Raw genomic sequence first — 222528 nt, forward strand, 5'->3', positions numbered from 1 at the left:
CGAGCTGTACGTCAGCGGCTACACCGACGAGGGCCTCGACATGTGGGCCGGCAAGATCCGCGGCTGGTCCGCCGATCACGACGTCTACTGCTACTTCGACAACGATGCCAAGGTCATGGCCCCGCGCGACGCCCTGGCCCTGCGCGCCCGCCTGGCCTAGCCGGGGCCCGAGTACACGGGCCCCGGCTGATCAGCAGCAGAGAGCGGTCAGTGGCCGAGCGTGCCGACGCTCAGGAAGCCGAGCAGGTCGTGCCGGGTGATGACGCCGACCGGCTTGCCCTCCTCGACCACCATCAGCGCGTCGGTGTCCGACAGCGCCTTGGTCGCGGCGGAAATCGGCTCGCCCGCGCCGATCAGCGGGAACGACGGGCTCATGTGCTTGCCGACCGAATCGGTCAGGTGCGCACGGCCTTCGAACACCGCCGAGAGCAGATCGCGCTCCGAGACGCTGCCCGCGACCTCGCCCGCCATCACCGGCGGCTCCGCGCCGACGACGGGCATCTGCGATACGCCGTACTCGCGCAGGATCTCGATCGCGTCGCGCAGGGTCTCCGACGGATGGGTGTGCACCAGGTCGGGCAGCTCGCCGGACTTGCCCCGCAGCACGTCGCCGACCAGCGGTTCGACCATGCTGCCGTCGAGCCGCTCGCGCAGGAAGCCGTAGGAGCTCATCCACTGGTCGTTGAAGATCTTGGACAGGTAGCCACGGCCACCGTCGGGCAGCAGCACCACGACCACGGCGTCCGGGTCACGCTTGGCGACCTCGATCGCCGCGACCACGGCCATGCCGCACGAGCCGCCGACCAGCAGGCCCTCCTCGCGGGCCAGGCGGCGGGTCATGTCGAAGGAGTCCGCGTCGGAGACGGCGATGATCTCGTCCGGGATGGCCGGGTCGTAGGCGGACGGCCAGAAGTCCTCGCCGACGCCCTCGACCAGGTACGGCCGACCGGTGCCGCCGGAGTACACCGAACCCTCGGGGTCGGCGCCGATGATCTTCACCTTGCCGCCGGACACCTCCTTGAGGTAGCGCCCGACGCCGGTGATGGTGCCGCCGGTGCCGACGCCGGCGATGAAGTGGGTGACCTTGCCCTCGGTGTCGCGCCAGATCTCCGGGCCGGTGGTCTCGTAGTGACTGTCCGGGCCGCCCGGGTTGGAGTACTGGTCCGGCTTCCACGCGCCGTCGATCTCGCCGACCAGACGGTTGGACACGCTGTAGTAGCTGGCCGGGTCCTCCGGCGCGACGGCGGTCGGGCACACGACGACCTCGGCGCCGTACGCGCGCAGCACGTTGCGCTTGTCCTCGCTGACCTTGTCCGGGCAGACGAAGACGCAGTGGTAGCCACGCTGCTGGGCGACCAGGGCGAGACCGACGCCGGTGTTGCCGGAGGTGGGTTCGACGATGGTGCCGCCGGGGCGTAGCTGCCCGGACTTCTCCGCGGCGTCGATCATCTTCACCGCGATCCGGTCCTTGGAGCTACCACCCGGGTTCAGGTATTCGATCTTGGCCGCCACCAGTCCGGCGTTCGGGCCCACAACAGAGTTCAACCGGACCAGCGGCGTATTGCCGATGAGGTCCACGACATGGTCGGCGATGCGCATGCGCCCCATAGTTCCAGATGGACCCGGTGTGAGTTGGCGCACGCCACGCGCAACCCCGTCCGGTGCGACAAACCGGGATTCCAGCAAACCCCATTTAGGATCCGAACCATGAAGCAGCCGAACATCGCCAGGGCCGGCGTTGTTCTGGCCGGAGCGGCACTGGCCGCGCTGGCCGGACCGGGCGCGCAGGCGAACGCAGTCACCATCGAATTCCCGCAGGTGCCGACGCTCGCCTATGGCGGCCTGTGCGGCACGACCATTCGTACCTGGGCCGATGTCAGCCCAGCGTGGCCGGGCCGGGCGATCATCAACATGCGCGCGCTCCCCGTCGTCGGCATCGGTGACGGCGACTACCCACTGGCTCCGCTGTGCGAGGTGCGCACGATGGTGGACTGGCGCAACACCACCACCGGCGCGGTCGGCCGGTACGAAGACACGATCGTCACCGGCCTCTACGGCAGCATCCAGTACGCGCTGTTCCAGGACACCGGTCCCGGCCACATCGAGGTCACGGTCAGCACCGACGCCGCCAGCATTCCGGCGCACGGCTGGTTCGACGTTCCCGCTCCGGCTGCCCCGCCTGCGTAGAGTCGGTACATTTTCCTTTGTGAGCGAGCGTCGGCGAGGTGGAGTCGTGAGCGCACCGCGCATCGGCTGGCGCACGGCCGCGGTGACCGGTGCCGCAACAGTCCTGGCCGGTTCCGGAACCGGCGCCGCATGGTGGGTGACCTCGCGACTCCTGATGGCCCAGGCCGGCGCGGCGCGCGGCGTCATCGGCCGCGACACCTCGAAACCTCCTGAGGCAGACGGCATCTACACCGCGGGCTGCGTAGCCCCGGAACGCTGGCGCTCGGGCAAGCAGGCCGATCTGCACCTGATGATCTTCGGTGATTCCACCGCGGCCGGCGTCGGCTGCCTGGTCGCCGACGAGGTGCCCGGCGTGCGCCTGGCCCGCGGCCTGGCCCTGGCTACCGGTCAGCGAATCCGGTTGAGTACCAAGGCGATCTCCGGCGCCACCTCCAAGGGACTGTCCGGTCAGGTGGACGCCATGTTCGTGGCCGGGCCGCCGCCGGACGCCGCGGTCATCCTGATCGGCGCCAACGACATCACCAAGAAGCACTCGGTCCGCGCCTCCGCGCGCAGGCTGGCCGCCGCGGTCGCCCGGCTGCGCACCGCCGACAGTGTGGTCGTGGTCGGCACCTGCCCGAATCTCGGCACGGTGACCGCGATTCCGCAGCCGCTGCGCACGGTGGTGCACAACTGGAGCGTGCGGCTGGCCAAGGCCCAGACGGTGGCCACCGCGGTGGCCGGCGGCCGTCCGGTGCCGATGGGCTATCTGCTCGCGCCGGAGTTCCGCGCGCAACCCGAACTCCTGTTCTCCGCCGACGGTTTCCACCCGTCGGCCGCCGGCTACGAACTGGCCGCCGCGCAACTACTTCCGGTCCTGCTCGAGGCCCTGGACGAGGTGACCCCGCCTTCCCGTTCTCCGGGACGGGACGTAGATTCGGTAAGAACCCGCGAGTAACAACAGCGGTTCGCACGTTCCTTCCGACAAAGGAGTCCTCATGCCTGAGGCTGTCATCGTCTCGACCGCCCGCTCCCCTATCGGCCGGGCGGCCAAGGGATCGCTGGTCGACATGCGGCCCGACGATTTGACCACCCAGATCGTCCGCGCGGCGCTCGACAAGGTGCCCGCCCTGGACCCCGCCCAGATCGATGACCTGATCCTCGGCTGCGGTTCCCCCGGGGGCGAGTCCGGCTTCAACATGGCCCGGATCGTCGCGGTCCAGCTCGGCTACGACTTCGTGCCCGGCACCACCGTGCACCGCTACTGCGCGTCGTCCTTGCAGTCCACCCGGATGGCCTTCCACGCGATCAAGGCCGGCGAGGGTCACGCGTTCATCTCCGCGGGCGTCGAGACCGTGTCCCGGTACAAGAACGGCTCCGCCGACAGCTGGCCGAACACGCAGAACGAACTCTTCGCCGAGGCGCAGGCGCGCACCGCGAAGACCGCCGAGGGCGGCGCGGGCGTCTGGCACGACCCGCGCGAGGACGGCCTGATCCCGGACGCCTACATCGCGATGGGCCAGACCGCGGAGAACGTGGCCGGCTTCACCGGCATCACCCGCGAGGAGCAGGACCGCTGGGGCGTCCGGTCGCAGAACCGGGCCGAGGAAGCGATCAAGAACGGCTTCTTCGAGCGCGAGATCACCCCGGTCACGCTGCCCGACGGCTCCGTGGTGTCCAAGGACGACGGCCCGCGCGCCGGCGTCACCTACGAGGCGGTCAGCAAGCTGAAGCCGGTCTTCCGCCCGGACGGCACGGTCACCGCGGGCAACTGCTGTCCGCTCAACGACGGCGCCGCCGCGCTGGTCATCATGAGCGACACCAAGGCCAAGGAACTCGGCCTGACCCCGCTGGCCCGCATCGTGTCCACCGGCGTCTCCGGGCTGTCCCCGGAGATCATGGGCCTCGGCCCGATCGAGGCGTGCAAGCGCGCGCTCGCGCTGGCCGGCAAGTCGATCGACGACATCGACCTGGTCGAGATCAACGAGGCGTTCGCGGTGCAGGTGCTCGGCTCGGCGCGCGAGCTGAAGATCGACGAGGACAAGCTGAACGTCTCCGGCGGCGCCATCGCGCTCGGCCACCCGTTCGGCATGACCGGCGCCCGCATCACCACCACGCTGATCAACAACCTGCAGACCCACGACAAGCAGTTCGGTCTGGAGACCATGTGCGTCGGCGGCGGCCAGGGCATGGCGATGGTTATCGAGCGGCTCAGCTGAGCTGGGTAATACGCAGAACGGGTGGTCACCGGAATCCGGTGACCACCCGTTGTCAGCTCAGCGGGTCGGAACCCGCTGCGGTTAATCGTTGTTGAAGTAGCTCAGCAGTCGCAGGATCTCGACGTAGAGCCACACCAGGGTGACGGTGAGGCCGAGCGCCACGCCCCAGGCCGCCTTCTCCGGCGCCTGCGCGCGGATCAGCTGATCGGCGGCGTCGAAGTCGAGCAGGAAGCTGAACGCGGCGATCGCGATGACCACCAGGCTGAAGATGATCGCCAGCGGGCCACCGTCGCGCAGGCCGAGGCCGCCGGAGATGAAGAAGCTGGCGACCAGGTTGCCCAGCGCGAGCACCAGGACGCCGATCATGGCGCCGACGACCATCCGGGTGAAGCGCGGCGTCACGCGGATCGCACCGGTCTTGTAGACGACCAGCATGCCCGCGAACACACCGAACGTGCCGAGCACGGCCTGCGCGATCATCGCGCTGCCGCCGACCCCGCCGAAGGAGATGTTGGTGAACATGAACGACAGCGCGCCGACGAACAGGCCCTCGAACACCGCGTAGGACAACACGATGACCGGGTTGTCCATCTTCCTGGCGAACGTGGCGACGAGCACCAGCACCAGGCCGACCAGGCCGCCGCCGATGACGAACAGCGGGGCCAGCGCGTTGTTCGCGTTGGTCAGGCCGTAGGAGATGATCGCCGACAGCGCCAGCACGCCGAGCGTGATGGCCGTCTTGGTCACCACGTCGTCGATGGTCATCGCGCGGGTCGCGGTGGGCTGCTGGTACGGCTGCGGCTGCTGGTACTGCTGGCCGTACTGATTACCGAATTGCTGGCCCATCTGGCCGGCCCCGGTCACGCCCGAACCGAAGTTGGCGTAGCCACTACCCTCTTGCCTCGGCAAATTTCTGAATACCGGATTGCTGGTGCTACGCACTCGCTTCCCTTTCTGGTCGTTGCCGCTGTTCGTCGAGCTCTCGCTCGAGAACCAACTGCTGAGTCCAACGTTTGCTGCGCGGCGCAAGTTCCCGGAGGAGTCGCCGACGCGGACAAATCGGACTCTACCGCTGCTGCGCGTCGTGCAGGCCACGCACGGACCGAGTGACCGTGAACTTGCGGTTGCGCCCGACCACGTCGGTGCGGCCGACCATGCGCTCGATCACCCCGCGATAGTTCAGGTGCGAGTTGAAAACCGTCCACAGCTCGCCGCCCGGCCGCAGCACGCGACCGGTCTCGGCGAACATCTTGATCGCCGATCCGGTGTGCACGGCGGCGCCGACGTGGAACGGCGGATTGCACAGCACGAGGTCGGCGCTGTTGTCGGCGGCCGAGGACATGGCGTCGTCGCGCACCACGGTGACCCGCTCCGCGACCCCGTTGACGGCCACGGTCGCCCTCGCCGAGGCCACCGCGGCCGCGGATTGATCCGTGCCGAGCACCCGGAGCGCGGGCCGGGCCCTGGCCAGTGCGACGGCCAGTATTCCGGTGCCGCAGCCGAGGTCGATGGCCTCGCGGGCGTCGGGTTTCATCCACTTCAGGTGGTCGAGCAGGAACCGGGTGCCGATGTCCAGGCGAGCGCCGGAGAAGGCGGCGCCGTGCGCGACCACGTCGATGCCGAGGTCGTCGAGCCGGTCACGGACCGGGAACGGCGGATCACCGACCGGCTTCGGCCCGCTGACCAGCAGCGTGCGCGACTTCTGCCGGCCGCGGCTGGCCCGCACCTCGGAAAACGATTGGGCCAGAATGTCGTTCATCGACTTGGTCAGGTACTTGTCCCGGCCGCCCGCGAACACCACCACCTCGGGGTCGGCGTAGCGCGCGATGGCGTCGGCGACCTCGGACAGTCCGGCGAGCGCGCGCGGCAGCCGCAGCAGCACCATGCGGACGCCGGTCAGCAGCTCGGGGCCGAGCGGGTACGCGGTGTAGCGATCGGCATAGCCGAGGGCTCTGGCATTGCCGGCGAGCGCGAGCTCTCCGGTCAGCAGATCCTGGTACACCCGGACGCCGCGCAGGTCGTGCGCGGCGACCGCGCCGATGGTCAGCGCGCCGTACGCGTCACCGAGAATAGCTATCTTTCCGCTATCGGTACCGGCGAGGGCTTCGTCGGCGACATCGAGGATCAGCCGATCGGCGGCATCCACGGCATAGAGGTTTAACGCCTCCACATCTGGATACCGCCGCAGCCGGCTCAGCACGTCCTCGATATCTGCCACGCCTCAAGTGTGCTAGATCGTTGCCCCAAGGTCACATCGGCCCCGGCAAACCGGCGTCAGCAAACCGCACAGTCTCATGTTCATTTGCCATAACACATAGTGCCACAACAGATTTCGTTCAGTTGACCCCCGCTTTACCGCCCACGGGGGTCACCGCGTGCCACACCCCGCCGACCCCTTGACCGAGCAGATCGCCCGCCTTCTGATCCTTGGCGAAGAAGTAGACCGGCCAGCCCGCGATGGTGATTTGGCATGCGCCATCAGCACGTTCGACGAAGCCGACGAGCTGCGGATCGACACCGGCCGCGTACACGGCCTGACCACGCTGGGCGATCAGCGGCGGCCACGTGGTGGCGCAGGCGCCCGCGCAGTTCGACTTCGACGGCTTGGCGGTGTCGTTGTCGAATCGGTACAGCGCACGGTCGGTGGCCGTAACGTACTGTCCGACAGCGTTATTGTCCGCGATCGCGAGCTGGACGGCATTCGTGCCGGTCGGCCCCGTTCCACTGTAGATCTTCAGCCAGTCCTGGGTCTTGGCCGGCGCCTGGCTCTGCGGCGCACCGGCCGGCACCGCCGCCGCCACCGGGGCGGCTGCGGGTGCGGGTGCGGGCTTAGTCGAGTCGGCGCTTCCGCACGCACCCAGCAAACCGGCGAGAATCACCGAGGCAGCGGCGAATGGCCCCGCGACTCGCTGGAAGTGCTTGATCGACAGCATTTTTCGGATCCTCCGGATCGATCGATGACGCGCGATTCGCGTCCGGTCATCGACAACTACGAGACAGGCCCGTGCCCGGTTCACCCGAAAGTACTTCCGACGGCAAACATCGAGAAACCCGCAAATCCCGCGCGGCGCCCGGCTCGCGGTTTACCATCAGCCCCATGCGTAACAGGATGGTGTTGACCATCGCCGCAGCGACGGCACTGCTCGCGGGCTGCGGCAACGACGGATCCACCGCCGGCACCCCTGCGACGACCACCCCGTCCGCCCCGTCCACCGCGACGGTGGCCGAAGCACCGAAGGTCCCGCACGACGCCACCCCTAAACGCGGCCCGGCCTCCGGCGACGCGGGCCTGACCGTCACCGGCATCCGGATCGGTCACCAGCCCGGCTTCGACCGCGTCGTCTACGACCTCGGCGGCCAGGGCACCCCCGGCTGGATCGTGCAGTACGCCGACCGAGCCGTGCAGGACGGCAGCGGCAAGCCGGTCGACGTGGCCGGGAAATCCATCCTCGAGGTGCAGATTCTCGGCTCGGCGTACCCGTTCGACAGCGCCGTGGCCCCGTACGCGGGTCCCGACCCCGCAACCGACCCGAACGCCCCGGGCATCGCGGGCGTGTACCGCAACACCGTGTTCGAGGGCACCACGCAGTCGTTCATCGGCGTGAACGCGGACCGGCCCGGGTTCGTCGTCAGCTCGCTGAGCAATCCGACCCGGCTGGTCATCGACGTCGCCACCCCGTAGTACCGCCAGGGGGTATCGAAAGCGGGGCGGATCGTCGTCACTACACTGGCCGCGTGGTCGAACAGCACCTGCCGCTCCGCGCAACCGGGCTCGCCCGGGCGCTCGGCGTGCTGGTGCTCCTCGCCGGAATCGTGGCGATGCACGCGGCGGTGTTCGCGATGCACGGCCACGCGGAGGCGACCGTCGCCGATCATCACGCGGTCGCGGGTAGCAGCATCGGGACGATGCTGGACATCGCTGAAACACACCGCGAGGACGCTCTCATGAGCGGGACGTTCTCGCGCACTGTATCGGCGGACACCACGCCGAAGGCGATGCCGGTCGAGCACGGTATCGCCGGAAAAGATGGCCGAAGCCTCCCGGCGATGTCGATGGCGGTCACCGGATCGGCCGTGCTGCCCGACGCCGATCATGGTGCGCCGAAACCGGATTGCTCGGGTGACGGATGCAGCGGCGCGCACGGCGCAATGCACGGCTGTGTGTTCATCCTGGCCGCCGCCACCCTGCTGCTGGCGCTGGTCCTGCTGTACCGGCTGGGCCGCACTCGCCCCGGCAATGACGTTGCGCGACTGCGTCACCGGCGGCCGGGCCGGGAGCGCTCGCCGCCGTGGACCGTGCCCTCCCTAGCCGAATTGTCGATTCTGCGGATCTGACAGGTATCCGGCGACCCCTTCGACCGGTCGCCGTGTTTGTCCTGCCCGAAATCCCATCATGCGCAATTCTCAAGGAGCACAACTATGTTCATTCGCCGTACCCGAATCACCACGGCCGTCGTCGCGGGCGCCTCAGCCACCGCCCTCGTCTTGAGCGGCTGTAGCGACAACAACTCCATGCCCGGCATGGATCACGGCACGTCCAGCAGCACCACCAGCGCGCCGGCCGCGCGCAGCGATTTCAACGACGCCGACGTCAGCTTCCTCCAGATGATGTACCCGCATCACGCCCAGGCGGTCGACATGGCCAAGCTGGTGCCGAGCCACAGCCAGAATCAGCAGCTGCGCACCCTCGCCGCCGATGTCGAGCAGGCCCAAGCCCCGGAGATGCAGCAGATCACCACCCTGCTGCAAAGCTTCGGCAAGCCCGCCCCGGCCGCGAGTGGCCACGACGGCCACGCCATGCCCGGCATGATGAGTGCCGACCAGATGACCGCTTTGCAAGCCGCCTCCGGCCCGGACTTCGACCGGCAGTGGCTGACCATGATGATCGAGCACCACACCGGCGCGGTCGCCATGGCCGAAACCGAGCTCGCCGACGGCACGAACGCCGAGTCGAAGGCCTTGGCCCGCACCATCATCGACAGCCAGCGGGCGGAGATCGACACCATGCGCGGCATGCTCGGCCAGAGCTGATCCGACGGCGGGTCGCACCGGGATACCCCTCTGGCCTCGGTGCGGCCTGCCTCGCGCCAGACCGACCGCGCCCGTCACAGCACCCGCTGAGGCTCCCCGCTCTGCTCGAAGAACTGCTCCAGCAGCGCGTTGAACGGCGCACCGGTGTCCGGCACCAGGTGCCCCATCCCCGCGCATACCGCGCGTTCGGCACCGGTCTGTTCGGCGATGGCATCGCAGATGATCTCGTTCGACTCCATGTGCCCGCCGGAGACCACCAGGATCGGAAAGCCCGCCGCCCGGAGCAGTTCCATGGGCGGCGCGGCCTCGTCCGGTGGTCGCGCGCCTTGCAACCGCCGCATGCCGTCGATCAGCACCTGCGGTATCGGCTCGCCGAGCGTGACGGGCGCCCCGACGATGCCGAAGAAGCGCGGCAACGCCACTTCCGGCGGCAACCCGACGTCCTCGATCAGCGCGCGCGTCGCGGCGGAGACCGGATCGACCACGGGATTCCCGCGAGCGATACCGAACAGCGGCGGCTCGACGACGGTGAGTGAGCGGATGTGCTCCGGGCGCTCAGCGGCGGCGTACATGGACACGATCGCGCCATAGGAGAGTCCGACGAGATGCACCGGACGGTCGAGCACCTGCTCGGCGATCAGTCGCGCGTCCGATTCGAAATCCTGGCGGGCCGTGGCGGGAGTTCCGCCGTGCCCAGGGCGGTCCGGCGCGAGCACGGTCCATCGGCTGGTCAACGGCCGTTGGGCGCGCCAGGCTTCGCGGCCGCCGAGAATCCCGCCGTGCACCAGCACGACCGGCGGTCCCGCGCCCCACCGGTGCACATGCAACCGGACATCGGAATTCGCTGGATCCATCATGGTCTCCTCCGGTCTTACCGAGGTGTGCTGGGCGGCCCGCACTTCTCCATATTGACCTGGGTCATATGCAGGGTGGCCTGGGCGATCTCCGGGCCGACGGAGGCGATCGTGGCCTGTCCCTTCGAGATCGCCCGGTAGCCCGCGCTGATCTTGTCGATATCGCCGGCCACCTCGGCCGGCGCGTCGCCCTTGATCTGATCGAACAGGTCGGCGGTCTGCCCGTAGTCGAGGTTGTTGATGTCCGACTTCGAGCCCAGTTCCCGTGTCCGGAGCGACAACTGGATCATCTGCTGGCAGTAGTCCCCCGGGGTGCCCGGGGCCGCGGAGCTGCTGGTGGCCGGGGCGGCACTGCTGCTCTTGTCGTCGGAGCAGGCCGCGCCCGCGCCGGCGACCAAGACGGTGAGCGCGATCGTGCAGAGTGTTCGGCGATTCATGGACGTTCCTCCGAGCGTTGCTGGCTTGTGCTGCGCTCGATACTCCGAGGCGGACGTCTCACCGGCCTTTCACCCGCGTCTCAGGGAACTACCGCCGGTAGTTCACCGCTCGCGCACCGCGACTCGGCCGACTCACGTTCCGGGCGGGACGATGACCTGCCAGGCCGGGGCGTCCTGGGGCGCGACGCCGCTGCGCCTGCGTCCGCGCAGGAGATCCCATGTCACCAGGGCCGCACCCGCGAGCAGGGTCGCGACGGCGAAAATCGTGATGGCGAGGGCCGCGCCACCGAACCCCCACATCGCGACCACAGCGGCGACAACGGCGATGATCACGCCGATGAACAGCAGGCCGAAGCCGGCCCAGTTCCGCGTATTGGCCAATGTTTCGCCTGGCTGCGGTTCCGTGGTGCGGGTGATATCCGCGGCGTCATCGAGCGGGGGAATCTCGTACGGACCGTCGACTGTCATGCTGGTTTACCTCACGCCGCGATACCGGCTGGTCGGCCGGTACCTGATGCGACAATTATGCCCCGATCGCGTCCGCCGAAACCCTGGCGGCGAGCCGGATCAGTTGTAGGACTTGCCGACTCCGTCGAGCAGCCGCTCCAGTGTGTCGAACGTGGGCGTGGTGATCACGTCGATGAGGTCGGCGGCGACCGGGATCTTGTGCTCGGCGGTCACCGCCGCGAACTGAGCGGCATCGCCGGTGCGGAAGCCGTGCACCGCGGCGAGGCGTTGCAATTCGGGATCGGTGGACAGCAGGCGGCCGACCCGATCGCCCGCGTCGTCGAACGGCACCAGGGTGTGCCGGGACATGATGGTGGGCGACGGGTACAGCAGCGTCATACCGGGCTTGATCTGGCCGCGCACGGTGGCGTCCACGAACTGCGACTCGTAGATCCAGACCAGCGGCGTCGGGCCCATGCCGGACGCGAGGTAGGCGTCGAAGGGACCTTCGCTGCTGCTCTGCGTGTAGCCCTGACCGACGAAAAGGCGTGACACCGTGGGGATTACGTCTTGCTCGGCGGACATACCCTGCACGATCGTGTTGTTGTTCGCGACATACCCCGCGATCGCCAGGTACATCGCCGCGGAGTTCGAGCTGCGCGGATCGGTTGTGGAGATCAGCACGTTCTTGCGCGCCGAGTACGCGGTGTTGTCGCCGAGCTGGTCCCACCGCGTGTTGTTGCCGACCATGCGCAGGTACGGCGCCATATCGAAGGTCGGCACCGGACCCTGATGCACCACACCGGCTTTGGCGAGCAGATCCGCGATCGGCGTGAACGTCGCGATCGCCATCGGCGAGGAGAACGGAATGTATTTCGCACTCACGTTGCGCTGCCGTTGAATCCGCTCCGCCGCCTGCTCACTGGACGGAAACGCGAACGCGTACTTCCCGAGATCCACCGAAGTCGCGATCTCCCGCGACCCCGCCGAGTCCACCTCGACCCGAACCCCGTTGCGCGCCAAGACTTCCGCTACTTTCGGATCCTGGAAGAACGACATCTTCTCGGACCCGGCCACTCCGCGCACCAGTGTCAGCGACGACGTCCCGGGCGCCGCTGCCGGCGGCGCCGAACTCGGCTGCCGCACCGCCAACGCCACCGTGACCACGGTCACCACTACCAACGCCGCGACTACCGCGGCTACCGCCGCGGGCGCGAAACGCTTGTTTTCCGACCATGTTTCACGAAACGCGGCAGGCAATCGGCGATCGCCCGATTCCGCTTTGTGCTTGGCCCCGCGTGTCCGCGCGGTATCGGGACCGGCGGCTTCGGCCACCTCTCCCGCACCCTCCAGCTGCCGACGCACGTACCGTTCGACCAGAATCGGAATGAACGTCCGCACCGGATGCCCGGCGAACCGGGTTCGAGCCGCCCCCACCATCCCCTCGATGTACTCCGCAGAGTAAGTGCCGCCGAAGTTTTCGACCAACCGCTCCGTCAACTGACGGATCGCCTGTTCCTCCCGAACAGTGTCGGCAAGCACCACATTCTCCTCGACGTCCCAGCGGCCTGTGCATCCCCGCGACGGCTCCCCGACCCCATCGCGCCGGCCAACCCTAGCCCCATCCCAACCCTCGCCACCGGCCCCGATCGCCACCGTTCACAAAATTCAATCCCCCACCCCCAACCCGCAACCCGCCGTTGCTTCCCCGTTTCCCCCACCGAACCACCCGCCGTGGAAGCGAGGGGCTATCGTCGGCTGGAGTCGCCGCTCAAGGAGAACGCTTATGCCTCGTACTGCTGTTGTCACCGGTGCTTCGTCCGGGATCGGGAAGGCGACCGCCGCGGCGTTGGTGGCGCGGGGGTATCGGGTGATCGGGACGAGCCGAAAGCCGGAGGGAGTCTCCGACGAGGCTCGGGTGGCGGGGGTGGAATACCGGGCGCTCGATTTGACCGACGCAGGGTCGATCGCGGCGTTCGTGGCCGGGCTCGGGGACGTCGACGTGCTGGTCAACAATGCCGGCGAGAGTCAGGCGGGGCCGCTGGCGGAGCTGCCGGCCGAAGCGGTGGAGCGGCTGTTCCGGCTCAATGTGCTCGGCCCGGTCGCGCTGACGCAGGCCGTGCTGCCGGGCATGCGGGAGCGCGGGTACGGACGGGTGGTGATGGTGGGATCGATGATCGCCAGCTTCCCGATGCCGTATCGGTCGTCCTATGGCGCGACCAAGGCGGCGCTGAAGGGTTTCGCGGTGGCGGCGCGGTTCGAGGAGTCCCCCTTCGGGGTGTGGATCTCGACTGTCGAACCGGGACAGATCAATACGGGGCTGCGCGAGCGCCGGACGAAGTATCTGAACGAAGGTTCGCCGCACACCGCCGATTTCACCAGGTTCATCGCGAAATTGGATGAGGCACAGGGGAAAGGCATCACCGCCGAACGGGTGGCGGACACGATCGTGCAGGCGGTCGAGGCCGACCGGCCGCGCCCGCTCTACGCCGTCGGCAGCAATGCGCCGGTGATGTTCGCGGTGCGCAGGCTGCTACCGCGCACGGTGATGGAACGGCTCATCGCGCGCGTGCACGGCCTGTCGCGCTAGCCGCTCAGTCGGCCGCGACCTGCGCCTGCCACATCCAGTGCAGCTGCTCGAGCCGCGCAGCGATGCCGATGAGCAGGTCCTGCGTGACCGGATCGGCCTTCTCGGTCGCGTCGATCCGCTCCCGGAGGCCCTTGATCACGGCGGTCAGGTTGCCGACGATCCCGTCGATCACGGCGGTGTCCTGCTGCCAGCCATCGGGGAACCCGGGCGCACCGGTCTCCTTGGCCACGGTCGCCGCCCGGCCGTCCGGGCTCACCCCGATCGCGGTCGCTCGCTCGGCCGCGGCATCGGTGAAGTCCCTTGCCGCCGTAACCAATTCGTCCAGGGCGAGGTGCACCGACCGGAAGTTCCGGCCGATCACGTTCCAGTGCGCCTGCTTGGCGATCAGCGACAGGTCGATCAGATCGATCACGGTGGCGCGCAGCGCCTCCCCCGCGATCTTCTGCTGCTCCGCGTCGAGGGTGCTGGTGATGGGTTGGCTCATCGTTCACGCCTTTCTGGTCGGATCGGGTTCACTCACCGTCTACCCACAGCGCCCGGCCTAAACGTCGGCGTGACGAGCGCCATGTCCTGTCGGCCCGTCCTGATAGCGTCCGCCGCGTGAGTGAGCTCCCCACCGCGGCCGACGAGACCCGGTTCTGGACCATTATCGAATCGGCCTGGCAGTCGGTCGGCGCCGAATCCGCCACCCTCCGCGCGGCCCTGATCCACCGGGAAAACGACGATGCCGCGTACGCCATCGACCAGCACCTGCCCGCATTCCTCGACCACCTGCGAGCGCTCAGCGAGTCGCTGTCGACCGCGGACCTGACCGCACTGGACCGCGTGCTCGAGCGAAAGCTCTATGACCTGGACCGCGCCGACATCCACGAGGTCACCGACGGCTCCGACGACGGTTTCCTGTATTGCCGCGGCTTCATCGTCGCCATGGGCCGAGACTTCTACACCGCGGTGACCGCCGATCCCACCGTCGCCGTGATCGACGCGGAGTGCGAGCGAATGTGCTATTTCTTCGCCCACGTGCACAACAACCGCGTCGGCGACTTCCCCCGAACCGGCTCCGGTATCTCCCGCGAGTCATTCTCCAACCCGGCGGGCTGGAACTGAACGTCCGATAACGCCGGTCAGCTCGGTGGAACCTGCTGCTGGAACCAGGCGAGGATCTGCGGCAGGGCCACTCGAGCCGAGTTCGGGTGGTCGAGCTCGCCCAGATTTATCAGGGAGGCGTTGTCGCTGCGCAGGGCCGGTAAGCAGTGCTCGGCGTTGGCGAAGGGCACGTTCCGGTCGGCCTTCGCGGCGTAGAGGCGGACCGGCACGCGCGGGGTCCAATCACAGGTGCCGTCGCTATCGGTCACGGCCTCCGCCGCCGCGCCGGTCGGGTTGGCCGCCCATGCCTGGAATCGCGGCGTCAGCAGCAGATCCGGGGTGATGGGCAGCATGGTGGCGATGGTGAGTTCGTTGCGGGTGCCGTCGAAGAGTCCTTCGACCTTCCCGGCGTACGGCTCCTGAAAGGCCTCGGCCGGATCGTCGTACAGGTGGTAGATCCGGTTCATCGCGGTGAGCCAGTAGGCGAAGAAGAACACCGCGGGACCCGGCGCGATCCGTCCGTCGAGGCCCGCGGGGGCTTGGACATCCCGGAGCGCGTACGGTCCGCTGACCGGCGCCAGCGCGGCGAGACCGAACCCCGGCACCTGGTCTGCCTGGAGGGCCTTGCCGAATGCCATTGCGGCATGGCCTCCCTGGGAGAAGCCGGTCACCAGCACGTCGCGATCGAGTTCTTGCCGGCGTTGCCCGGCAATGCTTTTGGCCGCGAAGAGCAGGTCGGCCGAGGCACTGACCTCGGTCGGTGCGTGCGTGTACGGGTGACTCCCGGGCCCGTCGCCCAGCCCGAGGTAGTCCGGAGCGATCGCCGCGTAGCCCGCCGCCGCGAACATGATGGTGCGCGCCTGATCGGGACGACTCCGGTTATTCACCGACGGCGCATCGCTTTTCGCCGACAGGGTGCCGTGCGCGTAGCTGATCGTGCGCAGCCGAGGCGACTGCGTGCGCGGCAGCACGACCAGTCCGCTCGCGGTGGTCGGTTCGCCCTTCGCTCCGACGGTGCGGTAGTCCACCCGATACGCGTCCACCCCGTTTCGCACCGGAGTATCGAAGTTCCGCTCGGCCAGATAAGCCGCGGTGTCCTCGTTCGACAACTGCGCGACCGGAGTCGAGGACACCACGGTGCCCCGTTCACCCTGCCCTGGAACGGTCGCCTCGCTCGTGTCGGCCGCGCACGCGCCGGCCCCGCAGAGCAGGACGAACGCACTGACCAGAGCGAGGCGGCGCATGTCGCGACCCTATCCCGCCAGGCGGTCCGCCTCGTCGAGGTGGTCGCGCAGGCCGAGCAGCTCCCACCGCTGCAACGCCAATGGCACATTTCCTTCGCGCCACAGCCGGTCGTGGAACCGCTTCAACTCGAATTCGTCGCCGAGTTCGCGGACGGCCGTGCTGAGCAGATCCTGGATCTGGAGTTTGCCGATCTGGTAGCTCAATGCCTGACCGGGGTTGCCGGCGAAGAACACCGCTTCGTCCCAGGCGGTCTCGCGATCCATCGGAACGGCGATCGCGAGGCGGTCGGTCGCCTCCTCGATGGAGATCTCACCGAGGGCGAGCGCGAGATCGACTTCGACGCGTAGCGCCCGCAGCCGCATGGCACTTGCCACGAAGATCGCGCTGGCCGGTGCGTCGTCGAACAGACCGGCGTGCAGCATCAGCTCTTCGTAGTTGAACGCGATGCCCTCGTTGGGTGTCGAGTCGTAGAACCACCGCCGGGCCGGATTCTCGTGGTGCCAGCCGATCGCGACCTGCTGGGCGTGGACGCCCTCGTGCACGATCGCGGTGCGCGCGTCGAACGCGGCGGCCCGATCGAAGTAGGGCAGGTCCGGGCGCGGGTCCGGGATGTATCGGGTGGCCGCCTCGTCCATCCGGCCGGGTCCGGTCAGATCATCGGTGACGCCGAGCCAGGTCAGCGGCGCGAGGTAGGGCGGTAGCGGCGCGAACCGGTAGTGCCGCAAGCTTTCCGGTTGACTGAGCAGGCCGCGCTCGTCCGCGAACCGGCGCACGGCAAGCTCATCGACGGCCTGGCGCCGCGCATGCTCCTGCGCATCGGCGGGCAACGCGGGTGCGGGGGCGTCCCGATGCCGGGTGCGCAGCTGGGTTTCCAGGGCGACGGCCCGATGCCACTCCTGGGTGCCCATCCGGCGCAGCTGCTGGGCCGAATAGGGCAGCAGCGCAACGCGATGCAGGAAATAGGCCAGCGACTCCGGTCCGACCGGTTCGACTTCGCCGAGCGAGGGCAGTTGCTCGGCCAGCCAATCCCGGTACGCCGCAACGGCGTCTACGGCGACCCTGGTCGCGGCGGGCAGTTCGGGCGCGTACTCCTCCGGCAGGAACGGGGTCAGCGCGATCATCGCCGCCTCGAGCGAACCCGCGTTCTCGTCCAGCAGGCTCAGCGCACTGCGCGCGAACGACACCCCGGCCACGCCCGCGAGATTCGCCCTCGCCTGCTCGAGCACGAGCGGCACGTGCCGCAGCAGCGCGCTGATCTGCCCCGCTCGCGCACTGTCGAACGGCGTCGAGGCAAGCAACTCCACATAGATCGGGCCGAGGCTTTGCTGAATGTAGAAGCAAGGATTGCGCTCCCAGGCCCGGATCAGCTCGAGTTCCCAATGCACCCTGGCCAGCGCCGAACCGAGCAGCCTGCCGTCGACCCGCACCGCGACCGGCTCGTCGGACAGGTCGAGTTCGCGGTGCCTGCGGGTGAACTCGGCGAGCACGTCCCGGCGATCCGCGATCGCCTTCGGCGACCAATCGGGCAGCCACCCGTCCGGCCGCTCGACGCGCGGCAGGTCGTCACTCGAGTCGGGCACCGTCGCCAGCCGCCAGTTCCAGAACTCTTCCGCAAGCTTCGCTAGACCCATATCCGCACAATACGTCCGGCACCCGCAACCGGCCAGCGTCGGCCGATCGACCAGGCCGATCTCGTGCCGCGCCTGAACGACTCGCGCGGCAAGTGGCGGCCGGGGTTCCGATAGAAGCCGTCGAAGCGGGTAATCCAGTGGTATCGACGGACTTTCCGCACGCGGGAACTGCTGTCGAGCGGCGCCGCTCTCCTTGTCGATCGCGAATCACCGACCGCCATCGCGTCCGCGCCGCGCCAGGTGTTCACCGAGTCACGGCCCGGATGAGTGCCGAAGCGAAACGCATTGCGCCAGAGCCATTCTGGCCCGCAGTGAGCAGGAACTACCATGCGCTTGCCGCAGCGACGCGACAGGCCGAAGCGAAGTTGGCGACAGCATGAGCGAGACCATCTCTATCTCCTACGCACACCTGTTACGGCTCAGCGATGACGTGGGGATCTTCGAACACGCCAAATTGACCGCTCCCCGGCTCGAAAACGGTTACTGCGTCGACGATGTCGCGCGCGCCCTGGTCGTCGTCCTCCAGGAGCCGGAACCGACCGCGGAGCTGGCCGCACTGGTGCCGGTGTACGCGAGCTTCGTCTTCGACGCACTCACCGAGAACGGCCGCAGCCACAATCGCCGCGGCACGGACCGCAGCTGGCAGGACGAGCCGAGCCTGGAGGATCACTGGGGGCGCGCCGTCTGGGCGCTCGGCGCGTTAGCCGCGCACCGGCCGGAGTACGCCGAAAAAGCGTTGGCGCACTTCAGCATCGCGGCCGCGCGGCGGTCGCCGTTCCCGCGCGCGATGGCCTTCGCCGCGCTCGGTGCGGCCGAGGTGCTGCGCGTCGATCCCGGAAATCTCATCGCACCGGCACTGCTGACCGATGCGGCCGAGCTGATCGGCCCGCCGACCCGCCGCCTGGACTGGCGCTGGCCGGAACCGCGACTGCACTACGCCAATGCCGTACTGGCCGAGGCGCTTCTAGTGGCCGGCCGGACACCGGGGCAGGAGCGTAAGCATGCCGACGGTCTGGCGATGCTGCGCTGGCTGCTGGAGATCGAGACCGCGGGTGACCATCTGTCGGTGACCCCGGTCGACGGCTGGGCGACCGGCGAGAAGCGTCCCGGCTTCGATCAGCAGCCGATCGAGGTCGCGACGCTGGCCGACGCGTGCGCCCGCGCCTACGACGACACCGGGGACCAGCACTGGAAAGACGCGGTCATGTTGTGCGAGGCGTGGTTCCGCGGTTCGAACGACGTCGCCACGCCCCTTCTAGATCCGGTCAGCGGCGGCTGCTGTGACGGACTGGAACCCACCGGGCGGAACGAGAATCAGGGCGCCGAGTCCACGCTCGCGCTGATTTCCACGATGCAGCAGGCCCGACGCCTGCAACAGGTGACCTAGCGAGCGGTGCCGGTGTAGCGGTGCCAGGCGTTTTCGAGCTGCGCCGCCATGTCGATCGTCGGGTCGATCAACCATCGGGCCTGGAGGCCGTCGGCGAGCGCGAAGAACATGGTGGCCGCGGCGTCGGCGTCGATCCGATCGGACAGCGTGCCCGCCCGCTGCATCTCGCGCAGGGCTTGCGCGAACCCCTCGGTGCCGAGCCGGTAGCGCTCCAGCATGTAGTCGTGCGCCGGGTGGCGCGGATCGGCCGCGGCCGCCTGCATGTGGGTGAACAGTTCGATCAGCCCGGGCACCTTCGCGTTGCGCCGCACCACCGCCACGAACGCCTCGGGCGCCGTGCCGTGCATGGCGGCCAGGTCGGACTCGTCGCGCTTGCGCAGCACCGCGACGAACAATTCCTCTTTCGAGCCGAAGTAGTGCAGCAGCCCGCCTTGGCTCAGGCCGACCGCCTCGGCCAGCTCGGCGACCGAGGTGGCCAGGTAGCCGCGCTCGGCGATGGTGCGCAGCGCGGCCTCGAGGATCTGCTCCCGTCGTTCGATGCCTTTGCCGTAGGGACCCCGTTTCGCCACCGGGTCAGTGTAGGCACGTCGGGGGCCGTCCTTGCCATCGAAAACCGAGCGTTGTACGGTTTTCAGCAAGGCTCGCCCCGGCGCCCGCCGAGGTCCCGGCTTGTCCCCCCAACGAACGGGAGCACCACCCGATGCGATTGCGTCTGCGCGGACTCGGCCTGGCCGCCCTGGCCGCCGCCACCGCCCTGACCTGCCTGCCCGGCTCCGCCGCCGCGCGCCCCGAGGCGCCGGCCCAGGTCGCGCCGCTCGGCCCGGATTTCCTGTGGGGCGTCGCCGCCTCCGGCTATCAGTCCGAAGGGCACGCACCGGACAGCAATTGGCGCCGCTACGTCGCCGCGGGCAAAACCGATGACCCGTACCGGGATTCGGTCGACTTCTACAGCCGCTACGCCTCCGACATCGATCTGGCGGCCGGGCTGGGCGTCAAGGTCTATCGGATCAGCATCGAGTGGGCCAGAGTGCAGCCGGAGCCCGGCGTGTGGTCGCCGGAGGGGTTCCGCTTCTACGACAACGTGATCGCGAAGATCACCGCCGCGGGCATGCGTCCGATGATCACCCTGGACCACTGGGTGTTCCCGGGCCGGGAGGTCGATCGCGGCGGCTGGCACAACCCGGGGATGGTCGAGGACTGGCTGGCCAACGCCCGCACCGTGGTCGACCGCTACGCGCACGTCGACCCGCTCTGGGTGACGTTCAACGAACCGACCTTCTACGGCCTCAACGAATTACGGCACGGCGGTCTGCCCGCCGCCGACGTGCCCGGCATGCAGGATCGGCTCGCCCAGGCGCACAACGCCATCTACGACCACATCCACCAGGTTCAGCCCGGCGCCATGGTGACCAGCAATATCGCCTACATCCCGGCCGGCGAGGACGCGATCAACAAGCCGTTCGTCGACAAGATCGCCGCGCGACTCGACTACGTCGGCATCGATTACTACTACGGCATGTCCCCGGACACCATCACCTCGATGGGCCAGAACCTGACCCAGCTCTGGAAGAATCCATTGCAGCCGGAGGGCATCTACTATGCCCTGCAACACTATTCGCGCCAGTTCCCGGACAAGCCGCTCTACATCGTCGAGAACGGCATGCCCACCGAGAACGGCAAGCCGCGCGCCGACGGCTACACCCGCGGCGACGACCTGCGCGACACGATCTATTGGATCCAGCGGGCGAAAGCCGACGGCATGAACGTGCTGGGCTACAACTACTGGAGCCTCACCGACAACTACGAATGGGGCAGCTACACACCGCGCTTCGGCCTGTTCACGGTCGACGTGCTGACCGATCCGAGCCTCACCCGGCGGCCCACCGACGCCGTCGCCGCCTACACCGGCATCACCCAGGCCGGCGGCGTGCCCGCCGATTACCGGCCGACCCGCGCGCCGCAGCCTTGCTCGCTGGTCGACGCCGCCGCCAGCTGCCTCGACCCGGTGACCGTGCCCCGGTGAACCGTCAGCTCACTCGTAACAACTTATCGTAGAACGGATTTCGATGAATCTGAGATGGCGTCGCCTAACGGCGGCAGGCGCGGCAGCAGGCATTCTCACCGGAATCTGCGCCCCGGCGGTCCACGCCGAACCCGGCGGATCGATCGCGAGCGAGATCGCCGGCGTGGGCAAGGATCCGGACGGCAGCATCCCGCCCGCGGGATCCGACGACTGGACCTGCGTGCCCACCGCCGCGCATCCACGACCCGTCGTCCTCGTGCACGGCACCTGGGGCAATCAGAACGACTGGAACGTGCTCGCGCCGCAGCTGAAAGCCGAGGGCTACTGCGTCTTTTCGCTGAACTACGGCCGCGACACCGCGAGCGTGCTCGGCGCGCTCCCTGGCATCTACGGCGTCGGCGACATCCACGCCTCGGCCAAGGAACTCGGCGCCTTCGTCGACCGGGTGCGCGACGCGACGCATGCGCCGAAGGTCGATCTGGTCGGTCATTCCCAGGGCGCGTTGATGTCTCGGCAATACCTGCGCTTCGCCGGCGGCGACGCCGCGGTCGACCACCTGGTCTCCCTCGCGGGCACCAACCACGGCTCCACCATGCGTGGCGTCGCGGGCCAACTCTCTTCCGGCAGTGCGCATACGGCCTTCTCCACCGGCCTGACCGCGGTCGCCGGAGTCGCGGCCGCCCAGCAGCTCGTCGGCAGCGACTTCCTCCGGGCCGTCAACGCCGCAGGCGACACCGACCCCGGCATCACCTACACCGTGATCGCCAGCACCCGCGACGACGCCTCCACCCCACCGGAAGCCACCTTCCTCCAGGCCGGTCCCGGCGCCACGGTCGACAACGTCTGGGTCCAAGACTTCTGCCCCACAGACACTTTCGACCACGGCACCCTTCCCCAGTCCCCCACCGTCGCCTATCTCGTCAAGCGGGCGCTCGACCCGGCCTACACCGGCCCCGCCTGCCCCTGATCATTCGTGGAATTCGCCTTTGGGCAGCCGCGGGCGGGCGGTGGCGGGCCAGCGATCGTCGCTGAGCTCCAGCGTCCAGCCGGCCGGCGGTTCGGTGAAGTCCATCCACTTGCCGTCGCCGAGCCACAGCGACCAGAGGTCCTCCTCGGGGAAGTTGCCCATCCGGACGTGCAACGTCTGGGTCGGCGTCCGGCCGATCATCCAGGTGTTGTCGGCGTGGTCCTCGACGAAGACGACGCGCGCGGCGAGCGCCTCCTCCAGATCGGATACCCCGTCCGAGCGTCTGACCATGAGTTCTTGCCCCTTCAGTCGTCGAAGTTGACGCTGCGCACAACCTTGTCGAGCAGGCTACCGAACACCGATGCCTGCTCGGCCGTTGTCGTCCCCGTCGCTTGCAGCAGATAGCCGACATTCCCGCGCTGGTAGACCGCGTATTGCGTGACGGCATACAGTGATCGGCCATCGGCGGAGTAGGTGCCGGTCTGGATCGACCAGCCGCTGTGGCGACCGGCCGGCGGCCATACCTCGGCCTGCTCCTCGGTCCAGCCGGGCAGCCGCCGCGAGTCGGTGAACGAATGCTCGATCAGGCCCGACAGGTCGATCCCCTGGCCGATGATCACGCGGGTGAACACCACTACGACATTGGTCCGGAACCGGGACGACTGCTCGTGCCGAACAGCGAATACGTTGAGATAGCCCGCATTACGGCCATCGATCTCGGCCCAGGTATCGGGATCGAGGTCGATGGTGACGCGCCCCGGGATGGTGCCGGGGTCGGTGACCCGGTGGGTACTGAGCGCCAGGGATTCCAGCGCTGCGTAGACGGAGGTCTCGTTGTCTGCCATCTAGAACAACCCACCTACCCATTTGCCGACCGAGCTGCCCGCGATGCCGCCGACCACACCACCTACCACGCCGCCGACCGCAGCGCCGACCGGCCCGCCGAACGCACCGATCATCGCGCCACCCTCCGCACCGGCCACCATACCGCCCAGGGCGCCGGCGCCACTGCCGACCGCCTCCGGCACCGTCTCTGTACCCGCCTTCACCTGGCTGTATCCGTCGTAGACCTCGTACGCCGCGGCCAGCGGCAGCGCCGCCTTGCCGGCCACCCGCAGTGCCTTCGAGCCCGCGCTCTCGCCCGCACCCGCCAGCGTGTCGTCGATTCGGGGCGTGCCCGGCCCACTGTTGGGTCCGCGTACTCGCGCCTGTACTTCTTTGGGGTCCGGCAGTGTCGGATTCTTCGGATCGACGCCGAGCGCCTCGTTGACTGAACCGCGGCTCTTCGACGAAGAGTCGATGACATCTTGCAATGCCTGCTCGCGGGTCATCCCTTTCTTGGCCATCTTGTCTTCGATCAACTGATCGAAGGGCCGGTTTCCCTCATTCTTCATGAGTTCCTCGGCCGCGGCCCGGTTCGACATCAGATCCCGCGCCTTGGTGCGGAACTCATTGCGTATCTCGCTGGCGATCCGGGCGCGCTCTTCCAGCGGCATATCCGTTTTCGCGAGCTGTTCATTGAGCGCGGCCAAGCGCCGCTCGGCTTCGAGGTAGTAGTTGCGCACCTCCACATCGGTCAGCGAACCGTCGGGATACTCGGGCAACCCCAACGAGCCGAGACCGAATGCGGCGGCGTAGACCGGCGGATGATTCTGCTTGTCCAGATCGCTTTCGCTGAGTTGTCCGTCGGCGCCTTTGATCGCCGCGGCGAGATCGGCGTCCACCAGCTGGGCATTGATCATCAATTGATTGACCTCGAGTTGCAGCGCAACCCGATTCGCCTCGATCTTGGCCAGCTGATCAGCGGTGTAGGGTCCCTGCACAGACCGGGTGACCTTACCGTCGTCGCCGATCGCGAACCCGCCGGCTTTGGCGTCGGCGCGCAGGCCGGTCAATTTCGATTTGACCGTGGCGACCTCTTCGGCGGCGGTCTTCGCGGCGGCGGCGATGGCGGCGACGTGTTTGCCGTGGGCGTCGAAGTCGACGCGCGTCTTGCCGACCGACTGCTTGGCCGCCTCCGCCGCCGTCCCGTCCCAGGTCTGGAACATCTGCAGGTTACCGAGATTCGACGCGCGTTCGTCGCAGTGCTGCGCGTGCGAAGTGCAGACTTGAAATACCGACTCGATATCCGCGACGTTCCACCGATCGATGTCGGAGATCGTGATCATAGATCCAGCAATTTCCGACCGGTGGGCCGGTCGACCTGGTCGAGTTCGGTGGTGGATTTGTGCTCGGCCAGGCCGTATTCGCGCACCGCGTCGGTGACCAGGGACGAATGGCCGTCGAGTCGTCCGGTCAATGCCGTACCCGAGCCACGCAACTTCTCCAGCGCCCCCTCGAGCGCCGCGCGAGAACTACCCACCCAGCCGGAGGACGCCGAGGAAATCTCGGAATGCCCGGAGTCGAAGAGTGCGGTGCTGTCCCCGCACCAATCGGCCAGGCACCCCGCCGAGTGGTGCAGATCGGTAAAGTTCACCGAAAGTTCGCCAGTCATCGAATACCCCCGTATTCAGGTGCAGTGTTGAATGAACTGCACCTGAATACGTTAACGGGCTGCGGATACGCTATTCATGCCCCAATTATTCGGGGCCAGAGGCATTTTCGGTCTTTCCGGTCTTTTCGCCCTTATTTAACCGCGAGGTCGGTTTTCTCTTCGGGCTTATCCGATGCCGTTTCCTCCAGCACCGCTTCACCGCGAGCGACCATGCCCGCCTCATCCGACAACTTCAGTTGCGGGATGAACAGGGCAAGCACGAAAACGACTACCGCGCCGGGGATCAGGTACCAGAAGCCGGGGACCAGGGCGTTCACGTACGCGCCGACGATCGCGTCGTGCAGGCCCTCGGGCAGGTGCTTGACCACCGACGGCACCAGCGCGCTCGGGTCGAGCTTCGCCGCCATGACCTCGGGTCCGTGCGACATGAACGCGTCGGTGAGCCCCTCGGTCAGCCGGCTGGTGAAGATCGACCCGAAGATCGCGACGCCGATCGCGCCACCCATTTCCCGGAAGTAGTTGTTGGCGCTGGTCGCGGTACCGATCTGGTTGGGCGACACGGCATTCTGCACGACCAGCACGATGATCTGCATGATCAGGCCGAGGCCGGCGCCGACCACGAACAGCATGGCCGAGACGACCCACATCGGGGTGTTCGCGGCGAGCGTGGTCAGCCACAGCATCGCGGCGAGCATGATCAGCGCGCCGATCGGCGGGTAGATCCGGTAGCGACCGGTCTTGGTGATCGCGGTCATCGACCCGATCAGGGTGATCATCATGCCGACCATCATCGGGATCAGCAGCAGGCCGGAGATCGAGGCGGACGCGCCGGTGGCCATTTGCAGGTAGGTCGGGATGAAACCGATCGCGGCGAACATCACCAGGCCGACCAGCAGGCCGATCGCCGAGGTCAGCACGAACGTACGGTTGCGGAACAACCACAGCGGCAGCATCGGCTCTTCGGCCCTGGCCTCCACCATGACGAACGCGGCGACCACGACCACCAGCGCGGCGATCATCGCGATGATCGTCGTCGAACCCCACGCGTACTGCTTGCCGCCCCAGTCGGTGATCAGGATCAACAGCGTTGTCGCCGAGGACATCAGCAGCACACCGAGGTAGTCCGGCCTGGTCTTGGGCCGGTGGCTGGGCACGCTCAGGTAGCGGAAGGCGATGAACAGCGCCGCGATGCCGATCGGCACGTTGATCCAGAAGCACCAGCGCCACCCGAGCGTGTCGGCGAAGAAGCCGCCGAGCAGCGGTCCGGCGACCGAGGTGATGCCGAAGACCGCGCCCATCGGCGCCATGTACTTACCCCGGTCCTTGGCGGGCACCACGTCGGCGATGATCGCCTGCGCGAGAATCATCAGGCCACCGCCGCCGACGCCTTGCAGGCCGCGGAAGACAATGAACTCCCAGAAGCTGGTCGAGGCGGCGGCGCCGACCGACGCGGCGGTGAACGCGGTCACCGCGAACAGGAAAAGCCATCGCCTGCCGAACATGTCGCCGAACTTGCCGTAGATCGGCATCACGATGGTGGTGGCCAGCAGGTACGAGGTCGCGGTCCAGGCCATGTGCGAGACGCCGCCGAGCTCGCCGACGATGGTCGGCATCGCGGTGCCGACGATCATCTGATCCAGGCTGGCCAGGAACATACCCGCGATGAGCGCGGAGAAGATGAGCCATATTCGCTTCTGGGTCAAGACAATTGGGGTAGGCGGCGAGTCAGCCGTCGTGGTCATCGCTTCTCCTGGTTTCGCTCGGCGGGCTGGTCGAACATCCGGGCGGCCATCGCGCAATGGTCCTGCACAGCCGCGGTGAGTGATCTGCTGGTGTCGGCGGTCGCGGACATCGCGGCCCTGGTGGTGATGCTGGTCATGACCCCCGCTGCGAGAGCGGCGAATTCGCGGGCGACCGGTTCGCCGGCCCGCGCGGACAGCAGCTCGCCGACGATGGTCTCCTGCTGCGCGCCCGCGGCCATGAACCCGGCGAATACCCGCGGCTCCTCCTTGATGATCTGCATCACCAGCGAAATCGCCTCGCGCACTTCGTCTTCCGGCTCCAGCGCGGAGGCGAACAACCAGGTGAGGTCGGACATGAGCATCCCGGTCGGCCCACCGGCGACGAATTCCTCGCGCGCAGCGGGAGTTCCGATCTCCTCGATCGGCCCGACGATCGCGTCGAGTTTCGTGTCGTAGTAGTTGAAGAACGTGCGCGGCGAGACGCCGACGACCTTCGCGATGTCCTCGACGGTCGTCGCGTCGAGCCCGTGCGCGACCACCAGCCGACGAGCCGCCATGCACAGCTCGAGCCGGGTCTTGCGCTTCTTCTGTTCACGCAGGCCGATCGGGGGCTCCGCGTGAGTGGGAGATGACATGGCAAAAATTTAACACAAACTGCAAAATTTCAGGCAGTGCAACTTTCTGTGATCGCGCTCACCCGCACCGCCGGAGTCGCCGGGCAGGGTTATCGAATCTACTGTTCGAATGCGTACTCGATCACACTTCAATGAACCTCAGCTGGATAATTGCTGGTCATAAGCAACCTCTCAGAATCTTCATCTACTGTTCACCTCAGTAGATAAGCAGAGAGGCAACGACGCCATGAAGCGATCACCCCTACGACCGACCGGGCACCTCCGCCGATATCCCCACGCCACCGCACTCGCGCTGATCGCCGGATTCCTCGGCGCCGCAACCCTGCTCAGCACCGCCGTCGCGGTGGCCGACCCGGGCACCGGCTCGAATCGGACACCGGGCCGCGCCGGTTCGGCCCATCCCGGCGACACGACCGGCGCACACCACATCGATCCGTTCGGTTACAACCACACCGACGCCAACCCGCTGCGACAGAACGAGCACCGGAACGCATTGCGCGAGTATCGAAGTCAGCAGAATCCGGCCGAGCCGGCCCAGAACCGCAGCGGCGGCGCCAGCACCTGGACCGCGGTGCCGCGCGCCGACGGCGACGGCTGGGTCGTCTGCCGGCCCACCGCCAGCTGGTGCTAGCCGAACAGTTTCGAAACCCCTTGCAGTACTTCGCATTACCGATCGGCGGCGAATCACGCCGCCAGGTCGAGGACGGAAGAGAGAACTCGATGAACCCGGCAACGACCCCGAAGGCCTCCACCCTGCGCCGCACCTCGATCGCGCTGCTCGCGGTCGCCACCGTGGCCGGCGGCCTCACCTTCGGCGCGGGCACCGCCGCGGCCCAGGCTCGGACCAGCGCGGCCGGTGCCGCAGTGCACTGCCTGTGGGCGGGCACCGGCTACCCGCAGGGCGCGACCGTCGCCGCCGGCGGCCAGACCTTCCGCTGCGGCATCGACCGCGGCGCGGCGTCCTGGTCGCGCGGCCCCGCCGACGGAAAGTCGACCGCCGTCCCCAATCCCGGCGCTTACGCCGATCCCACCGGCCGGTTCAGCGCGGGCGCGCGGCAACCCGGCACCGAGTACAACGACTACTGCGTGGGCAGCCAGCTCATCGAGGGCAACGAGGACATCTACCAGGTGGTCGCGACCCGCGACGGCAAGCTGCACTGGAAGGCGGCCGCGCCGATCTCCCAGTGGGCCTTCGCCGCCGGCGACACCCGTCCCGGACCGTCCACGCGGTCGGTGAGCCTCTGCATCGACGGCAACCTGACCTGACCCGAGTCTCGGTCCGGGTCACATCCGCGCGGCGGCGTCACCGATCGCCTCGTCGAGAATGGCCAGGCCGAGGGACAATTCGTCCTCGGTCGCGGTCAACGGCGGGGCGATCCGGAACACGCCGCCCATGCCGGGCAGCTGCACGATGTTCATGTGCAGGCCCAGCTCCAGGCAGCGGCGGGTGACCTCCGCGCCGAGCTCGTCGGATCCCTGCTTGGTCTCGCGGTCGACGACCAGCTCCAACCCGGCGAGCAGTCCGCGACCACGGATGTCCCCGACGACGTTGTGCCGCTCGGCGATTCGTTCCAGTCCGGCCCGCAGGAACGCGCCGAGCTCGGCGGCGCGGGCATCGAGGCGATCGCGCACGAGCACGTCGAGCACGGTGTTGCCGACCGCGGCGACCAGCGGGTCGGCGACATGCGTGGTGAAGAACAGGAACCCGCGATCGTGCGCCTCCTGCTCGATCTCCGCGCTGGTGAGCACGGCCGCGAGCGGCAGCCCGGCGCCGAGCGTCTTGGACAGGGTGAGAATGTCCGGCACGATGCCGTCGCGCTCGAACGCGTACCAGGATCCGGTGCGGCACAGGCCGGTCTGGGCCTCGTCGAGGATCAGCAGCATGCCGCGTTCACGGCACTTCTCCCGCAGCGCGGCGAAGTAGCCGACCGGCGGTTCGACGACGCCGCCGGAGCTGAGGATCGGCTCGACGAGGCAGGCGGCCAGGCTGCCCACCGATTGCGCGTCGATCAGGTCGAAGGAGAAGTCCAGCTGCTTGCGCCAGTCGAGTTCGCCTGCGGCCGTGGTGAAGTCGGGACGGTAGGTGTGCGGCGCCGGGATCGCGAAGTTACCGGGCGCGGCCGGACCGTACCCCTTACGGCCCGCGCTGTACGTCGCGCTCGCCGCGGCCTGGGTCATGCCGTGCCAGGAGCGGGCGAACGAGACGATCTCGTGCTTGCCGGTGACCAGCTTGGCCATCCGGATCGCCGCCTCGTTCGACTCGGCGCCGGTGGTCAGCAGCAGCGCCTTTTCCAGCGGCGCGGGCAGGGTGCCCGCCAGCCTGCGGGCGAGGTCGACGACCGGACGGCTGAGCATGCCGCTGAACAGGTGGTCGAGTTCGCCGACCTGACGCCGGACCGTCGCGACGATCTCGGGGTGCGAGTGCCCGAGGATCGCGCTCATCTGACCGGAGGTGAAATCCAGGATCTCCCTGCCGCTTTCGGTGTACAGGAAGCTGCCCGCGGCGCGCGCGATGATCTCGGGCGTGAAGCTGCCCGCGCCCGCGTAGCGCACGAGGTGCCGGTCGGTGTCGGCCCAGAAGTCGTCGGTGGACTGCGGCGTGAAGGTGGGAGAAGCCATATCTCGACCGTAAGGCGGGTGCGAGCGACACGTCCATCTCACAATTCCGGCTGTGCTGTTCGGCTCAACCGTACAAGAATCGAGACATGCTGAATCCCTGGCGGCTGCGGCTGCTCAGCCAACTCGACTCCCTCGGCACCGTCCGCGCGGTCGCGCAGGCGGCCGACCTCAGCGCGTCCAGCGTGTCCCAGCAACTGGCCGTGCTGGAGGCGGAAACCCGCACACAGCTGCTGGAACGCACCGGCCGCCGGGTCCGGCTCACCCCCGCCGGGCTGATCCTGGCCCGCCGGGCCAGGGCGATCCTCGACCACATGGCCACCGTCGAGGCGGAGCTGCGCAGCCTGGGCGGCGAACCGGCCGGCCTGGTCCGGCTCGGCGCGTTCCAAAGCGCCATCCACTCGCTGTGCGTGCCCGCGGTGACCCGGCTCGCGCAGAGTCATCCGCACCTCGACATCACGCTGCACGAGCTGGAACCGCACGAGAGCATGCGGGCGCTGCGCACCGGCGACGCCGACATCATCATCACCACAACGGATTTCGTCGCCCAGCCGCTCGGCCCGGACATCGACATCGTGCCGCTGGCCACCGATCCGATCGTGCTGGTGCTGCCGCCCGGACCGGCCGCGCGCGGACCGGCCGACCTGGCCGCGTATGCCGACGAGCCGTGGGCCTTCGACACACCGAAGTCGTATATGGCGAGCCTGGCCACCCGGCTCTGCCGGGAATCGGGGTTCGAGCCGCGGATCGTCTGCCGGTTCAGCAACTATCTGATGGCGCTGCAGCATGTCGAGGCCGGGCTGTCGATCACGCTGCTGCCCGGCCTCGCCATCGACCCGCGCTATCAGGTCGCGACCAGAGAACTCGCCCGCCCGGTGACCCGGACTATCACCGCGGTGATCCGGCGCGGAACACCACCGCGCCCGGCCGTGAATGTGGTGCTCGACGCGTTACGCAGACACGGCGAGCTACCCGGCGCAACCGGTCCGTTGGGCGGTTGAAAACACCCGATCGAAAACCGGATAGCTCGCCGACGAACAGTAATTAGCTCACCGTACGGCTCACCGACACGGAAATTGACCATGGATCAACTCTTGCGTTACCCCAGGTAGACAGCACTTTTCAATATCCAATAAGCATTAGTTACCATTTCGTTATTGCTTTACCGTGTGTCGGAAATTTGTTCGAACCCGCAGGTGTCGAAAGATGGGAAATCGGATCCGCTTGGACTGACAGATCACCGTGATGTTCTCGAATCTTATTCGGAGACTTTGGTGAAGTCCGGTGCGCCTACAGGTATGGCGCCGCATGGCCGAGCCAAGGCCTTCGAAATGACCATCGGAGGACTTGATCATGGCATCGAAGAGCGACGACGACGTCCGAAGTACCCACTCGCTGCGCCGGGTGTTCTGGTGGACACTGGCCGCAGGCGCAGCACTATCCGGCGCACTCCTGTTCTCCGCCGCGGAAGCCTCGGCGCAGACGGTGACCATCCCAGGCGTCGGAGCTGTCGAAGTTCCGAACGAAATCTCTTTCCCCCCTGGCACTCCCGGCCTCCAGGCCGCGGGTCCCGCGCAGGAGAGCGCGCCGCCCGCCGCTCCCTCGAAGACCGAGTTCTCCGCCTTGGGAATCCAATTCACCCTTCCCGACATCCCGGGTATCGAATACTCCGGCCTCGCCGGACTTCCCGGCATCACCGCGCCGAATTCCGTTCAGCCCCAGGTCGCGCCGATGAAGACGACCGGCGAGGTCGCCGTCGAAGCGGCCCGCGCCAAGATCGGCTCGGACTACAGCGCCAACTCCGCGGGCCCCGACGCGTTCGACTGCTCGGGCCTGGTCCAGTGGTCCTACCAGCAGGCCGGAGTCTCGCTGCCGCGCACCAGCTACGACCAGCTCGCCACCGGAACCCCGGTGGCGCGGGACGATCTGCGCCCCGGCGATGTGGTGTCGTTCTACGGCGGCGGGCACTCCGCGCTCTACGCCGGCAACGGCAAGGTCATCCACGCCTCGACCTACGGCACCGGAGTCGTGGAGTCCCCGATGTCGTCGATGCCGTACGCGGGGGCCTGCCGGTTCCAGCGCTGACAAGGCCAGGTGGATACCGGGATCAGGCGCCGCTACGGTGATTCTGACACTGACGTCAGAGGTAGTGGTCAGTGGCCCGGATCACCAGGAGAACCCATGCGAATCGGCGAGTTGGCGGCCAAGACCGGAGTCAGCGTGCGCGCGCTGCGCTACTACGAGGAGCATCACCTGCTCGGCTCCACCCGCAGCGCCAGCGGTCAACGCCACTACCCCGACCACGCGATCGTCCGCGTCGGGATGATCCAGCGCATGTATTCGGCCGGGCTGTCCAGCAAGACGATCCTCGACATCCTGCCGTGCATGTCCACCGGCTCGGTGACCCCGGAACTCGCGGAAAGGTTTGCCGCCGAACGTGATCGCATCGACCAGCGGATCCGCGACCTGATCCGCACCCGCGACGAACTGGACGCGATGATCAGCTGCACGAACGATATGGTCGACGCCGGCCATCAATGCCGGCCGCAGTAACCCGACTGGGCGGGTGGCTTACTTCTGCGTCGGTTCGTCCGCAGGCGCGGGCGCGGCGATCCGGACCACCCCGGCATCCAGGTCGAGCGCGAGCCGGGGACTGTGTTCCTGCCCGTCGCTGTCCTCGCTGCCCTCGTCGGCCAGCTTCTTACCCGGAAACAGTTCGCCCATGACGCCCATACACCCCACGATAGCCCCGGCACCTGAGAGTGCCGGGAATGTCCCGGAATCACCGCGGGCTGACCCTAGTCGGTGCCGCCGTGGTACCTGGCGACGAATCGGCGCAGGATCTCCTTGGGCGTGGTGATCGATTCCCGGTGACCGAGTGCGGTGAGGTAGTCAGCCTCATCCGGGTCGAAATACCCTGCGTGCCGGTAGATTTCGATGCGCAGCGCGAGACCGTCGCCGTCCAGTTCCGGGTGGAACTGGGTGGCGTAGATGTGGCTGCCGACGCGAATCATCTGCACCGGGCAGTCGGCGGAGGTGCCGAGCAGCACCGCGTTCGGCGGAACCTCCTGGCACGCCTCCTTGTGCCCGACGAAGGCCCGGAAGGTCCGCGGAAGGCCCCGGCACAGCGGATCGTCGCCCGCGTGCTCGGTCAATTCGACGGTCTGCGCGCTCGGTGATTCACCGAATCGCTCGTCGCTGACTGTCCCGCCGAGCACATCCGCGAGAATGCTCAATCCGTAGCAGGCACCCAGATACGGAAAGTCCCGGCCGACGATCTCGACCAGCAGCTTCTTCAACCCGGGCTCGAATCGCTGCTGATAGTCGTATTTTTCGGCGTCCGGATTGCCGACATTGCTCGGCCCGCCGCCGACGATCACCGCCGAGAAGTCATCGAGCACCAGATCGGGCAGTCCCTGGTCCATCTGCACCCGCACCACGTCACCGGCCGCGAGCTCGCCCGCGCGCAGGACGGCCTGATACTCGTCGTCCGCGGCGGGGCGCTCGGGTCGCAGCTGGAGCAGCAGGCACGGCTTGGGCATGCCTCCGATTGTGCAAGATCGGCACCGTGGAGCGGGGCCAGTGCGGACAACTCGCGTGTTCGTATCCGGGGGTCGATGAAATCTAGCCTGCCCGCCGGGAATCGGCGAAAGAACTGTCGGTCGTTCGAATGACAGTCATCTGGCCGATACCCGATAGCGATCGCGACTGTCAGGCTCGTCGGCATACGACGAGCAGTCGGACCCGACTGAGGCCGAGCACAGAGGGGTTGATCGGCCATCAGTTCGGCTCATCGACCAGGTCATGCCGCTCGCCGGGTCTCGGGGTTGGGTCCACCCAAAGGATGACACGGGACAAGACCGCGGGCCGATGCCCGCCGAGGGGGCACCCGCGCAGAATCGCTAGGGCGGTTGGCGATGACAAGCATTCTGTAGGGAAACTGCTAGCCGCGCAGGATGTGATGCACGGGTGCAGTTGGCGGGGCTCCTGCGCAACCGAAGTGAGATCTCGATCTACCTGGTGAAATGGAGAAGACAGTGCCCGCGACGTTCCAGAGTTCCAGCACCTCTACCGCAGCTGACGCAGTGGAGGACTACCGCAGCCGCGGCTGGACCGTCGCCGAAACGGACAACGGAGCGTGCCTGATCACCGACGAGCAAGTGGCCGCCGTCGAACTCACCGGCCCGCTCGCCGCCGAAGTCCGCCGCTTCCTGCGCGCCAACAAGCTTTCCGGCCCGGTCATCGAGGTCCCCGGCGCCGAGCGCCGCGAGATCCACCTGGTGGTCGGCGTCGCCAAGGCCGCGCTGGCCATCGCGGCTCTGCGCGACGCGGGCGTGACCGTGCACACCGACGGCTCGAGCATCGCGCTCCCGCCGACCCGGCTGACCCGCGGCTGCGCCGAGTGGGCCATCTCCCCCGCCGAGGCCCGCTGGATTCCGCCGCTGGTCGCCATCGCGGCGGCGGTGCATGCCGCCACCCCGGCCCGCCGCCTCGCCGAAATCGCCTGCTGATCAGGCTTTCTCGTTCAGGCGACCACGTGCCGCGGCTCCGGGAAGTGACAGGCGGCCAGGTGGCCCGCCGCGGACTCGCCAAGTTGGATCAGGGGCGGTTCTTGCTCGGCGCAGATGCCTTGGGCCTTCCAGCAGCGGGTGCGGAAGCGGCAGCCGGACGGGGGGTCGATGGGTGACGGGACGTCGCCGGTGAGCCGAATCCGCTCGCGCTGGGTGGCGCTGTCCGGATCGGCCTCGGGCACCGAGGACAACAGCGCCTGGGTGTACGGATGGTGCGGACGGCCGTAAAGGTCGGCGCGATCGGCGATTTCGACGATCTTGCCCAGGTACATGACCGCGATTCGCGCACTGAAGTGCCGCACCACGGCCAGGTCGTGCGCGATGAACACGAAGGCGATGCCCAGCTCGCGCTGGAGACGTTGTAGCAGGTTGATCACCTGCGCCTGGATGGACACGTCCAGGGCGGATACCGGTTCGTCGGCCACGATCAGCTTGGGGTCCAGGGCCAGTGCGCGGGCGATGCCGATGCGCTGGCGCTGCCCGCCGGAGAACTCGTGCGGAAAACGATTGAAGTGCTCAGGATTCAGGCCGACCGTCGCCAGCAGTTCGCGCACCCGGTTGCGCCGGCCGCCGGGCGGGTCGATGCCGTTGATCTCCATCGGCGCGGCGATGATCCGGCCGACGGTCTGCCGCGGATTCAGCGAGGAGTACGGATCCTGGAAGATCATCTGGAGCTCCGGGCGGATGGGCGCCAGCTCCCGACGGCTCCGGTGGGTGATGTCCTGACCGTTGTAGGTGATGGTGCCCGCCGTCGGCTCCAGCAGCCGGGCCAGCATCCGCCCGGTGGTCGACTTGCCGCAACCGGATTCGCCGACCAGACCGAAGGTTTCGCCCGCGGACACGGTCAGGTCGATGCCGTCCACCGCGCGGACGACCTCGGTTTTCCGTTTGATCAGGAACCCGGAGCGGACGGGGAAGTGCATCTGTAATCCGGTCGCGGTCAGCAACGGTCCGCGCGCGGCGGGAGACGACTTCGGCAGGTGCAGAGTCTGTTCGGTCATGATGCCTTCCCGGTGCCGAGCGTCGGCAGGACCGCGTCGGCGAAGAGGCGATCGGCCGCTTCGGTGCTCAGATGGCAGGCCGCCCCACGTCCCGCGGCCGAACCGAGTTCCGGTCGCTCGGTGGTGCAGCGCGCGTCCGGTACCCGGTCCACGTGGTCGCATCGCGGATGGAACGGGCAGCCGGACGGCACGTCGATCAGGCTCGGCGGCGCACCGCGCACCGGGGTCAGCGGCGTGTCCACGTCACCGCCCAGGTGCGGGATCGAGGACAGCAGGCCCCAGCTGTACGGATGGCGTGGACGTTTGAGCACCTCGCGCACCGTGCCGCGCTCCACACACCGGCCCGCGTACATCACCAGCACGTCGTCGGCCATCTGCGCGACCACGCCCATGTCGTGGGTGATCAGGATGATCGCGGTGTCGAACTCGGACTGCAACTCGCGCAACAGGTCCAGGATCTGCGCCTGCACGGTGACGTCGAGCGCGGTCGTCGGCTCGTCCGCGATCAGCAGGTCCGGATCGCAGCAGAGCGCGATCGCGATCATCACCCGCTGCCGCATACCGCCGGAGAACTGGTGCGGATACTCGTCCACCCGCCGCTGCGGCTGCGGGATGCCGACCTTGGTCAGCATCTCGACGGCTCGCGCCCGCGCCTGCTTGCGGTTCGCGCCCGTGTGCTTGCGATAGGTCTCCATGATCTGGTCGCCGACCGTGTAGTACGGCGACAGCGCGGTCAGCGGATCCTGGAAGATCATCGAGATCCGCTTGCCCCGGAACTGCCGCATGGTGCGTTCGTCCGCGCCGGCCAAATCCGTTCCCTCGAACCGGATCTGGCCGCCGATCCGCGCCTGCCCGCGGTTGTGCAGGCCGAGGATGGCCATGCTCGACACGCTCTTGCCCGAGCCGGATTCGCCGACGATGCCGAGCGTCTTGCCCCGGGCCAGATCGAACGACAGGCCGTCGACCGCCTTGACCGTTCCGTCCTCGGTGCGGAAGTGCACCAGCAGATCTCGCACCGAGAGGATGGGGTCTTGGCTGGACATGTCAGGCTCCAGGTTCGCATCGGGCGGGGTCATGTGAGCCGCACCCTCGGGTCGATGAACGCGTACACGACGTCCACCACGATGTTGGCCACCACCACGGCGGTCGCGGCCAGCAGCACCACCGCCATCATCACCGGCAGGTCGGAGTCCTGAACCGAATTGACCGCCAACTGGCCGATACCCGGCAGGTTGAACACGGTCTCGGTGACCAGCGCCCCGCCGAGCAGCACGGCGATGTCCAGGCCGAGCAGCGTGGCGATCGGGCTCATGGTGCCGCGGAACGCGTGCTTCAGATAGATGTTCGCGTTGCCCATGCCTTTGGCGCGCACGGTGCGGATGTAGTCCTCGTTGAGCACCTCCACCATCGAGGAGCGGGTGAATCGCGCGTAGGCCGCGGCGGTGATGATGGCCAGGCAGACCCACGGCAGCAGCAAACCGGTCCCCCACTTCACCGGATTGCTGAAGAACGAGGTGTAGCTGGGCACCTTCATCAAGTGCGTCGAATACACGAACAGGAACAACAGGAACGGGCCGAGCACGAAGATCTGCTGCGCGCCGCCGAGCACCGCGAAACCCATGGCCGCCTTGTCCGCGACCTTTCCCTTGCGCAACGCGGCCAGCAGGCCGAGACCGATGCCGACCAGCAGGAACAACACCACGGCGCCGATGGTCAGCGAGAACGTGACCGGTATCCGGTCCAGGATGGTGTCGAGCACCGGCCGGTGGTTGTGGAACGAGTAGCCCAGACACGGTGCGGAACAATAGGTGTCGGCGATGGTGCGGCCGGTGAAGATCCCGCCGAGGTAGTCGAGGAACTGCTTCCAGACCGGCTGGTCGACGCCCAGCTGGTGAGCGACAGCGGCGATCAGCTCCGGTGAACAGCTCTTTCCGCAAGCCAGTCGGGCGACATTGTTGCCGGGGGCCACGTAGAACAGCATGAAGGTGATCGCGCTGATGATCAGCAGGATCAGCAGGCCGCCGAGGATCCGGCGGGTGAGGAAGGCCAGCATGCGGAGATCGCTCTCTGAAGGAGGTGGCGGCCGAACCGGGTGACGGGCTGTCGTCGCCCGGCTCGACCGGCCTGCGCTACTTCTCGATGTAGGTGTTGAACAGGTCGATGGTGGCGCTGAGCATGTCCATCCGCGCCCCGCCTACCTTCGAGCCGTACATGACCTGTTTGCGCGTGTACACCAACGGAATCGCGGCGGCGTACTCCTTTTGGATCAGCTGATCCAGCGGCATGTACCCGGCGCCCTGGGCGGCGATGTCCTGGATTGCCTGGATGCGGTTGATCTCGTCGTCCACGCGCTTCTCCTTGAGCTGGGCGTAGTTGTTGCCCTCGTCGCGGACCGCGCCGCCGTAGTACACCGCGCTGTAGACGGTCCGGTTGGTCGGCCAGTCCGGGCTCCACTGGTTCCAGATCAGGTCGAACGGGTTGTCCAGGCGCCCGACAGCGTCATAGAAACCCTTGGTCGGCACCGGATTCAGATTGACCTTGAAGCCGGCCGCCTCGAACGCGCGCTTGATCGGGACGCCCCACCGGTCGGCGGTCGGGGTGGAGTCCCAGGCCACGTTGACCTCATAGCCGAGTTTGCCTGCGTCGGTGAGGATCTGCTTCGCCTTCTGCGGGTCGCCGTTGTCGCCGACGCCGTACGGGTTGGGCTGCTCCGAGAAGCCCACCGAGGAGCGCGGGCTCAGCGTGTCGGCGATGTTGCCGAAGAACGGGCCGCCCTGCGTGGTGACGACGTCCTGCTTCGGGAAGGCGGTCGCGATGGCCTTACGCACCTGCACGTCGGTGACCCGGGCGGTGTTGATCGCGAAGACCTGCACACCGTTGGTCTCGTTGTCCAGGACGCGCTTCTTCAGGTTCGGATCCTGCATGATGGCCTGGACCTGGTCGCTGTCCACCCCGCTGTAGTACGAGGCGGCATTCGGATCGGTGTCGGCCTTGAGCTGGTCGGTCTGCTGCTTGGCCATCACGCCGAACTGGAAGTGGATCTGGTCCAGGTACTGGTGGCGGACCGGGTCGGTCTTCGGATCCCAGGTCGGGTTCTTCACCAGGGTCAGCGACTTGTCCACATCGTGTGCGCCGATCTTGTACGGCCCCGTGGCCATCTCGCCTAATCCGTTGACGTCCAGGTCATCCGGCTTCGCGTCGCGGTCCTTGCGCACCGGCACGGTCTGGCCCATCGAGGCCGCCATCGGGAAGTCCGACTCCGGCTCGGCCAGATGGAAGATGATGGTCTTGTCGTCCGGCGTCTCGATCTTGTCCGGTCCGAGTTCCTTGCCGCCGGTGAACGGACCGGGATAGACGGAGTTGAAATCGTCCTTGCCCGCCAGCCAGAGCTGGACCCACTTGGGCCCGGTGGCGAACTTCGTGTCGAAACTGCGCTCGACGCCGTACTTGATGTCCTGCGACCGGATCGGCGTACCGTCGGCGTACTTCACCCCGTCTTTCAGGGTGTACTTCCACGTCTTTCCGCCGTCGGAGGCCTCGCCGGTATTGGTGGCCAGGTCACCGACCAGCGCCATCGTGCCGTCGTCGTGCTGATCGAACACGGTGAGCCTGCGGTTGATCAGCCGGAACGCCTCGTCGTCCGGGGCGGTGTAGACCTTGGCCGGGTCGTAGTGCGGGAAGTCGGTGCGCCACAGCAGGTTCAGCGAGCCGCCCGGCTGGGCGCCGGGGATCTCGGCGGCCGGGCCGCTGGAATGTTTGCCCTCCGCGTCGAGGGTTAGCTTGCTCTGGCTGGCCTTCGGCTGGTCTCCACCGCCGGCATTGGTGCCGCCGGCCGAACAGCCCGCCGTCACCAGGGCCAGCGCCGCGGCCACCGCCGCGGCCTGCGCGAGTTGCGATCTTCTCATTCCAGTTCCTGCCTCCTCTTACCGCCGAAAAGCCCGGCGACCCAACGGTTATCGGCTTCCCTTCGGGTCAAGGGCGTCGCGCACCGAGTCCCCGAGCAAGTTGAACGCGAGCACGAAAAGGACCATCCCGATGCCGGGAAAGACCAGATAGGTGATGTCGGAGGAGATCAGGCCCGAGCCGTTCTGCACCATCACGCCCCAGTCGGGCGTCGGCTCCTTGATGCCGACGCCGAGGAAGGACAGCGCCGCCTCCGCCGTGACGTACGCGGGCAGGTCCAGCGTCGCCAGCACCAGGATCGGAGTCCACAGATTCGGCAGCAGTTCCCGGAAGATGATCCGCCGGGGACTCGCCCCGGTCACCTTGGCCGCCTCGACGAACTCGAGCTCGCGCAGCGAGAACACCTGCCCGCGCAGCAGCCGGGCGTTGCGGGTCCAGCCGAAGAAGGTCAGCAGTCCGATCAGGCTGGCCGCCCGCACCCAGGGCGGAACCTCCTGTCCCGTCGCCTGATAGCCGGCCCAGGCGACCGGCATGAAGGCGAGGATGAACAGGGTGGACGGAACCGACAGCAGGGTGTCGGTGATTCGGCTGATGAGATAATCGGTCCGGCCGCCGACGTATCCGGCGGTGACGCCGAGGACCGTGCCGATGATCGTGGTCAGCAGCACCACGGCCACTGCGATCAGCAGCGAGGTGCGAATTCCGTAGGCCAGCACGATGAGTACGTCACGGCCGGTGTGCGGCTCGATGCCGAACCAGAATTGGCTGTCGATGCCGCCGTTGGGTTTGATCGGGAAGCCGGTGTCGGTGAGTAATCCGTTGGCGGTGGTGGCGTACGGAGTGTAAGGATCTTTGCCGTAGAGCCAGGAGATCAGCGGTGCGCCGAGGCCGACGGCGAAGAAGAGCACAACGACAATGGCGGCCGTTACGCCGGTTTTGTCCCTTTTGAACCGGAGCCAGGCGAGTTGACCGGGAGAACGGCCGAGGGGCCCGGAGCCGGCCACCTCGACGGTGGCCACGGCATCCGGTGGAAGCTCGTCCGCGCGCAGGGCCACTAGTCCCCCTAGATCACTTGGTAAGAATGGGCGAAAGGTACGGCGCGCGAGCATTCAGCGTCAACCCCCACTCACGTTTACTGAGCAAGATGTACACATAAATCGGACAGTGCCTCGCGAATAGTGCACTGTTGCACCAGTTTTTGTTGCCGAGACCGGGGGCGAGCAAATGCTCAGCAGTCCCTCGGCGCCGAAAACACCTGAACCTCAACGGATGTCGGCTGCGAGCGAGTTTCGCTGCCTGGCCGATCAACTGGGGAATTCCCCAGTTCGGCGGGTTGCGCGGCGGGGGTGGATGTGCTCTCACCCCGAGGGGTCGCGCGCGTGTCCGCGGGGGCGGCGATCGGCATGGACCTGACGGAATAGGCATCTCCTATGGCGGCTACTGATTTTTCGTCTTTGCTTCCGGTTCTTTTCCGGACGTAGCGTGAAAACAGTTCGACGAAGTCAATTCTTTTCCGTCGAATCGATGAATACGCAATCGAAAGGACCGTGGTATGACCACGTTTGGCAGCGGTGCGGGAACACAAGAACTCAAAGGAAAGCGGGCGCTGGTCACCGGCGGTTCGCGCGGAATCGGTGCGGCCATTGTGCGGCAGTTCTTGAATGCGGGCGCCGAGGTTTTGACGACCGCGCGATCGGCGACGAGCACGGTGCCGGAGGGCGCCACCTTCGTGGCCGCCGATGTGCGCACGAAAGGTGGAGCGGAAGCGCTGGCCGCGGCCGCGCAGGAGGTGCTCGGCGGCGTGGACATCCTGGTGCACAACGTCGGCGGGGGGCGACCACACGACGGCGCGCTGGCGATTCCGGACGACGAGTGGCAGGACGCGCTGGACCTGAATTTCCTTGCCTCCGTTCGGCTGGACTCGCTGCTGGCGCCGGGGATGCGGGAACAGGGTTCGGGAACGATCGTGCACATCTCCTCGGCAGCGGTGCCGACCGTGGCGCCGCCGTTCCTGCACTACGTGGCGGCGAAGGCGGCGCTGGAGGCCTACAGCCGAGGGCTGGCGCTGGAGCTGGCGCCGTCCGGAATCCGAGTGAACACAGTGTCTCCGGGCAAGACCGCCACCCCCGGCGGCGAAGAAACGCGGGAGCTGTGGGCACGCCTGAGCGAGGCGCCGGGCCCGGCCACCGACAGCACCGCACCACTGGGACGCGACGGCAGGCCCGACGACATCGCCGACGCGGTGCTGTTCCTCGTCTCCGACCGGGCGAGCTGGCTGACCGGGAGCAATCTGTTCGTCGACGGTGGCGAATTCCCCAGGGGCTGAGAGTTTTCCAGCGATTTCAGGTTTGCGAGAAAGGGAATTCCCGGCATGGGTGCGTACAGCGGCAAGAATGTAGTGATCACGGGCGGCAGCAGCGGCATCGGATTCGGGATAGCGCAACTGCTGGCGGACGGCGGAGCGCGGGTAATGATCACCGGCCGTTCGCAATCCACGCTCGACGCAGCGTGTGAGCAGCTCGGCGAGAACACGGTCGCCGTGCGAAGCGATGTCGCCGCGCTGCCGGATCTGGATGCGCTGGCCGACCGGGTCGAGGACGAATTCGGCACGCTCGACGGGCTTTTCGTCAACGCGGGGATCACCCGCACCATGCCCTTCGCCGCGACGGTCGAGACCGAATACGACGAGCTGTTCGCGATCAACGTCAAGGGCGCGTTCTTCACCGTGCAGAAACTCGCGCCGCTGCTGAACGCGGGCGCCGGCGTCGTCCTGACCACCTCGGTCGCGAACGTCATGGGCATGGCCGAGGCCGGCGTCTATTCGGCGGGCAAGGCGGCGCTGCGCTCGATGACCCGCAGCCTCGCCCGCGAGCTGCTCGCGCAGGGAGTCCGGGTCAACGCGGTCAGCCCCGGCCCGGTCGACACGGGGACGCTGGAGAACACCATGACCGCGGCGGAAGCCGCGCAGTTCAAGGCCGAACGGGTCGCCGAGAATCCCATGCGGCGCTTCGGCACTCCAGCCGAGATCGCCACGGCGGCAGCATTTCTCGCCTTCGACGCCACCTACACCACCGGTGCCGAGCTGGTGGTGGACGGCGGCGCGACCCAGCTCTGAGCGTCAGGACACCTGGGCCAGGGCGGAGGGCTCTGGCCAGGTCTCCTGGCGCAGGAGTTCGAGCAGGGCCCGCTCCGCCGGGCCGGCGTTGTCCCGGAGGACGGCGATCACAGGCTGGGATACGACCGGGAACACCGGGCGCGCGAGGTGTTCATGACCGGGCGGCACCGCGGAGGCCGGAATGAGCGTGACCCCGAGCCCGTGCGCGGCCCAGCGGGCGGCCGTCGAGGTTTGGGACACCCGGGCGACCGTGGCCGGGGTCAGCTCGTTCCGCCGCAGCACGTCCACCAGCACGGCGTCGAGCGCGCTGTCCCGGTCGAACCGCACCCACGGTTCCCCGTCCAGTTCGCGCAGCTCGACCCGGTCCGCGGCGAGCAGGCGATGCCCGGCGCTCAGCATCACCACGAACTCCTCCTCGCCGAGCCGGTGCGCGCTGGCCGGGGTGCGGTCGCACGCCGCCATGAACGCGAGGTCCAACAGGCCCTGCCGGCACAACCGGTCCAGTTCGGCCGAACTCGCCTCCTCGAAAACGGTGACCTCCAAACGCGGATAGCGACGGCGCAGCGCCCCAAGCGCCCCCGGCAGTTGCCGCGTGCCCAACCCCATCTGCACCGCGATCACCACCTCCCCCACCAGCTCATCCGCCCCGGCCCGCGCCGTCGCCCGCGCCCGCCGCGACGCACTCACCGCGACCTCCGCCTCACGCAGAAACGCCCGCCCGACCACCGTCGGCACCAGGCCACTCGGCGTGCGCGCGAACAACTGCACCCCGAGTTCCCGCTCCAGACTGCGAATCTGTTGCGACAACGACGGCTGCGCCACATGCAACCGCTCCGCCGCCGCCGTCACCGACCCCTCCTCGGCCACCGCCAAGGCGTACTCGTACTGACGCAGGCTCATCGGATCCCGTCCCGCGATGGACCACCATCCACCCCGTTGTCATCGAAGTATCAACAAGCACTACAACGCAGTGGGCGAGACGTTTACTCCAGGTGCCGCGCCCGGAGGTCGCTCACCGGCGCGCGGTGCGGATACCACCGGCAGCGCACAAGCGTGGAACTGTCTGTGGCGCAGAGTGTTCGACAGGTGGTGCGGTTGCAGATAGGCGGTGTTCATTCGCCGGGATGATCATCGGGGGCGGGGGATTCCATGGGGGAATCCGGTTCAGGAGAAAGAAATGGGCATCAAGCTCGTCAATCGCGCTGTCCTGTGCACGGCGGTGGCCGCTACGTCCACCCTGCTCTTCACCGGTGTTGCCAGCGCGGCGACATCGACCACCATCAACGGTGCCACGGCTGTCGGCGGCGGTAGCGCGACCGTTTCGGTCACCTACAGTTGCGATCCGTCGAGCGATGCCCGGCGGTTGACGGCGGTGATCGAGGACAAGACCTCGGGTGGGCTCGGAGCCGGGTTCGTCGAGCCGACCTGCGACTCGCAGAGTCACCGGGCCGACGTGCCGGTGCGCCCGAGCGCCGGAGCCTTCAACCACGGGGACACCGCGAAGATCGCCACGGATCTGGTGGACGGCCTCGGCGACAGCGTGCCCGGCGCGGGGCGGTTCGGCACCGCGACCCTGGGCTAGAGACCCTGGGCTAGAACGGCCGGAGTGCGCGCCTGCGCACGGTGCGCAGGCCGCACGCCTGTCCGACGCTCGCACCCTCCAGCAAGAACTGGAACACGATCACCACATAGCCGAACAACCAACGGCCCACCGTCTGCCACACCCGCGGGCGGCGACCGTCCTTCCAGCGCAGCACCCGCATGCCGAACAGCAGCTTGGCCACACTGCCCCGGAAGATCAACGTGCCGAACACATGATTGACGAACGACACTCCGAACAGGCAGGGCAGGAACACCGGCGCGAACTCGGCGATCCCGGCCTCAGCGTGGAAAACCCGCACCGCCAACGCGAACGCGACGAAGAACACCAGCAGACCATCGACCATCGCAGCCAAGGCGAGCCGATTCTCCCCCGCCTCCTCCGGCACCCATACATCCGCCGGACGCGATCGCCGGGTGCGACCCGAAGTAGCCGTTGCGGGGTCGACGTAAGGTGCGCTCACGGACCACATTGTGCACACCGTCACCCCACTTGCCCAGCACCGAAAATTAGGGGGTATTCGTCGCTTCGGAACCGCTGTACCAGATCTCCTCGTGTGAGGTCGTGCGGATGGACACCGTATGCGGCAGCTCGATATTCGCTCGCCACGGAGTTGGGCTCGTACTTCTGCTTGCGGTGCCGGTATTGCTGTGTGCGCTGCCCGCGCTGCGCGTCACTCACGGCCTGTCGTGGGTGGTCGCAGGCGTTCTGATGATCGGTGCGCTCACGGCGTCGGCTGCGGCCGACACTGTGTTCGCCGCCTTCGCGTATTACCTGCCGATCGGCGTAGTCGCGATGCTCGTCGGCGGATTTCAGGCCTGGCACGACGGGCGAAACAGGGTTGCCGCCGCAAGGATCGCTACCGCACCCGATGCTTATCTTCGCCAGGCCTGTCGCGCTGGGGGAAATGAGGGGTCGCCGAACAGTCGGTCACCTGTATAGTTCGGAGCGACTCCAAACGGGGGAATCCATTGCTAGAGAGAGTAATTCAACGTGCGTAAATCCAACAGGGCGGCGGCCACCACCGTGGCGGCACTCAGTGCGCTGGCCGCGGCAGTCGCGTTCGCCGCGCCGCAGGCGGGGGCAACCGTCACGAGCGTCCACGTCGACAAGGGACAGAGCTTCGGCAGCTCGGCCGATGCCCGCGGCACCGGCTGCTCCTACCCGATCGTCGTGAACACGGACCCGGGCAAGAAGGTGGTCGTGCTCGACCAGATCGGCGACGACCCGAATACCGCGGACTACAAGCAATTCCAGCCGTACGAACTGGTGGCGGATGCGTCCGGGGCGGCCCGCTCCACCTGGACCCCCGACCGCAAGGGCCCGCACAAGATCGTGGTTCTCGAGCTCCGGGCCGACGAAGACTACGACGTCTACAGCCCCCGCACCGCGATGAACATCGGAACCGGCATCAACCTCGGCCCGGCCTGCGTCGTCCTGCCCTGAGTGATCCCGCGGACCGGCGTGCTGCCCGCAGCTCCATGCTTCGGCGACACCCGGTTTGCGGTGCCGGCGTCGCACGCCGTTCGACTGGCCTCGGCAGTTCGAGGGTTTCAGCCACGGCACCAATCCCATGGCATCCCTTGGTATCCGGGCTCGACGAGGCAGACCCGGGCGCGGGCGGTAGGGATGAGGGTGCAGGTGTCGCCGGAGCCGGTGCAGCCGGTCCAGGACAGCGCCCCTTGGTAGGTAACGAATTCTCCTCGTTGCGCGGTGAGGGTTACTCGGGTGCCCGGTCGGTAGTTCAGGGTGCAGTTCGTTGCGGAGACCGGACTGCATGTGACTCCGGGTGGGTTCGCGCGGACGGTGTAGCCGCCGGGTACGAAGATCGACAAGGTCACCGTGCTGTGCGAAGAGGACCAGTTCAGCTTGTCGAAGACGTCCGGGAACAGCTTGGGGCCGATCGTGGCGACGAGGATCAGCACGAAGATTCCCTTGAGTCCGTCGAGTATCCAGTCGACAACTTTGCTCGGCTTCGGCGGTGGGTCATCGGTGCTCTTCACCGCGGCGCCGGCCAGGACGACGCCGGCAGCAACTCCACCGTCGCGTTTCCCGGTTCGATCGCGCTCCTCTTCTTCATCGAGGACTCGGCGAATAGTCTCCGGTAGCAACTCGTTCAGCTCCGGGGCGATGAGGATCGGGATGAGTGCCGGGCTGTAATGCACGACGAGCCGAGCCCGCTGCTTATCGCAGGTGCCGCAGTTGTCGCATTTCCGGCAGGTGCCGAGATGCCGAAGGATGCGCTGCCGCAGAATACGGGTGAACTGCTCGTCGCTTTTGCCGTCCCAGCCGGAGCGGTCGAGAATTCCGGCGAGTTGAATGCATTGCGGCCGACCGTGTTTGGCGAGGATCAGCGCGCCGAATCCCTCGTCCACCCGAATCTTGTTCTCGTAAGCGAACTTATAGGCATTCTTCGTACTGACGGACAGCGCGGTGGCCAACGCCTTTCCGTGTAGTTCGCGGCGGATGTTGAACTGGTAGATCCGGCGCTGATGGTGCGTGAAGGTCGTGGCGACGATGTCGAGCATGCGGTTGACCTCGGCTGTGCGGCGCAGCCGGTCCGCCTCGTCGTCGTCGGCGACCAGCGGTTTCAACGGCAGCGCGCCGGTGTTCGCTCGCCGTCGACGGTCCTCGCGGCAGCGATTTCGCACGATCCCGCACAGCCACGCCCGCAGCTTCTCGGGTTCCCGCGGGTTCTCCCCCTCGACCCCCAAGCCTTCACGACCACGAGCCCGAGGAGGCCGACCATGAACGACAACGACTTTCGAGCGCCGAGGCAGTGATCACCATGGCGAACTCGAGAATCTCCGCCTGCGCGTCCGTCGCCGCGCTGACCGCCGTCAGCCCCCACCTGCCCGCGCTGTTCATCGGTTCCAGCGCGCTCATCTTCAGCATCCTGATCCCCGTTGTCCCCCAGATCCTCAACGAAGTCTTCTGGCTCAGGGCACTGGACCGGCCGGAGCGGAATATGCGACGACTTCTCGATCACGCCTCGACTACTGAAGCGGAGCGCCCTATGCGGATGCTGCGCCGTGCGCGAGGCGATGTACTGCGCGCGCGAGAGCGGAATGTCCCTCGTACCACCGAGAAGAACTGACCGAGCCGAGGGACCGAGACCGGCGGCGCCAGATGCTGGCCACTTGGCCGTGCAGCCGCCGGTGCGCGTAGCGGGCGGATGATCCCGGACCCCGTCTCGAGCGCGGGATTTCGCCCGACTACCCGGCTCAGGTCAGAGAGCTACTTCTTGGGTCCGCCATATCCATCTTTTTCATCGTACTCGGTGATCTTTACGTATGCTTGCAGCTTCGTGTCGAAGAACTTTTTCAATCCTTCCTCTGTTGCACAATTGAAGTGCTCGCCCAACTTGCCATCCGCATCGACGGAGCGACTGACGTCGATATGACACTCTATCGAGATGTTGCCTTTCATTTCGATGACTTCATCTTTTACCTTTTCTGCATATCCCTTCAGATCACCGCATATCGCTTTCCGGGTATCCGCGTTGAACTCGCTGACGTCATAGAGCGCCTTTCGTGCCGCGGCCCCGGGATTGCCTCCGCCCTTCAATTCGTAGGGCGCGCTGGCTTCGATCCTCGACCAGTCGGAGTACCAGCCGCCGGAGTGCTTCTTGTCGAGGTCGCACAGGACGTTGGCGACCCGCATCGCCAACTCTTGCTCCTTCTTCTCCGCCTCGGGATCGAATGGCTGGGACGGTTCCGTAACTCCCGAGATGGCTACGGGCTCCGGCCCTCTGAATGCCGCTTTGACCGCTTCGGCCGCCTCGTCCTCCGCGACCGCTGCTGCGTTCAGGCTTTTGAAGTCCGGCGGCATCTTGGCGGCCGCGGCGGATGCTGCGACAGCACTTTTGGCAGCTTCAGCCGCTTTGGCGATCGACTCGGCCTTTTCCTTCTGTTCATAGTAGGCATTGAGTTTGGAATCGTCCTTTTCGGCCTCCGCTTTGACTTCTTCGGCGTACTTTTCGGCGGCAGCACCGACTTTGGCGGTCGTTGCTTCGGCGGCTTCAGTAGCGGCGGACGCTGCGGCAGCCGCGTCGGCTACATTTGCAGCGTGGTCAGCCTTCGCAGCATCGCCAGTGTCGATGACGTAGTCGGTGTAGCTATCGGGTATGTCGTACTTTGTGCCGTAAGGGTCGTCGTTGAATTCCTCAAGGTATTTGGCGGCGATCGCTTGCCGCGCGGTGGCGCTGTAGGCGCGCTGGCAGTGTTGAATGATGATTTCTAATTCTTCTTTTTTGACACTTTCGCGCGCGCGGTCGCCGGCGCAATGCCTTTCCCAAGCGGCTGCCGATTCGGCAGTGGCAACGGGCGCCCCGAATTCGGTCACAACAGCTGCAATTATCAGGGCGATCGCCATTTTCCCTATTTTTCGCATGTATTGTTTGCGCATTCCGCCGGTTCTCCTTGCCGAATGATTCAGACGTCGGGGTTGTCGTTGATTCGTGGATGTATTCGGTACGGATTCCGGCATGGATGGGTCACTGCGCTGTGAGCGCCGCGCTCTGCGCTTCGAGGGTCCCCGAGGGACCTCGCGCGGTCCGAGCTAATCCGCGCCAGATCCCCGCTCACGCCTCCATCACCGAAGCAGAACGCCCGATGCGGATACTGCGACGCGCGCGAGGCGATGTACCGCGCGCGGGAGAGCGGAGCGCCTCAGTCTCCGCTGAACCACAGGTATCCGCGCCGCCGGATCGCGGATTCGGCGGCCTCGCGCAACACCGTGAACAGTTCACGCTCGCTGTCGTCGCCGGGCACGAAGGAGGAAATCTCCTCGATAAAGAAATTGAGCTGAGTGGTATTGAACATGGTGTCCGCGTGCCTGTTTATACCCCGAGTAAGTGAACCCGCCGGCGCCTGCAAGATAACGTCGCCCAGCGTATCCGACGCGTATCCACCAACTTCCGCAACCTTTTCACGTATTTGGTTTTGAATAAATACCGAAACGCCCACTGCTTCTCCTTAAGGGATCGGATACATAGTGATGACACCGCCGAATCGATCGGTCACCACCTTGTAGCGTCCGGTCGCGGCACCACCGAGTTCTTTCGAGACGTTCCCGATTATGTCCGGAGCAGTTATTTCACGTTTAAAATTCCCATCCACGGTGAATTCCGAACTCATGGCAGATTCGAACTCGACGTAGCCAGGCCGGTGGCGTTGAACTCGTCGCGCATAAACGGGGCGCCGCCGTCACAGACCGCGGTCCAACTCTCTAAAATTTCGTTGCCGCATCGCCGGTCCAGGTGCCATCAGTCAGCGACGCGACCTCCTCGGCGGCAGAGTCCACCACATTGCGCAGTGCTTCGGACAGCTCGTAGACAAACGCGCCGACCTCGCGCACATTCGCGGGCACCACCGAGAGGTTCTGGCCAGCCGTAAACGTCCCCCCGTACTCACTCATGGCATGGATCGTACCGACGGCGGCGCGGATACTCGAGCTGACGAAGTTCGAACGGCGCTGGAGGTCCTACTGAGTCCAGCCGTCGGGACCACCCCGTCCAAGCTTCTGGCCTAGGGCGAATCAACACTCCCTATTGCTGCTGGGCGCACAGGCCTGAGAGCTACAGTGCCGGACCAACGATCGTTCTCGACAGGCGGCGAATGTTGGGAACATCCCGCCGGGCGCTGGATCGAATCCTGGCCGGGACCCAATCCCGATGCCAGTGTCTAACCAGCCGGTTTCCGTGGGCTTCAAACTGCACGATTGTGGGGACGAACGCTGCGCGTCTTCTTGACCTTGACCTTTGGGGAAGCCTGATGCTGGTCGTACCGGTCGTTGTAATCGGTATCAGAAGGAGGTCGATATGGGGCTGCTGACCATTGGGGCGTTCGCCCGCGCCGCTCGGCTGACGCCGAAGGCGTTGCGCCTGTACGACGGCCTCGGGCTGCTGCGCCCGGCTGCGGTCGATCCCGAGTCCGGGTATCGGTTCTACGAGTCGGACCAGCTGGAACAAGCGCGGTTGATTGCCCAGCTACGCGGAATCGGCATGCCACTCGCTGAGGTCGGCACCGTGTGTCGTCTCAGCCCAGCGGCGGCGGCTGAAGTAGTCGGTGCGTACTGGCGACAGGTCACTGCCGCCACGGCGACTCGTGAACGAATGGCCACCGCCCTCGTCAATAACCTGTCCGGAAGGGCCACCACTATGTCGAAGACGAATCCAACCCTCGTTGTTCACTACGCTGCCCGGTGCGATATCGGAGCTGTACGCGACAGCAACCAGGACGCCGTGCACGCCAGCGACCGGTTACTGGCCGTCGCCGACGGCGCGGGCGGCCCCGCCGGTGCTGCTGCCAGCGTCGCCGCCATCGATGCTCTCAAACAGTTGGAACTGGCAGACATGCCAGCTGCCGAGCTGCTCACGATGCTGGCCAGCGCCGTCACCGAGGCTGACCGCACCGTACGCAAGGCAGCGACCGGCGACCAACAACCGCTCACCACCCTCACCGCCATCCTGTGCTCCGGCTCTCAACTGGCTCTGGTGCACATCGGCGACAGCCGGGCATACCTACTGCGCGGCGGCGAGTTGTTCCAGTTCACCCAAGACCACACTTATGTGCAATCCCTGATTGACCAGGGAAAGCTCGCCCCGCACGAGCTCGCATCCCATCCTCAACGTGCCCTGCTGGTGCGAGCCCTTGGCGCGGGTAACCATCAGGTCGAGGCAGATCTGGCGCTGCGGACCGCCTTGGCCGGTGACCGCTATCTGCTGTGCTCCGACGGACTGTCCTCCGTCGTCGACCGCAATGCTCTGCGCGCGGTCCTCGGCGCGGCACCCGATCCCGAACAGGCCGCGCAGCAGTTGGTCGAGCACGCGTACGCCCAGGGAGCGCCGGACAATATTGCCTGTGTCGTCGCCGACATGGTGGCGGTGTAGATCCTGAGACACCCAGGAACGAACGTACGGTGATGCCGCGTTCCGCGCGTGCGTGGGTAACGGAAGGTCAACGTGCGGACATCGTCTCGGGCTCGGCAACCCGCGCACATGCTGCGATGTGGGCGTTCGGCCCGGCTGCCACCGGCTCGGATGCTGGTCGATTGATCACGAGGAACTGGTGTAGGCATCTGCCGAGAAGCCACCTACATCAGTTCCTCGTGATCAGTTGTCCAGCAGCGCATTTCGGGGCCCGCTCTGCTGAACAGCCTTCTGCGCACGGTGAGCTGAGGGTGGCTGTGACTGCTGCTGCGAATGTGTCGGTGAGGGGAGTTAGCGTCTGACGCGTGTCAGTGAATATTGATGTCGCGTTTTCCATTCGGGGGTTACGGGACGAGCGTGAACGGGCGGGGGTGGCTGCGGTGCTCACCGATGTGCTCGAGCGCGAGCGGTTGAGCTTGGACGTCTTCATGACGTTCGGTGGGGACGGAGAGAGTTTGTCGGTGACAGTGGATTCCGACCGTCCGGTGATCTTCAGCGGGTTCTACCGCTGGCAGGACCCGTTCGAGGCGATGCTGACCAGCCGGGTGACCGCGCTGGTACCGCATGCCGAGCTCGTTTTCGATTGGAACTACGCCGATGAGGACTGAAGGCGAGGCCGTTGGCCCATGGAGTGATGTGCTGCCCGCCGAAGCTCCGGTCGCGCACCGGAACCTGGACGTGAACGTAGGTGGTCGAGAATTCACGACCCTCACCCATGACCACCTGCGCTACTGGCTCACCAAGCTGCCGTACGTGAGCGGGGGGTCGTTCATGACCGTGGCGCGCGCCGGTCAGGACGGCTTTATCCAGACCTATCGCAACCACGCGACCGAATACCTGCTCGAGGTGAGCACGGGAGCGGAAGACGGGACATACCTGGAAACCACGGTGGACAACCTCGACCGGGTTGCCCAGTTGATCTGGGACTGGCTGGAGAACGACCGGGTTCGCCTCGACGCGATCGACTGGAAGCATCGCTCGTTCTAGCGACCGCGATAGAACTGTCCCTCCAGGCTGGTGGGTTCAGGATCTCGAACAGCACGGTCGCTAACATCCGCGGGTGCCGATGTGCGAGCCGTCGGGCTCAACGGCCCATTCCCGCAGGAGGATTGACCAGATGCCGAACTGGCCGGCGCTCGACCCGATCGAACAGCACGACAAGCTCACCGAGATCACGAGCGAGGTGCTCCCCACCCTGCCGATCGGTTGGACTCGGCTTGTGGTGCGCGCCAGGATGATCGGGACGCATGCCGAATCCGATACCGGAGTGCGAATGCCCGACGGCACGATACGTGCCTGGTCCTTCCCGCCTGATGTCTGGCGGAAGTTTCAGCAACTGCGGAAAGGGATGTACGTTCAGGGACTCGGATCATGGATCGAGTTCGAATACATTCTGAATCCGCCCGACCGCTTCACCATCCGATACAACCGAGATAAGGCACCGGCCTTTTCGACCAGGCCGACAGCTGAGCACTTCGGTACCGAGAACAAGTGGTTTCCGCGATCGGACCAGGAGATGCCGGAGTGGTTCCGCCAGGGGCTGCGCCCAGCCCAGCCCGAGCGGCTCGCCGAGCCGGACATCGCGCTGCCGGACGCCGACAACAGACCGACCCGATCATCGACCTGACATGCCCGTTGTAGACGCTGTCTGTGCCCCCAGTCGGACTCGAACCGACACTCGATGGATTTTAAGTCCACTGCCTCTGCCAATTGGGCTATGGGGGCGTCCGGGACAGCGTACCGAGTCGTACGGGTGTACCGGAATTCCGACTGTTCAAGCTGTGCAACGTGTCGGCGTCCTCCTGGGAAATGTCGGGCAGTTGACCAAAGCGGGGGGCCGGGGCGGGGGTGGTGTGGGGCGGGGTCGGTCGTGTCTGGTTCGGTGCGGGTTATCGCCTGGGTGGCAGCGGGATTCGGGCGAGGTCGGTGGCGATGTGGATGGTGCCGGTGAAGTGTTCGCGGGCCTCGGCGAGGTGTGCGGAGAGGTCGCGGTAACGCTGGGAGAAGTGGGTGAGGACGAGGGTGCGGGTGCCCGCGTCGGCGGCGACCCGCGCGGCTTGCCCCGCCGTGAGGTGGCCGTATTCGTCGGCTAGGTGGGCATCGGCGTCGAGGAAGGTCGCCTCGATGACGAGCATGTCGGTGTCGGCGGCGAGTTCGTGCACGCCGTCGCAGAGACGGGTGTCCATCACGAAGGCGAAGCTCTGGCCGGGGCGCGGTTCGCTGACTTCGTCGAGAGTCACTGTGCGTCCGGAGATCTCGATCTGCCCCGCTTGTTGTAGTCGGGTGATGACCGGTCCGCTCAGTCCGAAGGAGCGCAGGCGATCGGGCAGGATGCGCCGGCCGGGCGGTTCGGTGAGCCGGTAGCCGAAGGTGTCGACGGGGTGGGAAAGCGGAACGGCCGACACCTCGAACGGTGCGCCGGGAAACGCCACCGGGCCTGGCGGGCCGATGGGGCGGGGCCGGATTTCCGCGCGCCGGTAATAAGACGTGGCATTGACGAGCCGCTCGTAATACTCGACCCCCGAGCCCGGGAAGCACACGTCGACCGCGTGCGGCACCTGATCGAGATTGATCCGCTGCACGACACCGGCGAGCCCGAGGCTGTGATCGCCGTGGAAATGGGTGATCGCGATCCGGGTGATGTCGGTGGCCGACACCCCGGCGTAGGTCATCTGCCGCTGCGTCCCCTCCCCTGGATCGAACAGCACTCCCTCCGCGTCCCAGCGCAGCAGGTACCCATTGTGATTGCGCTGCTTGGTGGGTACCTGACTGGCGGTCCCGAGGACAACGAGCTCCCGCTGCGACACTAGCGCCACGCTACTCTCGCGCCGCTTCCCGGCCCGACGCCCGAGACGCGCGCCCGACGTGGTGCCGAGCGGGCGTCCGGGCGATCAGGCAATGCGTGAGTGACACACCACGAGGACTTCGCGCAGACCATGTGCCGCTCGCTCCACTACTCCGCGGGCGAGTTGCGCAGCACCGAGTGGCGCCGGCTGTAGGCGAAGTAGATGACGAAGCCGAGCGCCATCCAGACGATGAACCGCAGCCAGGTCTCGACCGAAAGGTTCAGCATCAGCCAGACACAGGCGAGCACACCGAGAATCGGCACCACCGGCACCAGCGGCACGCGGAAACCCCGAGGCAGTTCTGGCCGGGTGCGACGCAGGATCAGCACGCCGACCGAGACCAGCACGAACGCGAACAGCGTGCCGATGTTGACCATTTCCTCGAGCGTGCCGAAGTCGACGAAGCCGGCCAGCACCGCGCAGACGATGCCGACGATCACGGTGATCCGCACCGGGGTGCCGAACTTGCCGGTGTGTGCCAGCTGCCGCGGCATCAGCCCGTCGCGGGACATGGCGAACAGCACCCGGGTCTGGCCGAGGAACATCACCATGACCACGGTGGTGAGCCCGGCGAGCGCGCCGATCGAGATGATGTTCTTCACCCAGGTATCGCCGTGAATCGCGAAAGCCGTTGCGAGCGTGGCATTCTCGCCGGACAGCTCGGTGTAGGGCACCATGCCGGTGAGCACCAGCGACACCGCGACGTAGAGGATGGTGACGATCAGCAGCGAGCCGAGAATGCCGCGCGGCACCGCCTTCTGCGGGTTCTTGGTCTCCTCGGCGGTGGTGGCGACCACGTCGAAGCCGATGAACGCGAAGAACACCAGACTGGCCGCGGCGAGCAGGCCGTACCAGCCGAAGCTGCTGTGCCCGGCGCCGGTCAGGAAGGAGAACAGCGACTGGCGCAGGCCGTCGCCCGATTCACCGGGCTGCGACGGCGGAATGTAGGGAGTCAGGTTCTCCGACTTGAAGTAGGTGATGCCGACGATCAGCACCAGCGCGATCACGGCCAGCTTGATCGCGACCGCGACCGCCGACACCCGCGAGGACACCTTGGTCCCGGTGGCCAGCAGCACGGCCAGGACCGCGATGAGCAGCACCGCGCCCCAGTCGAAGGACACCGAGCCGATGTGCACGATCGGCGTCGTGCCCATCACCTCGCCGAGGTACTGCGACCAGCCCTTGGCCACCACCGAGGTGGCGAGCGCGAATTCCAGGATCAGGTCCCAGCCGATGATCCACGCGACGAGTTCACCGAAGGTGGCGTAGGAGAACGTGTACGCGCTGCCGGCCACCGGCACCGTGGACGCGAATTCGGCGTAACAGAGCGCGGTGAGCCCGCAGGCGATGGCGGCGAAGACGAAGGCGAGCGAGACCGACGGCCCGGCGACATTGCCCGCGGTGCGCGCGGTGAGGGTGAAGATGCCCGCACCGATCACCACCGCGACGCCGAAGACGGTGAGGTCCCACGCAGTCAGGTCCTTGCGGAGTTTGGAGTCCGGCTCGTCGGTGTCCTTGATCGACTGCTCGACGGATTTGGTGCGGAACAACCCGCCCCATCGAGCCGGGTCCTGCCCCGTCGCGTCGTCCGGCCTGCGGATCGCCACACCTTCTCCTCTACCTCTGGTCGTGCTGTCGAGCTGTCTATGGCCCGGGGGCAGGCTAATGCACGCCCGCCATGTAGCTGCTGATCCGCGGCGCGATGGCGGCCACGATCAGGCCGGCGCAGACCGCGACGGCGCCGGTGATGCCGAAGTAGGCGACTTCGTGGTCCTGGTCATAGAACCGAGCCAAAGTACCCGACATCGAAGTGCCGATGCCAACCGAGAAAAAGTACAGCGCCATCATCTGTGCCCGGAAAGCTTCCGGCGCGAGCTGGGTGGTGACCGCAAGACCGATGGGTGAGAGCAGCAGCTCCGACACCGCGAATCCGGCCATGACGGCGACGATGAGCAGGATCGGCACATGCCGGCCGGTGATGAACGACAGCGGTACGAACAGCACGAAGGCGAGTCCCATGCCGATCACGCCCAGCGCGAATTTGCGCGGGGTGCTCGGCGCGCGCGAGCCGAGCTTGGTCCACATGAGCGCGAACAGCGGCGACAGCGTGATGATCCAGACCGGCTCGACCGAGCTGATCCAGTTCGACGGCGCGGTCCAGCCGAACAGGCGCCAGTCGATCCGATTGTCCGAATAGCCGGAGAGCACCGTGAAGATCTGCTGGAATAGCGACCAGAACACCGCGTTGGCGATGAACAGCGGGATGAACGCGCGCACCCGGCTGCGCTCGAGCGGCGTCACCTTGGCGCTGGTCAGCATGACGGCGAAGTAGATCGCCGCCGCGACGGCGATGACGCCGGTGGTCACGTCGGGCAGGTTGTCCAGGGTCACGAGGCCGGTCAGGAAGGCCACGGCGACCACAACGGCCGCGGCGGCGAGCAGGCCGAGCAGCGGGCCGATCGCGGTGCGCGGCAACGGGTTCGGCACGTCACGGCCGTGCGTGCCGAGGTTGCGCCGGAACACGACGTACTGGATCAGGCCCAGCGCCATGCCGATCGCGGCGGCGCCGAACGCGTAGTGGAAGCCGAGGTGATCGTGCAGCAGGCCGGTGAGCAGCGGGCCGCTGAACGCGCCGAGGTTGATGCCAAGATAGAAGAGGGTGAATCCGCCGTCGGCGCGCGCGTCGCCCTTCGGGTACAGCGTGCCGAGCAGCGAGGAGGCGTTCGCCTTGAGCGCGCCGCTGCCGAGTGCGACCAGCACCAAGCCGACGCCGACTCCGGTCAGGCCGGGCAGCACGGCCAGCGCGACATGCCCGGCCACCACCACCACGCCGCCGTAGAACACGGTCCGTTCCATGCCGAGCAGCCGGTCGGCGATCCACCCGCCGAGCACCGTGGACAGATAGACCAGCCCGCCGTAGGCGCCGACGATGCCGAACGCGGTGCTCTCATCCAGCCCGAGGCCGCCATCGGTGGCCGAGTAGTACAGGTAGTACCCGAGGATGCTGACCATGCCGTAGTACGAGAACCGTTCCCACAGCTCGACTCCGAATAGGTTTGTCAACCCGATCGGGTGGCCGAAGATGGTCCGTTCGGCGATCGGTGAATCAGCCGTTTTCGCTTCCGACATCCTCAGACCTTCCCATGTTTGCGACGATTCTTCGGCATCAACGCCGAAATTCCGAAGATCATCGCAGCATCGCGCCCGGTTGCGGATCGTGCCAGACTGCATATCGGAGCGTTTCCTCAGGCCCATGTTGGGCATCCGGGGAGCAGTGCGGTCCCGGCCGCGACGCCCCCCGGCAGACGACGAAAGTGACGCGCGGATGGATCCGATCGAAATCACGGTGCCCGCCTCGGTCGAGGACACGTTCGCGGTGCTGGCCGACGGGTGGTTGTATCCGCTCTGGGTGGTCGGCGCCTCGCACATCCGCGACGTCGACGCGGGCTGGCCCGCGGTCGGCACCCGCATTCATCACAGCGTCGGCCCGTGGCCGCTGAACCTGTCCGACACCACCAAGGTCCGCGAGGTGGACCCGCCGCGGATGATCGAGCTGGAGGCGCGGCTGTGGCCGGTCGGCTCGGCCTGGATCCGGTTGGAGCTGACCGAGATCACCGCCGCGACCACCCGGATCAGCATGTTCGAACGCGCGATCAGCGGACCCGCGGCGCTGGTGCCCGACCTGATTCAGACGCAGGTGCTGGCCCCGCGCAACAAGGAATCACTGTCCAGGCTGGCCGATCTGGTCACCGGCCGGGCCCGCGAAGGCAAGTCCGACTAGTCGCGGCGCCGGTCAGGCGATGGAGAGCGCGATGCCGTCCAGGATGTCGTGTTCGGACACGACGAGCTCGGAAATGCCTGCGCGGCGGGCGAGTTCGTCGGCCAGGACCTCGGCGATGACTCCCCCGCCGCCGATCACGTCGACCCGGCCGGGGTGCATGGGGCCGAGCGCGGCCCGCTCGTCGTGACTCATGCCGATCAGCCGATCACACACGGCGCGCAGCTGATCCAGGCTCAGCCGGGTGAGATGGACCTGCTCCGAGTCGTATTCGGGCAGGTCGAGGGCGACGGCGGCCAGGGTGGTCATGGTGCCTGCGACGCCGACCCAGGTGTGCGCGCCCTCGACGGGCACCCGGGCGAACGCTTCGGCCAGCCGCTCGGCGGCGAATTCCCGTGCCGCGCCGACCTGTTCGGCGGTCGGCGGGTTTCCGGGCAGGCAACGTTCGGTGATCCGCACACAGCCGATGTCGGCGGAGAACGCGGCCTGCACACCCGCGCTGTCGCCGAAGACGAGTTCGGTGGAGCCGCCGCCGAGATCGACCACGACGAACGGCCCTGCCTCGCTGGACAGTTCGCCGATCGCACCGGCGAACGACAGCCGCGCCTCTTCGTCGCCGCTGATCACCTCGGCCTCGGCGCCGGGCACCACGGTGCCGAGCTCGGCGCGGGCCATGGCGAAGAAGTCCTCGCGGTTGGACGCGTCGCGGGTCGCGGAGGTGGCGGTCATGCGCACCCGGCCGACACCCGAATCCCGCATCAGCGCAACGTAATCGGCCAGCGCGACCCGGGTGCGTTCGATGGCGTCGGGGGCCAGCGAGCCGGTGGCGTCGACGCCCTTGCCGAGCCGCACGATCCGCATCTCGCGGTGCACGTCGGCCAGGGTGCCGTCGTCGAGCACGTCGGCGATCAATAGTCGGATGGAGTTGGTCCCGCAATCGACGGCGGCTACCCGGTTGTTCATGCCTGTGCTCCGTTTTCCGGCGCGCCGGCCCGCTCGGACTTCGGCCAGTCGGCCGGAATCGCGGTGCCGCGCAACCCGTTGTCGGCGGCCAGCGCCACCGCCTCGTCGCCGAACGGATTCACGCCCGGCCCCTTGGCCAGCGCATGTGCGATCAGCACATGCAGGCACTTCACCCGCTCCGGCATCCCGCCGCCGGTGAAATCGGTGCCGAGCGACTCGATCTCGTTGCGCTCGGCCAGGTAGCTCTGGTGCGCGGCGAGGTAGGCGGCGGCCAATTCCGGGTCGCTGCCGAGCCGTTCGGTCATCTCGCGCATCACCCCGGCGGATTCCTGCCTGCTCGCCTCGGCGGTGAGCCGCGGGTCGGTCAGGTAGTACAGGGTGGGAAACGGGGTGCCGTCGGGCAGGCGGGGCGCGGTCTTCACGACGGCCGGGATCCCGTCCGGGGTGCGATACGCGACGGCGAGCACACCGCGCGGTTCGCGGCCGAGCTGCTTGGCGATGATCGCGAGATCCTGGTCGTTCGGCTGGGTCACCTGGGTCCTTCCGGTCCGGGCGGCGGCGCGACCGGCGGGGCGGGAGGTGGTGCCTGGCCGGCCGCGGGGGCGGGTTGTGGTTCGGAAATGCTGTGCCACAGTTCGGTGTACCAGGGGTCCGGCTCCCTGGACTTGGTCACCGCGGTGGGCGGGGCGGAGGCCTCCATGCCGGGCACCTGCACGATGTACGGGGTCTCACCGGGCAGCACCAGCCGCAGCCGGTCACGCGCCTCGGAACGGATGTAGGCCGGATCCTGTTGCTGCGCACGGCGATCGCGCAGCCGGGCCAGGTCCGCTTCCAGATCCCGGCGCTGCTGCGCCAGTTGCGCGGCCTCGGCCCGCTGGGTGAAGTACGTGCGCATCGGGACGGCGAGGGTGAGCGCCAGCGCGCACACCACGATCGCCAGGATCACCGCCTTGCCGGTGGACAGGCCGAGGATCGTACGGTCGTGCTTGTCCGCGCCGTGGCCGCCGGTGCGCAGGCCGACCTTCTGTGGCCCGGCCTTCTTGTCGTCGGATCGCCTGCGCGCGGTGCGTTTTACCGCCGCGGGCCGGGCGGCCGTCTCCGTGTCGGTTCCGGCCCTGGGCCGCGATCTGGCCGAACGCGACGTGCGGCGGTCCCCACGCCCGGCTGGACTGGTCCCACGCGCACGTCGCTCCGTCATAGCGTCCCTTGTTTACTAACCCTCGAAGGCGAAGCGCGGGAACGCGACATCTCCCGCGTACCGCGCGGAATCACCGAGCGCGTCCTCGATGCGCAGCAGCTGGTTGTACTTCGCCACCCGCTCGCTGCGCGCCGGCGCACCGGTCTTGATCTGGCCGCTGCCCACCGCGACCGCGAGGTCGGCGATGGTGGTGTCCTCGGTCTCGCCGGACCGGTGGCTCATCATCGTCTTGTAGCCGTTGCGGTGCGCGAGCTCCACGGCGTCCAGCGTCTCGGTGAGCGTGCCGATCTGGTTGACCTTCACCAGCAGCGCGTTCGCGGCGCCCTTGGCGATGCCCTCTTCCAGGCGCTCCGGGTTGGTGACGAACAGGTCGTCGCCGACGATCTGGATCTTCTCGCCGATCTCGTCGGTGAGCGAGACCCAGCCGTCCCAGTCGTCCTCCGACAGCGGGTCCTCGATGGAGACCAGCGGGTAGGCGGCGAGCAGCTCGGCGTAGAACTGGGTCATCTCGGCGGCGCTGCGCACGCTGCCCTCGAACTTGTAGCCGCTACCGGTGGTGTAGAACTCGGTGGCCGCGACGTCGAGCGCCAGCGCGACATCGCTGCCGAGCTTCAGGCCGGTCTTGCCGATGGCCCCGCTGATCAGGTCGAGCGCCTCGCGGGTGCCGGCCACGTCGGGGGCGAAGCCGCCCTCGTCGCCGAGACCGGTGGACAGGCCCTTGGACTTCAGCTCCGCCTTCAGCGCGTGGTAGACCTCGGCGCCCCAGCGCAGCGCCTCCTTGAAGGTGGGCGCGCCGATCGGGGCGACCATGAACTCCTGCACGTCCACGCTGGTGTCGGCGTGCGCGCCACCGTTGAGGATGTTCATCATCGGCACCGGGAGCACGTGTGCGTTCGGGCCACCGAGGTAGCGGAACAGCTCCAGGCCGGAAGACTCGGCGGCGGCGCGGGCCACCGCGAGCGAGACGCCGAGCAGCGCGTTCGCGCCGAGGCGGGACTTGTCCGGGGTGCCGTCCAGGTCGAGCAGCACCTGGTCGACGGTGCGCTGCTCGACCGCGTCCAGACCGATGACGGCCGGCGCGATCTCGTCGAGCACACCCTCGACCGCCTTCTGTACGCCCTTGCCGCCGTAGCGCTCGCCGCCGTCACGCAGCTCGACGGCCTCGTGCTCGCCGGTGCTGGCGCCGGAGGGCACGGCGGCCCGGGTCAGGGTGCCGTCGTCGAGGGCGATCTCGACCTCGACAGTGGGGTTTCCGCGAGAATCCAGGATCTCGCGAGCTCCGACCTGTTCGATGATGGCCACGAAAACGACACTCCTTAGGCTGCAGGCACGGTGGGTATTACGGGAATTGCCGTGCGCTGCGAGCCTAGCGTCCGCCGAGCTCGGCGGGTAACCGGCACTCCGGTGGGGCAGGTCATACCCGGCGGCCGACGCTGTAGGCGGCGGCGCGGTCGCGCACGGTCAGCAGGTAACTGGTGGACTGGTTGTAGGTGAGCAGCGCCTGCTGCCAGCCGTGCTCGGAGGTCAGATCGCCGCCGCTGGCACACAGGTAGCGGGCCGCGGTGAGGGCCGCGTCGTCGATGTTCTGCGGATCGGCCACGCCGTCGCCGTTGGCGTCGACGCCCCAGCGCTTCCAGGTTTCCGGGATGAATTGCAGCGGGCCGATGGCGCGGTCGAACTCCGGGTCACCGTCCAGCGCACCGCCGTCGGTGTCCTTGACCAGCGCGACACCCGGGGAGCCGTCGAGCGGGATGCCGATGATCGGCGGGCGCACGGTGCCGTCCGCGTCGATCCGCGAGCCGCCGTGCGAGCCGTGTTTGCTCTCCACGCTCGCGATGCCGGCGATGGTGGTCCAGGCGATGCCGCAGTCCGGCTTCGCGCGGGCGAGCACGGCGGCCGCGTAGCCATAGGCTTCCAGCGCGACCGAGGGGATACCCATGCGGTCGGCCTGTTCGTCGGCCCAGCCGCGCAATTGGATCGCCGTGCGGCCGGGACCGTCCAGGTCGATCAGCGGCAACGGGGTGCCGGGGCCGGGCGGGATGCCCTCGGGGATCGGCGGGAGATCGCGGTCGATCCCGCAACCGGCGAGCGCGAGGGTCACCACGACGGCGGCCAAGGCGCCGGTCTTTCGGAGGAGCACTCCATCCATCATCCAGGTCCGGCGGAGTACCCGGCGAAATCAGCCGAGCAGCTCGCGCGTCGCGGCGTGGGCGGGGGAGGCGAGTATGGCGCGCGTCTCACCGGATTCGACGACGCGGCCGTGGTCCAGGACGACCATGCGGGGGCAGTGGGCGGCGACCAAGGGCATGTCGTGGCTGATCACCAGCAGGGCCATGGCGCGGTCGTGCTGCAGGCGATCCAGCAGAGTCATGATCGATGCGGCGGTGGCGTGATCCAGCGCGGAGGTGATCTCGTCGCAGATGAGGACCGCGGGTTCGGCGGCGAGGGCGCGGGCCAGGGCGACGCGCTGGCGTTGGCCGCCGGACAGTTCGTGCGGGTAGCGGGCGGCCAGCTCGGGGGCGAGTTCGACCGACGCGAGCAGGTCGCTGATCCGCTGGGGCAATCGACGTCTCGGCACTCCCCCGATGCGGCGCAGCGGGCGGCCGAGGGTTTGCGCGACGGTCCGGCGTGGGTTGAGCGCGGAGCGGGGGTTCTGGGTCACCAGCTGAATGCCGTTGCCGCCATTGGTTCGCCGGCGGCCGGTGACCGGGATCGGCGTGCCGTGCAGTTCGAGGGTTCCGGTTGCCGGGCGGTGCAGGCCCGCGATGACCCTGGCGAGCGTCGTCTTGCCCGCGCCGGATACGCCGACGATCGCGAGCGCGGCCGACGGTGCGAGCTCGAGGTCTATGCCGGTGAGGACGGCATGGCCGTCGATCGACGCGCCGATACCGTTGGCGCGCAGCAGAAGCGGGCCGGTGGTCGCAGCCGGGTGCGAATCGGCCGATCCCACGGCGCGTGAGTTGCCGACCGAGGCCACGTCTGCGCCGGTCACCCTCTGCCGGGCCGGGACACCCGCTGGCGCTTCATGTTCCGTCGCATCGCCGATCAGGAACGCGGACTTCTCGCTGACCGAGTGCCCACCGCCGATCTCCGTCGGCGGAGCCGGGATACCCACCGGCGAACCGGATCCCGGCGGGCGATCGGTCGCGGGCTGTGCGGACGCAGCCGCATGCTCGAGGCTGTCGGTCACCAGTCCGCCGGCGAGTTCGATCACGTTGTCGGCGATGGCGTGCACGGTGTCGGTGTCGTGGCCGGACAGCAGGATCGCGGCCGAACGCTCGGCGGCGACCTCGGTGAGGAGGCGGGCGATGTCGGTGCGTAGGGCGCCGTGCAGGCCAGCCAGGGGTTCGTCGAGAATCAGCACACCGGTGCGGCGGATCAGGGCGCGGGCCAGGGCGACTCGGCGTTGCTGGCCACCGGAGAGTTCGCCGGAGCGGCGGCGCAGGTGTTCAGCGGAGAGGCCAACCAGTTCGAGGGTCTCGATCAAGGTGTCACGGGAGGCGTGCCGGGCGACCTCGTGCAGCAGTCCGCGCACCCGGATCAGCGGATTGAGCGCCGATCCTGGATCTTGGCCGACGAAGGCGACATGCATGCGGCGGAACCTTTGCCGGGCTGCGGGATCCAGTGCGAACACATCGTGACCCGCGACCGACGCGGAGCCGCCGCACCGGGAGGCACCCGTGGGCAGCTGTCCGAGCAACGCCCGCATCAGTGTCGTCTTCCCGGATCCGGAAGGTCCGGTGAGCGCGGTGATCTCACCCGCCGCGATCTGGAAGCCGATGGGCCCGAACAACTCCTGCCCTGTCGAACTGCGCACCGACAACCCGTCGACCACAACGGGTATACCGTCCCCCGCCCCCGCTCGAGACCGTGGCACAAGGTCACCGGCGTCGTTCACCGCATCACCGCGCGGGCTCCTCGACGCGCGCGGGGCATCGTCGACGACGCGTGCCTCGGCTTCCGCAACAGGTTCACTCACCATTGCTCCCCACCTCCGCCGACCACTGCCGGACATCCGCGGAGTCCGGATGCCGTTGCGTGCCTTGCCCGCCTAGCCGATGCCCGCCACCGCCGAAGCCGACGCGCGAGGTTCTGTCGCTCATCGGCGCTCCCCTCGCTCGAATGCCATCTGAGTGCCCGCCCTACTACTCGCCCGCGTTCGGCACCGTTGCCTGAAAGGGCCACGGCGGCAAGCTGATTCTGCTCGCTCATCCGTCCACCGCCCGACCCGAGCGCCCCACTGGACGCCCCGGCCACTGCGCCGATGTCCGCCACCACCGAGAACGAGGCGGGAGGCTCGGGCGCTCATGGGCGCTCCCCTCGGCCGAATGTGGTGACTGCCAGGTTCACGCTGACCGCGACGACCGCGATGGCCAGGCTCGGCGCGAGCACGGCCCACGGGTTGAGCAGCATGCCGGAGGCGTTCTCGCGCACCATAACTGCCCAGTTGCTTGCGCCCAGGGTGGTCGGCAGCTGCAGGAACGAAGCGGTGCTGACCAGGTAGACGGCGGCGACGAAGCGAAGGCCGAGTTGCGCGGTGACGACCTCGCGCAGGTTCGGGATCATCTCGCGGAAGACCAAGTGCGGCAGTGTTTCACCGCTGGCCTGGGCGGCTTCGACATAACCGGAGGCGGCGACGCCCGCGGCCGCTGCGGCGAAAACCCTGGCGCAGTATGGGGTACCGAACAGCAGCGCGACGACGAGCAGACCGGGGGCGCCCGCGTCCGGCCACGAGGTCAGGACGAGCAGGATGCCGAGCACGGCGGGCAGCAGCATGGCGAAGTCGGTAGCGAGCTCGATGAACCGGCCCACCCGCGGTCGCAGCGCGGCGACCGTGCCGAGCACACACGACAATGCCGTCACCGTCATCGCGATCACCGCCGCCAGTAGGAGCAGACCCCAACCGCCGTACAGCAATTGGCTCAGGACATCCCGGCCCAGCCGGTCGGTGCCGAACCAGGCGTCGGTGCCGGCCGGGCCGAACGGAATGCCGACGGGCGTCTCGGCCGGGTGCGGGGCCAGTGCGGGACCGAGCACGGCGAGCAGGCCCACCAGCACGGCGGGCAACCCCGTCAGCAGCCGAAGCCGATGCACCCGAACGTGATTCCACCGACCGTCGGTGCGCTGTTCGCGCGGTTCCAGCAGTCGCTTCATCCGCGCCCCCGCAACGACCAGGCCCGAATACCATCCGCAACGGCGAGCACGCACATGATGACCGCGCCGGACAGCGCGACCACCGAGGCGATCAACGACACGTCGCGGTCCGCCACCGAGCCGGCGAGCAGCGCCCCGAGTCCCGGATAGTTGAAGATGGTCTCCACCACCAGCGAGCCGCCGAGCACCATGCCGACGGTGGTCGCGAAACTCGCCACGATCGTGGGCAGGGCGAACGGCAAGGTGTGCCGCAGCTGCACCGCACGGGTGGAGAGCCCGTCCAGCACAGCGCTTTCCACGTGCGGCGCACGAGCGGCATCGACCATCGCGGCGCGCACCACCCTGGTGTTCCAGCCGATCTGCGGAATCGCCAGCGCGAGCACCGGCAGCACCAGCATGTCCGGGCTCGCCGGGAAGCCGGAGCGATCGGTGATGGTGACGGCGGGCAACCATCCGGCGGCCAGCGCGAACACCAGGATCAACAGCGTCGCGACCACGAATTCCGGCACCGCGGCGGCGACAGTCGTCGCGGGCTGCAGCAGCCGCACCGTGCCGTGCCCGAGCGCGCTCGGCCGACGCCGGACCGCGGCGCTCCCCGGCCTAGCGCGCTCACCCTGTCGCGCCGCCCACCACATGCCGAGCAGCAGCGACACGACCACGGTCAGCGTCAGCGCGATCCCCCCGAGCAGCAGGGTCGGCGGGAACTTCTCGGCCAGCAGGTCATTGATCGAACGTCCGCGCGCCGTGCGGCCGAAATCACCGGTCAGCACCCCGGAGATCCACTCCCAGAAGCGTTGCGGCAGCGGATGATCGAGCCCGAGTTCGCGTTCCTTGGCCGCGACCTGCTCCGGCGCGGCGTCGCGGCCGAGCACCGCCCGGGCCGTACTGCCAGGCAGCAGGTCGACCACCACGAAGACCGTTGCCAGCAGGGCGATCAGCAGGACGATGCGCCGGACCAGCAGGCGCGCGAACGAGATCACCCGGCCAACCAGGCTCGTTCCAGCTGCACCCTGGCGAAGCCGCCGAGCGTGGGCAGGTCGCGCACCTTGGCGGAGGCGATGTCGATGCCGTCGGCCATGCCCCACACCAGGTAGCCGCCGCGATCGTGCTGGATCTGCTGCACTTCCCGGCAGGCCTGGGTGTAGTCCGAGTCATTCTGTGCGGCCAGGGCTTTCGCGGTGGCCGCGTCGAATGCCGCGTCCTTGAAGCCGGTTTCGTTGCGGTTGGAGCCGCTGGACATCAGATTCTTCGCGTAGAACAGTGCGGAATCGTTGGTGCCCCAGGAGACCGTGTAGAGCGGGGCCTTCAACCAGGTCTGGTCGTAGAAGGCGTTCGACTCCTGGGTGACCACGTCGAGCCGGACCCCGATGTCGGCCAGCTGGGTCGCGATGACCTTGGCCGACTCGACCTCGCCGGGCGCCTCCGCCTTGGTCACCAGCGGATAGCTGCGCCCGGTGTCGAAATTGGCTTCGCGCAGTAGCGTTTTCGCCCGGTCGATGTCCCGGGTGCGCTGCGCGATCGCTCTGTCGTACTGCGGATCGCCGGTGCCCAGGATGTCGTTGGCGATCGTGCCGTAGCCCGAATGCACCTGCGTCACCAGGGCGTTTCGATCGACGCCGAGCCGCACCGCGGCGCGCACCCTGGGGTCGGCGAACGGACCATCCGAGGCGCGCATCGCGACGCCGAGCATGGTGTCGTCGGCCCGGCGCACCACCCGCAGGTCAGTGCGCCCCTCGGCCGTCCGCCCGGCGATCGCGCCGACATTGGACGCGAGGTCGATCTGCCCGCCGAGCACCGCGTTACCCAGCGCGGTCACGCTCTCGAACATGGTGACCTCGATGGCGTCGAGCAGCGGCGCCGGGCCGTGCCAGCGCTCGTTGCGCACCAGCCTGGCATTGCCGCCCTGGTACGACTCGAGCCGGAACGGGCCGGTGCCAATGGCTTTGGTGAAGTCGGTGGTGTCCTTCTTGACCGTGAAGGTCATCAGCCGCACCAGCAGCGGCAGCTGAGTGTTCGGTTCGGGCACGGTGAGCACCACCCGATTCGGTCCGTCGGCGGCGATATCGTCCACGGCCACCGGCATTTTCGACGCCCCGCCGACCGTGCGCAGCCTGCGCAGCGACCACACCACGTCGTCGGAGGTGACCGGGCTGCCGTCGTGGAAGGTCGCGCCGTCGGCGAGGGTGAAGGTCCAGCGGCGGCGTTCGGCGTCCGGCTCCCACCGGGTGGCCAAGCGCGGCGCGACATTCGGATCACCGCCGGGCACGGCGAGCGCGTCGTACACCAGCGAGGTGATCAGGAAGTCGCTGTCGTTGCTGAGGTTGGCGTGCGGGTCGCGTTCGCTGCGGGCCGCGGTGCCTAGGGCGCCGACGCGTAGCGTGCCGCCGCGCTGCGCGGGCCCGGACGAGTCCGTTCCCTTCGAGCACGCGGCGACGACGAGCATCGCGCCGATCCCGAGACTCGACTGCAAGAGCTGCCGGCGATTCAAACCCATTGCGCTGCCTTCTTCCTGGACGATCAGGACAGGCTAGCCTAACGGGTTGAGCGCAATACCGACGCGGTTGAGCCGATCTTCGCCGCATTTATGCGTTTCTGCTATTTTTTATAGACTCGCTTAGGTAAGCCTTGCTTAACGCAGCAAGACCAGATAGCTTCGCAGATCGACGTCACTCCTGCTCTTTCGAACGATGCGAAGAAGGGACTCCCTCGGTGAAAGGCGTTCTCTCCGAACGTAAGACGCTTCACCCGCAGGATATCGAACGTCGTGAGCTCCCCGCCGCCGCCGGGCGTGCGGTGCGTGAGCTCGCGCGGGAGATATCTACCACACTGATTTCCGCGTCCCACGACGAAGCCGCGCTGGCCGCCACGCTGACCGATCCGGCGCTGATCGCGCAGGTCGACGCCCGCGTCACCGAGTTGCCCACCGACGTCCGCCGTACTCTGCGCCCGCCCGCCACCAGCGCGGGCGCGACCATCGTCAGCCGGCTGCCGCTCACCGACGCCGAATTCGGGCCCACGCCACCGAGCTGGCGGGACGCCGCGCAGTGGAGCGGCAGCGCCGCCCGGCGGGCGAGCTCGTTCGAATTCGATCTGGTCATGCTGCTGCTCGCGCGTTGCGCCGGTGAGCCTTTCGGCTGGCAGGGCCAGCAGGGCGGACGGCTGGTCAACAACATCCTGCCGTCTCCCGGCCACGAGCACGAGCAGTCCGGCGCGAGCAGCAAGACCCTGCTCAGCCCGCATTCCGAGGACGCCTTCCACCCCGGCCGGGCCAACCTGCTGATGCTCGGCTGCCTGCGTAATCCGGACCTGGTCGGCACCACCGTGTCCTCGGTCCGGCGGGTCGAGCTGACCGCCGCACAGCGCAGGCTGCTGAGCACGCCGACCTTGCCGATCCTGCCCGACGTTTCGTATGGCACTGGGCACGAACGGTATTCGGCCGCGCCGCTGCCGACGCTGTGGAGCCCGGCGGGCCCGGACGAGACGACGCTGCGCTACGACCCGGCCTACACCCCGCTCGACGACGCCGACCCCGGCTTCCGCACCGCCTATGCCACGCTCAGCGCGGAACTCGAACGCGTCTGCATCACCGCCGCGCTCGTGCCCGGCGAGGTGCTACTGGTGGACAACGACGTCGCGGTGCACGGTCGGGTACCGTTCACCGCGCGTTACGACGGCACCGACCGCTGGCTCAAGCGGGTGAACGTCCGCCTGCCTGATCGGCCGCGGCGGCCGGAAGAGACCGACGAGAATGGATACGGGCAACGGATCGTCGCCCCGTTCCGCGCAGCAGTGAATTCCGCGTTCGCGTCCGGCGGCGACGAGCCGAGCCATACGGACGAACACCGGGCGACCCCTCCGGTGGCGATAGAGCGGGAAGCAGCACATGATCGAGGATCCTTTGAACATCCGTGACCGCAGCACCCCCTTACGGGTGCTCAGCCGCAGCGACCTGGCCGGCGTGCCGATCACGCCCGGCGATGTCGTGCGGGCCGTGGAGGACGCGTATCTCGCGTTCGCCGCGGGTGATTCGGACAACCCACGCAAACTCAGCGTGGCCAATCCCGACGGCTGGTCGGTGTCCTACGCGATGCTCGGCCGCGACGGCCGCCGCCGGGTGGTCGCGATGAAGACGTCGTACAAGTTCGATCCCGGTCACGATCGCAGCACCAAGCGCTACTACACGACCATCACGCTGTACGACGACAGCACCGGCGCGCCGATCGCGATGATGGACTGCTCCAGAGTCGGCGCGCTGCGCACCCCGGCGGTGTCGGCGCTGCTGGTGCGCGAGACCGTCCGCCGCGGCGCGGAGAGCGTGCTGCTGATCGGCACCGGCACCCAGGGCCGCAACGCGTTGCCGCACTTGCTCGCCGCGAACCCGCAACTGCGCAAGCTGATGCTGTACGGCACTCATCCCGAAGGCCTGGACGCGGTGCACCGGCAGCTCGCCGAGCACTACCCGCACGCGCTGCTCGAGACGGTGGAAGACCCGAAGGTCGCCGCGGCGAGCGCCGACGTGGTGCTGGCCACCGCCGGTCCGGGCACCGAGGTCGCGCTCGAATCCAGCGATCTCGCACCGGGTTCGACGGCGGTGCTGGTCGGCTACGGACTGGCTCCCTCGGCCTTGATCGACGCCGACCGGGTGATCGCCACCAGCGCCGAGCAGATGGCGTTGACCGGCACCGACATGGCCGGGCCGGACGGGACGCTGCGCGCGGTGGACGCCGAGCTGCCGCAGATCCTGAGTCGTCGTGCGGTCGGGCGACGCTCGGACGACGAACGCATCTTCGTCTACAACAGCGGACTCGTGCTGACCGACATCGCGGTCGCGCACGCGCTCGCCGAACGCGCCATCGCGGAAGGGCGCGGCACGGAGGTGCCGCTGTGGGATTAGACGCCGGCGCGGCCGGGGTGACGCGCGATTCGATCAGCGCCGCCCCGGTCCCGGCGCTCCTGGAGGAGTGGGAGCGCCGCGCGCTCGATGACCCGAATCTGCTGGGTGACATCGGTTTTGCCGTGGGCGGGCCGTTTCATGTCTTGTATCCTCCGTGGGTCGGCCGCAACATCCACGGGTTTCGCGCGGTGTTCGAGCAGTCCGGGATCGATGGCGTCATCTACTACGGCAAGAAGGCCAACAAATCGCCCGCCGTCGCCCGCGCCTGCGCGGAAAACGGTGCGGGCGTAGATGTTTCCAGCACCGGCGAATTGACCGCCGCACTGGCGCAGGGGATTCGCGGCGACGAGCTGATGGTGACCGGGCCCGCGAAGTCCGACGAGCTGCTCTGGCTCGCCGCCCGGCACGGCGCGCTGATCGCCGTCGACGACCTCGGTGAGCTGGAACGCCTTGCCGCCCTCGGCAACTCGGCCACGCCGGTGCGGATCCTGCTCCGGGTGCTGCCCGCCGCGTCGGCCAGCCGGTTCGGCATGACCGAGCACGAGCTCGAGCAGGCGTTGGCCGCACTCGACGGCCGGGGATCGATCCGCCTGGAGGGCTTCAGCTTTCACCTGTCCGGCTACGCCGCCGTGGCGCGCGCCGAGCTGGCGTCCGCGCTGATCGCCCGCTGCCTGCACGCGCGGACGCTGGGCCATCCCGCCACGACACTGTCGATCGGCGGCGGCTTCGGCGTCGACTACGTGCCCGCCGCCGAGTGGGCGGAGTTCACCGAGCGCGTCGACCGGCGGTGGTTCCATTCGGGCAAGTCGTTCGAGTCGTACTACCCCTACCATTTCCCGGCTCCCGGCCCGGCCATGCTCGCCGCGATCCTCGACCACGACGGTCTCGCTCAGCGGCTGCGCGACAACGCCATCCGGCTGGCCGTCGAGCCGGGCCGCGCGCTGCTCGCGCACGCGGGTTTCACCGTCTTCCGAGTGCAGGGCAGCAAGCTCCGGCACGCCGACGGCGTGCCGTATCGCCTGCTCACCGTCGACGGAACCAGTTTGAGCCTGTCCGAGCAGTGGTTCGAGAGCGAATACCTGCCCGACCCGCTGTTGTGGCCGGTCCGGCCGGGCACGCCGACCCCGACCAGCGTCGGTGCCGCCACCTGCCTCGACTCCGACATGCTCAGCTGGCGCCGGATCCCGCTGCCACGCGCCGCCGAGGTAGGCGACCTGCTGATTTACCCGAACACCGCCGGGTACCAAATGGATTCGAACGAATCCGCCTTCCATGACCTGCCGATTCCGCCCAAAGTGGTGCTGCACGACGCGCCCGAGCTCACCCACCCCGCCGACGGCCGGCCCACGCGCGATCGGTTCCGCTGGACGCTCGACGGCTGACCCACCACCCACCTGACCGAGGAGAAATTCCATGCCGCTCGTCACGCGTGTGACGGATCTGATCGGCCGCACGCCGCTGTTCGAACTGGCGGCGACCGCGACCGGCACCCGGTTACTGCTCAAGCTCGAGCAGTTCAATCCGACCGGCGCGGCCAAGATCAGGATGGCTCGCGAGATGGTGCTCGATGCGGAGCGTCGCGGTTTGCTGAGAAGTGGCGGGCATATCATCGAGTCCACCTCCGGGAACACCGGACTCGGTCTCGCGGTAGTAGCTGCCGAACGTGGGTATCGCTTCACCGCCGTGGTCGATCATCACGCGTGTAAGGACAAGTTGCGGGCGATGCGGGCAATGGGTGCGGAATTGGTGTTCGTCGCCGACGACGGCGACGACAACCTGGCGACCTCGGCGCGGGAGGACCTGGCCGAGGCGATGGCGGCCGCGCGGCCGGACGCGTACTTCACCGAGCAGCACAACAACGACGCCAACGCGGTCGGTTACTACTCCGTCGCCGAAGAGTTGCTGGAAGACGTTGAGCGGGTGGATATCCTGCTGTCCTCGGTCGGCACCGGGGGTTCGCTGTTCGGCACCGCGACCCGGCTGCGCGAACTCGGCTGCCCGGCCAGGGTGATCGGCGTCGAGCCGGTCGGCTCGATCGCCTTCGGTGGCGAGGGCGGCCCGTACTGGCAGTCCGGCACCGGCACGCCGCCCGGCGCGACCATCGGCACCGCGGTGGACTACTCGCTGCTGGACGAGGGGGTGAAGGTGACCGACGTGGACGCCTTCGCCACCGCCCGCGCGGTGGCCGCCGAACTCGGCCTGATGATCGGCGGTTCGGCCGGCGGCTCGGTGCACGCCGCGCTCCGCCGCCTCGACGAGTTCCCGCCCGGCTCGACCATCGTCACCCTCGTCTGCGACGGCGGGGAGAAGTACCTGGACACGGTCTTCGACGATGCGTGGATGGCCGAACGCGACCTGCTCGACCCCACCGCCGAAGCTGAGGTCAGGACCATGCTGCACCACTACACCCCCGCCGCCCGCCGTCCCGTCGCCCTCGCCGAGGCGCGATGAAGCGCCTACCCGCGGTCTGGCGCCGCGCATCGATCACCCCGCCGTGCACGGCCCGCGAAACCGGGCGCTGCGTCGCGTTCGAGCGCGGGGAGGTGGCCCGGTGATGCTGTCGGGCTACCGGGCGGACAGCCGCAGGCTCACCGCGCTCGCCACGCCGATCGCGCTGACCCAGTTGGCGCAGATCGCGGTGTCCACCACGAATGTGGTGCTGATGGGCACGCTCGGGGTGCAGCAGGTGGCCGCGGGCGGACTGGCGATCGCGCTGTTCAATCAGATCCGCACCATGTGCGTGGGGCTGATCACCGCGAGCGGCAATCAGATCGCCACCGCGGTGAGTTCGGCGGGCAAGCGCGGGGTCTCCCCCGATGACGAGATCAAGGACGTGCTGCGATCGAGCTTCCTGATCGCCACGCTGGCCGGTCTGCTCGGCGGCGCGCTGCTCATCGGGCTCGGCTGGGCGCTGCAATGGCTCGGGCAGGACGCCGGGGTGCTGGCGGACGCGCGTCCGCTGATGGTGGCGCTGGCGCCGGGCCTGCTGCCGTGCCTGTGGTTCCAGGCGTTGCGCCAGTACACCGTCGGCATGCAACGCCCGCAGGCCCTGCTGCTGGTCACGCTCGGCTCGGTGCTGCTGAATCTGGTGCTGGCGCTCGGCTTCATCCACGGCCGGGCCGGACTGCCCGAGTTGGGCCTCACCGGAATCGGCGTGGCCACCTCGCTGGTCTTCCTGATCACCTTCGGGGTGTTCTGGGTGATGGTGCGCCGCGATGCCCGGCTCGGCCCGACGCTGCCGCTGCGGCCGTGGCCGGTGCGGCGCTCGACCGTCCTGGCCGAGCTGAAGCTGGGTACGCCGATCGCGCTCACCTACGGCTCCGAGGCGGGCATGTTCTCGGTGCTCGCGCTCGTGATGGGCAGCATCGGCCCGGCGGCGCTGGCCGCGCACAACATCGTCTACCAGATCATCTACATCGTGTTCCAGGTCGCCATCGGGCTGTCGCACGGCGCGTCGATCCTGGTCAGTCATGCCGTCACGCGCGACGAATACCAGCACGCCAGGGCGTTGGCCTGGATCGCGCTGCGGCATGTGGCGGTCGTCGCCGCGATCACCGGCGCGGTCTACGTGATCGCACCCGACCTGGTGTTGCGGCCGTTCTTGAATTCCAGCGATACCAGCACGATTCAGATCGCGCACACCCTGTTGCTGATCGGCATCGTGCTGCAATTCTTCGATGCCGCGCAGAACATCGGCACCGGCTTGCTGCGCGGATTGAAGGAGACCAATGCCGGCTTCCGGCTGTCGATCATCGGCTACTGGTGTGTCGGGCTTCCGGTCGCGCTGCTGCTGGCCTTCCCGATCGGCCTCGGCGCGGCGGGCGTCTGGTGGGGACTCACCGCGGGCCTGGCCACCACGGCCGTGCTCATGCTCCGCCGGTACTTCGCACTGCTGGACAGCCGGGAACGCGACCGTCCGCAGTTGATCACCGAGGCGCCGGAAAGCCTCAGCAGCCCGAGCTGATTCGGGGCGGGTCTTCCGGAGGTCTTGCCGCCCGGCAAGATCCGGAAGGCCCGCGCCGCGGACGAACGATCAGATGTGCACGCCGTAGTCGCGGGCGATGCCTGCCAGTCCGGAGGCGTAGCCCTGCCCGATGGCGCGGAACTTCCACTCGTTGTTGTGCCGGTAGAGCTCGCCGAACACCATCGCGGTCTCGGTCGAGGCATCCTCGGTGAGGTCGTAGCGGGCCAGCTCGACACCGGTCGCCGCGTCGGTGACCCGGATGAACGCGTTGCGGATCTGCCCGAACGACTGGCTGCGCGCGTCGGCGTCGTGGATGGACACCGGGAAGAAGATGTTGGTGATGCTCGGCGGGGTCGCGCTCAGGTCGACGTTGATCACCTCGTCGTCGCCCTCGCCCTCACCGGTCAGGTTGTCGCCGGTGTGCTCGATCGAGCCTTCGGGCGACCGCAGGTTGTTGTAGAAGACGAAATGCTGGTCCGACAGCACCTTCAGGTCCGGCCCGGTGGCCAGCGCGCTGGCGTCGAGATCGTAGTCGGCGCCCGTGGTGGTGCGCACGTCCCAGCCGAGGCCCACCGAGACCTTGCTGAGGTTGGCTGCCTGCTTAGACAGCGAAACATTTCCGCCTTTGGCCAATGTGACGCTCATGAATCCCTTCCATGCGGCCCGTTCGCGCCGCCTTCGTTCCCGATTATCACCGTGCGTTCCGGAAGTGTTGCGCAGGTTCAGTTTTGGTCTTTTGACCAGGTACGCAGGGTGCGCACCCGGCCCTCCAGCGCGTGCAGTTCGGCCGGGTCGAGCACGGTGCGCTGGATGCCGTCGGCCACCTGGAACGCCGACTGCCGATGGTCATCGATCGCCTCGACGTCGATCCGCACGGCCACGTAGTCGGCGGCGTCCGGCATCTCTTCCGCGATGACGTGCGCCGTCCCCCGCGCGCACAGCGCGACGTTGCCGCCGCCGAGAATCAGCAGTGCCACCTGCGGGCGCTCGCGCAGCCTGGCCAGCGACCCACGATCGAACTTGAGACTGAGCAGGATGCGCCGATCGCCGGCCCGCACCGGCCAGGACACCGGGATGGCATGCGGCCCGGGGTCGGTGGTGACCAGCACCGCGATCGTTTCCTGCGGCCATTCCGGGAGCACGTCCAGCTCGGGGTGATCGTCGTGATCTGTCGAGTGGTCTTGACGTTGCACGTGGCTCGCTCCGGCTACCATCTTCGTCACCTCATGGATCGTCGAGCGCGACGGGCTGTGCCGCGCTTGCCTAGCAGTCTAAAGTGCTGGGCCACTTGTCCGCTGGCGCTGCACCCTATGTCCGGACTGCTCTCAGCCGACTATCAGGCCGGGGCGAATGCGCGGAGGGGCAGCGTCACCGCCCAGTCGCGAGCCATCTCCTTTGCCCGGATTTCGGTCGACGCGTCGTGCCGGCCGTGCTCGCCGACCTGGATCGCGCCGCACTCGACGAGCCGCTCGGCCGCGATCTCGCCGCCGCGATTGAAGGTGTCGCCGTAGACGCTGTCGCCCATGCCGAACACGGCGAACCGCAACCCGGTCAGATCGGGGGCGGCCGCGGCGAGTTCGTCGAAGAACGGCTCCGCGTTGGTCGGCAGCTCGCCGTCACCGTAGGTCGAGCACACGATGACGTGGAAGTCGCGCACGTCGAGGTCGTCGACGGCGTAGTCGCCCAGGTCGTAGACCGACACGTCGTGCGCCGAGAGGGCGTCGGCGACGCTGTCCGCGACGGTCTCGGCCGTGCCCATCTCGGATCCGAACAGAATGACGACGCGCACGGCGGTGCACTCCCTTCGCTAAAGGTTGGTGAGGCTAGCCTAATTAATTGGCTCGTTCGTTGCCACCCCTCGCCCGCCCGGACATGATGCCGGTCACCGCGACAGACCGGCTGAGCTGCGCGGCGGCCGCCCACATCGACCCGCTCGAGGCCGTAACCAGGCAGGGCGGGATTTCGGGGCGCGCGAGCGGGCGCAGAGGCAGTGAAACGGCAGCGGGTGAGACGGAGTGTCCCGATTGACGAAATGTCACCGTCGATGCATCATTCGTACAGTCCCCATTGTTGTCTGGGACATCTTCTCTTCGCCGGCCGATGATTGTCCGGCCCAGCGTGCTGTCTCCCGTGCGCACGCTCGGTCGTCTCGCCCGCGCGCACGGATGCAGCACACCCATCATTTGACGCTTGTGCGTTCTGCCGTGAGTGAGGTGAAAACGAATGGTTTACCTGTCGTCTACATACCGCGTGATCAATTCGTTCCTGCGCTACGGCATCGTGCCCCACTTCTGAATCCGACCGCGCCGGGCGCGGCAGTGCACGGCCGACCTCAGGTCGGCGGTGCGGCCGCTCGGCTCCGGCGCGGTGCCTCGGCAGTTGGCCCCAACGGAGCACGAACGAATGTGGAGAACAAGCTGATGATGGACATGGGGGCAGTGAACCCGGTAGAGATGGTGACCCGCCCGATGGCGGGCAACCTGGTCGTATCGACCTCGATGATCGAGGATTTGGGGTATCTGCGCTCCGAGCTCGCGGCGGCCGAGGTGCCGTTCCTGCTGGTGCGCGACCGCGGGCACCGGCTGGTGCTCGCCGCGGACGCGGCGCACCACCTGATGGTGGGCCGGGTCATGGCCGGCGCCACGGCCGCCGGCTTCGCGTGTGCGGAGGTGCAGCACAACGTCTTCCGGATCGGGCGCGACAGCGACCCGGCCCACCGGGTGGACCTGGAACTGTGGCAGTACCACGGCGACACGGTCGAGTGCCCGCGCCCGAACGCGTTGACCCGCACCGTGTTCGACCTCGCCGATGTCGAACACACACAGGTCCTGCTGTTCGACCGGGCCTGGCCGACCCTGGTGGACATGTTCGCGCCGCAACCGACCGATGTGAACTTCGACATCGACCTGGTGTTCTCCTGGGTGGACGGCTCGGACCCGGAGTTCCGGGCCCGGCGCGCGGGCATGCTCGCCCAGGTCGTGGTCGGCGAGGGTGACGACGCGGACGCGCGCATCCGGCAGATCGACGAGCTGAAATACGCACTGCGGTCGGTGGACAAGAACGCGCCGTGGATCCGGCGGATCTTCATCGCCACCGACTCGGCCGTACCCGCCTGGCTCGCCGATCATCCTCGGGTGACCATTGTCCGTGCGCTGGACCACTTTTCGGATACCAGCGGGCTGCCGACCTTCAATTCCCACGCGGTGGAATGCCAGTTGCAGCACATCGAGGGGCTCAGCGAGCACTTCCTGTACTCCAACGACGACATGTTTTTCGCGCGGCCGGTGCGCCCGTCGATGTTCTTCACCTCGGCCGGAATCAGCCGATTCATCGAGGCGGACACCAGGATCGGGCCGGGCCGCAACAACGAGCGGCGCAGCGGATTCGAGAACGCCGCCCGGGTGAACCGGGAACTGCTCGCCGAGCGGTTCGGGCACCTCATCTCGCGGCACCTCGAGCACACGCCGGTTCCCTTGCGCCGCAGCGTGTTACTGGAGATGGAAGAGGAGTTCGCGGCCGACTTCGCGCGGACCAGGGCCAGCCGGTTCCGTTCGGCCACCGATATCTCGGTCACCAACTCGCTGTATCACTACTACGCGATGCTGACCGGACGGGCGGTGCCGCAGGAGACGGCGAAGGTGCGTTATGTGGACACGACGAGCCACAAGGGACTCGCGCTGCTGGACGGGATCGCGCGGAAACGCAACGTCGACTTCTTCTGCCTGAACGACGGAAGTTTCCCGGAGATCTCCGAAACCGAACGCGTGCTTGCGGTTTCGGCGTTCCTGTCGCGCTACTTCCCGGACCCGGCGCCGTGGGAGCGGGTTAGCGCACCGTCTCGTCGTCCGATTCCGGAGTCGTCGCCCGGCGCCGCATGACATGCGGGATGCGCGCGGCGGGCGGGATGACGATGCCCTCCGCCGCGAGCGTCTCGGCGGCCTCGGCCGCGGTGGCCGGCTTGCCGACCGTCGGGCCGCGGTCGATCGGCACCACCGAGTGCACCACGGTGTCCGGGTAGATGTGCACGTAGTTGAACGCCTGCGCGCCGTCGCGGCCGCGCTGGGCGCCCTGCTCGACGCCGAGATCCTGGCTGTAGCAGGTCGCCGAGGCCACCGAGACCGGGATGCCCGCGAAGGTGGCGTTGGTGGAGAAGTGCAGGTGACCGGCCAGGATGGCGCGGACGTCGCTGCCGTCGAGCACGTCGGCCAGCCTGCGCTGGTCGCGCAGCTCGACGGTGACCGCGAGGTCGAGCACGCACGGCACGGGCGGATGGTGCATGGCCAGGATGGTGCCGAACGGGGCGGGCTCGGACAGCACCGCGCGCAGCCAGTCCAGCTGTTCGTCGGAGATCTCGCCGTAATGGTGGCCGGGGACCGAGGTGTCCAGCGCGATGATGCGCAGGCCGTCGATCAGATGCACGTGGTCGAGCGGGGCGGTGGAGGCCCGCTCGCCGAGTAGCTTGCGGCGCAGGAGACTGCGGTCGTCGTGGTTTCCCGCGACCCACACGATGGGCGCCGGCAAACTCCGCGCGAACGGCTCGATCAGCGCCTTGAGCTTGTCGTACGCCGCGGGCTCACCCTTGTCGGTGAGATCGCCGGTGAACACGATCGCGGTCGGCTGGATCCGACTGGCCGCGGCCTGCTCGAGTAACTGACGTAATCGCTGGTCCGCGTCGACGTCACCGTATAGTTCGCCGTCGCCGGCGATGACATGGGTGTCGCTGAAGTGGAACAACACATGATCCGGTCGCGGGTGCTCCGCGACTCTGCTGATGTGCACCGGACCGAACGTCCTCCCCGGCGGTTTGCCCGCCATTGGCTTCGGATTCCACCGCCAGAATAGCGAAGGACTACTGACAGGTTTCCCGACGGACGGTGACGACATGCTTGCGAGAAGGTGAGGTTTCTATGTCGAAATCCCCCGGAGGTGCTCGGACGTTAACCGGCCCCACGGTTCGTTAGTGACACGGTTCATAGCCGAAGCGGGCGTCGGGCTAACGGGCGCGGCCGAGGGCGTCGGCGGCGCGGAGGGCGTCGATGACCATCGCGGCGTCGACGGTGAAGGGTTCGTTGTGGATCGACTCGTTCGGGGCGGTGGCGCGGGTGGCTATCGCGGACAGGGTGCTGTCGTCTACGTCCGCGAGACCGACCCCGGTGAGGGTGGTGGGCAGGCCGACCGTGAGGCAGAAGTCGAGGACCGTATCGATCTCCGACGACGGCGCGCCTTCCAGGACCAGCTGGGTGAGGACGCCGAAGGCGACCTTTTCGCCGTGCAGGAACGCGTGCGTCTGCGGCGCGGCGGTCAGCCCGTTGTGCACGGCGTGGGCGGCGGCCAGGCCCGAGGATTCGAAGCCGAGCCCGGACAGCAACGTGTTGGCCTCGACGATCCGCTCGAGCGCCGGGGTGATCGCGTGCTCCCGCACCGCGGCCAGGGCCTGCGAACCATCCGCGAGCAGCGTGTTGTAGCAGAGCTCGGCCAGGGCGGTGGCGCTGCGGGTGGACGCGCCGCCACGCAGATTGCGCACCTGCGCCGCCGAACAGGTCCGCGCCTCGAACCAGGTCGCGAGCGCGTCCCCCATACCGGAGGCGAGCAGCCGGGCCGGCGCCTGCACGATCACCGAGGTGTCCACGAGCACCAGCGCCGGATTGCGGCGCAGCAACTGCGAGGTCTCCACTTCGCCCGCGTCGGTGTAGATCACCGACAGCGCACTGCACGGCGCATCGCTCGACGCCGTGGTCGGACAGCTGATCATCGGCAACCCGAGATCGTCGGCCACCACCCGAGCCGAATCCAGCACCTTCCCGCCACCCGCACCCAACACCACGGTGCTGCCGCTGTCCCGCACCCCGGCGGTGATCCTGGCGATCTCCGCCCGCGTGCACTCCCCATTCGAAAGATGCACGGAATAAGCGATTTTCGCGTCCGTCAGCGACCGTTCCCACACCTGCGCCAGCAACCGCCGCGCGCTGCGCCCCGCCACGATCGTGACCGGCCCCTCGATCCCCAGCCGAGTCATCTCGGCCCCGAGCTGCGCCGTCGCCTCCCGCCCCTGCACGTAGTGCCCCGGCGAAGAAAACACACTCAACATCGCAACCTCCCGATCCAGGCCCACTGCCGCCCTACCCACCAAACGCTACGCCGGCGGAAACGCCGCGAACGGGACATGGCTGCGAACTACAAGTGGCACCCCATCGAGGTCCCGGTCGGCGGCGAATTGAGCCTGCGGTGCCGGAGGAACGGCTCGCCGCCACCCGAATCAACTGCGAAGGAACCGATTACGGCGATTCACCGGACGCCGACGGTACGGCGGATTGCTCGGCCGGAGCCGAGTCCGGTAGCGGATGAGTGTGGTGGATCGGGCTAGCATCACGATCAACTGCCGGGTCAGTCGTCGCGGCGTCGGGAGAAGTGAGGGAAGGGCCATGGCAACAGCAGCTGAAGGTGCGGACGCGTCGAGTCTGCGAGGGCAGGTCGAGCAGTTGCTGGATCGACACGGCGATGGGGTCGCGCCGATCGTCCAGTCCGGCGATCCGGTGCTGCGGTCGGTCGCCCAGGAGTACGACGGTCAGCTCGACGACGAAACGCTGTCGGCCTTGGTCGAGTTGATGCGGCGAACGATGCACGCGGCGCCCGGCGTCGGGTTGGCCGCGCCGCAGATCGGCCTCCCCGTGCAACTGGCCGTGATCGAGGATCTGTTCCCGGTCAGCGAGGAGATCGCCATCACCCGCGAACGGCATCCGCAGGAATTCCTGGCGGTCCTCAATCCGACCTACACGCCCTCGTCACTGCGCACCGCAGACTTCCCCGAGGGCTGCCTGAGCGTCACCGGGTATCACGCGATCGTCCGCCGCCACGCCGACGTCACGCTGCGCTACACCGATCTCGGTGGCATCTCCCGGCTCGCCGAGTTCAGCGGCTGGCCTGCCCGCATCGCGCAGCACGAGACCGACCATCTCAACGGCGTCCTCTACGTCGACAAGGCCGAACCCGGCACGCTCACCGAGATCGTGGACACGCCGCCGGTCTCGTCTCAGTGAACCCAGTACTTGCGCCAGTCGTCGCCGGCCAGCGGAAGTCGTTTCCCGCGATCGGCTTCCGCGGCATCCTCGGTGGCGCGGATGGCGGTGGCGAAGGTGAGGGTGGCCTTGCGGAGGCGTTCCTCGGCGCTGTCGGGGCGGCCGAGGTGGACGACGCGCAGGTCGGTGGGTACGAGGTCGTCGGGGAGGCCGGCCTTGGTGCTGCGGTCGCGGACCTTCTCGGCGAGGGCCAGCGCGGGTTGGGCCATGGCGATGCCGTCCAGGCAGGACCGGCGGGATTTCTCGGCCGATTTGCGTTCTTCCCAGGCGCTTTCCTGAGCGGCGATCTTCTCTTCTAGGGTGGTATCGGCGGCGAACCGGGTGTCGCGCAGATAGGGGCTGCGGTTGACGAGTTTGGCCACCAGGGCGGCGGCCACGTCGTTCACCGTGAATTCGCCTGCGGCCTGGGCGATCCTGGAGTGGAAGAGGACCTGGAGCAGCAGGTCACCCAGTTCTTCCTTGATGGTCTCGGCGTCGTCGTGCTGGATGGCGTCGAGCAGTTCGTAGGTTTCCTCGAGCAGGTAGGGACGCAGCGAGTCGTGGGTTTGGGTCACCTCCCAGCCGCCGAAATTCCAGAGGCGATCCATGACCTCGACCGCGCCGGTCAGGCCCGCGGCCACCACGGCGGTATCCGAGGGCGTCCCGCTGGCGGCAGCATGCCGGGCCGCGCGCAGAACGGCCTCGTCGCGATCGGCGGTCATCGGGCCGCCGAGACCTCGGTCGCGGTGGTGAGATCCACTGCGCCCTGGGCCTTTCCGTCCAGGGCGAGGAGCAGATCGGCGACGAACTGCAGCAGCACCACGTCGCGGACCCGCTCGGCGCCGACGCTGTCCTCGACGCGGGGCAGCGGCAGCGAGATCACGCCGCTGGCCGCGCGATAGCCGGCACTGGGGTAGATCCGTTTGAGCCGCATCTGCTTCGAGTCGGGCAGGTGCAGCGGCGAGATCTTGAGCGTGGTTCCGGTGACCGTGATCTCGGTAACCTCGTACTCGCGGGCCAGCAGCCGCAGCTTCGCGACCGAGACCAGTCGGCCGACCTCGACCGGCAGCGGACCGTAACGGTCGACGAGTTCCTCGACGACCGAGGCGAGCGTCGAATCGTCCTGGGCGGAGGCGAGTTTGCGGTATGCCTCCAGCCGTAGCCGGTCGCTGCCGATGTAGTCGGGCGGGATGTGCGCGTCGACGGGCAGGTCGATGCGCATCTCCTTGGGTTCCTCGGTGGTGATCGGCCTGCCGTCGGCGGCCGCCCGGTACGCCTCGACGGCCTCGCCGACCAGTCGGACGTAGAGGTCGAAGCCGACGCCCGCGACGTGCCCGGACTGTTCGGCGCCGAGCACGTTGCCGGCGCCGCGGATCTCGAGGTCCTTCATCGCGACCGCCATGCCCGCGCCGAGATCGGAGTTCTGCGCGATGGTGGCGAGGCGGTCGTAGGCGGTCTCGGTGAGCGGCTTCTCCGGCGGGTACAGGAAGTAGGCGTATCCGCGTTCACGGCTGCGGCCCACCCGGCCACGCAACTGGTGCAGCTGCGAAAGCCCGAGGGTGTCGGCGCGTTCCACCAGCAGGGTGTTCGCGTTGGAGATGTCCAGGCCGGTCTCGATGATCGTGGTGCAGACGAGCACGTCGAACTCGCGCTCCCAGAAGCCCGCCACGGTGGACTCGAGCGCGTCCTCGTTCATCTGCCCGTGCGCGACCGCCACCCTGGCCTCGGGTACCAGGTCGCGAATCCGCTTGGCCGCCTTGTCGATCGAGGACACCCGGTTGTGCACGTAGAACACCTGGCCGTCGCGCAGCAGCTCGCGCCGGATCGCGGCGGTGACCTGCTTGTCGTTGTAGGCGCCGACGTAGGTGAGTACCGGGTGCCGCTCCTCCGGCGGGGTGAGGATGGTGGACATCTCGCGGATGCCGGCCAGGCTCATCTCCAGGGTGCGCGGGATCGGCGTGGCGGACATGGTCAGCACGTCCACGTGCGTGCGCAGCGCCTTGATGTGTTCCTTGTGTTCGACGCCGAAGCGCTGCTCCTCGTCGACCACGACCAGTCCGAGGTCCTTCCAGCGCACGCCGGTCTGCAGCAACCGGTGCGTGCCGACCACGATGTCGACGGTGCCGTCGGCCATGCCCGCCATGACGGCGCGGGCGTCGGCGGGATCGGTGAACCGGGACAGGCCCTTCACGTTGATCGGGAAGCCGGCCACCCGCTCGGTGAACGTCTGCAGATGTTGTTGCGCCAGCAGGGTTGTCGGCACCAGCACGACGACCTGCTTACCGTCCTGCACGGCCTTGAACGCGGCGCGCACGGCGATCTCGGTCTTGCCGTAGCCGACGTCGCCACACACCACCCGGTCCATCGGGACCGGCTTCTCCATGTCCGCCTTGACCTCGGCGATGGCGGTCATCTGATCGACGGTCTCGGTGAACGCGAACGCGTCCTCCATCTCCTGCTGCCACGGGGTGTCCGGGCCGAACGCGTGCCCCGGCGCGGCCTGGCGCGCGGCGTACAGCTGCACCAGCTCACCGGCGATCTCCCGAACCGCCTTGCGCGCCTTGCGTTTCGTGTTCGCCCAGTCGGACCCGCCGAGCTTGGACAGGCTGGGCAGCTCGCCGCCGACGTAGCGGGACAGCTGATCCAGCGACTCCATCGGCACGAACAACCGGTCACCCGGCTGGCCGCGCTTGCCCGGCGCGTATTCGATGACGAGGTACTCGCGGCGCGCACCGCCGACGGTGCGTTCGATCATCTCGATGAACCGGCCGATGCCGTGCTGGTCGTGCACCACCATGTCGCCGGCGTTCAAGGCCAGCGGGTCGACCTGGTTGCGCCGCTTGGCGGGCAGTCGCTTGCCGTCGCCGGGCGCGGTCATCCGGTTGCCGGTGAGGTCGGACTCGGCGACGACGACGAGCCCGGCGTCGTCGAACACCAGGCCGTCGTGCAGCGACCCGCACAGCACGCCGACCACGCCGTTGCCCGGTTCGGCGCCGGGCTCCAGCACTGCCGCGGGCACATCCGCGTCGGCGAGCCGTTCCAGAATGCGTTGCGCCGTACCGTGTCCCGCGACCACGACCACGGCGCGGCCGCCGGTCGCCACGTGCGCGCGCAGCGAGGCGAAGATGGTCGCGACGAGTTCGTCGGAGCCGCGGGCGGTCGGCCCGGCCAGCACCGGCAGCACCACCTCGGCGGGGGTACCCGCGGTGAGCGGGCTCAGCGTCCACCAGGGCAGGCCGCGCTCGTCCGCGCTGGCGTGCACATCCGGGAGCGACTGATAACCGGAGGCCGCCAGGTCCAGGCCGTGGGCGCCGAGCGGCGCGTGGGCGCCGAAGGACGCCGCGGTCCACGACGCCTCCAGGAACTCCTCGCCGGTGCGCACCAGATCGGCGGCGCGGGTGCGGATCTTCTCCGGATCGCACAGCAGCAGATGGGTGCCCTCGGGCAGCACCTCGGTGAGCAGCCGCAGTTCGCCCGGCTTCAGCACCGGCAGCAGCGCCTCCATGCCGTCCACCGGAACTCCATTGGCCAGCTTCTCCAGCATCTCGACCAGGGCGGCGTCGGCCGCGTTGGCCGCGGCGACCTCGGCCGCGCGCTCGCGCACGTCGGTGGTGAGCAGCAGTTCCCGGCAGGGCGGCGCGACAACGACATCCACCGACACCTCGGCCAGCGACCGCTGGTCGGCGACGGCGAACGGGCGCAGCTCGCTGACCTCGTCGCCCCAGAACTCCACGCGCACCGGATGATCGGCGGTCGGCGGGAACAGGTCGAGGATGCCGCCGCGCACCGCGAACTCACCGCGTTTACCGACCATGTCGACCCGGCTGTAGGCGAATTCGACCAGGCGCGTGAGCAGTTCGTCGAAGTCGAATTCGGCGCCGACGCGCAGCACGATCGGCTCGATGTCGCCGAGGCTGCCCGCCATCGGCTGCATCAGCGAGCGCACCGTGGTCACCACCACCCGCAACGGCGCGGGGAACGCCGGGTCTTCCGGATGGGCCAGCCTGCGCAGCACCTCGAGCCGGCGCCCGACGGTGTCCGCACCGGGCGACAACCGCTCGTGCGGCAGGGTCTCCCAGGACGGGAACTGCGCCACCGACGGCCCGAGCATCTCCTCGAGCTCGACGGTCAGATCGTCCGCCTCGCGACCGGTCGCGGTGACCACGACCAGCGGCCGTTTCGCCTCGATCGTCGCGGCCACGAACGGCCGCACGCCGGACGGACCGACCAGCTCGACCGAGGACTTACCGACCATCTCGGCGACGGTCCGCAGGGCGGCATCGGCACCGGCGACCGACGCGAGTCCCGCAAGCGGTGGACGATGGGTCGGCATCACAACTCCTGAGCTCAAGCCGGGTATTTCGAGCAACCGGCAAAAGTCTAGCTGCCCGCCTCCCCGCGAATTCAGGCCAGACCTAGGTGCTACACCAGCGACGTTGGCGACCGGCGGCAAGTCGGCCGCTGTGTCAGCCCGTCCCCGGCGAGTTACCCATGTTCGGACGAAATCAGTAGTTCCGAACGGCAACCGAGAAACGACTACGGCACGTAGCGACGCAGGCGCCGAGCTGCGAACTCGCGGAAGTAGGCGAGCTTCTCGGCGGGGACGATCGACGGAAGCAGGAAGTACCAGACGCGTTCCATCCGGGTGGCCATCTGATCGATCGACTCGGTGCCGACCGCGATGATGTGCACGCCCGCGGTCATCTCCTGCAGCAGCATGCCGATCACCTCGGCATCGAGCTCGGGCTGCAAATCGCCTTGGGCGATAGCCCTTTCGGAGAGCACGCGATAGGTGTCGCCCCACGTCTTGGCGATGTTGTCGCCCTGCGCGCCGCGATAGTCGCCGATCTGATGGGTCAGCTTGAGCATCGCGCCGACCATAGGATCGTTCATCGATAGGTCCGCGACCACATAGGTGATGCCGATGCACGCCTCGAGCGCGGGCACCCGGGGATCGAAGAAACCCTGACACGAGCTGACCAGCCGCTCGTTGCCCTGGTCGACCACCGCACGCGCCAGCTCTTCCTTCGAGCCGAAGTGAAAGTACAAGGCGCCCTTGGTCACATTGGACTGCGCGATGATCTCGCTCAGACTCGCGTTCGCGTAACCCAAGCGCAGAAAGACATCGGCAGCGCCCGCAAGAACGGAGTCGCGGGTGATCTCCGCGCGCGCTTGCCTAGCCATCAGATCCGCCTGTCATCCTAAAAACCAGCCATCCTGAAGTAGACCGACATCACGAAGTAGACCGACTTACCGCCCGAACAGCACCCAAAGGATGGGTGAACCGTACCACCAGGCGGGCCCTCGGCAGTCAATTCGAGCATTCGACCGGACCCGCTTCGCAATTCGCTGGTTAACAACCCGAGTCACTCCTCGATACCGGCGCGCCACTCCGAGCTGAGATGCGGGTCGGCCTCCAGATGGCTCAACCCGTTCCAGCACAGATTCACCAAGTGCACGGCGACAACCTCTTTCGACGGTTTGCGTTCGTCCAGCCACCAGGTGGCGGCGGTGGCGACCTGGCCGACCAAGGCCTGGGCGTAGAGCGTGGCCAGGCTGGTGTCGAAACCGCGCCGCTCGAAATCCCCGGCGAGGATGTGCGCGACCTGGTTCACGGCCTCGTTGAGCAGGCTGGAATAGCGGCCCTCGGCATTACCGGCCGGCTGATCGCGCACCAGGATGCGGAACCCGTCGGTGCGCTCCTCGATGTAGGTGAGCAGCGCGAGCGCGACCTGTTCGAGCCGGACCCGCGATCGGTTCTGGGTCAGCGAGGACACGATCATGTCCAGCAGCATGGACATCTCGCGATCGACGACGACCGCGTACAGCCCTTCTTTACCGCCGAAGTGTTCGTACACCACAGGTTTGGAGACCTGGGCCCGCTGCGCGATCTCCTCGATCGAGGTGGCGTCGTAGCCGCGCTCGGCGAACAGCGCGCGACCGATCTCGATGAGCTGCTGTCGCCGCTGGGTACCGGTCATCCGCGGACGCGACACTTTGGGCGGTTCACTAACCGACATCGCTCCCGCCTCCCTTCGTCACCCGACCGTCCAGTGCCTTAACTGTTCCAGACAGCGCGCGAGATTGCCCCGTCAACCCCGGGCGCGCCTTCGATCCGCTCCCGGTTGGGCGGGCCAAACGCTCCAACTACCGGCAAGAATCGCGGAGAGGCGTGGGTGTATGCGAGGATCTTTCCCGTGCCGTGGCACAGCGGCGGGTGTTCCCGATCCGCCGATGTGACAATCCGCCGTGGTGTAATGGCAGCACCTCTGATTTTGGTTCAGATAGTTCAGGTTCGAGTCCTGGCGGCGGAGCTCGGCAGCACGATGACCTATCGTTGGCCCGCACATCTGCGCCCAGCACAGCAGACACCCCAGCACGATGAGCAGAGCCCAGCAGCATGATGACAGGCAGCCGAGGGAGATCCATGCCACAGCAGACCGCCGTCGTCGTTCTCGCAGCCGGTGCCGGGACGCGAATGCGGTCGAAGACCCCCAAAGTGCTGCATTCGCTGGCCGGTCGGAGCATGCTCGCACACGCGCTGCATGCGGCGAACGAGATCGACCCCGCATATCTGATCACCGTGGTCGGGCACGACCGCGAGCAGGTCGGCGCCGCAGTCGAGGCGGTGGGTACCGACCTCGGCCGTGAGATCACCTCGGCGGTCCAGGAAGAACAGCTCGGCACCGGGCACGCCGTCCAGTGCGCCTTGGCCGCGCTGCCCGTGGGTTTCACCGGCGACCTGCTCGTCACCTCCGCCGACGTGCCGCTGCTCGACGGCCACACGCTGTCCGCGCTGCTCGACGAGCACCGCTCCTACGCCGAGCGGTCCGCGGTGACGGTGCTGACCTTCGTGCCGGACGACCCGAACGGCTACGGCCGCATTGTCCGCGATGCCGACGGCCGGGTGTTCGAGATCGTCGAGCACGCCGACGCCACCCCGGCCCAGTCCGCGATCACCGAGGTCAACTCGGGTGTCTACGCGTTCGACGTGAACGTGCTGCGCACCATGATCAGCCGGTTGTCCACCGCCAACGCCCAGCACGAGCTGTATCTGACCGACGTGCTGCGGCTGGCCCGCGAGGCCGGGCATCCGGTGCACGGCGCCCGCCTGGTCGACGCGGCCAAGGTCACCGGCGTGAACGACCGGGTCCAGCTGGCCGGCGCCACCGCCAGGCTCAACCGCTACATCCTGGAACGGCACATGCGGGCCGGTGTCACCATCATCGATCCGGCCTCCACCTGGGTGGACGCCAGCGTGCGGATCAGCAGGGACGCGATTTTGCGCCCCGGTGTGCAACTGCTCGGCGACACCGTGATCGGCGAGGACGCCGAGATCGGGCCGGACAGCACGCTGACCGACGTGGTCGTCGGCGACGGCGCCCGGGTCGTCCGTACGCACGGTGAGGGCGCGATGATCGGTCCCGGCGCGACCATCGGCCCGTTCAGTTACCTACGACCCGGGACCGTGGTCGGCAATTCCGGCAAGCTCGGCGCCTTCGTCGAAACCAAGAACGCCTCGATCGGCGCGCACTCCAAGGTGCCGCACCTGACCTACGTCGGCGACGCCACCATCGGGGAGCACAGCAACATCGGCGCTTCGAGTGTTTTCGTGAACTACGACGGAGTGACCAAGCATCACACCACTGTCGGGTCGCATGTGCGAACGGGAAGCGACACGATGTTTGTCGCACCGGTAACGGTGGGTGACGGCGCGTATACGGCGGCAGGTACTGTACTGCGCAGAAGCGTTCCGCCCGGGGCACTCGCGATTTCCGGCGGGCCGCAGAAGAACATCGAGGGCTGGGTGCAACGCCACCGTCCTGGAACGGCCGCGGCGCGCGCGGCGGCAGAAGCCAACGCCGCCAAAGAAGACTCCGGTCAGGCACACGAGCAAAAGGATGGCAAACAGCAGTGACCGCGTCATGGATCGATAACCAGAAGAACCTGATGCTCTTCTCGGGACGCGCTCATCCTGAGCTGGCCGAACAGGTCGCCAAGGAACTCGACGTCCACGTCACGCCGCAGACCGCACGCGACTTCGCCAACGGCGAGATCTTCGTCCGGTTCGAGGAGTCCGTGCGCGGCTCCGACGCGTTCGTGCTGCAGAGCTTCCCCGCGCCGCTGAACCAGTGGCTGATGGAACAGCTCATCATGATCGACGCGCTCAAGCGCGGTTCGGCCAAGCGGATCACCGCCGTGCTGCCGTTCTACCCGTACGCCCGCCAGGACAAGAAGCACCGTGGCCGCGAGCCGATCTCCGCTCGCCTGGTCGCCGACCTGCTCAAGACCGCGGGCGCGGACCGGATCATCACCGTCGACCTGCACACCGATCAGATCCAGGGCTTCTTCGACGGCCCGGTCGATCACATGCACGCGCAGTTGCAGCTCGCCGAGTACATCCGCACCAACTACACCCTCGACCACATCACCGTGGTCTCCCCCGACTCCGGCCGCGTGCGCGTGGCCGAGAAGTGGGCGGACTCGCTGGGCGGCTCGCCGCTGGCGTTCATCCACAAGACCCGGGACCCGCTGGTGCCCAACCAGATCAAGGCGAACCGCGTGGTCGGCGACGTCGAGGGCCGCACCTGCATCCTGATCGACGACATGATCGACACCGGTGGCACCATCGCCGGCGCGGTCAAGGTGCTCAAGGATGCCGGCGCCGGTGACGTGGTCATCGCCGCGACGCACGGCGTGCTGAGCGACCCGGCCGCGGAGCGCCTGGCCGCCTGCGGCGCCAAGGAGGTCGTGGTCACCAATACGCTGCCGATCACCGAAGAGAAGAAGTTCCCGCAGCTGACGGTGCTGTCCATCGCGCCGCTGCTGGCCCGCACCATCCGCGAGGTCTTCGAGAACGGCTCGGTCACCGGCCTGTTCAACGGCAACGCTTGACCGCCTCTTCGAGAATTCAGGCCGGACCTAGGTGCCACGGCAGTCGCGTTGGCGGCCGGCGGTGACATGGTGGGGACGCTAGCTCGTGCCCGGTGAGTTACCCATGTGCTCACGAAATCAGAACATACGTATAGAAGCCGCTCGGACTTCAGTCCGGGCGGCTTTCTTTTGCGCGGGGTCCGTTAGTTATGGCGATGCCTGGGGATACTGGGAGGTATGGACCGTGAACCGCTCGACATCGATATGGGAGACGACGACCAGAACGACGAGATCCGCGCCTATCTGCGCAATATCGAGGATCCGCCGGACGACCTGCGCATTCGCTACCGCGAGAACGACGACGACGGCAGGTTGGGCATAACGGAGGAGCTCGCGCAGGAGTCGACGCCGCGCGAGCAGCGCCGAGAGCGGGACGAGGACGACGAGCGGCCGGCCGAGGTGGCCGCCGTGGAGATCGTCGACGACACCTCGCTCTGACCTCCCCGCCGATTACCGGCTGCGCCACCTAGCGCAATCGGCTATGACAGCCCGACCATCGTGGTACGCATAACGGACAAGCCGGACGCAGTCCGTCCGCCGAGTGCGGACGGCCGTGGCGGTGGTGGCACGCAGGAGTGGCGACCGGACAACCCGAGGAGGGCGCGATGAGCACGCCACAGGATCCGAAACCGGCCGGCGGTACTCCGGAGCCCGCCGAGTCCGCGTCGCCGAGTGCGTCCGAGGCGGGCTCGGGTGCGTCGCCTTCGCTGTCGAAAGGCGTTGGTGCGGCGGAACCTTCGAGCGAGCCGTACACCGCGCCACCACCGCCGGCCGGTGAGTGGTGGCAGCCGACCGACGCGCCCGCCGGGCCGTTGGGCGGGCAAACGCAGCCGGGCGGACCCGACCCGAGCGGGCAGTCGCACACCGGCACCGGCCATGTCGGCCAGTGGCAGCCGCCCCAGGGCGGATCGCCGGCCGATCAGCCGGCTTGGGCCGATCAGCCCGCCGATGAGCAGCCGTTCACGGATTCGAAACCGGTTCAGCCTGCTTGGGGCGGCGACCCGGCGAGCGGTCTACAACCGTTGGACGCGTCGATCGAGCACTCGCACGAGGAGGGACAGCATTCTCCCCCGCCCTATCCGGGAAGCGGTCACACAGCGGATTCGGCTGGCGGCCAGCAGGGCTGGGATGCGCAGCGACCGCAGGAGGCCGGTGGCGTGCCGCAGTACCCGCAGGGCGGGATGTACAACTACCCGCCTGCCGGTGGCTACGGCGAGCAGCAGAGTCCGCAGCCCGGCGGCTACGGCGCGTACCCGCCGCAGTCCTACGAGCCGTACACCACGCCGCAGCACTCGTCCGGCAGTCAGGTGTTCTCGATCATCGGTTTCGTCTGCGCGGTGATCGCGGTGTTGTTCTGCCCCATCCTGTTCGGACCCGCGGGCATCGTGCTCGGCATCATCGGCCACAACAAGGGTGAGCCGCTCGGCAAATGGGCGGCGATCACCGCGGGCGTCACCATGATCATCGGCTTCCTGGTGGGGTTCCTTATCTTCAACGGAGACCTGAGAACGTAGATTGCTCTGTATGAGCGAGGCACAGTCATGACCAAGTTCGGCGGGTTTCCGCTGGCGGGACTGGACTTCTACGAAGATCTCGAGGTCGACAATTCGAAGATGTTCTGGTCCGCGCACAAGGATGTATACGAGTCGGCGGTGAAGGCGCCGATGCTCGCGCTCACCGCCGAGCTGGAGCCGGATTTCGGTGCGGCCAAGATCTTCCGGCCGTATCGCGACGTCCGCTTCTCCAAGGACAAGACGCCGTACAAGGATCACCAGGGCGCGTACGTGTCCGTGGCGCCGAGCACCGGCTGGTACGTGCAGATCGGCGCGGCGGGGCTCTACGTCGCGGGCGGTTTCTACGGCGGCTCGTCCGAGCAGATCGCCCAGCTGCGCTCCACCATCGATCACGATGTGCGCGGGCCGGAGCTGGAGCAGATCCTGGCGAAGTTGACCAAGGCCGGTTTCACCATCGGTGGCGACAAGCTGAAGACCAAGCCGAAGGGTTACGACGCCGACCACCCACGCATCGACCTGCTCCGGCACAAGGCCCTGGTCTGCAACAAGGAATTCGGCTCGCCCGCGTGGCTGGACAAACCCCGGGCCGCCAAGGAGATCCGCACCGCCTGGGAGACGATGCGGCCCCTGGTCGATTGGCTCGCGGCGGTGGTGACCGGCGCGACTACCCGGTCACCACTGCTCGCCTAGTCGCGGGCCGCGAGGAACAGCGCGAAGCGATCGTCGGGGTCGGTCCACACCTGCTCGGTGCTGAATCCGGCGGCGGCGAGTTCCGCGCTGAAACCGTCGACCCGGAACTTGGCCGAGATCTCGGTGCGCATCTGCTCGCCCGCCGCGAACTGCACGGTGAGATCGAGTTCGCGAACCCGGACGGTCATGTCTTCGGTTGCCGCCAAGCGCATTTCGATCCACTCGTGCTCGGCGTCCCACACCGCGACGTGCTCGAATTGCTCCGGCGCGAAGTCCGCGTCGAGGCGAGAGTTCAACACGTGCAGCACATTCCGGTTGAACTCGGCGGTGACACCGGCCGCGTCGTCGTAGGCCGGGACCAGCACGGCCGGGTCGATGACCAGACCCGCGCCGAGCAGCAGCTGCTCGCCCGGTTCCAGCACCTCGTAGATGCCGGCCAGGAACTCGGCCCGCTCGGCGGGCACCAGGTTGCCGATGGTGCCGCCGAGGAAGGCGATCATCCGGCGGCCACCCCCGGGCAGGTTGTGCAGGGTGTCGGTGAAATCGCTGACCACGCCGTGCACGGCCAGGCCGGGGAACTCGGTCGCGATCTCGTCGGCCGCCGCGCGCAGCGCCGTGGACGAGACATCCTGCGGGACATAGGTCTTCAGCGGACCCTCGGCGGTCAGCGCGGACAGCAGCAGCCTGGTCTTGGCGGCCGAGCCCGCGCCGAGTTCGACGAGCACCTCGGCCTGCGCGACTCGGGCGATCTCACCGACCACCCGTTCCAGCAGGGCGCGTTCGGTGCGCGTCGGGTAGTACTCGGGAAGCTCGGTGATCTGCTCGAACAGTTCACTGCCGCGGGCGTCGTAGAACCACTTGGGCGGCAGCCACTTCGGGTCCGCGGTCAGGCCGAGCCTGGCGTCCGCGCGCAAAGCGGAGGTGAGATCGTCGTCGGATAGGTGGATCTCCAGCGTCGGTGCGGTCATCGGGAGGCGCCTTTCGTGCTGTCGAGCAGCGGATCGATGGTGAGCTTTCCTGGGCGAGCGATAACCAGGCTGCGGTCGGGGATCGACTGCCAATTCGGGTCGTCGTCATAGGGTTCGGAGGCGAGCACGGCGACGGTGTCGGTGACCAGCGCCGACAAGGCGTGGTGCACCGTGGTGGCCCAGAGGGTTTCGCCGTCGCCGAGCAGGAAGTTGAGCCGGGCCGCCGGCGCGTGTGTCAGCACGCCGGCGGCGAGCAGACCGAGGGCGGTCCCCGGCGAATCGACGAAGCCGTCCGGCGCCGCCGCCGCGAGCAGCTGCCGTAGCAGCACCCAGAGCGTCGCGGCGTCCGTCGGTGATTCGGCCTCGAGTAGCTGGATCGTCTCGAAGAGCCTGGTCGCGCCGAATCGCGTTGCGGCATTGTCCAAGTCGGAGGACGCCGCGGTGATGGCGGTGCGCCAGTCGGGCACCGAGCCGTTGTGGCTGAATGCCCACTGCGCGCTGGTGAACGGCGCGCACGCGGCCCGCTCGACCGGCATGCCGACGGTGGCGGAACGGATCGAGGCCAGCACCGCGGTCGAACGCAGTTGCGGCAGCACCTCTTCCACCGCGGGGTCGGTCCAGATCGGTGCGGGGTTGCGGTATCGGCTGGCAAGCAGTCGGCTGCCCGCCGCAATATCGCCGGGCGGCGCGCCGGACGTGCGCTCGGCGGGCCGCCACCAGGCGACGCCGAATCCGTCGGCGTTGATCGTGCCGCCACCCCGCATATCCCGGGGAGCCCATGCTTGCGTGCGCAGGGAATGCGTTCCGCCGGTGAGTATCTCACCGACGCTGACCGCCGGTCCGACATAACCGAGATGTCTGCACATCAGCGCGCACCTCCCGCCGGTCGGCTCATTCGCCCTCCCCCGGCCGCAGATCGCGGGCGAGCCGGAACCCGGAGAAGATCTGCCTGCGGATCGGGTGATCCCAGTTGCGGAAGGTGCTGCGGCAGGCGACCGGATCGGTGCCGAACGAGCCGCCGCGCAGGACGCGGTAGTCGCCGCCGAAGAAGACCTCGGAGTACTCCTGGTACGGGAAGGCGTGGAAACCGGGGTACGGATCGAAACCCGATGCGGTCCACTCCCATACGTCGCCGATGAGCTGGTGCACACCGGCCGGGGACGCGCCCGCCGGATAGGCGCCGACGTCGGCCGGTTCCAGATGGCGCTGGCCGAGATTCGCGGTGGTCGAGTCGGGTTCGGTGTCGCCCCAAGGGAATCGACGCGCGCCGCCGGTAGCCGGATCGTGACGCGCGGCCTTCTCCCACTCGGCCTCGGTGGGCAGCCGCTTGCCCGCCCAGTTCGCGTACGCCTCGGCCTCGAACCAGCAGACGTGCACCACCGGCTGATGCGGGCGCAACGGGGTCAGCACGCCGAAGACCCGACGCCACCACTGCCCGGCCGAGTCGCGCTCCCAGAACTGCGGCGCGACCAAGCCCGCCTCCTGCCGGTGCGCCCAACCGCGCTCGGACCACAGCTCGGGCCGGTCGTAGCCCCGATCGTCGAGGAACGCGAGGTACTGCTCGTTGGTGATCGGCGCCGCGTCGATGGCGAAGCCGGGCAACTCGACTCGATGCGCGGGGCGCTCGTTGTCCAGCGCCCACGGTTCGGTGGACGTGCCCATGGTGAACGCACCGGCCGGTATCACGACTTCGCCAGTGACCGGCGCGGTCGTGGTCGGCACCGCGGGCGCGGTCAGCACCGCGGGCCCGCTGCGCAATTGGTGGGTGGCCAGCATGGTCTCGTCGTGCTGCTGCTCGTGCTGGGCGATCATGCCGAACGCGAAACCGCCGTCGATCAGCGGCGAACCGTGTAAATCACTGCGGTCCAGCACATCCCAGACCTTGTCCCGGACCGTGCCGACGTAACCCCTGGCCTGGGTCGGATCGAGCAACGGCAGCGCGGGCCGGTTCGAGCGGGCGTGCTTGAACGCGTCGTACAGCTCGTCGATGTCGGCCCGCACCGCCTCGCGGCCGCCGACATCGCGAACCAGCCACAGTTCTTCCTGATTGCCGATGTGCGCGAGATCCCACACCAGCGGGCTCATCAGCCGCGAATGCTGCGCCACCAGCTCGGCCTCGTCGATGCAGTCGGTGAGGATGAGGGTGCGCTGCCTGGCGCGGGTGAGCACCTCGGCGATCTGCTCGCGTAGTCGTTCGGTGCTCGCGTTATCGGGGGCGGGCGGATAGTGAATGGTCATGATGGGTCTCCGGTGCTAGTTCCTGTCGGCGTCGGCGCGGCGCGCCGGACCGGATCGGCAGTGCAAGCACGCTCGGCACGCGCCCGCGATGGCGTCGTGTTCTCGGTTCGCTCGCGGATCGGCGCTCACGAATCCGCTCCAGGACCGCCCGTCCTGGTGCCGGCCGCGGCGGAATCCGCCACGGGTCTATCGCCGCTGCGACATCGCGCAACGGCGGCTTCGATCTCGCGTGCGGCCTCGGTACTGGACGCATTGGCCGCGGCCAGGGTGAGCAGTTCGACCGCCACCGAGCGGATGTTCGGATCGGCCAGCCCGTAGCGGGCCGCGTCGAGCCAGTGCCCGGCCACTGGCGCGGCGATGGCGATGGCCTGGGCCACCACCCGGCTGCTGGACATGAGCGCGTCCAAGACGTGGATCGGGACGGTCCAGCCGTCGCCGGGCTGGGCGTCGATGTAGCGGACCTCCAGGTACCCGGACGCGCGCACCGGCGGAAACAGCGTGGTGAGGTGATAGTCGAGGTCGTTGCGGTCGGGCCTGCGGCCGACCTCGTCGTCCAGGGCGCCGGTGAGCCAGTCCGCGAAGGTGGCCCCCGGCGGCGGCGACCAGCCGGTGTCGGCACCGTGACCGTTCGCGCGCTGACCGTTCGCGCCCGGGCCGGTGCCGTCCGGTCTTCGCACGCACAGCAGCGGCACGTCGAGCGCCCACCGGCTGTAGCCGAGAATCGGATCGGCCCAATCCATCAGCGGCGGCCGGGTTCTGGCGTTGTCGAGCCGCAGCCAGGCCCGCATCCGCTGGGAGGCCCACTCACCCGCGGGAGCGCCCCGCAGGGTGGGCGAGCAGGCGAAGGCGGCGAGCAGGGCCGGGCCGATGGCGTAGAGCGCGGTCCAGCGGGCGGCGATGTCGGCGCGGTCGGCCCCCGCGTCTACGCTGACCTGGGTCGCGGCGGTGTTGCACATCATGAGTTTGCCGAACGGGCCGATGCCGGCGAAGGTCTGTTCCATGGCGCGATAGCGCGGCAACTGGAGCAGCCGCTTGGGCCGGCGGTCCGCGTCGGCGGCGGCGGAAACGGTTCGGATGGAGCGAGATTCGAGAAGTTCCCGCAAGTGGCGGGCATCGTCGCGGAGCGAGGTACTCAGCTGCGCGGCATCAGCGAATGGTGCGCTGGATAGTTCGATCTGACCGCCGGGTTCGATGGTGACCCGGCTGCCCCCTGGTAACGCCAGTTCCGGCGAATCGGGGGCGATGGACCGTGGTGCGTAGGGTCCGAGGGCATCCGCTAGAGCAGTCAGTTGCGGACGCGGGGCGGCCGAGGGGCCTGACGCCTGACACTCACCCTGCACGGTGAGCCATTCGAGCTCGGCGCCGATCAGCGTCGGTGGTCCCTGCTTGAAGCAGACACCCCCGATATACGCCTCGGCGGCGGCTCGCGAGCCGAGCTCCCCGTCGTCGATAACCGGACTGACCAGCTCTGATTCCAGCGTGACCGCCATGCCAACCTCCGTAGTGCGTCCGAGTTGCTGTGGTTTCGTGTCCGCTGTCGATCTATAACCGTCGCGCGGTCGTGCTCTGTTCCGCTCGCGGCGATCCATCCAGAGTAGCGATGGGGACTGACAAGAAATCGACAAGAATCCGAACTGGGGACCGGTCGAGGACGGACGGACTCCGCCCGGCTATGCCCGTTAGAGTCGGAATCATGCTGGATGAAGAGCGTGTCCGCGCCGACACTCCGGGTTGTATGTCCGGTTCCGTTTTCCTCGACAGCGCCGGATCCTCGCTGCCGCCGCGGGTCGTGCTCGATACCGCCATCGACCATCTGCGCCGCGAGGCCGAGATCGGTGGCTATCGCGCCGCGAACGAACGCCTCGACGATCTGGCCGCGGTGAAGACCGCGATCGGCGCGCTGATCAACGCGACGCCGGCCAGTATCGCGTTGAGCGACAGTGCGACTCGTTCCTGGGCGGATTTCTTCTATTCGATCCCGCTGGCCGCGGGCGACCGCATCCTGATCTCCGAGGCGGACTACGCGAGCAACGCCATCGCGGCACTGCAACGCGCCCGCGCCACCGGGGCGACGGTGGAAAGGATCCCCAGCGACGACACCGGGCAGATCGATCTCGACGCGCTGGCGAAGCTGGTCGACGAACGGGTCAAGCTGGTCTCGGTGCTGCACGCGCCGACCAACGGCGGCCTGGTCAATCCGGCCGCCGAGGCCACCCGAATCGCCCATTCGGTGGGCGCGCTGGTGCTGCTCGACGCCTGCCAGTCGACCGGGCAGCTGCCGATCGACGTGGCGGAATTGGACATCGACGCACTCTCGGCCACCGGCCGCAAGTGGCTGCGCGGACCGCGCGGCACCGGATTCCTTTACGTCCGGCCGGAATTGGCGGAATCGATCGAGCCCGGCCGGCTCGACCTGCACAGCGCGTCCTGGGTCAGCGCGGACGACTACCGCCTGGCCCCCGACGCCAGCCGCTTCGAGTTCTGGGAATGCGATGTGGCCGGACGCCTCGGCCTCGGCGCGGCCGTGCGATACCTGCTCGACCTCGGCCCCGAGAACGTCTACGCCGCCATCTCCGCCCGAGCCGAGTACCTGCGCAAAGCGCTACCGGAGATTCCCGGAGTCACGGTGCGCGACATCGGCATCCGACACAGCGGCATCGTCTCGTTCACCGTCGACGGCCTCGACGGCATCGCGATCCGCGACCGACTCGCCGCCCAAGACATCACCGTAACCGTAAGCCACGCCAGTTCCACCCTCCTGGACATGACCACCCGCGACCTGCGCTCAGTAGTCCGCGCCTCCCCCCACTGCTTCGTAACCTTCGACCAACTGGACCGCTTCGTCGCCGCCGTCGCGAACCTGTAGGGCAACAGCATCCATTCGAGTCGAGTCAAATGGTCGCCAATTGATCTTCAACAACGACCTTTTGACTCGACTCGACACGAAAACGACCTTTTGACTCGGCTCGATGAGCGGGCGGACCCGCCTCAACTGGAGAAGCAGGGACGAGCGTTCACCCCCCACTCGAAGGCCGAACCAACGCTCGCCCTCTTCGCTGACTGAACCGCTCACTCGACCCACCGCGGTGACCGAACCGAGCACACGACGCCCTTCGTTCCCAAGCCTCTTTGAACCGGACCACAAGCCGATGACCACGCTGGAACCCGAGCGCTGCCCATACCAACTGCGTAAGTAGGTCGGGGACCCCACCTGACGCGCTCAGCACTATCGATCATCTCTGGGAGCAGGTGTACCTGACTCGCCAGGTAGACCCTCGGCATGTCCCAACGCGACCTGACGAGGAAAACTGAAGACCTACCCCGGTTTTCACAGAAGTAGTGCTGAGCACGTCGCCTGCCGTACCCGGCTTTAGGCGCACGTCAGGATGCGACGTCGAGTTCCAGCGTGGTCATCTGGCTGTGGTTGCGTCACAAAATCTTCGGGAACTGACCTGCTGCCCGGAAGCTGAAGACCTGCCTCAGGGGTTGGGTCGGGTGCGTGATGTTCAGGCCAGGTGGAGGTCGAGGGCGCGGTGGACTAGCGCGGGGATGTCGGCGGCGGGGGCGACCAGGCGGAGGCTGCGGTTCGCTTGGAGGGCGGCGATGCCGTGGAGGTTCGTCCACAGAGCGGTTGCGCGTTCCCCGGGGTCGACGGTGCCGGGGAGGGCGGCCTCGGTCACCAGCGCCGCGAATCGGGCGAACAGGGGCAGGGTGGTGGCACGGAGGTTCTCGCCGGAGCCTTCGAGGAGGTCGTGGCGGAACATCAGGGTGAACATCTCCGGGCGTTCGCCGGCGAACTCGACGTACGCGACACTCATGCGCACCAGGCGATCTCGTGGGCCGATGCCGGGGTCGACCGCGGCGAACCGGTCGATCAGGTCGGCGAATCCGCGCGCCGCGATGGCTGCCAGCAGGGCTCGGTGAGTCGGGAAGTGCCGGCGCGGTGCCCCATGTGAGACACCCGCGGCGCGGGTGATGGCGCGAAGTCCCAATTGCGCCGCGCCCACCTCTTCGAGCAAGTCCACACCTGTGCCGACCAGGCGTTCTCGCAGTGGCTCGTTCTCGACCATGCAGACATTGTCTACGCCAACCATCACCGGTCCTCACCTCGGGTGTAGACACTGTCTACAGGAATGCGGTAGACAGTGTCTACACATTCTTTTCCCGGGAGGTTTTCGTGTGGTACTGGCTCTTCAAGTACGTGTTTCTCGGCCCCGTGCTGCGGGTGCTGGGTAGACCCGAAGTCGAAGGGCTGGATCAGGTTCCGCGCACCGGGCCGGTGATCGTCGCGGCCAACCACCTGGCCGTGATCGACTCGCTATACCTCGCGCTGGTGCTGCCGCGCCAGGCCGCGTTCCTGGCCAAGCAGGAGTACTTCACCGGGACCGGACTGCGCGGGCGGTTCAAGCGCTGGTTCTTCACCGCGGCAGGACAGGTGCCGGTCGACCGGACCGGCGGCAGCGCCGCGGCCGACGCGCTCGCCGCCGCCACCCGCATTCTCGAGGCGGGCGGCGTGTGGGCCATCCACCCCGAGGGCACCCGCTCGCCCGACGGCCGGATCTACCGCGGCCGCACCGGCACGCTGCGCGTCGCGATGGCCACCGGCGCCCCGGTGATCCCGGTCGTGCTGTCGGGCACCGATCGCGTCAACCCGCGCGGCACCCGGCTGCCCCGCTTCGGCAAGGTCCGGATCAGCTTCGGCGCCCCGCGCTACTACCTGCCCGCCGAGCAGCATCACGCCGCGCGGACGAACACCGACGAACTGATGCGCGAACTCGCCGCCCGCTCCGGCCGGCACTACGTGGACCAGTACGCGACCACCTTCCGGACGGCATAACCAGCACATCCCGGCGTCATCCCCGCGAATTGCCCGGACGTCGCGCCGCCGGACCCGCGCCCGCGGTTACCCGCGACACTCCAGCAAACTCAGACACGCAGGAAAGGGGTTAACGCCACGCCGGAATGGCGGGATAGTTGAAAGCAGGTCGGCAGGCGGCCCGAAGCTGGTGATGAGGGAGTTGACGTTGAGCAGGTTCACCGACGAGATGTATGCGACGGCGCAGGCGTCGACCCGGGGGCTGGTGACCGGCGAGCCGGACGCGCCCCGGCGTCAGAGCTGGGGCGAGATCCATCGGATCGCCCGGCGGATGGCGGGCGGCCTGGCGGCGGCGGGCATCGGGCACGGTGACGCGGTCGGCGTGCTCGCCGGCCTGCCGGTCGACATCGCACCGGCCTGCCAGGCCATCTGGATGCGCGGCGCCTCGATCACCATGCTGCACCAGCCGACGCCGCGCACCGATCTGGTGGTCTGGGCGCGCGACACCGAGACCGTACTGACCATGATCGAAGCGCGCGCGGTGGTGCTCGGCGCCCCGTTCGAGGCGGCCGAGCCGCTGCTGCGCGAACGCGGCATCACCGTGGTACGGATCGATCAGCTGCACGAGGGCACGGACACCGATCCGGTGCCGACGGCCGAGGACGATATCGCCTTGCAGCAGTTGACCTCCGGCTCGACCGGGTCGCCCAAGGCGGTGCGGATCACCCACGGCAACTTCTTCGTCAACGCCTACGCCATGTTCGACCGGGTCAAGTTCCAGCTCGATGACGATGTGATGATCAGCTGGCTGCCGCTGTTCCACGACATGGGCATGGTCGGATTCCTCAGTGTCCCCATGCAAATCGGCGCCGAGGTGGTGTGCGTGACGCCGCTCGACTTCCTCATGCGCCCCTTGTTATGGGCCGAACTGATCGCCAAGTATCGCGGAACCGTCACCGCCGCACCGAATTTCGCGTACTCGCTGCTCGCCCGCCGGCTGAAGCAGGCCGATGACGGCGCCTTCGACCTGAGCAGCGTTCGCTACATGTGGAACGGCGCGGAGCCGGTCGACCCGGACACCATGGAGACGCTGGCCGCGGCCGGAAAGCGGTTCGGGCTCAGCCCGCTGGCGCTCACCCCCGTCTACGGCATGGCGGAAACCACACTGGCCGTGTCGATTCCGGATCCGGGCCTGGGTCAGGTGATCGATGTCATCGACGCCGATCTGCTCGAGGCGCTCGGCAAGGCCGTGCCGGTGCACGACGTGCACGGGCATCCGGGCAACATCCGCCGGCTGCCGACGCTGGGCTACCTGGTCGACCATCTCGAAGGCCGGGTGGTGGACGCCGAACGCCAGGAGCTGCCGACCAGATCCGTCGGCGTCATCGAATTGCGCGGCCCGGCAGTCACTTCCGGCTACGTCACGGTGAACGGATTCCGCCCGGCCCAGGACGCCGCGGGCTGGCTCGACACCGGCGATATCGGCTACTTCACCGACGAGGGCCTGATCGTGGTGTGCGGGCGGATCAAGGACGTCATCATCATGGGCGGCCGCAACATCTACCCGACCGACATCGAACGCGCGGCCACCCGGGTGGCCGGGGTCCGACCCGGCAACGCCGTCGCCGTGCGCCTCGACGCCGGGCAGAAGCGCGAGAGTTTCGCGGTGGTGGTGGAGAGCAACGAATATCAGGATGCCGAGGCGGTCAAGCGCATCGAACGCGAGATCGTGCACGCGGTGTTCTCCGAGGTGGGTGCCCGCCCGCGCACCGTCGCCGTGCTCGGCCCCGGCGCGCTGCCGAAGACCTCCTCCGGCAAGCTTCGCCGCGCCGCCACCGCCGTGCACCTGCGCTGAGGCCACCGACGGGACCGATGAATCTCCGGCGCCGACCTCGTCTGAACGGACAGTCGGCGAATAGGAGATGATCATGCCCGAGTTCGAACCGATCGGCGAACTGCACGAGGGATTCAGCGGCCCGGACGCCACCGCACCGCCCTGGTCCGCGGTGCGCGAGGTGCTGACCACGTCGGAGATGTTCTGGCTGAGCACCACTCGGCGCGACGGCCGCCTGCACCTCTGCACCGGCGACCGGGAGCAGAAGGCGGTGAACCTGGCCGCCGAGCCCCGCTGCGTGCTCAGCACCGGCACCAATGTGATGAACTCGGGACTCGATGTGGTGGTCGAGGGGACCGCCCTCCGGATCACCGATCACGCGACGCTGCAGCAGCTGGCGAAACTGTGGAAGTCCCTTCAGCCAAACCCGCTACCGCTTCGGCTGATACGCCGGGCCGAGGCCGAATGGCATTGACGGCGTGGCGAATTCGCCACGCCGAGGGTCAATGCACCTGGTTCTGCGCGGCTTCCAGTCCGACCCGGAGCAACAGCTCGACGGCGTCGGCGGCCTGCTCGACGATCACCGGTATTTCCTTGCGCTCCGGTGCCGCGAACGGCTTGAGCACATAGTCGGCCGGGTCCTGACGGCCGGGCGGGCGGCCGATGCCGATCCGGACGCGCAGGTAGTCCTTGGTGGTCAGCGCGCTGGACACCGAGCGAAGCCCGTTGTGCCCGCCCTCGCCGCCGCCGCGCTTGAGCCGGATCTCGCCGAACTGGAGGTCGAGTTCGTCGTGCACGACGATCACCTCGGTCGGCGGCACGGAGAAGAACTTGGCCAGCGCCGCCACCGGACGCCCGGACAGATTCATGAACGAGCGCGGCTTGGCGATCAGCACCTGACGGCCGTCGAGCCGAGCCTGCAGCAGGTCGGCGCCGGACTTCTTGTGCACGCCGAAACGGCCGCCGACGCGCTCCGCGAGCACGTCGGCGACCAGAAACCCCACATTGTGCCGGGTGCGCTCGTATTCGGTGCCTGGGTTGCCCAGTCCGACCACGAGCGCGGGCCCGGTCGTGGATTCGGTCATCGAGTGAACCGATTCCGCGGTACTTACTCGGCGCTCGCGGCCTCGTCGCCGGCCTCAGCGGTGTCCGCGCCCTCGTCCTCGGCCTCGGCCTGCGGGGCAGCGATGACGTTCACGATCAGGGTCTCGGCGTCGACGTTGAGGGTGACGCCCTTGGGCAGCGTCAGCTCGCCCGCGTTGATCTGGGTGCCGGCCTCGACGCCCTCGACCGAGACCTCGATGGACTCGGGAATGTTCAACGCGTCGGACTCGATGGAGATGGTGGTGGCGTCCTGGGTGACCAGGGTGCCCGGAGCGGCATCACCGGTGACGACGACGTTCACGTCGGCGGTGACCTTCTCGCCCTTCTTGATGATGAGCAGGTCGGCGTGCTCGATGTAGCGGCGAATCGGGTGCACGACAACCGATTTGGTCAGCGCGAGCTGCTTCTTGCCATCGATGACGAGGCTGAGCACCGCGTTGGTGCCGTGCTCGCGCAGGATGGCGGAGAAGGCGCGGGCGTTCAGCGAGAGGTGCTGCGGGTCGGCCTGGTGGCCGTACAGCACGGCGGGAACGTTGCCCGCGCGACGGGTACGGCGGGCGGCACCCTTACCGAACTCGGTGCGTACGGCGGCTTCGAGAAGGTTGGCGTCGGACATGACTGGATCTACTCCCTACGGCTGTTCCGGGCTGTCAACAGTGCGCCAGGGTCTGTTTCCGCCCTGGCTGGTTGGTCTACTCGTCCGACGAAAGAACCAACGGGGACGGCCGGAAGCCGAGCCGCGTCGATCACGGTGAACGCAAAATCAGGTCTGCGGTCACCCTCGCCGAGACAACCCGAACACCATACCGCAATGGTTATGCCCAGTTTGAATCGGGTGGCCAGGCACAGGTCGTGTCGGGTCCATGCTCATCGCGTAGATTAGACAGGTTGCCGATCGGTCGTCTGTGAAAGGTTGTTCCGTTGACCGCCTCCCCTGAGGGACTTCCCGCCGAGGTTTCCCGACGGCGCACGTTCGCGGTGATCTCGCACCCCGACGCCGGCAAGTCGACGCTCACCGAAGCGCTCGCGCTGCACGCCAGGATGATCTCCGAGGCGGGCGCGATCCACGGTAAGGCGGGCCGCCGCTCCACCGTCTCGGACTGGATGGAGATGGAGAAGGCGCGCGGCATCTCGGTCAGTTCGACCGCGCTGCAGTTCAATTACCGCGCCGAGGGCTCGGACGTGGACAGCGTGATCAACCTCGTCGATACGCCCGGCCACTCCGATTTCTCCGAGGACACCTACCGGGTACTCACCGCAGTCGACGCCGCGGTGATGCTGATCGACGCCGCGAAGGGCTTGGAGCCGCAGACGCTCAAGCTGTTCCAGGTGTGCAGGCACCGCGGCATCCCGGTCATCACCGTGATCAACAAGTGGGACCGGCCGGGCCAGGCGCCGCTGGAACTGCTCGACGAGATCAACGAGCGGATCGGCCTCACCCCGACCCCGCTGTTCCTGCCGGTCGGCATCGCGGGCGACTTCCGCGGGCTGCTTCGCCGCGGCCCGGAGGGCGCTCCGCTCGAATACATCCACTTCACCCGCACCGCCGGCGGCGCGACCATCGCGCCGGAGGAATCGCTGACCCCGGCGCAGGCCGAGGCGCGCGAGGGCGAGCCGTGGACCACCGCGGTCGAGGAGAGCGAGCTGCTCTCGGCCACGGGGCAGGACCACGATCAGGAGATGTTCCTCGCCGGGCAGACCTCGCCGGTCATCTACGCCTCGGCGATGCTGAACTTCGGCGTGCGGCAGCTGCTGGAGGCGCTGGTCTCGCTGGCGCCGCCGCCCGGCCCGCGCCCCGATGTGAACGGCGGGGCGCGCGAGATCACCGAGCCGTTCAGCGCGGTCGTGTTCAAGGTGCAGGCGGGCATGGATGCCGCGCACCGGGACCGGTTGGCGTTCATGCGGATCGTGTCCGGCGAGTTCGAGCGCGGCATGGTCGTGACGCACGCACAGACCGGTCGCCCGTTCGCGACGAAGTACGCGCTGACCGTGTTCGGCCGGGAACGCAACACCGTCGACACCGCCTACCCCGGCGACGTGGTCGGCCTGGTCAACGCGACCGCGCTGGCCCCGGGCCACACGCTGTTCGTGGACAAGAAGGTGGAGTTCCCGCCGATCCCGTCGTTCGCGCCGGAGCACTTCGCGGTGCTGCGCGCCGAGAGCGCGGGCAAGTACAAGCAGTTCCGCAAGGCCATCGATCAGCTGGACTCCGAGGGCGTTGTGCAGGTGCTGCGCAACGACATTCGCGGCGACGCGGCACCGGTGCTGGCGGCCGTCGGGCCGATGCAGTTCGAGGTGGTCACCGCCCGGATGCTGACCGAGTTCAACGTCGAGACCAAGATGGACAACCTGCCCTACACACTGGCCCGCCGCACCGACGCCGCGTCGATGGACGAGCTCGGCAAGCAGCGCGGCGTCGAGGTCTTCACCCGCAGCGACGGCGCCCTGCTCGCCCTGTTCAGCGACAAGTGGCGCCTTCAGTACATCGAAAAAGAACACCCTAAATTGACTTTGGAGCCACTGGTAGCGACCGCGGACTAGCCGCGGCGCCGGGCCCGGTCGAGGTCAGCCTGCTTCCGGTTCGCGACGGGCGGATGGGGCGCCGGGGTCGCGTTCGACCGAGGAGATGACGCCGTCTTCCCGGGAGATCAGGCCCCAGCGGCTCGAGGTCAGGCGCAGGCTCGGCAGGTCGCTCAGCGAGAGCACCACCTCGTAGGTGCGTTCATAGCCGGTGTGCGAGATGCGCCAGCGGCCGTCGTCGCAGCGCACGTATTCGTCGGAATAGAAGGCCGCGCCGCGCAGCAGCATGTTGTGGCCGGGGATGAGCACGGTGTCGGCGAGGTACCAGGTGCCGGTCGCGGCGTCGCCGTCGACGTCGATCTCCGGGTGATCGCAGCGGTGCTCGGTGATGACGTGCGGGCCGAGTGTGTTGCGCATGAACGCGAGGAACGCGTCGCGCGATTCGAACTGGAGATATTCGCTGTAGGTGGCGGTCGCCTCGGGAATCATGGTGTCCGCGAACTCATCCCAGGATTTCGTGTCGAGGCAGCGGAGGTAGCGGAACTTCAGTCTGCTGATCGCGGTCACGTCGTCGAGCCGGCGATCGTCGCCGCGTGGTCTGCTCTCGCGACGCTCCTGCTCGTCCGTCCCCGGGTCGCCGCGCTCCATCCGGCCGATGTCGATCCCCGGGTTGCCGCGCTGCTGTCCGCCACCCGCACTCGGGTCGCCGCGCCCCTGCCCGCCGGTTCCCTGATCCATACTTAACAATCCCATCCGAAGCCGCGCAGCTTCACGAATTGGGAGATTTGTACCCTCCGTGTCTGCTGGTCCGCAGGCCGGCGCCCGTGGACCCCACGGTGTTCGCAGAGGTTCGGCCGCCTCGAATAGGCGCGGCTGACCTGGGGAAAGTTCTACGACCGAACAGTCGGGCTAATTCCCGATGGTGAAGCAGGTGCGGCAGAAATCCTCGCCGAACTCGGTCAGGCGCAGGCTCTTGCGCACGATTTTCGGCGCGCGCCCGGCCTTCTTCAACGCGGCCTCGACCACCGGCTGCACCTCGAGCACCATGTATCGGCTCAGCACGACCGGGTCGTCGGAGACCAGCGTCAGCCCGAGCCTGCCGAGGTTGATCAAGTACGGACGCGACCGGTCCGGGTACCGGACACCGGCCTGCTCGGGCACCGAGGTCAGATCCCCCTGAACCAGTTCGGAGCCGATGCCCAGCGGGCGGTTGGTGCGCACGTCGACCGAGGGTTGCGGGCCGTTCTGCGCCATGAAACGCAGGATGCGCGCCTCGTCGGGGGCGAGTTCGTCGAGGATGCGGTCGTAGGCCGGGTGCACGTCCTCGGTGAAATAGACGTCGGCGGAACGAGCGAGCAGCGCGTCGCCGCGCCGGCGTAGCTCGTCGGTGCTCGCCGAACGAAGGTAGGAGCCGACGGCCAGCGCCTGCTGCGCGCCGCCGTTATTGCCCGGCCCGTTCGGCGTCGGCACGTAACTGACGATCTCGCGCACCGACCCCTCGGTGACGCCGAGCGCGCTACGGGCTATGGAACGCAACGCATTTCCGGTTCGCTCGGCGATATCCGCGGACGATTCACCGTCCAGCGCCGCCTGGGTGATCTCCTTGGTGACCTCGAAGGTGGTGCCGACCGCCCACTGACCGCCGCGCACCACACTGCCCGCCGCGACCCCGGCCGCTCGGAATACGCCACGAATCAGCCGGGCCTCGTTGCTGATCTGCCGCTGTTCGACATCCGAGCTGCGCTCGACCGCGCGAGAACCGGCTCGGACTGGGCTCGACCCCGCTGTCCCCGCAAACTCCGACGGCCGCCGACCCCGCGCGTCCTGTCCGGCCCTGTCGTCTGCCACGTCATACTCCGATATCGCCAGGTGAACGAATCCCGCCCCACAGATTACTTCCCCCTGTGTCGCTGGTCATTGTCGCCGTCACCCTTCGCCGATGCGGCATTGCGCACAAACACTGTGACCGATATCTCGGCAGGCGGCGGTGTGGCACCGCGCACTCGAGGTGGACCCGTCTCTTCTCCTCACAATAAGGTCCCGGTGCCGACAGGGTGCTACTTTGATGTTCCGGTGAGGCGGCGGTCACCGGTGTGTCGGCAGGAGGGTGTCGTGTTAGAGAGTGTGTTCGGTGTCCACCCGACAATCCTGCTAGAGCTTCTGACTATCCCACTTTTCACGGGAATCATCGGCTACATCACCAACTGGACCGGCGTGCTCATGCTGTTCCAGCCGATTGCCTTCCACGGCTTCCGACTACCGGGACTTCGCGCGCTGTATCCCTTCCTGCCCAAAAGAATTCAGGTGTTGCCGCTACTGAGTTACGACGGCAGATTCGGCTGGCAGGGCATCGTCCCGTCGCGCGCGGACAAGATGGCCAGCATCGCGGTGGACAAGGGCCTGGCCAAACTGGGCAGCGTCGCCGATTTCTACCGTGAGCTCGAGCCGGACAAGCTCGCCGAACATCTCGCCAGCATCGCCGACGAACAGATCCAGACCATCGTCGAAGATATTCTCAAGCGCGAACATCCACAGCTCTGGTACAACCTGCCGAGCCAAGTTCGCGACATGGTACAGGCTCGAGTCCGTCAGCAACTGCCGGATATTCTGCGCGAGCTGACCGATGAATTAGGCGCGAATATTGATCAACTGCTCGATGTGAAGCAGATGGTGATTCGCTACTTCCAGGGCAGGCCGCAACTGCTCAACACGCTGTTCCAGGTCCTCGGCGCCAAAGAGTTGCGGTTCATGATCAATTTCGGCTTCTACTTCGGCGCCCCGATGGGCGTGATATTGGTAGCCATCCTGCATCTCACCGGCTGGTCCACGCTGGTCGTGCTGCCGATCGGCGGCGTGGTGATCGGCTGGGTGGTCAACTGGGTCGGCATCAATATGATCTTCGCGCCCGCCTACCCGAAGTGGTGGTGCCCGTGGCGGCAGGGCCTGCTGATCAAACGCCAGTCCGAAATCACCGACGGCTACGCCGAATTGGTGTCCAGCCAGGTGCTGACCGTGGCCAATATCGGCGACGAACTGCTCAACGGCCCGCGCTCGGACCGCACCATCCAGATGCTGGAGGACACCCTGCGCCCGGCCGCCGACCGCGCGCTCGGCCCGGCCCGGCCCGCGGTCAAGTTCATGCTCGGCAGCCGCGACTACGACACGTTGCAGGACACCTTCACCGCCGAGGCCATGGCCATCGCCCCGATCGCCTTCGCCGACCCGGAGTTCAACGTCCGCCAGGGCAGGCAGATCAACACCTACATCGCCAAACAGATGGCGGCGCTGAAGCCGCCGGACTTCGTCGACATGCTGCGCTCGGCCATCAAGCAAGATGAGTGGCTGCTTTTTCTCCATGGCGGCGTGCTGGGGCTCTTCGCCGGATACGCTCATATTCTGATTTTCGGAACAGGAGTGGCGACCACATGGCTGTAGCGAAATCCGGCCCCGGCGACGACGCCGGGGACATCGAGCACACCGCCGAAGAGGTGGTGCCGTCGACGGAGATCGCTCGACGGTCCGGTAGCCGAATCGTCGCGCAGGACGAATCCCCTTCGCGGGTGCCCTATCCCGTGGCGGGCGTGCGCGCGGCCACCGGCGTGGCCAGGGTGGCCTGGACCGCGGTGACCGGCATGACCGCGTGGAGTCTCGGCACGGCGGTCGGGGTCACCTCGACGGTCGTGCAGCGCAGCGTCCAGGGCGTGCCGCCGCGAGAAGTGCTGGCGGAGGCCGAATCCGAGGTGCGCGATCGGTTGCGCCGGGCGCTGGGCTTCCCCGAGGCACCGAATGAGCCTGCCGCGCAGACCGTTCCCACGCTGCGCGAGCAGGGCGCGGCGCTGCTGCGGTTGTCGGCGAGCACGCACGGGGACGACGACAATCATCCGGCGTTCGCGGGCATGCTGGCCGAGCTGACCCCGGACGAGGCGCGAATTCTGCGCTTCCTGCACCTGGACGGCCCGCAACCCTCGATCGACATCCGCACCGGACGCCCGCGCGCGCTCGGCGCGGAACGCGTCGGCTCGATGCTGACGCTGGTCGGCGAGCATGCCGGACTGCGCTTCCCGAACCGGATCCAGCAGTACCTGACCAACCTGCGCAGGCTCGGCCTGGTCGAGCACGAGCGCGAGCCGGTCGGCAACCCGCACCGGTACCAGCTGCTGGAGGCCCAGGGGCAGGTGCGCGAGCTGCTGAAGCGGTCCGGATTCGGCACCAAAGTGATCTACCGCAGCGTGTCCCTCACCGGATTCGGCGCCGACTTCGTCCGGACCTGGCTGCCGGTCGCGATCCAGGACGACCGCGCCGCCGGGCACTGACGGCCGTTACCCGTCCGCCAGCTCCATCCAACGTTCTTCCGCGGCTTCCTTTTCCGCGACGACCTGCTTGAGTTCGGCGTTGAGCCGGACCAGCCGGTCCGGGTCGGTCGCGGCCTCGGCCAGCGCGGCGTGCAGCGTGCGCTCGCGTTCGTCGAACTTCTCGATGGACCGTTCCAGCTTGGCCAGTTCCTTGCGTGCGGCACGCTGGGTGGCGGCGTCGGTGACCGGCGCGGCCTTGGTGTCGGCAGCCGAGCGGGGCGCGGTATCGCCCTGTGCAGCGCGCTTTTTCAGGTATTCGTCGATGCCGCCGGGCAGGTTGGTGAGCTTACCGTCGCCGAACAGCGCCCAGGTCGAGTCGCAGATGCGCTCGATCAGGTACCGGTCGTGGCTGATCACCACCAGGGTGCCCGCCCAGTTGTCGAGCAGGTCTTCCAGCTGTTGCAGGGTGTCGATGTCCAGGTCGTTGGTCGGCTCGTCGAGCAGCAGCACGTTCGGCTCGGCCATCAGGATCCGGGTCAGTTGCAGCCTGCGCCGCTCGCCGCCGGACAGGTCGCCGACCGGGGTGCGCTGGCGGGCCGGGGTGAAGCCGAGCCGCTCGGCCAGCTGGCCCGCCGAGATCTCCTTGTCGCCGAGCATGATTCGCTGCGCGACCTGTTGCACCGCCTCCAGTACCCGCATATCGGTCGGCAGGTCGTCGAGTTCCTGTCGCAGCCAGCCGATCTGCACCGTCTGGCCCTGAATACGCTTGCCCGCCGCGGGTTCGAGCTCGCCGGCCAGCGTGCGCAGCAGGGTGGTCTTGCCCGAGCCGTTCACCCCGACCAGACCGACCCGCTCGCCCGGCGCGAGCCGCCAGGTCAAGTCGCGCACCAGCTCCCGGCCGTCCGGGGTGGTGAGGGTGGTGTCCTCGAGCTCGATCACGACCCGCCCCAGGCGCTTTCGCGCGAACGCGGCCAGCGAGACGCTGTCCCGCGGCGCGGGCACGTCGGCGATCAGCGCCTCGGCGGCCTCCACCCGGTAGCGCGGCTTGGACGTGCGCGCCTTGGCGCCGCGGCGCAGCCAGGCCAGTTCCTTGCGGGCCAGGTTGGCGCGGCGGGCCTCGGAGGCGTCGGCCTGCCGGGCGCGCTCGGCGCGGGCGAAGATCCAGTCGCCGTAGCCGCCCTCGTAGGTCTCGACCTTGCCGCCGACGACCTCCCAGGTGTTGGTGGCGACGGTATCCAGGAACCAGCGATCGTGGGTCACGACCACGAGCGCGCTGCGCCGGTTGAGCAGGTGCTGGGCCAGCCACTGCACGCCCTCGACGTCGAGGTGGTTGGTGGGTTCGTCGAGCACCAGCAGATCGAGGTCGCGGACCAGCGCGGCGGCCAGCGCGACGCGGCGGCGCTCACCACCGGACAGATTGTCGATCGAGGTCTCCAGGCCCAGGCCGGCGATCCCGATTCCTTCCATCACCGAGCGGATGCGCGGGTTGGCGGCCCACTCGTGTTCGGCGACATCGTCGGTCATCGCATCGTCGGCCAAACCGGCCAGGACCACCTCGCCGACGGTCGAGCCGGGCGGCAGCACGCCGCGCTGCGTCACCGTGGCCATCCGCAACCCGCCGACGCGGCTGACCCGCCCGCTGTCCGGCGGCTCGAGCCCGGTGAGCACCTCGAGCAGGGTGGTCTTTCCGCCGCCGTTCAGGCCGACGACGCCGATCCGCTCGCCCGCGTGGACGCCCATCGACACGTTGTCCAGCAGCGGCTTGATCCCAAAGCTCTTGGAAACCTGCTCGAGGTTGATCAGGTTGGACATGAATCCTTCCGGTTCTTGCGGCGACGGGCGAGTTGCGTGCCCTGAGCCAGGGTACTGAGTTTCCCGGCCCCGCTCCGCCACCCCCTTGCGGAACGAACGGCGTTCGTCTAGATTAGCGTCAGCGAACAACGTTCGTCACGAACGATGTTAGTCAACCAGGTGCTCTCCAGAAATACAGCCGCAGAGCGGGAGCCACACCTCTACGAGGTGAGCGGGCGGCACAATCCATTCGCTTCTTCCTGGAGGTTTCTCCCATGCACGTCGGTCTCGGACTCCCCATCTCCGATCCCGTCGCTCTGCTCGACTGGGCCCGCCGGGCCGACGCGGGCCCGTTCTCCACCCTCGGCCTGCTCGATCGGCTGGTCTACGACAATCCCGAACCGCTCGTCGCGCTCGCCCTCCTGGCCGGCGCCACCAGCCGGATCAAGCTGCAAACCGAGGTGCTCATCGCGCCGCTGCGCGAGCCGACCCTGCTCGCCAAGCAGGTCGCGACGCTGGACCGGATGTCCGGCGGCCGCTTCGTGCTCGGCCTCGGCGTCGGCGGTCGCGCGGACGATCACCTCGCCTCCGGTACCGACCTGCACACCCGCGGCCGGCGGCTGGACGAACAGCTGGAGATCATGCGACGCGTCTGGTCCGGTCAGCCGTACGGCCCCGACTGCGGCCCGATCGGCCCCGCACCGCTGCTGCCCGACGGCCCCGAGGTCCTCTTCGGCGGCTTCCAGCCGCCCGCACTCGACCGCGTAGGCCGTTGGGGCGGTGGCTTTCTCGCCGCCGCCCCGGCCGCGTGGGCGGGCCGGCTGTTCGACACCGTGCGCAAGTCCTGGGCCGACCACGGCCGCTCCGGCGCGCCACGCATCGTCGCCCAGGTCAACGTCGCGCTCGGCGACCGGAACCTGATCGACGAGGCCCGCGCCTCGATGGGTGGCTACTACGAATTCAGTGGCCGCGCCGATTACATGCTCGACGGGATGCTCACCACACCCGGCGCGATCCGTTCCGCCATCGAGCAATTCGACGATCTCGGCGCCGACGAGGTGATGCTCTACTGCTACGGCGGCGACGCCGGGCAGGTCGACCGCCTCGCCGACGTCATCGCCTGAGCCGATTACCGCTTACCCGGCGCCTCGCTGTTGAGCACGCGGGCGCCGGGGACCGGGCCGCTCGCGGTCCGGATGCTGCGACAGACGCCCGCGCCCGCCAGTTCCGCCGCCACCGCCACCGCGGATTCCGCACTCGCACAGAGGAATGCGCAGGTGGGGCCGGAGCCGGAGACCAGACCGGCCAGCGCGCCCGCGTTGACCCCGGCGCGCAGCGTGCGGCGCAGCTCCGGCTTCAGTGACAGTGCGGCCGCCTGCAAGTCGTTACCCAGCAGCGGCGCCAGTTGTTCCGGGTCGCCGGAGGCCAAAGCCTGCATCAGCCGCTGCGGTTCGCCGAGCCGCGGCGGAGTTCCGTTCGCGCGCAATCGATCCAGTTCCGCGAATACCGCCGGGGTGGACAGCCCGCCCTTGGCCAGTGCGAGCACCCAGTGAAAGCTGTTGCGGGACAACACCGGAAGCAGCCGTTCGCCGCGCCCGGTGCCGAGCGCGGTGCCGCCGTGCAGCGCGAACGGCACGTCGCTGCCGAGTTCGGCGCCCACCGCGGCGAGTTCGTCGCGGGTGAGCCCGAGATCCCACAGTTCGTTGAGCCCGACCAGCGCCGCGGCGCCGTCCGCGCTGCCGCCGGCCATCCCGCCCGCCACCGGAATGCCCTTGGTGATCGCGAATTCCACCAGCGGCGCCCGCCCGGCCTGATGCGCGAGCCGGACCGCCGCCTTCCACACCAGGTTGGTGCGGTCGGTCGGCACGTCCGCCGCGCCTTCACCGGATACCCGCACGGCCAGTGAGCTCGCCGGGCCGATCTCCACGTCGTCGCTGAGCGAGAGCGCCTGGAACACCGTGGTCAGGTCGTGATACCCGTCGGGGCGCAGGTCACCGACTCCGAGATGGAGGTTCACCTTCGACGGCGCGCGCACGGTGATGGGGCTGGGGACGACTGACAGCACGGTGCCCAAGCCTAATGGGTGGTCCCGGCGGTCGCGCGGCTCGATATCGGCCTTTTCACCGTCGGTGAATCATCCGGTTACAGCAGGCCCCCGCCGGTGGCGTCGATCCACTGCCCGGTAACCCAGCGAGCGTCGGCGGAGGCGAGAAAGCCGACCACATCGGCCACCTCGGCGGGCCGGCCGAGCTGTTTGAGCGGGGACATCTCGGTCACCATCGCCACCGTCTCGGCATTGTTCAGGAAGCCCGCGTTCATGTCGGTGTCGATGATGCCGGGGGCCACCGCGTTCACCGTGATCCCGCGCGCGCCGACCTGCTTGGCCAGCACGCTGGTGAACGCGTCGAGCGCGGCCTTGGTCATGGTGTAGGCGATCAGCTCCGGCATCCGCGCGCCGTTGGTGAGGCCGGTGGAGAGATTGACGATGCGGCCGCCGTCGCGCATCCGGTCCAGGCCGAGCTTGGTGATGAAGAACGGGGCCTTGGCGTTGACCGCGAAGACCCGGTCGTAGGCGGCCTCGTCGGTGCCCTCGATCGGTTCGCGGATGCCGTCGATGCCCGCGTTGTTGACCAGGATGTCCACCCCGTCGGCGTGCGCGTCGAAGGCGGCCCATAGCGCTGCGGCATCGTCGGGGACGCCGAGTTCTGTGCGGATCGCGAAGGCCGCACCACCCGCGGCCTCGATGCCGGCCACCACCTCCTTGGCCGCCTGCTCGTTCCCGTTGTAATGCACCGCCACCCGCGCCCCGTCCCGGCCGAGCCGTTCGGCGATGCCGCGGCCGATGCCCCGGCTGCCACCCGTCACCAGTGCGGTCTTGCCTGTCAGTGCGCCCATCTGGGAATCCCTTTCTCTAGCGTTCGCTACAGAAGTGGACGTTAGCACAATATCTAGCGATCGCTATAGAATGATTCGTATGAGCCCCACGACCCGAGGCAGGCCGCGCTCGTTCGACCGGGACGCCGCGCTGGAGCAGGCGCTGCGGCTGTTCTGGGAGCGTGGCTACGAGGCCACCTCGATCGGCGACCTGACCGCCGCGATGGGGATCGGCGCGCCGAGTCTCTACGCGGCGTTCGGCGACAAGACGACGCTGTTCAAGGAGGCGGTCGAGAGCTTCGGCGCGAAATACGGCGATTTCATCGCGCGGGCGCTGGCCGAGGAGCCGACCGCGGAGGCGGCGATGCGGCGCACGCTGCGCGAGGCCGCCGCGGAGTACACCAGGCCGAACTACCCGCGGGGCTGCCTGGTGATCAGCGCGGGCATCAACACGAACAGCGGCGAGGTCGCGGACATGCTGCGGCAGTTGCGCAGCCGGAATCTCGGATTGTTCACCGAACGCATTCAGGCCGATATCGATTCCGGCGTTCTCGCCGCCAAGGACGACGCGCCGACCCTGGCCCGCTATGTCGGCACCGTGCTGCAGGGGATGTCACACGCGGCCAGAGACGGCGCGAGCGGGGCGGAGCTGGCGCAGGTCGCCGAATTGGCAATGTACGGCTGGGGCCGGAAAGATTAGCGCCGTTGCACCGGAAGTATGAGATCGCGGCGCGACAAATGACCCTGACGCATGAGGGCAACGGCACGGGCGCGGTGTGACGATTTCCTGGTGATAGATAGACCTGAAACTCCCATCCTCACCTCCGACTACTACGCAGCTCAGCGGGTTTCGGCGTCGCCTGCCGGAATCTTCTGGACATTCATCGGGATCTACGTTTTCGCTACGCTGTCCGCTTCGGCGGCAATGCTTGCGCTGCAACCGGTTTCGGGAATCGATCCGGCGGCGTTGTCGCTGGTTCAATTCGCGCCGGCGGGCGGTGCGCTCATTACCTGGCTCGTCGGTCGCAAGATCGTCGGCCCATTGTTTCCGGCATCGGTTTCCGGCCGCGAAGTCCGCGAGAATCTCGGTTACATCATGGCGGCGTGCCTCATTCTCGCGCTATTGATTGCCGGGGCAACGGTATTGGCGGGGCACGATCTCGTCGGTCCCGCGACGGTTGGCGGCGTGCCCTTCGCGGTGTTCTTCGTCATCCAGTTCATCGGCGCGACCGGCGAGGAGATCGGGTGGCGCGGCCTGTTGCAACCGCTGCTGGAATAGCGGATGCGCCGGTTCGCCGCGATCGCCGTAACCGGTGCGACGTGGGCGCTGTGGCACGTGCAGGCATTCGGCGCGGGCCCGGTGGTCGCGGCGTCGTTCTTCGTCTCGATCATGGCGTTCGCCGCACTGCTCGGCACGCTCGCCACCGGCGGCTTCCGGCAGCGGGTGCTCGTCGCGGCGGTCGGGCACTGGTTGATCAATGTCGGGATCTACCTGTCCGTGGGCGACGCGACCTACGACCGACCGCAGATCGTGATCACCGCGGGCGGAGCGGTTTTCGTGACCGCGGCGACGTTCGCAGTACGGTCGTGGCGCGCGCGATGAGTGGGATTCCACCCCTTGCGCGCAGTACCCACCGGGGGTATGTTCGATTCAGTCGGGGTACCCCCGGCCCGTATGATGGAGAATGAGCGAAGGAGTCGGAGATGCCCAGTTCCACCTACACCGTCACGGGGATGACCTGCGGGCACTGCGTGAGCTCCGTCAAGACGGAGATCGGCAAGATCGACGGCGTCACCGGTGTCGACGTGGATCTCGCCAGCGGCGCGGTCACGGTCGACAGCGCGGCGCCGATCGCCGACAGCGACATCGTGGCCGCCGTGGACGAGGCGGGCTACGAGGTCGCGGTCTGATGCAGGACCGGCTGAAGTTCGCCGCCTTCGGTGGCGCGCTCGTCGTGCTGTTCGGTGCCGCGCTCGGCATCGGTGCCCTGGTCGGCGATCCGGCCGAGCGCGCAGCGGACCGCACGACGAGCTCGGCCGGGTCAGACCCGGGACTGTCGGAGCGCCGATCCGGCTACACCCTCACCGACCTGTCCGCGCCGACGGAGCCGAATCAAGCCGGTGCCCTGCGCTTCCGGATCACCGGGCCGGACGGCACGCCGGTCGTCCGGTTCCGGACCCAGCACGACAAGAAGCTGCACCTGATCGTCGTCCGGTCCGACGCCACGCAGTATCGGCACGTGCATCCGACCATGGACGCGGCGGGCACCTGGTCCATCGATTGGACGTGGGCGCAGCCAGGGACGTATCGGGTATTCACCGACTTCCTGCCGGAGACCGACGGCACCGGACCCGGCGGCCTGGTGCTCAGCCGGACCGTGACCGTGGCGGGAACAGCTGTCCCGCAACCGCTTCCGCCGCCCGCACGGACCGCGGCGACGGACGGCTTCCAGGTCACCGCGACCGGCGATCTCCGCACGGCCGGCGGCGAACTGCGGTTCACCATCACCCGCGACGGCACGCCGGTGACCAACCTCGAACCGTACCTCGGCGCCTACGCGCACCTCGTCGCTTTGCGCGCGGCAGACCTCGCCTATCTGCACGTGCATCCGGAGGGCGAGATCGGCGGCACTCCCGCCGGACCCGAGGTCGCGTTCCACGCGCAGGCCCCGAGCGCGGGACCCTATCGGCTGTATCTAGACTTCTCCCACGGCGGCGCGGTACACACCGCCGAGTTCACCATGGAAGTACCTATGGTCGAATCATCCACAGGCTCATCCACATCCGGCGGAGCACCCCATCAGGGTGGCGGCCACTGACGTCCGGAGTCGCGTAAACGCGCCCCATCGGGCCGTGAATCGTCACGGTGACCTGCGCTTCCCTGGTCACGCGGATCGATATGAGACACAACCGAATCGACGTCACCCGGCGGCCGTGACGCCTGCCACAAAAATCGCAAAGATAAGTTATCCACAATGTGCATGGCCGACTTCACGGATAGAACACGTTCCTGACACGGACGCGAGGGCGCGTATTCAGTTCCGTCGCAACATAAACCGACCAGTACGCCCACCTCGGCACCCACCGATCGGACACCGCCCGCAGCTACCGTCCAGCGAAAGCCCCTGAGCCTCAATCGTTATCCGATGCTCCACGCGGGCATACCGCAGTCGCACACCAGATCTAGCCCTGAGCCGCCAGTCGAACGAAGGCGGCGGTGTCGAGGGTCTCACCGCGGGCGGTGGGTGCGATGCCGGCGGCGACGAGGCGGCGTTCGGCTTCAGCAGGCGAACCGGCCCAGCCGGACAGTGCGGCACGCAGGGTTTTGCGACGTTGCGCGAAGGCGGCGTCGACTACCGCCCAGACGCGGCGACGGTGATCCTCGTCCATCGGCCACGGCGGTTCGGTGTAGCGGTCGACGCGGACCAGGCCGGAGTCGACGCGCGGAGCCGGCCAGAAGACCTGGGTACCGACCGCACCCGCCCGTCGAACCGTGCCGAAGAAGCCGGCCTTCACGCTGGGTACGCCGTAGACGCGGCTACCCGGAGCGGCCGCCAGACGGTCCGCTACCTCCGCCTGCACCATCACCAAAGAGACTGCGATGCTCGGCAATTCGGCCAGCAGGTGGAGCAGAACCGGTACCGCCACGTTGTACGGCAGGTTCGCCACCAGTGCGGTCGGCACGACCGGAAGATCCGTGGCGGCGACCCGCAGCGCGTCCGCCTCGACCACCTTCAGCCGGTCGGCCAGCTCCGGCGCCCGATCGGCGACCGTCACCGGCAGGTGCTCGGCGAGCACCGGATCGATCTCGACGGCGACCACCGAATCCACCACGTCGAGCAGTGCCAGGGTCAGCGAACCGAGCCCCGGCCCGACCTCGAGCACCACGTCGTCGCGCCCGACGCCGGCCGCCGCGACGATGCGCCGCACCGTGTTCGCGTCGTGCACGAAGTTCTGCCCGAGCTGCTTGGTCGGTCGCACGCCGAGCCGCTCGGCCAGCACCCGCACTTCGGCGGGACCGAGCAGCGCGGCACTCCCACGAGCAGCAACTTCAGGTTCGGACACCTGAAGAACCTATCAACCCGCGGGGTGGCTCCCGGCACCTACTGCTCGGCCGGGGTCGCCTTGACGCGGTTCAGGAAGTCGTCGATGGCCGCCTGCATCGGGGCGTTGAGCTGGGTGTGCTTGCCGGTGCCGGTGACCGTCCGGAAATCGACGCCGTTGGCCGCGAACTGCGCGGCGAGCGCCGCGTGCAGCGGGGACGGGACGGTGGTGTCGGTGACGTTGAGCAGCAACAGGATCGGCGCGTCGTAGCCGGAGGTCGGCACGGTGAGGTACTGGTCGAGAGCCGAGCGGACCGGTTCCTGGCCGAGCGGCCGGGCAAGCAGGTCGCCGACGCCGAGGCCGTGCACGCGGTCGATGATGCCGTCCAGGCACAGCGTGCCGACGCTGTCCAGGACCGCGCGGCCCCGCGGGGTGAGGTACTGGTCCAGTTGCACGTCGGGACGGGCGGCGCGCAGACCGGCCAGGATGCTGACGAAGAAGCTCAGCGCGCCGTCGTTGCCGGGAATGGCGGGGATGACCGGACCGGCCAGCGGCAGGATCTTCTCCACGTCCGATTCGGGGTCGATCGCGATGGTGCCGCGGAAGTCGAGGTCGGGCGCGTCGATCGCCTGCCGGTGGCCGGTGCCGAGCGCGGCCTGGCCGCCCTGCGACACCCCGAGCACGGCCCAGGTGCGCGAGAGGGCGGGGTTGGTGGCACGGGCGGCACGCAGCAGATCTATGGTGGCGGTCGCCTCGGTGGCGATCTCCAGATACGGGTGCGGGCCGGTGTCGAAGCGGCCGAGGCCGAGGTAGTCGGGGGCCACCACGGCGAAGCCCTGTGCGAGCAGGCCCTGGATCAGCTGGTCCTCTTTGGACCGAATTTGCTGGTACGGATGACTTTCCGGCGCGGCCTGGCCACCGCAGCCCGCGCCGAGTCCGCTGGTGCCGTGGTCGTAGGCGATGACCGGCCAGCCGCCGGCGGGTGGTGTGCCCTGCGGAACGAACAGCGCGCCGCTGGCCGGGCGCGGCGTGCCGTCCGAGCCGCGCATCCAGTATTCGAGCACCGAACCGCCCGATACCCCGTGCCAGCCGTCGGGCTGAGCGGAGATCGAGATCAGCGACCCCGGAGTTTCCGCCTGCGCCGGGGCGGCATTCACGAACAACGCGGCACTGGCCGACAACGTGGTCACCGCCACCGCGCGCCTGAACCCCTGAACAACCCTCATCGACCACACCTCACTGACCCGACCCACACCGTCACAAACCTGGACGAGTGTACAGATCAGCGGAATACTGCCAGCTCACCGTGACGACACAGCGAATCCCGTGCAACACCGAGGGGGTCAGCCAGTGAAACCACGGCTGTGGGGTCAGCTGATGCCCAGGCGGCTGGTGCAGGCGGGCCAGGCACCCCAACCCTGGCGGGCGCGGGTGATCTCGGCGATGGCGATCTGCTCTTCCCGGGTGGCCAGGTCGGCCCGGGGTGCGTACTTCAGCCCGCCCTGGCGTTCCCAGGTGCCCTGGTCGAATTGGATGCCGCCGTAATAACCGTTGCCGTTGTTGATGTTCCAGTTGCCGGTGGACTCGCAGCGGGCCAGCGCGTCCCAGGTCGCGCCGTCGCGTACCGGCGGCACCTCGGTGCCGGGCTTGGCGCCCTTGCGTACGGTCTTCGGCTGCGCGGTCACGGTCACGGTCGAGGCGATCGGCTTGCGGTCCACCTCGGTGCCGTTGACCATGGTGACCGCGAAGGTGACGTCCTGGACGCCGGGTGCGCCCTGGGTTTCCACCACCGAGCGGCTCATGTTCATGTCCGGGTCTTCGATCACGTGCTCCGGCGGGTCGAGCGGCAGCGTCTCGGTCCGGTTCTCGGTTCGCTTGCGGGTCACCGTGATTCGCACACCGTCGGTGAGCGGGGTGGAAGCGGCGGGCTCGACGGTGTCCTGCTCGATCAGCGGAATTCCCGCGACCGTGAGGAATTCGCCGACCGTCGGCGCGGCGAGCCGCACGTCGACGGGGGCGCCGATGCCGTCGAGCAGCGAGACCGATCGCGGCGTCGCGACCTTCAGCGCGGCGCCCTCCAGCGGCAGCTTCTCGTCCCGCTTGGGCGAGACGTACACCTCGCTGGGCAGGCTCAGCTGCTCGAGCGCCTCGCCGGCGGTGAGCCCGGTGGTCCACACCTTGCGCGCCTGGCCGTCGACCATCAGCTGGACCTCACGCGCCCGGTTGAGCGTGATGGTCGCGCCGTCGCCGATCTTCGCGGCCAGCCCGGGGGCGACCCGGTCGCGTTCGGTCACGGCGAAGCCCGCGGCCCGCAGGACGCCGCGGACATCGAGCGACATAGTGGTCTCGACCCGCTTCTCGCCGTCGACCACGACGGTCACCGTCTTGCGGTTCACGATCGCCAGGCCGGCGCCGACGATCAGCGTCATCAACAGGGCACCCACCGCCGCGTACAGCAGCGGCGATCGTGACTGGTTGATTCGCGTGAATGGGGACATGGTCACAGTACGATAACGAGGGGTTTGGGGGTAGACAACCTTCACTTGCTTCAGCTGGGTCTTTCAATATCACGAACAGATATCGCTGCCGCAGGTTGATCACGATATATACCGATCGATGTGACCTAGGACACACAGGGCATATCCAGTCCCCTTGCGGGTACTCCGATTGCCCGGAAATAGCGGATTTGTCAGATTCCGTACACGCGCCGCGCGTTCGCCGTGGTGATCTTCGCCAATTCGGCCGCGTCCTGTTCGCGTAGTTCCGCTAAAGCGCGAACGGTGTACGGCAGGCAATACGATTCGTTGGGCGCACCACGGAATGGATGCGGCGTCAAATAGGGCGCGTCCGTTTCGACCAGAATCAGCTCGTCGGGCACGACTTTCGCGGCCTCACGCAACTCGTGCGCATTCTTGAAACTCACGGTGCCGGAAAAACTCAGTACATAGCCCTCGGCCACGCAGGCCAGCGCCATGGTGGTGTCGGAGGAGAAGCAATGGAAGATCACCGTGTCCGGCGCGCCCTCGTCCAGCAGCACGGTCAGCAAATCGTGATCGGCCTCGCGGTTGTGGATCATCAGCGGCTTGCGCAGCCGCTTCGCCAGGTCGATGTGCCAGCGGAAACCCTCGATCTGGGTCTCGATGTCGGCGCAGCCGTCGAGCTTGCCGGGCCAGTAGTAGTCCAGGCCGGTCTCGCCGATCGCGACCACGCGCGGGTCGGCGCCGAGGCGTTCGAGCTCGGCCTTCGCCACCTCGTCCAGCGCGTTGGCCCGGGTCGGGTGCAGCGCGACGGCGGCGTAGACCCGGGAGTCCCAATGCGCGGCCCGCACGGCCCACTGCGCGGCGGCGAGGTCGTCGGCCACGGTGACCACCTGGCCGACACCCACCGACGCGGCGCGGTCGACGATCACGGCGATGGAGGCCGCGTCCGTCGCACCGCAGGCATCGAGGTGGGTGTGCGCGTCGATGATCGGGGCGAGCGGCTCGGGCAGGGCCGGCGCGGGACGCTTGTTACTCATCGAAAACCGCCGCAGGACACGGGGGAACCGGCGGCGGGGATATTCGCGTGAGTGTAGGAAACCACGGCCATTACAGTAGACACACCATGAGCGAAGCTGACCGCCCCGCCTTCTATATCACCACGGCCATCGCATACCCGAACGGTGCGCCGCACATCGGGCATGCGTACGAGTACATCTCGGCTGACGCCATCGCCCGGTTCAAGCGGCTCGACGGGTTCGACGTCTTCTTCATGACGGGCACCGACGAGCACGGTCAGAAGATGCAGCAGGCGGCCGCGGCCGCGGGCATCCCGGTGGAGGAACTGGCCAGCCGCAACTCGGACGTGTTCGAGGCGCTGGACAAGACGCTGGACATCTCCTACGACCGGTTCATCCGGACCACCGACGAGGACCACCTGGCGGCCTGCGTCGCGCTGTGGGAGCGGATGCTCGCCAACGGCGACATCTATCTCGGCAACTACTCCGGCTGGTACTCGGTGCGCGACGAGGCCTTCTACACCGAGGAGGAGACCACGCTGCTGGAGGACGGCAGCCGGATCTCCACCGAGTCGAAGACCCCGGTCACCTGGACCGAGGAGTCGAACTTCTTCTTCAAGCTCTCCGCCTATCAGGACAAGCTGCTCGCGCTGTACGAGGAGCATCCCGAATTCATCGCGCCCGCAACGCGTCGCAATGAAATCGTCAGCTATGTCAAGGCCGGGCTGAAGGATCTGTCCATCTCGCGCACCACCTTCGACTGGGGTGTGCCGGTGCCCGGCCATCCCGAGCACGTGATGTACGTGTGGGTGGACGCGCTCACCAACTACATCACCGGCGTCGGCTACCCGGACACGGAATCGGCCACGTTCCAGAAGTTCTGGCCCGCCGACGTGCACATCATCGGCAAGGACATCACCAGGTTCCACACCGTGTACTGGCCGGCGTTCCTGCTGTCGGTGGGCGTCGAGGTGCCGAAACGCGTGTTCGTGCACGGGTTCCTGTACAACAAGGGCGAGAAGATGTCCAAGTCGGTCGGCAACGTGGTGGACCCGCTGGAGCTGGTCGAGACCTACGGCGTCGACGCGGTGCGCTTCTTCCTGCTGCGCGAGATCTCCTACGGGCAGGACGGCAGCTACAGCCACGACGCGATCGTCGGCCGGATCAACTCCGACCTGGCCAACGAGTTCGGCAACCTGGTCCAGCGCAGCACCAAACTGGTCGCGCGCGACTGCGGCGGCGTGGTGCCGACGCCGGGCGAGTTCACCGAGGCGGACCGCAAGCTGCTGGACCTGACCAACGGGCTGCTCGACCGCTGCCGCGCCGAATTCGACGCGCAGCAAATGCATCTCGCGCTGGAGGCGATCTGGCTGACCCTCGGCGAGACGAACCGGTACTTCTCCGCGCAGGCGCCCTGGGCGCTGGCCAAGTCCGGCACGCCGGAGGATCTGGCGCGCGAGGCGACGGTGCTGTACGTGACGCTCGAGGTGCTGCGCATCGTCGCGATCCTGGTGCAGCCGGTGATGCCCGCCTCGGCGAGCAAGATCCTCGATCAGCTCGGCCAGCGGGACCGCACGTTCGCCGATATCGCGACGCCGATCGTGCCGGGTGTGGCGCTGCCCGCACCGGAACCGGTGTACCCCAAGTACATCGAGCCCAAGGACTGATCCCGCCCGAATCGGCGAACATGGGCACCGACGCGTAATCCCCTGGCGCGCAGTCGCATAATGCTGGGTTACGAATACTCATGTTCGCCGAACAGGGAGAGCACCATGCGCCGAGAACAGGCGGCCGACTCGACACCCGTGCCGCAGAACAGCTTCGCCGACCGGCACCGGGCGGCGCGCGATGCCGTGCTGGTCTCGCAGCGCGGGCGGCTCATCGAGGCGATGGTCCAATGCGTCGACAGCGCTGGGTATTCCGCCACCACGCTCACCGATATCGTTGCCCGAGCACGGGTTTCGCGCAGCACGTTCTATGAGCACTTCGCGAACAAGGAAGAGTGTTTCGTCGAGGCGGTGCACACCGGCGTCGACATCGTGGAAACCCGGATCACCGAGGAACTGGCGCAGCTCACCCCGGAGGCCGGGGTGCCCGCCATGATCGAGTCGATCGTCGGCACGTTCTGCGAAACCGTCGCCACCGAACCGGATTTCGCCCGGTTGATCCTGGTCGAATCGTTCAAGGTGAATCAGGCCGCCGTCGACTATCGGGACCTGGCCGTGGACCGCTTCGCCGCGCTCTACCGCTTCTTCTACGACCGTGCCCGCCAACAGGATCCGGCCTTACCGGCGGTTCCGGACGAGCTGATCGCCCTGATCCCGGACGCGATCGGCGAGCGGACCCGCCGGGTCATCGTGTCCGAGGGGCCCGCGCACGTGCCCGCCCTGGCCCCACTGTTCGTCCAGTTCGTCCGCGCGACCCTCGGCCTCGCCGCCTGAAGGCGTTCCTCTGCTCCGGCATTCAGGTACCGAACGATCCGCCGCCGCGAATCACCTTGCACCGCAGACACATACGCCTCGGCGAGCGTAGCGGTATAGAACTCCACCCGCCCCGATCACGTCGATGATCGCAGGCGTGGCCGACGAGTGGCACGGAACAACGGCATTCGCCGAGCAGGACTCTCGATGATGTGCCACTCGTCGAGGTCCGCCTACTTCCAGCGGCCGAGCAGGCGCTCGATCTCCGCGGTGAGGGCGCGCTGCAGGAACGGACCGAAGCTGATCCGGGCCACGCCTTGATCGGCGAGCAGCGCCTTGTCGGACTTGTCGGGGAGCCCGACCATGCTGATCGGCAGCGGCAGTTCGCTGGTCAGCCTGCGCACGGCGGCATCGTCCTGCGCGCCCGCGGGGAACAGCACATCGGCACCCGCCGCGGCGGCGAGGCCGAGGCGCTCGATCGCGCGGTCCACTCGGTCTGCCTCGTCACCGTCCTGCCGCAGGAACAGATCGGTCCTGGCGTTGACCACCACGTGCACGCCGGCCGCGTCGGCGAACTGACGCAGGCCGTGCACCAGGTCGGCGTGCTCCTGCGGCGCGCGCAGTCGCTTGCCCTCGCTGTGCACGGTGTCCTCGATGTTGAGGCCGACGGCGCCCACCTCGAGCAGGCCCTCGATCAGCTGGGCCGGTTCAAGGCCGTAACCCGACTCGATGTCCACCGACACCGGCACCTCGACGGCCTCGGTGATCTGCCGGACCCGGGTGAGCAACTCGGCGAACGTCATGCCTTCGCCGTCCGCACGGCCGATCGAGTCGGCGACCGGATGACTGCCCAGGTGAGCGCCGCGAACCCGGCGTCCACCGCGACCTTCGCCGACCACGCGTCCCACACGGTGGGCAGCACGGCGGGATCACCGGGGCGGTGCAGTGCGAGGAATGCCTTGGCCTTGCCTTCGAGAGAGGTCATAGAACGATCATGCCGCGTCGTCGCAGCGCGCACCATGGCGCGCCCTCAGGGCTCGGTCAGTCGTCGCCGTCGCGGCGGGCGGTCAGCACCGCGTCGTACAGTTCGTTGCGGGAGGCGCCGTGCTCGCCGGCGACCTGCGCGCACGCGTCCTTGAGCCGGACGCCCTCGGCGGTCAGCGCCTCGACCGCCTCGACCAGGTCGGCCGGATCGGCGGATTTGGGTTGTGCGCCTTCGAGAACGACGGTGATCTCGCCGCGGGCGCCGTCGACGGCCCAGGCGGCGACCTCGGCGAGGGTGCCGCGGATCACCTCCTCGTAGGTCTTGGTCAGCTCGCGGCAGACGGCGGCGCGGCGGTCCGGGCCGAGCACCGTGACCGCGTCGGCCAGGCAGTCGGCGAGCCGGTGCGGCGCCTCGAAGAAGACGCAGGCACGTGGCTCGGTGGCCAAGGTGCGCAACCACTCCCGGCGCTGACCGCCCTTGCGCGGCGCGAAGCCGTCGAAGCAGAAACGTTCCACCGGGATGGCGGACAGGGCGAGCGCCGTGGTGACCGCGGACGGACCGGGCAGGCAGGTCACCGGAAGATCCCGCTCGGCACAGGCCGCGACCAGCCGATAGCCAGGGTCGCTGACCGACGGCATGCCCGCGTCGGTCACCAGCAGCACCGTGCGCCCGGCCTCGATATCGCCGAGCAGCGCCGGAATCCGGGCGATCTCCACATGGTCGTAGAAGCTGACCACCCGTCCGGTGATCTCCACCCCCAGCGACTTGGCCAGTGACTTGGTCCGCCGCGTGTCCTCCGCCGCGACGATGTCGGCCGACCCGAGCGCGTCGCGCAGCCGCTGCGAGGCGTCCCCGATGTCGCCCATCGGCGTCGCCGCGAGCACCAGCCTGCCCGGCCCTGTCGCCTCGTCCGTCACCGCACTCCCGTCCCGACCACGCCCGGCGCCCGCCGAACCATCGCAGCCTATCGACTTGTCCACCCGCACCTCGCGCCCGCGGCCTCGACTCGGCCCTGCGCCGACAATGGCGACACACGCTCGATTCAGCTCGCGGATTCGTGCGCGGCAGCACAACACCCGCGCGGCGGCGCGAACCCGCGGGTGTGGCGCGATCGACGGCTCACCGCTGCGGGACCTCACGGCCCGCACAGCATACGATCGGTACGTGACACAGGTGACCGACCAGCGCGCAAACGCTCCGTTCGGGGCCGTGCCCTCCTGGTCGAGCCCCGCGCCGCGGCGGCCGGCCCCCGATTTCGGCCCCACGGATACGCTGCGCGGCTGGCTGGTCACCGCGTTCCTGACCGCGATCGCCGCGGTGACGCGGTTCACCATGCTCAACTACCCGACCGACGCGGGCACCCCGGTGTTCGACGAGAAGCACTACGCGCCGCAGGGCTGGCAGATGCTCAACGGCGGCGGGGTGGAGGACAACCCCGGCTACGGGCTGGTGGTGCATCCGCCGGTCGGCAAGCAGCTCATCGCGATCGGCGAGGCCATGTTCGGCTACAACGGCTGGGGCTGGCGGTTCGCCTCCGCGATGGCGGGCACCATCCTGATCCTGCTGGTGATCCGGATCGTGCGGCGCCTGGCCAGGTCGACCTTGATCGGCGCGATCGCGGGCATCCTGCTGATCGCCGACGGCACCACCTTCGTCTCCTCGCGCATCGGCATGCTCGACATCTTCCTGGCGTTCTTCGCCACCGCGGCCTTCGGCTGCCTGATCGTCGACCGCGACGAGGTACGGGCCAGAATGGCGCGCGCCGACGCGGAAGGCCGGATCGACGAAACCCCGTGGGGCCCGCGACTAGGGGTGCGCTGGTGGCGATTCGGCGCCGGGATCCTGCTCGGATTGGCCTGCGGGACAAAATGGTCCGGCGTCTACTTCATCGTGGCCTTCGGCCTGCTCAGCGTCTGTTTCGATGTGGCGGCGCGGCGGGCGTACGGGGTCCGCAATCCGTGGTTCGGCACCGGGATCCGCGATGTCGGGCCCGCGCTGTACGCGCTGGTGCTGATTCCGCTCGGGGTGTATCTCGCCACGTACTGGGCCTGGTTCGCCAGCGAAACCGGCATCGATCGGTACATGGTCGGCAACCCGTCCGCCCCGACCGGGCCGATCGGCACCGGCGGATACTTCAGCTGGGTCCCCGACGCGTTGCGCTCACTCTGGTATTTCAGCGCCAGAGCGCTGGAATTCCATGAGGGCTTGACCAATTCGGCGGGCAACCACCACCCGTGGGAGTCCAAGCCGTGGACCTGGCCGATGGGTCTGCGGCCGATGCTCTACTACTACGCCGACAACGGCGTCACCGGCTGCGGCCAGACCCAATGCGTCAAGGCCGTCATGCTGATCGGCACTCCGGCGATCTGGTGGCTCGCGTTCCCGGTGATCGCCTGGATGTTGTGGCGCAGCGTGGTTCGCCGCGACTGGCGCTACGCCGCGGTGCTGGTCGGTTATGGCGCGGCCCTGCTGCCCTGGTTCCTGACCCTCGACCGGCAGATGTACTACTTCTACGCGGTCGCCCTCGCGCCGTTCCTGGTGATGGGCATGGCACTGGTTTTGGGCGACATCCTCGGCCCGTCGCGCCGGACAGCCGTGCCGCGCAGCCCCGTCGGCACCTATCTACCGGTCTCACCGGACGAACGCCACGCCCTCGGCCTGCTCGCGGTCTGCCTTTACCTCGCCCTGGTGATCGCCAACTTCATCTGGCTCTGGCCGATCCTCACCGCGCTGCCGATCACGCCGGGCAACTGGCACGACCATCTCTGGCTGCCCAGCTGGCGCTAACCCTCCAGCGCCGCTTTGACATAACGCAGCGCGGCGGCGTCGTCGAGTCCGAGACGACGGACCGTGGCGACGTAGGCCGTGGCGGCACGACCCGCGACATCGCGCGTCGGATCGCCCGAGGAGGCGATGAAAGATCCCTGCCTGCCCCGGGTTTCGACCACGCCGTCGGCCTCCAGCTCGCGATAGGCGCGGGCCACCGTGTTGGGGGCGAGGCCGAGTTGCGCGGCGAGCGCGCGCACGGTGGGGATCTTGGTGCCCGCGGTCAGCTCGCCGGAGCGCACCTTGGCGATGATCCCCATGCGTAGCTGCTCGTAGGGCGGGACGGCCGACTCGTGCGACACGGTGATGTTGAACATGACTGGATCACAACTCATCCCGGGAGAGTGGACAGGACAGGCAACGGGGTCCGCCTCGACCGGAACCCAATTCGGAGCCGGGAATGCGCAGCACCTCGATGCCGGCGTCTTCCAGGCGCGCGTTGGTCATCTCGTTGCGCTCGTAGGCGGCGACCACGCCCGGCGCCAGCGCCAGCGTGTTGTTGCCGTCGTCCCACTGCTCGCGTTCGGCGGTGACGCCGTCCAGCCCGGTATCGATCACCCGGAGCTTGTCGATGCCCATCGCCTTGGCCGCGGCGACCAGGAACGGATCGGGTCCGCTCATCGCCACCCGGCCGTCGCCGTCGCGCGCGCTGTAGTCGTCCTCGCGTTCGATGGTGAACGCGCACAACGAGTCCCGCACCGCCGGGTACATCACCAGCGCGTCGCTGTCGACCATCGTGCAGACGGTGTCCAGGTGCATGGTCGCCCGGCTCTGCGCGATCGGGACGACCAGCACGGTGTGCGCGAGATCGTCGTCGAACAGGCTGCGCGCCAACGCCTCCGCGCCCGCGGGCGAGGTGCGCTCGCCGACGCCGACCGCGACCACGCCGGGCGCGAGCAGCAGCACGTCGCCGCCCTCGATCGGCGCGGTATGCGATTCGTAGGCGCGGCGCACGCCGAGAAACCGCGGATGGAAGGCGTAGATCAGATCGGTGAGCGAGGTCTCCCGGATCCGCGCGGGCAGGGCCAGCGAGGTGATCGCCACCCTCGGCCCGATCCAGAACGAGGAGTCCCTGGTGAACAGCAGGTTGGGCAGCGGGTCGATGACGAAATCCGCGCCGTGGTGCATCCGCCGCACCAGCGAGGTGGCGTCCGGCCCGAACGGCAGCTCGTCGAAGGTCATGCCGGCCATCAGGATGTTGGCCAGGTCCCTGGCCCGCACGCCGCGCAGGAACGCGGCGAGCTGGTCGGCCAGCGAATGCCCGAGCCTGCGCGCGTCCACCGCGGCGGAAATGCCCTGGATCCGGGCCGCGCCGCTCACCGCGAGGGTCTCGGCGAGCAGGTCGGCCAGCAGCAGCACCTCGACCCCGCGCTCGCGCAGCACCCCGGTGAACGCGTCGTGTTCCTGTTGCGCCCGCTCCACCCAGGGAATGCCGTCGAACAGCAGTTGATCGTTGTTGCGCGGGGTGAGCCTGCGCAGTTCGTCGCCCGGCCGATGCAGCAGCACCGTACGCAACGTGCCGACCTCGGAGGTCACCGTCAACCGCGTGCCCGGACTGTCGGGGTCCAGCCCGTCCGCGTCCGAGTCCTCTCCGTGCCGCGCGGGCACAGCGTCTGCTCCCATGCTCAGACCGTAGTTCGCCGCGGCCTCGAGAGCACGTAATTCGAGCCTTCGTTGCCGTCTTGCCGTGTGTGAGCTCGCTCGCCGGGCCGCTTCGGCCGACTTGCCGAAGCGGTCCGTTTCCGCCCCAGCTCACCCTAACCTCAAGTATTGTTGAGGAGAATGGAGGAGCGTGCATGTCGACAGCCGATTGGCGAGCGAAGGAGCTGACCCCCGGGCAGCTTTCCGAGCGTAGTGGAGTAGCGGTTTCCGCGTTGCATTTCTACGAACGCGAAGGCCTCATCAGCAGCCGCCGGACCAGCGGGAACCAACGCAGATATGCGCGCGAGACCTTACGGCGAGTCGCCTTCATCCGGATCTCGCAGCGAGTCGGCATCCCGCTCAGCGACATTCGCGACGCCCTCGATCAGCTGCCCGAAGGCCGCAACCCCACCCGCCGCGACTGGGAGACGCTGTCCACCACCTGGCGCGCGGACCTCGATGACCGCATCACTCAGCTGATTCGGTTGCGCGACAACCTGACCGGCTGCATCGGCTGCGGCTGCCTGTCGCTCGGCAGCTGCAAATTGGTCAACGAACACGACCGGCTCGGCACCGAGGGCCCCGGCGCGCGCGTGCTCGACGTGCAGCTCAACTGTTCTGCGCGGCCAGCAACCGGCTGAAGCGAGCCGAGGCGCGACGCATCACGATCTCGTAGGGCAGCGCGAACTTTCGCGCCCACCAGTAGCCGAACCGGATGTCGAAGGACGTGTAGATCAGGAACCGGTTACGGGTTACGCCGCGCAGGATCGCGGACGCCACGTGCTCCGGCGAGACGGCGTGCTTGGTGAACGACTGGGTGAGCCGCTGGATCTTCGGCGACTCCCGGTCGACGCCGATCAGCTCGACGCTGTGCACCAGTGGAGTGTCCACCGCGCCGGGCACCACCAGGTGCACCGAGATACCGTGCTGGTCCAGGTCGAACCGCAGCACCTCGGACACGCCGCGGATGCCGTACTTGCTGGCGCTGTAGGCCGCGTGCCAGGGCAGGGCGAGCAGCCCGGCCGCGGAGGAGACGTTGACCAGGGATCCGCCCTTGCCCGCGCGCACCATCGGCGGCACGAAGTTCTCGATCACATGGATCGGGCCCATCAGGTTGACGTCGACCATCCGCCGCCAGTGCTTGTGCTCCAGGTTCTCCACGGTGCCCCAGGCCGAGGTGCCCGCGACGTTCATCACGATGTCGAGGCTGCCGTGCACGTCGTGCACCTTCTCGGCGAACGCGGTGACGGCGTCGTAGTCGGTGATGTCGAAGGCCTGCGCGACCAGCACGACGCCGCCGTCGCGGCGGATGTCGGCCACCGTCTCGTCCAGCCCGGCGGCATTGATGTCGGTGAGCACCAGCTGCCCGCCCGCCTTCGCGGTGGCCACCGCGGTGGCCCGGCCTATTCCGCTCGCCGCGCCTGTGATCAGCACTTTTGCGTCTCGCACTGTATTGCGGCCCGGTCGCCCATTACCTCGCACTGCGCATCCCCATCTCGAATTGCTCGAATCGGCTCACCGCAGGGTACTCGAGCAAGGCTCAGCGGCCCAGTACGGCGAGCATTCCGGCGACCGCCCTGGGCCAGGTGTATTGCTCGGCGCGGCTGCGCGCGGCCCGCCTGCGGCCGGCCGTCGGCAGGGCGAGCACGTCGGTGACGGCCTGCGCGAACGCCGAGCCGCGATCCTCGGCAACCGCGCCGCACTCGGCGGTCACGATGTCTTTGAGCGCCGAGGAGCGGCTGGCCACCACCGGGGTGCCCGCCGCGAGCGCCTCCAGCGCGGCGAGGCCGAACGTCTCGTGCGGTCCGGGAGCCAGCGAAACATCCGCGGTGGCAAGCAGTTTCGCCACCATCGCGCGTTCGGAGATGAAGCCGGTGAAGTGCACGGCGGGAAATCCGTTGGCCAGCAAGGGCAATGCGCGCGCCCGGCGCTCCAAAGCCTCGCGTCGCGGTCCGTCGCCGGCGACCACCAGCCGAACCTCGGTGCCCGCCTTACGCAATGCCGCGACCGCCTCGATGCTGCGCTCCACCCGCTTCTCCACCGACAACCTGCCACAATGCACGAGCAGCGGATGCCCGGGCACCCCGAGGTCGGCGCGCAGCCTGCCGTCGCGCCGGCGCGGGCTGAACAGCTCCAGGTCGACGCCGAGCGGTACCAGCTCGACGTTCGGCGCGTCGATCCGGCGGAACTCCTCGCGCGCGAATTCGGTAGTGCAGACCACGATGTCGTAGTCGGCGGCGGTGCGCCCATTCGCCACATCGGCGCAGCGCCGGGCGGCCGGGCGGGGCATGAACTGGCCGAGCAACCGATCCAGGCGTTCGTGCGAGATCATCACCCCGGCCACGTCGCGCCGGCGGGCCCAGCGGCCGAAGCCGCGCAGGGTCAGCCGGTCGGAGACCTCGAGCACGTCGGGGCGCAACCCGGTGAGCACGTCGGCCACGCGGCGCGGATCGGCCGCGCGATAACCGCCGGTCCACGGAATAGCCAAGGCGGGCAAGGTTATTCGGACAACGCCGGTCGGCAGGATCTCTTCCGAACGCCGCGCGCCCGGTACGATGAGCACCACTTCGTGCCCGGCCGCGACGTATCCCTCGCCGAGGTGATGCAGGGCAGTGCGCAACCCACCCGAACGCGGGCCGTAGAAGTTCGCAAGCTGAACTATGCGCACCTCGCCGATGGTGCAGCCAGTCGGGTGATCTTCGGGACCGGTGCGCCCAACTCGATGTGAACAACCGTGAAAGACCCGGCGAACCCGCTTTTCAGGGCGCTTCCGGCCACACCCGGATCAGCCCGTGCCCGCGGTCGGCGGGCACCGGGGACAACTCGGCGCCCACCGCGATCCAGCCGGTATCGGCGAAGCGCACGCGGAACCGCAGCCGTTCGGCGGTCGCGTCGTCCGCCAGCAGATCGGTGCAGGCGGACCGGAAACCATCGAGATCGTCGGGATGCACCGCCGGGCGCTCGACGGCCCAGCGATCCAGCGGCGGGGCCGGGGTGCGGGTCCACTCGTAGATGAGACCGGAGTGCAGCCCGACGAAACCGACGCCGTCCTCGATCCGCTGCGACACCGCACGCACCATGGCCAGGTCCACCTCGGGCCGGACCGGCGCCGCGTCGGCGCATTCGCGCATCACCGCCCTGATCCGGCGGGCAGCCGGATCGGCCCTGGTCACCATCTGGAAGCAGCGCACGACACCGTCGTCACCGAGCATGTCCACCTGGCTCTGGTGCCTGCCCTCCAACGCGGCGACCATCCGGAAGTAGTCGATCCGTCCGTCGAACCGCACCATCCGCCCGAACGCTTCCGGCGGCGTCCGGATCACCCGCACCTCGGCCGGCGCGCGGGCGAAGATCAACTCCTCCAAACCCGGTCCGTGATGGGCCAATTCGGTCTCGGCCTGCCAGTCCCACGCGCCGGCCCGCGGCCGTGGCGGCGGGGGCGCATCGTCGGCGGCCACCCACACCTGCACGCCGTGTACCTCGTCGAACGCGCACCGGACGGGCACCCCGAGCACGACCAGCCCGGTCTCGCAATGGGTTACCGGCGCCGCGGTCGCGACGCAGTTCTGCACCACCTCGGCGATCCGCTGCGGCGCGGCGGCGTGCAGATCCCGGCGGACCCGCACCAGGCTCGCCCAGTCTTTGACCTTCGACCCGTCGGCCACCAGGGTCGGCTCGGTACCCGCCCCGCCGGGCGTCCGGCCCAAGGTCTCGATCAGCAACCAATCCCGTTCGGGCGGTTGGCCTTCGGTCCCCCGGCCAGCGGTCATATCCCCGCAGTACCGCGGCTGGCGCGAGGCAGATCGAGATCCAGCGGGATGCGCCCCACCGCCAGATGCGCTTCCACCTCGTCGGCGGGCATCGGCCGGGCGATCAAAAACCCTTGGGCCCGATAGCAACCGAGGCCGACCAGGGTGCGCGCGGCGACCGCGGTCTCGACGCCCTCGCCGACCACCCCGAGGCCGAACGAACCGGCAAGCCCGATAATGGATTTCACGATGGCGAGATCGTCGGTGCTGGCGCCGAGGCGTTGCACGAAGCCGCGGTCGATCTTCACCGCGTCGACCGGGAGCGCCTTCAGATGCGACAGCGAGCTGTAGCCGGTGCCGAAATCGTCGATCGCGATCTGCACGCCCATCCGCTTGAGCCCGCGCAACGTGACCTGGGTCCGGGCCAGATCCTGCACGACCACGTGTTCGGTGATCTCCAGGCAGATCGAGCTGCCGTCGATGCCGAACAGCCGCAGAATGTCCTCGATCCGTTCGACGAAGTCGAGGCTGACCAGCTGCACCGGCGAAACATTGATCCGCATCACCACATTCGCGGCCAGCCCGCGCCTGCGCCATTCGGCGAACTGCGCGCACGCCGATCTGATCACCCAGCGACCGAGCTCGCCGGCCAGATTGGTCGCCTCGGCCACGGTGACGAACGCGGCGGGCGGCAGCAGGCCTCTGGTCGGATGCAGCCAGCGGACCAGCGCCTCCAGCGCGACGATCCGGCCGGTGCGCAGGTCGACTTCCGGCTGGTAATGCAGCAGCAGCGAGCCGTCGGAGACCGCGCCGCGCAGGTTGAGCTCGACATCGTCTTGCAGTTCGAACTGGGCGCGCATGGCGTCGGTGAACACGGCGACACCGTTGCCGCCGCCCGATTTGGCCGAGAGCAGCGCGTGGTCGGCCCGGCGCAGCACGTCGGCGACCGTGGTCTCGCCGGGAATGCCGACGGCGACGCCGATGCTGGCCGCCCGGCTGACCGACTCCCCGCCGACAGTGACCCGGCGGCCGATGAGCTGCTGGATCCGGGTGCCCTCCTCCTCGGCCGCGACCGCGTCCATCGGCTTGGCCGGCACGATGACGAACTCGTCGCCGCCGAGGCGGGCGATCATGTCGTCCGGATCGAGGTGCTCGCGCAACCGCGAGGACAGCGTGCGAATGAAATTGTCGCCGGCCGTGTGCCCGAGAAAGTCGTTGAGCGCCTTGAGCCGATCGAGGTCGAGGAAGAACGCCGCCACCGGTCCGGGGCTGCCCGGCTTCAGCCGCTCGTCCATGTGCTCGAGCAGCGCGCGGCGGTTGGCCAGCCCGGTGAGGTCGTCGTGCAGCGCGATGTAGCGCAACCGTTCCTCGGCGACCACCCGCGCCTGCAACTGGGCGAACAGCGCGGCGATCGCTTTGAGCACATTGAGCTCGCGCGTGCTCCACTGGCGGTCGCCGGTCTTGATGAAGCCGAGCACGCCGGTCGACTCGCCGCGGGAGAGCAGCGGCACCGCGGCGGTGGTGACGACCGGAATGCCGGAGGCGCGGCGCATCGTCTCCTGGTAGTCGGCGAACTCCGGGGTCGGGCGGGCGATCATCGGCTCGGTCGCGTGCTCGAACGCGCGGAACACCGGATCGGCGCCCTCGAAGTAGACGACCTCGAGCGGATCCGGGTCGGGGACCTGCGGGCGGTGCGGCCACTCCGCGATCAGCAGCGACGCGCGGCGCTCCCGGTCGGTGTGCCGCACGTAACTGAAGTCGACATCGAAGTATTCGACCAGCTGGGCCAGCACCCGCTCGGTTGCCTCGGCCATGGTGGTGGCGTCGACACCCATCAGCTCGGAGGCGACCTGAGTCACCAATGAGTCGAGCGTCCGCCGAGGCACCTTGTCTCCGATCACGCTATCCACGGGTGTCCACGCCAGGCCTACGGCTTCGGGGCCGCCGGCCACGACCCCGGGCAGCGGCCGAGTCGCACAGGCATGGCACCAACGCCATGGTCTCATGCCCAGGTGTTGAGAGCAGGTCCGAGAAACGAAGCGACGTCAGTGTATCCACGCGATCCGGCAAAATCGCGGCCGGTGCGCCAAGGAGTCGCGTTTTTCGACTGCTGTCCTCACCCATGGTCACCCCACCATTCCGGGGTCGGTATCCGGTGTACGGCGCTCACGCCGGTCGACTCGAATCCGCTCGCCGTGCAATTCATCGGCAATTGCCCGTCCACACCGATTATCCCACCAGATCGGAGCGGTCGAGCGATGATCTTCCGAATCGGGGCCCGGCGGGAAATGACCTGCTACCGTCCCACCGAAGCCGCCAGCAACCCGGATCGGCGCGGCGGCGGTGCTCGCCTCGACAGCCATACTGTTCCTACTCCGTTGCTCCGCATCCTTACGCGGTCGTCGAACCGGGGCCGACATCTTCACCCGAATCCTGCTTTCCGGACGAGTTTGCCTAGGGCAGTATCCGTCATCTGGCAAGAATTGACCAGACGTCTGGTTAATCTTCCGAAAACTAGACGTGCCCCCGCAAATTCCCCCTGGTCAGAGCGCGTCTCGCGGTTGTGCAAGATACCAGAGAGACCGGTCGGTTCTAGCTCAGCTAACGAGCAGCAAGCTATACCAGGATCGAGATGAACAGCTCCACCGAATCCGGCCCCTGCCAGATCTCGATCTCTTCCCGGTAGGCCCGGGTGATCTCGGCCGACGCCGTCGCGTCGTCGACCTGAGCCCACACATCCTCCACCGGATCGTGATAGTCCCCGTTCGGCGCGAACCGCGCGTAGACGCCCTTCGGCACGCGCACCAGGACATCGCCGACCGGCACCGCCTCCGGCTCGCGGTACTCGAAACAGACCACCGCGTTGTAGTTACCCGCCGGGTCCGGCACGTACACGGTGAACATCGGCCGGTCGGCGCCCTTGCGGTCGCGCAGCCGATCCTTGAGGAACTCGATCAGGTCGCTGTTGCTGACCTTGAAACTCGGGCGCACCCTCGGCACCACCAGGCCGCCGTAGATCGCCTCGTGCCGCACTGCGATCGCATAGGTCATCGGGCGTCGACCGCCAGGTAGAGCTCGATCTTGTAGGCGTGCGGATAGCACTCGAAGTCGCCGGTGTAGGTCCGCTTGATCTGGTTGTGTTCCTCGGCGTACGCGATCTGGGTCCAGAGGTCGGTCATCACCTGCGGGAAGTTACCGACCGAGGAGAACCTGGCATAGGTGCCGCGCGGCAGCCGGGCCACCAGATGACCGCGGGTGACGTCACCGAAGGACGCGCACTCGTAGCCGACGATCTGCGTGTTGTAGGTGCCGAGCTCACCGGTGTAATCGGTATAGGCACTGGCCAGCGGACCGCCGAGCTCCTGGTGCAGCACGGTCGCCCAGGCCGCCTCCAGGTCGTGATCACGCAGCTCTCCGAGCGCACGTTTAGGGCTGCGCACCGGCAACCCGGCCACCCATGTTTCGTCCCGCTCGACGATTTCAAACTGCATGGAAAGACTCTTTCGAGATGAATCGGGGGCGAAGTCCCAGTGGAACGCATCCGGTCGGTCGGAAAGGCCATGCTATCAACACAGACCGCGTGGTCACGATCACATGTCCCCCTTGTTACCTCCCCCCGCGAGGGTCCCGAACTGGACAAATGACCGGTGGCCGTGAATCGCCCACCCCGGTTTTGCCACTCATGCATAGTTGGCATGAACCCGCGCGCTGATCACCTGGCCTCACCGGAGACACCGAACGGAGTCCTGATGAACGACAGCCCGATCCACGACGAACTGGACCGCCGCGCCGCGGCGATGGCCGATCAGGTGATCGCCTGGCGCAGGCAGCTGCATCAGCATCCCGAGTTGTCCAATCGGGAGGTGAACACCGCCGCGCTCATCGCCGGGCAGCTGCGCGCGCTGGGCCTCGACGAGGTGCGGACCGGCATCGCGGGGCACGGTGTCGTCGGCGTGTTGCGGGGCGGGCAGCCCGGCGAACGGGTGATCGCGCTGCGCGCCGATATCGACGCGCTGCCGGTGCCGGACGAATGCGGCGTCGACTTCGCCGCGCACGTGGTGGACGACGCCTATCCGGGCGGGCCGTTTCCGGTGTCGCACGCCTGCGGTCACGACTGCCACACCGCGATGTTGATGGGCGCCGCGAGTGTGCTCGCGGGTGTGCGGGACCAGCTGCCCGGAACCGTGCTGTTCGTCTTCCAGCCCGCCGAGGAGGGGCCCCCGGTGGACGAAAAGGGCGGCGCCAGAGAGATGCTCGCGCAGGGCGCGTTCGACGATCCGGTGCCGACGATGGCGTTCGGGTTCCATGTCACGCCATATCCCAAGGGCTACATCGGTTATCGCGTCGGCAATCAGTTCGGCGCGTCCTGTCTGGTGCGGATCACCGTCACCGGGCAGCAGGTGCACGGTTCGACACCGTGGATGGGCATCGATCCGATGCCCGCGGTCGGCGCCGTGCTCACCGGCGTCGGTCAGCTCTACCGGCAGGTCAGCGCGTTTCAGCCGATCACCGTGTCGATCGGGCACGTCGAGGACGTGGGGCGGTTCAACATCATCGGACGGACCGTCACACTGTGGGGCACCATCCGCTGCGCGGTGGAATCCGATATGGCCGAGGTGCAGCGACGGCTCGCCACGCTGGCCGAGCACAGCGCGCAGGCCTACAACGCGACGGCGACGGTCGACTACTTGCAGGATGTGCCCGCGGTGCACAACAAGAAGGAATGGATCGACGCCGCGCTGCCGACGTTCTGTCGTGTCGCGGGCGTCGAGCGGGTGGTGGAGACCGCGGCGACGCTCGGCTACGACGACGTCTCGGAGTTCGTCAACAAGTACGGCGGCCTGTATGTGACGCTGGGCGTACAGGACACCGAGATCGCCGGCAACGGGATGCCCGCGCCCGCACCCGGCGGGCGTGGACTGGCCATGAACCACAGCCCGCATTTCTATGCCGACGACGACACTCTCGTCACCGGCGTCCGGCTGCACGCACACGTGGCCAACGACCATCTCGGCGGCGCTCTGGTGCCGCACCTAGGCTGATTCCCGTGTGCCACACCATCGCCGAGCTGGACGCCGCGGTAGCCGACTGCTTCGCCTGCCCGCGGCTCGTCGCCTGGCGCGAACAGGTGGCGCGGGAAAAGCGCGCGGCGTTCCGGGATGAAACCTATTGGGGGCGACCGGTTCCCGGGTACGGCCCGGACGACGCGCGCTTGCTGGTGGTCGGGCTGGCGCCGGCCGCGCACGGCGGCAACCGGACCGGGCGCATGTTCACCGGCGATCGCAGCGGCGACGTGCTCTACGCGGCCATGCACGCGGTCGGGCTGGCCAACCAGCCGACCGCGACGCATCGCGACGACGGCTTGCGCCTGCTCGGCACCCGGGTCACCGCGCCGGTGCACTGCGCCCCGCCGGACAACAAGCCGACGCCGGACGAGCGCGACCGCTGCCGGCACTGGCTGGCCACCGAATTCGCGTTGCTCGCACCGACGGTCCGCGCCGTCGTGGTGCTCGGCGGGTTCGGCTGGCAGGCACTGCTGCCCGTGCTGGCCGACGCCGGCTGGACGATTCCGCGGCCGCGACCGAAGTTCGGCCACGGTGCGCACATCGAGCTATCCCCCGCCGACGCCGGGCGCGCGCCGCTGCATGTGTTCGGCTGTTATCACGTGAGCCAGCAGAACACCTTCACCGGCCGGCTCACTCCCGCGATGGTCGAAGAGGTGTTGCGCACGGCCGCGCGGGCGGCCGGCCTCGATATCGCCGCCGACTAGTTCTTTTGTCCGAGAATGGGTTTTCGGCGGTCCACGTTATCGTTATAACCGGGGAGTCGGTCGCAGGCGCGACTCGACGGAGGAGCCGGGGCGGGCCACGGCGCGTCCACTACGAACGGAGCGCGAGTTGCCCAGTAACCAAATGGTGTTCCTGCTGGTAGATCTGGTGCTTATCGCGGTGGCCGCGCGATTGCTCGGCAAGCTGGCCCAGCGGCTCGGACAACCGCCGGTAATCGGCGAAATCGCGGCGGGAATCATTGCGGGGCCCACCATTCTGGGGGCGCATTTATCCGGAATCGTCTTTCCGCAGGACGTCCGTTCCTACCTGAGCGCGTTCGCGAATGTCGGCGTGATGATCTTCATGTTCCTCGCCGGATTGGAGATCGATCGGAGCTCGTTCAACGGCAATCGCCGCGCCGTGGCCAGCGTGTCGCTGTCGGCCTACTTCGTGCCGTTCGTGCTCGGCTGCGGGGTCGCGCTGGCCGTGCTGTCGCGATATCACCAGGGCAACCGGCTGACCTTCGCGCTGTTCATCGGCTGCGCGCTCGCGGTCACCGCGTTCCCGGTGCTGGCCCGCATCCTGATCGAACGCGACCTGATGGGCACCAGGATCGGACAGCTCAGCATGGCCAGCGCGGCCATCGACGACATCCTGGCGTGGACCGTGCTCGCCTTCGTCATCGGCCTGGCCCGGCCCGGCGCGACCAACCAGTGGAAACTGCTGCTGTTCGTGCCGCTGGTCGCGGCGATGTGGTGGCTGGTCCGCCCGCTGCTCACCCGCGCCTCCCGCTCCACCACGGCGAACAGCAACAACACCATGATCTTCCTCGCCGTCTGCGGCGCGCTGATCTGCGGCGCGGCCACCGAGTGGATCGGTCTGCACCTGATCTTCGGCGCCTTCTTGTTCGGCGTCATCTTCCCCCGCACCCACCGGCCGATCGTGGAGACCGGTGCGCAACTGCTGAGTTCGGTGTTCCTGCCCGCCTTCTTCGTCATCGCGGGTCTCCAGGTGGACCTGAGCTCGCTCGACCGCGCCGGTGTGGTGGAGATGATCGCGATCCTGGTGACCGCGTTGGCCGGAAAACTCGGTGGCACCTATCTCGCGGCCCGCGCCAACGGGATCGAACCGCGCGAGGCGGGCGCGCTGGCCAGCCTGATGAACACCCGCGGGCTCACCGAGCTCATCATCCTGAACGTCGGCCTGACCACCGGACTCATCGGGGTGCAGCTGTATTCGATTCTCGTCGTGATGGCGTTGGTGACGACGGCGATGACCTCGCCGCTGCTGCGCCTGCTGAAGGTGACTCCGGACCTCGGGCGCCTGCCTGTCCAGACCGCGGAGGAGGCCCGGACGGCCTCATGACCGCCGGGTGCGGAAGGTGCGGCGCAGGTCATCGATCCAGGCGTCCGGGACTTCCCAGGGGATGAAGTGGCCGCCCGCCTCGTGCGCGGTCAGGTTGACGTGGTTGTACCAGCCGGCCCGGTCCGTGCCGAGCCAGCTCTCGACGCGCTGCTCGGGAGTGGTTACGCCGGGCGGGTTTTCGTGACCGACGAAGGTGATGCCGGTGGGCGCCTCGATGATCGGGACGCGATCGTGCGCCGGGACCCAGGGATAGCGGTTCGCGTTGGCGTAGTAGCGGATCGAGGTGCCGATGGCGTTGTTCACCCAGAAGATCATGGCGTGGGTGAGCAGGTCGTCCTTGCTGAAGACGGTCTCGATATCGCCGTGGTTGTCGCTCCACTTGACCCAGCGCTGCAGGAGCCAGGCGAGCAGTCCGGCCGGTGAGTCGGCGAGACCGTAAGCGAGCGTGCTGGGTTCGAGCAGGTGGACGGCGAGGTGGACGGCGAAGCGGCGTTCGATGGCGAGGAATCGCTGATAGTCGGGATCGGACAGACCCGGCGGGATCGGCTGTCCCCCAGTGAGATCCCAGGCCCGGTCGCCGGTGAACAGGCTGAGCTTCAGGCCGGAGCCGATGTGGATGCCGTGCAGTTCCGCGGCGTACTTGTGGCCGAGCTGGCCGGTGACGAGCGCACCGACGTCGCAGCCTGCCGCGGCGTATTTCGGATAGCCGAGGGTGTCGGTCATCAGCGTGTGCCAGAGGTCGGCGACCTTCCAGAAGTTCATGTCCGGGTGCTTCGGCAGCGGGGTGGAGAAGCCGAAGCCGGGCAGCGACGGGACGATGACGTCGAACGCATCCGCCGGGTCACCGCCGAATGCCGCGGGGTCGGCGAGCGGGTCGACCACTTTGGCCCAGTGCCAGAAGGTCCACGGCCAGCCGTGGGTGAGGATCAGCGGGGTCGGGTCGGGTCCGACGCCTGGCCTGCGCATGAAATGGATCGGCACGCCGTCGACGTCCACCCGGTAGTGCTGATAGGCGTTGACCGCGGCTTCCGCTGTGCGCCAATCATATTCGTCGATCCAGTACTCGACCAGCTCCTGGAGATATCGACGGCTGACGCCGTAATACCAGTCGTCGTTGTCTACATCGTCCGGCCACCTGGTGAGCCGGAGCCGGGTCGCCAGATCGTCCAGCACATCGTCGGCGACCCGAATCGGCGTGGCCTCGAGCGGAAACTGCGATGTCATGAATACCCTTCCGAGATAACCGAATCGGCCGCACTGAGCTCGTCGTCCATCAGCTCGGCCATCCGCGCCAGCGCGGGCAGCGCCGCGCTGACCGCCTGCCGCTCCGCCTCCGTCAGCGCCTCGACCAGCTCGGTGAACCGGCGCACCCGCTCCCGATGCCGCGTCCGCACGATCCGCGCCCCCGCCGCGGTGATCTCGACCAGCACCGCCCGCCCGTCCTCCGGATCCGGCCGCCGCACGACCAGTCCGTCCCGCGCCAGCCGGCTCACCAGCTGAGTGATGGCCGGCTGCGTGATCTGCTCGGTCACCGTCAACGCCGAAATCCGCATCGCCCCTTTGTGAGCCAGCGTGTGCAACACCGAAAGCGTGGTGAACGTGTGCTTCTCCGCGCTCGGCAGCCGGATGGATCCCCGGGTGAACGCCCCCATCACCCGGGCAAGATCATCGGCCTCGAGTTCACGCTGCGCCGCCATGGCCAGCAATGTATCACTGATTTATTTAAGCTGCTTATGTATTTCTGGCGCCAGCCGCTCGCGACGGCGTGGGTCACCGGTATACGCACTGGTGAGACCCAGTGTGCGGGGATGGTCAACCTGCGCGGGCAGCACGAGCGGCGACGGACGGCGGGCGAGTGGTGGGCGATGGTGCGGGCTTCGCCGTATCTGCCCGCGACCGTGCTCGTGCTGCTGGTCGCGGCCGCGGCGGGGTTGTTCGCGGGGTCGTACACGTACGCGCTGGCCAATCCGACGCCCCGCCGGATTCCGATCGCGGTGATCGGGTCGGAGCAAGACTCTCCGGTACCGGGATTCCTGACGGAAATGCAACGGTCGCTGGACAATTCGCTGGCGGTGCGCAGTTATCCGAGCGCGACGGCGGCGCGCGAGGCGATCGAGAATCAGCAGGTCTTCGCGATCGTCACCGCGCAGCCGCCGGGGGTGCGGCTCGATATCGCCAGCGCCTCGGGGCAATCGGTGGCGCAGTTGCTGACCCAGGTGGCGACGACGGCCGGGGCGGTCCAGGTGACCGATGTGGTGCCGTTGCAGCGCGGCGATCCGCGCGGGCTGGCGATCTTCTATATCTCGCTGGCGGCGGTGATCATCGGTTTCGTCGGCGCGACCCAATTCAGCGTGCACGCGGCGGCGTTGAATCCGCTGGAACGGATCGGCTTCACCGCGGCGTACGCGCTGTGCGGCGGCTTTGCCATTGCGGCAGTGGCGGATTGGGTGCTCGGCGCGGTCCGGTTACCGTTTCCGGAGTCGTGCGGAATTCTGTCGCTGACCATGTTCACCTCCGGCATGGTGTTCACCATGTTCAACACCCTGTTCGGGCGGTGGGCGATCTTGCCGACCTGGGGTCTGATGGTGTTGCTCGGCAATCCGTCCTCCGGCGGCGCGGTGTCCTGGCCGCTGCTGCCGTCCCTGCTGGGACACATCGGTCGCTGGCTGCCGCCGGGCGCGTCGGTCAACGCTCAGCACACCGCCGTGTATTTCGGTGCGCACCAACATGTTATGCCGTTCGGTGTGCTCGTCGGGTGGTCGCTGATGTCATGCGCGGTGTTCTTGATCTGGCGCAACCGCCATCCCGGCGGCCGGACGACCGGCAACGCGCACGACGCACGGTCAGGCAATCGGAAAGTGATCGGCCAGGAACGTGGCGAAGACCTGTCGTGAGATCTGCGTGCCCCAGCCTTCCCAGGTGAAGTCGTAGATGTGCTCGCCGTAAGGCACTGCGAGCAGCCGGTTTTCGACGCCCACCCGGCGCAGCCGTTCGGCCAGTTCGGCTGAACCGCGGTACGGCGCGACATGATCCCGGTTGCCGTGCATGAGCAGCGTCGGCGGCAGGTTCGGCCGGACGTAGGTGGCCGGTGAGGCGGCCTTGTAGCGGTCGGGCACCTGGTCCGGAGTTCCGCCGGTGTAGTCCTGGAGGAACGTGCGCATCCGTCCGGGCAGACCGGTGTCCCGCCACGCCTCGACCAGGTCGGGCACCGGGTAGAACGCCGCGACCGCCTTGACCGCCGTGTCGGTGACCGCGCAGCTCGGCGCCACCCGGTCGTCGGCGTAGGCGCCCATCAGCGCGAGATTGCCGCCCGCCGAGCCGCCCGCGAGCATCACCCGCTCCGGATCGATGTTGTACTTCGCCGCCTGTTGCTTGACCCACCCGACGGCGCACTTCACATCGCCCGGCGATTGATTCCAGCGCGCGGGCGGCGTCAGCCGATAGTCGATGGCGAAGACCGCGTATCCCTTGTCGTTCAACCACTTGTGCCACATCGGCGCCTCGCCGCGGTCGCCGTTGCGCCAGCCGCCGCCGTGCACCCAGACCACCGCGGGGCGCGGCCGGGCCGAATCACCGTCCGGCAGTTTCACATCGAGCTTCAGGTCCTGGCCGTCGACCGTGGTGTACACGGTGCTCAACGATTCGACCGGTGTGCCGGTGTTCGTGCCGCCGGAAAGATAGTCGCCGAAGGACAGTTTCGCGTCCTGCCGCACCGCCGTCCCCCACGCCGCGGCCAGCGGGAAGCCGGAGGCGACCACCCCGAGCAGGCACACCAGCCCGGTCACCGCCGCCACCCGGCGCACCCCGGCTCGGCCCTTTTTGCCGAAGGCGATCAGCGACAACACGAATCCCGCCAGCCCGAGCGGAATCAGGTACAGCCCATAGTCACTCACGATGTGGGTCAGCACCACGAAGGGCGCGGGCACCCGCACCGCGATGATCACGTAGATGAACAGCACCATCAGCACGGCCACCCCGGCCGCCGATGCCGCAACCAGCCAGCGAATGAGCATTCGATCATTAACCCATGACCGTCCGCACCAGCACAGATGGCACGCCGCGCAGGGGCGTCGAGGCAGTACTCGAGCCGTGCGGCAGTAGGACGGAGGATGTCCTGATCTACGGTATATCGGTCCGAAAGGACACGGCCGAGGAGGTACCCGAAGACGCATTCTGGGACAGGTCAGCAGCTACGGTTTACAGGAGCGTTCCCATGACAGAGCACATCGCAGGCATCGCCATCCCCGACAGCCGCCTGGTTGCCGAGGCCACCGAACTGGTCCGGGCCTGCGCGCCGCCGCTGCTGTTCCATCACTCCCGGCGCGTCTACCTGTTCGGCATGTTGCAAGGACAGCTGCGCGGTCTGCAGCCCGATCCCGAGCTGCTCTACGTCGGCGCGATGTTCCACGACCTCGGATTGACCGGCACCTACCGCACCGAGAACCAGCGGTTCGAAGTCGACGGCGCCGACGAGGCCCGACGATTCCTCACCGCGCACGGCATCGACGACGAAGCGGCACAGCGGGTGTGGACGGCCATCGCGTTGCACACCACGCCGGGTATCCCCGAACATATGGCGCCCGAGATCGCGCTGGTCACGGCCGGTGTCGAAACCGATGTCCTCGGTATCGGATACGGCGATCTCGCGCCCGCCGATATCGCCGCGGTCACCGCCGCGCATCCGCGGCCCGACTTCAAACGGCAGATCCTCGCCGCGTTCACCGACGGGTTCGCCGACCGCCCCGACACCACCTTCGGGACGGTCAATGCCGACGTCCTCGCCCACTTCGTGCCCGGCTTCGTCCGGACCGATTTCGTCGAGGTCATCCGGTCCAACCCATGGCCGGAGTGAGGGTGGCGTCGCGTCCGCACAGGGTCGGCGTGCTCGTGTTTCCCGGCGTCACGCTGCTCGATGTCGCCGGGCCGGGCGAGGTGTTCACCGAGGCCAATCGGTGCGGCGCGGACTACCGGATCACGCTGATCTCCCCCGACGGCGCACCGGTGCGCTCGTCCACCGGGTTGCGCTTCGAGGTCGACCGCGCCGCCGGCGAGACGCGCAAACTGGACACACTGGTGGTACCCGGCTCCGAGGAATTGGCCGCCGCGGCGCTACCACCCGAATTGGTCGGCGCCGTAACCGGATTGGCCGCACGCACGCCACGGATCGCGTCGGTCTGCACCGGCGCGTTCCTGCTCGCCGCCGCCGGCCTGCTCGACGGACGCCGCGCGACCACGCATTGGCGACACGCCACCACGCTGCGCAGACGCCACCCAGGTATCGAGGTCGAGTCCGACGCCCTCTTCGTCACCGACGGACCGATCATGACCTCGGCAGGCATCAGCGCGGGCATCGATCTCAGCCTTCACCTGGTCGAACAGGACCACGGCCCGGCCCTCGCCCGGGACGTGGCCCGCGCCCTGGTCGTCTTCCTCCAACGACCCGGCGGCCAATCACAGTTCTCCGTCCCGATTCGCATGCCGGCACCGAAGGACAGCACGCTGCGCACACTGCTCGACACCATCCACACCGATCCCACGCGGGACTACACCGTGCCGGTGCTCGCCGCCCTCGCCAACACCAGTCCGCGCCAGCTCACCCGGCTGTTCCGCCGGGAATTGGACACCACGCCGGCTCGCTATCTGGAGCAGGTGCGCCTCGAGCAAGCCCAAATACTGTTGGACCAAGGACATTCCGTCACCGCGACCGCCGAACGCAGCGGTTTCGGCAGCGACGACACGCTTCGCCGCGCCTTCCAGCAGCACCTCGGCATCGCGCCGAGCACCTATCAGCACCGCTTCACCGCGACCACCGAACCCTGAGGTGTGCGTCGATTCGGCTGCCACGGCTAAGGTTTCACGCCATTCACCGCTTCCGCCCGCCAGGCCACGATCGCGGCTTCCCACCGGCGATTGCTGGTGAACTCGGAGATTTCCCGGCGGTCGATCAGGATGTAGATCTCCCCCGCGGTAGTCGTCTCCAGGATCAGCGGCTTGCCCGCATTGAGCAGACCACCCATGAATCTGCCGTAGAGCGAGGTGAATTCGCGGCGCAGCGACACGATGGCGGTGGGCGACAACGTCAGATCGTCGCCCGCGCTCCAGTTCGACAGCACCAGCCGCTGTCGCTCGAGTTCGATCCGGCCGCGGCGCGGGAACAGCGCGCGCTGGCTGACGATTCCGGCCGCCTTGTCCGCGGCGCTGTGCCGGCGTAGTTCTTCCACGGTCGCGGCGATGTAGCGTCCCCTCCGTACAACATCCGTCATCACGAACACCTCCCGGCTGAATGGCATGCACCTACCGAGAATTGTCTGGCCGGGCACCGGTACCGCACATCGGTCTCCTGTACCCCATCGATGTCCGCCGCAAGGACTACGCGACGCCGCGCAGGTCCGCCGAGCGGAGGACGCGGGCGTCGCCAGCCGGTGTCGTACCGCTATTTTCCATGGTCACGCCCCTAGGCTTGGCCCATCGATACCAACCTCTCGCGCAGCGCCTTTCTGCGGAACGCACTCGGAATCGGCCTGACCGGCTTGGCCCTGGCCGGCCTACCGGGCACGTCCGGCGCTCGCGTCGCGCGGGCCGAGCCGCTGGCGGTCGGCCGCAGCGCGGCGGGCGTGGATTGGAGCAGGCTCGACAAGCGGATCCGGGGTCGCGTCGTCCTGGCGAACGACGCGGACTACCCGACCGCGAAGCAGATCTTCAACACCCGGTTCGACACCGCGAAGCCGGCCGCCGTCGTGCAGGTCGCCACGGTCGACGATGTGGCGGCGGCGCTCACCTTCGCCGCCGAGCACGAACTGACGCTGGCGGCCCGCGCGGGTGGGCACTCGTATGTGGGTGCCTCGGCCGCGACGGGCGCGATGATCGTCGATCTGCGCAAGCTGTCCGGGGTGAGCTACCGCAAGGGCGAAGCCGTTGTCGCGCCGGGCATGACGCTCAACGCGGTATACCGCGAGCTCGACCGATTCGGCCAGACCCTGCCCACCGGGATGTGCCCGATGGTCGGCATCGCCGGGCTGACTCTCGGCGGCGGCCTCGGCTTCGAATCCCGGCGCTACGGCCTGACCTGCGACCGGCTGGCCGCGGCGACCATGGTGCTGCCGGACGGCACAGTAACCGAGATTTCGCCGACCTCGCGGCCGGATCTGTTCTGGGCCGTGCGCGGCGGCGGATCCCAGCTCGGCGTGGTCACCTCGCTCACCTATCGCACGTGCCCCGCGACGCCGAAAGATGTTGTGCAACTGACATTTCCCGGAGAACAGGCGGCGCAGGTGATCGCCGGGTGGTCGGCCTGGCTCGCTTCCGCCGATCCCGCGGCGTGGGCCTGCGTCAGCGTCGACGCGGACGGGCACGGCGGTCTGAAGTGCTGGATGCAGCTGGTCTGCCCGGCGAAGGAAGGTATCCGGGCGACGGTCGCGTTGCTGGCCGCCACGGCGAAGCCGCTGAACGTGGAGTACCGGAGCCTGAACCACATGGACACGGTCATGTATCTGGCCGGCGGCAACGCCACCCAGCCGCGGGCCACCTTCACCTGCGGCTCCGACGTCGTCACCGAGCTGTCCGCGGAGGCCATCGCCGCGATCATCGAGGCGATCACCGCGCACTCCCGGGCCGGCGGCACCGGCTGGGTACAGATCAACACGCTCGACGGCGCCGTCCGCGACACCCTCCCCGGCGACACCGCCTTCCCTTGGCGCGAGCACGCGGCCCTTGTGGAATGGGGCAATTATCAGCAGATTCCGCACGAGCAGGCGGCCGCGTGGATCACCGAGGCGCATCGGCTCATCGCCCCCTACTCCGCGGGCGCCTACGTCAACTACCTCGAGATCGGCGACCCGATGCGGCGCTACTACGCGCACAACTATCCGCGACTCGACCGAGTCCGCCGAAAGGCGGACCCGCAGAACCGGATACACACGGTGCTGGTCAGCTGACCAGCACTAGGCCGAGCGGACGAGAATCGCTCGCGTGTAGAGGATGTGGAATCCGAGCCGCTGCACATTCTGCTGCGACTTCGAGCCGGGGAGCGTGGTGACCACGGCGAGGTCGCAGCCCGCCGACGCGGCGACGGCCAGGCGGGCGGACAGGAGCGAGGCCTGGACACCGCGGCGGCGGAACGCGGGAAGGGTTGCCGCACCGCAGAGTTGCGCGATCCCCTCGGCGAGGCGCAGGCTGGCGCCGCCGGCCGGTACACCGTCGATGCGCGCGATCGAGCCGGAAAACCCGGTGGCCGAGGCGATGTCGCGTACCGAGTTGTCGAGGGCGTCGCGCGGAAACTCCTCGTGCGAGGCGATGCCCTGCACGTCGGGCGCCGCGAAGCCGGTGGCGACTACGTCCAGCCAGGTATCGAACTCGTCCGGTCCGACCGGCGAGATCTCCACGCCCGCCGCGATATTCGCCGACCGGCCGGGTTCCAGCCGCAGACCGAGCACGTTCTCGAACCCGCTGAGCACATAGCCACGGCGGGTCAGGCGTTCGACCACCGTGGGGTCGGCGAGCGTCGATACCTCGAACTGGACCGGGGTGCCGCGTTCGGCGAAGGCCGCCTCCACCTCGTCCAGGACGGCGTCGTCGAAGTCGCCGCCCATACCGGCGCCGACCACCTTGTCCAGCGGTGAGCTCGGGCCCGCCCATACGGCCGACCCGCTGCCGACCGGAAGCACCAGCGCCCGCGGCTCCCGTTGCGCGGCGGCGCGGGCACCCTCTTCGATCAGCGAGCGTTCGACGCGCTCGATCCGAGCGGCGAGATCGGTTCCGGCGAAGAGGCTGGGTTCAGACGACATGGATGCATTCCTACCAGGGAGAACCTGCCGCGCGACAATCCTTTTCGCACCCCTATGCGGAGGTGCGCAGTACCGGCGCGGAGGCCTCGAATCGATCGGCGGAACTTCTGAGTCCGACCATAGCCGCGAGAATGCCGAGACCCGCCAGCGGAATCAGGTCGAGCGTGAGCATCGGCGCCATCGTGCTCACCGCCATCACCACCGGACTCCACCACGGGAGCCGGCCCGCCCGGACCAGCAGGATGGTCAGCACGAACAGTCCGAGGAAGAACAGCGGGGGACCGACCTCGTAGAACGCCGGCCGGACGCCGGGGACCGCGGAGAATTCGCGGCTCAGCCTGGACATGCCGGCTTTGTCGTCGGCCATGGCGGCGAACGCGATATCCGCGCCGAACTGAACGATCGTCGCCGCCAATCCGATCAGCGTGACGATCACCGTGCCCCTCCCCCATTTGCGTTGCGGAAGCAGACGATCCAGCCCGAGCACCACCGGAATGAACAACACCGTACCGATCAGGCCGACGATATGCGCGGCTTGCCAATCGATCCCGGGCCCGTACCGGCCGTCCGCCAGGCCGAACAGCCGGATCACGCCGTATCCGGAAAAGCACAGAGGCGCGGAGACAAGCAGCACTCCAGGGGATTTCACCAGCCAAGCTTGGCAGGACGAGGGTACGCGAGCCTCCGGGAAAACCCTGGTTTCGCCCCGGGGTCCGGGCGGGTCGTTGAACAGCACCTCGTCCAGCGCGTCCCGGGCGGACAGGCTGCCCGAAACGTTTTCCCGCCACTCCGCCGAAGTGTTTGCCCAACATTCGCCCAGATGGTTCCATGAGGCCGCGACACCTGGTGACGGGACTGGCTTTCGAGTAGCCGAGCAGATCTGCTGCGCTGGCGAAAGGAACCGTGTCTCGATGCGTCCAGGTCAAACACGTCGGTGCCGCTGGGGAATCAGTCTCACCGCGGCGCTCGCGGTCACCGGAATGGTCGCGGCCGTTCCCGCTTTCGCCACGGTCACCGAGGACGGCAGCGTCTCGCCCGCCGGGGCGAACGATTGGACGTGCGTCCCGACCGCGAAAAGACCGGAGCCGGTGGTGCTCGTGCACGGCACCTGGGGCAATCAGAACTCCTGGGACGTCCTGGCTCCGCAGTTGAAAGCGCTTGGGGTATGCGTGTATTCGCTGAATTACGGGCACGCGCCGTTCAGCGTTCGCGGCGCGGCGCCCGGCGTATTCGGCACCGCGGATATTCGCTCGTCCGCCAAGGAACTCGCGGCATTCATCGAACGGGTGCGCGGCACGACCGGCGCGGCGAAGGTCGATATCGTCGCGCATTCCCAGGGCGCACCCCTGACTCGGCAATATCTGCGCTTCGAGGGTGGTGCGTATCGCGCCGATCCGAGCCGCAACAAGGTCGACCACCTGATCACGATCGCCGGCACCAACCATGGCACCACGGCCGACGGGCTCGGCTTTCTCCTGCCCACGGGGAGCGCGTCCGGACTATCAGACGGCGTGATCGCCAGGGTGCTCGGCACCTCGGCGGCCCAGCAGCTCACCGGCAGCGAATTCATCCGCACGCTCAATGCCGGCGGCGACACCGAGCCGGGCGTGCATTACACGGCGATCGCCACCCGGGTCGATCACGTCGTCACGCCGCCGGAAGCGACATTCCTGCGCGCGGGCCGCGACGCCACCGTCGAGAATCTATGGGTGCAAGACCTATGTCCCACCGATACTTTCCACCACGGAATTCTCCCCGAATCCCCGGCCGTCGGATATCTCGTGCACCGCGCCCTCGGCCTGCCTTTCGCCGGCGATCCCTGCCCCGAGCCGAGCTCCGACCAGTCGAAGTAGCCGCTGACCGGCCGAGGATCCGCCACCGATCCCCCGGGGCCGAAACCATACCGAAAATATGCTTTGATCAGGGGAAATGCCCAATAGACAGGTCAGACCCAGCAGCGCATCATGATCTTTACATCCGGTGCCGTTCGTCGGGGGAACGTCAAAGGAAACCCGCACGGATTGGAAAGACCATGTTCATGAAAAAGTTGGTGGCGACCGCAATATTCGCCATCGCGGCCACCGGAATCACGATGGCAACGGCACACGGTGAAGCGGAATTGGCCGACGTTTCGGTCAGCGCGACGGACGGCCCGGTCGCTTACACGACGACGCTGGCCGCGGATCATTCACAGGCCCTCGTCACCTTGGCCTCCGGCAAGTTCGTCCTGACCCCGGAGGCGGTCCAGGTGGTCGCCGACGACGGCACGGTAGTCGGCGCGATTCCCACGACGCTGCGCGTCGAAACGGGCCAGACCTTCTCCGTCACACCGGCTTTGACCAGCGACACCGCGCTGACCCTCACCCCGGTGGGCGGCCCGACGGCCGCCGCGACCAGCTCGCATGATCTGCCGTTCATGCACACCGTCGGGGGCGGCGGAGCCATCCTCGCGGGGGCGTTCGTCGGCTGCCTGGTCGGCATCGTGATCGGTATCTGGTTCTTCCTGGTCGGCGCCATCATCGGCTGCGCCATCGGTGCGGCGATCGGCGGATTCATCGGCGCCGTCTCCTGACCGCGCCCGATCATCGAGCGTGACGAAAGACCCGTGCTCCGCCCGAGCACGGGTCTCTTATGTGTGGAACAGATCTCGCTAGACGCAGTACTCGCAGGTGCCGTTGGCGGGCAGCTGGATGAAGCACTGCGCGCACACCGCGGGCCGCGTCGGCTGCGGCTTGATCTCGGCCTGCGCGGTGGTGCTCGGCGCCCGGCGTCCGGCGACCTTGGGCGTGAGCGGCGGAACCGCCATGTCGGCCGGCATCGCGGCGCCGTAGAACTCGTAGCACTGCCAGCGCGCGTAGGCGGCGTGCAGCTCGAGGTCGTCCGGGATCGGCAGGCCGGCCAGCTCGAGCACGTACTTGTAGGTGTCGTCGACCGTGTGGTTCTGCCGCACGCACAGCGCGGTCAGCGGCGGCTCGCCTGCCTTGTGACAGCGGCGCGCGATCTTGCGCAGGATGGCGTCCATCCAGGTGCGGGTCGGCGCGCCGGTATGCACCCCGGACACCTCCTGCACCCGCTCGGCCAGCTCGCCGACGGTGATGAAATGCCCGTAACCGGTGGCAATCTCGGACAATTCCGCGTGCGCGGCCAGCGCCCACGCCACCGTCGCCTCCCGCAACGTCACCGCGGTGCCGTCACCCGCCCGCCATGCTCCTGCCGTCGTGGGCACCGAATTCCTGATCACCCGATCAAGTTATCGCGGGAGACCGGGAAAAGACCAATGACGGGCCATGCACCGGCGTACGGCCGGGTTGCCAGCCGGTCCGTCGACTCGAACCCGGCACTGGACATGGGCGCCGGGCCGTGCCCACCGTCATCCCCCGATCCCGACCGGAACAACGTCCGATCCTCGCCGTCCGCAACCACACCGCCATGCAACCATCGACCCCGACACGGAATCGCCCGGTCGATATTACTTTCGGACTGTTCCGTTATTCGAAACCGGATCGGATAATTATGCGCGGTCGAATGATATCGTGCGGGTCGGATCAGGATATTCGATCGACGGCCGGATGGCCCATCAAGTTTCCCGTATCCGGTTGAGACTATTATCGAAGAATAAATTCTAGTTCGCCGGTCCGGTGCGCCGAGCGAGCGGCACGATCCGCAAGAACCCAGGCAGAAGGGGCCTCGAGGACTGCGGGTCGCCAGTAGGGAGGGTGCGGCGAAGCGCCGCGGAAGCCAGTGACCCGTATTGTTGAATCCCTGGCTTAACTCCATTTATAGAATGGCTAACCTTTCCGTCCATCACTAATCTCCTAACCTACACTTTCGGCTGGGAAGTGGGAATCTGATCAGGTCAGCGAGATCTGTACGTTATATGCCGAGACTCACTTCCCGTGGCCGTTTCGGCCCAACGATCGACGATTATCACGACCGACGGAGAAAGTTGCCTCATCTTGAGATCGATCAATCCACGCCGCACCGGACGTTGGATATTCCCCAGTGCAGTAACCACTCTCGCGCTCGCCACCCTCATCGGCCTGACGGTCACCGTCAGCCCGGTCAGCGCGGAACCGACCGCGGACGGCCTTGACGACGCCATCACCGACACCCTCGCGACACAGCCGGCCGCGCGGACCGCCACCAGCGACAAACCCCCGGTCATCGACCGCATGCGCAGCGACGGCGAATGGGTCTTCGGCGCCGCGACCGTCCCCGAGGACAGCGACAGCGAAGAAACGCCGAAGTCCACGCTCTATGTCGCGAAACTCGACGACGAAGGCGATTGGGACGTCGCGTTCGAAGGCACCCCGGAGTTCGGCAGCATGGTCAGCAACGCGCCGGAGTCCGTGGTAAGCGGCGGCGAGAAGGCGGCATTGACTGCGCCGCAACCACGTTCGGGCAACACCGGGCTGTCGCTGCCATGGAAGCAGGGCCAGAGCTGGTACATGGGCGGCGGACCGCACGGCATCAGCGGCGAGAGCAGGCCGTACAACTCGGTGGACTTCAACGGCGGCGACGGCCGGGTGCTGGCGCCCGCGTCCGGCCGGATCTACAAGACGTGCGTGCGCAACGGCAGCGCCGAGGTGAAGATCGTGCACAACAACGGTTTCACCACCTCCTACTACCACATGACCGACCTGATCGGCGCCGCCGACGGCACCGAGATCACCGCGGGCACATACCTGGGCCGGACCGGAACCCAGTTGCCGTGCGGCGGTTTCGCCAGCGGGGCGCACGTGCACATGTCGCTGTACAAGGGCTCGCAGCCGGTGCCGGTGAACGGAGTGACCATCGGGGGCTGGACCTTCCGCGAGGGCCGGGAGGCCTACGGCGGTTATGCCGAGCACGAGGGTCAGCAGGTGCGCACCGGGGGCAGGCTGGTCAATTACGGTGGCGGAGACGATTCGAGCCCCAAGCCGACCGACCCGAAGCCGACCGACCCCAAGCCCACCGATCCGAAACCGACCGACCCCACACCGCCGACCACCACACCGAAGCCGCCCAAGCCCAACCCGACACTGGCCAAGGGCACCGTGCGCCCCTACCCGGACCGCAATCGGAACGTCAACCTGCGCTCCGGCCCCGGCACCCGGAACTCGGTGGTCGGCACGGTCCGCGACGGTGACGTGCTGACCATCACCTGCACCGCGCGCGGCGACCGGCTCAGCGGTAAGTGGGGCGGCACCGACCTGTGGAACAAGCTGGACAACGGCAAGTGGATCAGCGACGGGTTCCTCGACACCGGAAGCAATGGGCCGGTAGCGCCCGCCTGCCAGTCGAACGAGACGCCGAAGCCCGACCCGCACCGGGGAACCGACGGCGACGAGCCGGATGCCGGACAGCCCGACGAGAGCACCGGCGAAGAACAGCCGGAGGACGAGTGGACCGAAGACGAATGGCCGGATGACCCTTGGGGAGAAGGCGATTGGAGCTGGTGGAACTAGCGGCCGGCTGATCGGCTGATCCGATCGGTCCGGTAGCGGCGTTGAGTCGTGGGATCGCCGCCACCGGACCGATCGATCGTCGCCGACCCGCATGTCGCGCAGCGCCGCCGTGGCGTCCGGCTCGATCGTGATGATCTTGCCGAGGGTGTTCCGGAAGATCGCTCAGCAGGCCCGATTCGGGCGAAAGTCGCTGGGAGAAGCCGGATTCGGGCATATCGGTCGACGCGTGGGGTCGTGCCGCGTTGCCGTTGCGCGCATGCGAAACTCGTCGCGATGCTCACCTACTTTCAAGCGACGGTCATCGGCGTGGTGCAGGGAGTCACCGAACTGTTCCCGATCTCCAGCCTGGGACATTCCGTGCTGATCGCGGCCTGGGTTGGCGGCGATTGGCAGAAACTGGTCGATTCGGGCGAATCACCCACGGGCACACCATATCTGGCCTTCGTGGTGGCCTTACACGTGGCGACCGCCCTGGCGCTGCTCGGCTACTACTGGCGGACCTGGTGCCGCATCGCCGTCGGGTTCGTCACCACCCTGCGCACCGGCCGGCTCGACACCGTCGCGCAACGGCTGGCGCTGCTGATCGTGATCGCCACCATCCCCGTCGGCGTCCTCGGTCCGCTGCTGGAACACCCGCTGCACGCCCTGTTCGCCGCCCCCATCTGCGCCAGCGTCTTCCTGGTACTGAACGGCATCGTGTTACTCATCGGCGAGGGCCTGCGCCGCCGCAACGAACCCACCCTGGCCGAATACGGCCGCCGCTTCGCCCGACAGCAAACCCGCACAACAGTTCTCACCCTCGAGGCGCCCCCGCCCCGCCCCTCCGACCGCAAACTCGCCGCCCTCGACCTCCGCGACGCCGTCGGCATCGGCTTCGCTCAGGCCGGCGCGCTCCTCACCGGCTTCAGCCGGGCCGGTCTCACCATGGTCGGCGGCCTCTGGCGCGGCCTGGAAAACGACCACGCCGCCAAATTCGCCTTCCTCCTGGCCACCCCCGCCATCCTCGGCGCAGGCCTGCTCGAAATTCCAGAACTCACCGGCCCCGAAACCATCGGCATCCGCGGCCCGATCCTCCTCGGCGCCATAGCCTCCGGCCTCTCCTCCTGGCTGGCCGTCCGCTTCCTCGAACGCTACTTCCAAACCCGCACCCTCCTCCCCTTCGCCACCTACTGCCTAGCCGCCGGCCTCCTCTCCATCGCCCACTTCAGCTGAACTCTCGTTCCTGCCGGCCCAATTCGCCGACGGTGGAGGTTCTGCCTGATCGGACATCCATCAACTGGTTCCGCAGGTCGGCCGTGGCATCGCTGCCGCAAGCCAGATAGACTCCAGCTGCATGAGTGAAGGTGGGGGAACTCCTGATCTCGGCCGAAAGCTCGCCGTCGTACCCGATGAAGTTCACGCACACGGCAGTCAGATGAGCGACGCGCCGACGAGCATGGCAATCAAACTATGACGGACGAATTTCACGTCGATCTGGATCATCTCGATCAACTCGTCGCACGGCTGTCCGGGTTCGCCGGGTTCCTCCGTGATCACCTCACCGAACTCGACCGTAAGGTCGCGGCTCTGCACACGGAGAATTGGGACGGCGTGGCGGCAGCGGCCTATGTCGAGGCACACCGTCAATGGGCCTCCGGCGCACAAGAGTTCGCCGAAGGCGTGACCGCTATGAGCGATGCCGCCAGTCGCGCTCACGGCCACTACACGGAGGCCGCCACGTTGAATCTGAACTTGCTGCGCGGGACCTGACCATTGTTTGTACACCGCCGACACCGCGCCGCAAACCGAAGGAGTCGAGAGTTCAGTGACGCCGATCACGGTTGACCCCAACTCCTACTACAACGCCGCTAAAGGATTGTTCGACCTGACGGCCGATCTGAGCGCTGCCGTGACGCAAGCCATGACACCCGGTTTGAAGGACACATTCGGTATGGGCGGCCACTATCCGGCAGTGGCCAAATGGAACACAGCCTATAAACAGCACACCGCCGACCTGGTCACCACCATCACCGCATATGCGGGCGCGATGCAGCAACTCGGAGATGTCCTCAACCTCGCCGGCTACAACTGGCACACCGCGAACTACAACGCCAACCGCAACCCAGACAAAGGTGCGGCACCGGTGAAACCGACAGTCACAGCGGCTCCATCGTTCGGTCCGAGCGGGATCCCGTCGATCCCCGACCCCGGCACCGCCGCCCCCAGCGAATCACGTCTGACATTCTGGCCGGACAGCGCCGAGTCGTTGCTGCGGTCGACCTTGACCGCCATGGCGGTGGAAATCCCGGACGGCAACACCGAGACATTGGACCGCGCCGCATCGGGTTGGCGGGCTTTCGTCCGACATCCCGCCATTGCCGAGGCGAACACTCGGCTGAACACCATCACGGCGATGTTCGACGGCATCCAGGCACCGGACGTGTCCGAGGTCCGCGATCTGCTCGGGGCGTTGAAGACCGGCGCCAGCGCAATAAGCGCCGCGACGGCGGGTTTGATTACCGCCACGGTCAATCATCACGACGCCCTCGTGGATCTGCGCACGCAGATCATCGATGCCACACCTCGAGCGTTCCCGAACCTGAGCGCGAGAGCCACCATGCGCACGACCGGGGTCGATGTCATGCCCGCAAGCGAAGGGTCCGAGGGCGAAATCGTCACCGGAGCGGGTGTGTACAAGGATGTCCTCGGCCCGCACCCGCTTTTCACTCTGTTGCGCAGAGCTACCTTCGAAGGCATGGACGGCCTCGGCATCAGAACGAGACTCGCCGAGATAGCCGGGCTACAGGACGATGCGATCGTCCGATTGGACTCCTACTCGAGCGACCCCGTCAAGTGCACCCTGAATCCGAATTGGCAAAGCGAACTGGAAAAGATTGATCCGGACGTGCGCCCGTGGGTGGGCTCCGCAGTGAGGTACGGAAATGCCGCAGGCATTGATCCGAGACTGGTAATGGCGATCGTGTACAACGAAGGCGGATACCGATCCGACTCGTTCATAGAAAGAGAGATGAGTTACGCCTACGACGTGTTCATTCGCGAAGGCGGTAACCTCATACGGCCGAACTCGCTAGGCTTGACGAATATGAAAGAAGACACTTTCGAGGGCGTCAAAAGAATATTTCCGTCCGAGTTCGACGGCAAAGAGTGGTCCGACCTCAAAGAAGATCCCGACCTCGCCATCAAGGCGGCCACATATAATTTGAAACGCATACAAGACCAGTATATCGGCGGAGTGCCGGACGAGCTGAAAGAGAAATATACGCTCGACCAGTTCCTGGCTGCCGGATACAACGCTGAACGGAACATTCCGGACTACTTCGAGGCGGGCGACCTCGGTCCGGTGGTCCAAGGGTATGTTCGGATGACAGACACGGCGCTCGACAAGGCACAGAAACTGCTCGGCGGGATGTACACATGCAAATAACTTGGCTGCGGACACCCTCGAAACGAGTGGCAGCGCTCGCTGTCGTTCTCCTTGCGCTCGTGGCGATCGCCTGGGGTCTAGTCACCTGGCTTACCAGGCCTAACGACGCGGAGCGCTGCTTGAACCAACTGCAGGTAGCCGGATACGCCAAGGTCACACACAAGGCCGATACCGAGGATGCCGGCCCCTGGGCCGAAGCAATATTCGTCGGCGCACCGGTGGACGATGTCAAGACAATCATCACCGGACCGGATCTGCGGCTCAGACTCCCACGTTCCGCCAAGCAAACGACCGATCCGGCACCGAATCCACCGGCACCCGGCCTTCCGGTTGAGGAATGGGTGGCATATGGCGAGGCCGCGAACAACTGCCACGTATCTGTGTACAAAGTATTAGACAACCGTGGTAGTTCGTGGAAATTGACCGATGCGCAGACCACGCACATGAAAGACGGAACGATCAACGTGTTCAGATTTCAAGTCACTTGCGGTAATGGATAGTCCTGACCTGCGCCCGAAAGCGCATTTCGGGAAGGTCTCTGGACCTGTCGCATTCACCGGTTAGCGGCAGCCAGGACTGCTGTGAGGCCTGCTTGCAGGTCTTTGACGAAATACTCGGGGACCTCCAGGGACGGGAAATGTCCGCCGGCTTCGGGGGATCGCCAGCGGACTATCTGGCGGAATCGGTATTGGGCCCAGGGGCGGGGGTACTTTTCGATGTCGCGGGGGTACATGGTGATTGCGGAGGGGACGTCTACTCGGAGGTCGGGGTCCAGGGAGTTGTGGCTTTCGTAGTAGATGCGGGCGGCGGAGGCGCCGGTGCGGGTCAGCCAGTACAGGGTGACGTCGTCGAGGATTCGGTCTTTGGAGATTGTTTCGAAGGGGCTGTCTTCGGTGTCTGACCATTCGGCGAACTTGTCCAGGATCCAGGCGAGCAGGCCGACCGGCGAGTCGACGAGCGAGTAGCCGATGGTCTGCGGCCGGGTCGCCTGCTGTTTCGCGTATGCGGCGCGGTGGTGCCAGAAATCGTGGGTTTCCTCGGTCCACGCGAGTTCGGTCGCGGTCAGGCCGTCCGTGGTCATCCCCGGCGGGGACTGCGCGGTCGTGGTGTGGATGCCGAGTACCTGGGCGGGAAACCGGCCGCCGAGGACCGTGGTGATCACGCCGCCCCAGTCGCCGCCGTGGGCCAGGAATTCGCGGTAGCCGAGCCGTTCCATCAGTTGCACCCATGCGGCCGCGATCTTTTCGATTCCCCATCCGGTACCGGCGGGCTTGTCGCTGTAGCCGAAGCCCGGCAGCGACGGGACCACGACGTGGAACGCCGGCGCGCCTGCGTCTTTCGGATCGGCCAATTCGTCTATTACGTCGATGAATTCGGCAATGCTGCCGGGCCAGCCGTGGGTCAGGATCAGCGGCGTGGCATCGGCGCGCGCGGAACGGCGGTGCAGGAAGTGGATGCCCAGATCGTCGATGACCGTGCGGAACTGGCCGATCCGGTCGAGGCGGGCCTCGAACGAACGCCAGTCGTACTCGGTGCGCCAGTAGTTCACGAGATCGATGAGGTCGGCGAGCGGAACGCCCTGGTCCCAGCGGCGCGGGCCGGGCGCGGCCCGATAGACCGTCTCGGCTTCCGGCAGTCGCGCCGCGGCCAGTCGCGCACGCAGATCGTCGAGTTCGGCATCGGTTGCGTGGGCTTCGAATGCTTGCACGTCGCTGGCGGGCATGAGACCTCCTGGTCGTCGTGGAACCGACTCGGTCTGTCGCGAACCGGCTAAGACGGTTCTAACATGTCGCAGCAGCCTGTTGCAACCAGCTAAGGTGGTTCCATGCGTGCAGGGTTTCCCGAATTTCGCCTCGGTAGCGTGCTGGCGACCAGCTTCACCGGCACGTTGTCCGAGCGTCACGGCGCCCCGGTCGAGCGCATTCCCACACCGCAGCGACTCATCGATTGGCTTGCGGTGAACGGCCTCACCGTCGACTCGTGCACTACCGCCCAGCTCGACCTCGCCCGGGAGCTGCGGGAATCCATTCACGCCGCCGCCACCGCGGCCGCGACCCATGAGCCTCTCCCCGCCGCTGCCGTGCGAGTCATCAACGACCGCAGCATCGATGGCCTGGCCGCGGCCGTCCTGACCCCCGAGGGCAATCGCCGATGGCGACTCAGCTCGCCCTCCCGCGTAGAAGACGCCCTCGGCGTGATCGCCGCCGACGCCATCAGCATCATCTCCGGCGAACGGGACGGAAAACTAGCGTTGTGCGCATCGCCGACCTGCCGGGCCGCCTTCTTCGACAGCAGCCAGAGCCGCACCCGCAAATGGTGCGACATGAACACCTGCGGGAATCGCCAGAAAAAGGCACGGTTCAACGCCAACCAGCGCAAAACCCCTGGATCGGCAAAGTAATCGCGCGCCGAGCCACGAGGCTCTACCAGCCGTAGACCGAGAAGGATGTTCCGTCCGCTATGTGGCCCATCGCGGTGCGGCAGTAGGCGATCATGTGGTCAGGCAGGTCGCCGAGCGAAAACCATGCCAGGTCAGTACATTTCGCCGGCTCGCGGTTCGTCGGCTCGCCTTGCCAGTCGTCCACGATGAAGAAGAAGGCGACCCGTCCACCCGCGGATGAGTTGTGCATGACATGGGCGAACCGCACGGCTTCCGGGGCGATGGTCACGCCGACCTCTTCGCGCGCCTCTCGGATCAAGGCGTCGAGCACCGATTCGCCGGTTTCGAGGTGGCCACTCGGCAGATGCCAGGCGCCATCTTCGAAGCCGGTGTTCTGCCGCCGCCCGAACAGCACCCGGCCTTCCTCGCGCAGGACGAGGTGCACATCACCGGTTACCTTGTGCCGCTTCGACGATTCGGTCATAGCTCGAGGATGCCCTGCCTGGCCAGGGTGCTAGCGGCGGACCTTGAACTTCAGGTGCAGGACCCCTTCGCCCTGGATGACCACGTGCGGGTCCTCCAGTAGATGCTGTCCATCGATGCTGCCGAAATACCTTTTGCCCGAACCGAATACGACCGGCACGAGGTCCATCGCCACCTCGTCCACGAGGCCGGCCGCAAGGATTTGGCCGCCTACTTCACCGGCGTTCACGGCGACGGTCCGGTCACCGGCGAGTTCCTGCGCCTTGGCGACCGCGGCCGTCACGTCGTCGACGAAATGGTAGGACGCCTCGGGATGCCAGCCTTCGGGCTTGGGGCGGTGGGACACCACGACGACGTGGTCACCTGCGGGCGGGCGCCCTTCCCAGCCGTTCACGAGGTCGAAAAGCCTGCGGCCCATGATGATTGTGCCGATGCTCGCCCAGATCGATCCGACGTACTCCGCCGAGACGCGCGACACCTTGATCCCGCTGCCGGTTCCGGAATGGTCGTACCCCGGGTCGTCCTCATCGACTTCGGCGAGCGGGGTGTCCCCGTTGAAGTACCAATCGTGCAGCGGCCCGACGTCGTCGTTCTTGTCGGCGATGAAGCCGTCCACCGACGCCACGTTGTGCATGATCACTGTTCCCACTGGTTCTCCTCGGGTCTCTCGGTATTCGCTTCCGATCTTGTCGTCCCGCGCACGGATGGTCTTGTAAAAAATCAATCAGCGGGCATCGGACCGTTGTCCGGCGGGAACCCCTGGTCAGCGGGGAATCGGCGCCGCAAGGCCAGGTAATCCGTCGGAGTAAGGCCGGTGAAGTCCTTGAACTCCCGGCTGAAGTGGGCTTGGTCGAAGTAGCCCACGGTATGGGCGAGCCCCGGCCAATCGACCGGACGCCCGACGTCCACGGACAAGATCAGCCGCGCGAACCGGTAGATCCGCGCCACCTGCTTCGGCGTGACTCCGACATGCGACTTGAACTGTGTGGCAAGGTGATTGCCACTGACCCCGGCGGCATCCGACAGCGCACCGACCGAGATTCCGCCGCGCGAACTCGCCAAGCGCCCGCCGACCTGCTGGACCAGTTCGAGACCGCGCGACGGCCCCTCGGCCAGCCGTGCCCGCAGTTCCGCTTCTACCGCCCGCAGCGTCTCGGCGGGCGAGGCGAGATCGCCGATCTGGTTGCGGATCCGCTCCACCGATCGCCGCCAGACGCCGTCGACCGGCACCCATCGATCCCGCAACTCACGCACCGGCAGGTCGACGAACGGCGAAATCCCCCACGGCTTGAAGTGCACCCCGACCAGCCGCACCCGCTCGGGGTATTCGAACAGAAAACGCCTGGTCCACAGGCCCATGAACCATCCGTCCGCGAAAACCGCCGGCGGCACCGAGGCATCGGAATCCCACAGCCGGGCCGGGTCGCCCAGGTTGATGAACAGATGCGCGGACGGCATCGGCGGGACGATCATCCGGCGATGGTTCGGCGCCCCGGTCAGGCAGTAGATATCGTCGATGAACCGGTCCAGCGGCGGGCCGGGCACCATGCCGATGTAGTGCATGGACTCAGTCTGCCGACGAATTCGTTCCGTGACATCGGTAGACGCGGAAGCTGCCATAGGTATGCCGCACACCGGCGGCCGCTTGCCCGGCGCCGGCGCGACGAGCGGTGTGCAAGGCTTCCTTCGGCTGTCCGGCGAAATGGAGGTACCGATGACCGCAGCGGGACCGACGATGCAATCCGCGGCCGGAACTCGGCTCAACAAAAAGGGCAGGGAGACCCGGCAGCGGCTGCTCGACGTCGCCATCACCTGTCTCGCGGAGGGGTCCGGCGAACCGCTGTCGGCGAATCGGGTGGCGCGAGCGGCGGGGGTCAGCTGGGGAACGCTGCAGCATCAGTTCGGCGACCTGGACGGATTGTGGGCCGCGGTGCTGATCGAGCTGACGGATCGTAGTGGCGCGAGCAGCCCGGAGACCTGGCCGCGGTTCAGCGGTTCGATCCAGGAGCGGGTGGGCGAAATGGTGAACGCCATCTGGACCATCCTCGGCGCACCCGAGGGACGCGCGGTGGAAACCCTGCGCGCCGGGCTGCCCACGGAGCAGACGGAACGTCTTGCCCAGTTCCCCCAGACTTCGGCGGCCATGGCCGCGTACGAGGACGCGTGGCTCAGAGCCTTCGAACACTCCCTGGCCGACCTGCCGCTCGATCCACAGAAGGTGCACCGGATCCGGTGCCTGATCCCGCCGGCGATTCGCGGCATCAATAACGAGCGCAGGCTGACCTCCGCCGCCGACGTGGCCAGCGCGCTGCGCGGGCTGATCGACGCGACCACGGCCTACCTGGAGTAACTCCCATTCATTGAGAACCCTTGTTGACAATTGTGCGACGGCGACTGATGGTTATCCGCAGTTTTCGCACAGCTGTCAGGAGTGATCGATGTCTCAACCCCGGGCCGAAAAGGGCATGCGCCTGCAACGCAGTAGCCGCGACACCAGCACGCTGATCCCACACCTCACCGAATGGCTGAGCGCGCAGCTCCCGGCAGGCGCCGAGCCGGACGTCACCTTGCGCTCCGGCATAGACAGCAACGGCATGTCGGCGGAAACCATGGTGCTGCAGCTGAATTGGACCGAGGCCGAGGCCGTGCGGTCCGCCGATCTGATCGCTCGCATGGTGCCCGCGCCCGGCGACTTCCCCGTCCTGGAGAACTACAACCTGCCGGATCAGTTCGACGCCATGCGCATCGTGGCCGAATCGAGCGAGGTTCCCGTCCCGCGGGTGCGGTTCATCGAGCCGACGGGCGACGTGCTCGGCACGCCATTTCTCCTGATGGACCGCGTCGACGGCCTGGTACCTCCCGACGTGATGCCCTACACCTTCGGCGACAACTGGCTCTTCGACGCGACTCCCGAACAGCAAAGCCGGTTGCAGCACAGCACAATCGAGGTGCTCGCCGAGCTGCACGCCATTCCGGACGCGGCCACCACCTTCGCCTTCCTCGACCCACGGCAGCCCGGTTCCAGCCCGCTCGAACGCACCCTCCGACGCGCAGAGCGGTGGTACGAATTCGCCGCCCGCGACAGTGGAAAGTCGGCGCTGGTCGAGCGAATCCTGGTGTGGCTCAGCGCGAATCTGCCCGATACTTCGTCCGGTGAGACCGTGCTGTCCTGGGGCGACGCCCGCATCGGCAACTGCATGTACCGGGACTTCACGCCGGTCGCGGTGCTCGACTGGGAACTGGCCACAATCGGCCCCCGCGAACTCGACCTGGCCTGGTTGATCTTCGCGCACCGCGTCTTCCAGACCATCGCCAATACCTACGGCCTGCCCGGGATGCCGGAGTTCCTGCGTGCGGAGGACGTGACGGCGACCTACCGCGCGCACTCGGGCGTGCAGATCGGCGATCTCACCTGGTACACGCTGTATGCCGCGCTCAACTACTGCGTCGTCTTCATGCGGTCCGGCGGGCGTCAGGTTCATTTCGGTGAGATGGAACGGCCCGACGACATCGAGATCCTCTTCCATCACCGGTCGCTCGTCGAAGAGCTGCTCGCCGATCTCGGCGCCTGACCTCCGTCCCGAAAACTACTTGGGGAGAACCATTCTCGTGCTCGAACAACTCAATGAACTGGCCTACTACTGCGTCACCCGACACCCCGCCGATGCCAGGGTGCTCTTCCCGGAGGCACGCACCGCGGAGGAGATCGGCCTCGGATCATGCATGATCGGCGAACGCATGACCGTCAAGGATTCCGCGGTGCTGTCCGGCGGAATTGCCGGGTGCACCACCGATCTGGGGGTCGCGGCGGCCGCGACGAATCACCACACCCGGCACCCGATGGTCACGGCGACCATGGGCTCGACAATGCACGCACTGACCGAGGGCCGGTATGCGATGGCCTTCGGCCGCGGCATGGCGGCGAATTGGAAGGCGATCGGGCTACCGGCGGTCACCGAGGCCCAACTCCGGGACTTCGTCGACATTCTGCGGCGGTTGTGGGCAGGCGAAACCCTCATCGACCGCAAAGGGCCGGCCGGTTCGTGGCCAGTTCTGTACCACCAGAACGGATTAGCGGACGCACCGCCGATCGGTTTCGTCGCGGTCGGCCCGAAGACCCTCGAACTCGCCGGAGAGATAGGCGATTTCGTCATCCTGCACACCTTCTTCTCCGAGGAAGCCACCGCGAACTCCGTTGCGGCGGTACGCCGTGGCGCCGAACGAGCCGGCAAGGACCCTGACAGTGTCCGAATCTGGTCGTGCCTGGCCACCGCGAGTGACGCACTCTCCGACGAGGATCAGCTACGCCGCCGGACCGGCCGCCTGGTGACCTACCTCCAGGCCTACGCCGACGTCCTCATCAACGCCAACGGCTGGGACCCCCAGGTCTGGGAGCGGATCCGCGCTACCCAGCTCTTCCAGGATGCCGCCGCGGCCGGACCGATCGACGCCTCCGCGTCCGTGGAAGTCCTCGAACAGTTCGACGCGCTCATCCCCGACGAATGGCTCAGCGCCGCCGCCTACGGCACACCGGAACAGTGCGTACAGAAGATCTCCCGCGAGTTCGACCTCGGCTGCCACTCCGTGATCATGCACGGAGCCAGTCCGCACGAACTGGCGTCGGTGGTCGAGGCTTATCGAGCGAATCGCCCGGTGCTGCGCCGGAAAGTGGCGGCGAATCCGGGAAAGTTTCTGTGATACATCGTAATTAGGCTGTAAGAACCTTCGGCATTGCCCAAGGCGGCACTGATCCGCGCGATTGGCGTGGATGTTCCATTCGGTTGGCGTGTGTGTTCAAGTGTGGTGCGGCGTCACTTTCCTATGGTCATCTCATGAATTCCATCAGCTACCCGGTGTTTCCGGTCCAGTGCGATATTCGGGTGCGGCAGGGCGATCTCGGGCGAAACGGCGCCGTGAGCACGGTCGGGATGGCTCGTTGGCTGGAGGACGCTCGGATACGGGTGCGGCTGTCCCGGTTCGAACGGCTCGTCGATGCCGGTGGGTTCGGAGCCCATCAGATCATCTTCGTCAGTCAACGGATCGAGCGGCTGGCACCCGTCTACGGGACACACGCGGAGGTGAAGGTGCATACCGGCATTCGCCGGATCGGGCGGTCTTCGTTCACCTATGCGCAGGCGGTGTTCTCCAGGGGCGAGCTGGTGGGGCGCGGCGGGGCCACGGTGCTGAACCTCGGTCCGGCGGGGCCGCTGGCGCTGCCGGATGAATTGATCGCGGATCTCACCGAGCTGTCCGTACCGGATTCGAGTGGGACGGAGAATCGGCCGGGCGCGGAACGTCAAAAGCGCGACCACTACGTGTTTTTCGCTCCGCTGCGCGCGCGGATCGGCGATGTCGACATCAATCAGCACGTCAATTACCTGGCGCTCACCACCTGGTATGACGAGGCGATCGCGGCGTTCACGGCCGCGGCGCTCGGCGCGGACGGGCTGGTGCCGGATCTGGCGCCGTCGTCGTATCGGATCGACTACCTCGGCGAGGTCACTTATCCCGGTGACTACGAGATCGGCGTTCTGGTAACCGCTTTCGATGCCGATTCGGTGCACTACGAACTCGGGATCTTCTCCGGCAACACCTGTTTGGGCATCGGCGACGGTGCCGGAGCGCGAGGCGTGTTGTCCGCCAGAGCTTTAGGACCCGGTGGACCGCACTGAACGGGCGTACTCGACGGGCGTCTGACCGTAGCGTTTCTTGAAGGCACGGATGAAATGGCTGCTGTCGGAGAATTGCCAGTACGCGGCCAGTTCGGTGACGCTCGGCGGTCGGGTCTGGGCGAGGGCGGACCGGGCCTGCGCCAGCCTGCGGTGGCGGATGTAGCCGGTCACCGACTCACCTGCCGAGGTGAACGCTCGTTGCAGGGTGCGCACGGAGACGTTGAGTTCCCGGGCGAGCAGCGCCGGGGACAGCTCGGGCTCGGCGAGCCTGCGGTCCGCCGCTTCCTTCGCCGCTCGGACGAGCGCCGGTCTCAGCTCGGGTTCGGCATCATCGAAGCGGCCCGTCACCACGGCCTTGGCCAGTTCGAGCAGGGCACCGTGCGCGGCGTGCACACCGGCGGGACCGAGGTCGGTCACCGTCGCATGGACCATGTTCGTGTGGGCCAGCAGCAGGCGCATCTCGGCGGAATCCGCCGACTCGGTGACGCAGCGGTTTCGTAACCGGGGATCGAACGCGGTGGCAGGCAGCGTCACGATCTGCACCGTGGTGTGCGGCGACGCGCCGAAATGCAACGGCGCGCCGTGCCGCAGGAGGAACTGCCCGGCCCGCACCGTGTGTTCGCCTCGACCGGCCACGCCTCCCAGCGACCAGACGCCGCGCCGCACCACATACATCCGCACCTGGTGCGCATAGCCGTACGGAGTGCCCGCCGTCCGGATGACCGACGCGCTGTCGAGATCGGTGATCGCCACGTCGTGCAGCTTTGCCACGCGACTGCGGACCCGGAAATCGCCGGTCGTGGCCTGGCTGAAGGTCGGTAGCGGAAAGGCCGCGCCGACCTGCGTCTGCCAGCCGTGGCGGAAGGTGTCGAACCCGCGCGAAACGGCACCCCCGACGGTGGAGTCCAGGGAGAACCCTCCGCGCGAGCCGGCGAACTCCGCTCCGGTGCTGTCCATCGCCTGCCGATCCATTCCGTGTTCCCTGATCGGAGCCTATTTTCGCGCTCGCTCCAATTCAAGCTCGGCCGTATACGGCACACTTTGCGATTCGTCCGCGGCGGTTGTCATGGCGCGAACATTCCATTCGGATGGCGCAGCGGTGCAAGCGTGCGCGGAGCCGATATTCATAGGCTTCGAAGTGCCCGGTCAGGTTCGCAGGAGAACGAGATGACCTGTAGTGCAGAGGGATTCGGGTAATGGAGGAGGAAGCACATGGAACATGAACCGATAGTTCTGGATACCGCCGGTGCCGACATCCAAGGCGAGTCGGCCCGGATCCGCGGCCGCGGGCCGATCACCCGGGTCGTGCTACCCGGCAATGTTCCCGCCTGGTCGGTGACCGATGCGGCCGTACTCCGCCGCCTGCTGACCGACTCCCGGGTATCCAAGGACGCACGGCGGCACTGGACGGCGTTCACCACGGGACAGATTCCGGCGGATTGGCCGTTGCGTTCGTGGGTCGGCGTCGACAATATGTTCACCGCCTACGGGCCCGAACACCGGCGATTGCGAAAGCTGGTCGCCCCCGCGTTCACCCACCGCCGGACGATGGCGATGCGTCCACGGATCGAAGCGATCACCGCCGACCTGCTGGACCAGCTGTCCACGACCCACTCCGGCGCGGTGGTCGACCTGCGGCGGCAGTTCGCTTACCCGGTGCCGATTCGCGTGATCTGCGAATTAATCGGCGTCCCAGAGCATTTGGCCGCCCCGCTGCACTTCTGCGTGGACCGGTTCTTCGACACCTCGGACACGCGCAAGGATCCACCGGCCAACTATCTCGAAATGTACGGTCTGGTAAGCGAACTCGTCGGCTACCGCAGAGCCGAGCCGGGCGACGACATCACCAGCCTGCTGACCGCCGCCTACGACGAGGACGGTGCCCGGCTGACCGAGAAGGAACTGGTCGACACCCTCATGCTGATCATCAGCGCCGGGCACGAGACCACCGTAAACCTGCTCGACCAAGCGATTTTCGCGCTGCTGACCCGTCCCCGGCAGCGAGCCGATGTGCTGGCGGGGAGGTCGAGCTGGGCTGATGTGGTGGAGGAGGCGCTGCGCTACCAAGCGCCGCTGGCGCATCTGCCGCTTCGGTTCGCGGCCGAGGATCTCGACATCGATGGCTTCCGCATTCCGCAGGGGGATGCCATCCTCGCGTCCTACGCCGCGGCCGGTCGCGATCCTCGGGTGCACGGGTCCACCGCCGACGAATTCGACGTGCATCGCGACACCAAGGGGCATCACCTCGCGTTCGGGCACGGGGTTCACCATTGCCTCGGCGCGCCGCTGGCCCGGCTCGAGGCGCAGATCGCGTTGCCCGCGCTGTTCGCTCGGTTCCCGGAGCTCAGCTCGGCCGGCGATCCGACCGAGCTGCGCCCCGTGCGCAGCTTCATCTCCAACGGGCATTCCCGGCTACCGGTCTACTTGCACCGTTAGCCGCTGGTCGGCCACCTACGATGACGCAATGGGGTTGGATGCCTTCGTGCGCTGCCGGTGCTGGCAGGACGGTCGCACCGCGACCGCGCCGGTCCCGGCGGACCTGATCGTCGAGGACGGCGAAGGCTATCTGACGTTCTCGATGCCCTACGAAGGGCACGAAGATCAGCACCGCAGTGTCGACGGCTGGATTCGGGACGGCGCGTGTCCGCACAAACGTATGGACCTCGTGTCCGAACGGATCTCGAATTGGTCCGGCTACCGGCTCTTCCAGTCGGCCTTGACGGCGAGCGGCACAGCCGCCTTCCCGACCCTTTCCGCGGAGCTTCCCAGCGGCAACGGTGGCCTGCTTCCGCCAACGTCAGCCTTGGCCGCGCTTGCCGAAATCGACCTGTTCCGAGCACAATCCGAGGTCGGCACCCACACGGACCTCGTCGACGCCGCGACCGGCGAAACGCTGATCACCGGCGTACCGTCCTATAACGGCGTCTTCATCTGGGACGGCCGGACCGGACACAGCTTCGCCCTCGACGCCGACGCAGGCTTCACGATCACCGATACCTCCACAGATCCCGAATCAGAGGTCTTCCGGGCACGCGAATTCACCCAGAAACAATCGTGGCGAGGCGGAACCTGGTTCACCGACCTCGACACCGGACAGCGAACAAGGATTCCGGCCCGCGCGCCGATCAACCCGAAGAAATTTCCGGCCTATCCGCGCCGACTGCGCGTGCGGAAAACTCCGGTCACCCCAGACCATTTCGACTACCTACTCAACCCATTGACCAGAGTGCTTCAAGCCTCCGTCGACACCGGCAACCCGGTCGTGTGGTGCTGACCGGAAGGACGACAGCAGTTTCCGGAGATGCAGGTCTTGCACCTACTGTCCCTGGTGCGCGGCGGCCGATTCCTGGAAATCGACGAGCGCTTCTCCGTGCGCCTGCGCCCACTCGGTCAGCATCGCTATCGGCTCCTGGAGCGTCCGGCCGAGGGGGGTCAGGCGGTATTCCACCCGCGGCGGCGCTTCGGCGTACCGCTGCCGATCGATGAGACCGTTGCTCTGCAGACGGCGCAGGGTCTGGGTGAGTACCTTGCGGGAGATCCCGCCGGACAGCGCGACGAGTTCGCTGTGCCGCTTGGGGCCGTCTTTCAGCGCGTACAGGGTGAGTACGGACCATTTGTTCGCGATGATCTCGATTGCCGTGCGCGCGGGACAGTCGGTCATGAACATCGTTCCGGCAGCAGAGCTCACGATCCGAAGGTTACCAAAAGGTACCTTTCGGATCCTTAGCGTTGCCGCCATGCATATCGCAGCCTTGATCCTGTCCGTCCTGCTCGCTCTGGCAATGCTTCAGTCCGGCGTGATGAAGTTCGTCCGCCCGGCCTGGATCCGCCAGTTCGCCGAAGCGGTCCACCTCAGCACGTCCCAGCTCGCCGCCCTCGGCAGCCTGCAAATCGCCGCCACGGTCGGTCTCATCGGGGGCATCTGGTTCCCGCCCTTCGCGATCGCCGCCGCGATCGGGCTGGTGCTCTACTTCACCGGCGCGATCCTCGCCCACATCCGCACCGGCGACCGGAACATGCTGGGCGCCATCGTTTTCCTCGCGTTCTCGATCGCGACGTCGGTCGTACTCGTTCTCGATGCGCGCATCGCCTGAACCCCCGGATCCGTGACCGGCACACCATTTGCTGGTCACGGATCCGGGATCACGGAGAGGAATTGCCAAGCGCGCGTTGCGGCTTGGAGATTGAACCGGGTGTTCATATCGCGCAGGTCGAAGCCGGTGAGTTCGCGGATACGGCCGAGGCGGTAACGCAGGGTGCTGCGATGGATGTGGAGCACGGCGGCGGAATCGTCGTAGTTGCCGCCACATTCCAGATACTGGGCCAGGGTGTAGACGAGATCGGAGTTCCGGTTGTCGTCGTAATCCAGTAGGGCGCCGAGCCATTCGCACACGAAGTCCTCGACCTGGCCCTGGATGTGTGCCGCGTCGACCAGACGATAGAAACCGAGTTCGTCGAATGCCGTTGCGCCGTCCGGGATGCGCGACCGTAGCCGGATGTGCACGGCCCGGTGCGCGTCGGCGAAGGAGCGCGCGAGATCGCTCGGTTGCTCGCACCGGCCGCTGATGCCGATGGTGATCGAGGTTGTGTCGACACCCTCGCGGATGGCGTGGTGGAGGACGGCCGGATCCGGCCGGCGATCGGTGACGAGCACGATCATGCCGCTGTGCCGACCCTGGATCGATTGCAGCCCCTGAGCCGACGCAGCGCGGCTCGCCACCTCGGCGATCGCATCGAGGCGACTCGCGCTGTGCACCAAGACGACGTAGTGCGTTCCGCGCAGATCGTGTCCCAAAGCCTCGGCACGGGCGTAGGCACTGTCGTTGTCGGTACCGGCGGCCAGATCGTCGACGAGATCGCGGCGCAACCGCAGTTCGATCTCGGCGAGATTGCGCTGGTGGGCGAGTTCGAGGGCGAGCATGGTGCTGCCGTACGCCAGCGCGAACAGCTGAGGCTCGGCCACCAGATCGTCCGGATCGATCAATGCGAGGGTGCCGAGGACCTCGGCACGCGGCTTCACCAACATGATCACCCGGTCGTGGACCCGAAGCGGCGCATTGTGCGTTGCCAGCCGGCGCAGTAGTCGATCACGCTGCTCCGGCGCGGTTTTGGGATACGGGTCCGGCCGGCCGGGTCCCGACCAGGCCCGGAGATTGCCGAAGGGGTCCTCGACCGCGACCGGAAAATCGGTCAGCTGGGCGATGGCGTCGGCGATACCCTGTTCGCCCTGTCCGTAGGCGGCGGCTCCGGAGAGCACCTCCAGTGCGCGCGTCTGCCGTTCGAGACGCAGGACTGTGGCGGCCAAATGTTCGTTGATCTCGGTGAGTTCGGCCGCATGCAGGCAGGCGCGTTCGTGGGTGGCCGCATTGGCCAATGCCGCACCGGTGATCTGCGCCAGCACTTCCAGCAGGAATATCTCGTCGGGCCGCGGCGCGCGATCGGAGCTGACAATCAGTGACCCGAAGACCCCGGACAAACTCCCAAGGACAAACGCCCAACTCCATTTCTCGTCGGCCAAGGTCACGCTGCCCGCGCCGTCCTGGGCGCTGACCTGCGCGTCCAGGCCGGGCTGTGCGAGTCGCCCCGGTGGGTACCGCTGGAATTCGCCGTCCACCCGGCGGTAGCTCGCCAGCGTGCGACACGAGCCGAGGGAGGGGACGGCCGCGCCTGCCATGCGCAAGATCTCCACCACTTCGTGCTCGCTCGACAGCGCTGCGGACAACGCGCACAGCCCGCGCAGCGACATCAGCTGGACGCCTGCCAATCCGTTGACGATGGGATAACTCAATAGGGGCTGGTTCATGGCAACAGGCTCTGGCCTCCGGGGTCGGATGTTGATCACGAGCTACCCCAGCCCCTCCGGCATTACGCAGTCCAGCCGAATATGCACCGCTAATGCATCAAAGCAGCAAATGGAATATCTCGAATACCACCGACCATTCGGCGGTCCCCGGATGCTTGGCCTTCGGGTCGATCGCGACGAACGTCTGCGCGAGCGCCATACTCAGACCGCCGGCGATCAGCGGCAGCCGGCGCTCGGTCTCCTCCGCGAGCGAAACGTCCAACGGCGGACGGGCGACGAGCTGGTCGAGCAGCGGTTGCAGCTCGATCTCCTCATCCAGCTTCTCGAACCGATGGATGCTCTGCTGCAGGCCCGCGGTGATCGGCAGATCCCACGGTTCGATCACGTCGCGCGCGTTCGCCTTCGCCGACGCCTTGGCGACGAGGAACAGGTCGTAGATCTTCTCGTCGATGAACTCGTCATAGCGCTCGAGGTCATTGTGGTGCACCTGCAGCCCGGCCGCGGCGCGGAAGAAACGCTGAAACTTGGTAGCGCCCATGATCGGCATTTCGGTCAGCTCCTCTCGAGGTATTCGTGAATGTGGCGCACCGCCATCGCGCCTTCGCCGACGGCGGACGCGACCCGTTTGACCGAGCCGCTACGGACGTCGCCCACCGCGAAGACGCCGGGCGCGCTTGTTTCGAGTGGTAGCGGCCGACGGCCGGACTCGCGCTGATCCTCGGCCGGATACACCGCGTCCAGGCCGGTACGGACGAAGCCGTGCGCGTCGAGCGCCACGGAATCCGCCAGCCACTTGGTGCACGGCGCCGCGCCGATGAAAACGAACAGTGCCCGCACCGGGAGCGTCTCTCGTTCCGCGGTCCGATTGTTCTCGACCTCGACGGCATCGAGCTCGCCGTCCCCGATCAGTTCGCGCACCTCGGTGTTGCGGTGCACCGTCACTCGCGGGTGCTGCTCGATCCGTTCGACCAGATATCGGGACATGCTCTTGCCCAGATCCTCGCCCCGGATGAGCAGGTGCACGTGCTCGACGCGGCCGGCGAGAAACACCGTCGCCTGTCCGGCGGAGTTACCGCCGCCGACGATCGCCACCGGGTCCACGCCGCATATCGACGCCTCCTGGTGGGTGGCGGCGTAATACACACTGGTGCCTTCGAGGCGCTCGATCCCGGGTACGGTGAGTCTCCGATAGCGGGCGCCGGTGGCCAGGACCAGGGTGCGGCCGAGCAACGCGCCGCCACCGGCCAGCCGCAGCAGATGATGTCCGTCCGCGGCTTCCAGCCCGACCACCTCCGCGGACACCAGCAACCGGGCACCGAACTTTCCGGTCTGGATGACCGCCCGCTCGGCCAGTTCGGTGCCCGAGATGCCCGCGGGAAAGCCCAGGTAATTCTCGATGCACGAGGAGGTGCCCGCCTGCCCACCCGCTGCGATCGCCTCCAGCACCGAGGTGTCGAGTCCGTCCGCGGCGCCGTACACCGCGGCGGCCAAACCGGCCGGGCCGGCACCCACCACGATCAGATCGCATGCCTCGCGCAGCGTGTCCGGCACCGGAAGGCCGACGAGACGCGCCAATTCCGCGTTCGTCGGATTGCGCAGCACTCGCTCGCCCCGCCAGATGACGACCGGCGTGTCCTCGGCTCCGATACCGAGCGCACGCAAGAGCTGTTCGGCCCGGCGGTCGCGCTCGAGGTCGATCCAGTCGTGCGGCAATCGGTTTCGCATCGCGAACTCGCGCAGCCGCCGGGTGTCGGACGAATAGCAGGAACCGATGATCCGGAACCCGGATAGCATGCCGAGCAGCCGGCAGCGGCGGAGCAGATACGCACGCAGAATGAGGTCGCTGAGCATCGGATCGTGTTCGACCAGTGCGCGTATGCGGTGGACCGGGACGGCCAGCACTTCGCCGTCCTCGATCATCTCCGCGGTGTAGAACGCGACCTGACCTTCCAGCAGACCCAGCTCGCCGAGGAATCGGCCTGGCCCGTGAATACGCAGCACTCGGCGTTCACCATCATCGTCGTCGACGATCGCGACGCGGCCGGACAGGATCACGAAGAACTCATCGCTTCGCGCGCCGGCCCGCACCACGATCTCACCGGCGCGCACCGGCCGACGGGTACCGCCGGCGGCGAGCGTCGCCACCTGCGCTTGCGACAGTCGCGGAAACTCGCCCCCGTCATCGGGGGTTTCGACGCTCATCAGACGAAGTTCTGGTGGACGTAGCACCAGCGCCAATTCTCGCCGGGCTCCATCGATTCGACGATCGGGTGACCGACCCCGGCCGCGTGCGCTCGCGCGTGCCGCATCGGGGACGAGTCACAGCAGCCGACGTGCCCGCAGGTCAGGCACAGCCGCAGATGCACCCACGGCGTGCCGAGCCGAAGACACTCTTCGCACCCCTGCGGTGTCCGCGGTGCCACCGACCGGATGGCCGCGACGTGGGGATCGGTATGGGTCGAAGTCATGCGCTCACGTCCTTTTCCGCTCGGTCGGACAGGGTTTGGTCCAGCCATCGCCGAAGTTCCGGCACCGGAGCGGCGCCGGCCTGCCGGGCCAGCACCTCGCCGTGGTCGAGTACCAGCAAGGTCGGCACGGCCCGGACGACGAACCGCTCGGCGGTGCGAGGTGCGGCGTCGACGTCGACCTTGACCAGCTTCAGTCGACCGGCACGTTCGGTCGCGAGCCGTTCGAGGGCCGGGCTGACCAGCACGCAGGGCCGGCACCAGGTCGCCCAGAGGTCGACAAGGACGGGCACCGAGGACTTTTCGGTCACCTCGGTGAAGTCGTCGTCGCCGGCCTCGACCATCCAGGGCAACGGTGCGTGGCAGCTACCGCAGCGCGGCGTGCCCGCCGCCACGGCCGGAACCCGGTTCAACTTCCCGCAATTGGGGCATTTGATCTTGGCGATTTCCATAGTCATACCTCGTTGTCATGCCGCGGCCGCGGGCGCGGAGTACGCGACGGCGAGATCCTCACCGGCCACCGTGACCGTGACCGTGCCGCCCTGACCGATGTCGCCGCGCACGAGCGCGCGGCCGATCTTCGTCTCGACCTCGTGCGCGATGAAGCGGCGCAGCGGCCGCGCGCCGTAGACCGGATCGAATCCGCGCTGGGCGATGAGCCTGCGGGCTTCGGGGGTGATGTCGAGCGTGATCTGCCGTTCGGCCAGGCGGTGCCGCAGTTCCTCGAGTTGCAGGACGACGATGTGCTCGATCTGGGGCAGTGTCAACGGCGTGAACAGCACGATGTCGTCCACGCGGTTGAGGAACTCGGGACGGAAGTGCCCGCGCAGCTCGGCCAGCACCCGATCCCGTGCGTCCGGCTTGATCTCGCCGTCGGCGGTGACGCCGTCGAGGAGATGGTGGGAGCCGATATTCGAGGTCATGATCACCACGGTGTTGCGGAAATCGACGTGCCTGCCTTGCGAATCGGTGATGCGGCCGTCGTCGAGCACCTGTAGCAGCGTGTTGAAGACGTCGGCGTGCGCCTTCTCGATCTCGTCGAACAACACCACCGAGTACGGCTTGCGGCGCACCGCCTCGGTGAGCTGCCCGCCCTCGTCATAACCGACGTAGCCGGGCGGCGCGCCGATCAACCGGCTGACCGTGTGCCGCTCCTGGTACTCGCTCATGTCCAGGCGCACCATGTTGTCTTCGCTGTCGAAAAGTGTTGCGGCCAAGGTCTTCGCGAGTTCGGTCTTACCGACGCCGGTGGGGCCGAGGAAGATGAACGACCCGATCGGCCTGCGTGGATCACGGATGCCCGAACGTGCCCGGATCACCGCGTCGGCGACGAGTTGCACCGCCTCCTCCTGCCCGATCACCCGCTCGTGCAGGATCTCATCGAGCCGCAGCAGCTTCTCCCGCTCGCCCTCCTGTAGCCGGGCTACCGGGATGCCGGTCCACGCGGCGACGATTTCGGCGATCTCGTCCTCGGTGACCACCTCGCGCAGCAGCGGCTGCTTGCCCTGCTTGGTCTGCAATTGTTCCTCTGCCGCTTGCAAATTGCGTTCCAGCTCGGTGATCTCGCCGTAGCGCAATTCGGCCGCGCGGTTGAGGTCGTAATTGCGTTCGGCCTCCTCGGCTTCGCGGCGCAATTGCTCGAGTTGCCCACGCAGTTCCTGCACTCGGCGGATCGCCTGCCGTTCGGCCTCCCATTGAGCGTGCCGCGAGTCCGCCTCGGCCCGCACATCGGCAAGCTCACGCCGCAGTTCCTCGAGCCGGGCCTTGCTGGCCGCGTCGGTCTCCTTGGACAGTGCCGCCTCTTCGATCTCCAGCCGCGTCACCTTCCTGGTGAGTTCGTCGAGTTCGGCCGGCATCGAGTCGATTTCGGTGCGCAGCCGCGCGCAGGCCTCGTCGACCAGGTCGATGGCTTTGTCCGGCAGGAATCGGTCGGTGATGTAGCGATGCGACAGCGTTACCGCGGCCACCAGCGCGCCGTCCTGGATCTTCACCCCGTGGAAGACCTCGAGGCGTTCGCGCAGCCCGCGCAGGATGGACACCGCGTCCTCCACGCTGGGCTCGTCCACCAGCACCGTCTGGAACCGGCGTTCAAGTGCCGCATCGGATTCGATGTGCTTGCGGTACTCGTCCAAGGTGGTCGCGCCGATCATGTGCAACTCACCGCGCGCGAGCATCGGCTTGAGCATGTTGCCCGCATCGAGCGATCCTTCCCCACCGGATGATCCCGCGCCGACCACGGTGTGCAGCTCGTCGACGAAGAGCAGGATGCGGCCCTCGGCTGCCTTCACCTCCGACAAAACGGCTTGCAGCCGCTCCTCGAACTCGCCGCGATACTTCGCCCCGGCGACCAGCGAACCCATATCGAGGGAGAAGATCGTCTTGTCGCGCAGGCCTTCTGGCACGTCACCGCGGACGATGCGCTGAGCCAAGCCCTCCACGATGGCGGTCTTACCGACACCGGGATCGCCGATCAATACCGGATTGTTCTTCGTCTTCCTGCTCAAAATCTGTGTCACCCTGCGGATCTCGGCGTCTCGGCCGATGACCGGGTCCAGCTTGCCCGCGCGGGCTTCGGCCACGAGATCGCGGCCGTACTTCTCCAGCGCCTCGTAAGCGCCCTCCGGGGTCGCGGAGGTCACCCGCTGATTCCCCCGAACCGTGGTGAGCGCCTGCAGGAACGACTCCCTGGTGATGCCCTGACCCGCGAGGATCCGGCCCGCCGCGGTGCCCGGACCCTCCTCGGCCAACGCCATGACCAGATGCTCCACCGAAACGTAGGAGTCCTTGAGCCGCTTGGCTTCTCGCTCGGCCGATGCCAGCAACGCGGCCAAACGCCGGGTGACCATCACCTGTCCCGGCGCGGCGCCGGGACCGCTCACCTTGGGCCGGCGGGCCAGTTCGCGATTCAAGTCGGCGCGCAATGCGTCGAGGTCCGCACCCGCCTGGTCGAGCAGCCGGGGCACCAGTCCGTCCGGTTGGTCGACCAGGGCGAGCAGCAGATGCTCGCCGTCGACCTCGCTGTGCCCCAATCGCGTCGCGATGTTCTGCGCTTCGCTCAACGCTTCCCGAGACTTCTCCGTCAACGTGCTGGTGTCCATCGGGACGTCCTCCTTCGAGGATCGGCTTCGAGTTCTTCGATTCGGTTCAGCAGATCGAGCACCAACCCGATTGCCGCGTAGTTCAATCCGAGCCCGGACCGCAAGCGCTGGATTCGGGCGGCCACGGCCACCGCGGACGGTTCGAAGCGAAGATCGGTGCCTTCGCGCGCACCGTCGAGCAGCCCGAGCGCGACCAGTCTGCGCACCAGGCTCGGATGCAGACCGCAGCGCCGGGAGAACTCGTCGAGCCGCACCCCCGCCTGCCGCACGATCACGTATTGCCGGGTGGGTGCGCTCATTGCTCTCTCCTCGGATCGAACGTCGACGCGGCGGCCAACTGCTCGAACAGCTCGCGTTCGCGCGCAGTCGGTTTCGCCGGCACCATCACCTTGACCTCGGCATACAGGTTGCCGTCGGCGCCGCGGGGATTCGGCATGCCCGCGCCACGCAGGCGCAGCTTGCGTCCGGTCGAGGAGCCCGGCGCCACTTTGACTTTCGCCTCGCCGCTCGGTGTCGGGATCGCGACGGTGGCGCCCAGCGCCGCCTCCCACGGGGACACCGGCAGGTCGAGGTAGATGTCGCGACCGACCAATCGGAAGCGCGGGTGCGGCCTGATGTGCACCACCAGGTAGAGGTCGCCCGCCGGCGCGTCACCGCTGCCCCGGCCACCCTGGCCGGCCAGCCGGATCCGCTGGCCGTCGATGACGCCGGCCGGGATATCGACGTCGTAGCTGCGCTCACCGAGCCGCAGCTTGCGTTTGCCGCCGCGGTAGGCCTCCTCCACGGTCAACTCCAGGACGGCCTCCTGATCGGCGCCGGGAATCGGTCCGTAGCCGCCGCCCCGCCCACCGAAGATGTCGCCGAATATGTCTCCGAAGTCGACGTCGCCATCGAAACCGCGGCCGAAGTGCACCCGGGTCCCGCCGCGACCGCCACCGAAATCGCTTCCGCCGCCGCCGAATCCGCCGGACGCCGCACCGACCCGTTCGTCGTAATCCTCCGGCACCCGCCGGAAGTCCGCGCCGAAGCGGTCGTAGCGACTGCGCGTCGCCGGATCGGACAGGACCTCGTAGGCCTCACTGACCTCCTTGAACCGATCCTCCGCCGCCGGATCGGCATTCACATCCGGGTGATATCGCCGAGCCAGTTTGCGATACGCCTGCTGGATCTGATCCTTGTCGGCGTCGCGCGGAACCCCGAGGATCTCGTAGTAGTCGCGCGCCATCGACGCTCACCCCTCGCGACTGCTGACGATCACGGCCGCCGGACGTAACTGCTGTCCGTTCTCGCCGTACCCGGGGCGCAGCACCTCGACCACGGTGCCCGGCGGCAGATCGGGGCGGTCGATCACGCTGACCACCTCGTGCAGTTCCGGCGAGAACGGGACTCCCACCTCCGAGTGCCTTGGGTAGCCGAGCTGTTCGAGTACCTGCACAGACTGGTCCCGGATCGCGCGCACGCCGGCGACGAGCGGGTCCGTCTCGCTGTTCGCGTGCGCCAGCGCCAACTCCAAGTTGTCCAGCATCGGCAGCCAGGCCCCGGTGACCTTCGCCCGTTCGGCCGCGCGCTCTCGATCGAGATCCCTGGCGTAGCGCTTGCGCAAGTTGTCCAGATCGGCGGCGGTGCGCCGCCAGCGGTCTTCCCACTGCGCGATCTCTGGATCGGGTTGTTCCTCCGGGGTGGGCGCGTCGGTGATCGACTGGTCTGACGAGGTTTCCATCACGAACCTCCTCAGCTCCGGTCGAACTCGGCGTCGATCACGTCGTCGTCGCCGGGCGCGCCCGCTCGTGCGCCCGCGTAGCCGGACTGTTCGTCGCCGCCACCGGATGGGGTGGGCTGCAACCCGTACACCAATTGCTGTAGCTCCGAGGTGAGCGACTGCACCCGATCGAGCGGCTCTTCTTCCTTGACGGCGCGTCTGGCGTCGGCGATCAGCATCTCGGCGCGTGCCCGCTCATGCGGCGGCGCGCTGTCGCCGAGTTCGGCCAGCCGCCGTTCCACCTGGTACGCGGCCGAATCCAACGCGTTGCGGGCATCGACGGCCTTACGCAGTTGTTCGTCTTCGCGACGGTGCTGCTCGGCCTCGGCGAGCATCCGGTCGACCTCGCTCTGGTCCAGATTGGACTGCTCGCTGATCGTGATGCTCTGCTCTTTACCGGTGTCCTTGTCGCGCGCGGTGACATTGAGGATGCCGTTGGCGTCGATATCGAAGGTGACCTCGACCTGCGCCTGGCCGCGCGGGGCGGGCCGGATGTCCTCCAGCCGGAACCGGCCGAGCACACGGTTGTCGGCGGCACGCTCGCGTTCGCCTTGGAGCACAACCACATCGACGGCGGGCTGGTTGTCCTCTGCGGTGGAGAACACCTCGCTGCGCCGGGCCGGGATGGTGGTATTGCGTTCGATGATCTTCGTCATCACCCCGCCCTGGGTCTCCACGCCCAGCGACAGCGGCGTGACATCCAGCAGCAGCACATCGGAGACCTCACCCTTGAGCACGCCCGCCTGCACCGCAGCCCCGAGCGCGACCACCTCGTCCGGGTTGACGCTCATGTTCGGGTCCTTGCCGCCGGTCAGCCTGCGCACCAGCGCCTGCACCGCCGGGATGCGGGTGGAACCACCGACCAGGATCACCTCGTCGATGTCGTTGGCGGTGACCTTGGCATCGGACATGGCCTGCTCGACCGGGCCGAGGCAGCGCTGCACCAGATCCGCCGTCAGGTCCTCGAACTTCGAGCGCATAAGCGTGGTCGTGAGATGCTTCGGTCCGTTCGCGTCGGCGGTGACGAACGGCAGATTCACCTGCGTCTGCGTCACCGAGGACAGCTCGACCTTGGCCTTCTCCGCCGCCTCGAATAGTCGTTGCAGCGCTTGCGGATCGGCCCGCAGGTCGATGTGCTCGGCGCGCTGGAATTCGTCGGCGAGATAGTCCACGATGCGCCGGTCGAAGTCGTCACCGCCCAGATGCGAGTCGCCCGCGGTGGAGCGGACCTCGACCACACCTTCACCGACGTCGAGCAGGCTGACATCGAAAGTGCCTCCACCGAGGTCGAATACGAGCACCGTCTCGTGGGTCTGCTTGTCCAAGCCGTACGCCAGCGCGGCAGCGGTCGGCTCGTTGATGATGCGCAAGACCTCGAGGCCCGCGATCCGGCCGGCGTCCTTGGTGGCATTGCGCTGCGCGTCATTGAAGTAAGCGGGCACGGTGATCACCGCCTCCTTGACCCGCTCGCCCAGGTACTTGCTCGCGTCATCGACCAGCTTGCGCAGCACCAGCGCGCTGATCTCCTCGGGCGCATACAGTTTGCCCCGCACATCGAACCGGGCAACGCCACCGTCGCCCTCGACCACATCGAAGCTCACCGCCTTGGCTTCCGCCGAGATCTCGTCGAAGTGACGCCCGATGAATCGCTTCGCCGAATAGATCGTGCCCTTCGGATTCAAAATCGCCTGCCGGCGAGCAAGCTGACCCACGAGCCGCTCACCGCTCTCGGTGAACGCGACCACCGACGGCGTAGTGCGCGCCCCCTCGGCATTCGCGATCACCACCGGCTCACCCCCCTGCCAGCTCGCGATCACCGAATTAGTAGTCCCCAGATCGATCCCTACAGCAGTCGCCATATCAATTCCTTCGGATCGGCGCGACCGTCCGGCCGCCGGATACTCGATCCCCCAATCCTTCCGATACGGCCCGAGCCACGAAACGGCCCCGCAAGGTGAAAAACCCGGCCCGATTCGACCTGTGCGGACAGGGGGTACGGACCTGCAACGCATGGTGGTCTCGATGCCCGGCACAATGCCGGCATGATCACCGATGATGCCGTTTATTTCGACGGACAGCTGCGCCCCGAGCTCCGGGCGACGAATTCGGACGGCAGCCACAAGACGCCGGGGGCATTCGCTTGGATCGGTGTGCGGAACCTCGACGACGATGATCTCGCCCGACTGCACCAGGCGGTCGGCCTGGATCCGGTCTTGCTGTCCAAGGCTCACCGAGAGCTGCAACGTCCAGGTTTGGAAGTCCAAGGCGAAACCGTCGTCATCGCCATGCCCACGGGCCATTTCGACGCCACAGGCATTTCCCTCGACGTAGGCGATGTATTACTCGCCGTAGGAAGGGATTTCGTCGTCACCATCGGCGCCGAGATCACTCTCCCTACCGCCGACACCGATCTCGCCGGCGGCCCGCTGGCCGCGTTCCGCGTCGTCCTCGACTTCATCATCGACGGCTACCTCGACCTGCTCGACCACCTCGACCGTGAGATCAAACAGGTCGAGAGCGAAGTCTTCTCCACCGACAGGGCGAACCCGGTCGAGCAGATCTACCGACTACGCCGCCTATTGATGGAATTCGAACAAACCACCGCCCCACTCGTCGACGAACCCCTGGAACGGTTGGTTCGCCGCCGCCTCCCCACCTGGATCGCCGACGACCCCTACAGCACCAACATCGGCGAACAAGCCCTACACGAAATCGATCGCCACTTCCGCCACATAGACAACCGAGTCCGCGCCCGCCGCGAACTCCTCGACGGCGTCCTCAACGCCAACCTCACCCAAGTCGGCATCCGCCAAAACGAAGACATGCGCAAAATCTCCGCCTGGGTAGCCACCGCCGCCGCCCCCACCCTCGTCGCCGGAATCTACGGCATGAATTTCGAAGGAATGCCCGAACTCTCCTGGACCTACGGCTACCCCGCCGCCCTCACCCTCATGATCACCCTCGCCACTTTGGTCCACATGCTCTTTCGGCGTAAAGGATGGCTCTGAAATCACCTGAATCAATCCCACCTCGGACATGACCTGAGGAACGGGAGACGACCCCTCGGCAGACAACCTGAGAGGTGATCCAGGGCACGGCTTTCGCAAGCTGACGAATCTGGAAGGGTCCGGGCCAAGGCCTCGGGACTGGCGAACCTGGGTGGGGGCCTGAGGGCGAAGGCTTCGGGACTGGCGCACCGAGGAGGGGGTCCGGCTGGGCGAAGGCTTCGGGACTGGCGAGCCCGGGTGGGGGTCCGGGGGCGAAGCCCGCCGGGCGGGGTGTGGGGGTTGCACCCCCACAAAACACGCGGAACGCGAAAACGGCTCATGCTCTCTATGAGCATGAGCCGCCTAGCGTGGAGCTAAGGGGAATCGAACCCCTGACCTTCTCGATGCGAACGAGACGCGCTACCAACTGCGCTATAGCCCCGTGCGGCTCCGGGGAACCGCGCTGTGCAACTGTAGCAAAGGTTGCTGCGAGACTCCGAATCGGGTGGTCTAGCTGGGGTTTTTCGGAGTCACGCTGGGTGGTTATTCGCCTGCGGCGCGGCGCATGTCGTTGCCGCCGGTGCGGTCACGCAGGGCGCGGGCGGTGGCGGGGTCGAAGGGGTCGAGGTGGTGGAACATGGGGTCTTCGTCGTCGGTCTCCAGGAGGGCGGAGCGGCGGCGTAAGGCGCGCGCGGTGTCGCGGTCCATGGCGGCGCGGGCGGCGTGCGATTGCCGGGAGCCGGGGTGTTCGCCGAGTTGTTCGGCGCGGCTGAGGCGGGCGGCTCGGCGGCGGCGGATGTCTTCTTCGATCCGGACCTGCTTGCGCAGGTAGGTGAGGTAGCCGATGAGGACGGCGACGGCGAGGCCGCAGCCCCACCAGAAGTGCGGGGAGAGGGCGACGGCGAGGCCGCCGCACAGCAGGCCGGCCAGCACGAGGCCGAGGACGGCGCGCTGGCGGAAGGTGTAGCGGGCGGCGCGGGCGATGGCGTCGGCCTCGGGGTCGTAGCCGCCGCGGCCGCGGCGGGTGGGGACGTAGTCGAGGTCGTCGGGGTCGTAGTCGTCGCGGGGGCGGCGCGCGGTGCGCTCGGCTTCTTCGTCGTCGAAGTAGTCGTCGTGCTCGACACGCGCGGGGGCGGTGGAGGGCGCGGGGGGTATCCGGGCCGCGACCGGTTCGGTGCGCTGTTCGCCCACCTCGTCATCATCGACCGTGTCGTCGTTCTGCGCAGCGAGTTCGTCGTCGGAATCGGCTTCCGCGCTTACGGTTTCGTCGTCGGACGGCTCGGCGTCCTGGTCCGCGGAGGTTGCTTCGGCGAGTTCGGTGTCGTCGAGCTCGGCGTCAGCGATGTCTGGATCGGGCTGGGATGCCGCGGATTCGGCGATCGCCGGTAGGTCACCTTCGGTGACTGGTTCGTCGGCCGGTGTTGTCATCCGGTCCTCCGCATCATCGCTGTGGGCATGCTTTCTCTGTGCGCGGCGGGGCCGCCAGTTGGGGTCGGTTTCGTGGCCCGCGGCCGGTCCACTCTTGGTGCGCCGCTTGGAATCTCCGCGGACGAGCACGCGGGTGGCGAGGGCGGCGTCGGTGGTGCGCCGGATCCTCGGGTGCCGGTCGGCGAGGATGGGGAACAGGACGAAGACCCAGAGCACGACCAGTCCGATCCACAGGATTGAATTCGGCATCTCGGTCAGCACCTCCGTCCCGGCCTGGTTTGGTCCGTTCGGCCGGCGAGCGGTGCGCAGCACGCCCCGCGTCCGCCCGGCTTCCGTCCGTCGCTGCGGCATGGACGCCGGTCGCCTCGCAGGCTCCCTGCCGAGGGTGCAGGACGCACCTCCGACGTCCGTAGGTTAATTCCGGGACGCGCCGAGATACGGCAGGCGCGCCGTGCACACCCGCCACACCTGTCACAAAGCCACCAATTCTTCCGCGCGTCGAATGCGCCGGGCGTGTCCGTATTGCACGGTTATCCGGGGAGAACGGCCCGGCCCTCCCGCACCAGCCGGTCGACGACGGTGCCCATCAGCTCCTCGACGGTGATCCCCACCAGCAGGTGATCACGCCAGGCGCCGTCCACGTCGAGGTAGCGACGCAGCAGCCCTTCCTCGCGAAAGCCGACATTGCGCAGGACCGCTTGGCTGGCCAGGTTTTCCGGCCGCACGGTCGCCTCGACCCGGTGCAGCCCGATCGGGCCGAAGCAATGATCGAGCCCGAGCGCCAGTGCGGCGGTCGCGACCCCTTGACCGCTGAGATCCTTGGCGACCCAGTAACCGATCCAGCCCGAACGCAGCGCGCCGCGCACGATATTGCCGACGGTCAGCTGCCCGCTGAACGCGCCGTCCACCTCGATCACCAGCGGAATCATCGCGCCGCGCCGGGCCTCGGCCTTCAGGCTCGACCACAGCGACGGCCAGTTGGACGCGTGGTTGCGCGCCTCCCACGCCCCGCGGCCGGTCGGCTCCCACGGCTCCAGATGCGCCCTGTCCTGCAATCGGATTCGGCTCCACGCGGCGGCGTCGCGCAGCCGCACCGGACGCAGCGTCACCTCCCCTGCGCTGACCCGGATCGGACCGAGACGCGCCGGCCAGCCGGGATGCTGGGTGACCCGGAACATGTTCATCGCCTCCACGCCTCAGCCGCGCTGTGCGAGAAAAGCGACCCGGACCTCGTCACCGGTGCGAATCTCGGTGTCGTCGGGATCTATCACGATCAGGCTGTTCGCCTCGGCCAGGGTGGCCAGCAGGTGGGACGAGGCGCCCGCACCACCGCCGAGTGGTTGCACGAGGTAGTCGCCGGTGGCCTCGTCGCGCATGAGCTGCGCGCGCAGGTAGCCCTTGCGGCCGGCCATCGAGCTGATCGGCGTGATGGTCCTGGCCATGATGATCCGGCGCATGGGATGCCTGCGCCCCAACGCGATTCGGATCAGCGGACGCACCATCACCTCGAACACGACCAGCGCGCCGACCGGGTTGGACGGCAGCAGGAAGGTGGGCACCTCGTCGCGCCCGAGCCGGCCGAAGCCCTGCACCGAGCCGGGATGCATGGCGACGCGGGTGATTTCGAGTTCGCCGAGCCCCTCGAGCGCCTCGCGCACCTGATCGGAGGCCCAACCGCCGACCGCGCCGGCGATGACGACGACCTCGGAGCGCACCAGCTGCCCCTCGACCACGTCGCGCAGCCGACCCGGGTCGGCGCTCACGATGCCGACCCGGTTGACGTCCGCGCCCGCGTCCCTGGCCGCGGCGGCGAGGGCATAGGAGTTCACGTCGTACACCTGGCCCGGGCCGGGGGTCCGATCGATATCGATGAGTTCGCCACCGACCGAGATCACCGACAGCCGCGGCCGCGGATGCACGAGCACCTTGTCCTGCCCGACCGCCGCCAGCAGTCCCACCTGGGCCGCGCCGATGATGGTGCCCGCGCGCACGGCGACATCGCCGGGCTGCACATCGTCGCCGATGCGCCGCACGTAGTCGCCGGACCGGACCGGCTCGTAGATCTTGATCTTCGCCCGGCCGCCGTCGGTGAAGTCCAAGGGCAGCACGGCATCCGCGAGCGTCGGCAGCGGCGCACCGGTGTCGACCCGGACGGTCTGGCGCGGCTGCAACCGGATCGGCTGACGGGATCCGGCGATCACCTCGCCGACCACCGGCAGCGTCAGGTCGACGAGTTCGTCGTCCTCGTTGCGGATGTCGGTGCCCGCGGCGGCCACGTCGACGCTGCGCACCGCGTAACCGTCGATCGCCGCCTGATCGAATCCGGGCAGCGGTCGTTCGGTGACGACGTCCTCGGCACACAGCAGGCCCTGGGCCTCGGAAATCGCGACCCGGACCGGCCGAGGGGCGACCGCCGCGGCGGTCACCTTGATCTGCTGATCCTCAACCGAGCGCATCCAGCCCTTCCTGATCTCTCCGCACACCTGTGATTCCACCGCGCGATTTCGCTTCGGCACAACCTTTTCGGCGCGCGTGGTGAACCATCATTCGTACCCGACGGCCCACTATCGAGGAAACCCGACGCCTCAGTCGTAGGTCGTCAGCTGCGGATCCCAATCGGGACCGAGCCGATGCTCCAACCACTCCCGGAGGGCGGGGCCGTATTCGTCGCGTTCCAAAGCGAAATCGACCGCAGCACGAAGATAGCCGCCCGGGTTGCCCAAATCGTGGCGCGACCCACGGTGCACCACGACATGAACGGGATGACCTTCGGCGATGAGCAGCGCGACGGCGTCGGTGAGTTGCAATTCGCCGCCCGCGCCGGGCTCGATTCGGCGCAGCGCGTCGAAAACCGCGCGGTCCAACAGGTATCGTCCGGCCGCCGCGAAGGTGGACGGCGCGTCGGCGAGCGCGGGCTTCTCCACCATGCCCTTGACCCGCAGCACATTCGGATTCACCGCGTCCGGCACGGTCTCGACGTCGAACACGCCGTAGGCGCTGACCTCGTCCTTGGGCACGTCGATGGCGCACAGCACGGTGCCGCCGCGCTTGCGGCGGACCCGGCACATCACGTCCAGCACGCCCGCGGGCAACACCAGGTCGTCCGGCAGCAGCACGGCGATGGCGTCCTCGTCGTCGTCGAGCACCGCCTCGGCCTGCGCGACCGCGTGGCCGAGGCCGAGCGGCTCCTCCTGCACGACCGAGGTCACGTCGAGCAGACCCGGCGCCTTGCGCACCTTCTCCAGCAGCTGGAACTTGCCGCGCTCGGCGAGGGTGCCCTCGAGCACCAGGTCCTCGACGAAGTGCGCGACGACGCCGTCCTTACCCGGCGAGGTGACGATCACCAGCCGCTGGGCGCCGGACTCGGCGGCCTCGGCGGCGACCAGTTCGATACCGGGGGTGTCGACCACCGGAAGGAGTTCCTTGGGCACCGTCTTGGTCGCGGGGAGGAATCGCGTTCCGAGCCCGGCGGCAGGCACCACGGCCGTGCGGAAGCACGACTCCAGCGGTACATCGCCGGGCTGTCCGGCCTTTGCTGTCATGCGCATACCCTATCCATCGTCGCAGCCCCTGACTCGGCGTCGAGCCGACCGGTATTCCGGTCAGCCTATGGTGATCGCCATGGAGATGCCCGGTGAGCGCGATAAACATGCATGGCGCACCGAAATTCTTGCTCGACGGGCGGCGATGACCGCCGAAGAGCAGGCGATGAACAGCCTCGCGCTGGTCGCGGCCGTCGGGCAGCTGACCGTGCCGGAGTGGGTTTGCGCGTATGTTCCCGTGCGCGGCGAACCGGGGTCGACGCAGATGCTGGATGCCCTGCGGACGGCCGGCGCGCGGGTGCTGGTTCCGGTGACCGGGCCGCCGGGCCCGCTCGACTGGGCCGAGTACACCGGCCGGGAAAGCTTGCGCCGAGCCCGTTTCGGCCTGCTCGAACCGGTCGGCGAGTCGCTGCCCAGTACCGCGATCGCCTGGGCGGAGCTGATCTTGGTGCCGGCGCTCGCGGTGGATCGGCGCGGAGTGCGGCTCGGGCGCGGGGCGGGATACTACGACCGGACCCTGTCCGCGGCCCGCCCGGACGCGCGGCTGGTCGCGGTGGTCGGCGACGCGGAACTCGTGGACCGGCTGCCCGAGGAACCGCACGACTCGCGCATGGGCTGGGCACTCACCCCGGGCGGCGGCCTGCAACGACTTGGCGAAGATCACGCCCCGGAATGAAAGGTAGATTGGCAACGTTGGCACTGTCGGCTGTAGAGTGCCAGAGGACTAACTCGCGGAGGATGCTGTGCCAACTTACTCGTATGCGTGCACCCAGTGTGACAACCGCTTCGACATCGTTCAGTCCTTTTCCGACGATGCGCTGACGGTGTGCCCGGAGTGCTCCGGAAAGCTGCGCAAGCTGTTCAATTCGGTCGGCATCGTGTTCAAGGGCAGCGGTTTCTACCGCACCGACAGCCGCGGCGGCGCGTCCACCGCGAGCGAGCCGGCGAAGTCCGAGAACGGCTCGAAGGAGTCGAGCTCGTCGACCTCGTCGACGTCGTCCAGCTCCGATTCCGGCTCGTCCAACGGCAGCAGCACCTCGGCCAGCACGGCCGTGGCCAGCTGATTCGCCGAATTATCCACAGCCCCTCAGTTATTCACAACTAGCCCGTTTCCCGGGCTGCCGGGTGTGGCCGCGGTCATAGGATCCGGCCATGACCCGATCCTTCGCCGATCTCGGTACCCGCTTTCCGCTGTGGCATCGGCCACACTGGGCGGACAGTCTGCTGCTGCGACGACTCCTCGCCGGCGGCCTGGCATGCCTGGCGGCGGCGTTGTTCCTACGCGGCGACCCCGGCGCCGCACGGACGCCGGTCGTCGTCGCCGGCCACGATCTCGAGCCGGGCCACGTACTCGCGGCGAACGATCTTCGATCGGCTCCCCGTGAATCCACCGCACTGCCCGACGGTGCCGTGCGAGATCCGGCCGAAGTAGTAGGCGCCACGCTGACCGGGGCTATGCGCACCGGCGAAGTGTTCACCGATATCCGGGTCGTCGGACCGCGCTTGGCCGCCGTCGCGACCGGCGCGCGCGACGCGCGGATCGTGCCCATCCGCCCGGCCGACACCGCCGTCGCCGAAATCCTGCGCGCCGGTGACCGAGTCGATGTGGTCGGCGGCGAGGAGCAGGGGTCGCGACCCGCCCGCACGCTCGCCACCGATGCCGCGGTGGTCCTGGTGTCCGGACCGGGCGACGGGCGCGCCACGAAAGAGCGTGTGGTCTTGGTCGCGATGGACGCCGAACACGCCACGGTCGTCGCGGCGGCATCGCTGCATACCGCGCTCACCGTCGTCTTCCATTGAGTTGTCCACACATTTGCCATCAAGGTCAACTAGCATCGGCGATACCGAAGGCGTCAACTGAAGAGCACCACTTTGTCAGCTCCACACGTAGAGGAGATTTCGGCAATGCTCAAGGGTTTCAAGGATTTTCTATTCCGCGGAAACGTTGTCGACCTGGCGGTGGCGGTGGTCATCGGCACCGCGTTCGTCGCGATCGTCACCGCGTTCACCAATGGCATCGTCAACCCGATACTGGCCGTATTCGGCGGCAGCAATGAACTCGGTCTCGGTTTCCAGCTCGTTGCCGACAAACCGGCGACCTTCGTTCAGGTCGGTCCGATCATCACCGCCGCGATCAATTTCGTGATCATCGCCGCCGTGCTGTACCTGGTGCTCGTGCTGCCCGCTGTGCACGTGAAGAAACGGTTCAGCAAGGACGCGGTGGAGCTGAGCGACACCGAACTGCTCATTCAGATCCGCGACCTGCTCGCCGAGGGCCAACGCAGCGCGGGCGGTAAACACGAATCCTGAAAATACTTGCGCGGGAACGGAAAACGGGCCCGCCGCAGTCGCGAGGGGCCCGTTCGCCTTGGGCTGGTTGATATTCGAGATCAGCCGAGGCTGAAAGGCTGCCCCCACAGGACAACCCAGGTGATGACGTTGTCGGTCTCCACCTCGACCTTGACGAACGAACGAGCCTGCGCGTAACCGCCGCAACCGGACAGACCGATGGTCTCGTCGGCCCAGGTGGTCGAAGCGCTCTCGCCCTTGAAGGCCCAGCTCTTCTTGTGCACCTCGTTACCGAAGTCGTCGGCCTTTTCCCGGTCGATGACGTAGAACGAGGTCGCCTGGCCGGGGCCGAGCGACAGGTTGGCGCCGGTGGTGGCGCCGATCTTCGGGCTCTTGCCTTCCCAGTCGGTGCCCGCGGTCATGCCGCCTTCCGCCCCACCGCCGGCGATGTTGACCTGGCAGCCGACGACGTAGCCCGGGATGATCGCGCCACCCTTCGCACCCTGGATGTCGACCGACGCGGAGCCGGAGACCCACGCGTTGCGGTGCACCGGGGTCGAGCCCATGGACGGGCTGATGTTGGCCGATTCGTTGGTCAGCCGGACCGTCACCACGGTGCCGTCGGACAGCGTCTTGACGAGTTCACCGCCCGGCAGCGGAATGAAGGTATCGGCGCTGGCGGCGCCGGTGGAGAACAGCCCGACCGCCATCGTGGCGGCGGCGCAGAGCCCTGCCGCCCGCGCGAGTTTCTTTCGGTTGATCATTTTATGTGTGTCCTAAGGGATCGAATTCGCTTCAGCGAGAACAGAGATGGCAGATCCGGCGCGCTCAGCCGATGCTGAACGGCGCACCGTAGAGGGTGGTCTTGGAGTAGTTGTCGCCGATGATCTCGACGACGGTGTAAGACCTGGCCTGGGCGTACCCGGCACAGCCCTGGATCTCGATCTCGGCGTCTTGGTACTCGACCGAGTAGACGCCCGGCTTGGTGATGTCCTTGCTGTCGATACCGACGAACTTGACCTGTCCCGGGCCCAGTTTCAGCCCGATCGAGCCGCCCGCGGTGGCGCCGCTGAGATTGATGCCACCGGAGATGCCCGCGGAAATCGCGTTGTCGGCGATGCTGACCTGGCAACCGACGATGTAGCCGGTGTTCAGCTGCGACGTTCCGTGCGTCGACGAATTGTTGGTGCCCGGGGCGCCGGTGGCGCCGTTGTTGGGTCCGGCCTTGCCTTCGGGCGTCACGCTGATATCGGCGACGGCGTTACCCGACACCCACACCACGCGACCCGCGCCGTTCGCCGCCAGCGACGGCGAGATCAACGCGTGCTCACTGTTGCGCGAGATGGTGACGCCGGGTCCGATCTTCTGGCCGTCCGGCAACGGCACAAAGGTATCGGCGTTCGCGGCGCCGGTCGACAGCAGGCCCATGGCCACGGCAGCCGCAGCGCCGGCGCCCGCGATGCGGACCCCTCGATGCAGACCCCTGGTGCGGATCTTGCTCATACTTCCCCTCATCAGGTTCTAGCGGTCGACCCCGGGTTGTCGAGGCCGAGTTAACCCCTTTCAGGCCGGCCGCACCTGGTGGAATGTTCTGTCCATCAAGTGATTAGCCGTCCATCCCGTCATAGGACGATCTCGGGTGGGGCTTATGTTATTGGTTTCCGCCGGAGTTCTCAGAGATTTCGAGTATGTTACTGCGAATATGTTCGCCAAAAGTGTTGGGGGACAAACCGTTTGCACACGAAACTAGCCCGTCGCATAGGGCGCGACGGGCTGGTTTCGTGAACGTGCGAAGTGCGTTACTCCACTGGATCAGCCGAGGCTGAACGGAGCTCCCCACAGGGTCACCCAGGTGACCACGCTATCGGTTTCGACCTCGACATTGATGAAGGCACGCGCCTGCGCGTAACCGGCGCAACCGGTCAGGCCGATGGTCTCGTCGGCCCAAGTCACCGAGCCGCTGGTGCCCTTGAACTTGTTGCGCTTCTTGTGCGCCTCGTTGCCGAAGTCGTCGGCCTGCTCGAGATCGAGCACGTAGAACGACTTGGACTGGCCGGGGCCGAGCGACAGGTTGCCGCCGCTGTTGGCGCCGACACCGCCGGTGACGTTCTGGCCGTCACTCCAGTCGACATTGCCCTCGACGCCGCCGGTGGCGCCGCCGCCCGCGATGTTGACCTGGCAGCCCACGGTGTAGCCCGGGAAGATCGCGCCGCCGGCCGCACCGGACAGTTCGACCTGCGCGCTGCCGGAGACCCACGCGTTGCGGTGCACCGGAGTGGAACCCATGGACGGGTTGATGTTGGCGGATTCGCCGACCAGCTTGATCGTCACCACGGTGCCGTCGGACAGCGTCTTGGTGATTTCACCACCCGGCAGCGGGACGAAGGTATCGGCGTTCGCGGCGCCGGTGGAGAACAGGCCCAAGGCCATGGTGGCAGCGGCGCCGACACCGGCCATCCGTGCCAAGTTCTTACGGTTGATCATTTGTACTGCCCCTCGAGGGATTGAGTTCGCTTCAGCGAGAAGAAATTTCGTGGATTCGACGGACGTCAGCCAATGCTGAACGGCATCCCGTACAGGGTGGTCTTCGAGTAGTGGTCGCCGATGATCTCGACGACGGTGTAGGACCGCGCCTGGGCGTAGCCCGCGCAACCCTGGATCTCGATTTCCGCGTCCTGGTACTCGACCGAGTACGTGCCGGGCTTGGTGATGTCCTTGTAGTCGATCTGCACGAACTTGACCTGGCCGGGGCCGAGGTTGAGGCCGATCGATCCACCCACGGTCGCGCCGCTGAGGTTGATGCCGCCGGAGACGCCCGCCGAGATCGCGTCATCGGCGATGCTGACCTGGCAACCGACGATGTAGCCGGTGTTCAGCTGCGACGTTCCGTGCGTCGAGGAGTTGTTGGTGCCCGGACCACCGGCGGGGCCGTTGGTCGGGCCGGCCTTACCTTCCGGGGTGACGGAGACATCGGCGATCGCGTTGCCCGAAACCCAGACAACCCGGCCTGCGCCGTTCGCGGACAGGGACGGCGAAATCAGCGCGCGCTCTCCGGTCCGACTGACGGTCACGCCCGGGCCGACCTTCTGGCCGTCCGGCAACGGCACGAAGGTGTCCGCGTTGGCGGCACCGGTCGAAAGCAGTCCCATGGCCACGGCAGCGGCAGCGCCGACGCCCGCGACGCGGACACCGCGGCGCAGACCGTTGGTGCGGTTCTCGCTCATACTTCCCCTCATCAGGTTCAAACAGTCAACCTCGACCTTCGAGGTGGACAATGGTCCTCTCAGGCCCAGCTCAGTGTGTCGTTACTTTGTTGCCGATGTGTAACCGGCTGTAAGTTCGGCGCAACGGGTAGCTGGCAACGGAACCGAGCCAGGTTCCGCCGGGTGACCACGTACGTGCCGACCCGGGCCTGCGGGGTCCAGTTGTGGGTTGGCTCGTGGCGAACATTAAACGCTAGGTAACGGCGCTGCAACGTAAGCTTTCGTAAAGATCAATGTGATGTAGATCACAATCGTTAACGCGCGCATCACCCTTGACGTGCGGAAATAGGTGACGGAGACAGTCGGACCGACCGGCCGGTGCCGACGAAGGCGCTAAAGCGTCAACCGCCGAATACGGGCCATGGCAGTACTTATCTCAACGACATAAACAAGGATCTGAAATAATCACGAGTAAATTACGGTTAGCCAAACTTATCGATACGTAGCTACTACGTAGATTCGGGCATTCAACCGTGATGCGGCGGCTTCTGCGCGCGCAGCCATTCATCGGCGGAGGACTCGTTTCCGGAGTCATATCCGCGTTCGTCGCTCGTGGTGTCTGGGAGGGCGTCGCCGAAAATCTCGGCGAGACGTGCCGCATCCCTCGCCCGGCGAGCGGCCGGACGAGGGATGTCGTCGGAAGAATCGGAGACCGTGATCAGTCGACCAATCCGGAAAGCTCGCCGATGACCTTGCTGGCGAGCGGGCCGAGGGTGGCCATGCCGTCCCGCACCGCGGCGCGAGTGCCCGGCAGGTTGACCACCAGCGTGCTGCCGGAGATACCGGCCACGCCTCGGGACAGGCCGGCGTCCAGCGAGCCGGCCACCCGGCCGGAGGAACGCAGCGCCTCGCTGATGCCGGTCAGCTCGCGATCGAGCACCTGGGAGGTGGCCTCGGGGGTCACGTCGCGCGGCGACATGCCGGTGCCGCCGACCGAGATGACCAGGTCGACTCCGCCGATCACCGCGGTGTTCAGCGCGTTGCGGATCTCGACCTCGTCGGCCTGCACCGACACCGACGCGTCGACCAGAAAGCCTGCCTCGGTGAGCAGCTCGGTGACCAGCGGGCCGAGCGAGTCAACACCTCCATGCGCCGTTCGATCATCGACGACCACCACCAGAGCACGCCCCGCCACCGGAGCATCGATTTCCATGGTGCTAACCGTAGCGTCTATGCCGAGCACCTCTGCGGCGGTGTCGAGCAGCGGCGTGCGGCCGCCTTGCAGCACGCGCATCATCTGCCACCGTCCGCGGGCGCACCGGTGAGGGTCACCTCGACGGTCTTGGGATTGGCGCCTTGCTCATTGGTATAGGTGACTTTCACCTTGTCTCCTGGTTGGTGCGAGCGGACCGCGGCGACGAGCGCGTTCCCCGAATCGATCGGGCGGTCGTCGACCTTGGTCACGATCACACCGCCCGGAATGCCTGCCTTCGCCGCCGGACCGTCCGGCACCGCGTCGCGCACCTTCGCGCCGAGGATCGCCTGCTGAGGGTCCTGCTGACGGAATACGCTGATCCCGATCTGCGCGTAGGTTGCGTGCCCGGTCTTGATCAGTTCGTCGGCGACCCGGCGGGCCTGGTCGACCGGGATGGCGAAGCCGAGGCCGATCGAGCCGCTCTGGCCGCCCGCCTGCTCGGCCGCGCCGAGCGTGGCGATGGCGGTATTGATGCCGATCAGCTTGCCGGTGGCGTCCACCAGGGCGCCGCCGGAGTTACCCGGGTTGATCGCGGCGTCGGTCTGCACCGCGTCGATCACCGGGCTCACCGCGGCCGGATTCTGCTGATCGCTCTCACCGCTGGTCGACACCGGGCGGTTGAGCGCGGACACGATGCCGGTGGTGACCGTGCCGGCCAGGCCGAGCGGCGAGCCGATCGCGATGACCGGCTGGCCGACCTGAAGGTTCGCCGAGGAGCCGAGCTCGATCGGGGTCAGCCCGGTCTTGCCGGTCACCTTGATCACCGCGAGATCGGAGACCGGATCGGCGCCGACCAGCGTCGCGGGTGCGGTGCTGCCATCCGAGAACATGACGTCCATCTTGACGTTCGGGCCGCCGCCGGACGCGACGTGATTGTTGGTCAGGATCAGGCCGTCGGAGGACAGGATCACACCGGAGCCCTCGCCCTCGGCGCGGCTGCTCGCCACCTTGATCATCACCACGCTCGGCAGCACCTTCTGCGCGACCGCCTGGGTCGAGCCCGCCGGTGCGTTGGACACGTTGTTGACGTTGGGCTTGGGCTGGTCCAGCGCGTTGGTGATCGCTGGACGGTTGTTGTCCGAGTGCGTGGCCAGCGCGCCGACCGCGCCGCCGACGCCGCCGCTGACCAAGGCCAGCGCGACCGCGCCCGCGACCAGGGCGGTACGGACCGGGCGCTTGGCGGGCTGCGGTTGCACGCCGAGCGGGGCGCCTTGCGGCTGCTGGTCGAAGGGCGGCTGCGCGGGCCCGAACGGCGACGCGCCGTACTCCGGACCGGGGAACGGCTGGGTGTGCTGATGCGGCGGCGGATACTGCCCCATCGGCGGCTGCGCCGCGTACGGCTGATTCGGCGACTCGTACGGTCCGTAACCGGACTCCTGCGGTGCGTAACCCGCTCTATACGGCGCGCCGGCGGCCCCCGTCGGTGCGGCCGGGATCTGATCGGTCGGGTTGGGCTGATCCGGTGCGGCGTTCGCCGTCTCCGGCTCGTCCCGCCGGTCCTTCGAATCCTCGGTCATGGACTCCTCGTTTCTCCTCAGCGTCTGCCGCTAAGCTTGACGACGACGACTGAGAGCGGACTGAGACCGTGCTATCAATTGCCCGAGACCTATCACCGAACAGCTCGCGGTCTCGCCGCGGCCGCACGAACCCCGGCCACGCACCTTCCAGGCAACAGGTTACGCATCCGGGCTGCCGCGCGCCTGCCATCCTGGCGTAGCGGCCTGCGACCCACTCCGAGCGAACAGCTTCCGGCTAGCAACTCGAATCGACTCGTCGATTCGTCGGATTGCCGTCCTGCCGCAAACTAATGGCATAGATCTGCGCTGCCATTCATCTGACTGCACGTACGGAAATCCATTGCCGCCGCGAGCCGCCCTTTAAGCTCGAGGCAGCTCACTTCAATCGAGCCGAAACAAACTCCAGGAGGGGATTTCGTTATGTTGATCAAACTCGCAGCGGCAGCCTTGATTATCTCCGGACTCTCGGCCGGTGCTGCGCATGCGCAGTCGCTCACGCCGAATGCCACAGAAATCGGATCGGTAACCAACCTGGCCTGGCCGCCGCCGACCCCGTACTTGACCAAGGAATTCTGCGAAGCGGAGAATCCGTGGACCGCATACTGCGTACAGGGTGAGCACGGGTACTGGTACCCCACGTACGACGTGTAGCACCGGGCCCGCACGGCGACGACCCATAAGGGCATCTACAGGCAGATCTAGCCGCCGATCCGACACCTTTCGCGCCGCCCCCGGGCAGTCGCCGAGGGCCGATTCGGCGTCATGGAGGGGAATCATGAAAGTCCACAGTTACCGGATTCAGCAGGCCATCGCACCGATTGCGCTTGCCTTGCCCTGACCGGATCCATCGGCGCGGGAATCGCGTCGGCTCAGGTCGAGGTCGGCATCATCTGCGACGTCTACAGTTCGACGGTCGACAATGCGGGAACCATTCAGGGGCCCGGCTACGGCGATACCTATGCAGAAGCCGAGCAGGCGGCCATCAATTGGGCAGCCGAAAAGGCAACACACATATTGCCCGGTGGGCAAGTACGGAACTGCCGACCGCTCTGATCCGCAGGACTATTCCTGCACAAATTTGGCACTACCGATTTCCGGCGGAAAGCACAGCACACTCATCGACGCTGCGCTATCCGCTGACCGATCCGACGCCACGGGTGCGGCCGGCTAACCGGCCGCACCCGCAGGCTGCCGAACGCCTCAGCCCTCCACAGGTCGCCCGGCCTCGCCCGGCAGGACGATCCGGATTCGCGCCCCGCCCCGTCCGGACGCCTCGATGGTGATCGTGCCGCCATGCTTCGTCACGACCTGCTTGACGATCGCCAAGCCGAGCCCCGAACCGGGCATCGACCGCGATGCGGTGGTCCGATAGAACCGCTCGAACACCAGCTCCCGCTCACCCGGCGGGATACCCGGCCCGGCGTCGTCGACGGTCAGCTCGAGCAGACCCCGCCCGGTCTCGCGCATCTCGACATAGACCTGGGCGCCGGCCGGGCTCCACTTCGCGGCGTTGTCGAGCACATTGAGGATCGCCCGCTCCAAGCCGGCCTCGTGCCCGTAGACGAACCACGGGCGGATCGCCGAAACGAACTCCACCGATCCGCGCCGCCGCCGGGCCCGCTCCAGCGCGCGCTCGGCCACCTCGCCGAGATCGACTCGCTCATAAACGGTTTCGGGCGCGTCCTCGCGAGCCAGGTCGACCAGATCGCCGACCAGGTTGGACAGCTCCTCGATCTGCGCCATCACATCCGAACGCAGCTCCGCCATGTCCTCGTCCGGAATGCGCGGCGCGCCCGGCCTGCTCGACGCCATCAGCAATTCGGTGTTGGTCCGCAACGACGTGAGCGGCGTCCGCAATTCGTGCCCGGCGTCGGCGACCAATCTGCGTTGCCGGTCCCGGGATTCGGCCAGCGCGCGCAGCATCGTGTTGAAACTCTCGGTGAGCCTGGCCAATTCGTCGTCGCCGGTCACCGGGATCGGCGTCAGGTCGTCGGTGCGCGCGATCCGCTCGGTGGCCGCGGTCAACCGGCCGATCGGCCGCAAACCGGTGCGCCCCACCGCGGTACCCGCCGCGGCGGCCAGCACCACGCCGCAACCGCCGACCACGAACAACAGCCAGGCCAGGCGATCCAGCACGTTCCGGGTCGGCTCCAGCCGCTGCGAGATCACCAACGTCGCACCCTGATTCGTGCGCAACGCGAGCACGCGCTGATTGGCGACCGTGCGCAACGACGAATTCAGCTCGCCGTGGAAGACCGCCATCTCCTGACTGCCGACCGGCGGCTCGGTCGCCTGCGGCGGCGAGTACGGGCCGATGTCCGGAAAGATCAGCGCGATGCCGGTATCCGGATAGAACGCGGTGGCCAGCACCAGGTTCTGCAGATTGAATCCGTACGGATTACTGGCGATCACCGCGCTGGCCCGGCTGCGCAGTTCGGTATCGACATTCGCGTACAACGCCCGCGCGACCAGCGCGTAGGCCGCGATCGAGGTCACCGCGACGGCGATCGCCACCACGGACGCGGCGAGCAGCGTCACCCGCCAGCGCAACGACACCGAACGGGTGAGTGGGATCGGGGGCCGCATCTCGGCCGGGTCGGGCGGCCGCTGCGGCGGACGTTGCCCGAGCCCGGCGACCACGGGCCGCTTGGGAACTGTGCGTGCCATGGCCTTCCCCTACGGGGGCGTCTCCCTCAGCACGTAACCGACGCCGCGAACGGTGTGGATGAGCCGGGATTCGCCCTCGGCCTCGGTTTTGCGGCGCAAATAGCCGATGTACACCTCGAGCGCGTTGCCGGAGGTCGGGAAGTCGTATCCCCAGACCTCTTCCAGGATGCGGCTGCGGGTGAGCACCCGGCGCGGATTCGCCATCAGCATTTCCAGCAGCGAGAACTCGGTGCGGGTGAGACTGATCCCGCGTTCACCCCGAGAAACCTCGCGGGTCACCGGATCCAGCGACAAATCGGCGAACGTCATTGCCTCGGAAACCTCGCCGGCATCGGCGGTTGTGCGTCGCAGTAGCGCACGCAAACGCGCGAGCAATTCTTCCAACGCGAACGGTTTCGGCAAATAGTCGTCGGCACCCGCATCGAGTCCGGCAACCCGCTCGGACACCGAATCCCGCGCCGTCAAAACCAAAATCGGAAGATCGTCACCGGTGCTGCGCAGGCGCCGGCAGACCTCGAGACCGTCCATCCGCGGCATCATCACGTCGAGCACCAACGCGTCCGGTCGCTGACTCGTCGCCTTGTCGAGCGCGTCGACCCCGTCCACCGCGAGGTCGACGGAGTACCCGTTGAAGGTCAGTGACCGGCGCAGAGACTCGCGGACGGCGCGATCGTCGTCGACTACCAGAATGCGCATGCGACCAGTTTGACCGTATCGACTGAGAGGTAACTGAGAGGGGACGCTCGACACGCCGCGTCCGCGTCCGCCCGGCCGCCGGAGGCCAGCACCCGATCAGCTATCCGCGATCTTCCGCCGTATAGATCAGTCGTCCAGGAACTATGTAGACTCAGAAACTCTTACAACGCGAAACCTGTTCCGCGTAGCCATATTCGGCCACGAGCAGACCTGGTGCCTCGGATTGCCGACGGCCAGTCAGCACGGTATGTTCCGTGCGGTAAAAAGAAGACCTTGAGTTGGTTCTCGGCGGGTTGATCCAGACAGCTCCAAGACAGCCACCATTCGGGGACCATGCGCGAAGTGGAGGCGACGGAAGCGGAATGGAAGCTGCACCGCGTTCCTGGCAATTCAGCCTGTCCAACATGTCGGTCACGCGCAAGGTCGGCATCGTGCTGTTGCTGCCGGTGCTGCTCGCCTCGGCCTTCGCCGGACTGCGGATCAAGGACGAGCTCGGGGTGATCTCGAAGCTCGACGCGGCTACCGAGCAGGCCCGTATCCTGCGCCCGATCCTCGAATTCAGCCAGGCCACCGAGCAACTCGCGATCGCCGCGGTCAACGCCAGGCCGGAGGACCCGATCGATACGGTCGCGGCCAAGTTCGACCAGTCGGCCATCGATCTGGAAACCGCGCTGCGGACGAAGAAGGTCGACGACAGCACCACCAAGGAACTGCCTGCCGCCATCGCGGTCGCCCGGACCATGCGCAACGGACTGCGCACCTCCTCCCCCGCGACCATCGGCGGCCAGGTCGACGAGGTCGGCACCCGCATCATCACCGCGATCTCGGTCTCCTCCTCGATCGAAGAGATCGTCATCCAGCGCTACTTCCTGCAGCTGGGCTTGATGACCAACGCCTCGCGCCTGCTCACCCAGGAGCAGATCATGTCCGCGACGGCCAGCGGCGGTAACAACCCGGCCGCGCTGGCAGGCATGCTGACCACGCTCGGCGCGGAAATGATGCTCACCTACTCCTATCCGCAGATGAGCCCGTCCTCGGCGACCAACGCGCAGGTCCTGATCGATCAGGTGCAGACGCGCATCGGCGCATTGAGCCAGAGCCCGAACAGCCTGGGCAGCAACGCGGTGATCACCGATTCGCTGCGCACCAGTTCCGAGGCCTACCGCCAGGCGACCACCGTGCTGCTGAACACGATCGACGACAAGCTCGCCGACCGGACCATCGAACTGCGCAGCGCCGTGCTGCGCGACGTCGCGATCGTGATCACCACGCTGCTCGCCGGCCTGGCCCTCGCGCTCGGCGTCGCCCGCTCGCTGGTGGTGCCGATTCGCCGCCTGCGCCACGACGCGCTCCAGGTCGCGCACGTCGATCTGCCGAACGAGATCGAGGTGGTGCGCACCGGCGGCGCGACGCCGAAGATCACCCCGGTCGATATCCGCACCACCGAGGAGATCGGCCAGCTGGCCCGCGCGGTCGACGACATCCACCAGGCCTCGCTGCACCTGGCCGCCGAGCAGGCCCGGTTGCGGGTGCAGATCGGCAGCATGTTCGAGACGCTCTCGCGGCGCAGCCAATCGCTGGTCGAGCAGCAGCTGGCGCTCATCGAGGACCTCGAGCACGACGAGGACAACACCGAACGCCTGCAAAGCCTGTTCCGCCTCGACCACCTGGCCACCCGCATGCGCCGCAACGGCGACAACCTGCTGGTGCTGGCCGGCACGGCGCTGCGCCGCGGCCAGCTGCACCCGGTTCAGCTCTCCGACATGCTCTGGAGCGCGGTCTCGCAGGTCGAGGACTACCAGCGGGTCGAGATCGGCGCGGTCCCGGACGGCATCGTGGCCGGCGAGCCCGCCATCGACATCGAGCACCTGCTCGCCGAGCTGATCGACAACGCGCTGCGCTACTCGCCGCCGACCACGCCGGTCACGTTGTCGGTGGCGCGCGCCGTCGACGGCGGCTATCTGATCGAGATCATCGACCGCGGCCTGGGCATGTCCACCGAGGACCTGCGCGCGATCAACGACCGGCTGAGCTCCGGTGGCGAGGTCACCGTCGAAACCGCGCGCCGGATGGGTCTTTTCGTGGTCGGCCGGCTGGCGAAACGGCACACCATCACCGCCAGCCTGCGCCGCACCTCCACCACCGCGCAGCAGCCCGGCGTCACCGCGAGCGTGCACCTGCCCGGCGCGCTGGTCGCGCCGCCGCTGGACGCCACCGACCCGACCGGCAAGCCGCTGGAGCTGACCGGCGACTACGAACTGCCCGCGCAGCCGCGCAACCTGGTGCCGGTACCGAGCCTGCCGCAGCACAATTCGCCGCGGTTCGAGGTGTCCAGCAGCGGCCTGCCGCAGCGCAGGCCCGCGATCCGGGTGGCCGAGCCGCCCGGGCAGCCCGCCGTCTCGGTGCCCGGCCGGACCAACACCCCGGACACCGATTCCGATTCGCAGCCGCCGACCGAGCCGTGGTCGATCAACACCCCGACCGACGACCGCTCCCCCTTCGGGCCGCCGACGACCGGCGGCGCCAACAGCGGTCCGAGTCGTCCGGCCGACGAGGAGCGGCCGACCGGGTTCTGGGCCAAGCCCGAGGCGAAAGACCCGGAGCCGGAACTGACCGTCCCCCAGCAGCGGGTGCCGCGCGAGGCCGAACCGCCGACCGTGTCGCGCGAACCGTCGCGCACCACCTCGCGCTCCGGCCTGCCCATCCGGCGACCGGCCGCGGTGCCGGAACCCGAGCCCGCCCCGCCTCGGGCCACTGAGCCCGCGCTGGCGACCTCGTCCCGGTTGCAGCCGGTGGCCGGCGCCTCGCCGACCCCGATCTATCAACGCATGGTGTCGGAATGGCTGGTCGAGCCCGCGACCTCGCAGACCGCGGAGACCACCTGGACCTCGCCCGCCGACGTGGGCTGGTCGGCCGCCGAAGAGGCGACCCATCCGACGCCGACCGGCCGCACCAGCGGTGGACTTCCTATCCGAACGCCGGGCGCGCAACTGGTCCCCGGCGGCTTGGCGCAGGCAGACGAATCGGGAGCCCGTGATCCCGAGGAGATTCGGAACAACCTGACCAGGCATCTCAGTGGGGTCCGCAGCGGGCGGGCCAATGCGCAGTACGACGACGGAGGGCTTGCATGACAGACGCGAACAGCACCACGGATGAGAACCTGAACTGGCTGGTCGCCAGATTCACCCGGGACGTGCCCGGCGTGTCCCACGCGGTGCTGGTCTCGGCCGACGGCCTGCTCCAGGCGACCAGTCCGCACCTGCCGTCCGACCGGGCCGAGCAGCTCGCGGCCGTCACCGCCGGCCTGGCCAGTCTGTCGATGGGCGCGGCGTCTTTGTTCGACGGCGGAAAGGTGATGCAGTCGATCGTCGAGATGCAGCGTGGCTATCTGCTGGTTATGAGTGTGGGCAACGGATCTCACCTGGCGGTGCTCGCCAACAAGTCGCACGACATCGGCCGGATCGGCTACGAGATGGCGCTGTTGGTCGACCGGGTCGGCACGGTGGTCACCGCCACCGCGCGTACCGCGGTTTGAGCGGGAGATGTCCAATCCCTACGGACCTGGACCACGACCGACCACGCGCGTGCGACCGTATGCCCTGACCTCGGGGCGTACCGAGCCGGCGGTCGACCTTCCGCTGGAAGCCGTTATCGAGACCCTGTCCTACACTGCGCATCTCGACTGGCCAACCGGTGATGTCCGCACGGATATCCTTAGGCTCGGCACACATCGGCTTTCTGTTGCCGAGATCGCCGCTCACTTGGATCGTCCGCTCGGCATGATCCGGGTGATGATCGGTGACCTCGTGGTCGACGGCATTGTGCGTCTGCATTCGACACTGACTGACGAGGCGAGTTTCGACGAGCGCCGTTCTTTGATGGAGAGGACTTTGCGTGGACTCCGTGCCCTATAAGAAAATCGGGCCCGACACCAACCCCGGCCAGGCCGACGGGGACAACCGGACCGCGTCCACGAAGATCGTGGTCGCGGGTGGTTTCGGGGTAGGTAAGACAACATTTGTCGGCGCGGTGTCCGAGATCGTTCCCCTGCGGACCGAGGCCATGGTGACCCGGTTCTCCGACGGTATCGACGATCTCGCGGAGACGCCGGAGAAGGAAACCACCACGGTCGCCATGGATTTCGGCCGGATCATCCTGCCGGGCAACCTGGCGCTGTATTTGTTCGGCACCCCGGGTCAGCGGCGCTTCTGGTTCATGTGGGACGACCTGATCCGCGGCGCGATCGGCGCGGTGGTGCTGATCGACACCCGCAGGCTGGAGGACAGCTTCGCGGCGGTCGACTTCTTCGAAGCGCGGCAGCTGCCGTTCCTGGTGGCGGTCAACCGCTTCCCGAACGCGCCCCGCTTCCCGATCGCCGAACTGCGCGAGGCGCTCGCGGTGCGCGAGAGCGTGCCGATCGTCGACATCGACGCGCGCAACGCCAACGAGGTGCGCCAGTCGCTGGCCGCGGTGACCGAGTACGCCATTCAGCGCCTCGCCGCGCAGGAACGGGAACAGGCGGTACTTTGACTTACTTCTCCATGGGCTACTGGATCATCGGGTTGTCGATCGCGGTCTCGCTGGTCGGCGCGCTGGTCGGGTTCAGTTGCATCCGGCAGTCGACGAAATCGGTGACGCCGAAGTTCCGGGTGGTGTGGCAGGCGTCGGCGGCGATCTCGATCGGCGGGATCGGGGTCTGGCTACCCGTGTTCGTCTCGATGCTCGGGGTCACGGTGCCGGGCAGCCTGGTTCGCTACGACGTGTGGAGTGTCGCTGCGGCGGCGGTGATCTCGATCGTCGCGGTGTGGGCGGCGCTGGTGCTGATGGGCCGGACGCTGCACATCGCGCGCCTGATCGGCGCCGGGGTGGTGATGGGCGGCGGGTTCGGCCTGATGCACTATCTGGCCTTGGACGCCATGCACATTCAGGGTTCGATCTCCATCCAGCCGTGGCTGTTCGCCGGCGCGGTGGCGATCGCGATCGTGCTCGCGCTGGCCACCCTGTGGTTCACCCAGCCGCAACGGCCGCTGCCGCTGCTGACCGCGGCGGCGCTGGTGTTCGCCGCCGGGATCGCGGGCATGCACTACACCGATCTGGTGGGCGTGGAAGTCCATCTGGCCACGGCCAATTCGACGCCGCCGGGTGAGGACCTGTTCGGCTTCTTCGTGCCCGCGTTCGTGCTCGGCATGCTGTCGCTGGCCATCCCGATCAGCGCGATCCTGATCGCGCCGGACCGGCGCACCTCGGCGCCGGTGCGGGTGCCCGCGCCGAACTCCGCGTTCTGAGCCGCGGCGCCGGTTCGGCCCTGCCGCGGTAATCCCTCGATTTACAGTGAGAGACATGCGTTTCGGTCTGGACTACGCCGCGGCACGTCCGGGCGGCGCGGCCATCCGCGCGGCGGGTTTCGACTTCGTCGTCCGGTATCTGTCCGACGGCGGCGTCAGCTTGCCCGGCAAGTTGCTGACCCCGGCCGAGGCCGATGATCTACGCGCCAACGGGGTGTCGATCGCGGCGAACTGGGAGACCACCGCGACGCGCATGCTGGACGGTTATGGTGCCGGCGTGGTGGACGCGCGTGCGGGCCTGGCGCAGGTGCTGCGCTGCGGCGGCCGGCCGGATCGGCCGATCTATTTTTCCGCCGATTTCGATGTGACGCCGCAGGATCAGCAGCGGATCAACGCCTATCTCGATGGCGCGGCGACGGTGCTCGGCCGCGCGAATGTCGGTATCTACGGCGGGTATTGGCCGGTGAGCCGGGCCTTGGACGCGGGCAGCGCGAGCTGGGCGTGGCAGACCGACGCCTGGTCCGGCGGCAGAGTGGAAGCGCGGCGCAATCTCCATCAGACCTTGCGCCAGCAGGTCGTCGGTGGTGTGGTCTGCGATGTGAACGAGGCCGGGACGACCGATTTCGGTCAGTGGGATTTCTTTGCACAGGAGGACGCCGACGTGACGCCGGAGCAAGAGGCAGTGCTGCGCGATATCCAGATCCAGCTGCGCGGACCCGGCCTCGCCGGTTGGCCGCAGCTGGGTGACGCGAACGGGCCGGCGCGCACGCTGGTGGACGGTGTGGCGGCGGCGCTGGCCCGGATCGGCGAGCTGGAGGGCGAGGTCGGTGAGTTGCGCACCGAGATCAGCGAATTGGAGGCGACGACGGCCGACCTGGCGGCGCAGGTGCAGCGGCTGAGCAACCGGCATTGGCCGTGGCCGTTGTCGTTGATCGAGGGGCCGGCGGCGTTGGTGGGTGAGCAGTTGGCGCGACTCGAGGCACTTTTGCCCGACTTGCCCGGTTTGCCGGGTCAGGGTGCGGGTACGCAGCACACATCCAGTAGTTCTGCCGTGGATTCACGTTCTGCGGGGTGAGATCGGCGGGTGCGGTGAGTGGTTTCGCACGGGCGGCGAAGAGGTGCCGCGGCCGGGATTTTGGCGATGAGCGGGTTCTCCCGGGAACCGGAAGAACCCGCCCTCTCGCACGAGGATACTGACGTCAGGACACGTTCGCATCACTTCGCGGAGACTTTTCCGACCACCAAAAACCAACCAACAGTAGGTATTTCGCCCCGTAGTTATCGGGGCGCAATCGCATCGAGCACGAGGTCGCAACGTCGCCCTGACCAGGGCGGTTGCCAATCAATTGCCACCCGGGCCGGTGTCGCGGAAAAGTTATTCATCAACCCGCCAGGACGGGCCGATCCGGTCGACCGGCGCGTTCGCCACCCACGACAGCACCGTGCGAGTTATCGTCGGCTGGCACATGGCGCTCGCGCCGCACATTCAGGTTCGTTCGAAGGAGTTCGCATGGCCGTCAACGTGGTGCTCGACAAGGCTCTCGACAAGGCGTACGAGAACAAGTCGCTGAACGAAATCCTCTCCGCTCCGCCCTCGGCCCTCGCCGGTCTCACCGAGGCGCACGACAAGCAGCTGCTGGACGCGCTCAAGATCAAGACGATCGCCGATCTGGCCAACAACAAGTACTTCCGGCTCGCCGCGACGCTCGCGGACCTCGCCGCCAAGGAAGGCTGAGCCGAATCCTCGACGGCGGGCCCGCGGAATCGTCCGCGGGCCCGCCGTCGTTTCTCACCGGGCAGAGCCGATCGAGGTCTCCGATCAAAGCCGATCGAGGTCGATCAGTCCGCGCCGCACCGCCGCGACCAGCCGCCGCGGCACCTTGTGCACCACGCCCGCGACCGTCACCGGCACCAGATCCGGCGGCGTCGCCTTCCACTGCGCCCGCCGGCTGCGGGTGTTCGACCGCGACATCTTCCGCTTCGGGACGGCCATCTCAGCCCTCCCCGCGGCGCGGGCGCTTGCCGTACTTGCGCTCGAACTTCTCCACCCGGCCCTGGCTGTCCAGCACGCGATGCGCGCCGGTCCAGAACGGGTGCGAGTCGGACGTCACGTCGACCACCACCAGCGGGTAGGTGTTGCCGTCCGGCCACTGCACGGTGCGCGCGCTGGTCACGGTCGACCGGGTGAGGAACTGCTTGCCGGTGCCCGCGTCCTCGAACACCACCGGGTGGTAGTCCGGATGGATTCCTGTCTTCATTTCGCTTCTCCTCTCGGGCTTTTCACGTCTTCGACGGGTAACGCGGCATCGGCGCTCTCGCATGGATCGGCATGCCAGGCGCCGAACGGGTCCTCCCACAGGGCAACTCGCTCGGGCGCGCGTTCGACCAGGCGCAGTTCGTCGTCCTCGACCAGCGCCCAGTGCAGCGCCTCGCGGATCTCGTTGGGGTCGGCGTCGTGCACCAGGATCACCAGCGAGATGTCGCGATCACCGAACTGGTCGTCCCAGCGCAGTGCGGCCATCGCCCGCCGATCCGGATCCGCCTGCGCCAGTTCGGTTTCCGACATCGCGGCCAGCCAGCGTCCCGCGCTGCCGACGCGCAGGCCGCCGCCCGCGGACTCCAGCCAGGCCACCTCCTCGGGTTGAGTGGCGAGCCACATCCGGCCGCGCGCGGTCACCACGCCGTCGAAGAGCACGTCGAGCGCCTCGTGCAGCCGGCCGGGATGGAACGGCCTGCTCGCGGCGAATTCCAGCAGAGTGACGCCGTAATCGCTGCTGAGCGGCGGCTGTCCGCGCAGCAGCGGCGCGTGTGCGTCGAATACCTTGCCGCGGCGGGAGTTTGCCGGGATCTTGGCCAGCAGCGCCTCGATACGGGCCGCGGTGAGCAGGTGTGGATCGTCCACCCAGTCCACCGGTGCGTCCGGGACCAGCCGGGTCAGCACCGCGCCCAGCCTGCCGCGATCGACGTCACCGCCGGGCGCCACCGCACCCAAAGCGATTACGGCATCGGCGAATTCGACCTGGCCGACGGCCACCTGCGCGACCGTGCGCTCGTCGTCGGCCTTGGCGAGGCCGCGCTCGGCGAGGGTCTCCTCGCCGGTGGCGTCGGCGAGCCAGGCGTCGGCATCGAGGAAGGTCAGTACCGCCTCGATGCGCACATCGCGCCCGGCCGGTCCATCGACCCGGCCCAGAATCCCTTCCACCACAACATGTTCGATGGCGTGGCAGACCGCCTCGGCCTCGAACGCCGGATCCAGCGCCAGCACGATGCGCTGCACCGAATCCCGCGCCGCGAGCGTGCGCAGCAGCGGCAGCAGGTCGATGCGCAGCGTGCAGGAGACGCAGCCGTGCGCGAGCTCGAGCACGTCCGAGGTCTCGTAGGTCGCGCTGCGCACCGTGCGGTGCACGATGCCCTCGCGCAGCTGACCGAGATCGTGATGGACGACGACGGTGCCGGGCGCGTCATTACCCAGCGCGGTCGCCGCGTGGCCTGCGCCCACCGCGGCCGGCCCGGCGAATCCGGCGAGCACCACGACCGGTGTTCGCCGGTCGATCTCAGGTGCGAGCACTGACAGCACCCCTTTCGATAACGATTTTCATTTGCGTCGAGGCAACGGTACATTGTCGATCAGCCGTTGTCGAAAATGATTGTCATCTACCGGAGGGAGCCCGCATGTCGGCCCACTGCCAGGTCACCGGGCGCAAGCCCGGGTTCGGCAAGTCCGTCTCGCACTCACACAAGCGCACGAATCGGCGCTGGGACCCCAATATCCAGCGCAAGACCTACTTCCTGCCCAGCGAGGGCCGGCGGATCACGCTGACCGTCTCGGCCAAGGGCATCAAGACCATCGACCGGGACGGGATCGAGGCCGTGGTGGCCCGGATCAGAGCCCGCGGCGACAAGATCTGACCAGGAGAAAACCATGGCATCGAAATCGACCGAGCTCCGGCCGATCGTCAAGCTCAAGTCCACCGCGGGCACCGGGTACACGTACGTGACCAGGAAGAATCGCCGCAACGATCCGGACCGGATGGTGCTGCGCAAGTTCGACCCGGTGGTGCGCAAGCACGTCGACTTCCGCGAGGAGCGCTGAGGTGGCGAAGAAGTCGAAGATCGCCCGCAACGCTCAACGCGCGGCCGTCGTCGCCCGCTACGCCGAGCGCCGGGCCGACTGAAAGAACTCATCCGCAAGCCGGGCACACCGGCGGCCGTGCGCGCCGACGCCCACGCTGAGCTGCGACGACAGCCGCGGGACGCCAGTCCGGTACGATTGCGCAATCGGGACGCCGCCGACGGACGACCGCGCGGTCACCTCCGGAAGTTCGGATTGTCCCGTGTGCGTGTGCGCGAGATGGCGCACCGGGGCGAGTTGCCCGGTGTGCGCAAATCGAGCTGGTAGACAACCACCGTTCTCGTACGAAGGATCCGTATATGGCAGTCAAGCGAGCACCGTCGAAGAAGGTACGCGCCGAACAGGCCCGCCGTCCGAAGAAGAACCCGCTCATTGCCGCAGGCATCGAGAAGGTCGACTACAAGGACGTGAACCTGCTGCGCACGTTCATCTCCGACCGCGGCAAGATTCGCAGCCGCCGGGTCACCGGGCTCACGCCGCAGCAGCAACGCCAGGTCGCCGTCGCGGTGAAGAACGCCCGCGAGATGGCGCTGCTCCCCTTCACCAGCCGGTAAGCACACCCCCGAACGAACACGTGGGACCCCGCATGTTGCCGGGGTCCCACGTTTTGTCTTGCGCCGCAATAAATTACGGGATGGTCAGCACCTGGCCGGGGTTGATCAGGTCCGGGTTGTCGATGCCGCTCGCGTTGGCGATCTCCTGGTAGCGGTTGCCGTCACCGTAGAAGCGCTCGGCGATCGCCCACAGGGTGTCACCCGGCTCGACCGTGTAGGTGCGCACCTCGGGGGCCGGCGGCGGAACCTCTTCGGCGGCAGGCGCCGCCTCGGCGACCGGCTCCGGCTCCGGGGCCGAGAGCGGGTTGTCCGACTTGGTGTTCGAGGCCCACAGCGCGCTGCCGTCCTTGCCGTACAGCACCACGTTGCGGTCGGCCTGCACGACCAGCCGGTCCGCGTCCTTGCCGTTGGTCTCGGTGGACCAGGCGGCCGCGTCGCCCTTGTACACCACGAAGTTTCCGTCGTCCTGCAGCACGGCGCGGTCGACACTCTGACCGTGAGTCAGGGTGGACCACACCACATTTCCGTCCGGCTCGGACAACACCAGGTTGCCGTCGTCCTGCAAAGTAAGGGTGTAAGCACCACCCTGCAGGGACTGACCCAGTCCGAGTTCTTCACCAACGCGCAGTGTGTCGCCCACGGTTCTTCCTTTCGAAGGTTCTGAAGAGCATCCGACAATCGACACGCACCGAAGACACAGGCGCGCGTCTAGGCCCCGAAGATACTGGTCTGGAGGCGGTTACGGAGGTATTACGCGCATGGTTCGCCGAAAGTTCACTGTGGGGTGTGTCCTATTGCCGTGTCATGTTCGATGTGAGATAGCCCCCGGCATTGCCCACTAGGGTGGTCGGCATGAGTCGGATGTCGGGCGGACGTACCGCCGCAGCTGTTGCCATAGTGCTCGGGTGCCTCGCCGCTACAGCGTGTAGCGGAGCGGATGATGCTGCGCCGCAACCGAAGACCAGCACGACCAGCAGCGCGGCGCCGAGCACGCCGACCGAGGACACCGGCGGCAATCGCGGGCGGGAGTTCACCGCCGACCCGACCATCGTGAGCCCGCGCCCGATGCCGTTCAGCTCATGGACGCGGCTGGCAGACGACCGGATCGCGGTCAACTTCCAGACCGGCACGCCCGAATGCTACGGCGTGGACGCCACTGTGCGCGAGACGGATTCGACCGTCACCGTCGAGCTGCGTTCCGGCACCCGAGCCGACGCGGTGGGCCGGATGTGCACCATGAACGCGGTGTTCGGCTCGCTCGAACTGCCGCTGAAGTCATCTTTGGGCAACCGGCCGGTGCTCAGCGCGGTGTAGGCCGCGACCACGCTACACCGGAGGTTCGCCGACAGCGTCGGCCAGTGCCGCGAATTCGAGATAGCTACCGGCTTGCGGTGAACCCCAGGTCTGCTGTGCGGTCACCCGCAGCGGCATGGTGATCGAGGCGGCGATCCGGTCCGGGGTCTGCACGGTCGGGTCGTCGCACCAGACGAACAAACCCGAGCCGAGGTTGTGCGTGTTCTGGTCCGGGGTCAGGCGGGTGCCGTCGACGAACAGTGCCGGATCCCAGATCTGATAGGCGACGGGCGGCGGCACGTTGCCTGCCGAGGTCGGGCCGCCTGCCACGTAATAGGCCGGGGTGAACGACGCGTTGCGGAGTTCGTGGCCCGAGGCGATGAGATCGGCTGGGCTGCGGGCATTTCCGAAGAACGGCAGGGGCAGTTGCGGGACGCCCGCCCGGCTCCAGTAATCGATGACGATATCTCGGCCGAGGGCGAGCGTGCCCGCGCCGGTGTGCAGTCCGTCATTCCAGATACGCGGGCGTTTGCCGTGCGCGCGGACGATGTCGGCGCCCCAGTTGATCAGGCCGAGGAAGGCGTCGACCGGCTGGGCTTGCGGCCCATAGACGGCGCGCGCGTACTCGCCGATCTGCGGGTACTCGTCGAAGCTCGCGACCCGGATGCCGTCGAGCAGGAACTCGTCGGCGCCGAGATGCCAGTAGGGGCCGGGAAACAGCGGCAGGAACTCGTCGAGGATGTCGCGCATCAGGTCGTAGGCGCGCGGGTTCGCGATATCGATGGCGGCGTCGGACACCCGCCCGCTCGCGCTGCGCAGCTTCAGATCGGGATGCGCGGCCAAGATGCCGTTCATGTGGCCCGGAAAGTCCACCTCGGGCAGGATCTCGACCTGATACCCGGCCGCGTACTCGATCAGGTCGCGGATGTCTTGTTTCGAATAGTGCTGTGCCGCCGTTATTTCCGGGTGCCGTTCGCTCTCGAGCCGGAAACCGAAGGTGTCCGAGAGGTGCAGGTGCAGCAGGTTCAGTTTGAGGTAGCCCATGCGGCGGATCTGCGCGCGCAGCAGTTCGACCGGCATGAACTCGCGGCCGACGTCGAGCATGAGACCGCGTTCGCGGTACTGCGGCCAATCCGTCGCGGTGCCACCGGGTATCACGGTCCGTTGCTGCAGGAGTTGCAGTGCCGATCGGGTGGCGTAGAACGCGCCCGCGATGCCATTGCCACGCAGGTCCAGGGTTTCGCCGATCGAAATCTGATATGCCTCAGGAGTTTCCGGAGTTCCCGGCACGGTGCCGGTACTGAGCACTATGTCGCCGGGGCCGCCGGACGAACCCGCCTGCACGACAACGTCATTACCGGTCACCGCACGCAGCGCCGAAGCGAAATCCGCAGCGGTGCTGCTCAATCCGTCCTCGTACAACACCCGCGCATGCGTCCCGAGCGAGAACCCCACCCCACCCGGACTCCACGCCTTCAACGAAGGAACAGTCTGCGGCACCACAGGCTCCGCCTGCGCCGCCTGCTGCCCACCGACCGACACTGCCACGGCGGCAACCAGCACCACCACACCGACAGCCACCGCACGAATCGACATGCGGCCACTGTACGAAACCAACCCCACCGCCACACGCATTCGCCACACACCCGCAGCCGCACCACTTCTGATTTCCCGCACCGAAAATCGCAGGCAATTCTCGGTGCGGGAAATCAGATGTGGTGCGGGAACGGCGAACGCCACGCCTGCGTAGCGGGCGTGGCGTTCGGGTGGGGCCGTGTTAGTGGGCGAAGTGGCGGGAGCCGGTGAGGTAGAGGGTTACGCCGGCTTCGCGAGCCAGGTCGATGGTTTCCTGGTCGCGGACCGAGCCGCCGGGCTGGACGATCGCGCGGACGCCGGCCTGGATGAGCTGCTGGGGACCGTCTGGGAACGGGAAGAACGCGTCCGAGGCCGCGACCGAGCCCTTGGCTCGATCACCGGCGCGCTGCACGGCGAGCTGCACCGCGTCCACCCGGTTGACCTGGCCCATGCCGACGCCGACCGAGGCGCCGTCGTGCGCGAGCAGGATCGCGTTGGACTTCACCGCCCGGCAAGCGCGCCAAGCGAATTCGAGATCGGCGAGGGTCTCGGCATCGGCCGCGGTGCCGGTGGCCAGCGTCCAGTTGGCCGGATCGTCGCCGGCGGCATCGAGGATGTCGCGCTGCTGCAGCAGCGCGCCGCCGCTGATCGGACGCAGCTCGGCGCCCGCGCGCCGCGGCGGCTCGGCGATCAGGATGCGCACATTCTTCTTGCGCTGCAACACTTCCACCGCACCATCGGCGAACGCCGGGGCGACGATCACCTCGGTGAAGATCTCCGCGACCTGTTCGGCCAGCTCCACGGTGACCTCACGATTGGCCGCGATCACGCCGCCGAACGCGCTCACCGGATCGCAGGCGTGCGCCTTGCGGTGTGCCTCGGCGATGTCGGCGCCGATCGCGATGCCGCAGGGGTTGGCGTGCTTGATGATCGCGACGGTCGGCGCGGTGTGGTCGTAGGCGGCCCGCCAGGCGGCGTCGGCATCGGTGTAGTTGTTGTACGACATTTCCTTGCCGTGCAACTGCCGGGCCTGCGCGAGGCCGAGACTGCCGTCGTTGTTGGTGTACAGCGCGGCCGCCTGATGCGGGTTCTCGCCGTACCGCAGCACCGCGGAACGCTCCCAGGTACCGCCGAGCCAGGCCGGGAACTGCACGCCGCTCTCCTCGGCCGGCGCCGCCACACCGGGCGCGAGCACCGACGTCATCCAGCTCGCGACCGCTACGTCATAACTCGCGGTGTGCTGGAAAGCCTTGGCCGCCAACGCCGTCCGCTCGGCCAGGGTGAAGCCGCCGGACTTCACCGCGCCCAGCACCTCGTCGTAGTCGCCGCTGTCGACGACCACCGCGACCGACGGATGGTTCTTCGCCGCGGCCCGCACCATGGACGGCCCGCCGATGTCGATCTGCTCGACGCACTCGTCCGGGCTCGCGCCGCTGGCCACGGTCTCGGTGAACGGGTACAGGTTCACCACCACCAGCTGGAACGCCTCGACACCCAGCTCGACCAGCTGGTCGAGGTGCTGCTGCTTGCGCGTGTCCGCGAGGATGCCCGCGTGCACCCGCGGGTGCAGCGTCTTCACCCGCCCCTCGAGGGTCTCCGGGAAACCGGTGAGGTCTTCGACCTTGGTCACCGGGATGCCCGCCTCGGCGATCTTGCCCGCGGTCGAACCGGTCGAGACCAGCTCGATGCCCGCGGCGTGCAGACCGGTCGCGAGCTCGATGAGCCCCGTCTTGTCGTACACGCTCACCAGCGCGCGCTTGATGTCCTTGCGGTCACTCACCGGATAACTCGCTCATCTGGGATAACTGCCTTTCGTCCGTCGGAAACAATGCCCCGCGTGGCGACGGCGGCGACCACCTCCGCGAGCAGCCGCCGTTCCACCGCCTTGATGCGTTCGTGCAGGCCGGCCTCGTCGTCGTCGGGCAGCACCGGCACCGCCTCCTGCGCGAGAATCGGCCCGGTGTCGACGCCCGCGTCGACCAGGTGCACGGTCGAGCCGGTGACCCGCACCCCGTAGGCGAGCGCGTCGCGCACCCCGTGCGCGCCGGGAAAGGCGGGCAGCAGCGCGGGGTGGGTGTTGATGATCCGGCCGCCGAACCGGTCGAGGAACGCGGGGCCGAGGATCTTCATGAACCCGGCGGAGACCACGAGATCGGGTGCGAAGCCGGCGACCGCGTCGGTCAGCGCGGCATCCCAGGCGGCCCGATCGGGAAAGTCGTTCAGCGCCACCTTGAAGTGCGCGACGCCCGCGGCGTCCGCGTGCCCGGTGGCCGCGCAGTTCCGGTCGACGCCGACGGCGACGATCTTCGCCGGGAAGCCGTCGCCGGCCGCCGCGTCGAGCAGCGCGCGCAACAGTGAGCCGGTGCCCGAGGCGAGCACGACCACGGTCGCCGGGGCCGCGGCGGGGGTCCACGAGGGCGACGGGGCGTCGGCGGACGACGAAGCCGGCGGGGTGGGCAAGCTCAGGGCTCTACTCCTGCGAGTCGATCGGATGGCGGACGGAAGAGCTCCGCCGGGTTAGAGCCTAACGACCGTCGACCCGGTCACTTTCCGGCAGGTCCGCCTCGACCACCTCGGCATCGACGATGTCGGGTGTGGTAGTCGGGTGGGCCGCGCGCACGGTGACGATCGAGGTCTGTTCCTCCACGAGTTCGCCGTCCAGCGCGACTTCCAGGTCCGGGCCGTCGTAGTCGGCGTAGTCGTCCTCGAAGTAGTCGCGGTTGTCCGCGTAATCGTCGTCGGCGTAGTAGTCGTCGTCCGCGTAATCGTCGTCGTAGTAGTTGTCTTCGTCGTACGGATCGGCGTAGTCGCCGGGCGGCGCGCCGACCGGGACGAGGAACCAGCGCGCGAACGCGAGACCGGCGTAACCGGGGACGGCCAGCCAGACGAAGGTGAGCAGCAGGAAGATCGGCAGGTCGAGCCCGATCCGCCCGAACGTGCCCAGGTCACCGCCCGCGATCACGGCGAGCAGCGACAGCCCGGCGGCCGCCAGACCGGCCGAGCACAGCGTCGCCCAGGGCGCGCCGATCCGGTCGGTCGAGCCGCGCGCCAGGTCGAGTCCGCCCAGCACGCCGATCGCGGCCGGGACCAGCAGCAGCACCGGCCACCAGCCCGCGGCCGGTCCGGTCGGCACCGCGGCCAGCAGCGGCACGGCCGGAATCGGCCCGCCGACAACGGAAAACACGCCGAACGACGCGACCCCGATCTGCGCGCTGGAACCGACCAGCACGCCCACCGCCAACACCACGAGATTCGGCAGGTAGGCCAGCGAGAGCAGGGTCAGTCCGATCACCCCGGCGGCGTTGCCCCCGCTGTGGTATGTGTCGCCGATCCTAGGGATGTGCAACAGGAATGAGAGCACGATGAGCGCGGTGGCGCAGCCGAGCAGGCGCAGCATCGCCCGGCCCGCGGCGTACATGCCGGAGATCGCCCACTCGGGCAGGCGCAGCAGCTCGAACACCTCGCGCCGGGTCCTGGTCGCGATACCGCCGAGGGCCGCGAGCAGATACAGCCCGGCCACCCAGGCGAACGCGGCGAGCGTGTTCGGCGGTTGCAGCGCGACGACGCCGGACGCGTCCTCGGCGACCGCGAGGCAGATGGCCGTGATCAGCAGCGGACCGGCCAGCGCGGCGCCGACGATCCAGCCGAGATCGGCGCGCGTGCAATCGGGTTCGACGGCGCGGGCGCATTCCCGGCCGGCCAGCCAGACCAGCAGCGCGGTGGGCAGCAGCGGGAGCAGGCCGAGCGAGGTCTTGCCGATCACCAGCGGAACCTGGTGCGCGCCAAGCCATCCCGCGGCGATCGCGCCGGAGGTGCCGGCCAGGTTGCTGCCCGAGGTGAGCAGCGTCGCGAGCACGAGCACGATGATCGCGGTCAGTGCGTAGGTGGTCGGACGACCGGCGACCAGGACGAGGACCCTGGCGCGCTCCGGCGTCAACGAGAGAAACCCGGCCCCTTCGGGCTCGGGGTGCGGCTCGGGCACAGTGCGAGATCCATCTGTCCGGCGCGCGAGTGAGTTTCGAGCGGAGTTCACGACCGCGCCTCGCTGACGCTCGGCGCCGGCGTGCGCTCGGGCGCGCGGCATCCCTGACTCACTCGCTGACGCTCACTCATGACGATTCAGCGTGGCAGCTCCCCCGGCGCGAGCGGGTCAGGCGCGCCGCATGAACCGCGCCGGGGGAAGGAGAGCTACTTGTTGTCGTCGGACGGACGGAACGCCTGGGTCGCGTCGTTGGCGGGGTCGCCCGCCTGCTCGCCGCCGAACGGCTGGCCCGGCTGCGCGGGCTGCTGGCCCGGCTGCGCGTAGTTCGACGAACCGTACGGCGACTGCTGGGCCGGCTGCTGCGCGGAACCGAAGTGCTGGGTGGCGCCCTCGTCCGGACGCGGCTGCGCGGCACCCGGCGAACCGTACGGCGAAGCCTGCTGTGCCCCACCGAAAGCGGTGGTCGGCGGCTGCTGGCCGTAGGCGGGCTGCCCGTAGGCCTGGCCCTGCTGGCCGTACGCGGGCTGGCTCGGCTGGCTCTGGCCGTACGGCGAACCCTGCTGACCCGCACCGTAACCGGGCTGCTGACCGTACGGCGACTGCTGGCCGTAGGCCTGCTGACCCGGCTGTGCCTGGCCGTAGCCCGGCTGCTGACCGTAACCCTGCTGGCTCTGACCGAACGCCCCCGGTTGCTGCTGGCCATAGCCGCCGCCCTGACCGAACGCGGCCGGCGCGGCGGCCGGTCGCGGCGCGGGCGCCTTGATCAGGCCGGCCTCGAACAGCACCGCGCCCACCGCGACCACGGCCTGCGCGAAGGACAGCACCAGCAGGACGTAAGCGCCCCACTTCAGCTCGATGCCGTCGGAAAGCGTGAAGGAGTGCAGCAGCAGCGCGAGGAAGCCCGCGACCGAGGCCGCGGCGGCCGCGCCCGTCCAGCTCTGCTTGGGCAGCACCGACAGGCCGGCGAGCAGCCCGCCGAGCAGCAGGATGCCGAGCAACGCCGCGCCGCCGGCCTCGAACAGGCTCGCGGTCTCGCTACTGGCCACCCGGGCGCCGCCGAAATCGACCGCCTTGGTGCCGACGTAGGGCAGGAAACCGAGCAGGAAGTTGATCACGCCGAGCGCCGCGACACCGACCACCAGGAAGAACGGCAGCCCCTTGGCCTCGGCACCGGTCGCGCTCGCACCGGAACTGGCGCCACCCGCCGTCGAAGGTTGGCTGGATGAGGTGGAGGGCGCGGGTGTGTTGTACCCGGAGCCCCCGGACGGGTATGACATGTCGTCGTCTCCTAGGTCGAGTCATACGTGGTCTTCAACTGCTGGATCTGCACCTGACGCTACTGCACGCATCGGTCCAGGTCACCCTCAACCAGACCCTCTCAGCGCCTTATCAGCCCTTCCATACCAGGTCGCGGGGGGTTTGCCGACAGCTAGCACCTCCATTCGGAAGGGCTTTCCCCGGAATGCATTCGGCCCGGAGCCACGCGGTTGCGGGGACTCCGGGCCTGGACCGGGCGGATCAGTACCGCGGCACGATGAGCCACGAACCCGGGGCGCCCTCGCAGGTGTAGTCGGCCCATTCACCGTTCTCCATGCCGATATTGCCTTCCCGCTCGCAGGTGTAGAGCGCCTCGTACGGGCCGAGGCGACCGGGCGCCGGGTCGGCCGAGGCGACGCTGTCGGCGAGTCCGGCGCCGAGGAAGCCGAGGAAGGTGACCGCGGCGATCGCGGCGATGCGGGTGCTGGTCATCATGGTTCGTCCTTCTGTGGTGGGCGGATCAGTATCGGGGGATGAGCTGCCAGGCGCCGTAGCTGCCCACGCAGTCGTAGTCGGGCCATTCGCCGTGCTCGACGCCCTCGTTCCCGCGGGCCAGGCACTGGTACTCGTACTCGAAGGGCCCGCGGGCGCCGGGTGCGGACGGGATCGCGGAGCCGCTGTCGAACGGACCCGCGAACGCGGGAGTGCCGGTGCCGAACAGGCCCGCGACGATCAATGCGGCGGCCGTAGCGCCGCGAACGGCAGCGATGCGGGTGGAGGTCATGGTCTTCGCTTTCTGCTCTGGTGTGGTGCGTTGCGAAAACCAGACTCCAGGGCGGCCGTCTCAGCGCGGTTTCATCCGCGTCTCACGCCGGAAGGCCGGGGTCGACCAGCCGATCCGTGTAGCGCTGCCAGCCGAATCCGGCCGCGGCGAACTCGGCGCGGACCTGTTCGAGCAGCGCCCGCGCGCCCGCGTCGTCGCCCTCCGCGCGCAGCAGCGTGACCGAGATCGCGCGGGCGGCCAGCAGCGGCACGCCGCCGGGCGCGGCCGCGAAGAACTCGTCGAGCAGTTGCCTGGCCGCCGCGGTATCGCCCTGCGCGAGCAGCACATCGGCCAGGTCGATGCGGGCCAGGCCGGTCGCGTCCTCCTCGTGCGCGAGGGCGGCGCGGCAGTACGACTCGGCGGCATCGAGACTGCCCGCGGTCAATGCGGCGGCGGCGCGCGTGAGGTCGTTGAGCGGCAGGATCTGCCGATCGTCCAGGCGACGGGCGTAGCGGTCGGATTCCTCGGCGGCGGCCAGGGCCTCCTCGACCCGGCCGAGACCGAGCAGCGCCTTGGCCTGATTGCTCAGCCCGCGGGAGAGGCCGTGCTCGTCTTCGTGAGCCGCGTCGACCTTGCTGGATCGGGTGTAGGCGGCGAGGGCCTCGGCCGGGTCGCCCGAATACAGCAGTGCCGTGCCGAGTGCGTCGGCGAAGGACGAGCCCTGGGTCTCGCGCACGGCAAGCCGCTCCCCCTCGCGCAGCCGGGCGACGGCCTCCGGCAGCCTGCACCGTTCGATGTCGACGATGCCCTGGTAGTAGCGGACTGTCTGCGCGAGTTCCGGATCGTCGAGTGGGGCGGCCAATTCGCCCGCCTTGGCCAGCTGGACGGCCGCGGATTCGAGATCGCCGGTCATCAGGGTGTGAAAACCGTAGTGGCTCAAGGCCTGGGCGAGTTCATGCGCGGCGATGTCGGCCGCGTCGGTGAGCGCGGCGTAGTGCCGTTGCGCCTCGCGGAACCAGGCTCTGGCGAGCCAGGGCACGTGCATCTCCACCGCGAGCCGCAAACCATCTGTGGCTCTTGGTGTTCCGGGGGCGCGCTCCAGGGCGGCCAGGATGTTCGGCCATTCCGCGAACACCGCCGCCACCGATTCGGCCGCGGCGAAATCATCCGGCGCCCCGATCGTGCGCACCAGGTCCAGACACCACAGCAGGTGCCGAGCGCGCAGCTGCTCGATCTCGTCCGCCTCCGACAGCCGGGCCAGCGCGTAGTCCCGGACCGTCTCCAGCAACGTGAAACGTCTTGTCGCGCCGTCGGTCTGCACCGTGACGAGGTTGCGATTCACCAGATCCGCCATGGCCGGCGCGACGTCGCCGCGCTCCAGCTCGCCGTCCGGCACCACCGCCTCGGCGGCCTCCAGGGTGCACCCGCCGGCGAACACGCCGAGCCTGCGCAAGACCGCCCGCTCCCGCTCGGCGAGCAGTTCGTAACTCCAGTCGAGTGCGACCCGCAGACTGGTGTGCCGCCCGCCTGCCGCGCCGCGCGCGCCGCCGACGAGCAGCCGGACCCGGTCGTCGATCCGTTGGGCGAGTTGGGAAATCGTCAATGTTCTGGTGAGACCGGCGGCCAGCTCGATGCCCAGCGGCAGCCAGTCCACCGCCGCGCAGATCGCGACCAGCTCGTCGCGCTCCGCCGCCGTCACCAGCCCGTGCAGGCCGGCTCGTTCGATGAACAGCGCGACGCCCACACTGCGATCCAGCGGGCCGAGCGGATACACCGACTCCCCCGGCACGCCGAGCGGCTGTTGCGAGGTGACGAGAACGCTGAAACCTTCTGCGGCCGTGACCAATTCGGTGACCGGTCCGAGCAGATGCTCGGCGTTGTCGAGCACCAGCAGCGGGCGCTCGCGATCATCGCCGCCGGCGAGGGCGGCGATGATCCCGGGGAGCGGGCCGTTCGGATCGATCGAGCCGGCGGCGGCCGACCCGCCCGCTTCCAGCGCGGCGGCCACCGCGGGCAATACGTCTTCGGCCCGACCGAGCGGCGCGAGTTCGACGAGCACGGCCGGGCGGCCGGACTGCCCGATCGATCGGGCGAGTTCGGCGGCCAGGCGCGACTTTCCGCTGCCCGCGACGCCGACCACCGTGGTCAGGCCGGGCGCGGCGAGACGTGTTGTCAGCGTGGCGAATTCGCGGCCCCGGCCGACGAAGCTGGTCATCGGGGCCGACACCTGCGGCGCGGGGCGAGACTGCGGTTCCGGTTCGACCGACGCCGCCGCCGGCTTCGCCCGCTCCGCCACAACCCGCGGGACCGAGGCCCGCAACGCCGGATCGTGGTCCAGGATGCGCAGTTCCAACGCGCTGGTGTCCGGCGCGGGATCGACCCCCAATTCCTCGGACAACGCTCGCCGCAGCCGGGCCAGCCGCTCCAGCGCGTCGGCCTGGCGCCCGGTCCGATACAACGCCAACGCCAGCAGACACGACAACGGCTCATGCAACGGATGCCGCGCGACCAGCCCGGTCAGCTCGGTCACCACCTCACCGGCCGCGCCGAGTTCGAGGTTCGCCTCCAGCCCCGCGACGGTCAGCGAAAGCCGCCAATCATCGAGCCGCTCACCCTCGGCCGCCGCGAACGGAATCGTCCGCAGGTCGGCCAGCGCGTGGCCGCGCCACAGCGCGAGCGCCTCCCTGGCCGCCGCCGCGACGGCGGCGTGGTCCCCGCCGCGCCGCGCGGTATGCAACCGCTGCGCCGCCGCCTCCGCGGCCAGCAGATCCGCCGCCGACACGGTCGCCTGATAACCCGCGGGCGTCCGGCCGATGACGTCCGCCAACGGCCCGAGCGCGGCCCGCAGGCGCGACACCACCACGCGCAACCGCTGCACCGGCCGCTCGACCTCGGCCCCCCACAAATCCTCGGCCAGTCGTCCATCCGGCACCGGTACCCGGTTCGCCAAGGCCAACCGCACCAATACTGCCCGTTCCAGCGGCCGATCGACGGTCACCGCGACACCGTCGGCCCACGCCTGCACTGGACCCAACACCAGCACATCCACGCGCTAAGCATGCCCTGTCCGGTACGTCCGCGTCTCCTCGAATACCGATGCGGCCGCGGTGAACCAGACGGCGAGCCGGCTCGTATCCATAGCGGGAGACGAAATGGAGGTGTCGACCATGAGTCCGATGGAACAGTTCTGCGAGTGGTTGGTCAGGACGCTCGGCTTCTGCCCTGGCTGAGCCCGCCACCACACATGACGAAGGCCGCCTCCTCGAACCAGGGGCGGCCTTCGTTTCGACATGACGAAGGCCGCCTCCCGACTCGGAAAGCGGCCTCGGTCAATGGCGGATCAGGCGGTGACGCTTGCCTTCTCCAGGATCTCGCGAGCCAGCGCGGCGGTCTCGGACGGCGTCTTGCCGACCTTCACGCCCGCCGCCTCCAGCGCGTCCTTCTTCGCCTGGGCGGTGCCCGCCGAGCCGGAGACGATGGCGCCGGCGTGGCCCATGGTCTTGCCCTCGGGCGCGGTGAAGCCCGCGACGTAGCCGACGACCGGCTTGGTGACGTTGGCCTTGATGTAGGCCGCGGCCCGCTCCTCGGCGTCGCCGCCGATCTCGCCGATCATCACGATCAGCTTGGTCTCCGGGTCCTTCTCGAACGCCTCGATGGCGTCGATGTGGGTGGTGCCGATGACCGGGTCGCCGCCGATGCCGATGGCGGTGGAGAAGCCGAAGTCACGCAGTTCGTACATCATCTGGTAGGTCAGGGTGCCGGACTTGGAGACCAGGCCGACCGGGCCCTTGCCGGTGATGTTGGCCGGGGTGATGCCGACCAGCGCCTCGCCGGGGGTGATGATGCCGGGGCAGTTCGGGCCGATGATCCGGGTCTTGTTGCCCTTCTCCACGTTGTAGGCCCACGCGTACGCGGTGTCCTGCACCGGGATGCCCTCGGTGATGACGACGAGCAGCGGGATCTCCGCGTCGATCGCCTCGATGATGGCGTCCTTGGCGAACTTCGGCGGCACGAACGCGATGGAGACGTCGGCGCCGGTCTCCTTGATCGCCTCGGCGACGGTGCCGTAGACCGGCAGCTCGACCGCGTTGCCGTCCTTGTCGGTGTGCGCGACGGTGGTGCCCGCCTTGCGCGCGTTGACGCCACCGACGACCTGGGTGCCGGCCTTCAGCATCAGCGCGGTGTGCTTGGTGCCCTCGCCGCCGGTGATGCCCTGGACGATGACCTTCGAATCCTTGTTGAGGAAGATAGACATTTCCGGGTTCCTTACTTGGCCGCTGCCAGTTCGGCGGCCTTGTCGGCGCCTTCGTCCATTGTCTGCGCAAGCGTGATCAGCGGGTGCGCGGCATCGACGAGAATCTGGCGACCCTCGTCCAC

226 protein-coding genes, 3 tRNA genes and 3 pseudogenes (2 of these 232 cut by a window edge) are annotated in these 222528 nt (G+C 67.7%); 101 read left to right on the plus strand and 131 right to left on the minus strand.

What is annotated here, in order from left to right; genetic code table 11:
- Positions 1–160, plus strand: the 3' end of a protein-coding gene (locus ACFYO1_RS18630; protein ID WP_387232298.1) for a DUF72 domain-containing protein. It extends 647 nt beyond the left edge of the window; the window shows 160 of its 807 coding nt (coding positions 648–807); its start codon lies beyond the left edge, outside the window; its stop codon occupies positions 158–160.
- Between the two features lie 47 nt (positions 161–207).
- On the opposite strand, the gene ACFYO1_RS18635 is transcribed toward ACFYO1_RS18630, so the two are convergent.
- Positions 208–1599, minus strand: a complete 1392-nt coding sequence (locus ACFYO1_RS18635; RefSeq protein ID WP_387232300.1) for a cystathionine beta-synthase — start codon at positions 1597–1599, stop codon at positions 208–210.
- 108 nt (positions 1600–1707) lie between these two features.
- Here ACFYO1_RS18635 and ACFYO1_RS18640 point away from each other — a divergent pair, with 108 nt between their 5' ends.
- The 3 genes from ACFYO1_RS18640 to ACFYO1_RS18650 are packed head-to-tail and all read left to right on the plus strand — an operon-like array spanning position 1708 to position 4385.
- Positions 1708–2187 (plus strand): hypothetical protein, encoded by a 480-nt coding sequence (locus tag ACFYO1_RS18640; protein ID WP_387232302.1) that lies wholly within the window; start codon positions 1708–1710, stop codon positions 2185–2187.
- A 46-nt stretch (positions 2188–2233) separates the two neighbouring features.
- Complete coding sequence (locus ACFYO1_RS18645; RefSeq protein ID WP_387232304.1) at positions 2234–3124, plus strand: SGNH/GDSL hydrolase family protein; 891 nt, start codon at positions 2234–2236, stop codon at positions 3122–3124.
- 40 nt (positions 3125–3164) lie between these two features.
- Complete coding sequence (locus tag ACFYO1_RS18650) at positions 3165–4385, plus strand: acetyl-CoA C-acetyltransferase (RefSeq protein ID WP_387232305.1); 1221 nt, start codon at positions 3165–3167, stop codon at positions 4383–4385.
- 81 nt (positions 4386–4466) lie between these two features.
- Here the strand turns inward: ACFYO1_RS18650 and ACFYO1_RS18655 are convergent, their stop codons facing one another.
- The 3 genes from ACFYO1_RS18655 to ACFYO1_RS18665 all read right to left on the minus strand — a co-directional run bounded on the left by ACFYO1_RS18655 (position 4467) and on the right by ACFYO1_RS18665 (position 7318).
- Positions 4467–5327: a Bax inhibitor-1/YccA family protein gene (locus tag ACFYO1_RS18655; RefSeq protein ID WP_387232307.1), complete on the minus strand. Its 861-nt coding sequence runs from the start codon at positions 5325–5327 to the stop codon at positions 4467–4469.
- Positions 5328–5451: 124 nt separating this feature from the next.
- Positions 5452–6603, minus strand: a complete 1152-nt coding sequence (locus ACFYO1_RS18660) for a class I SAM-dependent methyltransferase (protein ID WP_387232309.1) — start codon at positions 6601–6603, stop codon at positions 5452–5454.
- A gap of 118 nt (positions 6604–6721) precedes the next feature.
- Positions 6722–7318, minus strand: a complete 597-nt coding sequence (locus ACFYO1_RS18665) for a hypothetical protein (protein ID WP_387232311.1) — start codon at positions 7316–7318, stop codon at positions 6722–6724.
- Positions 7319–7482: 164 nt separating this feature from the next.
- On the opposite strand from ACFYO1_RS18665, the gene ACFYO1_RS18670 reads away from it, so the two are divergent.
- The 3 genes from ACFYO1_RS18670 to ACFYO1_RS18680 all read left to right on the plus strand — a co-directional run bounded on the left by ACFYO1_RS18670 (position 7483) and on the right by ACFYO1_RS18680 (position 9416).
- Entirely contained in the window at positions 7483–8067 is a 585-nt protein-coding gene (locus ACFYO1_RS18670; RefSeq protein ID WP_387232313.1) for a hypothetical protein, read from the plus strand.
- A gap of 53 nt (positions 8068–8120) precedes the next feature.
- Positions 8121–8720, plus strand: coding sequence for a hypothetical protein (locus ACFYO1_RS18675; protein ID WP_387232315.1), 600 nt, complete (start codon positions 8121–8123; stop codon positions 8718–8720).
- An 84-nt stretch (positions 8721–8804) separates the two neighbouring features.
- Positions 8805–9416 (plus strand): DUF305 domain-containing protein, encoded by a 612-nt coding sequence (locus ACFYO1_RS18680; RefSeq protein WP_387232317.1) that lies wholly within the window; start codon positions 8805–8807, stop codon positions 9414–9416.
- A 74-nt stretch (positions 9417–9490) separates the two neighbouring features.
- Here the strand turns inward: ACFYO1_RS18680 and ACFYO1_RS18685 are convergent, their stop codons facing one another.
- The 4 genes from ACFYO1_RS18685 to ACFYO1_RS18700 all read right to left on the minus strand — a co-directional run bounded on the left by ACFYO1_RS18685 (position 9491) and on the right by ACFYO1_RS18700 (position 12696).
- The gene (locus ACFYO1_RS18685; protein WP_387232318.1) at positions 9491–10270 is read right to left on the minus strand and encodes an alpha/beta fold hydrolase; all 780 of its coding nucleotides are present in this window, start codon (positions 10268–10270) and stop codon (positions 9491–9493) included.
- A 17-nt stretch (positions 10271–10287) separates the two neighbouring features.
- Entirely contained in the window at positions 10288–10707 is a 420-nt protein-coding gene (locus ACFYO1_RS18690) for a hypothetical protein (RefSeq protein WP_387232320.1), read from the minus strand.
- Between the two features lie 132 nt (positions 10708–10839).
- On the minus strand, positions 10840–11175 hold the full coding sequence (locus ACFYO1_RS18695) for a hypothetical protein (RefSeq protein WP_387232321.1): 336 nt from the start codon (positions 11173–11175) through the stop codon (positions 10840–10842).
- A gap of 99 nt (positions 11176–11274) precedes the next feature.
- The gene (locus ACFYO1_RS18700) at positions 11275–12696 is read right to left on the minus strand and encodes a three-helix bundle dimerization domain-containing protein (RefSeq protein WP_387232323.1); all 1422 of its coding nucleotides are present in this window, start codon (positions 12694–12696) and stop codon (positions 11275–11277) included.
- 244 nt (positions 12697–12940) lie between these two features.
- Between ACFYO1_RS18700 and ACFYO1_RS18705 the strand changes: the two genes are divergently transcribed.
- Positions 12941–13744 (plus strand): SDR family oxidoreductase, encoded by an 804-nt coding sequence (locus ACFYO1_RS18705; RefSeq protein WP_387232325.1) that lies wholly within the window; start codon positions 12941–12943, stop codon positions 13742–13744.
- A gap of 4 nt (positions 13745–13748) precedes the next feature.
- On the opposite strand, the gene ACFYO1_RS18710 is transcribed toward ACFYO1_RS18705, so the two are convergent.
- Positions 13749–14228 (minus strand): Dps family protein, encoded by a 480-nt coding sequence (locus ACFYO1_RS18710; protein WP_387232326.1) that lies wholly within the window; start codon positions 14226–14228, stop codon positions 13749–13751.
- 116 nt (positions 14229–14344) lie between these two features.
- Between ACFYO1_RS18710 and ACFYO1_RS18715 the strand changes: the two genes are divergently transcribed.
- On the plus strand, positions 14345–14851 hold the full coding sequence (locus ACFYO1_RS18715; protein ID WP_387232328.1) for a DUF4240 domain-containing protein: 507 nt from the start codon (positions 14345–14347) through the stop codon (positions 14849–14851).
- 17 nt (positions 14852–14868) lie between these two features.
- Here ACFYO1_RS18715 and ACFYO1_RS18720 read toward each other — a convergent pair whose 3' ends face one another.
- Together ACFYO1_RS18720 and ACFYO1_RS18725 are read right to left on the minus strand one after the other, a co-directional pair.
- Complete coding sequence (locus ACFYO1_RS18720; RefSeq protein ID WP_387232330.1) at positions 14869–16074, minus strand: alpha/beta fold hydrolase; 1206 nt, start codon at positions 16072–16074, stop codon at positions 14869–14871.
- 9 nt (positions 16075–16083) lie between these two features.
- Complete coding sequence (locus ACFYO1_RS18725) at positions 16084–17706, minus strand: DUF885 family protein (RefSeq protein WP_387232332.1); 1623 nt, start codon at positions 17704–17706, stop codon at positions 16084–16086.
- Positions 17707–18082: 376 nt separating this feature from the next.
- Here ACFYO1_RS18725 and ACFYO1_RS18730 point away from each other — a divergent pair, with 376 nt between their 5' ends.
- Entirely contained in the window at positions 18083–19093 is a 1011-nt protein-coding gene (locus tag ACFYO1_RS18730) for a glycosyltransferase (protein ID WP_387232334.1), read from the plus strand.
- Here the strand turns inward: ACFYO1_RS18730 and ACFYO1_RS18735 are convergent.
- The gene (locus tag ACFYO1_RS18735; protein WP_387232335.1) at positions 19090–19662 is read right to left on the minus strand and encodes a TetR/AcrR family transcriptional regulator; all 573 of its coding nucleotides are present in this window, start codon (positions 19660–19662) and stop codon (positions 19090–19092) included. The genes ACFYO1_RS18730 and ACFYO1_RS18735 overlap by 4 nt on opposite strands.
- 131 nt (positions 19663–19793) lie before the next feature.
- Here ACFYO1_RS18735 and ACFYO1_RS18740 point away from each other — a divergent pair, with 131 nt between their 5' ends.
- Both ACFYO1_RS18740 and ACFYO1_RS18745 read left to right on the plus strand, forming a co-directional pair.
- The gene (locus tag ACFYO1_RS18740) at positions 19794–21116 is read left to right on the plus strand and encodes a glycoside hydrolase family 1 protein (RefSeq protein ID WP_387232337.1); all 1323 of its coding nucleotides are present in this window, start codon (positions 19794–19796) and stop codon (positions 21114–21116) included.
- A gap of 43 nt (positions 21117–21159) precedes the next feature.
- Entirely contained in the window at positions 21160–22083 is a 924-nt protein-coding gene (locus ACFYO1_RS18745) for an esterase/lipase family protein (protein WP_387232339.1), read from the plus strand.
- Here the strand turns inward: ACFYO1_RS18745 and ACFYO1_RS18750 are convergent, their stop codons facing one another.
- The 6 genes from ACFYO1_RS18750 to ACFYO1_RS18775 all read right to left on the minus strand — a co-directional run bounded on the left by ACFYO1_RS18750 (position 22084) and on the right by ACFYO1_RS18775 (position 26954).
- Complete coding sequence (locus ACFYO1_RS18750; protein ID WP_387232341.1) at positions 22084–22374, minus strand: hypothetical protein; 291 nt, start codon at positions 22372–22374, stop codon at positions 22084–22086.
- Positions 22375–22388: 14 nt separating this feature from the next.
- Positions 22389–22928 carry an LpqN/LpqT family lipoprotein gene (locus ACFYO1_RS18755; protein ID WP_387232343.1) on the minus strand — a complete coding sequence of 180 codons (540 nt, stop codon included), beginning with the start codon at positions 22926–22928 and terminating at the stop codon, positions 22389–22391.
- Positions 22929–24251, minus strand: a complete 1323-nt coding sequence (locus tag ACFYO1_RS18760; protein ID WP_387232345.1) for a phage head morphogenesis protein — start codon at positions 24249–24251, stop codon at positions 22929–22931.
- A complete protein-coding gene (locus tag ACFYO1_RS18765; protein WP_387232347.1) occupies positions 24248–24577 on the minus strand; it encodes a WXG100 family type VII secretion target in 330 nt (109 codons plus the stop codon). The genes ACFYO1_RS18760 and ACFYO1_RS18765 overlap by 4 nt, the downstream gene beginning before the upstream one ends.
- 131 nt (positions 24578–24708) lie before the next feature.
- Positions 24709–26319, minus strand: a complete 1611-nt coding sequence (locus ACFYO1_RS18770; protein ID WP_387232349.1) for an MDR family MFS transporter — start codon at positions 26317–26319, stop codon at positions 24709–24711.
- Positions 26316–26954: a TetR/AcrR family transcriptional regulator gene (locus ACFYO1_RS18775; RefSeq protein ID WP_387232351.1), complete on the minus strand. Its 639-nt coding sequence runs from the start codon at positions 26952–26954 to the stop codon at positions 26316–26318. The genes ACFYO1_RS18770 and ACFYO1_RS18775 overlap by 4 nt, the downstream gene beginning before the upstream one ends.
- Before the next feature lie 226 nt (positions 26955–27180).
- Here ACFYO1_RS18775 and ACFYO1_RS18780 point away from each other — a divergent pair, with 226 nt between their 5' ends.
- Entirely contained in the window at positions 27181–27585 is a 405-nt protein-coding gene (locus tag ACFYO1_RS18780) for a hypothetical protein (protein WP_387232353.1), read from the plus strand.
- Positions 27586–27674: 89 nt separating this feature from the next.
- Positions 27675–28220: a hypothetical protein gene (locus tag ACFYO1_RS18785; RefSeq protein WP_387232355.1), complete on the plus strand. Its 546-nt coding sequence runs from the start codon at positions 27675–27677 to the stop codon at positions 28218–28220.
- 18 nt (positions 28221–28238) lie between these two features.
- On the opposite strand, the gene ACFYO1_RS18790 is transcribed toward ACFYO1_RS18785, so the two are convergent.
- Entirely contained in the window at positions 28239–29573 is a 1335-nt protein-coding gene (locus ACFYO1_RS18790) for an aspartate aminotransferase family protein (RefSeq protein WP_387232357.1), read from the minus strand.
- Positions 29574–29659: 86 nt separating this feature from the next.
- Between ACFYO1_RS18790 and ACFYO1_RS18795 the strand changes: the two genes are divergently transcribed.
- The 3 genes from ACFYO1_RS18795 to ACFYO1_RS18805 all read left to right on the plus strand — a co-directional run bounded on the left by ACFYO1_RS18795 (position 29660) and on the right by ACFYO1_RS18805 (position 32123).
- On the plus strand, positions 29660–30571 hold the full coding sequence (locus ACFYO1_RS18795; protein ID WP_387232359.1) for a LysR substrate-binding domain-containing protein: 912 nt from the start codon (positions 29660–29662) through the stop codon (positions 30569–30571).
- A gap of 352 nt (positions 30572–30923) precedes the next feature.
- On the plus strand, positions 30924–31655 hold the full coding sequence (locus ACFYO1_RS18800) for a C40 family peptidase (RefSeq protein ID WP_387232361.1): 732 nt from the start codon (positions 30924–30926) through the stop codon (positions 31653–31655).
- A 96-nt stretch (positions 31656–31751) separates the two neighbouring features.
- Positions 31752–32123, plus strand: coding sequence for a MerR family transcriptional regulator (locus ACFYO1_RS18805; RefSeq protein ID WP_387232363.1), 372 nt, complete (start codon positions 31752–31754; stop codon positions 32121–32123).
- Positions 32124–32141: 18 nt separating this feature from the next.
- Here the strand turns inward: ACFYO1_RS18805 and ACFYO1_RS18810 are convergent, their stop codons facing one another.
- Positions 32142–32303 (minus strand): hypothetical protein, encoded by a 162-nt coding sequence (locus ACFYO1_RS18810; protein WP_387232365.1) that lies wholly within the window; start codon positions 32301–32303, stop codon positions 32142–32144.
- Between the two features lie 65 nt (positions 32304–32368).
- Positions 32369–33112: a glutamine amidotransferase gene (locus ACFYO1_RS18815; RefSeq protein ID WP_387232367.1), complete on the minus strand. Its 744-nt coding sequence runs from the start codon at positions 33110–33112 to the stop codon at positions 32369–32371.
- Positions 33113–33607: 495 nt separating this feature from the next.
- Here ACFYO1_RS18815 and ACFYO1_RS18820 point away from each other — a divergent pair, with 495 nt between their 5' ends.
- The gene (locus ACFYO1_RS18820; RefSeq protein WP_387232369.1) at positions 33608–34081 is read left to right on the plus strand and encodes a hypothetical protein; all 474 of its coding nucleotides are present in this window, start codon (positions 33608–33610) and stop codon (positions 34079–34081) included.
- Between the two features lie 14 nt (positions 34082–34095).
- Here ACFYO1_RS18820 and ACFYO1_RS18825 read toward each other — a convergent pair whose 3' ends face one another.
- The 5 genes from ACFYO1_RS18825 to ACFYO1_RS18845 form a co-directional block, all read right to left on the minus strand.
- On the minus strand, positions 34096–35142 hold the full coding sequence (locus ACFYO1_RS18825; RefSeq protein ID WP_387232371.1) for an ABC transporter ATP-binding protein: 1047 nt from the start codon (positions 35140–35142) through the stop codon (positions 34096–34098).
- The gene (locus ACFYO1_RS18830) at positions 35139–36185 is read right to left on the minus strand and encodes an ABC transporter ATP-binding protein (RefSeq protein ID WP_387232372.1); all 1047 of its coding nucleotides are present in this window, start codon (positions 36183–36185) and stop codon (positions 35139–35141) included. Before ACFYO1_RS18830 ends, ACFYO1_RS18825 begins: the two co-directional genes overlap by 4 nt.
- Before the next feature lie 29 nt (positions 36186–36214).
- A complete protein-coding gene (locus ACFYO1_RS18835) occupies positions 36215–37195 on the minus strand; it encodes an ABC transporter permease (RefSeq protein ID WP_387232374.1) in 981 nt (326 codons plus the stop codon).
- A gap of 76 nt (positions 37196–37271) precedes the next feature.
- On the minus strand, positions 37272–39047 hold the full coding sequence (locus ACFYO1_RS18840; RefSeq protein ID WP_387232376.1) for an ABC transporter substrate-binding protein: 1776 nt from the start codon (positions 39045–39047) through the stop codon (positions 37272–37274).
- Positions 39048–39095: 48 nt separating this feature from the next.
- On the minus strand, positions 39096–40100 hold the full coding sequence (locus tag ACFYO1_RS18845) for an ABC transporter permease (RefSeq protein WP_387232377.1): 1005 nt from the start codon (positions 40098–40100) through the stop codon (positions 39096–39098).
- A 497-nt stretch (positions 40101–40597) separates the two neighbouring features.
- Here ACFYO1_RS18845 and ACFYO1_RS18850 point away from each other — a divergent pair, with 497 nt between their 5' ends.
- Both ACFYO1_RS18850 and ACFYO1_RS18855 read left to right on the plus strand, forming a co-directional pair.
- The gene (locus ACFYO1_RS18850) at positions 40598–41371 is read left to right on the plus strand and encodes an SDR family oxidoreductase (protein ID WP_387232379.1); all 774 of its coding nucleotides are present in this window, start codon (positions 40598–40600) and stop codon (positions 41369–41371) included.
- Between the two features lie 45 nt (positions 41372–41416).
- On the plus strand, positions 41417–42160 hold the full coding sequence (locus tag ACFYO1_RS18855) for an SDR family oxidoreductase (protein WP_387232381.1): 744 nt from the start codon (positions 41417–41419) through the stop codon (positions 42158–42160).
- A 3-nt stretch (positions 42161–42163) separates the two neighbouring features.
- Here the strand turns inward: ACFYO1_RS18855 and ACFYO1_RS18860 are convergent, their stop codons facing one another.
- The gene (locus tag ACFYO1_RS18860; protein ID WP_387232383.1) at positions 42164–43060 is read right to left on the minus strand and encodes a LysR family transcriptional regulator; all 897 of its coding nucleotides are present in this window, start codon (positions 43058–43060) and stop codon (positions 42164–42166) included.
- Positions 43061–43337: 277 nt separating this feature from the next.
- Here ACFYO1_RS18860 and ACFYO1_RS18865 point away from each other — a divergent pair, with 277 nt between their 5' ends.
- Complete coding sequence (locus ACFYO1_RS18865) at positions 43338–43742, plus strand: hypothetical protein (RefSeq protein WP_387232385.1); 405 nt, start codon at positions 43338–43340, stop codon at positions 43740–43742.
- Between the two features lie 10 nt (positions 43743–43752).
- Here ACFYO1_RS18865 and ACFYO1_RS18870 read toward each other — a convergent pair whose 3' ends face one another.
- Complete coding sequence (locus tag ACFYO1_RS18870; protein WP_387232387.1) at positions 43753–44223, minus strand: RDD family protein; 471 nt, start codon at positions 44221–44223, stop codon at positions 43753–43755.
- Positions 44224–44324: 101 nt separating this feature from the next.
- On the opposite strand from ACFYO1_RS18870, the gene ACFYO1_RS18875 reads away from it, so the two are divergent.
- Positions 44325–44702 carry a hypothetical protein gene (locus tag ACFYO1_RS18875; RefSeq protein WP_387232389.1) on the plus strand — a complete coding sequence of 126 codons (378 nt, stop codon included), beginning with the start codon at positions 44325–44327 and terminating at the stop codon, positions 44700–44702.
- Between the two features lie 51 nt (positions 44703–44753).
- Complete coding sequence (locus ACFYO1_RS18880; RefSeq protein ID WP_387232390.1) at positions 44754–45206, plus strand: hypothetical protein; 453 nt, start codon at positions 44754–44756, stop codon at positions 45204–45206.
- Between the two features lie 107 nt (positions 45207–45313).
- Here ACFYO1_RS18880 and ACFYO1_RS18885 read toward each other — a convergent pair whose 3' ends face one another.
- Positions 45314–46474, minus strand: a complete 1161-nt coding sequence (locus ACFYO1_RS18885) for a hypothetical protein (protein WP_387232392.1) — start codon at positions 46472–46474, stop codon at positions 45314–45316.
- 74 nt (positions 46475–46548) lie between these two features.
- Between ACFYO1_RS18885 and ACFYO1_RS18890 the strand changes: the two genes are divergently transcribed.
- Complete coding sequence (locus tag ACFYO1_RS18890; protein ID WP_387232394.1) at positions 46549–46857, plus strand: hypothetical protein; 309 nt, start codon at positions 46549–46551, stop codon at positions 46855–46857.
- 140 nt (positions 46858–46997) lie between these two features.
- On the opposite strand, the gene ACFYO1_RS18895 is transcribed toward ACFYO1_RS18890, so the two are convergent.
- The 3 genes from ACFYO1_RS18895 to ACFYO1_RS18905 form a co-directional block, all read right to left on the minus strand.
- A complete protein-coding gene (locus tag ACFYO1_RS18895; protein WP_387232395.1) occupies positions 46998–48167 on the minus strand; it encodes a hypothetical protein in 1170 nt (389 codons plus the stop codon).
- Between the two features lie 263 nt (positions 48168–48430).
- Positions 48431–48727, minus strand: coding sequence for a hypothetical protein (locus ACFYO1_RS18900; protein WP_387232396.1), 297 nt, complete (start codon positions 48725–48727; stop codon positions 48431–48433).
- 262 nt (positions 48728–48989) lie between these two features.
- Positions 48990–49178 carry a type VII secretion target gene (locus tag ACFYO1_RS18905; RefSeq protein WP_387232398.1) on the minus strand — a complete coding sequence of 63 codons (189 nt, stop codon included), beginning with the start codon at positions 49176–49178 and terminating at the stop codon, positions 48990–48992.
- Positions 49179–49581: 403 nt separating this feature from the next.
- Between ACFYO1_RS18905 and ACFYO1_RS18910 the strand changes: the two genes are divergently transcribed.
- The 4 genes from ACFYO1_RS18910 (at position 49582) to ACFYO1_RS18925 (ending at position 52318) form a co-directional block, all read left to right on the plus strand.
- The gene (locus ACFYO1_RS18910; RefSeq protein ID WP_387232399.1) at positions 49582–50652 is read left to right on the plus strand and encodes a MerR family transcriptional regulator; all 1071 of its coding nucleotides are present in this window, start codon (positions 49582–49584) and stop codon (positions 50650–50652) included.
- Positions 50653–50996: 344 nt separating this feature from the next.
- Positions 50997–51299, plus strand: a complete 303-nt coding sequence (locus ACFYO1_RS18915; protein ID WP_387232401.1) for a hypothetical protein — start codon at positions 50997–50999, stop codon at positions 51297–51299.
- A complete protein-coding gene (locus tag ACFYO1_RS18920) occupies positions 51289–51678 on the plus strand; it encodes a hypothetical protein (protein WP_387232403.1) in 390 nt (129 codons plus the stop codon). Before ACFYO1_RS18915 ends, ACFYO1_RS18920 begins: the two co-directional genes overlap by 11 nt.
- A 130-nt stretch (positions 51679–51808) precedes the next feature.
- Positions 51809–52318, plus strand: a complete 510-nt coding sequence (locus ACFYO1_RS18925; protein ID WP_387232404.1) for a hypothetical protein — start codon at positions 51809–51811, stop codon at positions 52316–52318.
- A gap of 24 nt (positions 52319–52342) precedes the next feature.
- Here the strand turns inward: ACFYO1_RS18925 and ACFYO1_RS18930 are convergent.
- From ACFYO1_RS18930 to ACFYO1_RS18945, 4 genes are all read right to left on the minus strand, one after another.
- Positions 52343–52416 (minus strand) — tRNA-Leu (locus ACFYO1_RS18930).
- Between the two features lie 164 nt (positions 52417–52580).
- The gene (locus ACFYO1_RS18935; RefSeq protein ID WP_387232406.1) at positions 52581–53498 is read right to left on the minus strand and encodes a ribonuclease Z; all 918 of its coding nucleotides are present in this window, start codon (positions 53496–53498) and stop codon (positions 52581–52583) included.
- A gap of 146 nt (positions 53499–53644) precedes the next feature.
- Positions 53645–55144: an amino acid permease gene (locus tag ACFYO1_RS18940; protein ID WP_387232408.1), complete on the minus strand. Its 1500-nt coding sequence runs from the start codon at positions 55142–55144 to the stop codon at positions 53645–53647.
- 55 nt (positions 55145–55199) lie between these two features.
- The gene (locus ACFYO1_RS18945) at positions 55200–56666 is read right to left on the minus strand and encodes a peptide MFS transporter (protein WP_387232410.1); all 1467 of its coding nucleotides are present in this window, start codon (positions 56664–56666) and stop codon (positions 55200–55202) included.
- 196 nt (positions 56667–56862) lie between these two features.
- Between ACFYO1_RS18945 and ACFYO1_RS18950 the strand changes: the two genes are divergently transcribed.
- Positions 56863–57318, plus strand: coding sequence for an SRPBCC family protein (locus ACFYO1_RS18950; RefSeq protein ID WP_375920533.1), 456 nt, complete (start codon positions 56863–56865; stop codon positions 57316–57318).
- A gap of 12 nt (positions 57319–57330) precedes the next feature.
- On the opposite strand, the gene ACFYO1_RS18955 is transcribed toward ACFYO1_RS18950, so the two are convergent.
- The 10 genes from ACFYO1_RS18955 to ACFYO1_RS19000 form a co-directional block, all read right to left on the minus strand.
- Positions 57331–58278, minus strand: coding sequence for an exopolyphosphatase (locus ACFYO1_RS18955; RefSeq protein ID WP_387232412.1), 948 nt, complete (start codon positions 58276–58278; stop codon positions 57331–57333).
- Positions 58275–58811, minus strand: coding sequence for a DUF501 domain-containing protein (locus ACFYO1_RS18960; protein ID WP_387232414.1), 537 nt, complete (start codon positions 58809–58811; stop codon positions 58275–58277). Before ACFYO1_RS18960 ends, ACFYO1_RS18955 begins: the two co-directional genes overlap by 4 nt.
- Positions 58808–59476 (minus strand): septum formation initiator family protein, encoded by a 669-nt coding sequence (locus ACFYO1_RS18965; RefSeq protein WP_387232416.1) that lies wholly within the window; start codon positions 59474–59476, stop codon positions 58808–58810. The genes ACFYO1_RS18960 and ACFYO1_RS18965 overlap by 4 nt, the downstream gene beginning before the upstream one ends.
- 15 nt (positions 59477–59491) lie before the next feature.
- Positions 59492–60778 carry a phosphopyruvate hydratase gene (gene eno, locus ACFYO1_RS18970; protein ID WP_387232418.1) on the minus strand — a complete coding sequence of 429 codons (1287 nt, stop codon included), beginning with the start codon at positions 60776–60778 and terminating at the stop codon, positions 59492–59494.
- Between the two features lie 112 nt (positions 60779–60890).
- Positions 60891–61625, minus strand: a complete 735-nt coding sequence (locus ACFYO1_RS18975) for a lytic transglycosylase domain-containing protein (RefSeq protein WP_387232419.1) — start codon at positions 61623–61625, stop codon at positions 60891–60893.
- 30 nt (positions 61626–61655) lie between these two features.
- On the minus strand, positions 61656–63455 hold the full coding sequence (locus tag ACFYO1_RS18980; protein ID WP_387232421.1) for an ABC transporter ATP-binding protein: 1800 nt from the start codon (positions 63453–63455) through the stop codon (positions 61656–61658).
- Positions 63448–63579 carry a hypothetical protein gene (locus tag ACFYO1_RS18985; RefSeq protein ID WP_387232423.1) on the minus strand — a complete coding sequence of 44 codons (132 nt, stop codon included), beginning with the start codon at positions 63577–63579 and terminating at the stop codon, positions 63448–63450. Before ACFYO1_RS18985 ends, ACFYO1_RS18980 begins: the two co-directional genes overlap by 8 nt.
- Before the next feature lie 202 nt (positions 63580–63781).
- The gene (locus ACFYO1_RS18990; protein WP_387232425.1) at positions 63782–64630 is read right to left on the minus strand and encodes an ABC transporter permease; all 849 of its coding nucleotides are present in this window, start codon (positions 64628–64630) and stop codon (positions 63782–63784) included.
- On the minus strand, positions 64627–65610 hold the full coding sequence (locus ACFYO1_RS18995; RefSeq protein ID WP_387232427.1) for an ABC transporter permease: 984 nt from the start codon (positions 65608–65610) through the stop codon (positions 64627–64629). The genes ACFYO1_RS18990 and ACFYO1_RS18995 overlap by 4 nt, the downstream gene beginning before the upstream one ends.
- Complete coding sequence (locus ACFYO1_RS19000) at positions 65607–67124, minus strand: ABC transporter substrate-binding protein (protein ID WP_387232429.1); 1518 nt, start codon at positions 67122–67124, stop codon at positions 65607–65609. The genes ACFYO1_RS18995 and ACFYO1_RS19000 overlap by 4 nt, the downstream gene beginning before the upstream one ends.
- A gap of 215 nt (positions 67125–67339) precedes the next feature.
- On the opposite strand from ACFYO1_RS19000, the gene ACFYO1_RS19005 reads away from it, so the two are divergent.
- The 5 genes from ACFYO1_RS19005 to ACFYO1_RS19025 all read left to right on the plus strand — a co-directional run bounded on the left by ACFYO1_RS19005 (position 67340) and on the right by ACFYO1_RS19025 (position 73488).
- Positions 67340–68542: a TauD/TfdA family dioxygenase gene (locus ACFYO1_RS19005; RefSeq protein ID WP_387232431.1), complete on the plus strand. Its 1203-nt coding sequence runs from the start codon at positions 67340–67342 to the stop codon at positions 68540–68542.
- Positions 68514–69524 carry an ornithine cyclodeaminase family protein gene (locus tag ACFYO1_RS19010; protein WP_387232433.1) on the plus strand — a complete coding sequence of 337 codons (1011 nt, stop codon included), beginning with the start codon at positions 68514–68516 and terminating at the stop codon, positions 69522–69524. The genes ACFYO1_RS19005 and ACFYO1_RS19010 overlap by 29 nt, the downstream gene beginning before the upstream one ends.
- Positions 69515–70906 carry an alanine racemase gene (locus tag ACFYO1_RS19015; RefSeq protein ID WP_387232434.1) on the plus strand — a complete coding sequence of 464 codons (1392 nt, stop codon included), beginning with the start codon at positions 69515–69517 and terminating at the stop codon, positions 70904–70906. The genes ACFYO1_RS19010 and ACFYO1_RS19015 overlap by 10 nt, the downstream gene beginning before the upstream one ends.
- 31 nt (positions 70907–70937) lie before the next feature.
- Positions 70938–71975, plus strand: a complete 1038-nt coding sequence (locus tag ACFYO1_RS19020; protein WP_387232436.1) for a PLP-dependent cysteine synthase family protein — start codon at positions 70938–70940, stop codon at positions 71973–71975.
- Between the two features lie 103 nt (positions 71976–72078).
- Positions 72079–73488, plus strand: a complete 1410-nt coding sequence (locus tag ACFYO1_RS19025) for an MATE family efflux transporter (RefSeq protein ID WP_387235215.1) — start codon at positions 72079–72081, stop codon at positions 73486–73488.
- Between the two features lie 69 nt (positions 73489–73557).
- Here the strand turns inward: ACFYO1_RS19025 and ACFYO1_RS19030 are convergent, their stop codons facing one another.
- The 3 genes from ACFYO1_RS19030 to ACFYO1_RS19040 all read right to left on the minus strand — a co-directional run bounded on the left by ACFYO1_RS19030 (position 73558) and on the right by ACFYO1_RS19040 (position 75277).
- Positions 73558–74133, minus strand: a complete 576-nt coding sequence (locus tag ACFYO1_RS19030; protein ID WP_387232438.1) for a TerD family protein — start codon at positions 74131–74133, stop codon at positions 73558–73560.
- Positions 74134–74210: 77 nt separating this feature from the next.
- Positions 74211–74702, minus strand: coding sequence for a pyridoxamine 5'-phosphate oxidase family protein (locus tag ACFYO1_RS19035; RefSeq protein WP_387235218.1), 492 nt, complete (start codon positions 74700–74702; stop codon positions 74211–74213).
- Positions 74703–74824: 122 nt separating this feature from the next.
- Complete coding sequence (locus ACFYO1_RS19040) at positions 74825–75277, minus strand: flavodoxin domain-containing protein (RefSeq protein ID WP_387232440.1); 453 nt, start codon at positions 75275–75277, stop codon at positions 74825–74827.
- Positions 75278–75908: 631 nt separating this feature from the next.
- On the opposite strand from ACFYO1_RS19040, the gene ACFYO1_RS19045 reads away from it, so the two are divergent.
- Positions 75909–77366, plus strand: coding sequence for a stealth family protein (locus tag ACFYO1_RS19045; protein WP_387235221.1), 1458 nt, complete (start codon positions 75909–75911; stop codon positions 77364–77366).
- Here the strand turns inward: ACFYO1_RS19045 and ACFYO1_RS19050 are convergent.
- Positions 77314–78267 carry a phosphodiesterase gene (locus ACFYO1_RS19050; RefSeq protein ID WP_387232442.1) on the minus strand — a complete coding sequence of 318 codons (954 nt, stop codon included), beginning with the start codon at positions 78265–78267 and terminating at the stop codon, positions 77314–77316. The two genes, ACFYO1_RS19045 and ACFYO1_RS19050, sit on opposite strands and share 53 nt — an antisense overlap.
- A gap of 214 nt (positions 78268–78481) precedes the next feature.
- Positions 78482–79576: a glycerol dehydrogenase gene (locus tag ACFYO1_RS19055; RefSeq protein ID WP_387232444.1), complete on the minus strand. Its 1095-nt coding sequence runs from the start codon at positions 79574–79576 to the stop codon at positions 78482–78484.
- A gap of 334 nt (positions 79577–79910) precedes the next feature.
- On the opposite strand from ACFYO1_RS19055, the gene ACFYO1_RS19060 reads away from it, so the two are divergent.
- Positions 79911–80525 (plus strand): peptide deformylase, encoded by a 615-nt coding sequence (locus ACFYO1_RS19060; protein ID WP_387232446.1) that lies wholly within the window; start codon positions 79911–79913, stop codon positions 80523–80525.
- Here the strand turns inward: ACFYO1_RS19060 and ACFYO1_RS19065 are convergent.
- The 4 genes from ACFYO1_RS19065 to ACFYO1_RS19080 form a co-directional block, all read right to left on the minus strand.
- Positions 80519–81151, minus strand: coding sequence for a MazG family protein (locus ACFYO1_RS19065; protein WP_387235224.1), 633 nt, complete (start codon positions 81149–81151; stop codon positions 80519–80521). The genes ACFYO1_RS19060 and ACFYO1_RS19065 overlap by 7 nt on opposite strands.
- Before the next feature lie 110 nt (positions 81152–81261).
- A complete protein-coding gene (gene mfd, locus ACFYO1_RS19070; RefSeq protein ID WP_387232447.1) occupies positions 81262–84876 on the minus strand; it encodes a transcription-repair coupling factor in 3615 nt (1204 codons plus the stop codon).
- 203 nt (positions 84877–85079) lie between these two features.
- Positions 85080–85727: a TetR/AcrR family transcriptional regulator gene (locus tag ACFYO1_RS19075; protein ID WP_014988187.1), complete on the minus strand. Its 648-nt coding sequence runs from the start codon at positions 85725–85727 to the stop codon at positions 85080–85082.
- A gap of 182 nt (positions 85728–85909) precedes the next feature.
- Positions 85910–86524 carry a TetR/AcrR family transcriptional regulator gene (locus tag ACFYO1_RS19080; RefSeq protein WP_051187212.1) on the minus strand — a complete coding sequence of 205 codons (615 nt, stop codon included), beginning with the start codon at positions 86522–86524 and terminating at the stop codon, positions 85910–85912.
- Between the two features lie 262 nt (positions 86525–86786).
- Between ACFYO1_RS19080 and ACFYO1_RS19085 the strand changes: the two genes are divergently transcribed.
- From ACFYO1_RS19085 to ACFYO1_RS19110, 6 genes are all read left to right on the plus strand, one after another.
- A tRNA-Gln gene (locus ACFYO1_RS19085) sits at positions 86787–86857 on the plus strand.
- 113 nt (positions 86858–86970) lie between these two features.
- On the plus strand, positions 86971–88461 hold the full coding sequence (gene glmU, locus ACFYO1_RS19090) for a bifunctional UDP-N-acetylglucosamine diphosphorylase/glucosamine-1-phosphate N-acetyltransferase GlmU (protein ID WP_387232450.1): 1491 nt from the start codon (positions 86971–86973) through the stop codon (positions 88459–88461).
- Positions 88458–89438, plus strand: a complete 981-nt coding sequence (locus tag ACFYO1_RS19095) for a ribose-phosphate diphosphokinase (RefSeq protein WP_107659278.1) — start codon at positions 88458–88460, stop codon at positions 89436–89438. Before glmU ends, ACFYO1_RS19095 begins: the two co-directional genes overlap by 4 nt.
- 216 nt (positions 89439–89654) lie before the next feature.
- Positions 89655–89915 (plus strand): hypothetical protein, encoded by a 261-nt coding sequence (locus ACFYO1_RS19100; RefSeq protein WP_387232452.1) that lies wholly within the window; start codon positions 89655–89657, stop codon positions 89913–89915.
- A 167-nt stretch (positions 89916–90082) separates the two neighbouring features.
- Positions 90083–90991 (plus strand): hypothetical protein, encoded by a 909-nt coding sequence (locus tag ACFYO1_RS19105; protein WP_387232453.1) that lies wholly within the window; start codon positions 90083–90085, stop codon positions 90989–90991.
- 27 nt (positions 90992–91018) lie between these two features.
- Entirely contained in the window at positions 91019–91681 is a 663-nt protein-coding gene (locus ACFYO1_RS19110) for a DUF2461 domain-containing protein (RefSeq protein ID WP_387232455.1), read from the plus strand.
- On the opposite strand, the gene egtD is transcribed toward ACFYO1_RS19110, so the two are convergent.
- The 4 genes from egtD to egtA all read right to left on the minus strand — a co-directional run bounded on the left by egtD (position 91678) and on the right by egtA (position 96377).
- Complete coding sequence (gene egtD, locus ACFYO1_RS19115) at positions 91678–92649, minus strand: L-histidine N(alpha)-methyltransferase (protein ID WP_387232457.1); 972 nt, start codon at positions 92647–92649, stop codon at positions 91678–91680. The two genes, ACFYO1_RS19110 and egtD, sit on opposite strands and share 4 nt — an antisense overlap.
- Positions 92646–93515, minus strand: a complete 870-nt coding sequence (egtC, locus tag ACFYO1_RS19120; protein WP_387232459.1) for an ergothioneine biosynthesis protein EgtC — start codon at positions 93513–93515, stop codon at positions 92646–92648. The genes egtD and egtC overlap by 4 nt, the downstream gene beginning before the upstream one ends.
- Before the next feature lie 25 nt (positions 93516–93540).
- Positions 93541–94887 (minus strand): ergothioneine biosynthesis protein EgtB, encoded by a 1347-nt coding sequence (gene egtB, locus ACFYO1_RS19125; protein WP_387232461.1) that lies wholly within the window; start codon positions 94885–94887, stop codon positions 93541–93543.
- 125 nt (positions 94888–95012) lie between these two features.
- Positions 95013–96377 (minus strand): ergothioneine biosynthesis glutamate--cysteine ligase EgtA, encoded by a 1365-nt coding sequence (gene egtA / locus ACFYO1_RS19130; protein WP_387232463.1) that lies wholly within the window; start codon positions 96375–96377, stop codon positions 95013–95015.
- Positions 96378–96580: 203 nt separating this feature from the next.
- Here egtA and ACFYO1_RS19135 point away from each other — a divergent pair, with 203 nt between their 5' ends.
- Positions 96581–97753 (plus strand): aminotransferase class V-fold PLP-dependent enzyme, encoded by a 1173-nt coding sequence (locus tag ACFYO1_RS19135; RefSeq protein ID WP_387232465.1) that lies wholly within the window; start codon positions 96581–96583, stop codon positions 97751–97753.
- A gap of 640 nt (positions 97754–98393) precedes the next feature.
- Here ACFYO1_RS19135 and ACFYO1_RS19140 read toward each other — a convergent pair.
- Positions 98394–98957: a TetR/AcrR family transcriptional regulator gene (locus ACFYO1_RS19140; protein ID WP_387232466.1), complete on the minus strand. Its 564-nt coding sequence runs from the start codon at positions 98955–98957 to the stop codon at positions 98394–98396.
- Between the two features lie 107 nt (positions 98958–99064).
- Here ACFYO1_RS19140 and ACFYO1_RS19145 point away from each other — a divergent pair, with 107 nt between their 5' ends.
- From ACFYO1_RS19145 to ACFYO1_RS19155, 3 genes are all read left to right on the plus strand, one after another.
- Positions 99065–99724, plus strand: a complete 660-nt coding sequence (locus ACFYO1_RS19145; RefSeq protein ID WP_387232468.1) for a lysophospholipid acyltransferase family protein — start codon at positions 99065–99067, stop codon at positions 99722–99724.
- A gap of 187 nt (positions 99725–99911) precedes the next feature.
- Positions 99912–101558, plus strand: a complete 1647-nt coding sequence (locus ACFYO1_RS19150; RefSeq protein ID WP_387232470.1) for a fatty acyl-AMP ligase — start codon at positions 99912–99914, stop codon at positions 101556–101558.
- 73 nt (positions 101559–101631) lie between these two features.
- Positions 101632–102012: a hypothetical protein gene (locus tag ACFYO1_RS19155; protein WP_387232472.1), complete on the plus strand. Its 381-nt coding sequence runs from the start codon at positions 101632–101634 to the stop codon at positions 102010–102012.
- A 28-nt stretch (positions 102013–102040) separates the two neighbouring features.
- Here ACFYO1_RS19155 and pth read toward each other — a convergent pair whose 3' ends face one another.
- The gene (gene pth / locus ACFYO1_RS19160; protein WP_387232474.1) at positions 102041–102622 is read right to left on the minus strand and encodes an aminoacyl-tRNA hydrolase; all 582 of its coding nucleotides are present in this window, start codon (positions 102620–102622) and stop codon (positions 102041–102043) included.
- Positions 102623–102645: 23 nt separating this feature from the next.
- Positions 102646–103257, minus strand: coding sequence for a 50S ribosomal protein L25/general stress protein Ctc (locus ACFYO1_RS19165; RefSeq protein WP_387232476.1), 612 nt, complete (start codon positions 103255–103257; stop codon positions 102646–102648).
- A 305-nt stretch (positions 103258–103562) separates the two neighbouring features.
- On the opposite strand from ACFYO1_RS19165, the gene ACFYO1_RS19170 reads away from it, so the two are divergent.
- Positions 103563–105182, plus strand: coding sequence for a peptide chain release factor 3 (locus ACFYO1_RS19170; RefSeq protein ID WP_387232478.1), 1620 nt, complete (start codon positions 103563–103565; stop codon positions 105180–105182).
- A 24-nt stretch (positions 105183–105206) separates the two neighbouring features.
- On the opposite strand, the pseudogene ACFYO1_RS19175 reads toward ACFYO1_RS19170, so the two are convergent.
- Both ACFYO1_RS19175 and ACFYO1_RS19180 read right to left on the minus strand, forming a co-directional pair.
- A pseudogene (locus ACFYO1_RS19175) lies at positions 105207–105737 on the minus strand (nuclear transport factor 2 family protein); the annotation flags it as partial.
- Between the two features lie 333 nt (positions 105738–106070).
- The gene (locus tag ACFYO1_RS19180; RefSeq protein WP_387232480.1) at positions 106071–107009 is read right to left on the minus strand and encodes an Abi-alpha family protein; all 939 of its coding nucleotides are present in this window, start codon (positions 107007–107009) and stop codon (positions 106071–106073) included.
- A gap of 243 nt (positions 107010–107252) precedes the next feature.
- Between ACFYO1_RS19180 and ACFYO1_RS19185 the strand changes: the two genes are divergently transcribed.
- Together ACFYO1_RS19185 and ACFYO1_RS19190 are read left to right on the plus strand one after the other, a co-directional pair.
- Positions 107253–108596, plus strand: coding sequence for a hypothetical protein (locus ACFYO1_RS19185; protein ID WP_387232482.1), 1344 nt, complete (start codon positions 107253–107255; stop codon positions 108594–108596).
- Positions 108587–109474, plus strand: coding sequence for an Abi-alpha family protein (locus tag ACFYO1_RS19190; protein ID WP_387232484.1), 888 nt, complete (start codon positions 108587–108589; stop codon positions 109472–109474). The genes ACFYO1_RS19185 and ACFYO1_RS19190 overlap by 10 nt, the downstream gene beginning before the upstream one ends.
- A 6-nt stretch (positions 109475–109480) precedes the next feature.
- Here the strand turns inward: ACFYO1_RS19190 and ACFYO1_RS19195 are convergent, their stop codons facing one another.
- Positions 109481–111265 carry an ABC-F family ATP-binding cassette domain-containing protein gene (locus tag ACFYO1_RS19195; protein ID WP_387232487.1) on the minus strand — a complete coding sequence of 595 codons (1785 nt, stop codon included), beginning with the start codon at positions 111263–111265 and terminating at the stop codon, positions 109481–109483.
- A gap of 254 nt (positions 111266–111519) precedes the next feature.
- Between ACFYO1_RS19195 and ACFYO1_RS19200 the strand changes: the two genes are divergently transcribed.
- Entirely contained in the window at positions 111520–112368 is an 849-nt protein-coding gene (locus tag ACFYO1_RS19200) for an LLM class flavin-dependent oxidoreductase (RefSeq protein ID WP_387232490.1), read from the plus strand.
- 5 nt (positions 112369–112373) lie between these two features.
- Here the strand turns inward: ACFYO1_RS19200 and ACFYO1_RS19205 are convergent, their stop codons facing one another.
- Both ACFYO1_RS19205 and ACFYO1_RS19210 read right to left on the minus strand, forming a co-directional pair.
- Positions 112374–113309: a 4-(cytidine 5'-diphospho)-2-C-methyl-D-erythritol kinase gene (locus tag ACFYO1_RS19205; RefSeq protein WP_387232493.1), complete on the minus strand. Its 936-nt coding sequence runs from the start codon at positions 113307–113309 to the stop codon at positions 112374–112376.
- A gap of 77 nt (positions 113310–113386) precedes the next feature.
- A complete protein-coding gene (locus ACFYO1_RS19210) occupies positions 113387–114139 on the minus strand; it encodes an SDR family oxidoreductase (protein ID WP_387232496.1) in 753 nt (250 codons plus the stop codon).
- Positions 114140–114218: 79 nt separating this feature from the next.
- Here ACFYO1_RS19210 and ACFYO1_RS19215 point away from each other — a divergent pair, with 79 nt between their 5' ends.
- From ACFYO1_RS19215 to ACFYO1_RS19235, 5 genes are all read left to right on the plus strand, one after another.
- Entirely contained in the window at positions 114219–114818 is a 600-nt protein-coding gene (locus tag ACFYO1_RS19215) for a TetR/AcrR family transcriptional regulator (protein WP_387232499.1), read from the plus strand.
- Between the two features lie 225 nt (positions 114819–115043).
- Positions 115044–115397, plus strand: coding sequence for a hypothetical protein (locus tag ACFYO1_RS19220; RefSeq protein WP_387232502.1), 354 nt, complete (start codon positions 115044–115046; stop codon positions 115395–115397).
- A gap of 3 nt (positions 115398–115400) precedes the next feature.
- Complete coding sequence (locus ACFYO1_RS19225) at positions 115401–115721, plus strand: hypothetical protein (RefSeq protein WP_387232505.1); 321 nt, start codon at positions 115401–115403, stop codon at positions 115719–115721.
- Between the two features lie 101 nt (positions 115722–115822).
- Entirely contained in the window at positions 115823–116029 is a 207-nt protein-coding gene (locus ACFYO1_RS19230; RefSeq protein ID WP_378713724.1) for a heavy-metal-associated domain-containing protein, read from the plus strand.
- The gene (locus tag ACFYO1_RS19235; protein WP_387232508.1) at positions 116029–116937 is read left to right on the plus strand and encodes a hypothetical protein; all 909 of its coding nucleotides are present in this window, start codon (positions 116029–116031) and stop codon (positions 116935–116937) included. The genes ACFYO1_RS19230 and ACFYO1_RS19235 overlap by 1 nt, the downstream gene beginning before the upstream one ends.
- Positions 116938–117301: 364 nt before the next feature.
- On the opposite strand, the gene rsmA is transcribed toward ACFYO1_RS19235, so the two are convergent.
- The 4 genes from rsmA to ACFYO1_RS19255 form a co-directional block, all read right to left on the minus strand.
- Positions 117302–118183 (minus strand): 16S rRNA (adenine(1518)-N(6)/adenine(1519)-N(6))-dimethyltransferase RsmA, encoded by an 882-nt coding sequence (gene rsmA, locus ACFYO1_RS19240; protein WP_387232511.1) that lies wholly within the window; start codon positions 118181–118183, stop codon positions 117302–117304.
- A gap of 38 nt (positions 118184–118221) precedes the next feature.
- Positions 118222–119388: an alpha/beta fold hydrolase gene (locus ACFYO1_RS19245; protein WP_387232514.1), complete on the minus strand. Its 1167-nt coding sequence runs from the start codon at positions 119386–119388 to the stop codon at positions 118222–118224.
- 144 nt (positions 119389–119532) lie between these two features.
- On the minus strand, positions 119533–120660 hold the full coding sequence (locus ACFYO1_RS19250) for a transglycosylase family protein (protein WP_387232516.1): 1128 nt from the start codon (positions 120658–120660) through the stop codon (positions 119533–119535).
- Between the two features lie 191 nt (positions 120661–120851).
- Positions 120852–121679: a TatD family hydrolase gene (locus ACFYO1_RS19255; protein WP_387232519.1), complete on the minus strand. Its 828-nt coding sequence runs from the start codon at positions 121677–121679 to the stop codon at positions 120852–120854.
- Positions 121680–121726: 47 nt separating this feature from the next.
- Between ACFYO1_RS19255 and metG the strand changes: the two genes are divergently transcribed.
- Positions 121727–123325 (plus strand): methionine--tRNA ligase, encoded by a 1599-nt coding sequence (metG, locus tag ACFYO1_RS19260; RefSeq protein ID WP_387232521.1) that lies wholly within the window; start codon positions 121727–121729, stop codon positions 123323–123325.
- A 105-nt stretch (positions 123326–123430) separates the two neighbouring features.
- Positions 123431–124099, plus strand: coding sequence for a TetR/AcrR family transcriptional regulator (locus ACFYO1_RS19265; RefSeq protein WP_387232524.1), 669 nt, complete (start codon positions 123431–123433; stop codon positions 124097–124099).
- 212 nt (positions 124100–124311) lie between these two features.
- Here the strand turns inward: ACFYO1_RS19265 and ACFYO1_RS19270 are convergent.
- Together ACFYO1_RS19270 and rsmI are read right to left on the minus strand one after the other, a co-directional pair.
- A pseudogene (locus ACFYO1_RS19270) lies at positions 124312–125063 on the minus strand (isocitrate lyase/phosphoenolpyruvate mutase family protein).
- Between the two features lie 56 nt (positions 125064–125119).
- The gene (rsmI, locus tag ACFYO1_RS19275) at positions 125120–125980 is read right to left on the minus strand and encodes a 16S rRNA (cytidine(1402)-2'-O)-methyltransferase (RefSeq protein WP_387232527.1); all 861 of its coding nucleotides are present in this window, start codon (positions 125978–125980) and stop codon (positions 125120–125122) included.
- A gap of 247 nt (positions 125981–126227) precedes the next feature.
- Here rsmI and ACFYO1_RS19280 point away from each other — a divergent pair, with 247 nt between their 5' ends.
- Positions 126228–127850, plus strand: coding sequence for a dolichyl-phosphate-mannose--protein mannosyltransferase (locus ACFYO1_RS19280; protein ID WP_387232530.1), 1623 nt, complete (start codon positions 126228–126230; stop codon positions 127848–127850).
- On the opposite strand, the gene ACFYO1_RS19285 is transcribed toward ACFYO1_RS19280, so the two are convergent.
- Positions 127847–128206: a GntR family transcriptional regulator gene (locus tag ACFYO1_RS19285; protein WP_135237604.1), complete on the minus strand. Its 360-nt coding sequence runs from the start codon at positions 128204–128206 to the stop codon at positions 127847–127849. The two genes, ACFYO1_RS19280 and ACFYO1_RS19285, sit on opposite strands and share 4 nt — an antisense overlap.
- Before the next feature lie 7 nt (positions 128207–128213).
- Positions 128214–129512 carry an arginine deiminase gene (gene arcA, locus ACFYO1_RS19290; RefSeq protein ID WP_387232533.1) on the minus strand — a complete coding sequence of 433 codons (1299 nt, stop codon included), beginning with the start codon at positions 129510–129512 and terminating at the stop codon, positions 128214–128216.
- Positions 129513–129685: 173 nt separating this feature from the next.
- Between arcA and soxR the strand changes: the two genes are divergently transcribed.
- Positions 129686–130171 carry a redox-sensitive transcriptional activator SoxR gene (gene soxR, locus ACFYO1_RS19295; RefSeq protein ID WP_387232536.1) on the plus strand — a complete coding sequence of 162 codons (486 nt, stop codon included), beginning with the start codon at positions 129686–129688 and terminating at the stop codon, positions 130169–130171.
- Here the strand turns inward: soxR and ACFYO1_RS19300 are convergent.
- The 6 genes from ACFYO1_RS19300 to ACFYO1_RS19325 form a co-directional block, all read right to left on the minus strand.
- Entirely contained in the window at positions 130140–130964 is an 825-nt protein-coding gene (locus tag ACFYO1_RS19300; RefSeq protein ID WP_387232539.1) for an SDR family oxidoreductase, read from the minus strand. The genes soxR and ACFYO1_RS19300 overlap by 32 nt on opposite strands.
- Before the next feature lie 106 nt (positions 130965–131070).
- Positions 131071–132198, minus strand: coding sequence for a glycosyltransferase (locus ACFYO1_RS19305; RefSeq protein WP_387232542.1), 1128 nt, complete (start codon positions 132196–132198; stop codon positions 131071–131073).
- A 91-nt stretch (positions 132199–132289) separates the two neighbouring features.
- Positions 132290–133300, minus strand: coding sequence for a GAF domain-containing protein (locus ACFYO1_RS19310; RefSeq protein ID WP_387232546.1), 1011 nt, complete (start codon positions 133298–133300; stop codon positions 132290–132292).
- The gene (locus ACFYO1_RS19315; protein ID WP_387235228.1) at positions 133297–135138 is read right to left on the minus strand and encodes a putative bifunctional diguanylate cyclase/phosphodiesterase; all 1842 of its coding nucleotides are present in this window, start codon (positions 135136–135138) and stop codon (positions 133297–133299) included. The genes ACFYO1_RS19310 and ACFYO1_RS19315 overlap by 4 nt, the downstream gene beginning before the upstream one ends.
- 757 nt (positions 135139–135895) lie before the next feature.
- Complete coding sequence (locus ACFYO1_RS19320) at positions 135896–136330, minus strand: effector binding domain-containing protein (protein ID WP_387232549.1); 435 nt, start codon at positions 136328–136330, stop codon at positions 135896–135898.
- Entirely contained in the window at positions 136327–136770 is a 444-nt protein-coding gene (locus ACFYO1_RS19325) for a GyrI-like domain-containing protein (RefSeq protein ID WP_040738955.1), read from the minus strand. The genes ACFYO1_RS19320 and ACFYO1_RS19325 overlap by 4 nt, the downstream gene beginning before the upstream one ends.
- A gap of 258 nt (positions 136771–137028) precedes the next feature.
- Here ACFYO1_RS19325 and ACFYO1_RS19330 point away from each other — a divergent pair, with 258 nt between their 5' ends.
- The 3 genes from ACFYO1_RS19330 (at position 137029) to ACFYO1_RS19340 (ending at position 140412) form a co-directional block, all read left to right on the plus strand.
- On the plus strand, positions 137029–138321 hold the full coding sequence (locus ACFYO1_RS19330) for a M20 family metallopeptidase (RefSeq protein ID WP_387232552.1): 1293 nt from the start codon (positions 137029–137031) through the stop codon (positions 138319–138321).
- 5 nt (positions 138322–138326) lie between these two features.
- Positions 138327–139049 carry a uracil-DNA glycosylase gene (locus tag ACFYO1_RS19335; protein WP_387232555.1) on the plus strand — a complete coding sequence of 241 codons (723 nt, stop codon included), beginning with the start codon at positions 138327–138329 and terminating at the stop codon, positions 139047–139049.
- Between the two features lie 127 nt (positions 139050–139176).
- Complete coding sequence (locus ACFYO1_RS19340) at positions 139177–140412, plus strand: cation:proton antiporter (RefSeq protein WP_387232558.1); 1236 nt, start codon at positions 139177–139179, stop codon at positions 140410–140412.
- Here the strand turns inward: ACFYO1_RS19340 and ACFYO1_RS19345 are convergent.
- The gene (locus ACFYO1_RS19345) at positions 140407–141636 is read right to left on the minus strand and encodes an epoxide hydrolase family protein (RefSeq protein ID WP_387232561.1); all 1230 of its coding nucleotides are present in this window, start codon (positions 141634–141636) and stop codon (positions 140407–140409) included. The genes ACFYO1_RS19340 and ACFYO1_RS19345 overlap by 6 nt on opposite strands.
- Positions 141633–142109: a MarR family winged helix-turn-helix transcriptional regulator gene (locus ACFYO1_RS19350; protein WP_387232564.1), complete on the minus strand. Its 477-nt coding sequence runs from the start codon at positions 142107–142109 to the stop codon at positions 141633–141635. Before ACFYO1_RS19350 ends, ACFYO1_RS19345 begins: the two co-directional genes overlap by 4 nt.
- Positions 142110–142220: 111 nt before the next feature.
- On the opposite strand from ACFYO1_RS19350, the gene ACFYO1_RS19355 reads away from it, so the two are divergent.
- Positions 142221–143306, plus strand: coding sequence for an ABC transporter permease (locus ACFYO1_RS19355; protein ID WP_387232567.1), 1086 nt, complete (start codon positions 142221–142223; stop codon positions 143304–143306).
- On the opposite strand, the gene ACFYO1_RS19360 is transcribed toward ACFYO1_RS19355, so the two are convergent.
- Positions 143256–144425, minus strand: coding sequence for an alpha/beta hydrolase fold domain-containing protein (locus ACFYO1_RS19360; RefSeq protein WP_387232570.1), 1170 nt, complete (start codon positions 144423–144425; stop codon positions 143256–143258). The genes ACFYO1_RS19355 and ACFYO1_RS19360 overlap by 51 nt on opposite strands.
- A 200-nt stretch (positions 144426–144625) precedes the next feature.
- Between ACFYO1_RS19360 and ACFYO1_RS19365 the strand changes: the two genes are divergently transcribed.
- Together ACFYO1_RS19365 and ACFYO1_RS19370 are read left to right on the plus strand one after the other, a co-directional pair.
- Positions 144626–145264: an HD domain-containing protein gene (locus ACFYO1_RS19365; RefSeq protein WP_387232572.1), complete on the plus strand. Its 639-nt coding sequence runs from the start codon at positions 144626–144628 to the stop codon at positions 145262–145264.
- Positions 145252–146232, plus strand: coding sequence for a GlxA family transcriptional regulator (locus tag ACFYO1_RS19370; RefSeq protein ID WP_387232575.1), 981 nt, complete (start codon positions 145252–145254; stop codon positions 146230–146232). Before ACFYO1_RS19365 ends, ACFYO1_RS19370 begins: the two co-directional genes overlap by 13 nt.
- 26 nt (positions 146233–146258) lie before the next feature.
- Here the strand turns inward: ACFYO1_RS19370 and ACFYO1_RS19375 are convergent, their stop codons facing one another.
- Entirely contained in the window at positions 146259–146675 is a 417-nt protein-coding gene (locus ACFYO1_RS19375; protein WP_387232578.1) for a hypothetical protein, read from the minus strand.
- A 267-nt stretch (positions 146676–146942) separates the two neighbouring features.
- On the opposite strand from ACFYO1_RS19375, the gene ACFYO1_RS19380 reads away from it, so the two are divergent.
- Positions 146943–148346: an FAD-binding protein gene (locus tag ACFYO1_RS19380; protein WP_387232581.1), complete on the plus strand. Its 1404-nt coding sequence runs from the start codon at positions 146943–146945 to the stop codon at positions 148344–148346.
- Positions 148347–148352: 6 nt separating this feature from the next.
- On the opposite strand, the gene ACFYO1_RS19385 is transcribed toward ACFYO1_RS19380, so the two are convergent.
- Positions 148353–149195, minus strand: coding sequence for a GNAT family N-acetyltransferase (locus ACFYO1_RS19385; RefSeq protein WP_387232584.1), 843 nt, complete (start codon positions 149193–149195; stop codon positions 148353–148355).
- Positions 149196–149247: 52 nt separating this feature from the next.
- Entirely contained in the window at positions 149248–149844 is a 597-nt protein-coding gene (locus tag ACFYO1_RS19390) for a hypothetical protein (protein ID WP_387232587.1), read from the minus strand.
- Between the two features lie 262 nt (positions 149845–150106).
- Here ACFYO1_RS19390 and ACFYO1_RS19395 point away from each other — a divergent pair, with 262 nt between their 5' ends.
- Together ACFYO1_RS19395 and ACFYO1_RS19400 are read left to right on the plus strand one after the other, a co-directional pair.
- On the plus strand, positions 150107–151048 hold the full coding sequence (locus tag ACFYO1_RS19395) for an esterase/lipase family protein (protein WP_387232589.1): 942 nt from the start codon (positions 150107–150109) through the stop codon (positions 151046–151048).
- A gap of 185 nt (positions 151049–151233) precedes the next feature.
- Positions 151234–151767, plus strand: coding sequence for a hypothetical protein (locus tag ACFYO1_RS19400; RefSeq protein WP_387232591.1), 534 nt, complete (start codon positions 151234–151236; stop codon positions 151765–151767).
- A gap of 78 nt (positions 151768–151845) precedes the next feature.
- Here the strand turns inward: ACFYO1_RS19400 and ACFYO1_RS19405 are convergent, their stop codons facing one another.
- Entirely contained in the window at positions 151846–152436 is a 591-nt protein-coding gene (locus ACFYO1_RS19405; protein ID WP_387232593.1) for a hypothetical protein, read from the minus strand.
- 46 nt (positions 152437–152482) lie between these two features.
- Between ACFYO1_RS19405 and ACFYO1_RS19410 the strand changes: the two genes are divergently transcribed.
- The 6 genes from ACFYO1_RS19410 (at position 152483) to ACFYO1_RS19435 (ending at position 158566) form a co-directional block, all read left to right on the plus strand.
- Positions 152483–152821: a DUF3237 family protein gene (locus ACFYO1_RS19410; RefSeq protein ID WP_387232596.1), complete on the plus strand. Its 339-nt coding sequence runs from the start codon at positions 152483–152485 to the stop codon at positions 152819–152821.
- A gap of 330 nt (positions 152822–153151) precedes the next feature.
- Positions 153152–154642: a peptidoglycan DD-metalloendopeptidase family protein gene (locus tag ACFYO1_RS19415; protein ID WP_387232599.1), complete on the plus strand. Its 1491-nt coding sequence runs from the start codon at positions 153152–153154 to the stop codon at positions 154640–154642.
- A gap of 273 nt (positions 154643–154915) precedes the next feature.
- The gene (locus ACFYO1_RS19420) at positions 154916–155854 is read left to right on the plus strand and encodes an undecaprenyl-diphosphate phosphatase (RefSeq protein ID WP_387232602.1); all 939 of its coding nucleotides are present in this window, start codon (positions 154916–154918) and stop codon (positions 155852–155854) included.
- A 237-nt stretch (positions 155855–156091) separates the two neighbouring features.
- A complete protein-coding gene (locus tag ACFYO1_RS19425; protein ID WP_387232605.1) occupies positions 156092–156391 on the plus strand; it encodes a WXG100 family type VII secretion target in 300 nt (99 codons plus the stop codon).
- A gap of 55 nt (positions 156392–156446) precedes the next feature.
- Positions 156447–158066: a hypothetical protein gene (locus tag ACFYO1_RS19430; protein WP_387232608.1), complete on the plus strand. Its 1620-nt coding sequence runs from the start codon at positions 156447–156449 to the stop codon at positions 158064–158066.
- Between the two features lie 119 nt (positions 158067–158185).
- A complete protein-coding gene (locus ACFYO1_RS19435; RefSeq protein WP_387232610.1) occupies positions 158186–158566 on the plus strand; it encodes a hypothetical protein in 381 nt (126 codons plus the stop codon).
- A 53-nt stretch (positions 158567–158619) separates the two neighbouring features.
- On the opposite strand, the gene ACFYO1_RS19440 is transcribed toward ACFYO1_RS19435, so the two are convergent.
- Positions 158620–159789: an epoxide hydrolase family protein gene (locus tag ACFYO1_RS19440; protein WP_387232613.1), complete on the minus strand. Its 1170-nt coding sequence runs from the start codon at positions 159787–159789 to the stop codon at positions 158620–158622.
- A gap of 102 nt (positions 159790–159891) precedes the next feature.
- Here ACFYO1_RS19440 and ACFYO1_RS19445 point away from each other — a divergent pair, with 102 nt between their 5' ends.
- Positions 159892–160467 carry a CGNR zinc finger domain-containing protein gene (locus tag ACFYO1_RS19445; RefSeq protein WP_387232616.1) on the plus strand — a complete coding sequence of 192 codons (576 nt, stop codon included), beginning with the start codon at positions 159892–159894 and terminating at the stop codon, positions 160465–160467.
- Between the two features lie 22 nt (positions 160468–160489).
- Here ACFYO1_RS19445 and ACFYO1_RS19450 read toward each other — a convergent pair whose 3' ends face one another.
- The 3 genes from ACFYO1_RS19450 to ACFYO1_RS19460 all read right to left on the minus strand — a co-directional run bounded on the left by ACFYO1_RS19450 (position 160490) and on the right by ACFYO1_RS19460 (position 162492).
- The gene (locus ACFYO1_RS19450) at positions 160490–160930 is read right to left on the minus strand and encodes an NUDIX domain-containing protein (RefSeq protein ID WP_387232619.1); all 441 of its coding nucleotides are present in this window, start codon (positions 160928–160930) and stop codon (positions 160490–160492) included.
- A gap of 30 nt (positions 160931–160960) precedes the next feature.
- A complete protein-coding gene (locus tag ACFYO1_RS19455; RefSeq protein WP_387232622.1) occupies positions 160961–161578 on the minus strand; it encodes a dihydrofolate reductase family protein in 618 nt (205 codons plus the stop codon).
- Between the two features lie 71 nt (positions 161579–161649).
- A complete protein-coding gene (locus ACFYO1_RS19460) occupies positions 161650–162492 on the minus strand; it encodes a helix-turn-helix domain-containing protein (RefSeq protein WP_387232625.1) in 843 nt (280 codons plus the stop codon).
- Positions 162493–162643: 151 nt separating this feature from the next.
- On the opposite strand from ACFYO1_RS19460, the gene ACFYO1_RS19465 reads away from it, so the two are divergent.
- The 4 genes from ACFYO1_RS19465 to ACFYO1_RS19480 all read left to right on the plus strand — a co-directional run bounded on the left by ACFYO1_RS19465 (position 162644) and on the right by ACFYO1_RS19480 (position 166601).
- Positions 162644–163279, plus strand: coding sequence for a TetR/AcrR family transcriptional regulator (locus ACFYO1_RS19465; protein WP_387232628.1), 636 nt, complete (start codon positions 162644–162646; stop codon positions 163277–163279).
- Between the two features lie 88 nt (positions 163280–163367).
- Positions 163368–164501: a phosphotransferase family protein gene (locus ACFYO1_RS19470; protein ID WP_387232631.1), complete on the plus strand. Its 1134-nt coding sequence runs from the start codon at positions 163368–163370 to the stop codon at positions 164499–164501.
- 37 nt (positions 164502–164538) lie between these two features.
- Positions 164539–165627: a TIGR03857 family LLM class F420-dependent oxidoreductase gene (locus ACFYO1_RS19475; protein WP_387232633.1), complete on the plus strand. Its 1089-nt coding sequence runs from the start codon at positions 164539–164541 to the stop codon at positions 165625–165627.
- A gap of 134 nt (positions 165628–165761) precedes the next feature.
- Positions 165762–166601, plus strand: a complete 840-nt coding sequence (locus ACFYO1_RS19480) for a hypothetical protein (protein ID WP_387232636.1) — start codon at positions 165762–165764, stop codon at positions 166599–166601.
- Here the strand turns inward: ACFYO1_RS19480 and ACFYO1_RS19485 are convergent.
- Positions 166578–167573 (minus strand): helix-turn-helix domain-containing protein, encoded by a 996-nt coding sequence (locus ACFYO1_RS19485; RefSeq protein WP_387232639.1) that lies wholly within the window; start codon positions 167571–167573, stop codon positions 166578–166580. The two genes, ACFYO1_RS19480 and ACFYO1_RS19485, sit on opposite strands and share 24 nt — an antisense overlap.
- A gap of 240 nt (positions 167574–167813) precedes the next feature.
- Between ACFYO1_RS19485 and ACFYO1_RS19490 the strand changes: the two genes are divergently transcribed.
- A complete protein-coding gene (locus ACFYO1_RS19490) occupies positions 167814–169037 on the plus strand; it encodes a cytochrome P450 (protein ID WP_387232642.1) in 1224 nt (407 codons plus the stop codon).
- A 28-nt stretch (positions 169038–169065) separates the two neighbouring features.
- Complete coding sequence (locus tag ACFYO1_RS19495) at positions 169066–169875, plus strand: hypothetical protein (RefSeq protein WP_387232645.1); 810 nt, start codon at positions 169066–169068, stop codon at positions 169873–169875.
- A gap of 42 nt (positions 169876–169917) precedes the next feature.
- On the opposite strand, the gene ACFYO1_RS19500 is transcribed toward ACFYO1_RS19495, so the two are convergent.
- A complete protein-coding gene (locus ACFYO1_RS19500; protein WP_387232648.1) occupies positions 169918–170262 on the minus strand; it encodes a winged helix-turn-helix transcriptional regulator in 345 nt (114 codons plus the stop codon).
- On the opposite strand from ACFYO1_RS19500, the gene ACFYO1_RS19505 reads away from it, so the two are divergent.
- Entirely contained in the window at positions 170261–170695 is a 435-nt protein-coding gene (locus ACFYO1_RS19505) for a DoxX family protein (RefSeq protein ID WP_387232651.1), read from the plus strand. The genes ACFYO1_RS19500 and ACFYO1_RS19505 overlap by 2 nt on opposite strands.
- Before the next feature lie 35 nt (positions 170696–170730).
- Here the strand turns inward: ACFYO1_RS19505 and ACFYO1_RS19510 are convergent, their stop codons facing one another.
- The 10 genes from ACFYO1_RS19510 to dnaK form a co-directional block, all read right to left on the minus strand.
- A complete protein-coding gene (locus tag ACFYO1_RS19510) occupies positions 170731–172404 on the minus strand; it encodes a PucR family transcriptional regulator (RefSeq protein ID WP_387232654.1) in 1674 nt (557 codons plus the stop codon).
- A 97-nt stretch (positions 172405–172501) separates the two neighbouring features.
- Positions 172502–172942: a DUF1931 family protein gene (locus ACFYO1_RS19515; protein WP_387232657.1), complete on the minus strand. Its 441-nt coding sequence runs from the start codon at positions 172940–172942 to the stop codon at positions 172502–172504.
- Positions 172943–172956: 14 nt separating this feature from the next.
- The gene (locus ACFYO1_RS19520) at positions 172957–174606 is read right to left on the minus strand and encodes an FAD-dependent oxidoreductase (RefSeq protein ID WP_387232660.1); all 1650 of its coding nucleotides are present in this window, start codon (positions 174604–174606) and stop codon (positions 172957–172959) included.
- Positions 174606–174872, minus strand: coding sequence for a UBP-type zinc finger domain-containing protein (locus ACFYO1_RS19525; protein WP_387232663.1), 267 nt, complete (start codon positions 174870–174872; stop codon positions 174606–174608). Before ACFYO1_RS19525 ends, ACFYO1_RS19520 begins: the two co-directional genes overlap by 1 nt.
- Complete coding sequence (locus tag ACFYO1_RS19530) at positions 174869–175321, minus strand: thioredoxin family protein (protein ID WP_387235231.1); 453 nt, start codon at positions 175319–175321, stop codon at positions 174869–174871. Before ACFYO1_RS19530 ends, ACFYO1_RS19525 begins: the two co-directional genes overlap by 4 nt.
- Before the next feature lie 15 nt (positions 175322–175336).
- Positions 175337–177967 (minus strand): ATP-dependent chaperone ClpB, encoded by a 2631-nt coding sequence (gene clpB, locus ACFYO1_RS19535; protein WP_387232665.1) that lies wholly within the window; start codon positions 177965–177967, stop codon positions 175337–175339.
- Positions 177949–178266, minus strand: a complete 318-nt coding sequence (locus tag ACFYO1_RS19540; protein ID WP_387232668.1) for a chaperone modulator CbpM — start codon at positions 178264–178266, stop codon at positions 177949–177951. The genes clpB and ACFYO1_RS19540 overlap by 19 nt, the downstream gene beginning before the upstream one ends.
- Positions 178263–179192 (minus strand): DnaJ C-terminal domain-containing protein, encoded by a 930-nt coding sequence (locus ACFYO1_RS19545; RefSeq protein ID WP_387232671.1) that lies wholly within the window; start codon positions 179190–179192, stop codon positions 178263–178265. The genes ACFYO1_RS19540 and ACFYO1_RS19545 overlap by 4 nt, the downstream gene beginning before the upstream one ends.
- Before the next feature lie 6 nt (positions 179193–179198).
- Complete coding sequence (locus ACFYO1_RS19550; protein ID WP_387232673.1) at positions 179199–179687, minus strand: nucleotide exchange factor GrpE; 489 nt, start codon at positions 179685–179687, stop codon at positions 179199–179201.
- Between the two features lie 11 nt (positions 179688–179698).
- A complete protein-coding gene (dnaK, locus tag ACFYO1_RS19555; RefSeq protein ID WP_387232675.1) occupies positions 179699–181585 on the minus strand; it encodes a molecular chaperone DnaK in 1887 nt (628 codons plus the stop codon).
- Positions 181586–181768: 183 nt separating this feature from the next.
- Here dnaK and ACFYO1_RS19560 point away from each other — a divergent pair, with 183 nt between their 5' ends.
- Positions 181769–182734 (plus strand): magnesium and cobalt transport protein CorA, encoded by a 966-nt coding sequence (locus ACFYO1_RS19560; protein WP_387232678.1) that lies wholly within the window; start codon positions 181769–181771, stop codon positions 182732–182734.
- Between the two features lie 348 nt (positions 182735–183082).
- Here ACFYO1_RS19560 and ACFYO1_RS19565 read toward each other — a convergent pair.
- The 5 genes from ACFYO1_RS19565 to ACFYO1_RS19585 form a co-directional block, all read right to left on the minus strand.
- A tRNA-Ala gene (locus ACFYO1_RS19565) sits at positions 183083–183155 on the minus strand.
- A 101-nt stretch (positions 183156–183256) separates the two neighbouring features.
- A complete protein-coding gene (gene glpR, locus ACFYO1_RS19570) occupies positions 183257–184390 on the minus strand; it encodes a gephyrin-like molybdotransferase receptor GlpR (protein WP_387232681.1) in 1134 nt (377 codons plus the stop codon).
- A gap of 281 nt (positions 184391–184671) precedes the next feature.
- Positions 184672–185325, minus strand: coding sequence for a GNAT family N-acetyltransferase (locus ACFYO1_RS19575; protein WP_387232684.1), 654 nt, complete (start codon positions 185323–185325; stop codon positions 184672–184674).
- Between the two features lie 12 nt (positions 185326–185337).
- Complete coding sequence (glp, locus tag ACFYO1_RS19580) at positions 185338–186597, minus strand: gephyrin-like molybdotransferase Glp (RefSeq protein WP_387232687.1); 1260 nt, start codon at positions 186595–186597, stop codon at positions 185338–185340.
- A 129-nt stretch (positions 186598–186726) separates the two neighbouring features.
- A complete protein-coding gene (locus tag ACFYO1_RS19585) occupies positions 186727–187683 on the minus strand; it encodes a UTP--glucose-1-phosphate uridylyltransferase (protein WP_387232689.1) in 957 nt (318 codons plus the stop codon).
- A 79-nt stretch (positions 187684–187762) separates the two neighbouring features.
- Between ACFYO1_RS19585 and ACFYO1_RS19590 the strand changes: the two genes are divergently transcribed.
- The 4 genes from ACFYO1_RS19590 to mscL all read left to right on the plus strand — a co-directional run bounded on the left by ACFYO1_RS19590 (position 187763) and on the right by mscL (position 189993).
- The gene (locus ACFYO1_RS19590) at positions 187763–188359 is read left to right on the plus strand and encodes a 5-formyltetrahydrofolate cyclo-ligase (RefSeq protein WP_387232692.1); all 597 of its coding nucleotides are present in this window, start codon (positions 187763–187765) and stop codon (positions 188357–188359) included.
- Positions 188360–188426: 67 nt separating this feature from the next.
- Positions 188427–188747, plus strand: a complete 321-nt coding sequence (locus tag ACFYO1_RS19595) for an FmdB family zinc ribbon protein (RefSeq protein WP_387232695.1) — start codon at positions 188427–188429, stop codon at positions 188745–188747.
- Between the two features lie 88 nt (positions 188748–188835).
- Positions 188836–189483, plus strand: a complete 648-nt coding sequence (locus tag ACFYO1_RS19600) for an SAF domain-containing protein (RefSeq protein ID WP_387232698.1) — start codon at positions 188836–188838, stop codon at positions 189481–189483.
- Between the two features lie 105 nt (positions 189484–189588).
- Positions 189589–189993: a large conductance mechanosensitive channel protein MscL gene (gene mscL / locus ACFYO1_RS19605; RefSeq protein WP_387232701.1), complete on the plus strand. Its 405-nt coding sequence runs from the start codon at positions 189589–189591 to the stop codon at positions 189991–189993.
- A gap of 80 nt (positions 189994–190073) precedes the next feature.
- On the opposite strand, the gene ACFYO1_RS19610 is transcribed toward mscL, so the two are convergent.
- From ACFYO1_RS19610 to ACFYO1_RS19635, 6 genes are all read right to left on the minus strand, one after another.
- Positions 190074–190736 carry an MspA family porin gene (locus ACFYO1_RS19610; protein WP_387232703.1) on the minus strand — a complete coding sequence of 221 codons (663 nt, stop codon included), beginning with the start codon at positions 190734–190736 and terminating at the stop codon, positions 190074–190076.
- Positions 190737–190800: 64 nt separating this feature from the next.
- The gene (locus ACFYO1_RS19615) at positions 190801–191475 is read right to left on the minus strand and encodes an MspA family porin (RefSeq protein ID WP_387232706.1); all 675 of its coding nucleotides are present in this window, start codon (positions 191473–191475) and stop codon (positions 190801–190803) included.
- 309 nt (positions 191476–191784) lie between these two features.
- Positions 191785–192456 carry an MspA family porin gene (locus ACFYO1_RS19620; RefSeq protein ID WP_150402042.1) on the minus strand — a complete coding sequence of 224 codons (672 nt, stop codon included), beginning with the start codon at positions 192454–192456 and terminating at the stop codon, positions 191785–191787.
- 65 nt (positions 192457–192521) lie between these two features.
- Positions 192522–193196 (minus strand): MspA family porin, encoded by a 675-nt coding sequence (locus ACFYO1_RS19625; RefSeq protein ID WP_387232709.1) that lies wholly within the window; start codon positions 193194–193196, stop codon positions 192522–192524.
- Positions 193197–193893: 697 nt separating this feature from the next.
- Positions 193894–194388: a molybdenum cofactor biosynthesis protein B gene (locus ACFYO1_RS19630; protein ID WP_223885114.1), complete on the minus strand. Its 495-nt coding sequence runs from the start codon at positions 194386–194388 to the stop codon at positions 193894–193896.
- An 80-nt stretch (positions 194389–194468) separates the two neighbouring features.
- Positions 194469–195947, minus strand: a complete 1479-nt coding sequence (locus tag ACFYO1_RS19635; RefSeq protein WP_387232712.1) for a trypsin-like peptidase domain-containing protein — start codon at positions 195945–195947, stop codon at positions 194469–194471.
- A 420-nt stretch (positions 195948–196367) separates the two neighbouring features.
- Between ACFYO1_RS19635 and ACFYO1_RS19640 the strand changes: the two genes are divergently transcribed.
- Positions 196368–196598: a hypothetical protein gene (locus ACFYO1_RS19640; RefSeq protein ID WP_387232715.1), complete on the plus strand. Its 231-nt coding sequence runs from the start codon at positions 196368–196370 to the stop codon at positions 196596–196598.
- Between the two features lie 111 nt (positions 196599–196709).
- The gene (locus ACFYO1_RS19645) at positions 196710–197000 is read left to right on the plus strand and encodes a hypothetical protein (protein ID WP_387232718.1); all 291 of its coding nucleotides are present in this window, start codon (positions 196710–196712) and stop codon (positions 196998–197000) included.
- 147 nt (positions 197001–197147) lie between these two features.
- Here the strand turns inward: ACFYO1_RS19645 and ACFYO1_RS19650 are convergent, their stop codons facing one another.
- Entirely contained in the window at positions 197148–198614 is a 1467-nt protein-coding gene (locus ACFYO1_RS19650) for an ATP-binding protein (RefSeq protein ID WP_387232721.1), read from the minus strand.
- A gap of 9 nt (positions 198615–198623) precedes the next feature.
- Positions 198624–199310: a response regulator transcription factor gene (locus tag ACFYO1_RS19655; RefSeq protein WP_387232724.1), complete on the minus strand. Its 687-nt coding sequence runs from the start codon at positions 199308–199310 to the stop codon at positions 198624–198626.
- Positions 199311–199672: 362 nt separating this feature from the next.
- Here ACFYO1_RS19655 and ACFYO1_RS19660 point away from each other — a divergent pair, with 362 nt between their 5' ends.
- The 7 genes from ACFYO1_RS19660 (at position 199673) to ACFYO1_RS19690 (ending at position 206330) form a co-directional block, all read left to right on the plus strand.
- On the plus strand, positions 199673–202441 hold the full coding sequence (locus ACFYO1_RS19660; protein ID WP_387232726.1) for an ATP-binding protein: 2769 nt from the start codon (positions 199673–199675) through the stop codon (positions 202439–202441).
- Entirely contained in the window at positions 202438–202845 is a 408-nt protein-coding gene (locus ACFYO1_RS19665; protein WP_150402036.1) for a roadblock/LC7 domain-containing protein, read from the plus strand. The genes ACFYO1_RS19660 and ACFYO1_RS19665 overlap by 4 nt, the downstream gene beginning before the upstream one ends.
- A gap of 7 nt (positions 202846–202852) precedes the next feature.
- Positions 202853–203224, plus strand: a complete 372-nt coding sequence (locus ACFYO1_RS19670; protein ID WP_107659355.1) for a DUF742 domain-containing protein — start codon at positions 202853–202855, stop codon at positions 203222–203224.
- The gene (locus ACFYO1_RS19675; protein ID WP_373283749.1) at positions 203214–203840 is read left to right on the plus strand and encodes an ATP/GTP-binding protein; all 627 of its coding nucleotides are present in this window, start codon (positions 203214–203216) and stop codon (positions 203838–203840) included. Before ACFYO1_RS19670 ends, ACFYO1_RS19675 begins: the two co-directional genes overlap by 11 nt.
- The gene (locus ACFYO1_RS19680; protein ID WP_387232731.1) at positions 203837–204595 is read left to right on the plus strand and encodes an MHYT domain-containing protein; all 759 of its coding nucleotides are present in this window, start codon (positions 203837–203839) and stop codon (positions 204593–204595) included. Before ACFYO1_RS19675 ends, ACFYO1_RS19680 begins: the two co-directional genes overlap by 4 nt.
- 55 nt (positions 204596–204650) lie before the next feature.
- Positions 204651–205670, plus strand: coding sequence for a glycoside hydrolase domain-containing protein (locus ACFYO1_RS19685; RefSeq protein ID WP_387232734.1), 1020 nt, complete (start codon positions 204651–204653; stop codon positions 205668–205670).
- A gap of 435 nt (positions 205671–206105) precedes the next feature.
- On the plus strand, positions 206106–206330 hold the full coding sequence (locus ACFYO1_RS19690; RefSeq protein WP_364723029.1) for a hypothetical protein: 225 nt from the start codon (positions 206106–206108) through the stop codon (positions 206328–206330).
- Between the two features lie 84 nt (positions 206331–206414).
- Here the strand turns inward: ACFYO1_RS19690 and rpmF are convergent, their stop codons facing one another.
- Genes rpmF through mrf form a run of 3 tightly spaced genes read right to left on the minus strand, consistent with a single transcriptional unit; the run spans position 206415 to position 208163 of the window.
- Positions 206415–206588, minus strand: coding sequence for a 50S ribosomal protein L32 (rpmF, locus tag ACFYO1_RS19695; RefSeq protein WP_107659359.1), 174 nt, complete (start codon positions 206586–206588; stop codon positions 206415–206417).
- Between the two features lies 1 nt (position 206589).
- A complete protein-coding gene (locus ACFYO1_RS19700) occupies positions 206590–206853 on the minus strand; it encodes a type B 50S ribosomal protein L31 (RefSeq protein WP_387232739.1) in 264 nt (87 codons plus the stop codon).
- Positions 206850–208163 carry a ribosome hibernation factor-recruiting GTPase MRF gene (gene mrf / locus ACFYO1_RS19705; RefSeq protein WP_387232742.1) on the minus strand — a complete coding sequence of 438 codons (1314 nt, stop codon included), beginning with the start codon at positions 208161–208163 and terminating at the stop codon, positions 206850–206852. The genes ACFYO1_RS19700 and mrf overlap by 4 nt, the downstream gene beginning before the upstream one ends.
- 104 nt (positions 208164–208267) lie before the next feature.
- Here mrf and rpmB point away from each other — a divergent pair, with 104 nt between their 5' ends.
- From rpmB to rpsR, 4 genes and pseudogenes are all read left to right on the plus strand, one after another.
- Entirely contained in the window at positions 208268–208504 is a 237-nt protein-coding gene (gene rpmB, locus ACFYO1_RS19710) for a 50S ribosomal protein L28 (RefSeq protein WP_150402029.1), read from the plus strand.
- Positions 208505–208517: 13 nt separating this feature from the next.
- Positions 208518–208688 (plus strand): 50S ribosomal protein L33, encoded by a 171-nt coding sequence (gene rpmG, locus ACFYO1_RS19715; protein WP_150402028.1) that lies wholly within the window; start codon positions 208518–208520, stop codon positions 208686–208688.
- A gap of 1 nt (position 208689) precedes the next feature.
- A pseudogene (gene rpsN / locus ACFYO1_RS19720) lies at positions 208690–208994 on the plus strand (30S ribosomal protein S14).
- A 32-nt stretch (positions 208995–209026) separates the two neighbouring features.
- Positions 209027–209281: a 30S ribosomal protein S18 gene (gene rpsR, locus ACFYO1_RS19725; RefSeq protein ID WP_040738992.1), complete on the plus strand. Its 255-nt coding sequence runs from the start codon at positions 209027–209029 to the stop codon at positions 209279–209281.
- A 73-nt stretch (positions 209282–209354) separates the two neighbouring features.
- Here rpsR and ACFYO1_RS19730 read toward each other — a convergent pair whose 3' ends face one another.
- The gene (locus tag ACFYO1_RS19730; protein WP_387232747.1) at positions 209355–209921 is read right to left on the minus strand and encodes a LysM peptidoglycan-binding domain-containing protein; all 567 of its coding nucleotides are present in this window, start codon (positions 209919–209921) and stop codon (positions 209355–209357) included.
- Positions 209922–210133: 212 nt separating this feature from the next.
- Here ACFYO1_RS19730 and ACFYO1_RS19735 point away from each other — a divergent pair, with 212 nt between their 5' ends.
- Complete coding sequence (locus tag ACFYO1_RS19735) at positions 210134–210595, plus strand: hypothetical protein (protein WP_387232751.1); 462 nt, start codon at positions 210134–210136, stop codon at positions 210593–210595.
- Between the two features lie 12 nt (positions 210596–210607).
- Here ACFYO1_RS19735 and ACFYO1_RS19740 read toward each other — a convergent pair whose 3' ends face one another.
- The 10 genes from ACFYO1_RS19740 to sucC form a co-directional block, all read right to left on the minus strand.
- Positions 210608–212170, minus strand: a complete 1563-nt coding sequence (locus tag ACFYO1_RS19740; RefSeq protein ID WP_387232754.1) for a family 20 glycosylhydrolase — start codon at positions 212168–212170, stop codon at positions 210608–210610.
- 181 nt (positions 212171–212351) lie between these two features.
- Positions 212352–213929, minus strand: coding sequence for a bifunctional phosphoribosylaminoimidazolecarboxamide formyltransferase/IMP cyclohydrolase (gene purH, locus ACFYO1_RS19745; protein WP_387232756.1), 1578 nt, complete (start codon positions 213927–213929; stop codon positions 212352–212354).
- Positions 213926–214609 carry a phosphoribosylglycinamide formyltransferase gene (purN, locus tag ACFYO1_RS19750; RefSeq protein WP_387232759.1) on the minus strand — a complete coding sequence of 228 codons (684 nt, stop codon included), beginning with the start codon at positions 214607–214609 and terminating at the stop codon, positions 213926–213928. The genes purH and purN overlap by 4 nt, the downstream gene beginning before the upstream one ends.
- Before the next feature lie 64 nt (positions 214610–214673).
- Positions 214674–216131, minus strand: coding sequence for a DUF6350 family protein (locus ACFYO1_RS19755; RefSeq protein ID WP_387232762.1), 1458 nt, complete (start codon positions 216129–216131; stop codon positions 214674–214676).
- Positions 216132–216337: 206 nt separating this feature from the next.
- Positions 216338–217408, minus strand: coding sequence for a DUF5336 domain-containing protein (locus tag ACFYO1_RS19760; protein ID WP_387232765.1), 1071 nt, complete (start codon positions 217406–217408; stop codon positions 216338–216340).
- A 241-nt stretch (positions 217409–217649) separates the two neighbouring features.
- Entirely contained in the window at positions 217650–217883 is a 234-nt protein-coding gene (locus ACFYO1_RS19765; protein ID WP_387232768.1) for a hypothetical protein, read from the minus strand.
- 25 nt (positions 217884–217908) lie between these two features.
- Positions 217909–218172: a hypothetical protein gene (locus ACFYO1_RS19770; RefSeq protein ID WP_387232771.1), complete on the minus strand. Its 264-nt coding sequence runs from the start codon at positions 218170–218172 to the stop codon at positions 217909–217911.
- An 82-nt stretch (positions 218173–218254) separates the two neighbouring features.
- Positions 218255–221200: a BTAD domain-containing putative transcriptional regulator gene (locus tag ACFYO1_RS19775; RefSeq protein ID WP_387232774.1), complete on the minus strand. Its 2946-nt coding sequence runs from the start codon at positions 221198–221200 to the stop codon at positions 218255–218257.
- Between the two features lie 291 nt (positions 221201–221491).
- The gene (gene sucD / locus ACFYO1_RS19780; RefSeq protein WP_069161670.1) at positions 221492–222406 is read right to left on the minus strand and encodes a succinate--CoA ligase subunit alpha; all 915 of its coding nucleotides are present in this window, start codon (positions 222404–222406) and stop codon (positions 221492–221494) included.
- Between the two features lie 11 nt (positions 222407–222417).
- Positions 222418–222528 carry the 3' end of an ADP-forming succinate--CoA ligase subunit beta gene (gene sucC, locus ACFYO1_RS19785; protein ID WP_150402017.1) on the minus strand. It continues 1056 nt past the right edge of the window, so 111 of the gene's 1167 nt are visible here — the last part of the coding sequence; its start codon lies off the right edge, out of view — the gene reads right to left on this strand; it ends in the stop codon at positions 222418–222420.

Origin of the sequence: Nocardia sp. NPDC006044, from assembly GCF_042871115.1 — a bacterium.
Lineage (GTDB): Bacteria > Actinomycetota > Actinomycetes > Mycobacteriales > Mycobacteriaceae > Nocardia.

Bases quoted from the DNA above. Each gene is read 5' to 3' on its own strand.
- ACFYO1_RS18635 (WP_387232300.1), bottom strand. From the start codon at position 1,599: ATGCGCATCGCCGACCATGTCGTGGACCTCATCGGCAATACGCCGCTG.
- ACFYO1_RS18640 (WP_387232302.1), top strand. From the start codon at position 1,708: ATGAAGCAGCCGAACATCGCCAGGGCCGGCGTTGTTCTGGCCGGAGCG.
- ACFYO1_RS18650 (WP_387232305.1), top strand. From the start codon at position 3,165: ATGCCTGAGGCTGTCATCGTCTCGACCGCCCGCTCCCCTATCGGCCGG.
- ACFYO1_RS18665 (WP_387232311.1), bottom strand. From the start codon at position 7,318: ATGCTGTCGATCAAGCACTTCCAGCGAGTCGCGGGGCCATTCGCCGCT.
- ACFYO1_RS18670 (WP_387232313.1), top strand. From the start codon at position 7,483: ATGCGTAACAGGATGGTGTTGACCATCGCCGCAGCGACGGCACTGCTC.
- ACFYO1_RS18680 (WP_387232317.1), top strand. From the start codon at position 8,805: ATGTTCATTCGCCGTACCCGAATCACCACGGCCGTCGTCGCGGGCGCC.
- ACFYO1_RS18685 (WP_387232318.1), bottom strand. From the start codon at position 10,270: ATGGATCCAGCGAATTCCGATGTCCGGTTGCATGTGCACCGGTGGGGC.
- ACFYO1_RS18690 (WP_387232320.1), bottom strand. From the start codon at position 10,707: ATGAATCGCCGAACACTCTGCACGATCGCGCTCACCGTCTTGGTCGCC.
- ACFYO1_RS18695 (WP_387232321.1), bottom strand. From the start codon at position 11,175: ATGACAGTCGACGGTCCGTACGAGATTCCCCCGCTCGATGACGCCGCG.
- ACFYO1_RS18705 (WP_387232325.1), top strand. From the start codon at position 12,941: ATGCCTCGTACTGCTGTTGTCACCGGTGCTTCGTCCGGGATCGGGAAG.
- ACFYO1_RS18710 (WP_387232326.1), bottom strand. From the start codon at position 14,228: ATGAGCCAACCCATCACCAGCACCCTCGACGCGGAGCAGCAGAAGATC.
- ACFYO1_RS18720 (WP_387232330.1), bottom strand. From the start codon at position 16,074: ATGCGCCGCCTCGCTCTGGTCAGTGCGTTCGTCCTGCTCTGCGGGGCC.
- ACFYO1_RS18725 (WP_387232332.1), bottom strand. From the start codon at position 17,706: ATGGGTCTAGCGAAGCTTGCGGAAGAGTTCTGGAACTGGCGGCTGGCG.
- ACFYO1_RS18730 (WP_387232334.1), top strand. From the start codon at position 18,083: ATGAGCGAGACCATCTCTATCTCCTACGCACACCTGTTACGGCTCAGC.
- ACFYO1_RS18740 (WP_387232337.1), top strand. From the start codon at position 19,794: ATGCGATTGCGTCTGCGCGGACTCGGCCTGGCCGCCCTGGCCGCCGCC.
- ACFYO1_RS18745 (WP_387232339.1), top strand. From the start codon at position 21,160: ATGAATCTGAGATGGCGTCGCCTAACGGCGGCAGGCGCGGCAGCAGGC.
- ACFYO1_RS18750 (WP_387232341.1), bottom strand. From the start codon at position 22,374: ATGGTCAGACGCTCGGACGGGGTATCCGATCTGGAGGAGGCGCTCGCC.
- ACFYO1_RS18755 (WP_387232343.1), bottom strand. From the start codon at position 22,928: ATGGCAGACAACGAGACCTCCGTCTACGCAGCGCTGGAATCCCTGGCG.
- ACFYO1_RS18760 (WP_387232345.1), bottom strand. From the start codon at position 24,251: ATGATCACGATCTCCGACATCGATCGGTGGAACGTCGCGGATATCGAG.
- ACFYO1_RS18765 (WP_387232347.1), bottom strand. From the start codon at position 24,577: ATGACTGGCGAACTTTCGGTGAACTTTACCGATCTGCACCACTCGGCG.
- ACFYO1_RS18770 (WP_387232349.1), bottom strand. From the start codon at position 26,319: ATGACCACGACGGCTGACTCGCCGCCTACCCCAATTGTCTTGACCCAG.
- ACFYO1_RS18775 (WP_387232351.1), bottom strand. From the start codon at position 26,954: ATGTCATCTCCCACTCACGCGGAGCCCCCGATCGGCCTGCGTGAACAG.
- ACFYO1_RS18780 (WP_387232353.1), top strand. From the start codon at position 27,181: ATGAAGCGATCACCCCTACGACCGACCGGGCACCTCCGCCGATATCCC.
- ACFYO1_RS18785 (WP_387232355.1), top strand. From the start codon at position 27,675: ATGAACCCGGCAACGACCCCGAAGGCCTCCACCCTGCGCCGCACCTCG.
- ACFYO1_RS18790 (WP_387232357.1), bottom strand. From the start codon at position 29,573: ATGGCTTCTCCCACCTTCACGCCGCAGTCCACCGACGACTTCTGGGCC.
- ACFYO1_RS18795 (WP_387232359.1), top strand. From the start codon at position 29,660: ATGCTGAATCCCTGGCGGCTGCGGCTGCTCAGCCAACTCGACTCCCTC.
- ACFYO1_RS18800 (WP_387232361.1), top strand. From the start codon at position 30,924: ATGGCATCGAAGAGCGACGACGACGTCCGAAGTACCCACTCGCTGCGC.
- ACFYO1_RS18805 (WP_387232363.1), top strand. From the start codon at position 31,752: ATGCGAATCGGCGAGTTGGCGGCCAAGACCGGAGTCAGCGTGCGCGCG.
- ACFYO1_RS18810 (WP_387232365.1), bottom strand. From the start codon at position 32,303: ATGGGCGTCATGGGCGAACTGTTTCCGGGTAAGAAGCTGGCCGACGAG.
- ACFYO1_RS18815 (WP_387232367.1), bottom strand. From the start codon at position 33,112: ATGCCCAAGCCGTGCCTGCTGCTCCAGCTGCGACCCGAGCGCCCCGCC.
- ACFYO1_RS18825 (WP_387232371.1), bottom strand. From the start codon at position 35,142: ATGACCGAACAGACTCTGCACCTGCCGAAGTCGTCTCCCGCCGCGCGC.
- ACFYO1_RS18830 (WP_387232372.1), bottom strand. From the start codon at position 36,185: ATGTCCAGCCAAGACCCCATCCTCTCGGTGCGAGATCTGCTGGTGCAC.
- ACFYO1_RS18835 (WP_387232374.1), bottom strand. From the start codon at position 37,195: ATGCTGGCCTTCCTCACCCGCCGGATCCTCGGCGGCCTGCTGATCCTG.
- ACFYO1_RS18840 (WP_387232376.1), bottom strand. From the start codon at position 39,047: ATGAGAAGATCGCAACTCGCGCAGGCCGCGGCGGTGGCCGCGGCGCTG.
- ACFYO1_RS18850 (WP_387232379.1), top strand. From the start codon at position 40,598: ATGACCACGTTTGGCAGCGGTGCGGGAACACAAGAACTCAAAGGAAAG.
- ACFYO1_RS18855 (WP_387232381.1), top strand. From the start codon at position 41,417: ATGGGTGCGTACAGCGGCAAGAATGTAGTGATCACGGGCGGCAGCAGC.
- ACFYO1_RS18860 (WP_387232383.1), bottom strand. From the start codon at position 43,060: ATGAGCCTGCGTCAGTACGAGTACGCCTTGGCGGTGGCCGAGGAGGGG.
- ACFYO1_RS18865 (WP_387232385.1), top strand. From the start codon at position 43,338: ATGGGCATCAAGCTCGTCAATCGCGCTGTCCTGTGCACGGCGGTGGCC.
- ACFYO1_RS18890 (WP_387232394.1), top strand. From the start codon at position 46,549: ATGGCGAACTCGAGAATCTCCGCCTGCGCGTCCGTCGCCGCGCTGACC.
- ACFYO1_RS18895 (WP_387232395.1), bottom strand. From the start codon at position 48,167: ATGCGCAAACAATACATGCGAAAAATAGGGAAAATGGCGATCGCCCTG.
- ACFYO1_RS18905 (WP_387232398.1), bottom strand. From the start codon at position 49,178: ATGAGTGAGTACGGGGGGACGTTTACGGCTGGCCAGAACCTCTCGGTG.
- ACFYO1_RS18910 (WP_387232399.1), top strand. From the start codon at position 49,582: ATGGGGCTGCTGACCATTGGGGCGTTCGCCCGCGCCGCTCGGCTGACG.
- ACFYO1_RS18920 (WP_387232403.1), top strand. From the start codon at position 51,289: ATGAGGACTGAAGGCGAGGCCGTTGGCCCATGGAGTGATGTGCTGCCC.
- ACFYO1_RS18925 (WP_387232404.1), top strand. From the start codon at position 51,809: ATGCCGAACTGGCCGGCGCTCGACCCGATCGAACAGCACGACAAGCTC.
- ACFYO1_RS18945 (WP_387232410.1), bottom strand. From the start codon at position 56,666: ATGTCGGAAGCGAAAACGGCTGATTCACCGATCGCCGAACGGACCATC.
- ACFYO1_RS18950 (WP_375920533.1), top strand. From the start codon at position 56,863: ATGGATCCGATCGAAATCACGGTGCCCGCCTCGGTCGAGGACACGTTC.
- ACFYO1_RS18955 (WP_387232412.1), bottom strand. From the start codon at position 58,278: ATGAACAACCGGGTAGCCGCCGTCGATTGCGGGACCAACTCCATCCGA.
- ACFYO1_RS18965 (WP_387232416.1), bottom strand. From the start codon at position 59,476: ATGACGGAGCGACGTGCGCGTGGGACCAGTCCAGCCGGGCGTGGGGAC.
- ACFYO1_RS18975 (WP_387232419.1), bottom strand. From the start codon at position 61,625: ATGGATGGAGTGCTCCTCCGAAAGACCGGCGCCTTGGCCGCCGTCGTG.
- ACFYO1_RS18985 (WP_387232423.1), bottom strand. From the start codon at position 63,579: ATGAGCGACAGAACCTCGCGCGTCGGCTTCGGCGGTGGCGGGCATCGG.
- ACFYO1_RS18990 (WP_387232425.1), bottom strand. From the start codon at position 64,630: ATGAAGCGACTGCTGGAACCGCGCGAACAGCGCACCGACGGTCGGTGG.
- ACFYO1_RS19000 (WP_387232429.1), bottom strand. From the start codon at position 67,124: ATGGGTTTGAATCGCCGGCAGCTCTTGCAGTCGAGTCTCGGGATCGGC.
- ACFYO1_RS19010 (WP_387232433.1), top strand. From the start codon at position 68,514: ATGATCGAGGATCCTTTGAACATCCGTGACCGCAGCACCCCCTTACGG.
- ACFYO1_RS19020 (WP_387232436.1), top strand. From the start codon at position 70,938: ATGCCGCTCGTCACGCGTGTGACGGATCTGATCGGCCGCACGCCGCTG.
- ACFYO1_RS19025 (WP_387235215.1), top strand. From the start codon at position 72,079: ATGCTGTCGGGCTACCGGGCGGACAGCCGCAGGCTCACCGCGCTCGCC.
- ACFYO1_RS19030 (WP_387232438.1), bottom strand. From the start codon at position 74,133: ATGAGCGTCACATTGGCCAAAGGCGGAAATGTTTCGCTGTCTAAGCAG.
- ACFYO1_RS19035 (WP_387235218.1), bottom strand. From the start codon at position 74,702: ATGGTAGCCGGAGCGAGCCACGTGCAACGTCAAGACCACTCGACAGAT.
- ACFYO1_RS19045 (WP_387235221.1), top strand. From the start codon at position 75,909: ATGATGGACATGGGGGCAGTGAACCCGGTAGAGATGGTGACCCGCCCG.
- ACFYO1_RS19055 (WP_387232444.1), bottom strand. From the start codon at position 79,576: ATGTTGAGTGTGTTTTCTTCGCCGGGGCACTACGTGCAGGGGCGGGAG.
- ACFYO1_RS19060 (WP_387232446.1), top strand. From the start codon at position 79,911: ATGGCAACAGCAGCTGAAGGTGCGGACGCGTCGAGTCTGCGAGGGCAG.
- ACFYO1_RS19065 (WP_387235224.1), bottom strand. From the start codon at position 81,151: ATGGATCGCCTCTGGAATTTCGGCGGCTGGGAGGTGACCCAAACCCAC.
- mfd (WP_387232447.1), bottom strand. From the start codon at position 84,876: ATGCCGACCCATCGTCCACCGCTTGCGGGACTCGCGTCGGTCGCCGGT.
- ACFYO1_RS19075 (WP_014988187.1), bottom strand. From the start codon at position 85,727: ATGGCTAGGCAAGCGCGCGCGGAGATCACCCGCGACTCCGTTCTTGCG.
- ACFYO1_RS19080 (WP_051187212.1), bottom strand. From the start codon at position 86,524: ATGACCGGTACCCAGCGGCGACAGCAGCTCATCGAGATCGGTCGCGCG.
- glmU (WP_387232450.1), top strand. From the start codon at position 86,971: ATGCCACAGCAGACCGCCGTCGTCGTTCTCGCAGCCGGTGCCGGGACG.
- ACFYO1_RS19100 (WP_387232452.1), top strand. From the start codon at position 89,655: ATGGACCGTGAACCGCTCGACATCGATATGGGAGACGACGACCAGAAC.
- ACFYO1_RS19105 (WP_387232453.1), top strand. From the start codon at position 90,083: ATGAGCACGCCACAGGATCCGAAACCGGCCGGCGGTACTCCGGAGCCC.
- ACFYO1_RS19110 (WP_387232455.1), top strand. From the start codon at position 91,019: ATGACCAAGTTCGGCGGGTTTCCGCTGGCGGGACTGGACTTCTACGAA.
- egtD (WP_387232457.1), bottom strand. From the start codon at position 92,649: ATGACCGCACCGACGCTGGAGATCCACCTATCCGACGACGATCTCACC.
- egtC (WP_387232459.1), bottom strand. From the start codon at position 93,515: ATGTGCAGACATCTCGGTTATGTCGGACCGGCGGTCAGCGTCGGTGAG.
- egtB (WP_387232461.1), bottom strand. From the start codon at position 94,887: ATGACCATTCACTATCCGCCCGCCCCCGATAACGCGAGCACCGAACGA.
- egtA (WP_387232463.1), bottom strand. From the start codon at position 96,377: ATGGCGGTCACGCTGGAATCAGAGCTGGTCAGTCCGGTTATCGACGAC.
- ACFYO1_RS19135 (WP_387232465.1), top strand. From the start codon at position 96,581: ATGCTGGATGAAGAGCGTGTCCGCGCCGACACTCCGGGTTGTATGTCC.
- ACFYO1_RS19140 (WP_387232466.1), bottom strand. From the start codon at position 98,957: ATGGTCGAGAACGAGCCACTGCGAGAACGCCTGGTCGGCACAGGTGTG.
- ACFYO1_RS19155 (WP_387232472.1), top strand. From the start codon at position 101,632: ATGCCCGAGTTCGAACCGATCGGCGAACTGCACGAGGGATTCAGCGGC.
- pth (WP_387232474.1), bottom strand. From the start codon at position 102,622: ATGACCGAATCCACGACCGGGCCCGCGCTCGTGGTCGGACTGGGCAAC.
- ACFYO1_RS19165 (WP_387232476.1), bottom strand. From the start codon at position 103,257: ATGTCCGACGCCAACCTTCTCGAAGCCGCCGTACGCACCGAGTTCGGT.
- ACFYO1_RS19190 (WP_387232484.1), top strand. From the start codon at position 108,587: ATGGCTGTAGCGAAATCCGGCCCCGGCGACGACGCCGGGGACATCGAG.
- ACFYO1_RS19195 (WP_387232487.1), bottom strand. From the start codon at position 111,265: ATGTCCAACCTGATCAACCTCGAGCAGGTTTCCAAGAGCTTTGGGATC.
- ACFYO1_RS19200 (WP_387232490.1), top strand. From the start codon at position 111,520: ATGCACGTCGGTCTCGGACTCCCCATCTCCGATCCCGTCGCTCTGCTC.
- ACFYO1_RS19210 (WP_387232496.1), bottom strand. From the start codon at position 114,139: ATGGGCGCACTGACAGGCAAGACCGCACTGGTGACGGGTGGCAGCCGG.
- ACFYO1_RS19215 (WP_387232499.1), top strand. From the start codon at position 114,219: ATGAGCCCCACGACCCGAGGCAGGCCGCGCTCGTTCGACCGGGACGCC.
- ACFYO1_RS19220 (WP_387232502.1), top strand. From the start codon at position 115,044: ATGCTTGCGCTGCAACCGGTTTCGGGAATCGATCCGGCGGCGTTGTCG.
- ACFYO1_RS19225 (WP_387232505.1), top strand. From the start codon at position 115,401: ATGCGCCGGTTCGCCGCGATCGCCGTAACCGGTGCGACGTGGGCGCTG.
- ACFYO1_RS19230 (WP_378713724.1), top strand. From the start codon at position 115,823: ATGCCCAGTTCCACCTACACCGTCACGGGGATGACCTGCGGGCACTGC.
- ACFYO1_RS19235 (WP_387232508.1), top strand. From the start codon at position 116,029: ATGCAGGACCGGCTGAAGTTCGCCGCCTTCGGTGGCGCGCTCGTCGTG.
- ACFYO1_RS19245 (WP_387232514.1), bottom strand. From the start codon at position 119,388: ATGAGGGTTGTTCAGGGGTTCAGGCGCGCGGTGGCGGTGACCACGTTG.
- ACFYO1_RS19250 (WP_387232516.1), bottom strand. From the start codon at position 120,660: ATGTCCCCATTCACGCGAATCAACCAGTCACGATCGCCGCTGCTGTAC.
- ACFYO1_RS19255 (WP_387232519.1), bottom strand. From the start codon at position 121,679: ATGAGTAACAAGCGTCCCGCGCCGGCCCTGCCCGAGCCGCTCGCCCCG.
- ACFYO1_RS19265 (WP_387232524.1), top strand. From the start codon at position 123,431: ATGCGCCGAGAACAGGCGGCCGACTCGACACCCGTGCCGCAGAACAGC.
- ACFYO1_RS19285 (WP_135237604.1), bottom strand. From the start codon at position 128,206: ATGTTCAACATCACCGTGTCGCACGAGTCGGCCGTCCCGCCCTACGAG.
- arcA (WP_387232533.1), bottom strand. From the start codon at position 129,512: ATGGGAGCAGACGCTGTGCCCGCGCGGCACGGAGAGGACTCGGACGCG.
- soxR (WP_387232536.1), top strand. From the start codon at position 129,686: ATGTCGACAGCCGATTGGCGAGCGAAGGAGCTGACCCCCGGGCAGCTT.
- ACFYO1_RS19310 (WP_387232546.1), bottom strand. From the start codon at position 133,300: ATGACCGCTGGCCGGGGGACCGAAGGCCAACCGCCCGAACGGGATTGG.
- ACFYO1_RS19320 (WP_387232549.1), bottom strand. From the start codon at position 136,330: ATGACCTATGCGATCGCAGTGCGGCACGAGGCGATCTACGGCGGCCTG.
- ACFYO1_RS19325 (WP_040738955.1), bottom strand. From the start codon at position 136,770: ATGCAGTTTGAAATCGTCGAGCGGGACGAAACATGGGTGGCCGGGTTG.
- ACFYO1_RS19330 (WP_387232552.1), top strand. From the start codon at position 137,029: ATGAACGACAGCCCGATCCACGACGAACTGGACCGCCGCGCCGCGGCG.
- ACFYO1_RS19345 (WP_387232561.1), bottom strand. From the start codon at position 141,636: ATGACATCGCAGTTTCCGCTCGAGGCCACGCCGATTCGGGTCGCCGAC.
- ACFYO1_RS19350 (WP_387232564.1), bottom strand. From the start codon at position 142,109: ATGGCGGCGCAGCGTGAACTCGAGGCCGATGATCTTGCCCGGGTGATG.
- ACFYO1_RS19355 (WP_387232567.1), top strand. From the start codon at position 142,221: ATGGTCAACCTGCGCGGGCAGCACGAGCGGCGACGGACGGCGGGCGAG.
- ACFYO1_RS19360 (WP_387232570.1), bottom strand. From the start codon at position 144,425: ATGCTCATTCGCTGGCTGGTTGCGGCATCGGCGGCCGGGGTGGCCGTG.
- ACFYO1_RS19365 (WP_387232572.1), top strand. From the start codon at position 144,626: ATGACAGAGCACATCGCAGGCATCGCCATCCCCGACAGCCGCCTGGTT.
- ACFYO1_RS19370 (WP_387232575.1), top strand. From the start codon at position 145,252: ATGGCCGGAGTGAGGGTGGCGTCGCGTCCGCACAGGGTCGGCGTGCTC.
- ACFYO1_RS19375 (WP_387232578.1), bottom strand. From the start codon at position 146,675: ATGACGGATGTTGTACGGAGGGGACGCTACATCGCCGCGACCGTGGAA.
- ACFYO1_RS19385 (WP_387232584.1), bottom strand. From the start codon at position 149,195: ATGTCGTCTGAACCCAGCCTCTTCGCCGGAACCGATCTCGCCGCTCGG.
- ACFYO1_RS19395 (WP_387232589.1), top strand. From the start codon at position 150,107: ATGCGTCCAGGTCAAACACGTCGGTGCCGCTGGGGAATCAGTCTCACC.
- ACFYO1_RS19400 (WP_387232591.1), top strand. From the start codon at position 151,234: ATGAAAAAGTTGGTGGCGACCGCAATATTCGCCATCGCGGCCACCGGA.
- ACFYO1_RS19410 (WP_387232596.1), top strand. From the start codon at position 152,483: ATGCACCGGCGTACGGCCGGGTTGCCAGCCGGTCCGTCGACTCGAACC.
- ACFYO1_RS19420 (WP_387232602.1), top strand. From the start codon at position 154,916: ATGCTCACCTACTTTCAAGCGACGGTCATCGGCGTGGTGCAGGGAGTC.
- ACFYO1_RS19425 (WP_387232605.1), top strand. From the start codon at position 156,092: ATGACGGACGAATTTCACGTCGATCTGGATCATCTCGATCAACTCGTC.
- ACFYO1_RS19440 (WP_387232613.1), bottom strand. From the start codon at position 159,789: ATGCCCGCCAGCGACGTGCAAGCATTCGAAGCCCACGCAACCGATGCC.
- ACFYO1_RS19445 (WP_387232616.1), top strand. From the start codon at position 159,892: ATGCGTGCAGGGTTTCCCGAATTTCGCCTCGGTAGCGTGCTGGCGACC.
- ACFYO1_RS19450 (WP_387232619.1), bottom strand. From the start codon at position 160,930: ATGACCGAATCGTCGAAGCGGCACAAGGTAACCGGTGATGTGCACCTC.
- ACFYO1_RS19460 (WP_387232625.1), bottom strand. From the start codon at position 162,492: ATGCACTACATCGGCATGGTGCCCGGCCCGCCGCTGGACCGGTTCATC.
- ACFYO1_RS19465 (WP_387232628.1), top strand. From the start codon at position 162,644: ATGACCGCAGCGGGACCGACGATGCAATCCGCGGCCGGAACTCGGCTC.
- ACFYO1_RS19470 (WP_387232631.1), top strand. From the start codon at position 163,368: ATGTCTCAACCCCGGGCCGAAAAGGGCATGCGCCTGCAACGCAGTAGC.
- ACFYO1_RS19480 (WP_387232636.1), top strand. From the start codon at position 165,762: ATGAATTCCATCAGCTACCCGGTGTTTCCGGTCCAGTGCGATATTCGG.
- ACFYO1_RS19485 (WP_387232639.1), bottom strand. From the start codon at position 167,573: ATGGATCGGCAGGCGATGGACAGCACCGGAGCGGAGTTCGCCGGCTCG.
- ACFYO1_RS19490 (WP_387232642.1), top strand. From the start codon at position 167,814: ATGGAACATGAACCGATAGTTCTGGATACCGCCGGTGCCGACATCCAA.
- ACFYO1_RS19495 (WP_387232645.1), top strand. From the start codon at position 169,066: ATGGGGTTGGATGCCTTCGTGCGCTGCCGGTGCTGGCAGGACGGTCGC.
- ACFYO1_RS19505 (WP_387232651.1), top strand. From the start codon at position 170,261: ATGAACATCGTTCCGGCAGCAGAGCTCACGATCCGAAGGTTACCAAAA.
- ACFYO1_RS19500 (WP_387232648.1), bottom strand. From the start codon at position 170,262: ATGACCGACTGTCCCGCGCGCACGGCAATCGAGATCATCGCGAACAAA.
- ACFYO1_RS19510 (WP_387232654.1), bottom strand. From the start codon at position 172,404: ATGAACCAGCCCCTATTGAGTTATCCCATCGTCAACGGATTGGCAGGC.
- ACFYO1_RS19515 (WP_387232657.1), bottom strand. From the start codon at position 172,942: ATGGGCGCTACCAAGTTTCAGCGTTTCTTCCGCGCCGCGGCCGGGCTG.
- ACFYO1_RS19520 (WP_387232660.1), bottom strand. From the start codon at position 174,606: ATGAGCGTCGAAACCCCCGATGACGGGGGCGAGTTTCCGCGACTGTCG.
- ACFYO1_RS19525 (WP_387232663.1), bottom strand. From the start codon at position 174,872: ATGACTTCGACCCATACCGATCCCCACGTCGCGGCCATCCGGTCGGTG.
- ACFYO1_RS19530 (WP_387235231.1), bottom strand. From the start codon at position 175,321: ATGGAAATCGCCAAGATCAAATGCCCCAATTGCGGGAAGTTGAACCGG.
- clpB (WP_387232665.1), bottom strand. From the start codon at position 177,967: ATGGACACCAGCACGTTGACGGAGAAGTCTCGGGAAGCGTTGAGCGAA.
- ACFYO1_RS19540 (WP_387232668.1), bottom strand. From the start codon at position 178,266: ATGAGCGCACCCACCCGGCAATACGTGATCGTGCGGCAGGCGGGGGTG.
- ACFYO1_RS19545 (WP_387232671.1), bottom strand. From the start codon at position 179,192: ATGGCGCGCGACTACTACGAGATCCTCGGGGTTCCGCGCGACGCCGAC.
- ACFYO1_RS19550 (WP_387232673.1), bottom strand. From the start codon at position 179,687: ATGGAAACCTCGTCAGACCAGTCGATCACCGACGCGCCCACCCCGGAG.
- dnaK (WP_387232675.1), bottom strand. From the start codon at position 181,585: ATGGCGACTGCTGTAGGGATCGATCTGGGGACTACTAATTCGGTGATC.
- ACFYO1_RS19560 (WP_387232678.1), top strand. From the start codon at position 181,769: ATGATCACCGATGATGCCGTTTATTTCGACGGACAGCTGCGCCCCGAG.
- glpR (WP_387232681.1), bottom strand. From the start codon at position 184,390: ATGCCGAATTCAATCCTGTGGATCGGACTGGTCGTGCTCTGGGTCTTC.
- ACFYO1_RS19575 (WP_387232684.1), bottom strand. From the start codon at position 185,325: ATGAACATGTTCCGGGTCACCCAGCATCCCGGCTGGCCGGCGCGTCTC.
- glp (WP_387232687.1), bottom strand. From the start codon at position 186,597: ATGCGCTCGGTTGAGGATCAGCAGATCAAGGTGACCGCCGCGGCGGTC.
- ACFYO1_RS19585 (WP_387232689.1), bottom strand. From the start codon at position 187,683: ATGACAGCAAAGGCCGGACAGCCCGGCGATGTACCGCTGGAGTCGTGC.
- ACFYO1_RS19590 (WP_387232692.1), top strand. From the start codon at position 187,763: ATGGAGATGCCCGGTGAGCGCGATAAACATGCATGGCGCACCGAAATT.
- ACFYO1_RS19600 (WP_387232698.1), top strand. From the start codon at position 188,836: ATGACCCGATCCTTCGCCGATCTCGGTACCCGCTTTCCGCTGTGGCAT.
- mscL (WP_387232701.1), top strand. From the start codon at position 189,589: ATGCTCAAGGGTTTCAAGGATTTTCTATTCCGCGGAAACGTTGTCGAC.
- ACFYO1_RS19610 (WP_387232703.1), bottom strand. From the start codon at position 190,736: ATGATCAACCGAAAGAAACTCGCGCGGGCGGCAGGGCTCTGCGCCGCC.
- ACFYO1_RS19615 (WP_387232706.1), bottom strand. From the start codon at position 191,475: ATGAGCAAGATCCGCACCAGGGGTCTGCATCGAGGGGTCCGCATCGCG.
- ACFYO1_RS19620 (WP_150402042.1), bottom strand. From the start codon at position 192,456: ATGATCAACCGTAAGAACTTGGCACGGATGGCCGGTGTCGGCGCCGCT.
- ACFYO1_RS19625 (WP_387232709.1), bottom strand. From the start codon at position 193,196: ATGAGCGAGAACCGCACCAACGGTCTGCGCCGCGGTGTCCGCGTCGCG.
- ACFYO1_RS19630 (WP_223885114.1), bottom strand. From the start codon at position 194,388: ATGGAAATCGATGCTCCGGTGGCGGGGCGTGCTCTGGTGGTGGTCGTC.
- ACFYO1_RS19635 (WP_387232712.1), bottom strand. From the start codon at position 195,947: ATGACCGAGGATTCGAAGGACCGGCGGGACGAGCCGGAGACGGCGAAC.
- ACFYO1_RS19640 (WP_387232715.1), top strand. From the start codon at position 196,368: ATGTTGATCAAACTCGCAGCGGCAGCCTTGATTATCTCCGGACTCTCG.
- ACFYO1_RS19645 (WP_387232718.1), top strand. From the start codon at position 196,710: ATGGAGGGGAATCATGAAAGTCCACAGTTACCGGATTCAGCAGGCCAT.
- ACFYO1_RS19650 (WP_387232721.1), bottom strand. From the start codon at position 198,614: ATGGCACGCACAGTTCCCAAGCGGCCCGTGGTCGCCGGGCTCGGGCAA.
- ACFYO1_RS19655 (WP_387232724.1), bottom strand. From the start codon at position 199,310: ATGCGCATTCTGGTAGTCGACGACGATCGCGCCGTCCGCGAGTCTCTG.
- ACFYO1_RS19660 (WP_387232726.1), top strand. From the start codon at position 199,673: ATGGAAGCTGCACCGCGTTCCTGGCAATTCAGCCTGTCCAACATGTCG.
- ACFYO1_RS19665 (WP_150402036.1), top strand. From the start codon at position 202,438: ATGACAGACGCGAACAGCACCACGGATGAGAACCTGAACTGGCTGGTC.
- ACFYO1_RS19670 (WP_107659355.1), top strand. From the start codon at position 202,853: ATGTCCAATCCCTACGGACCTGGACCACGACCGACCACGCGCGTGCGA.
- ACFYO1_RS19685 (WP_387232734.1), top strand. From the start codon at position 204,651: ATGCGTTTCGGTCTGGACTACGCCGCGGCACGTCCGGGCGGCGCGGCC.
- ACFYO1_RS19690 (WP_364723029.1), top strand. From the start codon at position 206,106: ATGGCCGTCAACGTGGTGCTCGACAAGGCTCTCGACAAGGCGTACGAG.
- rpmF (WP_107659359.1), bottom strand. From the start codon at position 206,588: ATGGCCGTCCCGAAGCGGAAGATGTCGCGGTCGAACACCCGCAGCCGG.
- ACFYO1_RS19700 (WP_387232739.1), bottom strand. From the start codon at position 206,853: ATGAAGACAGGAATCCATCCGGACTACCACCCGGTGGTGTTCGAGGAC.
- rpmB (WP_150402029.1), top strand. From the start codon at position 208,268: ATGTCGGCCCACTGCCAGGTCACCGGGCGCAAGCCCGGGTTCGGCAAG.
- rpmG (WP_150402028.1), top strand. From the start codon at position 208,518: ATGGCATCGAAATCGACCGAGCTCCGGCCGATCGTCAAGCTCAAGTCC.
- rpsR (WP_040738992.1), top strand. From the start codon at position 209,027: ATGGCAGTCAAGCGAGCACCGTCGAAGAAGGTACGCGCCGAACAGGCC.
- ACFYO1_RS19735 (WP_387232751.1), top strand. From the start codon at position 210,134: ATGAGTCGGATGTCGGGCGGACGTACCGCCGCAGCTGTTGCCATAGTG.
- ACFYO1_RS19740 (WP_387232754.1), bottom strand. From the start codon at position 212,170: ATGTCGATTCGTGCGGTGGCTGTCGGTGTGGTGGTGCTGGTTGCCGCC.
- ACFYO1_RS19760 (WP_387232765.1), bottom strand. From the start codon at position 217,408: ATGTCATACCCGTCCGGGGGCTCCGGGTACAACACACCCGCGCCCTCC.
- ACFYO1_RS19765 (WP_387232768.1), bottom strand. From the start codon at position 217,883: ATGATGACCAGCACCCGCATCGCCGCGATCGCCGCGGTCACCTTCCTC.
- ACFYO1_RS19770 (WP_387232771.1), bottom strand. From the start codon at position 218,172: ATGACCTCCACCCGCATCGCTGCCGTTCGCGGCGCTACGGCCGCCGCA.
- sucD (WP_069161670.1), bottom strand. From the start codon at position 222,406: ATGTCTATCTTCCTCAACAAGGATTCGAAGGTCATCGTCCAGGGCATC.